This is a genomic window from Enterobacter sp. AG326, assembly GCF_004362415.1.
Classification (GTDB): domain Bacteria; phylum Pseudomonadota; class Gammaproteobacteria; order Enterobacterales; family Enterobacteriaceae; genus Enterobacter; species Enterobacter asburiae.
On the sequence record NZ_SNXG01000004.1, the window covers coordinates 1 to 230,686 of the forward strand.

The window sequence follows — 230,686 nt, forward strand, 5'->3', positions numbered from 1 at the left end:
AGAGACTTGGTATTCATTTTTCGTCTTGCGACGTTAAGAATCCATGTCACTTTGAGTGCCCACACAGATTGTCTGATAAATTGTTAAAGAGCAGTGCAACGCGGCTTTCGCTCACCGTTGCGAGGTGGCGTATATTACGCTTTCCTCTTTCAGAGTCAACCCGTTATTTCAGGATTTTTTCTCTTCAACCGAACCGCTTGTTGTGTGAAGTGATTCACATCCGCCGTGTCGATGGAGGCGCATTATAGGGGGCCGCCGAGGAATGACAAGCGGAAAAATGCATTTTTATTTCAACCGCTCACCTTTTCACCAAAAAGGCTATTTTTGGTGCTTTTTAATCTCTTTTGGCAGATCGGCCAGACTATTAATCACCCAATCCGCTGCATTTTCTGCTTCTGGCGTCACTGGCTTACCGGTGCGAACTAATATTTTGGTCCCTACACCCGCTGCGGCGGCTGCCTGCATATCTTCCAGTTTATCGCCCACCATATAAGAAGCAGACATATCAATGTGCAGGAACTCCTGCGCAGAGATGAACATCCCCGGATGCGGCTTACGGCAGTCACAGGTCTGGCGATACGCTTCTACCGTTCCCTGCGGGTGGTGCGGACAATAGTAGATACCGTCGAGATCCACGCCTCGGTCGGCCAGCGACCAGTCCATCCATTCCGTCAGCGTTTCGAACTGCGCTTCGGTGAATTTACCGCGTGCAATACCGGACTGGTTCGTCACCACCACCAGCGCATAGCCCATCTCTTTCAGCTGGCGCATGGCATCTATTACGCCCTCGATAAACTCGAACTCATCAATCTCATGGACATAACCGTGATCCACATTAATAGTGCCGTCACGATCAAGAAAAATTGCGGGTACTGATTTTGCCACCGGTTTGCTCCTGAAAAAGGCATGTTCGACTAGTATCTCATGAATCGCAGCGCAATAAAGTGCTCATCGTACAGAGTTGGATTGATTTAGACGTCTGGATGCCTTAACATCCGTTTTGTTTACGGTCATCACCCGTATCTGGCAGAAGAAAATGCCACGGCTAACTTACATACGATAAAAATAATCTAATGATTAAACTTTCCAATATCACCAAAGTGTTCCAGCAGGGGAACCGAACCATTCAGGCGCTGAACAACGTCAGCCTGCATGTTCCTGCTGGTCAAATTTATGGCGTCATTGGCGCATCGGGTGCAGGTAAAAGCACGCTGATTCGTTGTGTTAACCTGCTTGAGCGCCCAACCCAGGGCAGCGTAGAAGTTGGCGGCCAGGAACTTACCGCCCTCTCAGAGAAAGAACTCACCAAAGCGCGTCGTCAGATTGGCATGATCTTCCAGCACTTTAACCTGCTGGCCTCCCGCACCGTGTTCGGCAACGTTGCCCTGCCGCTTGAGCTGGATAACACGCCGAAAGAAGAAGTGAAGCGTCGCGTTACCGAGCTGCTCGACCTCGTGGGTCTGGGCGACAAGCATGATAGCTACCCGGCCAATCTGTCCGGTGGGCAAAAGCAGCGTGTGGCCATTGCCCGCGCGCTGGCAAGCAACCCTAAGGTACTGCTGTGCGATGAAGCCACCAGCGCACTGGATCCGGCAACCACGCGTTCAATTCTGGAATTGCTGAAAGACATTAACCGTCGCCTGGGCCTGACGATCCTCCTTATTACACATGAGATGGACGTGGTGAAACGCATCTGCGACTGCGTGGCGGTCATCAGCAACGGTGAACTGATCGAGCAGGACACGGTAAGTGAAGTGTTTTCGCATCCGAAGACGCCTCTGGCACAGCAGTTCATCCAGTCCACGCTGCATCTGGATATTCCGGAAGATTATCTGGAGCGTTTGAAAACCGAACCGACGGCAGACAGCGTCCCGATGCTGCGCATGGAGTTCACCGGTCAGTCCGTTGACGCTCCCCTGCTTTCCGAAACCGCGCGTCGCTTTAACGTGAACAACAACATCATCAGCGCGCAGATGGATTACGCCGGTGGCGTGAAGTTCGGCATCATGCTGACAGAAATGCACGGCACACAAGAAGAAACCCAGGCCGCGATTGCCTGGCTGCAAGAACACCACGTAAAAGTAGAGGTACTGGGTTATGTCTGAGCCGATGATGTGGCTGCTGGTTCGCGGCGTTTGGGAAACGCTGGCAATGACCTTTGTCTCTGGCTTCTTTGGTTTTGTGATTGGCCTGCCGGTCGGCGTATTGCTGTACGTGACGCGTCCGGGTCAAATCATTGAGAACGCGAAGCTGTACCGTACGCTCTCTGCGCTGGTCAACATCTTCCGTTCTATTCCCTTCATTATTCTGCTGGTGTGGATGATTCCGTTTACCCGCGTGATCGTCGGAACGTCTATCGGTCTGCAGGCGGCCATCGTTCCGCTGACCGTAGGCGCAGCGCCGTTTATCGCCCGTATGGTGGAGAACGCCCTGCTGGAAATCCCGACAGGTCTGATTGAGGCTTCCCGCGCGATGGGCGCAACGCCGATGCAGATCGTCCGCAAAGTTCTGCTCCCGGAAGCACTGCCGGGCCTGGTGAACGCGGCAACCATCACGCTCATCACGCTGGTCGGTTATTCCGCAATGGGTGGTGCAGTTGGCGCTGGCGGTTTAGGCCAGATTGGTTACCAGTACGGCTATATTGGATATAACGCTACCGTGATGAATACCGTTCTGGTATTGCTGGTTGTTCTGGTTTATTTAATTCAGTTCTCTGGCGATCGCATCGTCCGGACCGTTACTCACAAATAACGTTACACACAACACAAACTCTACGAGTTAAGGATAAAACATGGCGTTTAAATTAAAGACCTTTGCAGCAGTAGGCGCGCTGATCGGCTCTCTGGCACTGGTGGGTTGCGGTCAGGACGAAAAAGATCCAAACCACATTAAAGTGGGCGTTATCGTGGGTGCAGAACAACAGGTTGCTGAAGTTGCTCAGAAAGTGGCGAAAGAGAAGTATGGCCTGGACGTTGAGCTGGTAACCTTCAACGATTACGTTCTGCCGAACGAAGCGCTGAGCAAAGGCGATATCGATGCTAACGCCTTCCAGCATAAGCCATACCTGGATCAGCAGATCAAAGATCGCGGCTATAAACTGGTGGGCGTCGGTAACACCTTCGTTTATCCAATTGCCGGTTACTCTAAGAAAATTAAATCTCTGGACGAGCTGCAGCCGGGCTCTCAGGTTGCCGTGCCTAATGACCCAACCAACCTTGGTCGTTCCCTGCTGCTGCTGCAGAAAGTGGGCCTGATCAAACTGAAAGACGGTGTTGGCCTGCTGCCAACCGTTCTGGATGTCACCGAGAACCCGAAAAATCTGAAAATTGTTGAACTGGAAGCACCGCAGCTGCCACGTTCTCTGGACGATGCGCAGATTGCCCTGGCCGTTATCAACACCACTTACGCCAGCCAGATTGGCCTGACGCCAGCCAAAGACGGTATCTTCGTAGAAGATAAAGACTCCCCGTACGTTAACCTGATCGTGACTCGCGAAGACAACAAGGACGCGGAAAACGTGAAGAAATTCGTTCAGGCTTATCAGTCTGATGAAGTTTACCAGGAAGCCAACAAAGTGTTTAACGGCGGCGCTGTTAAAGGCTGGTAATCTCACCTCAGTGTAATATCATCAGGACGGGCTTATGCCCGTCTTGTCATTTGTGCAGTCAACTGATTCAATATCTGACGTTTTGATTATCCATTGAGGAACTATTATGCGTGCTTTACCGATCTGTCTTTTAGCACTCATGCTGAGCGGCTGTTCTATGCTAAGCAGATCTCCCGTTGAACCTGTTCAAAGCACGGCAACCCCGCCAAAAACCGAGCCTGCGAAACCGAAAGTGGTTCGCCCTGCACCGGTTCGCATTATCACGAAAGCAGACGAACTCGTCGGTAAACCGTTCCGTGAACTGGGCGAAGTGAGCGGCGAATCCTGTCAGGCGACCAATCAGGACTCACCACCGAATATTCCGACAGCGCGTAAACGCATGCAGATTAATGCCGCAAAAATGAAAGCCAACGCGGTTCTGCTGCACAGCTGCGAAGTCACCAGCGGCACGCCGGGCTGCTATCGTCAGGCGGTTTGCATCGGTTCTGCGCTGAACATCACGGCGAAATGAGTGCATTTCAGTTCGAGCAGATAGGCGTTATCCACTCTCCTTATAAAGAGAAGTTCGCCGTCCCCCGCCAGCCCGGTCTTGTGACCAGCGGAAGCGGTGAGCTTCACCTGATTGCGCCTTACAATCAGGCCGATGCGGTACGCGGGCTCGAGGCTTTCAGCCATTTATGGGTGGTGTTCGTGTTTCACCAGACGATGGAAGGCGGCTGGCGACCTACCGTGCGTCCTCCTCGTCTTGGCGGAAATGCGAGAATGGGCGTGTTTGCGACTCGCTCGACCTTCCGCCCAAACCCGGTTGGCATGTCGCTGGTTGAACTGAAAGGCATACGCTGCCAGAAAGATCGGGTGATACTGGAGTTAGGTAGCCTGGACCTGGTAGACGGCACGCCGGTAATCGACATCAAACCCTATTTGCCCTTCGCCGAAGCCCTCCCGGACGCGCGTGCAAGCTATGCTCAGGACGCGCCGCAGGCGGACATGCCTGTTTATTTTACGCCAGAGATAACCGCGCAGCTCGGTCAGCTGGAGAAACGCTATCCTCGCTTACAGGATTTCATCACTGAAGTTCTGGCACAGGACCCTCGTCCGGCCTACCGTAAAGAAGAGGAAGAAGGAAAAACGTACGCCGTCTGGCTGATGGATTTTAACGTTCGCTGGCGCGTCACCGGGGCAGGTTTTGAAGTGTTTGCCCTTGAACCCAGGTAATTTTGTTCTCCTCTCTTTTGGCATCTTTGCCACACTGGTAAACTAAACCACTTTTTTTGTGTCAGGCTGGTGTTTCAGCCTGTTCCAATCGTCGAAATGGAACCGTAACAACATGCGTACTAGCCAATATCTGCTCTCCACTCTGAAGGAGACGCCTGCCGACGCCGAAGTGATCAGCCATCAGCTGATGCTGCGCGCCGGGATGATCCGCAAGCTGGCCTCCGGGTTATACACCTGGCTGCCGACCGGCGTGCGCGTCCTGAAAAAAGTCGAAAACATCGTGCGTGAAGAGATGAACAACGCCGGTGCTATCGAGGTGTCCATGCCTGTGGTTCAGCCCGCTGACCTGTGGCAGGAGAGCGGCCGTTGGGAACAATATGGTCCTGAACTGCTGCGCTTCGTCGATCGCGGCGAGCGTCCTTTCGTTCTCGGCCCAACGCATGAAGAAGTCATTACCGACCTGATTCGTAATGAGCTGAGCTCTTACAAACAGCTGCCGCTGAACTTCTTCCAGATCCAGACCAAGTTCCGTGACGAAGTTCGTCCGCGTTTCGGCGTTATGCGCTCTCGCGAATTCCTGATGAAAGATGCCTACTCTTTCCATACCTCTCAGGAATCACTGCAAGAGACTTACGACGCAATGTACGCGGCTTACAGCAAAATCTTCTCCCGCATGGGTCTGGATTTCCGTGCTGTGCAGGCTGATACCGGCTCCATCGGCGGTAGCGCATCCCATGAGTTCCAGGTACTGGCACAGAGCGGTGAAGACGATGTGATCTTCTCTGACTCTTCAGACTACGCGGCGAATATCGAATTTGCAGAAGCGCTGGCACCAAAAGAGCCGCGCGGCGCGGCAACGCAAGAGATGACGCTGGTTGATACGCCAAACGCGAAAACCATTGCCGAGCTGGTTGAGCAGTTCAATCTGCCTGTCGAAAAAACCGTAAAAACGCTGCTGGTGAAATCCACCGAAGGTAGCGCTTACCCGCTGGTTGCCCTGCTGGTGCGTGGCGATCACGAGCTGAACGAAGTGAAAGCCGAGAAGCTGCCGCAGGTAGCCAGCCCGCTGACGTTCGCAACGGAAGCGGAAATCCGCGCCGTGGTGAATGCGGGTCCAGGTTCGCTGGGTCCAGTCAACCTGCCGGTGCCGGTTGTTATTGACCGCACGGTTGCCGCAATGAGCGACTTCTCTGCAGGTGCGAACATCGACGGTAAACACTACTTCGGCATCAACTGGGATCGCGACGTGGCGACGCCGGAAGTGGCTGACATCCGTAACGTGGTTGCAGGCGATCCAAGCCCGGACGGTCAGGGTACCCTGATGATTAAGCGCGGCATCGAAGTCGGTCACATCTTCCAGCTGGGCGATAAATACTCTCGCGCGCTGAACGCCGCTGTTCAGGGTGAAGATGGCCGTAACCAGATCCTGACCATGGGTTGCTACGGTATTGGGGTGACGCGCGTGGTAGCTGCGGCAATTGAGCAGAACTACGACGAACGCGGCATCGTCTGGCCGGACAATATTGCGCCGTTCCAGGTGGCCATTCTGCCAATGAACATGCACAAGTCTTACCGCGTGCAGGAGCTGGCCGAGAAGCTGTATGCCGAGCTGCGCGCACAGGGTATCGAAGTGCTGATGGATGACCGTAAAGAGCGTCCAGGCGTAATGTTCGCCGATATGGAACTGATCGGTATCCCGCACACCGTCGTCATCGGCGACCGTAACCTCGACAGCGATGAGATTGAATACAAATACCGTCGCAGCGGCGAAAAACAGATGATCAAGACCGGCGACATTCTTGATTACCTGGTGAAAGCCATCAAAGGCTAAACAAAAAACCCCGCTCAGGCGGGGTTTTTTAATGGCACAGCGTCAGCTTATTTACTGTTACAGTCTTTACCCGCAACAAACTTCGCGTCTTTATCTGCCACCAGCGTTTTCACCATCTCCCCGCTATCCGGGTTTGGCTCCAGCGTAAAGTGACCGTCAACCGTAAGCAATACCGGCTTGCTGTCATTGCCGCGTGCCACAGCGTAATCACGTTCAAGCTGCGCATTATTTGCCACGCTGACCTTCCTGCCGGTTGCGCAGTCGGTAAAGATCGCCGCATCCGCCATATAGAAGTACATTCCCCGCATTGCCATCGGCGTGGCAGGCAGAGCCGCTTTTACCGGCGCAAGCGTGTAGTTGAACTGGGATTCAATCGGGTTGCCTTGGCGGTCAAGCATCTCCATTCCCTCACCTTTGGCGCGGAAAAATGTTTTCTCACCGGTGGTATCCGTCAGGACCAGCTTCTCCGCCGTACGCGCCCAGGTTCCATAAGTTGCAAAAGAAGAAGGCTCTTTAGCGCCCTGATAGCGCTGATTCATCACCCAGGTGCCGTCTTTTTGCAGGAACAGAGACGTTTCAATGCCTTCGCAGTCCGCGCAAGGCAATACGCCGCGCCAGCTTTGCTGCATTGGTTTTAATTCTTCCGTTTGCGTGGGTTGTAAAACCTGCGTTTCGGAGCGGTTGTTACACCCAAAAAGCGCAAACAGCGTACTCGCTGCCAGCGCTGACCATAATACTTTTTTCACAATGAATTCCTTATGAAAAGTGTGTTCCCTTTCGTCACTCTGTCGGGCGACGAACTTTACCGCGTAGTGCTTTCACTGTGGATTTTTGTGCCTTAGAGGACAACCGACGCTCTTTCGATGCGCGGGTTGGCCGCGTTGCCCGGCGGCTTTTTTGTACTGTCGTTAACTCTTTGATGACCGCCACCAGCCTGGCTAGCGCCGCTTCCCGGTTGAGCTCCTGGCTGCGGTACTCCTGGGCTTTGATCACAATCACGCCATCGCTGGTGATCAGGTGATGACTGGCGGCAAGCAGGCTTTCTTTATAATACTCTGGCAGGCTTGAGGCCCGAATGTCAAAACGCAAATGGATAGCCGTCGACGCCTTGTTAACGTGCTGCCCGCCTGCCCCCTGCGCACGGATGGCGGTGATCTCCAGCTCGCCGTCAGGAATGCTGACGTTTCGGGACAAGACGATCATGACGCGGGTTGCCACGCCGTTAAATGAATTTCCAGATTATTCTGAGAATCAGAGAGCCAGATGGCGCCATCCTGAATCGTCGCCTGCAAAACCATGGTCCGGCTGGCAAATTCGCTCAACTGCGCCAGCTGCTCATCATCCAGATACCAGACCGCGAGATTTTTAAACTGTCCGCACTTGCTCTTGTTTTGCTGCCACCAGATCTCCGCAGCGCGCTGATTATACGCGAATAAGGCCACTTCAGCGGACTGGGTGCAGGCCTTCTTAATTCTGCGCTCGTCCGGCAGGCCGAGTTCGATCCACAAATCGATACCCAGATGATCGTTGCGCAGCCAGGCTTCAGGCTCGTCTTCTGCGCTTAACCCACGGGAAAACTGCAGGCGCTCGTCGGCATACTTAATCCACGCCAGCAGGCGCAGCATCATGCGCTCCTGGGTTTCGGAGGGGTGGCGTGCCAGCGTAAGCGACGCGTCGAGGAACTGGTTGCGATCCAGATCGGCCACATTGACCACTGCTTTATAAATTGTCGCTTTCAGCGCCATGAGAGAACTCCATTCGAATCAGGCGCACATTGTAGCGAAAACCGCGGCAAAAGGCTGTTACAGGGTGTTAAATACACCGCTATCAAGGCTCTGATATTGCTTAAATGAGTATGGTATAGTCACCTTGCTAAACCGAGTTTATCTTCGTAGGCTTAATGATATCTCACAGTAAGTCAGTGCGCTGGCGGGAGGGGATGTGAATAATTATTGTGAGTTAATTCGCAAACGGTATGCGGAAATCGCCAGCGGAGATCTGGGGTATGTCCCGGACGCGTTGGGCTGTGTATTGAAAGTGCTTAATGAAGTGGCCTCTGATGAGAGCCTTTCAGAGTCGGTCAGGGAAAAAGCAGCGTATGCTGCGGCGAATTTACTGGTGAGCGATTATGTCGATGAATGATACTTATCAACCCATTAATTGTGATGACTATGACAACCTCGAACTCGCCTGCCAGCATCATTTATTACTGACGCTGGAGCTAAAAGATGGCGAAGTGTTGAAGGCGAAAGCCAGCGATCTGGTTTCACGAAAGAATGTGGAATACCTGATAGTGGAAGACGCCGGTGCGACGCGTGAGCTGCGTCTGGACAAAATAGCCAGCTTCAGCCACCCGCAAATCGGCACCGTCGTGGTGAGCGAATCCTGATGACACTAACGGGCAGCCAGGCTGCCCGTTACGCTTTTTGCCACTCAAAACGGACACCCTCTTCTGACCACCCCTCTTCCGTGATGAAAACCCCTGCCGCAGCGATAAGCGTTTCACCGTAGAACAGTAGCGGCGTGGTGTCGCGCAGCCACGGCGGCACGTTACACTCCTGCCATATTTTCTTCAGCTTCCGTCCCCCGTTGCGCCCGACGATATGCAGCATGCCGCCAGCCTTAAAGCGCACGGTAACCGGTTCACCGGGCTTCGGCAGCCGCACATGACCAGACAGCAGGAGAGAGACGCGTCCTGCCTCACAGGGCAATGGCAGCGGTGCGTCAGGAGAAAGCCAGTCGAGCACCACATCGGTCAGCGAGGGCGTGGATTTTATCCACCAGAGTTCGCCTTTATAGCGTCTCACCTCAAAACCGTTCAGATGGACGCACGGGGAAGCATCATCCCGCGCCAGGGCGACTTCGTCCCAGATACGACTCAGCATTGTCCGCGACGGCATCGCGGCGCGATGAAAGGCCAGCCAGCGTCGTAGCAGCGCGGCGCGACGTACCGGGCTCATCGCTTTCATCGGTGCGATCGCCAACGCCCCGTCGGCAGAAATGAGTGCAGCCAGCTCGTCGCTCAACAGCTCATCCAGCAATGACTCCTGTTCGGCGCACAGCATGGCGCTTCTTGCCGTCGCGTCGGCGAAATGCGGCCAGCGCTCGCCTAAAAGCGGGAGGACGCGCAGGCGCAGGAAGTTACGGTCATAGCCGTCATCCTGGTTACTCTCATCTTCGATCCAGTTCAGCTGATGTTCTCGCGCCCAGTTTTCCAGTGAGTCACGCGTCTCACCAAGCAGCGGACGCAGTAGCGTAGTACCGGCAAATTCAGAACGCGCCGGCATGGCAGAAAGCCCCGCCGGCCCGCTACCCCGCTTAAGCGCCAGCAGAAAGGTTTCACACTGATCGTCCAGATGCTGGGCCGTGACCAGCGCTTCTCCAGGACGTAATGCCCCGGCAAATGCGGCATAGCGGGCTTTACGCGCCTGCGCCTCGATGCCCAGCCCTTCCTCCGCAAGCGTGACGCGCTTCACGATGAGCGAAATCGCCCAGGCCGCACACAAGGCTTCGCAGTGCGCCACCCACTCCTCTGCGTGAGGACTTAATCCGTGGTGAATATGCATCGCCCGAAGCTGGACGTCAGGTTCCCGATCGCGCCAGCGCTTAAGGCGATGCAGCAACACGGTGGAATCCAGGCCACCGCTAAACCCCACCAGCAGCTGGCGGTACGGTGATACGGCTTGTGCGATAGCGGGTAAGGTCATAGGAGATTACACATAAAAAATGCCCGAACTGAGCGGGCATTATCACACAGGACAACCATTACTGCTGATAAAGCTCCAGCGGCAGGCCGTCCGGGTCGTTGAAAAAGGTAAAGCGCTTGTCGGTGAAGGGATCGACGCGAATCGCTTCGCACGTCACTCCGTGCGCTTCCAGATGTTTGACGGCGCTATCCAGGTCATCGACGCTAAAGGCAAGATGACGTAGGCCACAGGCTTCCGGGCGGGACGGACGCGCAGGCGGAAAAGGAAAAGAGAACAGCTCAATCACATATTGCCCGTTTAACGCCAGGTCGCCCTTCCAGGAGTCACGCTCCTCGCGGTAGGCCTCGCTCATGAGCGTAAAGCCCAAGATGTCGCAGTAGAAGGCCTTACTTTTCGCGTAGTCGGTCGCAATGATCGCAATATGATGAACCTGTTTTAAACCCAGCATAGCTTCTCCTTTTTATGATGCCTGAACGTTACAACCGAAAACCCGCACCTGGCAAGCGGTCCCCCTTATTTTAGGACTCGCACCCAGTAAACGCCGTTCTCGTCGCGCTTCGCGCCGTGGATATCCGTCTCAAAACCGGGATAGTGGCGTCCTACCGAACAGAGCATCAGCAGGAAATCGAGCACGGCCCGACTCTCTTCGGTAATCATCTCTCCCGGCATCAGGAGCGGAACGCCCGGCGGGTAAGGCAGGATCATGTTAGCCGATACGCGCCCGACCAGGTTTTCCAGCTCGACGGTTTCGACCTCCCCTTTCACCTGGCGCTGCCATGCCTTGTGCGGGGTAAACTTCATCTCCGGTAAGACATCGAACGCCTGAAGCATCAGACGCGGCAGATCGTGCTGACGGATCAGCCTGTGGATCCCCTGGGCCAGATCCTGAATGCGCATATTTCGATAGAAGTCAGGATCTTCCGCGTAGAGATCCGGCAGCATATTCTTCACCCGCAGGTTGAGATCGTAGGCGCGCTTAAACTCCATCAGGCCGCGCAACAGCCCCATCGCGCGGGTTTTGTCGATCCCGATGCTGAACAGGAACAGCAGGTTATAGGGACCGGTTTTCTCCACCACCACGCCACGTTCATCAAGGAATTTCGCGACCAGCGCGGCCGGAATACCTTCATCGCTCATCTTGCCCTGCTCATCCATGCCCGGCGTCAGGATCGTCACTTTTACCGGGTCGAGGAACATATGGTCGCTATCGGCATCCCGGAAGCCATGCCAGTCTTCTCCGGGCGAGACGGGCCAGCATTCTGCTTCATCAATCTCTTCCGGCTGCCAGATATCAAAGAACCAGCCGTCGGCTTCATCTTTCAGCCGCTGCACCTCTTTGCGGAAATGCAGCGCGCGTTCTACCGAACGGTTGATGAGTCGTTTGCCCGGATTGCCGCGCAGCATCGCTGCGGCCGTTTCTATGGAGGCTACCAGCGGATAGCTCGGTGAGGTGGTTGTATGCATCATAAAGGCTTCGTTGAACGTGTCTTCGTCGTACTCGCCTTTGATGTGAATAAGCGAAGCCTGGGAAAACGCCGCCAGCATTTTATGGGTCGACTGCGTTTCGAAGAACACTTTACCCGGCACGCGTTCACCGCTCATGCCGCTTTTGCCGGCGTAAATCGGATGGAAATTAGTGTACGGCACCCATGCGGAATCGAAGTGGATCGACGGCACGTCGAGAGTCTTTTTGATCCAGTTCGTGTTGTACAGCAGACCGTCGTAGGTGGAGTTGGTGATCACCGCATGGACAGGCCAGCTTGCGCCAGGAATTGCCGCAACCTTACGTTCAATGGCGTCATGGGTGAACTCCCGGCGCGGAATACCCCCAAGAATACCGAGCGCGTTACGCGTGGGCGACAGCCAGAGCGGTACGACGTCGCTCATCATCAGCAGATGTGCCAGCGATTTATGGCAGTTACGGTCAATCAGCAAGGTGCTGCCAGCAGGCGCAGCGTACATCCCGACGATTTTGTTCGAGGTCGAAGTGCCGTTGGTCACCATATAGCTCTGCTCGGCGCCAAAGGTGCGGGCGATATACTCTTCGGCTTCCAGATGCGGGCCGGTGTGATCCAGCAGAGAGCCTAATTCGGTGACTGAAATTGACACGTCCGCTTTCAGGGTGTTGCCACCGAAGAAATCATAGAACAGGCAGCCCACCGGGCTTTTTTGATAGGCCGTTCCCGCCATATGACCTGGCGTACAGAAGGTATATTTGCCCTCCTTCACGTAGGTGAAGAGCGCGCGAGTAAACGGTGGAGTGATGTTATCGAGATATTCACCGGTATATTGCTGAATTCGGGTCGCAATATCTTCAGCCACGCCGAGCGAATATTCAAAGAACCACAGCGCCATACGCATATCATTGGCGCTGACGTCCATGGTTGAGTGAGTATTAATAAACGCGTACAGCGGGAGGTATTCGTTCAGCTTGTTGATATCGCTGCACAGTTCGAGATCGTATTCGTCCCAGTCGAAGATCACGCCGCAGATACGCGGGTTATGCTCGATGAACTTCAGCAGGTCGGCGCTGTTGTGCGGCCAGATTAGCTGATACCCGCGCGACTGCAGGGCTTGCTCCAGCTCCTTAATTGGCTCATCTTTATAAAAGACGCCGTGCGGCCCCATAATGGCAATGATATTCATGGGCTTCCTCCCTAAAAAACATTAGCTAAGCATAGTCCGGCTAAACCGCAGGTATAAAAAAAGCCGCAACATTGTGCGGCTTTTCAGATAATTGTGAAGCTTACGCGTAACCGTAGGTCATCAGACGCTGGTAACGACGGTTGAGCAGATCTTCTTTGCTCAGCACGTCCAGATCTGCCAGGTCAGCCAGAAGCTGCGCTTTCAGAGAAGCCGCCATTACTTCCGGCTTACGATGCGCACCACCCAGCGGTTCCGGGATAATAGAGTCGATCAGCTTAAGCTCTTTCAGGCGTGGCGCAATGATGCCCATGGCTTCTGCAGCCAGCGGCGCTTTGTCGGCGCTTTTCCACAGAATGGATGCGCAGCCTTCCGGAGAGATAACGGAATAGGTGCTGTACTGCAGCATATTCACTTTATCGCCCACGCCAATCGCCAGCGCACCGCCGGAACCACCCTCACCGATAACGGTACAGATGACCGGCACCTTCAGACGAGACATCTCGCGCAGGTTGCGCGCGATGGCTTCAGACTGACCGCGCTCTTCCGCGCCCACGCCAGGGTATGCACCCGGGGTGTCGATGAAGGTGATGATTGGCATGTTGAAACGCTCAGCCATCTCCATCAGGCGCAGGGCTTTACGGTAGCCTTCTGGTGCTGGCATACCGAAGTTACGACGGATTTTCTCTTTGGTTTCACGACCTTTCTGATGACCAATGATCATCACCGGGCGTCCGTCCAGACGCGCGATACCGCCAACGATAGCTTTATCGTCAGCGTATGCGCGATCGCCTGCCAGTTCGTCAAATTCGTCAAACGCCAGGCGGACATAATCCAGGGTGTACGGACGCTGTGGATGGCGAGCCAGCTGGGCCACCTGCCATGCGCCGAGATCGGCAAAGATTTTGCGCGTCAGCTCTACGCTTTTCTCGCGCAGACGATGCACTTCTTCGTCGATGTTAATATCCAGTTTTTCATCCTGACGGCTTACCGCTGTCAGAGAATCGATTTTCGCTTCCAGCTCAGCAATCGGCTGTTCGAAATCAAGGAAATTCAGACTCATAGTATTCCTGTATTAGTCAAACTCCAGTTCCACCTGCTCCGAACCAATGAGGCCACGGAGATCGTTCAGTAAACGATCGCTCGGAGAGACACGCCACGTTGCACCAAAGCGCAACCGCGCGCGTGCATCCGCCCTCTGATAGTAGAGATGTACTGGAATTGTCCCCGAGCGGTGGGGTTCCAGAGACTGACGGAGTCGGTTTAAAAGCTGGTCATCAATTTGCCTGTCCGTCAGCGAGATAGCAAGCCCGCGAGCATATTTTTCCCGGGCTTCGTCAATGTCCATCACTTCGCGGGCGGTCATTTTAAGCCCCCCGCTGAAGTCATCAAAGCTGACCTGTCCGCTGACGATAAGTATGCGGTCTTTTTCCAGCAATTGCTGGTATTTATCCAGCGCATCGGTGAACAACATCACCTCCAGACGCCCGGAACGGTCATCCAGCGTACAGATGCCGATACGATTGCCGCGCTTGGTGACCATAACCCTTGCGGCAATCACGAGCCCCGCAGCCGTGGTGATTTTACCACGTTCTGTCGGATGCATGTCTTTAAGCCTGTGGCCGCCGACATAGCGCTCAATTTCTTTGATGTACTGGTTGATCGGGTGCCCCGTCAGGTACAAGCCTAACGTCTCACGCTCCCCATCCAGTACCACCTGTTCTGGCCACGGCTGGCAGTTGGAATAAGATTGCTCGATCTGCTCTGGCTCTTCCGCCAGCACCCCGAACATATCCGCCTGACCAATGGCTTCCGCTTTTGCATGCTGATCCGCCGCTTTCAGCGCGTCGCCCAGCGAGTTCATCAGCGCGGCGCGGTGCGGCCCCAGCCTGTCAAACGCGCCGGACATGATCAGTTTTTCCAGCACGCGACGGTTCAGTTTTTTGGTGTCAGTACGGGCGCAAAGATCGAACAGCTCGCGGAAATACCCGCCGTTGTTACGCGCTTCGATGATCGCCTCGATCGGACCTTCGCCCACGCCTTTGATCGCGCCGATCCCGTAAACGATCTCTCCGTCGTCGTTGACGTGGAAGTGGTAGAGCCCTGAGTTAATATCCGGCGGCAGGATCTTAAGCCCCATGCGCCAGCACTCGTCCACCAGGCCAACCACCTTCTCGGTGTTGTCCATATCGGCCGTCATTACCGCCGCCATAAATTCAGCAGGATAGTGCGCTTTCAGCCACAGCGTTTGATACGACACCAAAGCATAGGCAGCGGAGTGGGATTTGTTAAATCCGTACCCGGCGAATTTCTCCACCAGGTCGAAGATTTTCATCGCCAGCTCGCCGTCAACGCCGTTTTTCTTCGCCCCGTCTTCAAAGATGGAACGCTGCTTGGCCATCTCTTCCGGCTTTTTCTTACCCATCGCACGACGCAGCATGTCCGCGCCGCCGAGCGTATAGCCGGAAAGCACCTGAGCAATCTGCATAACCTGTTCCTGATACAGGATAATGCCGTAGGTTGGTTCCAGTACCGGCTTCAGGCTTTCATGCTGCCACTGAACGTCCGGGTAAGAAATCTCTTCGCGACCGTGCTTACGGTCGATAAAGTTATCTACCATCCCTGACTGCAGTGGGCCCGGACGGAACAGGGCGACCAGTGCGATCATATCTTCGAAGCAGTCGGGCTGCAGACGTTTAATCAGGTCTTTCATACCGCGGGATTCAAGCTGGAAGACGGCTGTCGTCTCCGAGCGCTGCAGCATGTCGAAACTTTTCTTGTCATCCAGCGGGATGGCGGCAATGTCTATCGGCTCAAGGCCCTGCTTTTCCCGGCGCGGGTTGATCATCTTCAGCGCCCAGTCGATGATCGTCAGCGTACGCAGGCCGAGGAAGTCAAACTTCACCAGCCCGGCGTATTCCACGTCGTTCTTATCAAACTGAGTAACCGGATGCTCACCCGCTTCATCACAGTAGAGCGGCGCGAAGTCGGTAATTTTGGTCGGCGCGATAACCACGCCCCCCGCATGCTTACCGGCGTTACGCGTGACGCCTTCCAGCTTGCGCGCCATGTCGATCAGCGCTTTAACTTCTTCGTCGGCTTCGTAGATTTCCGGCAGCTGAGGTTCGGCTTCAAACGCTTTTGCCAGCGTCATGCCCGGATCGGGCGGCACCAGCTTAGAAATGCGATCGACAAACCCGTACGGGTGGCCCAGCACGCGGCCGACGTCGCGGATAACCGCTTTCGCCGCCATCGTACCGAACGTAATAATCTGCGATACCGCATCACGGCCGTACATATCGGCAACGTGCTCGATCACCTGGTCGCGTTTCTCCATGCAGAAGTCGACGTCAAAGTCGGGCATGGAGACACGTTCCGGGTTAAGGAAACGTTCGAACAGCAGGTCGAATTCAAGCGGATCGAGGTCGGTAATTTTAAGCGCATAGGCCACAAGCGATCCTGCACCGGAGCCACGCCCCGGTCCGACCGGAACGCCGTTATCCTTCGACCACTGGATAAACTCCATTACGATCAGGAAGTAGCCCGGGAAGCCCATCTGGTTGATGACCTGGAGTTCAATATCCAGGCGCTCATCGTACGGCGGCCGCTTCTCTTTGCGAACGGCCTCATCCGGAAACAGGAATTCCAGACGCTCTTCCAGACCTTCTTTTGATTTCACGACCAGGAAATCTTCCGTGGTCATATCACCCGTCGGGAACTGCGGCAGGAAGTATTCGCCGAGGCGAACGGTAACGTTACAGCGCTTGGCGATCTCCACGCTGTTTTCCAGCGCTTCGGGGATATCGGAGAAGAGTTCACACATCTCCTCCTCGCTGCGCATGTACTGCTGAGCGGAGTAATTACGCGGTCGTTTGGGATCGTCGAGCGTGAAGCCATCATGGATCGCCACGCGAATTTCGTGGGCGTCAAAATCCCCCGGCTCGAGGAACCGCACATCGTTTGTCGCGACGACCGGCAGCCCGCGTTCTTCCGCAAGTGCGACTGCCGCATGAAGATAGCTCTCTTCGTCCTGGCGACCGGTGCGGATCAGCTCCAGATAATAACGATCCGGGAAATACTCTTCATAGAACGAGACGCATTGATCCACCAGCGCGCTATTGCCGCGCAGCAGGCATTTGCCGACATCGCCCATACGGCCGCCAGAGATCAGCAGCAGCCCTTCGTTCAGCTCAGCCAGCCAGTCCCTGTCGATCCACGGGCCCAGCGCACCATATCCACGCTGATAGGCTTTTGAGATAAGCAGAGTGAGGTTTTGATAGCCCGTGTTGTTCATCGCCAGCACGGAGATTTGCGTCATTTCATCGCCGATGAGATCGCTCTGCACATGAAAATCCGCCCCGACGATGGGCTTTATCCCCGCGCCGTGCGCCGTTCCGTAGAACTTCACCAGGCCACACAGGTTGGTAAAATCGGTGATCGCCAGCGCGGGCATGCCAAGGGAGGCCGCCTTTTTTACCAGTGGCCCGGTCTTCGCCAGCCCATCGATCATGGAGTAGTCGCTATGCACCCGCAGGTGTACGAAACGTGGTTCAGCCATCTTCAGATTCCGCGTAACTTAATTGCTTGCGTATTGATTCAGGACACCCGTCCCAGCGCGCGCTTCACCGGGCCAAAGCTGCGACGGTGGTGTTCGGTTGCGCCATGTTCAGCCAGCCTTTCCAGATGGAAAGGTGTGGGATACCCCTTATGCTGGGCGAAACCATACTGAGGGTAAGTGAGATCCAGCGCGGCCATTTCGGCGTCGCGCGTCACTTTGGCAATAATAGAAGCTGCGCTAATTTCTGCGACCCGGCTATCGCCTTTGACGACCGCCATTGAAGGCATGGGCAATGCCGGACAGCGGTTGCCGTCAATCAGGACATATTCCGGGGAAATTTTCAGGCCTGCTACCGCACGCTGCATCGCCAGCATCGTGGCATGCAAAATATTCAGCTCGTCTATTTCATGCGGTTCAGCGCGCCCCAGGCTCCAGGCCAGCGCCTTCTCCTGAATCTCACTAAACAGCGCCAGACGGCGCTTTTCAGACAATTTTTTAGAGTCGTTCAGCCCGATAATCGGGCGAGCCGGATCGAGGATCACCGCGGCGGTCACCACGGCCCCGACTAACGGGCCACGGCCCACTTCGTCCACACCCGCCACAAGACGAGTGTGAGGATAAACAAATTCCATCATTTTGCTAGCTCCAGCACCGCATCCGCCGCTTGCTCATCGGCATTACAGCGGATCAGTTGATGCAGTTCGCGGAAGGTATCGTGCATCTGGTGGCTGGTCTTGCCGTTGGCGAGCAGCGGCAGTAGCGCATCGGCGAGCGCCTGCGGCTGGCACTCGTCCTGCAGCAGCTCTTTCACCAGCTCGCGCCCGGCAAGCAGGTTTGGCAGGGAGACATAATCCGTTTTCACCAGACGTTTTGCCAGCCAGAAGGTGAACGGCTTCATGCGATAACCGACCACCATAGGGCATTTCGCCAGCATACATTCCAGCGCCGCCGTACCGGAGGCCAGCAGCGCGGCATCGCTCGCATACATCGCTTCCCGCCCTTTCCCGTCCAGAAGACGGACGTGAAGATCCGGGGCGACTTCCGCTTTGATGCGCTCAAACTGCTCGCGGCGTTTGGCATTTACCAGCGGAACAACCACTTCAAGATCCGGATAGGTCTGGCGAAGAATTTGCGCTGTTTTGAGGAAATCGGCGCTCAGCATCTCAACTTCTGCGCCACGGCTGCCTGGCAGCAGTGCCAGACAGTGCACATCATGCGGGATGCCCAACGCGTCGCGCGCCGCGTTTTTATCCGGTTCCAATGGCATCGCATCCGCCATGGTATGACCGATAAAACGGCACGGAACATTAAATCTGTCGTAAAACGCTTTTTCGAAAGGCAGGAAAGCCAGCACCAGGTTGGTGGACCGTCCGATTTTGAAAACGCGTTTCTGTCGCCACGCCCAGACGGACGGACTGACGTAGTGAATCGTTTTGATACCCTGCTTTTTCAGATTCCCTTCGAGGGTAATGTTGAAATCAGGCGCATCGATACCGACAAACACATCGGGTTTGAGTTCGGTAAAGCGGCGGGTGAGATCGGCACGGATGTGCAGCAAACGGCGTAGCCGTCCCAGCACCTCAACGATGCCCATCACGGCGAGCTCTTCCATTTCATACCAGGCTTCACAGCCTTCGGCCTGCATCAGCGGGCCAGCAACGCCGACAAAGCGAGCATTGGGTACACGCGCCTTAAGCGCGCGGATGAGACCGGCACCAAGAATATCGCCGGAGGTTTCTCCGGCGACCAGGGCTATCGTAAGCGGACGACTGTCGACCATTAACGAATCAGCCCCCTTGTTGAACGGTCAAAGAATTCCATGAACGCGTTCACTTCCGGGTGCTTATTCGCCAGTTCGGCAATTTCCGGCTTCGCCTCTTCCAGCGTTTTACCGCTACGGTACAGCAGTTTGTACGCGTTGCGGATGGCAGTAATCGCTTCGCGACTAAAACCACGACGCTTGAGGCCTTCGATGTTCACGCCAAACGGCGTGGCATGGTTGCCCTGCGCAATCACATACGGGGGAACGTCCTGCGCCACACCGGAGCAACCGCCTACCATCACGTGCGCACCAATGATGCAGAACTGATGGACTGCGGTCATGCCGCCAATAATTGCGAAGTCATCAACCGATACGTGTCCTGCCAGCGTTGCGTTGTTGGCAAGAATACAGCGGTCACCCACGGTACAGTCGTGCGCGATATGCGCATTAACCATAAACAGGTTATCGCTGCCCACCTTCGTCAACCCACCACCCTGTACTGTTCCACGATGAATGGTGACGCTTTCGCGAATACGGTTACGATCGCCAATTTCCAGACGGGTCGACTCACCAGCATATTTCAGATCCTGGTTAACTTCGCCGATGGAGGCGAACTGATAGATCTCGTTATTGCAGCCAATGGTCGTGTGACCATTCACCACAACGTGAGATTTCAGTACTGTACCCTCACCAATTTCGACATGGGGTCCAACAATACAAAACGGGCCAACGTGGACGTTAGCGCCAATGATGGCACCGGTTTCCACAATAGCGGTAGGATGAATAAAGGCGGATTTATCAATCACGTATCAGGACTCCCGGCTACGAGCACACATCATGGTCGCTTCGCAAACAACTTTGCCGTCAACCAGCGCTACGCCTTTGAAGCGAGTCAGGCCACGACGCGTTTTTTCAAAAGTGACTTCCATGATCATCTGATCACCAGGCACGACAGGGCGCTTAAAGCGCGCTTCATCAATACCCGCGAAGTAATACAACTCACCTGGCTCCAGTTTGCCGACGCTTTTAAACGCCAGAATACCGGTAGCCTGAGCCATCGCTTCCAGAATCAACACACCCGGGAAGATAGGCTTACCAGGGAAGTGCCCCTGGAAAAACGGCTCGTTCACGGAAACATTTTTCACTGCGCGCAGAAAACGACCTTCTTCAAAATCCAGCACACGGTCTACCAGCAGAAACGGGTAGCGGTGCGGCAGAAGTTCTAAAATCTCTTCAATATGCAGAGTATGAGTGTCAGTAGTCAAAATACTCTTCCTGTCAAAATGTACTGATAACAATAATAACACGGCCTGCCGGTTTATTAGAAAGCCGACAGGCCGGGAAAAATAGCGTTCAACGGATGACGCTTAATCTTGTTGATCGATCTTACGCTCAAGAGACTTGAGGCGCTTGCTCATATCATCAATATTCATCACCAGAGCTGCTGTTTTACGCCATACCTTGTTGGGTTGTAGCGGAATACCTGAGGAATAGACGCCAGGTTCAGTGATAGGACGCATTACCATGCCCATTCCCGTCACAGTGACCTTGTCGCATATTTCCATATGGCCATTAATCACGCTCGCGCCGCCAATCATGCAATAACGGCCAATTTTCAGGCTGCCTGCCATGATGACGCCACCCGCAACCGCGGTATTGTCGCCAATCACAACATTATGCGCAATCTGGCACTGGTTATCGATGATAACACCATTGCCAATGATCGTGTCGTCAAGCGCGCCACGGTCAATGGTGGTACAGGCGCCGATCTCTACGCGATCGCCAATAATAACGCGACCAAGCTGCGGGATCTTAACCCAGTTACCGCGATCGTTAGCGTAACCAAAGCCGTCAGAACCAATCACGGTGCTGGACTGGACAAGGCAATTTTCGCCAATTTCAACATCATGATAAACGGACACATTGGCCCATAAACGGGTCCCGGCGCCGATTTTCGTATTTTTCCCAACGAAGCAGCCCGGGCCAATGACGACGTTATCGCCCAGCACTACGCCGGATTCGATAACCGCATTTGCGCCAACGGCGACGTTGCTACCAAGCCTGGCCGTCGCGTCAATCGCTGCACTGGCAGCAATGTCCTGGGCCGGCTGCGGCGTAGTATCAAGAATTTGAGCCATGCGTGCATACGTCAGGTAGGGGTTTTTCACTACCAGCGCGCTTACAGTGGCAAATGGAAGATCGTCCTGCGTCAGAACAACAGCTGACGCCTGGCATTGAGCCAGTTGCTCACGGTACTTAGGGCTTACCATGAAGGTAATCGTGCCAGCTTTAGCAGATTGCATGGACGCAACAGCGGTGATGACGATATCGCCATCACCGTGTAATTCTGCATCCAACTGCTGAGCTAAATCAGCCAGTCGAATTGAAGGCATTACTTATTTAACCTGTTTCAGAACATCAGCGGTGATGTCTTTAACATCGCTGCCGTTGAAAGCTACAGCGTTCGCATCAACAACCAGATCGATGTTCTGATCGGCAGCCACTGATTTAACAGCGGTCTGAATGCGAGTAACCAGCTTGCCGCGTTCTTCGTTAGAACGACGCTGACGATCCTGCTCGAAAGCCTGCGCTTTCTGAGAGAACGCCTGGCGCTGAGCCATTACGTCTTTTTCCAGCTTGCTGCGGTCGCTTGCTTTCATGGTAGAACCATCACGCTGCAGACGCTGCATTTTGGACTGAAGATCGTTTTCCATACCCTGCAGTTCGCTTGCACGGCCTTTGAATTCGTTTTCCAGAGTCGCAGAAACACCCGTTTTCTGTGCAACCTGCTGGAACAAATTACCCATGTTGACGATTGCAATTTTGTCTGCTGCCTGAGCAGAAGTTGCCATCGCTAAACCGAGACCTGCAGCTAATAACCACTTTTTCACAATTAACTCCTTACCATCCCATTGGCACCAGAAGGTACCGTTCTTTGCGTGGCAAGGCGACCGTGTTACCGATCGCCAGTTGTCAGCGCTACACTGCCAACGCATTCCTTTGCAGCGGATTATTACCAGGTTTTACCAATGTTAAACTGGAATTGCTCCGACTTATCTCCATCATATTTCTTAAACGGCTGGGCGTAGGAGAAGACCAACGGCCCCAGCGGTGACATCCATTGTAATGCGATACCGGCAGACATGCGAATATTGCTCGGATCGCTGTAGTCAGGAATGCCTTCTGCGCGCATCTGGGCAGTATTCTGCCAGTTGGTATCCCATACGGTACCGGCATCCCAGAAGAAGGACGTACGGACCGAGTTCGCGTATTTATCACTGATAAACGGCGTTGGTGTGATGAACTCCAGGCTGGCAACGGCCATGGCGTTACCGCCCACCGCGTCATTGGAGCTACAGACTTCGGACGAGGAAGTCTTATTACAGTTATCTTTGTCGTTTCCGCCGTAGTAAACCGCTTTAGGACCAATGTTGTTGGACTGGAAACCACGAACGGTGCTGGAGCCACCCGCATAGAAGTTTTCATAGAATGGCAGTTCTTTGCCACCCAGACCATCACCATAGCCCCAACGGGTACGACCCAGAACCACCCACTTGTGATCGTCATCGATCGGGAAGTAGGACGCGGTATCCAGCGTGACCTTATAGAACTCGTTATCGGAACCCGGCACGGTAACTTTACCGTTCAGGTTGACGCGAGAACCTTCCGTTGGGAAGTAACCACGGTCGAGACGGTTATAGGTCCAGCCGTAGTTAAAGGTGAAGTCATCCGCCGCGAAGCCATTGTCATTACCATTTTTACTGGTTGACTGGCCGATAGAGTCCAGATAACGCCACATCGCCACCTGCGGTTGCATGTTGGACAGGTCGTTATGCACGTAACCCAAGCCTGCACGCAGGGTGTTGTATTCGTTAACCGGGAAGCCAAGCGTACCGTCTACACCGTAACTCTTGTTGGTGTATGAAGACAGGTCCGCGTCATCTGCTTTAAAGTCGTTATAGAAGATACGACCGCCCAGGCTCACACCGTCTACGGTGAAGTATGGGTTAGTCACAGAGAACTCAGAGTAGGTCTGGTAATCGTTTTTGGTGCCGTTAATACCGACAGAGTAACCCGTACCCAGCCAGTTATCCTGCTGCACGCCGACCTGGAAGCTGACGCCACTTTCAGTACCGTAGCCCACACCGAAGTTGAAGCTACCGGTGTTGCGCTCTTTCACTTTATATACGACATCAACCTGATCCGGGCTGCCCGGTACGCGCTGGGTATCGGTATCCACCGTTTCAAAATAGCCCAGACGGTTCAGACGCTCTTTACCCTGATCAACAAGGTCGCTTCCCAACCATGCGCCTTCCATCTGACGCATTTCGCGACGCAGAACGGAATCTTTGGAAGTGTCGTTACCGACGAAGCGAATCTTACGCACGTAGAAACGGTTGCCCGCATCAACATTCACGTGCAGCTTAACGGTTTTATCCGCGTCATTGATTTCCGGCTGAGTCTGTACGCGCGGATAAGCATAACCATAGCGGCCGAGCAGCTTCTTAATGCTGTCTTCCATTTTGGTTACTTTGGAACCGCTGTACAGGTCGCCCGGCTGAATTTTGGTCAGCGATTCGATTTCAGCAGAATGCCCCGCAAGGTTACCACTCACTTCAACACCAGAAAGCTTGTACTGCTCGCCTTCAGTGATGTTAACCGTAATGTAGATGCCTTTCTTGTCCGGAGTCAGACTGACCTGAGTCGAGTCGATGTTGAAACGTGCATAGCCACGATCGAGATAGTAGCTGCGCAGGGTTTCAAGGTCGCCCGCCAGTTTCTGTTTCTGGTATTTGCGATCGCCTACCACGTTCCACCATGGCACTTCATCGCGCAGCTGGAAGGTGGAGATCAGTTCGTCGGTGCTGAACGCGTGGTTGCCGACAATGTTGATCTGCTGGATCTTCGCAGAAACACCTTCCTGGAAGACCAGCTTCAGGTCAACACGGTTGCGCGGCAGCGGAGTGACAACCGCTTTCACGCTGGCACTGTATTTACCGACGCTGTAGTAGAAGTCTTCCAGACCTTTTTCAATGTCTGAAAGGGTTGTGCGGTCCAGGGATTCACCTACACGAACACCGGATGCTTCAAGGTTCTGCTTGAGCATGTCATCTTTCACCGACTTGTTACCGGAGAAAGTGATACTGGCGATCGTCGGACGTTCTTTTACCTGTACCAGCAGCGTATCACCATCGCGCAGGACGCGGACGTCCTCAAAGTTGCCGGTGGCAAACAGAGCACGGATGGTGTTACTGATATCATCATCATTAACCGTATCGCCGGGGCGTACAGGCATACTGAGGAGGGCCGCACCAACGGCGACACGCTGGAGGCCTTCGAAATGAATGTCTTTCACTACGAACCCGTCAGCACCGTATACGGTGGCGCTGCTAAACAGCAGCGACGCTATGAGCAACTTTTTCATCGCCATCGTTATTATGCGTTCTTCCTAACACTCTCTTACAACCGAGAGAAATCATTGAAAAGTGCAAGCCCCATTAACAGCACCAGCAAAATCGAGCCAATGCGATAACTAAAGTCTTGAACTCGCTCGGATACCGGTCCGCCTTTTAGCTTTTCAATCGCTAAAAACAGCAGATGACCCCCGTCTAAAACGGGAAGCGGGAACAGGTTGATTATCCCAAGGTTCACGCTAATGAGCGCGAGGAACATGAGATAGTAAATCACCCCGAATTCCGCTGACATCCCAGCCCCCTGAGCAATCGAAATTGGCCCACTGAGGTTGTTCAGTTTCACGTCACCGGTTATCAATTTCCCCAACATGTTGACCGTCAGCTTCATCAGTTGCCATGTTTTATCCGTGGCTTCAAGGATGGCGCTGAACGGCCCATACTGGCGTATTGTCTTGTACTCATCTGGCAGCGGGATCACTTTTGGCACAACGCCTGCAAACCCTTCTGCCTTTTTGCCGACCGACTTCGTATCCGGGATCAGCGTCAGCGAAAGCGGACTGCCTTGCCTTTCAACTTCCAGCGCGAGAGACGTTCCCGGATTATCGCGCACCAGAGTAACAAAGGTCATCCACTCTGTTAATGGTTGACCATCGACTTTAACGATCCTGTCGCCCGCTTGCAAACCCGCTTTGCTCGCCGCCGAATTTGCCTGAACTTCGGCTAATACCGGCTCAATCTGCGCACCGCGTGGACGAATGCCCAGCGCAGCGACGGGATCTTCTTTGTCTGGCTCGAAACGCCAGTGACGTAAATCGAGTACTTTGTCCTGACGCGTATCTGAACCAAACGGCGATACGCTGATGGTGGTCTGCGGATCGCCAATTTTGGCTACCAGCTGCAGTCGCACGGCATCCCAATCAGGGGTTTCGATGCCATCAATCGCTTTAAGTTCCATCCCGGATGTAATTTGCGCACTCGCCGCGATGGAGTTAGGGGCAATTTCACCCACCACCGGACGCACGCCAGGGACGCCGATGATAAACACCAGCCAGTAAGCGAAAATCGCAAAGATGAAGTTGGCTACCGGTCCGGCAGCAATGATGGCGGCGCGTTGTCCAACGGTTTTATTGTTGAATGCGCTGTGTCGCAGCTCAGGAGCGACAGGCTCGACGCGTTCGTCGAGCATTTTGACGTAGCCGCCCAGCGGGATAAGGGCGATGACAAATTCCGTACCGTGGCGATCGGTGCGCGTCCAGAGTGATTTCCCAAAGCCGATGGAAAATCGCTCTACGCGCACGCCACAGCGGCGAGCAACCCAGAAATGGCCAAATTCATGCACGGTAATCAGTACACCCAGTGCAACAATGAACGCCGCCAGATTCCAGAGAATGCTCAGCATAAAACCTTCCGTTAAATCGTCCCGAATACCAGTAAAAGCAAACACGCAAACACTGGAACAGCCGCTGTCAGGCTATCAATGCGATCCAGTATACCGCCATGCCCTGGAATCAGGTGTCCGCTGTCCTTAATCCCTGCTTCACGCTTAAACATACTTTCGGTTAAATCACCGAGCACGGAGGCAAGCGCAGCAAAAATCGAGCACACCAGCAGTATTGACGGTGCCACTTCAAGATTTGCCCAGACGCCGTAGCCCCAGGAGATGATCGCTGCCGTAAACAGGCCGCCGATGAATCCTTGCCAGGTTTTGCCCGGGGAAACCTTCGGTGCCAGCTTATGTTTGCCAAACAGTTTACCAAACATATAGGCCCCGGAGTCAGCCCCCCAGACCAGAATCATCACATAAAGCAGCCAGATCGCACCGCTGTAGTGGTTTTCGTCGTAGTGCCAGGCTCGCAGCGCAACCATACCCCAGAAAAAAGGAATAATTGTGAGCAAGCCAAAAATCAGTCGCAGCACTTTTGAATTACGCCATAATGCCGCTGAACCCGGATAAAAAAGAACCAGCAACAGCGCGGCAACCCACCAGGCCAACGATATCCACAAGGAACCGGCAACCAGGGGCTGATGAATATCATGGTGATATTCAGGCAACGTAAACAGCATTATGGCCAGGATAAAGCCACAAAGTACCGCAAGCCATACTCGCTGAGTGCGCGAGGTAAAGCCGCTAAACTGTCCCCATTCCCACGCGGCGAGCATGCACACCACCAGCGTGACAATAGCGAATCCCACCGGGGGCAGTAAAAACAGCGCCGCAATGACAATGGGTATTAATACAAAAGCGGAAATCAGGCGATACTTCAGCAAAAGCTACCCCCATCAGGCTTTGTCGCCACCAGGCTCGGTGCCGCCGAAACGACGCTCTCGATTGGCAAAGGCATGCAGCGCACCTTCAAAGTCTTGTTCATCAAAATCGGGCCAAAGAACATCCGTAAAGTAAAGTTCGGCATAGGCAATTTGCCATATCAAAAAGTTACTTATGCGATGTTCCCCCCCTGTCCTAATTACCAAATCCACTGGCGCCTGTTCATTCATGCAGATTTGCTTGCTCAGCGCCTCTTCATCAATTTGGTCGGGTCTCAACAGCCCTTCCTGAACCTGTTCGGCCAGATGCCGAACGCCCTGGATAATATCCCAGCGTCCGCCGTAATTCGCCGCAATATTCAGCGTAAGACCGGTATTATTTTCCGTCAGCGCTTCTGCTTTACGAATCCGTTCCTGCAAACGTGAGTTGAAACGACTGGTATCGCCAATGATACGCAGGCGGACGTTGTGGCGGTGCAGGCTTTTTACTTCGCTGTCTAGCGCCCACACAAACAATTCCATCAACGCAGTCACTTCCTGCAGAGGTCGATTCCAGTTTTCACTGCTAAAAGCATAGAGCGTTAACGCATCAATGCCGTTGTTGGCGGCAAAAGAAACGGCGCGGCGAACGGATTTCGCCCCCGCTTTATGCCCAAAGGCTCGTATCTTCCCTTGTCTTTTCGCCCAGCGGCCATTGCCATCCATAATGATTGCTACATGACGGCAGCCATGAGCTGGCAAATTTTCGCTTATTGGTTGATTCGCAGACAACATAACGCGTTTTTTGTCCCTGAAAAGGATTTAACGGTACTCAGGAATACTGAAGCCTATACATAAAAAAGCCGTGTCAAACCACGGCTCACCTGACCACATTAAGTCAAATACCTGCGATCAGGTGGCGCAGACTATATCACTGAAGCCCAACGCTAACAAATAGCACGACGACTAGTGCTTGCTTTATCACCAGCTTGCGAGACGTGTCACCTGTTGGCGCGCAATATTACGCGCAGCTGCATCCACCGCCAGCACCTCTTCCACGCTTTGTGGTTCGCGCAAATCCATCATCTCCAGTACCGATAAATTTAACGACGCGATATCGGTAAAACGAATTTGCTGATTCAGAAATGCCTCAACGGTAATTTCATTGGCTGCATTAAGTGCCGTCGTCGCCGCCTGCCCCTGGTCAAAGGCATTCATCGCAAGCTTCAGACAAGGATAGCGGTCGTAGTCTGGTTCACTGAACGTCAGGGAACTTAGCTTGCAGAAATCAAGCGGCTTCACGCCGGATTTCACTCGATTTGGCCACGCCATTGAATGGGCAATCGGCGTACGCATATCCGGCTCGCCCAGCTGTGCCAGCACGCTGCCATCCTGATAACGCACCATCGAGTGAATCACCGATTGCGGGTGAATCAGTACTTCCATCTGTTTCGCTGACGCATTAAACAGCCAGCGTGCTTCAATGTATTCCAGACCTTTGTTCATCATGGTGGCAGAATCTACGGAGATTTTACGCCCCATCGACCAGTTCGGATGACGGCACGCCTGATCCGGTGTCATCGCACGCAGTTCAGACAGTGGCGTTTCACGGAACGGGCCACCAGACCCGGTAAGCAGAATAGACACCACGCCATTCTGCTCCAGGTCAGCGTACCCCAGGTTCTGTTGAAAAGGTTGCGGTAAACTCTGAAAAATCGCGTTGTGCTCGCTGTCGACCGGCAAAAGACGCGCGCCACGCTGCTTCACCGCATCCATAAACAGGCGTCCGCAGGTGACCAACGACTCTTTATTGGCCAGCAAAACATCCTTACCGGCATCAATCGCAGCAAGCGTCGGCAGCAGCCCTGCCGCGCCGACAATGGCCGCCATCACCTGATCCACCTCATCCAGCGCCGCCATCTCGCAGGCCGCCTGCTGGCCACTCAGCACTTCGGTTCGGCTGCCCTTTTCACGCAGCCGTGCTTTCAGCAGACGCGCACTCTCTTCGTCATCCATCACCGCATAGCGGGGCGCAAACTCCAGGCACTGCTCGACCATTCGCTGCACATTCTTACCGGCCACCAGCGCTGTCACGGTGTAAAGTTCAGGATTATGGCGAACGACGTCGAGAGTGCTGCAACCGATAGAGCCGGTTGAGCCGAGGAGTGTTAAATGCTTCATGAGATGCCCGAAAAAAGTTAGACCAGATAAAAGCAAAACGCCGCCAGCAAGACCCGAAGTCCCTCTGAACGGCGTTTATCAGTGTACGACAGAAATCAGAACTGCATCAGTTCCGCTTCTTTTTCTGCCAGCGCCGCATCAATTTTCTTGATGGCCGCGTCGGTCATTTTCTGAATATCGTCCTGAGAACGACGATCGTCATCTTCGCTGATCTCTTTTTCTTTCAGCAGTGCTTTCACTTTATCGTTCGCGTCGCGACGGACGTTACGCACGGATACACGACCCTGCTCAGCTTCGCCACGAACCACTTTGATAAGATCTTTACGACGCTCTTCCGTCAGCGGAGGCAGTGGAACGCGGATGTCAGCGCCCGCAGAGCTAGGGTTCAGTCCGAGGTCAGACGCCATAATCGCTTTCTCAACGGCCGGGCTCATAGAGCGGTCGAAGACGTTGATTTTCAGCGTACGGGTATCTTCTACCGTGACGCTCGCCAGCTGACGCAGAGGGGTTGGCGTACCGTAGTATTCTACGATGATGCCATCCAGCAGGCTCGGGGAAGCACGGCCAGTACGGATTTTGCTGATTTGGTTTTTGAACGCTTCTACGCATTTGTCCATGCGTACTTCAGCATCTTTTCTGATGTCGTTAATCACGTTACGAATCCTTGAAAACTTGTCTCAGGCAGACTATCCGCCAGCACAGCGCTACAGGTGTGCTAAGTATAGTCGCGTTTAATTCATGACAACGCCAAAGGCGCGCCCGGGTAAGATACCACTACAAAATAAAGCGGAATCTTACCTGTATTTATCGTCAACGGAAATTATTCCGTGATCAAAGTGCCTTCTTTTTCGCCCATGACCACGCGACGCAGTGCGCCAGGCTTGTTCATATTGAAGACACGGATCGGCAGTTTGTGGTCGCGAGCCAGCGTGAAGGCGGCAAGATCCATCACTTTCAGCTCTTTATCCAGCACTTCGCTGTAACTCAGCTGATCGTACATGGTGGCAGAAGGATCTTTTGCCGGGTCGGCAGTAAACACGCCGTCTACTTTGGTCGCTTTCAGTACCACATCGGCTTCGATCTCGATACCGCGCAGGCAGGCAGCGGAATCGGTAGTAAAGAACGGGTTACCCGTACCGGCGGAGAGGATCACCACGCGGTTATTGCGCAGCAGGCTGATGGCCTCTGCCCAGCTGTAATTATCGCAAACGCCATTCAGCGGGATCGCGGACATCAGGCGGGCATTCACATAGGCGCGGTGCAGTGCATCACGCATTGCCAGGCCATTCATGACGGTTGCCAGCATACCCATGTGGTCGCCCACAACGCGGTTCATCCCCGCTTTCGCCAGACCAGCACCACGGAAAAGGTTGCCACCGCCAATGACCACGCCAACCTGGATACCCAGTTCGACCAGTTCTTTGATTTCCTGTGCCATGCGATCAAGGATGCTTGCGTCAATACCGAAGCCTTCCGATCCCTGCAGCGCTTCGCCACTCAGCTTAAGCAGAATGCGTTTGTACACGGGTTTTGCATTGGTAGCCATGTTTCTTTCCTGAGACTGTCAACGATTAAGATGGGGGTTAATTCTGGCGACATGATATGCCGCAAATCAGCACAGCGATACTGGAGCCTGTCTGATTTCCTGTGACGGGTGACAAAAAGAAGCCGCCCTCAGGCGGCTCCTTTTCAATCATTAAGACTGCTTGGACATTGCAGCAACTTCTGCTGCGAAGTCAGTCTCAACTTTCTCGATGCCTTCGCCCACTTCGAAGCGGATGAAGCCAGTTACGTCAGCGTTGTGCTCTTTCAGCAGCTGAGCAACAGACTTGCTTGGGTCCATTACGAATGGCTGGCCAGTCAGAGAAACTTCGCCGGTGAATTTCTTCATGCGGCCTTCAACCATTTTCTCTGCGATTTCTTTTGGCTTACCAGACTGCATCGCGATGTCCAGCTGAACCTGGTACTCTTTCTCTACCACTTCAGCAGACACGTCTTCTGGCTTAACGAATTCTGGTTTGCTTGCAGCGATGTGCATTGCCAGCTGTTTAACCAGCTCTTCGTCAGCGCCTTTAGCCGCGACCAGAACACCGATACGTGCACCGTGCTGGTAAGAGCCCAGAACGTCGCCTTCCAGAGAAGATACGCGACGGATGTTGATGTTCTCACCGATTTTAGCAACCAGCGCAACACGTTCTTCTTCGAACTGTGCTTTCAGAACTTCAACATCAGTGATTTTACCAGCAACAGCTGCGTCCAGAACTTTGTTAGCAAATGCCTGGAAACCACCATCTTTAGCAACGAAGTCAGTCTGGCAGTTAACTTCCAGAATGATGCCGTAGTTGCCGTCGATCTTAGTGATGATCACGCCGTCAGCAGCAACGTTGCCTGCTTTTTTAGCTGCTTTGATCGCACCGGATTTACGCATGTTTTCGATTGCCAGCTCGATGTCGCCGTTCGCTTCAGTCAGCGCTTTTTTGCAATCCATCATGCCTGCGCCAGTACGCTCGCGCAGCTCTTTTACCAGGGATGCGGTAATTTCAGCCATTCTTAAATCCTCGGGAGATGTGAACTGCCCGGCCGGGGGCCAAACAGTGTAAATTGAAAAAAGGGGCCGGTAATGGGCCCCTATTCATACACGGTACTAATAAGGGGTAAAACCTTATTATTCAGCTTCTACGAAGCTTTCTTCCGCCTGAGAAGCCAGATCCTGGGAACGGCCTTCACGAACGGTAGCAGCTACAGCGCTCAGGTACAGGCTAACAGCACGGATTGCGTCGTCGTTACCCGGGATAACGAAGTCAACACCGTCCGGATCGGAGTTGGTATCAACGATAGCGAATACCGGGATACCCAGGTTGTTAGCTTCTTTGATTGCGATGTGCTCGTGGTCTGCATCGATTACGAACAGCGCGTCTGGCAGGCCGCCCATATCTTTGATACCGCCCAGGCTGTTTTCCAGCTTGTCCAGTTCACGAGTGCGCATCAGCGCTTCTTTCTTAGTCAGCTTGTCGAAAGTACCGTCCTGAGACTGGGTTTCCAGATCTTTCAGGCGTTTGATGGACTGACGAACAGTTTTCCAGTTGGTCAGCATGCCGCCCAACCAGCGATGGTTCACGAAGAACTGGTCGCAGCTGTTAGCAGCATCTTTCACAGCTTCGCTTGCAGCGCGCTTGGTACCAACGAACAGAATCTTACCTTTACGGGAAGAGATCTTGTTCAGCTCAGCCAGGGCTTCGTTGAACATTGGTACAGTTTTCTCAAGGTTGATGATGTGAACTTTGTTACGTGCGCCGAAGATGAAAGGCTTCATTTTCGGGTTCCAGTAACGGGTCTGGTGACCAAAGTGAACACCAGCCTTGAGCATGTCGCGCATGGAAACAGTTGCCATGTTTAAAACCTCTATATTGAAAGTTGGGGTTATGCCTCCACGTATCCCATATTACCGACCCCGAAGGGCACCCCGGAATATGTGCCGATACGTGTGTGTTGTTACACAAAGTGAGATTTGTCGCTTCCGTCCAGCCTGTGTATCTGAGATGGATCGGAAGTCCGGCGCGCTTTATACCACAAAACACGACCAGAAACCAACAGTTGTTGGCGGAGTGTGCTGTTAATGATTCTCAATTTGGCACGGAGCGTGCCTGACTGATACCATTGACGACACTTAGACTAGTATTGTCGAAAAAATCGACACCGATGGACAGATTACATGGCTATCTCTATTAAGACACCTGAAGAAATTGAAAAGATGCGCGTCGCCGGTCGTCTGGCCGCGGAAGTGCTGGAAATGATCGAGCCGTTCGTGAAGCCGGGCGTCAGCACCGGTGAACTGGACCGTATCTGTAACGACTATATCGTGAACGAGCAGCACGCGGTTTCCGCCTGCCTCGGCTACCACGGTTTCCCGAAATCCGTCTGCATCTCTATTAATGAAGTGGTTTGCCACGGCATCCCTGATGACGAAAAACTGCTGAAAGATGGCGACATCGTCAACATCGACGTGACCGTTATTAAAGACGAATACCACGGTGACACCTCAAAAATGTTCATCGTTGGCAAGCCGACTATTCTTGGCGAGCGTCTGTGCAAAGTAACGCAAGAGAGCCTCTACCTGGCGCTGAAAATGGTTAAACCGGGTATTCGCCTGCGTACCATCGGCGCGGCAATCCAGAAGTTTGTGGAAGCAGAAGGTTTCTCCGTGGTGCGCGAGTACTGCGGTCACGGTATTGGTCGCGTCTTCCATGAAGAACCGCAGGTCCTGCACTATGATGCCGATGACGGCGGCGTGGTGCTGCAAAAAGGCATGACCTTTACCATTGAGCCGATGGTCAACGCGGGTGATTACCGCATCCGTACCATGAAAGACGGCTGGACGGTGAAAACCAAAGACAGAAGCTTGTCTGCACAGTACGAGCATACTATTGTGGTAACAGACAACGGCTGCGAAATTATGACGTTGCGCAAGGATGACACCATCCCGGCGATACTGACGCACGATGAATGATAAAAAAGCCGGCAAATGCCGGCTTTTTTAATGGCTATAGCTTTTTCTTATGGGTGGCGCACGATGAGTAATCTTTTACCCGAACAGTATGCTAACACAGCACTTCCCACCCTCCCCGACCAGCCCGATAACCCGGGAGTCTGGCCGTCGCACGAGCTGACCTGCGCGCATATTAAAGCCCATATGGATGTTTTCCATCGCTGGCTGGGCAGCGCGTTCGACGCGGGCGTGTCGGCCGAGCAGCTCATTGAAGCGCGCACCGAATTTATCGACCAGCTGCTGCAGCGCCTGTGGATCGATTACGGGTTTGGGCAAATCAGTGATGTTGCGCTGGTTGCCGTCGGGGGCTATGGCCGCGGTGAGCTGCATCCGCTTTCCGATATCGATCTGCTGATCTTAAGTCGCAAAAAGCTGCCGGATGAACAGGCGCAAAAAATTGGCGAACTGCTGACGCTGCTCTGGGACGTAAAGCTGGAAGTCGGCCACAGCGTGCGCACTCTGGAAGAGTGTCTGCTGGAAGGGTTATCGGACCTGACCGTCGCCACCAACCTGATTGAAACCCGCCTGCTGATTGGCGACGTCGCGCTGTTTCTGGAGCTGCAGAAACACATCTTCAGCGACGGCTTCTGGCCGTCAGAAAAGTTCTTCGCCGCGAAGGTCGAGGAGCAAAATCAGCGCCACCAGCGCTACCATGGCACCAGCTATAATCTTGAACCCGATATTAAAAGCAGCCCCGGCGGCCTGCGCGACATCCACACCCTGCAGTGGGTCGCCCGCCGCCATTTTGGCGCCACCTCGATGGACGAGATGGTCGGCTTCGGCTTTTTAACCGAGGCCGAGCGTAACGAGCTGAACGAGTGCCTGCACCTGCTGTGGCGCATCCGGTTTGCCCTGCATCTGGAAGTCACCCGCTACGATAACCGCCTGCTGTTTGACCGCCAGCTCAGCGTGGCTCAGCGCCTGAATTATCAGGGCGAAGGCAACGAGCCGGTTGAGCACATGATGAAGGATTTCTTCCGCGTCACCCGCCGGGTGACCGAGCTGAACCAGATGCTGTTGCAGCTGTTCGACGAGGCCATTCTGGCTCTGACGGCGGACGAAAAACCGCGCCCGATTGATGACGAATTCCAGCTTCGCGGCACGCTTATCGATCTGCGCGACGAAACGCTGTTCATCCGCGAGCCGGAAGCGATTCTGCGGATGTTCTATACCATGGTGCGCAACAGCACCATCACCGGGATCTACTCCACCACTCTGCGCCATCTGCGCCATGCCCGCCGTCATCTGACGCAGCCGCTGTGCTATATCCCGGAAGCGCGTTCGCTGTTCCTGAGCATGCTCCGCCACCCGGGCGCAGTCAGCCGCGGCCTGCTGCCGATGCACCGCCACAGCGTGCTGTGGGCCTATATGCCGCAGTGGTCGCACATTGTCGGGCAAATGCAGTTCGATCTGTTCCACGCCTACACGGTGGATGAACACACGATCCGCGTGATGCTCAAGCTGGAAAGCTTTGCGAAAGAAGAGACGCGCTCCCGCCACCCGCTGTGCGTAGAGCTGTGGCCGCGCCTGACCCATCCGGAGCTGATCCTGATTGCCGCCCTGTTCCACGATATCGCCAAAGGTCGCGGCGGTGACCATTCGGTGCTGGGCGCACAGGACGTGCTGAAATTTGCCGAACTGCACGGCCTGAACTCGCGTGAAACGCAGCTGGTGGCCTGGCTGGTGCGCCATCACCTGCTGATGTCGGTCACCGCGCAGCGTCGTGACATTCAGGATCCGGAAGTGATCAAGCAGTTCGCGGAAGAGGTTCAGACGGAAAACCGTCTGCGCTATCTGGTCTGCCTGACGGTGGCCGATATCTGCGCCACCAACGAGACCCTGTGGAACAGCTGGAAACAGAGCCTGCTGCGCGAGCTGTACTTCGCCACCGAAAAACAGCTGCGTCGCGGGATGCAAAACACCCCGGACATGCGCGAGCGCGTGCGCCATCACCAGCTTCAGGCGCTGGCGCTGCTGCGGATGGATAATATTGATGAAGAGGCACTGCATCAGATTTGGGCCCGCTGCCGCGCCAACTATTTTGTCCGCCATAGCCCAAACCAGCTTGCGTGGCACGCGCGGCATCTGCTCAAGCACGATCTGTCCCAGCCGATGATCCTCCTGAGCCCGCAGGCCACCCGCGGCGGGACGGAGATTTTCATCTGGAGCCCAGACCGACCTTACCTGTTTGCTGCGGTCTGCGCCGAGCTGGACAGGCGTAACCTGAGCGTTCACGACGCGCAGATTTTCACCACCCGTGACGGCATGGCGATGGACACCTTTATCGTACTTGAGCCGGACGGCAGCCCGCTCTCGTCGGACAGGCATGAAGGGATACGTTTTGGTCTGGAGCAGGCAATTACCCAGCGCAGCTGGCAGCCCCCGCAGCCGCGTCGACAGCCGGCGAAATTGCGCCACTTTACCGTCGATACCGAGGTCAATTTCCTGCCGACCCACACCGACCGTAAATCGTTCCTGGAGCTGATCGCGCTCGACCAGCCGGGGCTGCTTGCCCGCGTCGGCCAGGTTTTTGCCGATCTGGGAATTTCGCTCCATGGGGCCCGAATTACAACGATTGGCGAGCGAGTAGAAGATTTATTTATAATCGCGACAGCGGACCGGCGTGCCCTTAATAATGACCTGCAGCTTGAAGTGCAACAACGGTTGACAGCAGCCCTCAATCCAAACGATAAAGGGTGATATGTTTTTTAGTGAAATGGAAAGAGTAAACAATGCAGCAGTTACAGAACGTTATTGAGTCCGCTTTTGAGCGTCGCGCCGAGATTACCCCGGCAAATGTGGATACCGTGACCCGTGAAGCGGTAAACCAGGTGATTTCCCTTCTGGATTCCGGCGCGCTGCGCGTGGCAGAAAAAATCGACGGTCAGTGGGTCACTCATCAATGGCTGAAGAAAGCCGTGCTGCTCTCTTTCCGTATCAACGATAACCAGGTTATCGACGGAGCAGAAAGCCGCTACTTCGATAAAGTGCCAATGAAATTCGCTGACTACGACGAAGCGCGTTTTCAGAAAGAAGGCTTCCGCGTGGTACCGCCTGCGGCAGTACGCCAGGGCGCATTCATCGCACGCAATACCGTGCTGATGCCATCCTACGTGAACATCGGTGCCTACGTTGACGAAGGCACCATGGTTGACACCTGGGCGACTGTTGGTTCATGCGCGCAGATCGGTAAAAACGTTCACCTGTCCGGCGGCGTGGGCATCGGTGGTGTTCTGGAGCCACTGCAGGCTAACCCGACCATCATCGAAGACAACTGCTTCATCGGCGCGCGCTCTGAAGTGGTTGAAGGCGTGATCGTTGAAGAAGGCTCCGTGATCTCCATGGGCGTTTACATCGGTCAGAGCACCCGTATTTACGACCGTGAAACCGGCGAAGTTCACTACGGTCGCGTTCCGGCGGGCTCCGTGGTGGTTTCCGGCAACCTGCCGTCAAAAGATGGCAAATACAGCCTGTACTGTGCGGTTATCGTGAAGAAAGTGGATGCGAAAACGCGCGGTAAAGTGGGCATCAACGAATTGCTGCGCACCATCGATTAATCGGGTATAACAAAAAGCGGGGGCAACCCCGCTTTTTTTATATCTGAGGGTGGCGAAAATAGATTTTTTCGTTAATTATTCAAAGGTTATGTTGAGATCAAGGGTACCGCTATGTACGATAATCTGAAAAGTCTGGGCATTACCAATCCTGATGAAATTGATCGTTACAGCCTCCGTCAGGAAGCCAATAACGATATTCTGAAAATCTATTTTCACAAGGACAAAGGAGAGTTTTTCGCCAAAAGCGTGAAGTTTAAATATCCACGCCAGCGTAAGACCGTTGTGGCTGACGGCGTAGGACAGGGCTACAAAGAAGTACAGGAAATCAGCCCTAACCTGCGCTATGTGATCGATGAACTCGATCAGATCTGCCAGCGCGACCGCACCGAAGTCGATCTTAAGCGTAAGATCCTTGACGACCTGCGTCACCTTGAAAGCGTTGTAACGAATAAGATCAGCGAGATTGAAGCGGATCTTGAGAAATTAACGCGGAAATAAAAGCAAAACGGCAATCCTCGATTGCCGTTTTTAGTGTTTGCGCCCTCTTGCCGTGGGAGAGGGATGGAGTGAGGGCACCAGACCGCACTCAGTCATCTCTGTTCATCCAGCTGCAGCGCCACATACAGCAGCAGCCTGTCGTCAAAGTTTCCCAGATCCAGCCCCGTCAGCTCCGAAATCCGGTTTAACCGATACTCAAGCGTATTGCGGTGAATAAACAGCGCCTTCGAGGTCGCCAGCGGCTGCACGTTATGCCGGAACCACGCCTGCAGCGTCCGGCGCAGCAGGCCGTTGTTGTCCATGGCTTTCAGACGCGCTAATGGCCGCGCCAGCTCATTGGCCTGCCAGCCCCCGCGCAGGCTGTCGAGCAGCACCGGCAGCATCAGATCCTGATAGAAATAGCTGCGGCTCTCCGGCATCCGCTGCTTGCCCACCATCATGGTGGTGCGCGCGGTACGCCAGGAGCGGGCGATACTGCCCGGCCCGGTAAAGTAGTTGCCCAGCGCAACGCGAAAACGCAGCTGACCATTCTCCTCCATCCGGGAGATCAGCTGCTCCACGCGACGACGATGATCGTCTGCATCCCAGCGGCCGAACGCATTGAGCGCCGGTTTGAGGACCACCATTTCCGTCAGAGAAACGATCGCCACCAGGTTATCGCGCTCCGGCGTCGCCAGCGCATTTTGCAGCTGCTGCAGTTCGGCCATCGCGCTGTCCACGCCAAGCTGTCCGCTATCGACCTCAATGACCGCTACCACGCGCGGCTGGTTAAGATCGATCCCCAGACGCTGGGCCCATTCGCTGAGCGCAGGCGTATGCTCTTCCGCCTGAATAAGGTTCATCACCAGCTCTTCACGCAGGCGGCTGTCCTGGGCAAGCAGGTGCATCAGGCGCGACTGCTCCAGCATCATCTCAGCCGTCATACAGACCAGCTCACCGTATTTTCGCAGTGACTCGGGCTCGCCGGTGAGGCCGATTACCCCCACAATTTCGCCTTCAAGGCGCAGCGGTAAATTAATGCCCTGGCGTACGCCGTGCAGGTGTTTCGCTACCGCATCGTCGATATCCACGACCCGCCCCTGAGAAAGCACCAGCAGTGCACCTTCGTGCAATTCCCCAATACGCTCGCGATCGCCGCTGCCAATAATGCGCCCGCGGGCATCCATTACGTTGATATTGGTATCAATGATGCGCATGGTGCGCGCCACGATATCCTGCGCCATTTTGGTATCAAGATGCCAGCCAGCCATGTAACCCTCCTGTGAGCAGAGCTCAAGCATAGGGAAGTTCAGCGACGGCTGCATTGTGCGAATGCACAAAGAGAGAGGGGGAAGTATGGAGTTGTGGCAAGAATCACAGAAAAGAGAAAGCCCCTGCGAACAGGGGCTTTAGAGGATTACTGCATCAGCAGATAAAGAGAGGTGTCACCACGCTGGATATTCAGCGCCAGCACGGAAGGCTTGCTGTCGAGAATTTTGCGCAGTTCAGCGATGTTCTTCACCGGCTGCTGGTTAGCGCCCATGATCACATCGCCTTTTTTCAGGCCGATACGGGCTGCCGGTGAATTCGCTTTCACGTTGTTCACCACCACGCCTTTGTCTGCGCCTTTATTGCTCATCTCGGCACCTTCAATACCGCTGAAGATGGTGCTGGAATCCACCTGATTCTGGCTGCTCTGCTGCAGCTCCAGGCTCACGTTAACCGGCTTACCGTCGCGCAGCAGGCCGAGGGTCACTTTACTGCCAATCGGCATCGAGCCCACTTCGGCACGCAGGGCGGCAAAGCTGCTGATCGGCTTACCGTTCAGGGAGGTGATCACATCACCCGCTTTAATGCCCGCTTTCGCCGCGGAGGAATTCGGCATCACCTGGCTGACGAATGCTCCGCGCTGAGCGTCAACTTTCATCGCCTTAGCCAGTTCGGAGTTCAGCTCCGTACCGAGGATACCCAGCTCGCCGCGTTTCACCTGGCCATACTGCACCATCTGCGAGGTCAGGTTTTTCACCATGTTACTCGGGATAGCAAAACCGATACCGATGTTGCCGCCGTCCGGTGCCAGGATCGCGGTGTTGATACCGATCAGCTCACCGTTCAGGTTCACCAGCGCACCGCCGGAGTTACCGCGGTTGATCGCCGCATCCGTCTGGATGAAGTTTTCGTAGTTTTCCGCGTTCAGGCCGCTACGACCCAGCGCTGAGACGATACCGGATGTCACGGTTTCACCCAGACCGAACGGGTTACCGATCGCCACGGTATAGTCGCCCACGCGCAGCGCGTCAGAGTCGGCAATTTTAATCGCCGTCAGGTTTTTCGGATCCTGGATCTGGATCAGCGCAATATCGGAGCGCGGGTCTTTACCCACCACTTTGGCGTCGAACTTGCGGCCATCGCTCAGCTGAACCTTAATGCTGTTAGCGTTATCGACAACGTGGTTGTTGGTGACGACATAGCCTTTCGCCGCATCAATAATTACCCCTGAGCCAAGCGCCATGAATTTCTGCTGCTGGCCGCCGCCCTGGCTGTCATCCCCGGCACCACCGCCCTGACAGAAAGGTGAACTCTGGAATGGCGAACCGTCCTGGCAGAACGGCGAGTTGTCGCCGAAGAACTGCTGGAAGTTACGCGGCATACGCGGCGTATTGACGGTCGTGCTGCCCTCAACGTTAATACTCACCACCGATGGCATCACTTTTTCGAGCATCGGTGCCAGGCTTGGCATCTGCTGCGCGGTTGCTGCCGACGACGCGGTCTCGGCTGCAGTAGCAGTCAGAGGAGACAGCGCTAAACCTAAACTCAGAGCCAGTGCACTCATTGCTAATGTGGTTTTTTTCATGTTTCTCAATCTCGATTTACAGGTAACGCAAAATTGCTGTGTAACTCAGATTCGTTTTATACCGCTTAGTTCCGGCGATAAGTTTATGGAAAAGGTAAAAATTTATTGGCCGTCTTTACAAAACTCCGGAATTATTCCACCGCCATCAGCTTGCGGTATTCATCCCAGGCATACAAATCCGTCATGCCGCTGATATAGTCCTGAATAAGACGGCAGCGATAATAATATTCCATCACCGGCCATTCGGGGGAGTTGCGTTCCAGCTTGCCAATCGCTTCGACATACGCCAGACGATGCCGGGTAGAGAGTTTTTGATAAAGCCGCGATTCGATGGGTATTCTGCGCACGCGCTCGTGTTCCACCAGTTCGCTGAACTCGTCGACCGACAGCCGGAGCAACGGGGAATAAATTTCCAGTAACCCACTGATTACCCGATAGCCCTGCAGCTCTAGCTGCTCGACATCCGGATGGCTGAATACGTGCCGCATCGCCACATGTTTATAAAGCTCAAGGAGTTGACTGAAACTGCTGTCATCTTCCAGCAGCGCGTGGTTGAATTCCCCGCTGAAGATGAGCGGCAAATTATCAATAAAGCGCGACGCCGCATACGGCACCAGTTTATTTAATGTATTGACCCGCAAATACATAAAGAACTGGTCTTCCGTACTTCGGCTTAATGTATTTGAGCGCGATTTTTCCCAGGCATTTTCGACCACCTGCGCAAACAGCGAGCCTTTTTCATGAGTACCCCAGGCCGCATAAAGATGCTGATAAAGCTCCTCGACGCTGAAGATTCTTTTCTCGACGGCATCTTCCAGATCGGCAACGCAATAGGAAATATCATCGGCGGCTTCCATAATCCAGGTCAATGGAAAGCGGCCGTTTGGCGTCAATGAAAGTTCTTTACGTAACCGTTCAATATAGGCCTCTTCGGAAAGGTAATAGCCCGGTTTTTTCATTAAATAGCTGTGGGACGCGGGCGTATCCCCTATCCACCACGCTGGGCGGGTATATTTCAGAATGCAGCCGACCTGTGCCCAGGTGAGGTTCATGCGCATCAGGGAATGAACCAGCCGGATCCCCTGCGCGTTGCCCTCGAAGTGACACAAATCCTGGCGCACTTTGCGGCGCAGGTCGTTCAGCCGCTCTTCACCTTCACGCAGGCGTAAATCGCGTACGATGCAGCGGTCATCGCTGAGGGGCTGGCTTACCGCATCCTTAGGATAAAGCCGCTGCTTAAACCAGTCGTTGATAGCCGCCTCACCAAAGTGGCCGAAAGGCGGGTTGCCGATGTCATGCATCAGGCAGGCCATCTCAACAATGCTCTCGAAGGGCCCCGTCAGCTCATCCAGACCATAGGCTTCCAGTAAACGCTGCTCTTTGAGACGGCTCAAAATCTCTTTGGCAATATAGCGCCCGACCTGCTGCACTTCCATCGAGTGGGTTAAGCGCGTGCGTACCGCGGCGTTACGCTCCAGCGGGAACACCTGGGTCTTTTGCTGCAGACGCCGGATGGCAGGCGAGTTAACGATCCGCCCGCGATCGCTCTCGAAGATACGCAGGATCTCATGTTCGCTCTTGTCGCCCTGCGGCGAACGGAAACGTCGGTGCCAGTTAATTTTGGTGCGAAAATCGATTGGTGCCATGTGCTCCCCCGCGTGAGAATGCGTTTCCCCTTAACCGCATGATAGACTATGCATCTTAACAAGGCACATCGCGAGTAAATCTATGAAAATCGGCATTATTGGTGCAATGGAAGAAGAAGTTACGCTGCTGCGTGACAAAATTGAGAACCGTCAGACTCTCTCTCTTGGTGGTTGTGAGATCTACACCGGCCAGCTGAACGGCGTTGACGTGGCTCTGCTGAAATCAGGCATCGGTAAAGTGGCTGCTGCGCTGGGTGCAACCCTGCTGCTTGAGCGCTGCAAGCCGGACGTGATCGTGAATACCGGCTCTGCGGGCGGCCTGGCGCCGACGCTGAAAGTGGGCGATATCGTTGTCTCCGACGAAGCGCGTTACCACGATGCCGACGTCACCGCGTTCGGTTACGAGTACGGCCAGCTCCCGGGCTGCCCTGCTGGTTTTAAAGCTGACGACAAACTGATTGCGGCGGCAGAGACCTGCATCGCAGAACTCAACCTCAACGCGGTACGCGGTCTGATTGTCAGCGGTGATGCCTTCATCAACGGCTCCGTTGGGCTGGCGAAAATCCGTCATAACTTCCCTCAGGCGGTTGCCGTTGAAATGGAAGCAACCGCGATCGCTCATGTCTGCCATAACTTCAGCGTACCCTTCGTGGTGGTTCGCGCCATCTCTGACGTGGCAGACCAGCAGTCACACATCAGCTTCGACGAGTTCCTGACCGTTGCGGCAAAACAGTCCACCGTGATGGTGGAGCGCCTGGTGCAGAATCTGGCACGTGGCTAAACATACCGTCAGGGCGCTGGCCGCCCTGCTTCTTCTCGCTCCGCTGTGGCTCTATGCTGTACCGCGCGTGATTACCCTCTCTCCCGCGAATACGGAACTGGCATTTGCCGCCGGGATCACGCCCGTTGGCGTGAGTAGCTATTCGGATTACCCACCGCAGGCCGCGGATATTGAACAAGTGGCAACCTGGCAGGGGATGAACCTTGAGCGCATCGTGTCGCTTAAACCGGATCTCGTGCTGGCCTGGCGCGGCGGCAACGCCGAGCGGCAGGTCAACCAGCTCACCTCGCTTGGCATAAAGGTGATGTGGATTGATGCCGTCAGCATTGAGCAGGTCGCTCAGGCGCTACGCGCTCTGGCACCCTATAGCCCTACGCCCAAAAAAGCCGAGGCTGCGGCGAAACAGATGCTGAGCGACTATGCCGCGCTGAAATCCCAATACGATACCCCTGTTAAAAAGCGCATCTTCCTGCAGTTTGGCAGCCAGCCGCTGTTTACCACCGGAAAAGGGTCGATTCAGAACCAGGTGCTGGAAGTCTGCGGCGGTGAAAATATCTTTGCTGCCAGCCGGGTGCCCTGGCCTCAGGTCAGCCGTGAACAGGTCCTGGCGCGCCAGCCGCAGGCCATCGTCGTGGTCGGAAATGCGAGCGAAATTCCCAAAATTGAGCAATTCTGGCAAAAGCAGCTAAAAATACCGGTAATACCCCTCAACAGCGACTGGTTTGAACGCGCCAGCCCGCGTATTATCCTCGCCGCAAAACAGCTCTGCGCCGCGCTGGCAGAGAGTCACTAACATAAGACCCTTTTCGAGGATTTAACGATGCTCGTTTATTGGCTGGATATTCTTGGCACAGCCGTTTTTGCTATCTCCGGCGTCCTGCTCGCTGGAAAACTACGCATGGATCCGTTTGGCGTGCTGGTGCTTGGCGTCGTGACCGCCGTCGGCGGCGGGACTATCCGCGATATGGCGCTGGCGAATGGGCCGGTGTTTTGGGTGAAAGATCCTACCGATCTGGTGGTCGCGATGGTCACCTGCCTGTTAACCATTGTGCTGGTTCGCCAGCCCCGCCGCTTGCCCAAGTGGATATTGCCGGTACTGGATGCCGTGGGTCTGGCCGTGTTTGTCGGTATCGGCGTTAATAAGGCGTTTAATGCGGGTACCGGTCCGATGGTGGCAATCTGCATGGGCGTATTAACCGGCGTGGGCGGCGGGATCATACGCGACATTCTGGCGCGCGAAGTGCCGATGATCCTGCGTACTGAAATTTACGCGACGGCCTGCATTGTGGGCGGGATTGTTCACGCGACCGCGTACTACACCTTTGCCCTCCCGCTGGAAAATGCCGCGATGCTGGGGATGGTCGTGACGCTGGTGATACGCTTAGCGGCGATACGCTGGCACCTGAAGCTGCCGACGTTTGCGCTGGATGATAATGGCAGGTAAAAGCAAAACGGTAACCGCAAGGTTACCGTTTTTAGCATTTTGCCGGGGTGAAGGTATCAGCCCGCACTCTCTTAGATGCTGAACGAAGATCCACACCCGCAGGTGCTTGTCGCATTCGGGTTAGTGACCACAAAGCGCGAACCTTCCAGACCCTCGGTGTAATCCACCGAACCACCCACCAGATACTGCAGGCTCATCGGGTCAACCACCAGCGCGACGCCCTGTTTCTCGATAGTCATATCGCCATCGTTAACCTGATCGTCAAAGGTAAAACCATACTGGAAGCCGCTGCAGCCGCCACCGGTAATATAGACACGCAGTTTCAGATCCGGATTGTCTTCATCGGCAATCAGGACTTTCACTTTGTTGGCTGCTGCTTCGGTAAATTCGAGCGGTACAGCTACTACGTCATCACTCATCTTATGCTCCCATGAATACTGCTATTGGGTAAAATTCACCCAATTCTTTATCTCATTATCTAATACCCTGGTAATTCATTCAAGTATTCTGCGTGGCGGCCCGCTCAGCCTCTTGTTTCGCCAGGGTACGCGCGAGGATGGTGGAGTATAGCGGTTTTCCACCCAGGAACTGGGCTAATAGTGTCGCGCCGAGACAGGTAATGATCATTGGCAAAATGAGCTGGTAATTGTCCGTCATCTCCAGCACCAGCACGATCCCGGTCAAGGGCGCACGCAGGGACGCGGCCAGCAGCGCCCCCATTCCGGCCACCGCAAAGGTCCCGGCTTCAAGGTGATAGGCGGGAAAGCCCACTTCAGCCGCCATACCAAACGCGGTCCCGAGCAGCGTACCCAGCGCCAGCATCGGGGCAAAAATCCCCCCGGGCGCGCCGGAAGAGAAGCACAGTACCGTCGTGATAACCCGGGAGATGAACATAAAGAGCAGCAGACCCACGCTGAAATTCCCCGCCGCCGCAATGGGAATCAGCCCGAACCCGCCGCCTGCGGCATTCGGCTCGATAAACCCGAGTACGCCACACATTCCGCCTAGCAGACCGCCCATCAGCACCCATTTCGTGGTGTTCCCGCCGTGAATGCGCTGGAACATATCCTGAGCGCGCAGGATAAAGGTGTTAAACAGCGGCCCCACCACGCCAAAAATCATGCCGAGGATCAGGTAAAGCCACAGGGTGTTGACCGGCGCGTTGGTGAGTTTACCCACCTCAATGACCGCTCCCTCGCCATTAAAGATGCGAAACACGATGCTCGACATAATGACGCCGGTGAATACCGCTTTAATTGAGATCAGGTTGTAGCGGAACTGCGCGCGCATCTCTTCGATAATGAACAAAATGCCCGCCAGCGGCGCGTTAAACGCGGCGGAAAGCCCCGCCGCCGCGCCGGTTGCCAGCAGCGTATGGCGCGCTTCGGCGCTTCGCATCCGAAACAGATCGCCCACCATGCGACCGACGTTTCCCCCCAGCTGTACCGTGGGCCCTTCCCGGCCAAGCACCATGCCCGCGCCCAGGGTCCCCATGCCGCCGATGAATTTAACCGGAATCACCCGCCACCAGCGCACCGGACGCAGTTCCTCCAGCGCGCCTTCAATTTCCGGGATGCCCGACCCACCGGCCTCCGGCGCGAATTTTCGCACCAGAAAATACCCCACCATGGCAAACAGCGCGGACAGCCCGAATGCCCACACCCAGACCAGCCATTCGCTGTCGGCGAAACCGGCCACGGTGCCCACTCGCCAGTTGAGTACGGCATTAACCGCTTTTTCAAACGCTACGCCAACCAGGCCCGCGAGAGTGCCCACCACGGCAGCGGCCAGCAGGATCGCCAGCGGCGTTTTATCGCGATTGAGCAGGCGCCGAATGCTGATTCGGTGCTGGGCGCGCGTAAATTGTTGTTCTTCAAAAGACGGAGAATCTGATTTCATGTCCTGTTCTTATTTGTCACACAAAAAGCCGCGAGGATTTTACCAGAGACGGCCCCACCGTCTCCTGAAAATTACTTAACAAATCTTAAAGCATTGCCCGGCTAAAAATTTCATAACCTTCCCCGAATCACATAGAATAGTGGGCTTAACCATTTTATTCGAACCAGGAACGACGCCATGAGCAAGTCTGAAAACCTCTACAGTGCAGCCCGCGAGCTTATTCCGGGTGGCGTGAACTCACCTGTGCGCGCCTTCACCGGCGTGGGCGGTACGCCGCTGTTTATCGAACGTGCTGACGGCGCGTATCTGTATGATGTCGATGGCAAAGCCTATATCGATTATGTAGGTTCCTGGGGACCGATGGTGCTGGGGCACAACCATCCGGCCATTCGTAACGCGGTAATTGAAGCCGCCCAGCGTGGCCTGAGCTTCGGTGCGCCAACCGAAATGGAAGTGAAAATGGCGGAGCTGGTGACTGAACTGGTGCCTACCATGGACATGGTGCGTATGGTGAACTCCGGTACCGAAGCCACTATGAGCGCCATCCGCCTGGCGCGCGGTTTTACCGGTCGCGATAAAATCATCAAGTTTGAAGGCTGTTACCACGGTCATGCGGACTGCCTGCTGGTGAAAGCCGGTTCCGGCGCGCTGACGCTCGGCCAGCCGAACTCCCCGGGCGTACCGGCAGATTTCGCGAAGCACACCCTGACCTGCACCTACAACGATCTTGCTACCGTTCGCGCGGCGTTCGAGCAGTATCCGCAGGAGATCGCCTGCATCATCGTTGAGCCGGTTGCCGGCAACATGAACTGTATCCCACCGCAGCCTGACTTCCTGCCGGGCCTGCGCGCCCTGTGCGACGAGTTCGGCGCGCTGCTGATCATCGATGAAGTCATGACCGGCTTCCGCGTGGCGCTGGCGGGTGCCCAGTCTTACTACGACGTCGTGCCGGACCTGACCTGCCTCGGCAAAATCATCGGCGGCGGCATGCCGGTCGGCGCATTCGGTGGTCGTAAGGACGTGATGGAAGCCCTGGCGCCAACCGGTCCGGTTTACCAGGCGGGCACGCTCTCCGGTAACCCTATCGCCATGGCGGCGGGCTTTGCCTGCCTGACCGAAGTGGCTCAGCTAGGCATTCACGAAACCCTGACCGACCGTACCACGCAGCTGGCAAACGGCCTGCTGGAAGCGGCAGAAGAGGCCGGTATCCCTCTGGTGGTTAACCACGTGGGCGGCATGTTCGGGATTTTCTTCACCGATGCGAAAACCGTGACCTGCTATCAGGACGTGGTGAAGTGCGACGTTGAACGCTTCAAGCGCTTCTTCCACCTGATGCTGGAAGAAGGCGTGTACCTCGCGCCGTCCGCGTTCGAAGCGGGCTTTATGTCCGTGGCGCACAGCGAAGAAGATATCAACAACACCATCGACGCGGCGCGCAAGGTGTTTGCGAAGCTGTAAGATGTGCGGCTTGATGCCCTCACCCCAACCCTCTCCCACGAGGAGAGGGAGCAAACACTAAAACGGCAATCTAAAGATTGCCGTTTACTTTTATTACCGGCTCTGCTTTCTCAACAGATAAATAAAGTACGGCGCGCCGATAAAGGTCGACAGCAGACCCGCCGGGATCTGATACGGGAACAGCACCATTCTTCCGCACCAGTCCGCAAACACCAGCATCACCCCGCCCGTCAGCGCCGACATCACGATATGCGGCATCGTCCGGCGGAACCCCATCATTCTGGCAATGTGCGGCGCCATTAGCCCGACAAAACTCAGCGGTCCAATCGTCAGGGTTGCCGTCGCCGTCAGGCACGCCGCCAGCAGCAGCAGGGCCACGCGCGCTGGCGTCAGCGCCATTCCCACCGCACGCGCGGTTTCGCCGCCGAGCGGCAGAATGGTCATCCAGCGGCGGCACAGCGGCACCATCGCCAGCAGCACGAGCATCACGATCCCGGACCAGACCACCTGGCTGGCGGTGGCGTTGTAGGTCGAGCCGGAAATCCAGGTCAGGATCTTCGCCATACGCGGATCGCCGCTGGCCTGCAGCATCATCAGCAGCATGGTAAATGCGGTGCTGAGCGCCATCCCGGCCAGCAGCATGCGGTGCGGCGAAAATCCGCCGCGACCGGCGGCAATCAGGATAATCATCAGCGTGACTGCCGCGCCGATACTGCCGGCAGGCATCAGCCAGCCAAACGCATTCCCCGGCACAAAGAACAGCATCAGCACCACGCCAAAGGCGGCGCCAGAGCTGATCCCCAGCACTTCCGGGCTTGCCATCGGGTTGCCGGTCAGACGCTGAATAATGCACCCCGCCACCGCCAGCATCACCCCTGCGATCAGCGCAGCGAAGATACGCGGCCAGCGCCACTGCACCAGTTCATTGAGTAAATCACCCGTCGCCCAGTGCCAGCCCACGGCATCGCGTCCAAATGAGAGCGCCGCAAACGAAGCGATAATCAGCACCGCCAGACCGGCAAGGCTAAAACACAGCACCGACTGACGTTCAGCGTAAACTTTATCGCCCGCGTCCATCGCCGGTGCGCTCATGCTGCGCAGGCGCGGGAGCAGCCACAGCAGCAGCGGCGCCCCGATAAGCGCGGTCACCGAGCCGGTGGAGACTTCCCTCCAGACCTGCGCCAGCCAGAGAATAAGCTGATCGGAAAGCCAGAGGATCAGCGCCCCAATCAGCGGCGCCAGCATCAGACGCGCCAGCAGGCGACGCGCCCCGAGCATTTTCGCCAGCAGCGGCGCAAACAGGCCGATAAACCCGATGATGCCGACCGCGTTTACCAGCAGGGCACTCAATACAATCGCCAGCGTCAGCGCCGCCAGACGAGCCAGCGACAGCGCCAGCCCCAGGTTACGCGCCACGCCATCATCCAGCCCCATGAGCGTCAGGGGGCGCAGGAGCAGCAGCGTCAGCACGACGCCGCCAGCCAGCTGCGGCCAGAGGTGCTCTACAACGCTCCAGTCGGTCTGGGTGAGCGTGCCGGTACTCCACAGGAACATGCTTTGCAGCCGATCGTGATGGAACAGCACCAGCAGCTGGTTAATCGCCCCGCAGTACAGGCTCACCACCAGCCCGGCCAGAATAAGCGTCACAGGAGAAAGGCGCTTGCCCCAGGCCACGCCAAAGACCAGCGCCCCCACCACGCACGCCCCCGCGAGTGCCGCAAACTGAGAGGTTAACGCTCCCGGCAGCGCCCACAGCGTGGTGATAGTGATCCCAAGCTGCGCGCCGGTCGCGACGCCGAGCGTGGTTGGCTCTGCCAGCGGGTTACGTAAAACCTGCTGGAACAGCACGCCTACCAGCCCTAAGCCGGCCCCGACCAAAAGGGAGATCGCCAGACGCGGCAGCAGGCTGTAGTGGAACAGCATCTGCTGAATATTGTCGATATCCGGCGAGGCCAGAGCGGCCCCCCACTGCGCGCGGGGTAAGGCCGTGGAGAGGTTGAATCCGGTTAATACCAGCGCAACCAGAAAAAACAGGGATAGCAGCAGCGCCGGGAAGCGGGCGATACGCGTACTCATGCTTTACCTCCCAGGGCTTTATCCAGCACGCGGGCAAAATGCATGGCCGACAGCGTCGCGCCGTAGAACCAGACCGCCGGGACGCGCTGGAAGCGCCTCTCGCGCACAAACGGCATCGCCTGCCAGAGCGGGGTCGCCATCAGGGTTTGCATGTCGCGTTCGTTACCGTGGTCGAAACACAGCACGTCCACATCGCGAAACGCCGCCAGACGATCGATACCCACGGTGGTACTGCCCCAGAAGGTCATCTCCCCTTCCCAGGCGTTGCGAATGCCGAAGCTGTCCAGCACCTCCTGGAACAGACAGTTTTTACCGAAGACCAGCATATGGCGGGCATCCAGCAGCGTCACCATCAGCAGTGGACGATCGCCCCGGTGAGCAAAGCGCGGCTTCAGGGAGTCTATCAGGGCATCAAATTCGTCGAGATGCCTTTTAGCCTCCGCTTCGCGGTTGAGGAAATGCGCCATCTCGTTAATCGAGTTTTTCGCCACAGCCAGCGGTTTTTTACCGTCGCTGAAGGCGAATCCACGTCCCGGCGCAATGCGCGCCAGGGTCTCCTCTGACGGGCCGTAGCCCGCGGACCAGAACAGGAACGAGGGTTTCATCTGGGTGAGCAGCTCAAGGTTTGGCTCCGTTCGCAGACCGACGTCGATCACCGAGTCCGGCAGCTTTGGCTCATTCACCCAGAGGTTATAGTTAGGAATGTCCGCCACGCCATAGGGCGTGACGCCGAGCGCCATCATCAGTTCGACCGGCAGCCATTCCAGGGCCACAATACGGTGCGGATCGACGGCGGCAGCACGCGCCGTATTCATTTTGAACAGCAGCGGCGAGAGCGCCATCGCCGTCAGCAGGCGACGGCGGCTAATGCGTGTGTTATTCAGCATCAGTAGACGAAGCTCACCGGTGCAGCCCCGGCCGGGTGAGGCAGAATACCCATCGGAATACCGTAAATATGTTCCAGCGTTTCGCTGCGCATCAGCTCTGCCGGTGTCCCCTGGGCAATCATCTCGCCCCCGCGCAGCGCGACGAGGTAGTCACAATAGCGCGCGGCCATGTTGATATCGTGCAGGACCGCAATGACCGTCAGGCCACGCTGCTGGCTCAGGCGATGCACCAGCGCCAGGACGTCGACCTGATGGGCAATATCCAGCGCAGAGGTCGGTTCATCCAGCAGCAGACAGCGGCTGTCCTGCGCCACCAGCATCGCAATCCACGCGCGTTGACGTTCGCCGCCGGACAGGCTATCCACCAGACGGTGCGCCAGCGGTTTTAGCCCGACCAGCGCAATCGCCTCTTCCACCTTCTCTCTGTCGGCGACGCCAAAGCGCCCAAGCGCACCGTGCCACGGATAACGCCCAATCGCCACCAGCTCACGCACCGTCATCCCTTCCGCCTGCGGCAGCTGCTGCGGCAGATAGGCCACTTTGCGGGCAAAGGCTTTACTGCTCCAGCTCTCCAGCGGTTGGCCATCCAGCAGAATATCGCCTTCTGAAGGCGGCTGATGGCGCCCCAGCATCTTGAGCAGCGTGGATTTACCGGAGCCGTTGTGACCAATCAGGCCCGTCACTTTACCGGCAGGGAACGTCAGAGAGAGCGGATGCAGCAGCGTGCGCCCGGGTACGCGAAAAGAGAGATGGTTGAGCGTAAAGGTGGTGTCGGGTTGCGTTTGAATATCCTGCATATCAGCCAACTTAAATAAAAAGGGCACGGCGAACCGTGCCCGAAGAGAGATTAGAAGCGGAAGGTCGCGGTGGCAACAACCTGACGTTCAGCACCCCAGAAGCAGCCGTAGGTATTGAAGCAGCTGGCAACGTACTCGCGATCGAACAGGTTGTTCACGTGCAGCGCCACGTTTGAGCCCGCCATACCAACGCGTGCGAGATCGTATCTGACCAGCGCATCGACAACGGTGTAGCTGCCCACCTTGAAGGAGTTCGCCGGATCGCCATAGCTTGAGCCCGTGTAACGCACGCCGGTACCCAGCGTCAGGCCAGACAGCGCACCGTCAAACAGGGTGTAATCGCCCCACAACGATGCCATGTGTTTTGGCACCTGAGCTGGCGTGTTGCCTTTGTAGGTGGTGTCCGTGGTGTATTCCGCATCAGTATAGGTATAAGAACCCACCAGGTTAACGCTCGCAGACAGGGCCGCTTTCGCTTCCACCTCTACGCCACGCGCGCGGATTTCACCGCCCTGAACCGAGAAAAAGGAGCCCGCCGGATCCGCCATCAGGTTGTTAGTTTTGGTCAGCTGGTACAACGCGCCGGTGACGACGATCGGACGATCGTTAGGCACGTATTTCACGCCCGCTTCGTACTGTTTACCTTTAGACGGCGAGAACAGTTTGCCCTGGGCATCGGTCTGCGAAGCCGGTTCAAACGATTCGCTGTAGCTAAAGTACGGAGTTACGCCGTTATCAAACAGATAGTTAACGCCACCGCGCCAGGTGAACTGGGTATCATCACGTTTGGAGGTGGTGTTCGTTACGCGGTTGTAGGATTCCTGATCGGCCCAGTCATAACGGCCGCCCAGGGTTACCAGCACTTTATCCCACTGCGCCTGATCCTGAACGTACAGCCCCGTCTGTTTCTGACGGTTGAGGATCTGATATGGGCCGGAGGTCGCGGGATCTTTTGAGCTGAAATCAAAATCGCTGTTCACCGGATTGTAGAGATCCAGCAGCGGAACAGAGTCGTCGTAACCAAACCAGGAGTTGATGTCATTTCGCATGCGCATAAAGTCAACGCCGGTCAGCAGAACGTGGTCCACCTCGCCGGTTGAGAATTTGCTCTGCAGCTGGGTATCAACGGTAAAGTTCTGCAGCTTTTCGTTATCAACAACGTATTTACGCGCCAGATAATGGCCTTTGTCCGATGGCGCTAACGCGGCACACTGTTTGTTGCCGCTGTTTGCCGGGTCGGTACAAACGCCATAACCGTATACGCTGTTTTGCGAGGTTTTGTTCTCGGCAAAGCGCAGGTTCTGACGCACGGTAAAGGTATCGTTGAACTCGTGGTCGAAGCTGTATCCCACCATTTTCTGGTTACGGGAATAGGTATTGTTCTTCGCGCCTTCGTTGAAGTTCGTCGGCAGACGATCGCCGTTCGGCAGCGGATCAACCGTTCCCTCTTTTGGCAGCCAGCCGTAGTAGCCCGTTTCAGGCTCGTTCTGGAAGTAGGAGAGGAACGTGAAGGTGGTTTTATCATCCGGACGCCAGGAGAACGATGGCGCAATGGCGTAACGCTGCTCTTCAGCACGCTCCTGCTGAGCGTTATTAGAACGCGCAACGCCCGTTAAGCGATAAGAGTAAACGCCGTCGTCGTCGATCGCATCGCTAAAGTCGAACCCGGTCTGGAACAGGCTATCCGTGCCGACTTTGAACTGGATCTCTTTCAGCGGCTCGGTTGTTGGGCGCTTACTGACCATGTTCAGCAAACCGCCCGGGCTGCTTTTGCCGTACAGAACGGAAACCGGACCGCGCATGATTTCGGCGCGCTCCAGCATATAAGGATCAATCACCGCGTCGTTATAGAAGTTCCCCTGCATTTTCATGCCGTCGAGGTAGTTATTCTGCGTCTGGCCATCGGCCGCGAAGCCGCGAATGATCAAATAGTCATAGGTGTTAGACGCGCCGCGCGTGCCTACCGCAACGCCCGGCGTATAGCTCAGGGCTTCTTTCACCGAGCGCGGCTGATGCAGCGCCATCTCTTCGGCCGTGACCACAGAAATAGACTGTGGAACCTTTTGAATCGGGGTATCCGTTTTGGTCCCGGTCGCGGATTGCCGTGCGGCGATGGTCGCAGCAGGACCCCAGGCACTTTCCTGTGCCGCAGGTGCTGCGGTTACCGTAATGGTTTCTTCTTTTTTCGGGGCTTCGGCCGCGTGAGCATAAGCAGACATGCCGGCAACCGCTGTGGCGACGACGACCGCGAGCTTACGCAGCGACGTGTTCATTGACTGAGCAGTATTGGAAAGCGCCATGTTGAATCTCTGATGTGAAAGTGAATGATAACGTAAACGAGAATTATTATTATGAGCGCCAGAATAATATGCGAAACGCTGGTTGCATAGCAAGCTGTAAGCGGCCCTATGAGAATTAAGGGTTTAAGAAATCATCAAGAGAAAACGAAGGGTTAATCAGAGTTAAAGCGAGGGTTAACGAAATGAGGTTTACGGGTAAAAAAAGCCCCCTTCCAGGGAAGAGGGCTTTAAAAGGTTAGTTACCGCCGAACATGTCTTTAATCCAGCCCGCGACACCGTCGCTGTCTTTCTTCTCATTCTGCTGCTGCGGCTGTTGCTGCTGCGGCTGCTGTGGTTGAGAAGACTGGTCGAACGGGTTACCCGTTGGCTGTTCTGGCTGGCTTTGCTGGCACAGCGAGTCCGGGTTTGCGGTCCAGACAGGCAGCGTACGCATTCCGCCGCCGCAGACGAAGTTACCGGAGCTGTCCACGCCCATATCGACGATATCTTCCGGCGCAACCAGATTCAGCGGCACAGGAGACTGATTCGCCAGATAGCGCTGGTAAATCGACATCGCCCCGCTCGCGCCGTACAGCTTGGTCGGCTGGTTGTTGTCGCGGCCTACCCAGGTGATCACCACTTCGCGGCCATCAATACCGGCAAACCAGGTATCGACGTTGTTGTTGGTGGTCCCGGTTTTACCCGCAAGATGCAGACCCGGATACTTCGCGCCCAGCTGACGCCCGGTGCCGCGCTGCACGACCTGCTGCATCGTCCACAGCGTCATATAGGCGGCCTGAGCAGGAACGGCACGCTCCGCCTGCGGGAAGCTCTGATACAGCACGGAACCATCTTCGGCAATCACTGAGCGCAGGGCAGACAGCGGCGCGCGGTTGCCCCCGCTGGCAATGGTCTGGAACGCCTGCGCCACTTCGATCGGCGTCAGGTTAAGCGCACCGAGGATCATCGCCGGCACCGGGTGCAGCTGATCTTTCGACACGCCCAGTTTTTGCCAGGTATCGACAATCGCCGGCAGTCCCAGCGACATGCCCAGGTTCACCGTTGGCACGTTCATGGAACGGGTCAACGCATCCACCAGCATGACCTGGCCGCTGAACTGTTTATCATCGTTCTGCGGTGACCAGACCTGGCCGTTAGGCTGGCGCAGGGAGATCGGCGCATCCGCAATCCAGGTATTCAGGCGATACTGATTTGGCTGGCTCAGGGCTGTGAGGTAGGTTGCCGGTTTTGCCAGAGAGCCGATTGAGCGACGCGCCTGCATGGCGCGGTTGTAGCCTGCAAACTGCGGCTCGGCGCCGCCCACCATGGCGCGAACTTCGCCGGTGTTACGGTCAACCACCACCATCGCGGTTTCCAGATCGCTCAGCTTACGCTGTTTCTTCAGCGCCGGAATGCCTTCCACCGCCGCTTTTTCGGCCGCATCCTGCGCCACGGAGTCAAAGGTGGTGAAGATCTTCACGCCGGAGAGATCTTTGACCTTATCACCGAGCTTGCTTTGCAGCTCCTGACGCACCAGCTGCATAAACGCAGGCTGAGGCGAAATCACGCCGCCGCGCGGCTGAACGCCGAGCGGACGCGCGCTCAGCATGTCGTACAGCTCCTGGTCAATCACCTGCTGCTGTTGCAGCAGACGCAGAACGAGGTTACGACGCTCCAGCGCCAGTTTCGGGTTACGCCACGGGTTATAAATGGACGCCCCTTTCACCATGCCCACCAGCAGCGCCTGCTGGTCCAGGCTCAGCTCTTCTACCGGACGGCCAAAGTAGTACAGGCTCGCCAGCGGGAAGCCGCGGATTTCGTTATCGCCGCTCTGACCGAGGTACACCTCGTTCATGTACAGCTCAAGGATACGATCCTTGCTGTAGCGCGCATCCATCAGCACGGCCATGTAGGCTTCGTTCGCTTTACGCCAGTAAGAGCGTTCGCTGGAGAGGAACAGGTTCTTCACCAGCTGCTGGGTCAGGGTACTCGCTCCCTGCACGGTACGACCGGCAGTCAGGTTAGCCAGCACCGCACGGCCAATCGAGTAGAGGCTGATGCCATCGTGCTCGTAGAAGTGACGGTCTTCGGTTGCCAGCAGGGTATCGACCAGCAGATCCGGGAAGCCGTTACGCGCCACGAACAGGCGCTGCTCGCCGTTTGCCGACGAAAGCATGGTGATCAGACGCGGATCGAGACGGAAGAAACCGAACTGACGGTTGTTATCCATGTTCTCGATGGTGTCCAGACGATCGCCGTCAAAGGTCAGACGCGCGCGCACCTGCCCCTCTTTGCTGTCCGGGAAATCAAACGGACGACGGATCATCTCAATGCTGTTGGACTGCACGGTAAATTCGCCAGGACGGGTCATTTTAGACACCTGACGATACTGGGTGGCTTCCAGCAGTTTGACCATCTCGTTCTTGGTGATGGACATATCTGGCTCAAGGTTCACCATACGGCCATACACTGCCGCAGGTAGCTGCCAGACTTTACCGTCGATACGGCTGCGGATCTTCTGATCCAGATACACGCCGTAAATCGCCATCAGCACGACAAAAACAATAAACAGCTTCAGCAGCAGCCAGAACCAGCCGCGTTTGCCCCGAGGCTTACGCCCTTTGCCTTTTCCATTACGCGGCATCGGTTCTTCATCCTCATAATCGTCTTCATAGTCATCGTCATAGTCCTCATCTCTGAGGCGACGACGGCTTACCTTTTCTTTCGCCGGACGCGTTGGTTTTCCCTTACGTCCTATTGGCTCGCGGTCATTCCCCGCCATGCTTTTTCTCCGCAACTTTCAGGCGCAAAGGCCAGATTTTCTTTTCTTTCACAGGCCTGTGAAAGAAGAAATCTCTCAAAATTTGTTTTCTCCCTCTCCCCGTGGGAGAGGGCCGGGGTGAGGGCATCAGGCCGCACTCCCCTCTTTCACCTAACTTACGAATACTTCTTCGTTCGCCGTGTCGGCGCCGTATTCGCCGGATCGTCCGGCCAGACATGTTTGGGATATCGCCCCTTCATCTCTTTCTGCACTTCACGGTAGCTTCCCGCCCAGAACGCCCCCAGATCTCGGGTGATTTGTAATGGACGATGCGCAGGCGACAGCAGCTCAAGCACTAACGGCACACGCCCTTCCGCAATGGACGGCGTGGTGGCTTCACCAAACATCTCCTGCATCCGAACCGCCAGCGCCGGCGGATTATCCTCATGATAACGGATGGCAATCCGGCTTCCGGTCGGCACAGTGTAATGCCCTGGCAGTTCACTATCCAGACGTTGACGTAATGACCAGTCCAGTAAATTCTGTAACGCTGTCTTAACATCAAGCGCCTTAAGGGCTCGCAGAGAGTGTACGCCGCTCATTTGCGGCAGTAGCCAGCGCTCAAGCGTAGCGAGCAGCGTCTCGTCATCCACCGCGGGCCAACTATAGTCCGGTAGCCACTTCGCGGCGCAGTGCAGACGAATGCGGTACTGCTCCGCTTCCGGCGTCCAGTTCAGGGCGCTCAGCCCTTTTTCCCGAATGCCGTTCAGCATGGCCTGATGAAGCTCTTCTTCCGACGGCTTCGCCAGCGGCTTCGTTCCTAACGTCAACTTACCAACCTGGCTGCGACGAAAGGCCTTAAGCGTGCCCTGGGCGTCATCCCATTCCACGATATCAGATTGCTGAAGCAGCTGCGGACAGGCACGCGTCAGGGCGTCAATCTCTACGGCAATCGCCTGCAGGATGCGCGCATCCGGAGAATGGCTGCCCTGCAGCAACAGCGGGGCGATCAGCCATTCGTGACGCGTCAGCGCATCATCGCTGTCCAGCATCGCCCCCATGCCGTTTGCCAGCTGGTAGCGACCGTCCAGCCCGCGCCGACGCGCGATCCTGTCCGGGAAGGCCTGGGCCAGCAGGAAGGCAATCTTATCGCTGTCAGGCGCACCTCCCCGGCTATTCAGGCGTTTGCACAACTGCTGCGCCCGCTGCTGCCAGTTCCCCTGGCTGCGCGAAAACGCCTGACCCAGATCGCTGCTGCCACCGCGAGGCGGCTCCTCAAGAATAGCCGCCAGTTTTGCCGCCGTGGCAATTTCATCATCCCCTTGCGCGGCCACCAGCATCGCGGCCAGACGCGGATCGTTGCCCAGCGCCGCCATTTTCTGGCCGCGCGCCGTCAGACGCTCGCCTTCCAGCGCGCCAAGCTGCGTCAGCAACGTGCGCGCAGCGGTGAGGTTTACGACAGGAGGAGGATTAAGCCAGGTGAGCTGTTCAGGGTTCGGGCAACCCCACTGGAGCAGATCCATCACCAGACCAGACAAATCGCTTTGTAAAATTTCCGGCGTGCTTTGCTGTGCAGCGCGTTCAGCCTGCTCCGCGCTGGTCAAATGCAGGCATATGCCCGGCTCAAGACGCCCCGCGCGGCCCGCGCGCTGCACCATCGACGCCTGGCTGATGCGCTGCGTCAGGAGTTTAGTCAGCCCGGTACGCGGGTCAAAGCTTGCCACCCTCTCCAGCGCGCTATCCACCACCAGGCGAATCCCTTCAATGGTCAAACTGGTTTCAGCAATGTTGGTTGCCAGCACCACCTTGCGCTGCCCCGCCGGTGCCGGAAGAATCGCTTTACGCTGCTCCTGTAGCGACAACGCGCCGTAGAGTGGGCAAAGCAGCACGTCGCCGCCTACGCGGGTAGAAAGCTGCTCCTGCACGCGCTGGATTTCGCCCACGCCCGGCAAAAACAGCAGCAGGGAACCGGCTTCCTGGCGCAGCAGCTCAGCCGTGGCAATGGCGACGGCCTCGTCAAAACGCTGATGGGAGGGAAGCGGCTGATAGCGGCGTTCAACCGGAAACGCCCGCCCTTCCGAGCTGATGACCGGCGCATCGGGTAACGCCTGTCGTAGCCGCTCGTTGTCCAGCGTAGCCGACATAATAAGCAGCCGGAGATCGTCGCGCAGCCCCTGCTGCACATCCAGCAACAGGGCGAGGGCCAGATCCGCCTGCAGGCTGCGCTCGTGAAATTCATCGAGGATCACCAGCCCGACGCCGTTCAGCTCCGGATCGTTTTGCAGCATGCGGGTGAGAATACCCTCGGTGACCACTTCAAGACGCGTAGTCGGGCCAACGCAGGTCTCGGCACGCATCCTGTAACCTACCGTTTCGCCCGGTTTTTCATTCAGCAGTTCCGCCAGACGCTGCGCCACGTTGCGCGCGGCCAGCCTGCGCGGCTCCAGCAGGATAATTTTCCCGCTGATGTTTCCGTCTTTCAGAATCTGCAGCGGCAGCCAGGTGGACTTCCCCGCGCCCGTAGGGGCATTTAGCAAAACCTGCGGGGCATGGTGTAAGGCAGCGAGAAGCTCAGGAAGAATGACGGCGACCGGCAATGAGGACACTAACAGCTCCAGAGGGTTAACATTAATCGGCGTACATTGTAGCATCGGCGCATATCATTACCGAGTCCTCCGTATGTCTGAGTCGAAACGGCTATTTTTTGCCATTGAATTGCCCACCGCGATACAGCGTCAAATTGTTCGCTGGCGCGCCGATTGCTTTCCGCCGGAAGCGGGCCGTCCTGTCGCGGCGGCCAACCTGCACCTGACGCTGGCCTTTTTGGGCGACGTCAGTGCCGAAAAACAGCGGGCGTTAGCCGCAATGGCCGGGCGTATTGCCCAGCCGGAATTTACGCTGCACCTCGACGACGCGGGACAGTGGCTGCGTTCGCGCGTGGTCTGGCTGGGCACGCGCCAGCCGCCGCGCGGATTGTTACAGCTGGCAAATATGCTGCGCGCGCAGGCGGCGCGCAGCGGCTGTTATCAGAGCCCACAGCCGTTTCATCCACATATCACGCTGCTGCGCGATGCCGGCCAGGCCGTTGCCATCCCGCCGCCGGGTTTTCACTGGGCCTTTCCGGTCAACGCATTCGCGCTCTACGAATCCGTCTTTGCACAGGGACGCACCCGCTATACGCCGCTACAGCGCTGGACGCTGGGCAACACCGAAAGGAATTCCGATGAAGTTTAGTCCTCCCCTGCAGCACGCCACGCTTATCCAACGCTACAAACGCTTCCTCGCCGACGTGATTACCCCCGAAGGGGTTCAGCTCACCCTGCACTGCCCCAATACCGGCGCCATGACGGGGTGTGCGACGCCAGGTGACAGAGTCTGGTATTCCACATCAGAAAATAGTAAACGCAAATATGCCCATACCTGGGAAATGACCGAAACCCAAAACGGGGCATTTATTTGCGTTAACACCCTGCGCGCAAATCAGCTGGTTAAGGAAGCGCTGACCCTTGGCGCCATTCCCGAACTGGTGGGATATGGCACCCATAAAAGTGAAGTGAAATATGGCGATGAAGGCAGCAGAATTGACTTCATGTTACAGGCGGAAGACAGGCCCGAGTGCTATATTGAAGTAAAATCAGTGACGTTAGCGGAACAGGAAAATGGCTACTTCCCGGATGCGGTAACGCTGCGTGGCCAGAAGCATCTGCGAGAGCTAATGAGTGTTGCGGCGGCGGGCAAACGCGCCGTATTGCTGTTTGCGGTGTTGCATTCAGCCATTGAACGTTTCTCCCCTGCCCGCCATATTGATCCTAAATACGCGCAATTGTTGAATGAGGCACAAAAGCAGGGGGTAGAGGTTTTCGCTTATAAAGCGGAACTTTCTGCCGATAATATGACTCTGAGATCGTCTCTTCCCATTGTCTTATAAGGGATTAGACGATTGACGAATAAGTGTTCTGGCCGCGTGCGCAAATACGCTTTTCCTCACAGGCTTGTCAAGTGTTACGTTTAGATAATTGCCATACGGAAAAGCATCTGCTATTTATAGCGACCTGATTTTTCCCCCAACACGGGGATCGATAGTGCGTGTTAAGGAGAAGCAACATGCAAGAAGGGCAAAACCGTAAAACATCGTCCCTGAGTATTCTCGCCATCGCTGGGGTGGAGCCGTATCAAGAGAAGCCGGGCGAAGAGTATATGAACGAAGCCCAGCTGTCGCACTTCAAGCGTATTCTTGAAGCATGGCGTAATCAACTCAGGGATGAAGTCGATCGCACCGTTACTCATATGCAGGATGAAGCTGCTAACTTCCCGGATCCGGTAGACCGTGCCGCTCAGGAAGAAGAGTTCAGCCTCGAACTGCGTAACCGTGACCGCGAACGCAAACTGATCAAAAAGATCGAGAAAACGCTGAAAAAAGTCGAAGACGAAGATTTTGGCTACTGCGAATCCTGCGGTGTTGAAATTGGCATTCGTCGCCTGGAAGCGCGTCCAACCGCCGATCTGTGCATCGACTGTAAAACGCTGGCCGAAATCCGCGAAAAACAGATGGCCGGTTAATACCAGCGCTGTTTACACACTCCAAAGGCGGGAGTCTCTCCCGCCTTGTTACTGTTGATATGTCTGAATCACACTATATTGGGCGCTTCGCGCCATCTCCTTCCGGTGAATTACACTTCGGCTCATTAATTGCCGCGCTCGGCAGCTACCTGCAGGCTCGCGCCCGCCTGGGAAAATGGCTTGTCCGCATTGAAGATATTGACCCACCACGTGAAGTTCCCGGTGCTGCAGAGACGATTCTGCGTCAGCTGGAACATTACGGTCTTCACTGGGATGACGAGGTGCTCTGGCAGTCAAAACGTCACGAGGCTTATCGGGAACGTCTGGCCTGGCTTCGCGATCGGGGGCTTTCCTATAACTGCACCTGCACCCGCGCGCGTATCCAGAGCGTAGGTGGCGTCTATGACGGCCACTGCCGCACGCTTAATCTTCCCCCGGAAAATGCCGCCGTACGTATAAAGCAGCGTGCCCCGGTGACGCGCTTTACCGATCTCCTCTCCGGTGAGATTCATGCCGATGAACGTCTGGCGCGTGAGGATTTTATTATTCACCGCCGTGACGGCCTGTTTGCCTATAACCTGGCGGTGGTCGTCGACGATCGTTTCCAGGGCGTGACGGAAATTGTGCGCGGGGCGGATCTGGTCGAACCGACCGTGCGACAAATATCGCTCTATCATCAGTTTGGCTGGACGGCACCGGACTACATTCATCTGCCGCTGGCGGTCAATGCGCAGGGCTTTAAATTGTCAAAGCAGAACCACGCCCCGGCCCTGCCAGACGGCGATCCGCGTCCTGTTTTGATCGACGCGCTGCGATTTCTCAACCAGAATGTAACCAACGAATGGCAGGATCTGCGAATTGACGAACTGCTGAAAATGGCCGTTGCCAACTGGACGCTCGCGGCAGTGCCAAAAATCCAGCATTCTCAAATGCGTTGCGCTGAGCTATGATTAGCCGCTTTTTTCATAACAAAACACACTACGAGGTGTACCATTTTTACCCGAGTCGCTAATTTTTGCCGTAAAGTGCTAAGCCGCGAAGAGAGCATGGCGAACGATGCTATTGCACAGCCACACATGTCGGTTATTCCGCGTGAGCAGCACACTATTTCCCGCAAAGATATCAGTGAAAATGCCCTCAAGGTGCTCTATCGTCTGAATAAAGCGGGCTACGAGGCCTATCTCGTGGGCGGTGGAGTACGTGATTTACTGCTGGGCAAAAAACCAAAAGATTTCGACGTGACGACCAGCGCCACGCCTGAGCAGGTGCGCAAATTATTCCGCAACTGCCGTCTCGTTGGCCGCCGTTTCCGTCTGGCTCACGTCATGTTTGGGCCGGAAATTATCGAAGTGGCGACCTTCCGCGGCCATCACGAAGCGGGCGTATCGGATCGCACGACGTCCCAGCAGGGCCAGAACGGCATGCTGCTGCGCGATAATATCTTCGGCTCTATCGAAGAAGATGCCCAGCGCCGCGATTTCACCATCAACAGCCTTTACTACAGCGTGGCGGATTTCACCGTGCGCGATTACGTCGGCGGCATGCAGGACCTGAAAGAAGGTCTTATCCGTCTGATCGGCACGCCGGAAACGCGCTATCGTGAAGATCCCGTGCGTATGCTGCGCGCCGTGCGTTTCGCCGCCAAGCTGGATATGCGCATCAGCCCGGAAACGGCAGAGCCGATTCCGCGTCTGGCTACGCTGATTAACGACGTGCCGCCTGCCCGCCTGTTCGAAGAGGCGCTGAAGCTGCTGCAGGCCGGCCACGGCTTTGAAACCTACAATCTGCTGCGCGAATACAACCTGTTCCAGCCGCTGTTCCCGACCATTACCCGCTACTTCACCGAAAGCGGTGACAGCCCAATGGAGCGGATGATTGCGCAGGTGCTGAAAAATACCGATACCCGTATTCGCAACGACATGCGCGTCAATCCGGCGTTCCTGTTTGCGGCGATGTTCTGGTATCCGCTGCTGGAAACGGCCCAGCGAATTACCCAGGAGAGCGGGCTTGCCTACTATGATGCCTTCGCGCTGGCCGCAAACGACGTGCTGGACGAAGGATGCCGTACGCTCGCTATTCCAAAACGTATTACCACGCTGGTACGCGATATCTGGCAGCTTCAGCTGCGCATGTCCCGTCGTCAGGGCAAACGCGCCTGGAAGCTGATGGAGCATCCAAAATTCCGCGCCGCCTTCGATCTGCTGTCGCTGCGTGCTGAAATTGAACGCAATCAGGAGCTGCAGCGCCTGTCCCAGTGGTGGGCCGAATTCCAGGTTTCCGCACCGCCGGAGCAAAAAGATATGCTCACCGGGCTGGATGAAGAGCCGGAACCGCGTCGCCGTCATCGTCGTCCGCGCAAACGCGCGCCGCGTCGTGAAGGGACAGCATGACCCTCGCGTATATCGCCATCGGCAGCAATTTAGCCTCTCCGCTGGAGCAGGTGAACGCTGCCGTACAGGCGCTGGGGGAGATCCCGCAAAGCAAGATCGTGGCGGTCTCCTCTTTTTACCGCACGCCGCCGCTGGGTCCGCAGGATCAGCCTGATTATCTGAACGCCGCCGTGGTGCTTGAAACTGCTCTGAATGCCGAAACGCTGCTGGATAACACCCAGCGCATCGAACTGCAGCAGGGCCGCGTACGCAAAGAAGAACGCTGGGGACCGCGCACGCTGGACCTCGACATTATGCTGTTTGGTCACGAGACCATTAGCACTGAACGTCTCACCGTTCCGCATTACGACATGAAAAATCGCGGGTTTATGCTCTGGCCGCTGTTTGAAGTCGCCCCCGATCTCATCTTCCCGGATGGCATCCCACTCAGGACCATTCTGGACAACCTCAACGCGGAAAGACTCGCCCGCTGGTGATCCGGTTCCCCTGCCGATTAACCTCAAAATAATTGTGGCTAACAGGCTACCTAAAATCATTGTTCCCCCGAATGTTACTGTTAGAATGCGCAAAGATTCGCTTTTGGGCTATCAGGAAACAGTATGAAACCAACCACCATCTCCTTACTGCAGAAATGCAAACAGGAAAAAAAACGCTTCGCCACCATCACCGCGTATGACTACAGCTTCGCCAAACTCTTTGCCGAAGAGGGTATCAACGTCATGCTGGTCGGAGATTCGTTAGGGATGACGGTACAAGGACATGATTCCACCCTGCCGGTCACGGTTGAGGATATCGCTTACCATACGCGTGCGGTGCGCCGTGGGGCTCCAGCCTGCCTGCTGCTTTCCGATCTGCCGTTTATGGCCTATGCAACGCCGGAGCAGGCATTCGAAAACGCGGCAGCGGTCATGCGTGCTGGCGCTAACATGGTCAAAATTGAAGGCGGCGCCTGGCTGGTGGATACGGTGAAGATGCTCACCGAGCGCGCCGTGCCGGTGTGCGGCCATTTGGGCCTGACGCCGCAGTCCGTCAACATCTTTGGTGGATATAAAGTGCAGGGCCGCGGTGACGCCGCCCAGACGCTGTTTGATGATGCCCTGGCGCTGGAAGCCGCAGGCGCCCAGCTGCTGGTGCTGGAGTGCGTGCCGGTTGAGCTGGCGAAGCGTATTACTGAAGCCCTGTCGATTCCGGTGATTGGTATTGGCGCAGGCAACGTGACCGACGGTCAGATCCTGGTGATGCACGACGCCTTTGGCATCACCGGCGGGCATATTCCGAAGTTTGCCAAAAATTTCCTCACCGAAGCGGGCGACATGCGCGCTGCGGTCAGGCAGTATATTGCCGACGTTGAATCCGGTGTTTACCCGGGTGAAGAACACAGTTTCCATTAAGGAGTCTCGTTGTGCTAATCATTGAAACCCTGCCGCTGCTGCGCCAGCATATCCGTCGCGCGCGTCAGGAAGGTAAACGTATCGCACTGGTCCCGACCATGGGCAACCTGCATGACGGCCATATGAAGCTGGTTGACGAAGCAAGAGCCCGTGCAGATATCGTGGTGGTCAGTATCTTCGTTAACCCAATGCAGTTTGACCGCGCCGACGATCTGGCACGCTATCCACGCACCCTGCAGGAAGATTGCGAGAAGCTCAAAAAACGCCATGCGGATATTGTCTTCTCTCCGGCACCGGCGGATGTCTATCCTCAGGGTACCGATGAGGCCACTTACGTTGACGTACCGGGCATTTCCACCATGCTGGAAGGCGCAAGCCGCCCGGGTCATTTCCGCGGCGTATCGACCATCGTCAGCAAGCTGTTCAACCTGGTGCAGCCGGACGTTGCCTGCTTCGGTGAGAAAGATTTCCAGCAGCTGGCGCTGATCCGCAAGATGGTTGCGGACATGGGCTACGATATCGAGATTGTTGGCGTACCGATTGTACGCGCGAAAGACGGTCTGGCGCTCAGCTCGCGAAATGGCTACCTGACCGCCGACCAGCGTAAAATCGCGCCGGGCTTAAGCAAGGTCATGAACACCATGGCAGAACAGCTGCTGGCGAAAGAGTTAACGGCCGAAGAGATTATTGCTCTGGCTGAACAGGCGCTGAACGATAAAGGCTTCCGCGCTGATGATATTCAAATTCGCGATGCCGACACGCTTCTGGAGCTTACACAGACCAGCAAACGTGCGGTCATTCTGGTGGCGGCATGGCTTGGTCAGGCCCGCCTAATCGACAACAAAGTGGTTGAACTGGCGTAGGTTTCTCTACCCGGAAGATGAAAGGTAAACGTAATGATTCGCAAAATGCTGCAAGGTAAGCTTCACCGTGTGAAAGTCACCCAGGCCGACCTGCACTATGAAGGCTCCTGCGCCATCGACCAGGATTTCCTTGATGCTGCGGGCATCCTTGAAAACGAAGCGATTGATATCTGGAACGTTAACAACGGCAAACGTTTCTCAACCTACGCCATCGCCGCCGAGCGCGGGTCTAAAATCATCTCCGTTAACGGCGCGGCAGCGCACTGCGCGGACGTGGGCGATATTGTGATTATCGCCAGCTTCGTGATGATGTCTGATGAAGAAGCACGTCGCTGGCAGCCGAAAGTTGCCTACTTTGAAGGCGACAACGACATGAAACGTACCGCGAAGGCGATTCCGGTTCAGGTTGCTTAAGCACTATCCCTGCGGCTGATTGCTGATCAGCCGCGACATTGTCTCCAGCGAATCCGTTCTTAAGATGTACAGGCGTTTCAGTAAGAACGGATTATCCCCCGGCTTCACCTTCCCTTTCACCGTCGTCACTGCCAGATGAAAACCGGCATCATTCGCCGCCTTTATCGCTTTATTGTCGTAGCCGCCAAACGGATAGGAAAGATAGAGCACGCGTGGATTAAACTGCGCCAGCGCGCGACGCGAGCGTTCAAAATCAAACAAAATTACGTGATAACTGCGGCTCAGTAAAATCGGGTGTTTATACCCATCCACGCGGTGCAGGAAATGGGTGTGAGACTGAATATCGAACACATCCTGGATCCCCTTAATCTCCTGCACGCTCATAAACTGCAGCGATTTTGGATCCCACTTCTGCGGATGGCCTTTTATACGGGAAGAGATAATAAACGCGGTAGCCTTGAAGCCGTACTCTTTCAGCACAGGATAGGCATAGCGGCTGACGGATTTCAGGCCGTCGTCAAAGGTAATCACCACCGATTTTGCAGGCAGGTTCATTTTGTTACGCACGTACCCTTCAAGCTGGTACATCGTCAGGGTGGTATAACCCTGATCGCGTAACCAGGCCATCTGGTTGTTGAACGCACGTACGCTGGTGGTCGTGGACGTATGTCGAAAACGGGTGTTCTCTTCATCACGCAGAATATGATGGTAGGTCAGAATCGGAAGTCCATTATCTTCCTGCGCATCCAGGCTGCTGATCCACGCCAGACGATTGCCGATGCGGATCTGGAACCAGGTCTGATTCAGACGGTCTTTCAGTTTATTCAGTATCGGATAGCGCAGATTGGCGCTTAACGTGCCGAAAGGCGCGCTGCCGCTCGACGGCGCGTTATACACCGGCGTGTCTTTCCAGGTAATGAGGTTCTGATTGCTCAGGGGCTTATTGAGATCCCCGAGGCTGTCCTCGACGCGCTGTTTCCCCTGAACCGGCTCCAGGTGCCCCTTGTCGATAAACCCCGTGCCAAAACCGAAGCGAAATTCGTAGTAGTCCGCCGCCGCGGGCACAACGGCCAGGATCTGCCCGGCGCGCACGTTACCGACGTTGATCACGCTGTTCCCCACCTGCGCCCAGATCGCCGCGTCTTCGGTGGTTTGCATGTACTGGGCAGGCAGCGTTTGCTGACTGAGTAAACTGGCTGAGCTGACGCCGGAAATGAGCATCAATAGCAAGAAAAGAATGCGCGGTAGCATGGTGTCTTAATCGGTGCGGAAAACTGCCGCTATTGTAACAAATGAGACATCAATACCAACGTTTAATTCTTATACAAATCGTGGAGCAGGACGAAAGGAGGATTTTTTTGCTGCTGATGCCACAAGCTGCTGACGCCCGGAACGCCCTGCGCCACGATGGCCTGGCGAAACTCAGCGCTGCTTAAGGATCCACGCTGCGGATACATTAAGGCCAGCAGGGAGAGGTTAATACCCGAGATCACTTCACAGCACGCGTGCTTATGGCTCAGCAACGCGGCTGCGCGGTAAGGCGCCGCGCCCGATTTATCGGTAAGAAAAATCACGCCATCGCCGGTGTCGGTTTCATGCAGGGCATCGCACATCATGCGGCTCAGCATGTTGGTGCTCAACCCGCGCCAGTAGTTTACCGCCCGGCACTGCACCAGCGGGCCAAATCTGGCTTCAAGCTTATCCAGCATTTCCTGCGCCTGTTCATCGTGGCAGGTGATAACCCATCCCAGCATAACTCCCTCCTTAGCAGGCAAGTAGTTTAGCGGAGTGAAGGTTAGCTTACGGTGATAACTGTCAAAGAAAGTGCCCGGCAAACAGAACGTCGCCGGGCAAAAGATTAGCTGCGCAGCCCGCGTCCGCGCTGGATCAGCGACCAGCACAGCAGGTAGAAGGCGATGATAAACACCACCAGCACAGCCACCGTGGTAAACAGCGGCACATCGCTGATGCCGAGGAAGCCAAAGCGGAACCCGCTGATCATGTAGACAATCGGGTTCAGGTGCGACAGCGCCTGCCAGAACGGTGGCAGCAGCGTCAGGGAGTAGAACACCCCGCCGAGATAGGTCAGCGGCGTCAGCACGAAGGTCGGGATCAGGCTGATGTCGTCAAACGTTTTGGCGAACACGGCGTTCAGCAGACCGGCCAGCGAGAAGAGGATCGCCGTCAGGAGCAGCGTCAGCGCGACAAACAGCCACGAGTGGACCTGGAACGGCACAAAGAACAGCGAAATCGCCGTGACCAGGATCCCCACGCACAGCCCGCGGGCCACGCCGCCGCCGACATAGCCCGCGATAATGACGTGCGTCGGCACCGGCGCGACCAGCAGCTCTTCAATATTGCGCTGGAACTTGGCGCTGAAGAATGACGACGCTACGTTGGCGTAGGCATTAGTGATCACCGCCATCATGATCAGGCCCGGCACGATAAACTGCATATAGGTAAAGCCGTGCATCTCACCAATTCGGGAACCAATCAGGTTACCGAAGATAATGAAATAGAGCGTCATCGTGATAACCGGCGGCACCAGGGTTTGAACCCAGATACGCATAAAGCGGTTAATCTCTTTCGCCCAGATACTTTTCAGCGCGACCCAGTAAAGATGCGTCATGCCTTGTCTCCTTGTTTGTCATGTACCAGAGAGACAAACAGCTCTTCCAGTCGGTTCGCTTTGTTACGCATACTTAAGACCTGAATCCCCTGCGCGCTCAGCTGCGAGAACACGCTGTTAATCCCCTGCTCGCGCAGCACTTCCACTTCCAGCGTCGAGGTATCCACCAGACGATAGTTGTAACCTTCAAGTTTTGGCAGCGCGCTTTTCGCCGCCAGATCGAGAATGAAGGTTTCGGATTTCAGCTTGGAGAGCAGATTCTTCATCGAGGTGTTTTCCACCAGCTCGCCGTGCTGAATGATGCCGATGTTGCGGCACAGCATTTCAGCCTCTTCCAGGTAGTGGGTGGTCAGAATAATGGTGGTACCTTTGTCGTTGAGATCTTTCAGGAAGCCCCACATGGAACGACGAAGTTCGATATCGACACCCGCAGTCGGCTCATCGAGGATCAGCAGCTTTGGCTCGTGCATCAGCGCACGGGCGATCATCAGGCGGCGCTTCATCCCGCCGGACAACATGCGCGCGCGTTCGTTACGCTTTTCCCACAGATCGAGCTGCTTAAGGTATTTTTCGCTACGCTCCAGGGCCTCTTTACGCTCAACGCCGTAATAGCCCGCCTGGTTAACCACGATCTGCTGCACCGTCTCGAACGGGTTGAAGTTGAACTCCTGCGGTACCAGCCCTAGCTGGCGTTTGGCGTTCACCACATCTTTTTGCAGGTCGTACCCAAAGACGCTCACCCGGCCGGACGTTTTATTGACCAGCGAGCTGATAATCCCAATGGTGGTCGATTTCCCCGCCCCGTTCGGCCCCAGAAGCGCGTAAAAATCACCGGCCTCTACTTTAAGATCTATTCCGCGTAGCGCCTGAACGCCACCCGGATAGGTTTTTTTAAGCTGCTCAAGCTCCAGTGCAATTGCCATGAAATTAACTTACCTTCAGTTCTTACACACGTTGTGTGGTTTCATTAAAAGTCGGGTTACCCTATAGTAGCGCAACGCAATAACTCGGTTACAGGTCGCTAACCTCCATGAACAACATAGATACACTCATCAGCAACAATGCACTATGGTCAAAAATGCTGGTGGAGGAAGACCCCGGATTTTTTGGAAAACTCGCGCAGGCGCAGAACCCACGCTTTCTCTGGATTGGATGTTCCGACAGCCGCGTACCGGCGGAGCGCCTGACCGGCCTTGAACCCGGCGAACTGTTTGTTCACCGCAATGTCGCCAATCTCGTGATTCACACCGATCTCAACTGTCTTTCTGTTGTTCAGTATGCCGTGGACGTTCTGCAAGTCGAGCACATCATCATTTGCGGCCATTATGGCTGCGGCGGCGTGCAGGCGGCGGTTGAAAACACGGAGCTGGGGCTCATTGATAACTGGCTACTGCACATCCGCGATATCTGGTTCAAACATAGCTCACTGCTGGGCGAAATGCCGCAGGAGCGTCGCATGGATACCCTTTGCGAACTCAACGTGATGGAGCAGGTGTATAACCTGGGCCACTCAACGATCATGCAATCAGCGTGGAAACGCGGGCAGAAGGTTTCTATCCACGGCTGGGCGTACGGTATTCACGATGGCCTGCTGCGCAATCTGGAAGTGACCGCCACCAACCGCGAAACGCTGGAGCAGCGCTACCGTTCGGGGATTGCCAACCTTCAGCTTAAGCATGTGAACCATAAATAAAGCCGGGGATGTTCTCCCTCTCCCTGTGGGAGAGGGCCGGGGCGAGGGCATCAGCCCGCCATTACTCGTCCAGCAATACCACTTTCCCAACATACGGCAGATGACGATAACGCTGCGCGTAGTCAATGCCGTAACCGACGACGAATTCGTCCGGAATCGAGAAGCCCACGAACTCTACCGGCACCTGCACTTCACGACGGTCAGGTTTATCCAGCAGCGTACAAATCGCCAGAGATTTTGGTTCACGCAGGCTCAGGATCTCGCGCACTTTTGACAGCGTGTTGCCGGAGTCGATGATGTCCTCAACGATCAACACATCTTTGCCACGAATATCTTCATCCAGATCTTTCAGGATTTTCACATCACGGGTAGTGGACATGCCGCTGCCGTAGCTGGAGGCGGTCATAAAATCGACCTCATGGGGCACATGCACTTCACGGCACAGGTCTGCCATGAACATGAAAGAGCCGCGCAACAGACCGACCAGCACCATTTCGCTGCCGCTGTCCTTGTAATGTTCGGTGATTTGACGACCCAGTTCGGCGATACGCGCTTTGATCTCGGCTTCCGGGATCATCACTTCAACAGTATGTTTCATATTACTAACCAAATGATTTTAATGAAAATCTCTCAATACGGATGGGTTAATATCCAGCACTGATACGCAAGCCCGCCATTATATCAGCAAATGGATAACCCTGGCGCATGAGTTATAAAAAGCAAATATTGTGATTCCGATCACACTTGTTAATACCTATAATTAGTTGCTAGCAAATTATTAACAAAAACTGACGAGTACACTTTCTATGGCTGAAACAAACTCTAAACAGCCGCGTCTACTGGTGACATTAACAGCCGCATTCGCAGCCTTCTGCGCGCTGTATCTGTTAATCGGTGGCGTCTGGCTGGTCGCTTTAGGCGGCTCCTGGTACTACCCGATAGCGGGTCTGGTTATGGTTGCCGTAACCGTCCTGCTGTTGCGTAGAAAACAATCTGCACTGTGGCTGTATGCCGCCCTCCTTCTTGCCACCATGATCTGGGGCGTCTGGGAAGTCGGGTTTGACTTCTGGGCACTGACGCCGCGCAGCGACATCCTGGTATTCTTTGGCATCTGGCTGATCCTGCCGTTCGTGTGGCGTCGCCTGATTGTGCCTTCTAGCGGTGCGGTGGCGGGCCTGGTTGTTGCCCTGCTGATTACCGGCGGCATCCTGACATGGGCAGGTTTTAACGACCCACAGGAGATCAACGGTACGCTGAACGCGGAATCCACGCCTGCTGCGGCTATCTCTCAGGTGGCGGACGGCGACTGGCCTGCGTATGGTCGTAACCAGGAAGGTCAACGCTACTCTCCGCTGAAGCAGATCAACGCGGACAACGTGAAGAACCTGAAAGAAGCCTGGGTATTCCGTACCGGCGATGTGAAGATGCCGAACGATCCGGGCGAGCTGACCAACGAAGTGACGCCGATTAAAGTCGGCAACATGCTTTATCTGTGTACGGCGCACCAGCGTCTGTTCGCGCTCGACGCGGCCACCGGTAAAGAGAAATGGCACTTCGATCCGCAGCTGAACTCCAACCCGTCCTTCCAGCACGTCACCTGTCGCGGCGTCTCTTACCACGAAGCGCGTGCCGATAATGCCAGCCCGGAGGTCATTGCTGACTGTCCTCGCCGCATTATGCTGCCGGTGAACGATGGCCGTCTGTTCGCCATCAACGCCGAAACGGGCAAGCTGTGCGAAACCTTTGCCAACAAAGGTATCCTGAACCTGCAGACCAACATGCCGGACACCACGCCGGGTCTGTATGAGCCAACCTCGCCGCCAATCATCACCGATAAAACTATCGTGATTGCCGGTTCGGTAACAGATAACTTCTCCACGCGTGAAACCTCCGGCGTTATCCGTGGTTTCGACGTGAACACCGGTAAACTGCTGTGGGCCTTCGACCCGGGCGCGAAAGATCCAAACGCGATCCCGTCGGACGAGCACACCTTTACTTTTAACTCGCCAAACTCCTGGGCACCAGCGGCGTATGACGCGAAGCTGGACCTGGTCTACCTGCCAATGGGTGTGACCACGCCAGATATCTGGGGCGGTAACCGCACGCCGGAGCAGGAGCGTTATGCAAGCGCTATCGTGGCGCTGAACGCGACCACCGGCAAGCTGGCGTGGAGCTATCAGACCGTTCACCACGATCTGTGGGATATGGATATGCCGTCCCAGCCGACGCTGGCGGACATTACCGTTGATGGCAAAACCGTTCCGGTGATTTACGCTCCGGCCAAGACGGGCAACATCTTCGTCCTGGATCGCAGCAACGGTAAGCTGGTTGTGCCTGCACCGGAAAAACCGGTTCCGCAGGGCGCGGCGAAAGGCGATTACGTCAGCAAAACCCAGCCGTTCTCTGACCTGAGCTTCCGTCCGAAGAAAGACCTCAGCGGTGCAGACATGTGGGGCGCCACCATGTTTGACCAGCTGGTGTGCCGCGTGATGTTCCACCAGCTGCGCTATGAGGGCATCTTCACGCCGCCGTCTGAGCAGGGCACGCTGGTCTTCCCGGGTAACCTGGGAATGTTCGAGTGGGGCGGGATCTCCGTCGACCCTAACCGTCAGGTGGCGATTGCCAACCCGATGGCGCTGCCGTTCGTTTCCCGTCTGATCCCACGCGGTCCGGGTAACCCAATGGAGCAGCCGAAAGACGCGAAAGGCAGCGGTACCGAAGCCGGCATTCAGCCGCAGTACGGCGTACCGTTTGGCGTGACGCTGAACCCGTTCCTGTCGCCGTTTGGTCTGCCGTGTAAACAGCCTGCCTGGGGTTATATCTCCGGTCTGGATCTGAAAACCAACCAGATCGTGTGGAAAAAACGTATTGGTACGCCACAGGACAGCATGCCGTTCCCAATGCCGGTTCCAGTGCCGTTCAATATGGGTATGCCGATGCTGGGTGGCCCAATATCCACCGCCGGTAACGTGCTGTTCATCGCGGCAACCGCAGATAACTACCTGCGCGCGTACAACATGACCAACGGTGAAAAACTGTGGCAGGGCCGTCTGCCGGCTGGTGGACAGGCCACGCCGATGACCTATGAAGTGAATGGCAAGCAGTACGTTGTCATCTCTGCGGGCGGTCACGGTTCGTTTGGCACGAAGATGGGCGACTACATCGTCGCGTATGCGTTGCCTGACGATGCTAAGTAACTAAAAGAGCCGGGTGGCGGCTACGCCTTACCCGGCCTACGGAAAGATGCAAAACGGCAACTTCGGTTGCCGTTTTTGTGTTTGTTCCCTCTCCCCGTGGGAGAGGGCCAGGGTGAGGGCATCAGGCCGCACTGTTTTAAACAGTGAACCCGAGCATCATCCCCGTATCCTCATGCTCCAGCAGGTGGCAGTGCGCCATATAGGCAAACTCCTTCGGCGCCTCGTGGTCAAACTTCACCAGCACCTCGCTGACGCCGCCCTCCACTCTCACCGTATCTTTCCAGCCCGCGCGATGCGCATCAGGCGCTTTACCGTTCTCTGTGAGAATGCGGAACTGTGTGCCGTGGATATGGAACGGATGCAGCATCATGTCCCCTTCGCCCGAAATCACCCAGCGCTCAAACTGCCCTTTTGTCGCAGCAAACATCGGCGTATTCATGTCGAACGCTTTGCCGTTGATCATGTTGGCGTTGTGGAAATCAAAGCCGTGATCGCCGTGATTCATGTTCCCCATGCCGCCCATTTTGCCGTGGTCCATATTCATGTGTCCCATCATCTGGCCGTGCTGCATCCCCGCCATCGCCTTATCGCCATATTTCGCCATCAGCGCCTGCATGCCCATCATATCAAGCATCGGGTTCATGGAGAGCTGCAGCTTGCGCTGCGTAAGCCCCTCCAGCGACGGGAGAGCTGGCAAAGTGGTTAACGTATCAGGCAGCGTGCCGGATGCGGCCACCAGCAGCGGCTGAATACGCAGCACCGGATGCGGCTTATCAAACGGTGCGACCGCCATCCCCATCTGGCTCACCGGCAGAGTCACGAGGTCAAACGGCTTGCCGTCGCTGATATCCACCAGCACCTCAAAGCGTTCGCCCATGAGCATCGGCAGCTCGCTCACCTTCACCGGCTCCGGCAGCAGGCCGCCGTCGCTGGCTACCACATACAGCGGGCGTTTATCGCTGGCGGCAAAATTCAGCGAACGTGCGTTACAGCCGTTGAGCAGGCGCAGGCGCAGCCAGCCTTTCGGCGCGGCGTGCTGAGGATAAATAGCGCCGTTGGTCAGCAGCGTGTCGCCAAACCAGCCTACCGCCGCGCTCATCACGTCCAGCTGGTAGTCAATTTGCCCGTCAGCGTTGAATTTCTTGTCCTGCACAATCACCGGTACATCGTCGATGCCCCACTGTTTCGGCAGGCGCAGCAGGCGGCTTTCGTCGTCTTCAATTAGCACCAGCCCCGCCAGCCCCATCGCCACCTGACGGCCCGTTTTGCCATGCTGATGCGGGTGGAACCAGCAGGTCGCCGCGCGCTGATCGGGCGTAAAGGTGACGCTGCGCGTGCCGCCCGCTTTGATGATGCCCTGCGGCCCGCCGTCCACCTCGCCCGGCACTTCCAGCCCGTGCCAGTGCAGCGTCGTCTCTTCCGACAGTGTGTTATGGATATCGACGGTAACGGTTTTGCCTTTGCGCAGCTGGAGCGCCGGGCCAAGGAGATTTCCGTTATAGCCCCAGGTTGTGGCGGTATTTGCACCAAAGGTCGTTTTGCCCGATTGCACCACAAGCTGGATACGGCTTCGCGCATCTGCGGTCACTAAATCAGGGATAGGTAAGGCAGGCCTGTCGGCCGCAAAAGCCGCGCGGCTCCAGAGAGGTAATGCGCTGGCAGCCCCCAGCACAGCGGAATATTTTAAAAAATCACGACGTTGCATGTTCATTTCCTTATTTCCAGCAGGCGATCTTTTGAGCATAAACCCTCCCCTTACCGGAAGGTCAAGTAAAGCGGCAATAATAAAGATCGTCGCACCGGCATCAAGTATGCTAACGTTAATTTTCCGTGAAGAAGTGGTAGAAGCAATGAAGACGTTTTTCAGGACAATTTTGTTCGGAAGCCTGATGGCAATGTGTGCGAACAGCTATGCGCTAAGTGAAAATGAAGCGGAAGATATGGCCGATTTAACGGCGGTTTTTGTATTCCTGAAGAATGATTGTGGCTACCAGAATTTACCCAACGGGCAGATTCGCCGCGCGCTGGTCTTTTTTGCCCAGCAAAACCAGTGGGATCTCAGCAACTACGACAGCTTCGACATGAAGGCGCTCGGCGAAGACAGCTACCGTGACTTGAGCGGTATTGGTATTCCCACTGCCAAAAAATGTAAAGCGCTGGCTCGCGACTCACTCAGCCTGCTCGCCTACGTCAAATAACCTTCCCGACGCCCCCTGTTGAACCTATAGCCGTGCAACCACGGTTATAGTTAGCTATCATGTTTCGCTCATTTTTTGTGAGCGTAATGGATGTTTACACAGGAGGAGTTCGCTATGGCCGACCACACGTTGTGGCATGAAACACTGCATGACCAGTTTGGTCAGTACTTTGCCGTTGATAACGTGCTCTATCATGAGAAAACCGATCACCAGGATCTCATCATCTTCGAAAACGCCGCCTTTGGCCGCGTGATGGCGCTGGACGGCGTCGTGCAAACGACCGAGCGCGACGAGTTTATCTATCACGAAATGATGACCCACGTTCCGCTGCTGGCGCACGGACACGCGAAGCATGTCCTGATTATCGGCGGTGGCGACGGCGCAATGCTGCGTGAAGTTTCCCGCCATCGTTCCATTGAAACCATCACCATGGTGGAAATCGACGCGGGCGTCGTCTCTTTCTGCCGCCAGTACCTGCCCAACCACAATGCCGGCAGCTATGACGATCCCCGCTTTAGCCTGGTGATTGACGACGGCGTTAACTTTGTTAACCAGACCTCGCAGACCTTTGACGTTATTATCTCCGACTGCACCGACCCTATCGGCCCCGGCGCGTCGCTGTTTACCTCCTCCTTCTACGAAGGCTGCAAGCGCTGCCTGAACCCGGGCGGGATCTTCGTCGCACAAAATGGCGTCTGCTTCCTGCAGCAGGATGAAGCGCTCGACAGCCATCGTAAGCTCAGCACCTATTTCGATGACGTCAGCTTCTATCAGGCGGCCATTCCGACGTACTACGGCGGGATCATGACCTTTGCCTGGGCGACGGATAACGACGTATTACGCCATCTCTCCACCGAAATTATTCAGGCCCGTTTTCATCAGGCCGGTCTTCAGTGCCGATACTACAATCCGGCTATTCATACCGCAGCGTTTGCGCTGCCGCAGTACCTGCAAGATGCATTATCCACTAAGGGGGTGAGCTAATTGAAAAAGCTTAAACTGCATGGCTTTAACAACCTGACGAAAAGCCTGAGTTTTTGTATTTACGATATCTGCTATGCCAAAACAGCGGAAGAACGCGATGGTTACATCGCCTATATCGACGAACTCTACAACGCCAACCGTCTGACCGAGATCCTGTCAGAAACCTGTTCCATTATTGGCGCAAACATCCTGAACATCGCCCGACAGGATTATGAACCTCAGGGCGCCAGCGTGACCATTCTGGTCAGCGAAGAGCCGGTCGACCCGAAGCTTATCGACAAAACTGAACATCCGGGCCCGCTGCCGGAAGTGGTCGTGGCCCACCTGGATAAAAGCCATATCTGCGTACATACCTACCCGGAGAGTCACCCGGAAGGCGGGCTGTGTACGTTCCGCGCCGATATTGAAGTGTCGACCTGCGGCGTGATTTCCCCGCTGAACGCGCTGAACTATTTAATCCACCAGCTGGAATCGGACATCGTCACCATTGATTATCGCGTGCGTGGTTTTACCCGTGATATCAACGGTATGAAGCATTTCATCGACCACGAGATCAACTCCATCCAGAACTTTATGTCCGACGACATGAAATCGCTGTACGACATGATGGACGTGAACGTGTACCAGGAAAACATCTTCCATACCAAGATGTTACTGAAGGAATTCGACCTTAAGCACTATATGTTCCACACGAAGCCGGAAGATTTGAGCGAAGAAGAGCGTAAGGCAATTACTGACCTGCTCTGGAAAGAGATGCGCGAGATCTACTACGGCCGCAATATTCCGACCGTGTAAAAGTAAACCGGAGCAGGGATGCTCCGGTCTGTTATTTCTGTTTCATGAAGTCGCGGTAAGCATTTACCACCTGAAGGAAATCCTCTACGCCGCACATCGACAGACTTTCTTCGTCGTAGTAGCTCATACCCTCTTCCATCTCGTCACCTGAAAACTCGAGCTGGTTGGCACGCACCATGACCTCTTCACCATCCATCCACAGCGTATATTCATGCCCGGCGCGCTGCCAGGATCGTTCACTGCCTTTCACCGTATTTGCCGCCTGTTCAACCTCATCAAGAAGTGCGAGATTTTCTTTCACCTCTTCGTTAAACCAGTGTCCAACGGCTTCGTGGCCCATCGACATACGCACTTTCACCACTCCGGTGATGTCGCGCAGAAATTCGTAATCCATAGTGTTTTCCTCTGCAAAGCCATTAAGGTAATTATCGCAGCAGCGAGGAAGAAAAAAAGCGGGAGAGGTGGGAGGAATGAAAATAAAAAGGTGAGAGCAAGACCCTGCGGCCTGATGCCCTCACCCCGTCCCTCTCCCACGGGAGAGGGTGCAAACACTAAAAACCGTCTCTATGAGACGGTTTTGCTGTTTATACTGCCGTCTGGAAGATAACCCCGTCGGCCTTCTCGGTGTACTGAGAAAGCTGGTCGAAGTTCAGATAGCGATAGGTATCCACCGCTGTCTTATCCACCTGAGCCACAAAGGTCTGGTACTCTTCCGGCGTTGGCAGTTTGCCAATCAGCGCCGCAACCGCCGCCAGCTCCGCAGAGGCCAGGAAGACGTTCGCACCGGTACCTAAACGGTTCGGGAAGTTACGGGTAGAGGTGGAAACCACCGTCGCACCGTCGGCTACGCGCGCCTGGTTGCCCATACACAGGGAACAGCCAGGGATTTCGATACGCGCACCGCTCTTACCAAACACGCTGTAGTAGCCCTCTTCGGTCAGCTGAGCCGCGTCCATACGGGTTGGCGGTGCCACCCACAGACGGGTTGGCAGCTGGCCTTTGTGGGTATCCAGCAGTTTACCGGCAGCACGGAAGTGGCCGATGTTGGTCATACAGGATCCGATGAACACTTCATCGATCTTCTCGCCCTGAACTTCAGACAGCGGACGCGCGTCGTCAGGATCGTTCGGTGCACACAGGATTGGCTCTTTGATATCCGCCAGATCGATGTCGATCACCGCCGCGTACTCTGCGTCAGCATCGGCTTCCAGCAGCTGCGGATCGGCCAGCCATTTTTCCATGCCCTGGATACGACGCTCCAGCGTACGACGGTCGCCGTAGCCTTCTGCAATCATCCACTTCAGCAGCACGATGTTGGAGGTCAGATACTCAATAATCGGCTCTTTGTTCAGCTTGATGGTACAGCCCGCCGCAGAACGCTCGGCGGAGGCATCGGTCAGCTCGAACGCCTGCTCAACTTTCAGGTCCGGCAGACCTTCAATTTCCAGAATGCGGCCAGAGAAGATGTTTTTCTTCCCTTTCTTCTCAACGGTCAGCAGGCCCTGTTTAATTGCATACAGCGGGATCGCGTGAACCAGGTCGCGCAGGGTGATACCCGGCTGCATTTTACCTTTGAAGCGCACCAGCACCGATTCCGGCATATCCAGCGGCATCACGCCGGTCGCAGCAGCAAACGCCACCAGACCGGAGCCCGCCGGGAAAGAGATACCGATTGGGAAACGGGTATGGGAGTCACCGCCGGTACCCACGGTATCCGGCAGCAGCATGCGGTTCAGCCAGGAGTGGATGACGCCGTCACCCGGACGCAGGGAAACGCCGCCGCGGTTCATGATGAAGTCTGGCAGCGTATGGTGCGTGGTCACGTCAACCGGCTTCGGATAGGCCGCCGTGTGGCAGAAGGACTGCATCACCAGGTCAGAAGAGAAGCCCAGGCACGCCAGGTCTTTCAGTTCGTCACGGGTCATTGGGCCAGTGGTGTCCTGAGAGCCCACGGAGGTCATCTTCGGCTCGCAGTACGCGCCTGGACGAATACCGGCTACGCCGCACGCGCGACCAACCATTTTCTGCGCCAGCGAGTAGCCGCGGTCGCTTTCCGCCACGTCTTTCGCCTGACGGAACACGTCTGAGTGCGGCAGACCGAGCGCTTCGCGCGCTTTGGTGGTCAGGCCACGGCCGATGATCAGCGGGATACGGCCACCGGCGCGCACTTCGTCGATCAACACGTCGGTTTTCAGCTCGAAGCTTGCCAGCAGCTCGTTGGTTTCGTGGTTACGCACTTCGCCTTTATACGGGTAAACGTCAATCACGTCGCCCATGTTCAGGTTTGACACATCCACTTCGATCGGCAGTGCGCCCGCATCTTCCATGGTGTTGAAGAAGATTGGCGCAATTTTTCCGCCGAGGCACAGGCCGCCGCCGCGCTTGTTTGGCACGTGCGGAATGTCGTCGCCCATGAACCACAGCACGGAGTTGGTTGCGGACTTACGGGAAGAACCGGTACCCACAACGTCACCCACGTAGGCCAGCGGGAACCCTTTTTTCTGCAGAGCTTCGATCTGTTTGATTGGGCCGACGCTGCCCGGCTGATCCGGCTCAATACCTTCACGGGCGTTTTTCAGCATCGCCAGAGCGTGCAGAGGGATATCCGGGCGAGACCACGCGTCCGGCGCCGGTGAGAGGTCATCGGTGTTGGTTTCACCGGTCACTTTAAAGACGGTAACGGTGATTTTTTCAGCCAGAGCAGGACGATTCAGGAACCATTCGGCATCAGCCCAGGACTGCATCACCTGCTTCGCATAGACGTTGCCTGCTTTGGCTTTTTCTTCCACATCGTAGAAGTTATCGAACATCAGCAGCGTGGAAGAGAGCGCTTTAGCGGCAATCGGTGCCAGTTTGTCGTTATCCAGCGCCTCAATCAGCGGATGAATGTTGTAACCACCCTGCATGGTGCCGAGCAGTTCAATGGCTTTTTCAGGAGTAACCAGTGGGGAGGTGGCTTCGCCTTTGGCGATAGCAGCAAGGAATCCGGCTTTTACGTAGGCAGCTTCATCTACGCCAGGCGGTACGCGGTTGATCAGCAGATCTAACAGGAATTCTTCTTCGCCCTTAGGCGGGTTCTTCAGCAGCTCGACGAGCGCGGCCATTTGGGTTGCATCTAAAGGTTTGGGTACAATTCCCTCGGCGGCACGTTCTGCTACGTGCTTACGGTATTCTTCTAGCACGACGGTTCTCCTCGCTCTCATTGTCATATGCGGCGGGCGTTCTCTTCACGCTCCTGTGAGACAGCAGTTTGTAGGGTAAATGCCCGATACCGCGTCGGGCAGCATAGCAGGATTTCTGCACAGTGTTAATCCGTTTACAAAAAAGCAACATTAAAAAATTTGCTGAATCGTTAAGCATGGTGTAGCGGGGATTTAGGGGATCATTTTGCGATATCTTCTGCACCGTGACGCTTCAGTTTTTTCTTCATCAGATATAATTGTGTAATAAATACTCACACTCTTTATCCGGACGCCCCGGACGCTTCCCAATAAAAGTCAAAACAGTAAAAGACGGGTGAATAATACTCACGCCAACCGTAACGCCTCACGGCACAGCGCTTGTCTCGTTGGAGTCATTTTATGAAGTTGCCCTTTAAGCCACATCTGCTCGTCCTTTTGTGCAGTGCCGGGCTGTTTGCCGCCTCGGGCGTCATGTTTGTCAAAGGCCGCGCCACGGAGCCCGCAGCGCCGGCCCCCGTCGCACAACAACCGGCTGCACCGGCAGCGCCTGCCGCAGCCCAGCCCGCCCCTGTTGTCGCGCCAGCCTACACTGCCGCGCAAATCGATCAATGGGTTGCTCCCATCGCGCTCTACCCGGATGCCCTGCTGTCGCAAATTTTAATGGCATCGACCTATCCGGCCAACGTGATCCAGGCGGCGCAGTGGTCCAAAGACAACCCTAAAATGGATGGGGACGCCGCGATTCAGGCCGTTGCCAGCCAGCCCTGGGATCCCAGCGTAAAATCGCTGGTCGCGTTTCCTCAGCTTATGTCCCTGATGGGCGAAAACCCGCCGTGGGTGCAAAATCTGGGTGATGCGTTTCTCGCGCAGCCGAAGGACGTGATGGATTCCGTTCAGCGCCTGCGCGCGCTGGCGCAGAAGACCGGCGCTTTACAATCCACGCCCCAGCAGACGGTCACCACCGTGACAAAACCGGCGCCAGCGAAAACCAGCACCGCTGAGGCAACGACAACCACGACGTCCGCGCCCGCCCCAACGGTAATCAAAATTGAATCTGCCGATCCGCAGGTTGTTTACGTCCCCACCTATAACCCCAATACGGTTTACGGGACCTGGCCAAACGCCGCCTATCCGCCCACCTATCTCCCGCCTACACCCGGGGAGCAGTTTGGCAACAGCTTCGTAAACGGTTTAGGCTTCAGCCTGGGCGTCGCCACAACCTATGCCATCTTCAGCAGCATCGACTGGGATGATGACGATGACTGGGATCATCACCATGGCGACTGGGATAATCACGGCGGCTATAACCGCAACGGTGATAACAATATCAATATCAACGTTGAGAACTTCAATAAAATCAGCGGACAGCGCCTGACGGATGCCAACCGCACCTGGCAGCACAACCCGGCCTATCGGGAAGGCGTGCCCTACCCGACTAACCAGCTCAACACTCGCTTCCACGCCACCAACGCGGCAACAGGGCTCAGCTCAGCGCAGCAAAAACCGGTTAACCGCGATAGCCAGCGTCAGGCCGCGCTGAGCCAGATGGAGAAGTCCACGGGTAAAACCTTCCCCCAAACGGCGCGCACCGGAACGAAAGACGTGCAGCGTCAGGCCTCAGGCGAACAGCTGAAGCAGATTTCGCAGCGCAATAACTACCGTGGCTACGACACTAAACCGCAGACGGCGAAGCGGAGCACCACGCAGCAGCGATAAAACCGCCAGACCACCGCGCAGAGACAAGAGAAGCGGGTTTCACAGCCCGCGCAGCAACGCTCTCTGCAGCAGCGAAGCAGCCAGCCCCGGGCCAATGCGCTGAGCGGTAACGACAGCCGCTCCGCGAACTGGCAGGCGCAGCAGCAGCACGGTGCGCAAAGCAGACAGCTCGCGGCGCGCCAGCAGCAGCCGCGTCAGGCGTCTGGTGGACGTGCTGAACGCCGTGAAATTCGACATCGCTAAGGGAACCGACATGAAACGTAAACTACTCAGCGGAATGGTGTTATTCATGCTTTCGGCCTCGGTGATGGCGCAGCAGTCTTTTAGCACGCCCGATCGGGCAACCGATGCGCTGACCAAAGCCATCAGTGAGCAAAATGAGAGCGCGATGACCAACCTGCTTGGTGACAACTGGCGCGATTTTCTGCCCCCTGAGGGCGTTGATCCGGATGCTGTCGATCGCTTCCTGCGCGACTGGAACGTCCGTCATACCACGGTTGTTGAAGGGGATACGGCGCATCTGGTTGTCGGAGACAGCGGCTGGCAGCTTCCCATCCCGGTGATCAAAACCTCTGCAGGCTGGCAGTTCGACATCAAAGAAGGGGCTGAAGAGATCCTGACCCGTGAAATCGGGCGTAACGAGCTCGCCGCCATTGAAGCCTTGCATGCCTATGTTGATGCGCAGCAAAGCTATTTTGCGATGAACCAGAAATACGCGCAGAAGATTGTCAGCTCGAAAGGCAAAAAAGACGGTTTGTACTGGCCAGCCTCGCCCGGCGAAGCGCCCAGCCCGCTCGGCCCGGCATTTAGCCCGAAAGAGCCTGGTACCGGCTATCACGGCTATCGCTTCCGCATCCTGCCGGATAATGACGGTTTCGCGATGGTTGCCTGGCCGGCCAGCTACGGTCAAACGGGCGTCATGAGCTTTGTGATAAACCAGGACGACAAGGTGTACCAGTCCGATCTCGGCAGCGATTCAGAGCAGAAAGCCCGGGCGCTAGCCGCCTATAGCCCTGATAAAACCTGGCAGCCGGTGTCGCCCTAAACGCAGCGCATAAAAAAAGCGGCCATTGGCCGCTTTTTTTCATCTGAAGAAATTTATTTCTTCTTCGCTTTCGCGTTTGGCAGGTCGGTGATGCTGCCTTCAAACACTTCTGCCGCCAGGCCCACGGACTCGTGCAGAGTCGGGTGAGCGTGGATGGTCAGCGCGATGTCTTCAGCGTCACAGCCCATTTCGATAGCCAGACCGATTTCACCCAGCAGCTCGCCGCCGTTGGTACCGACAATCGCACCACCGATGACGCGGTGAGTCTCTTTGTCGAAGATCAGTTTGGTCATACCGTCAGCGCAGTCGGAAGCGATAGCACGGCCAGAAGCAGCCCACGGGAAGGTGGCGGTTTCGTAGCTGATGCCTTTCTCTTTCGCTTCTTTCTCAGTCAGACCCACCCATGCAACTTCTGGCTCGGTGTATGCGATAGATGGAATAACTTTCGGATCGAAGTAGTGCTTCATGCCGGCGATAACTTCAGCGGCAACGTGACCTTCGTGAACACCTTTGTGCGCCAGCATTGGCTGACCGACGATATCGCCGATAGCAAAGATGTGCGGCACGTTAGTGCGCAGCTGCTTGTCAACGCGGATAAAGCCACGGTCGTCCACTTCCACGCCAGCTTTGCCCGCGTCGAGGTTTTTACCGTTCGGCACACGGCCGATAGCCACCAGCACGGCGTCGTAACGCTGTGGTTCGGATGGGGCTTTTTTGCCTTCCATGGAAACGTAAATACCGTCTTCTTTCGCTTCAACGGCAGTCACTTTGGTTTCCAGCATCAGGTTGAATTTCTTGCTGATGCGTTTGGTGAAGACTTTAACGATGTCTTTGTCGGCAGCCGGGATAACCTGGTCGAACATTTCAACCACGTCGATCTCTGAACCCAGCGCATGGTACACGGTACCCATTTCCAGACCGATGATACCGCCGCCCATGACCAGCAGACGCTTAGGAACGGTTTTCAGCTCCAGCGCATCGGTGGAATCCCACACGCGTGGATCTTCATGCGGAATGAATGGCAGTTCGATTGGGCGAGAGCCTGCCGCGATGATCGCGTTGTCGAAGTTGATCACGGTTTTGCCGTTTTCGCCTTCCACTTCCAGGGTGTTCGCACCGGTGAATTTACCCAGACCGTTTACCACTTTCACTTTACGGCCTTTGGCCATACCCGCCAGACCGCCGGTCAGCTGAGTGATAACTTTCTCTTTCCAGGTACGAATTTTGTCGATATCGGTTTTCGGCTCGCCGAAGACGATACCGTGTTCAGCCAGCGCTTTGGCTTCTTCGATAACTTTCGCTACGTGCAGCAGCGCTTTAGAAGGGATACAGCCGACGTTCAGACAAACACCGCCGAGGGTGCTGTAACGTTCTACGATGACGGTTTCCAGACCTAAATCCGCTGCACGGAATGCTGCGGAGTAACCTGCCGGGCCTGCCCCAAGTACTACGACCTGAGTTTTGATTTCTGTGCTCATCATGACCTCTTAATTTATACCCGTCGTCCACCGGGTCGTTCTATCCGCCCGCAGTTTACAAAATTGTTAACAATTTTGAAACAACAAACGGCTCACGAATTGTCGCTTTCGCCAATAACCTCACAAACACCATGAGATTATCAGAAAAAAGCCGGCCGACTGGCCGGCTTTTCGATTACATCACCAGGCGGCGAATGTCGCTCAGCATGTTGTTGATGATGGTGATGAAGCGCGCACCATCAGCACCGTCGATCACGCGGTGGTCGAAGGACAGAGAGATTGGCATCATCAGACGCGGCACGAACTCTTTGCCATTCCACACCGGCTCCATCGCGGACTTGGACACACCGAGGATAGCCACTTCCGGCGCGTTAACAATCGGTGCGAAGTGGGTGGTACCCAGGCCGCCGATGCTGGAGATAGTGAAGCAGCCGCCCTGCATTTCGCCGGCAGTCAGCTTACCATCACGCGCTTTCTTGGAGATCACAGTCAGTTCACGGGACAGCTCAGTGATGCTCTTCTTGTTCACGTCTTTGAAGACCGGAACAACCAGACCATTTGGCGTATCAACCGCAACACCGATGTTGATGTATTTCTTCAGCGTCAGCTTCTGGCCGTCTTCGGACAGGGAGCTGTTGAAGCGTGGCATCTGCTCAAGGGCAGCGGCAACGGCTTTCATGATGAAGACTACTGGGGTGAATTTCACGTCCAGTTTGCGCTTCTCAGCTTCAGCGTTCTGCTGTTTACGGAACGCTTCCAGATCGGTGATATCGGTTTTGTCGAAGTGCGTAACGTGCGGGATCATCACCCAGTTACGGCTCAGGTTAGCACCAGAGATTTTCTGGATGCGGCCCAGCTCCACTTCTTCGATTTCGCCGAACTTGCTGAAGTCCACTTTCGGCCATGGCAGCATGCCCGGGATACCGCCGCCAGCGGCTGCAGCAGGTGCAGCTTCGGCGCGTTTCACCGCGTCTTTCACGTAGGTCTGAACGTCTTCGCGCAGGATACGACCCTTACGGCCGGTTCCTTTCACTTTCGCCAGGTTCACACCGAACTCGCGCGCCAGGCGACGAATCAGCGGGGTCGCGTGGACGTAAGCGTCGTTTTCAGCGAACTCAGATTTTTCTGCTTTAGCAGCAGGGGCAGCGGCTGGTTTAGCAGCCTGAGCCGGTGCAGCAGCCGGTGCTGGAGCAGCCGCGGCAGCCGGAGCTGCGGCAGGCGCAGCGCCTTCCACTTCGAAGACCATGATCAGAGAGCCGGTAGACACTTTGTCGCCGGTGCTGATCTTGATCTCTTTAACGGTACCCGCGAACGGCGCCGGCACTTCCATAGAAGCTTTGTCGCCTTCAACGGTGATCAGTGACTGTTCAGCGGCAACTTTGTCGCCCACTTTCACCATCACTTCGGTCACTTCAACTTCGTCACCGCCGATGTCCGGTACGTTAACGTCTTTCGCGCCGCCAGCAGCTGCTGGTGCAGCAGCCGGAGCCGGAGCAGCGGCCTGCGCAGGCGCGGCAGCAGGTGCAGCACCCGCCACTTCGAAGATCATGATAAGCGAGCCGGTAGACACTTTGTCGCCGGTGTTGATCTTGATCTCTTTAACGGTACCCGCGAACGGAGCTGGCACTTCCATAGAGGCTTTGTCGCCTTCTACGGTGATCAGTGACTGCTCGGCCGCAACGGTGTCGCCCACTTTCACCAGGATTTCAGTGACTTCAACTTCGTCACCGCCGATGTCAGGCACGTTCACTTCTTTCGCGCTCGCGGCAGCTGCTGGAGCAGCGGCGGCCGGAGCGGCTTTCTTCTCTTCCTGCGCAGGTGCAGCAGCTGCTGCACCGTCGGCGGAATCGAAAATCATGATCAGTTTGCCAGTCTCGGTTTTATCGCCAACAGAGACTTTGATCTCTTTAACGATGCCAGCCTGAGGAGACGGGACTTCCATAGAGGCTTTGTCGCCTTCTACGGTGATCAGCGACTGTTCAGCTTCAACTTTGTCGCCTACTTTGACCAGGATCTCGGTGATTTCAACTTCATCAGCCCCGATGTCCGGTACATTGATTTCGATAGCCATTATTCTTTTACCTCTTACGCCAGACGCGGGTTAACTTTTTCTGCATCGATGTTGAATTTGGTGATTGCATCCGCAACCACTTTCTTATCGATTTCGCCACGTTTAGCCAGTTCGCCCAGTGCTGCTACAACCACGTAAGAAGCATCAACTTCGAAGTGGTGACGCAGGTTTTCGCGGCTGTCAGAACGACCGAAGCCGTCAGTACCCAGAACGCGATAATCATCAGCTGGAACGTAAGTACGAACCTGCTCAGCGAACAGTTTCATATAGTCAGTAGACGCCACCGCTGGCGCGTCGTTCATCACCTGAGCGATGTACGGAACGCGTGGAGTTTCCAGTGGGTGCAGCATGTTCCAGCGCTCACAATCCTGGCCATCACGCGCCAGTTCAGTGAAGGAGGTCACAGAGTACACGTCGGAACCCACGCCGTAGTCTTTCGCCAGGATCTGCGCTGCTTCACGTACGTGACGCAGGATAGAGCCGGAGCCCAGCAGCTGAACTTTACCTTTGCTACCTTCGATGGTTTCGAGTTTATAGATACCTTTACGGATACCTTCCTCGGCACCTGCTGGCATTGCCGGCATGTGGTAGTTTTCGTTCAGGGTAGTGATGTAGTAGTAAATGTTCTCTTGCGCTTCACCGTACATGCGCTGCAGACCGTCATGCATGATGACTGCCACTTCGTACGCGTAAGACGGGTCGTAAGAGATACAGTTAGGGATAGTCAGAGACTGAATGTGGCTGTGGCCATCTTCGTGCTGCAGACCTTCACCGTTCAGAGTCGTACGACCGGAGGTACCGCCTACCAGGAAGCCGCGAGCCTGCTGGTCGCCTGCCTGCCAGCACAGGTCACCGATACGCTGGAACCCGAACATGGAGTAGTAGATGTAGAACGGGATCATCGGCAGGTTGTTGGTGCTGTAAGAGGTCGCAGCAGCCAGCCAGGATGCGCCTGCGCCCAGCTCGTTGATACCTTCCTGCAGGATCTGACCTTTCTCGTCTTCTTTGTAGTATGCAACCTGCTCACGGTCCTGCGGGGTGTACTGCTGGCCGTTCGGGCTGTAGATACCGATCTGACGGAACAGACCTTCCATACCGAAAGTACGCGCTTCGTCGGCGATGATTGGAACCAGACGATCTTTGATCGACTTGTTCTTCAGCATCACGTTCAGAGCACGAACGAAAGCGATGGTGGTGGAGATTTCTTTGTTCTGCTCTTCCAGCAGCTGAGAGAAGTCTTCCAGCGCTGGCAGTTCCAGCTTCTCGGTGAAGTTTGGCTGACGAGCTGGCAGGTAGCCTTTCAGCGCCTGACGACGTTCGTGCAGGTACTTGTGCTCTTCAGAACCTTCCGGGAAGGTGATGTAAGACAGGTTTTCTACCTGCTCATCGGTCACTGGAACGTTGAAACGGTCGCGGATATAACGCACGCCGTCCATGTTCATTTTCTTAACCTGGTGAGCGATGTTTTTACCTTCTGCGGTATCACCCATGCCGTAACCTTTGATGGTATGGGCCAGGATTACAGTCGCTTTACCTTTAGTTTCACGCGCTTTTTTCAGTGCAGCGTAGACTTTCTTCGGATCGTGACCACCGCGGTTCAGAGCCCAGATCTGCTCATCAGTCCAGTCAGCAACGAGTGCTGCGGTTTCAGGATATTTGCCGAAGAAGTGCTCACGAACGTAGGCACCGTCTTTGGATTTGAAGGTCTGGTAGTCACCGTCAACGGTTTCGTTCATCAGCTGGATCAGTTTACCGCTGGTGTCTTTACGCAGCAGCTCATCCCAACGACCGCCCCACATGACTTTGATCACGTTCCAGCCAGCACCTGCGAAGATGCCTTCCAGTTCGTTGATGATCTTGCCGTTACCGGTTACCGGACCATCCAGACGCTGCAGGTTACAGTTGATGATGAAGCACAGGTTGTCCAGCTTCTCACGGGTTGCGATGGTGATCGCACCTTTGGATTCTGGCTCATCCATTTCGCCGTCGCCCAGGAAGGCGTAAACGGTCTGCTCAGAAGTGTCTTTCAGACCACGGTGTTCCAGGTATTTCAGGAATTTAGCCTGATAGATCGCACCGATTGGGCCCAGACCCATAGATACGGTCGGGAACTGCCAGAATTCAGGCATCAGTTTAGGGTGCGGGTAAGAAGACAGACCTTTACCGTGTACTTCCTGACGGAAGTTGTTCATCTGCTCTTCAGTCAGACGACCTTCCAGGAATGCACGTGCATAGATGCCCGGAGAGATGTGGCCCTGGAAGTACACCAGATCGCCGCCGTCTTTCTCGTTCGCTGCACGGAAGAAGTGGTTGAAGCACACTTCGTAAACGGTCGCAGAAGACTGGAAGGACGCCATGTGGCCACCCAGTTCCAGGTCTTTCTTGGATGCGCGCAGAACGGTCATGATGGCGTTCCAGCGGATTGCAGAACGGATACGACGTTCCAGATCCAGATTGCCCGGGTATTCCGGTTCGTCTTCGACGGCAATCGTGTTTACGTAGTTGCTAGCCCCTGCACCTGAAGCAACCTTCACACCGCCTTTGCGGGCTTCAGAAAGCAGCTGATCAATCAGATACTGAGCGCGCTCAACACCTTCTTCACGGATGACCGATTCGATCGCCTGTAGCCAGTCGCGAGTTTCGATCGGATCCACGTCATTTTGGAGACGTTCTGACATGGGGGTATTCCTTATCTATCTAATACGTTGATTTGTCTGGAACCTGTCCCATTGTGCTCTTGGGCAAGAACACAATAAGACAGGTTCTGCGTTTAGTTGCCGCGCTCTAAAAGTACCTGGCGCTTAATCCTTTCGTTGCTGTATGCGGCGTAATGAACGTTCGCGACGCGATTGTTCACGGCTGCGGTCCAGCAAGATTTCCTCAATGAAAGCCAGATGGCGGTGCGACGCTTCGCGCGCCTGCTCCGGTTCCCCGGCCATTATCGCCTCGAATACTCGGGTGCGATGGTTGCTTACCAGTGGGAGCATGTCCCGACGGGCATACAACAATTCAAAATTCTGACGAACGTTCTGGGCCAGCATGGGCTCCATGCAGCGTAGCAGATGGAGGAGCACCACGTTGTGGGCCGCTTCGGTGACGGCAATTTGATACTGGACGACGGCGCTGGACTCGGCGTCTAAGTCGCCGGACTGCTGTGCCCGTTCAATGGCCTGATGCAGTTCGCGGATACGCACGCGATCTTCATCAGTGCTGCGAAGGGCGGCGTAATAGGCCGCAATACCTTCAAGCGCGTGACGGGTCTCAAGCAGGTCAAACTGGGATTCTGGGTGGTCAGAGAGAAGTTCTACCAGCGGATCGCTGAAGCTCTGCCACAGGCTGTTTTGCACAAAGGTTCCGCCGCCCTGGCGACGAAGCAGCAAGCCCTTTGCTTCGAGACGTTGAATCGCCTCACGCAGAGAGGGACGTGAAACGTCGAACTGTTTTGCCAGCTCGCGTTCTGGCGGAAGTTTCTCACCCGGGCGCAGAGTCCCTTCGAGGATTAAAAACTCCAGCTGCTGCTCAATCACATCAGATAGTTTTGGTTGGCGAATTTTGCTGTAGGCCATATTCCCTGTCTTACGCCTTTTTGCCCGGAGTCAATTGGTCTTACCAATTTCTATTTCGTATCGCTAAAGTAACAAAGTATTCACCTTCTGTCCATATTGGTTTTGATTGAAATCAGTAAACCCTGCACATTTTAACAACCTTACAGAAATAACGTTTCAGAAATGTAACTTTGCACAAATGAGTTGATTACTCCTTAAGAGGGAGTTTTAACCATAATGAAACGAGGGTTTTTGCAATCTGAAGCGATTCAACAAGGCAAATAATGAAAATTCGCCCACTTATGGCGCATTTCTATTCTATAGGTTGGGTTAGTACGAATAAGCGGGCCGATTTACAAATGCTTTCTTTTTATTCAAGTCGTCATCACCCCTTCATAAAGCAGGTGCATTCGCAGGCACTTACCACTATTCTTGCGCTTACGGAAGTCATCTCCGCTTTTTTCGGTCTCGTTAACCGTAAAGAAATAAATACAGATATGGATTTTCATAATTACACACGCACAGCGTGAACATAACAACCACACACGAGGTTTCAAATGGAAGCTCAACAGCACGGCGATCAGCTAAAGCGCGGGCTTAAAAACCGCCATATACAGCTCATCGCACTGGGCGGTGCGATTGGTACCGGCCTGTTTCTGGGCAGCGCGTCCGTTATCCAGTCAGCCGGTCCCGGCATTATTTTGGGTTACGCGATAGCCGGTTTTATTGCCTTTCTGATTATGCGCCAGCTGGGTGAAATGGTCGTTGAAGAGCCGGTCGCAGGCTCCTTCAGCCACTTTGCCTATAAATACTGGGGCAGCTTTGCCGGTTTTGCATCGGGCTGGAACTACTGGGTGCTGTACGTTCTGGTTGCCATGGCTGAGCTTACCGCCGTCGGGAAATACATTCAGTTCTGGTACCCCGAGATCCCAACCTGGGCCTCCGCAGCGGCTTTCTTCGTCATTATTAACGCCATTAACCTGACCAACGTAAAAGTGTTCGGTGAAATGGAGTTCTGGTTTGCCATTATTAAGGTGATTGCCGTAGTGGCGATGATCATCTTCGGCGGCTGGCTGCTGTTCAGCGGCAACGGCGGCCCGCAGGCAACCGTGCGCAACCTCTGGGAACAGGGCGGATTCCTGCCTCACGGCATGACCGGCCTGGTGATGATGATGGCCATCATCATGTTCTCCTTCGGCGGCCTGGAGCTGGTGGGCATCACCGCCGCGGAAGCCGACAACCCGGAGCAGAGCATTCCAAAAGCCACTAACCAGGTTATCTACCGCATCCTGATCTTCTATGTGGGCTCGCTGGCCGTGCTGCTCTCCCTGCTGCCGTGGACGCGCGTGACCGCTGACACCAGCCCGTTTGTGCTGATCTTCCACGAGCTGGGCGACACCTTTGTCGCAAACGCCCTCAACGTGGTTGTTCTGACCGCAGCGCTCTCCGTTTACAACAGCTGCGTATACTGCAACAGCCGCATGCTGTTCGGCCTGGCCCAGCAGGGCAACGCGCCAAAAGCGCTGCTCAACGTTGATAAGCGCGGCGTGCCGGTAAACACCATTCTGGTTTCGGCGGTTGTGACCGCGCTGTGCGTGCTCATTAACTATATGGCACCGGAATCGGCGTTTGGCCTGCTGATGGCGCTGGTGGTCTCTGCCCTGGTCATCAACTGGGCGATGATCAGCCTGGCGCACATGAAGTTCCGCCGCGCAAAACAGCAGCAGGGCGTCACCACCCGCTTCCCTGCCCTGCTCTATCCGCTGGGCAACTGGGTGTGCCTGGTGTTCATGGCGGCCGTGCTGGTGATCATGCTGATCACCCCGGGTATGGCGATTTCCGTCTACCTGATCCCGGTCTGGATTGCGATCCTTGGCGTAGGCTATCTGTTCAGCCAGAAAAGCCGTAATGCTATGAAAGCACACTAAGCCTCTCTCCGCGGCGCCTGCTTTTGCGGGTGCCGCGCGTTGTTACCTCCCTCACACTTTCACGCCCACAGCGCATTTATCCATATCACCGCCCTGATACTGCAACGCATATATTCCTTTGCCAGCAAATAATTCTCTCCATACCGTAAACCGGAGAGCTGTCGATGGATAACAACACACTGTCAGTAAAAGAAAAGATCGGCTATGGGATGGGCGACGCGGGATGCAACATCATCTTCGGCGCCATCATGCTGTTTGTTAACTATTTTTATACGGATATTTTTGGCCTCGCCCCTGCGCTGGTCGGCGTGCTGCTGCTTTCCGTCCGCGTAATTGACGCCGTAACGGACCCGATCATGGGCGCGATTGCCGACCGTACCCGCAGTAAATATGGCCGGTTTCGTCCATGGCTGCTGTGGATCGCCTTCCCCTACGCGCTGTTCAGCATTCTGATGTTCACCACGCCGGAGTGGAGCTATAACAGCAAAGTTATCTATGCGTTTGTCACCTATTTCCTGCTCTCTTTAACCTATACGGCCATCAACATTCCCTACTGCTCGCTGGGCGGGGTGATCACCAACGATCCAAAAGAGCGCGTGGCCTGCCAGTCGTATCGCTTCGTGCTGGTCGGCATCGCCACGCTGTTGCTCTCATTAACGCTGCTGCCGATGGCCGACTGGTTTGGCGGGGATAACAAGGCCAAAGGCTATCAGATGGCGATGACCGTGCTGGCGCTGATTGGAACCTGCATGTTCCTGTTCTGCTTCGCCACCGTGCGCGAGCGCGTGCGTCCGGCGGTACAGACCAACGACGAACTGAAAAACGATCTGAAAGACGTGTGGAAGAACGACCAGTGGGTACGCATTCTGCTCCTGACCCTGTGCAACGTCTGCCCGGGCTTTATCCGCATGGCGGCCACCATGTATTACGTCACCTGGGTGATGGGCCAGAGCACCCACTTCGCCACGCTGTTTATCAGCCTGGGCGTGGTCGGCATGATGCTCGGCAGCGTGCTGGCAAAAGTGCTGACAGACCGCTGGTGTAAGCTCAAGGTCTTCTTCTGGACCAATATCGTTCTGGCGATTTTCTCAACCGCCTTTTATTTCTTCGACCCGAAAGCCACCGTCACCATCGTGGTGCTCTACTTCCTGCTGAACATCCTGCACCAGATCCCGTCTCCGCTGCACTGGTCGCTGATGGCCGACGTGGACGACTACGGCGAGTGGAAGACCGGTAAGCGCATCACCGGGATCAGCTTCTCCGGCAACATCTTCTTCCTGAAGCTGGGGCTGGCGATTGCCGGGGCGATGGTCGGCTTCCTGCTCTCCTGGTACGGCTATGACGCGGGCGCAAAAGCGCAAAGCTCGGACGCCATTAATGGGATCGTGCTGCTCTTTACCGTCATTCCCGGCGTTGGATACTTAATTACCGCTGGCGTGGTGCGCCTGCTGAAAGTGGACCGCGAAACCATGAAGCAGATCCAGCTCGATCTGGAAAAACGCCGCAGCAACTACCGCGAGCTGAATGATTATCAGGAACTCAAAGCCGCTGAGACTAAATAAGGAAAGCAGAATGCAAACCTGGCCAAACCCGTTTATCGAACAACGTGCCGACCCGTACATTTTACGCCATGAGGGGCGGTACTATTTCATCGCCTCCGTGCCGCAGTACGACAGGCTGGCGATCCGCCGCGCGGACTCGCTGGAAGGCTTACGTAATGCCGAAGAAGTGGTGGTCTGGCGCAAACCCGACACCGGTCCGATGAGCCAGCTGATCTGGGCGCCGGAACTGCATCACATTGACGGGAAGTGGTACATCTATTTTGCTGCGACGCACACCCAGGCGCTCGACGCGCTCGGTATGTTCCAGCACCGTATGTTTGCCATTGAATGTGCCGACAGCGATCCGCTCACCGGCACGTGGGTTGAGAAAGGGCAAATCAAAACGCCTTTCGATACCTTCGCTCTGGACGCTACCACCTTTGTTCATCAGGGGAAACGCTGGTATCTGTGGGCGCAAAAAGCGCCGGACATCAACGGCAACTCCAATCTTTATCTCTGTGAAATGGAGAACCCGTGGACGCTGAAAGGCGAGCCGGTGATGCTCAGCAAGCCGGAGTATGACTGGGAGCGTCGCGGGTTTTGGGTCAACGAAGGCCCGGCGGTGCTGGTTCATGGCGATAAGCTGTTTATCAGCTATTCCGCCAGCGCTACCGACGAGAATTACTGCATGGGTCTACTGTGGATAGACCTGAATGCCGATCCGCAAAACCCGGCAAACTGGCACAAATCCCCGCGTCCGGTGTTCGTTACCAGCTACGAAAATCGCCAGTTCGGCCCGGGACACAACAGCTTTACGCAAACGCAGGAAGGGGAAGATGTGCTGGTGTATCACGCGCGCAATTACACCGAAATTGAGGGCGACCCGCTGTACGATCCGAACCGCCATACACGCCTGAAGCGCGTCCGCTGGAATGAAAACGGGATGCCTGATTTCGGCATCCCGCCCGCGGATACGTTTTAGCCTTTGCGGCGCGCTGGCCTACACCAGCGTGCCGTAAATCGTCAGCAGCGCCACGATCACCACCACCACAAACGACGTTTTCTTCGCCATGGAGACAGCGGCCTTCGGCGTTTCAATCTTGTCGGTATGCGGCTCACGCGCCAGCGAGAACTGCGCCAGACGCGTTAGCACCTGATACTGCGACGTATGGCGATCGGCAAGAGAAGCGAACCAGGCGGGCAGCGCTTTTTCACCGTGACCAATCAACGCATAGACCACGCCCACCAGACGCACCGGGAGCCAGTCGAGCACGTGCAGGATGGCGTCAATACCGGACTGCAGGCGTTCATGCGGCGTCAGATAACGGGCAAGCCAGGTCTGCCAGGCGCGCAGGAACGCATATCCCATCAGCAGCACCGGCCCCAGCGGGCCACCCACTACAAACCAGAACAGCGGCGCAAGATAGTAACGGAAGTTAATCCACAGCAGCGCGTTTTGCAGCTCGCGCAGGAATTCGCGCTCGTCGCAGTCCGGCGGCACGCCGTGGATCATGGTTAGTTCGCTCGCCATGGCACCGCGCGCATGGGCATCGTCACGGGAGGCGGCTTTCAGGTATGCGTGATAATGTAAACGCACCTTGCCCGCACCAATGCACAGCACCCCAAGCAGGATCCACACCACCAGCAGCGGCACGTTGAAAAAGAGTCCGTACAGCGAGCGCAGGAGCAGGAACGTAATGACCATCACCCCTGCCATCATCAGCAGCGTGCGCAGCATGGAAAAATGTTTGATACGGCGGAACAACACCTCCAGCCGGTGATCCAGATGCCAGTGCTCGCCGAGCTTGAACAGGCGTTCAGCGATGATAACCAGCAGCATGGTAAACAACGTCATGGTATCTCCTTATTCTGACGACGCGGTGAGCATGGCGCGAAATCGGGGCCAGTCAAAGGCCGGGCCGGGATCGGTTTTTCTCTCCGGGGCAATATCACTGTGTCCCGTGATATTGTCGGCGATAGCCGGGTAGAGGCCGATAAGCGTGCGGGTCACTGCCGCTAGCTGTTGATACTGTGAATCGGTGTAGGGCGTGGTATCCGTGCCTTCCAGTTCAATCCCGATAGAAAAATCGTTGCACCGTTCGCGCCCGTGATACATCGACACCCCGGCATGCCAGGCGCGCTTATCAAAGGGAACATACTGAACCACTTCACCATCGCGACGAATCAGGCAGTGAGCCGATACGCGCAGATGTGCAATTTCAGCAAAGAAGGGATGAGCATCGGGATCAATCGTTCCCGTGAATAACGCATCGATCCACGGGCCGCCAAATTCACCCGGCGGGAGACTAATATTATGAACCACCAGCAGTGTGGGCTTTTCATCCTCCGGGCGGCAATCGTGGTGCGGCGAGGGCACACGCCGCGCATCCACCAGCCATCCGTTTTCTAACAACATGCTGGAACTCCTTCTGTATGGTGCAATGACTCGGTTCAGAGTAGCATGTTTCAATATTATGATTCGTTACCAATTTGGAGTTTTATCATGCCGCCTCGCCGCTACAACCCCGACCACCGACGTGAAGCGCTTCTGGAACGTATTAATATGGATATTCCGGCAAGCGTCTCCCATGCTTTGAAAGAAGATCTGGGCGGTGACGTTAACGCTGATAAGGATATTACCGCACAATTGTTGCCAAAAGAGACGCGCTCCCACGCGGTCATTATCACCCGTGAAGAGGGCGTTTTTTGCGGCAAGCGTTGGGTTGAAGAGGTCTTTACCCAGCTGGCGGGTGATGATGTGCAGATTATCTGGCACGTTGAAGACGGCGATGCAATTACGGCAAACCAGCCGCTGTTCGAACTGGACGGTCCTTCCCGCGTCTTGCTGACCGGCGAACGTACCGCGCTCAATTTTGTACAAACGCTCTCTGGCGTGGCCAGTGAAGTGCGTCGCTACGTTGACCTGCTGGCCGGTACCCGCACCCAGCTGCTGGATACCCGCAAAACGCTGCCAGGCCTGCGCACCGCGCTGAAGTATGCGGTGCTCTGCGGCGGCGGCGCAAACCATCGCCTGGGCTTATCCGACGCCTTCCTGATTAAAGAGAACCACATTATTGCCTCCGGCTCCGTGCGTCAGGCGGTGGAGAAAGCCTTCTGGCTGCACCCGGATGTACCTGTCGAGGTAGAAGTCGAAAGCCTGGAAGAGCTGGAGCAGGCGATTAAGGCCGGGGCCGATATCATCATGCTCGATAACTTCGAAACAGAGCAGATGCGCGAGGCGGTAAAACTGACTAACGGCCGGGCCCAGCTTGAAGTGTCCGGGAACGTCACTTTCGAAACGATCCGTGAATTCGCCGAAACCGGCGTGGATTACATCTCCGTCGGCGCGCTGACCAAACACGTTCGCGCCCTCGACCTCTCAATGCGCTTCAAGTAACGCATTCACCCCTCTCCACCCGGAGAGGGGAATTTCAGCCCCGCTCGCAGATCCGCTGTTCTGCCCTGCAACACTGAAAAAATTCTCGGAAGCCTCCTTCCCGTTCCCTTTTTTGCCTCTCGTTTCTGCTCTTTCCCGCTGACAAAGTAGCGCCACTTTGCATAAGGAGCAGATATGAACAGACAACAAGGATTCACACTCATTGAGCTGATGGTGGTCATTGGCATCATTGCGATTCTGAGCGCCATCGGCGTTCCCGCCTATCAGAACTACCTGCGCAAGGCGGCGCTGACCGATATGCTGCAAACCTTTGTTCCCTACCGTACGGCCATTGAGCTTTGCGCACTGGATCACGGTGGCGTGGAGAGCTGCGACGCCGGCAGTAACGGTATTTCTTCCCCCACCACGACGCGCTACGTTTCGGGAATGAACGTGGCAAAAGGGACCGTGACCTTAACAGGACAGGAGAGTCTTAACGGGCTGACGGTAACCATGACGCCACGGTGGAGCGACGGCAACGGTATGACGGGCTGGACGCGTGACTGCAATATCAGCGCGGACAGCGCCCTGAAACAGGCCTGCGAAGACGTTTTCCGCTTCGACAATAACTGAGGAGCGGATAATGAATACCGATCAACTCGTGGCGCTTTGTCAGCGCCATCACGCTCTGCTGCTCACCAGCGACAGTGACATGGTCAGCATCGCCGTCGCGGGCAGCCCCGCGGCTGAACTCATGGAGGCGCTGCGCTTCGCGACCCAGAAACGGATTGATATTGAGTGCTGGAGCGCTGAGCGCATTGAAAAACACCGGCAGCTAACGTCACAATCGCATCTGCCCGTCGTTTCGCAAACACACTCGACGGTGGATATCCTCAATTACACGCTGCAGCAGGCAATCAGCCAGCGCGCCTCCGACATTCATATCGAACCGATGGAGCACGCATGCCAGATCCGTTTGCGCATCGACGGGGTTCTTTGCCCCCAGCCTCCGCTTTCCGCCTCGCTGGCCAGCCTGTTCAGCGCTCGTTTAAAGGTGCTGGGTAATCTGGATATTGCAGAACGTCGTTTACCTCAGGACGGTCAGTTTACGATTGAGCTGGCAAACGCGCCGGTCTCGTTTCGGATCGCAACGCTTCCCTGCAGCGGTGGTGAGAAAATTGTGCTGCGTCTCCTGCATCAGGTTCAGCAGGCCCTTGAGCCAAGCGCGCTTGGCATGAGTGCTGAACAGCTGGCCTGTTTTACTGAGGTCCTCCACCAGCCGCAGGGGCTAATTCTGGTCACCGGCCCTACCGGCAGCGGCAAAACCGTGACGCTGTATAGCGCGCTGCAGGCGCGTAACACCCCCGACGTCAACATCTGTAGCGTAGAGGATCCCATTGAGATCCCCCTTGCGGGATTAAACCAGACGCAGATTAATCCCCGGGCGGGTTTAACATTCCAGAGCGTGCTGAGGGCGCTGCTGCGTCAGGATCCAGACATCATTATGGTCGGCGAAATCCGTGACGGCGAAACGGCAGAAATTGCCATTAATGCCGCTCAGACCGGTCATCTGGTGCTGTCAACGCTGCACACCAACTCGACGACGGAAACCCTGATTCGCCTCGAGCAGATGGGCGTCGCGCGCTGGATGATATCTTCCGCGCTGTCGATGGTGATTGCCCAGAGACTGGTCCGGCGTTTGTGTCCGCACTGTCGCCGGGAAGCAAGCGAGCATGCTGAATTTCCGCGCGCCGTATGGTCCAGACCACTTCCTCGCTGGCAGCCCACCGGCTGCGATCGCTGTTATCATGGTTTTTATGGCCGCGTGGCCATTTTTGAAGTACTCGCGATCGACAATGACCTGCGTCAGGCCATTGCCAGCGGGGCGGGAATCGAAGTGATAGAGGCGAGCGCCCGGCAGGCGGGAATGATTTCTCTTTTTGAGCACGGCTGTATGGCCGTCGAGCAAGGGCTGACCACGATCGAAGAGCTGGTGCGCGTGCTGGGAATGCCGGATGGCTGCTAATCAGCTCTGGCGCTGGCGAGCGCTCACCAAAGAAGGAGAACTCCGAAGCGGAACGCTCTGGGCCACAGACCGCACTGCCGCCTTCACCAGGCTGATGCGTAGCGATCTCCATCCTCTGGCGCTGACCCGATGCGCTCAGCGACACCGCTGGCGGCCGCATCACTGCTGCGAGATGTTTCGCCAGCTCGCAACGCTTCTGCAGGCGGGGCTGACGTTGTCCCACAGCCTGCAGATGCTGGCAGAGCAACATCCGTTAAAACCATGGCAGGCGCTGCTGCAAAGCATTGCCGATGAGCTCAGTGAGGGTTCCCCCTTTTCTGATTCGCTAAAAAAGTGGCCAGCGGTGTTTAGCCCACTGCATATCTCGATGGTGAAAACCGGTGAGCTCACAGGAAAGCTGGAGGAGTGCTGCCGCCAGCTCGCGCAGCAGCAAAAAGCGCAGCAGCAGCTCAGAGAGAAGGTGAAAAAGGCCCTGCGCTACCCGGCGATCGTCCTGACGCTGGCCGTACTCGTGGTGCTGGCGATGGTCATTCTGGTCTTGCCCGAGTTTGCCGCGATCTACAAAACATTTAACACGCCGCTCCCGATGCTGACACAAATGGTCATGGGGATGGCCGCATTTATGCGGTCATATGCCCTCGCATTGTTCGCCGCGTTATTAGCGCCCTTTGCCACCGCCTGGGCTCTGCGGCAGAACCCTCGCTGGCAGCGCATGCTGATGCACATGCCCGTGATGGGCGCGCTGGCAAAAGGACAAAAACTGGGACACATCTTTACCGTACTGTCACTCACGCAGCAGGCCGGTATCCCCTTTTTACAGGGCCTGGGGAGCGCAGAGGAGACCGTTGAAAGTTGTTACTGGCAGGGGATACTCCGCTGCGTTCGGGAGGACATTGAAAAAGGTCTCCCCGTCTGGTCATCCTTTCAGAAAGCGGCCATCTTTACCCCGCTGTGTATTCAGCTTTTACGAACCGGTGAAATGTCAGGTGCGCTGGACATCATGCTGGCAAACCTCGCCCGACATCACACGGAACAGACCTTTCAACGGGCAGATAATCTGGCGGCACTTCTCGAGCCAGTGCTTCTGATTGTGACAGGGGTCATCATCGGCACGCTAGTGGTGGCAATGTACCTGCCGATTTTCCATCTGGGGGATGCGATGAGCGCGGGGTAGTTGAACAGTGCTGGCGCACGGGCATGCGCCAGCCGAAGCCATTACAGGCTATTGAATACGCGGTTTTCCTGTTCCTGAACGCGAATAAACGTCGTACGTTTAGTCAGTTCTTTCAGGCGGGATGCCCCAACGTAGGTGCAGGCCGAGCGCAGGCCGCCGAGGATATCGCGCGCGGTGTATTCAACCGGGCCGCGCAGAGGCAGCTTCACGGTTTTGCCTTCTGCCGCACGGTATTTTGCCACGCCACCGACGTGACGGGTCATCGCGGATTCAGAGCTCATGCCGTAGAACAGCATAAATTTCTCGCCATTCTCTTCAACAACGGTACCACCGCTCTCTTCGTGGCCAGCCAGCATACCGCCGAGCATCACGAAGTCCGCGCCGCCGCCGAAGGCTTTCGCAACGTCGCCCGGCATGGTACAGCCGCCATCGCTGATGATCTGGCCGCCCAGACCGTGCGCCGCATCGGCACATTCAATGACTGCGGAAAGCTGCGGATAACCGACGCCGGTTTTGACGCGTGTCGTGCACACGGAGCCAGGGCCAATACCCACTTTCACGATATCTGCGCCGGAAAGGATCAGCTCTTCACACATTTCACCGGTCACCACGTTGCCCGCGATGATGGTTTTCGTCGGCCAGGCCTCGCGCGCCTTGCTGACAAACTGCACAAAGTGCTCGGAGTAACCGTTCGCCACGTCAATACAGACGAAGTTGAGCGCCGGGTTAGCATTCAGGATCTGCTTGGTCTTCTCGAAATCCGCATCGGAGGTACCGGTGGAGACCATCACATGCTTCACCACGTCAGCAGACGCGGACGCAACAAACGCATTCCACTCTTCAGGGCTGTAATGCTTGTGCACGGCGGTAAGAATGTCGAACTGTGCCAGAGCGGTTGCCATCTCAAAGGTTCCCACAGTATCCATGTTGGCAGCGATGATCGGCACGCCAGACCAGGTCTGACCGGAATGCTTAAAGGTGAATTGACGTTCGAGTTCAACGTCTGAGCGACTTTTCAGTGTAGAGCGTTTAGGGCGGATAAGAACGTCTTTGAAACCTAACTTCAGATCTTCTTCGATACGCATGTGCGGATTCCTGGGGTTAGAGGCAAATATGTTAAAAGCACAACTCCAGTGACGTTATCATACGCACTAATACCTGCTCCGCAAGACTGCGAAATTCTCTTTTTTTACGCTACAATCCTATAAATTTACCTGGTAAAAAGCCGGTAAACGGGGCTAAACAGTTGCTGGCGCACCTAAGAGTTTTAATCAACTGATTTTAATAATGAATAATTCCCAGGATTTGAATTAATGGGGTATATCGTCGCATTAACCGGCGGCATCGGTAGTGGCAAAAGTACCGTTGCGGACGCGTTCTCTCGTTTGGGTATCACGATTATTGATGCCGATATCATTGCCCGCCAGGTGGTAGAGCCCAATACACCCGCGCTAAAGGTCATCGCAGAACATTTTGGTCAGGCAGTCATCAATGCCGATGGCACACTGAATCGCCGTCAGCTTCGCGAATGCATTTTTTCTGATTCTGCGGAAAAAGCCTGGCTTAATGCCCTGCTCCACCCCATCATCCACCAGGAAACTCAACGTCAGATAGCCGCAGCCCGCTCGCCCTATGTCCTGTGGGTGGTTCCGCTACTGGTTGAAAATCAGCTGCAGAAGAAAGCCGATCGTGTGCTGGTGATTGATGTCGCACCCGAAACGCAAATCCAGAGAACCATGGCGCGCGATCGCGTCTCGCGGGAGCATGCTGAACAAATTCTTGCCGCTCAGGCTACGCGCGCTCAGCGCCTTGCCGTGGCGGATGATGTTATTGATAATAACGGCGCACCAGATGCCATTGCATCGGATGTTGCCCGTCTGCACGCGCAGTATCTGACGTTCGCCGCGCAGGCCGTTGCACAGGAAAAACCATAATGTCGACACACATCCTTTTTGAGCATCCGCTCAACGAAAAAATGCGCACCTGGCTGCGCATCGAATTTCTTATTCAACAACTTTCACAACATCTGCCTGTTAACGATCATGCCACGGCGCTGCACTTCTTCCGCAACGTGGGCGATCTGCTGGATGTAATTGAACGCGGCGATGTCCGCACAGAATTACTCAAAGAGCTGGAGCGCCAGCAGCGTAAATTGCAGGCATGGACAGAGGTCCCCGGCGTAGACCAGAGCCGTATCGACGCGCTCCGCCAGCAGTTGAAAAGCAGTAGCACCGTCCTGATGGCCGCGCCGCGCGTCGGGCAGTTTTTGCGTGAAGACCGCCTGATTGGCCTGGTGCGCCAGCGTCTGAGCATTCCTGGCGGCTGCTGCAGCTTCGACCTGCCGACGCTGCATATGTGGCTACATATGCCACAGGCGCAGCGTGACGCACAGGTGAACAGCTGGCTGGCAAGCCTGGAGCCAATGCACCAGACGCTGTCGCTGATCCTCGATCTGATCCGTAATTCTGCGCCGTTCCGCAAGCAAACCAGCCTGAATGGTTTCTTCCAGGATAACGGTGATGATGCCGATCTTCTGCGTCTCAACCTGTCGCTTGGCGAACAGCTTTACCCACAGATTTCCGGGCATAAGAGCCGCTTTGCGATTCGCTTTATGCCGCTGGACAGTGAAAATGGCACCGTGCCGGAACGTCTCGATTTTGAACTGGCCTGTTGTTAAGGAGTGCCGATGTCTGATGTCACCACCGTAAGCTGCCCAACCTGTGGCAAAACCGTTGTCTGGGGCGAAGTGAGTCCGTTCCGCCCATTCTGCTGCAAGCGCTGTCAGCTTATTGACCTGGGCGAATGGGCGGCGGAAGAGAAACGCATTCCAAGCGAAGGCGATCTCTCGGACAGCGATGACTGGAGTGAAACCCAGCAGTAATCTGTAAAGCCTGCTGGCGCTTCGCTCAGCAGGCCTACGGTTGTGCGACTAACCGCAGGATCACGGGTTCATTAGCCGGCGGGAATTTTTCGGCATCACTTGCCTTAAGCTCCACCCAGCTACCCGGCTGTCCCTCTTTTCCCCAGGGTTCACCCTCCCAGTTTTCCACCAGCCAGAACCACAGCGTGATGTGCCTGTCCGGAAACTGGTACTCAAGCTTATCAAACAGCGTTGCGCCAAGCGGGGTGATCCCCACCTCTTCCTGAAGCTCCCGAACCAGCGCCTCTTCCGGCGTTTCACCTGACTCGATTTTACCGCCCGGAAACTCCCACTTGTTCGCCATATGGGCGTCGGCGGCGCGCTGGGTGATAAAGATTTGGTTTTGCGGGTTGCGAATAATCCCGACGGCAATTTGCAGTATTTTCATATTGTCACTTCCATAAAAAAGGCGCAGAAATCTGCGCCTTTTTGTTTTTTTATGAACTCAGCTCAGACGGCCGTGGCACGCCTTGTACTTTTTACCGGAACCACACGGGCACGGATCGTTACGACCCACTTTACGATCGCCGGTCTGCGCGGCGATCGCCGCTGCGGCTTCGCTGTCGTCGGTCTGATGACTCAGCTGCTGCATTTGTGCCAGACGCTCGGCTTCTTCACGACGCTGCTGCTCCATCGCTTCCACTTCTTCCGGCATACGCACCTGAACCTTGCTCAGGGTGCTGATCACTTCGTACTTCAGTGACTCCAGCATAGAGGCAAACATGGAGAAGGATTCACGCTTGTATTCCTGCTTCGGATCTTTCTGCGCATAGCCACGCAGGTGGATACCCTGACGCAGGTAGTCCATCGCCGCCAGGTGCTCTTTCCACAGGGAGTCCAGCGTCTGCAGCATCACGCCTTTTTCGAAGTGACGCATCATCTCTTCGCCTACGACTTCTTCCTTACGCTTGTAAACGTCCAGCGCGGTTTCAAAGATACGTTCACGCAGGGTCTCTTCGTGCAGCTCAGGCTCTTTATCCAGCCACTCTTTGATTGGCAGATCGAGGTCAAAGTCATTTTTCAGACGTTCCTGCAGGCCTTCGATATCCCACATTTCTTCCAGAGACTGCGGTGGAATATGCGCGTCGATGGTGGCTTTAAACACATCTTCACGAATGCTGTTGATGGTTTCGCTCACGTCGGACACGTCCAGCAGTTCGTTACGCTGGGTGTAGATCGCACGACGCTGATCGTTAGCCACATCATCATATTCCAGCAGCTGCTTACGAATATCAAAGTTGCGGCTTTCCACTTTACGCTGTGCGTTAGCGATCGCTTTAGTCACCCACGGGTGCTCAATGGCTTCGCCTGGTTTCATCCCCAGCTTACGCATCATGCCGGACACGCGGTCGGAGGCGAAAATACGCATCAGCGCATCTTCCATAGACAGGTAGAAGCGGGATGAACCGGCATCACCCTGACGACCCGCACGGCCACGGAGCTGGTTATCGATACGACGGGATTCATGACGCTCAGTACCGATGATGTGCAGACCGCCGGAAGCCAGAACGGCGTCATGACGAACCTGCCAGTCGGCTTTGATCTGCGCAATCTGTTCTGGCGTTGGGTTTTCCAGCTCCGCCACTTCAGCCTGCCAGCTACCGCCCAGCATAATATCGGTACCACGACCCGCCATGTTGGTGGCGATGGTCACGGCAGCGGGATAACCCGCCTGCGCAACAATGTCCGCTTCTTTTGCGTGGAATTTGGCGTTCAGAACGTTGTGTTTGATACCCGCTTTAGTCAGCTCGTGAGAAACCACTTCGGATTTCTCGATGGAGATGGTCCCCACCAGAACCGGCTGACCATTCGCAGTACGGTCGCGAATATCTTCGATGATCGCCTGAATTTTTTCCGCTTCGGTCATGTACACCAGGTCCGGCATATCCTTACGGATCATTGGACGGTTGGTTGGAACAACCACGGTATCCAGCTTGTAGATGGAGCTGAATTCAAACGCTTCGGTATCAGCAGTACCGGTCATCCCCGCCAGCTTCTCATACAGACGGAAGTAGTTCTGGAAGGTGATAGATGCCAGCGTCTGGTTTTCATTCTGAATATCCACACCTTCTTTGGCTTCCACAGCCTGGTGCAGACCGTCAGACCAGCGACGTCCCTGCATGGTACGGCCGGTGTGTTCATCGACGATGATCACTTCGCCGTCTTTAACGATGTAATCGACGTCGCGGGTGAACAGCGCGTGGGCGCGCAGTGCAGCGGTCACGTGGTGCATCAGCATGATGTTGGTCGGGGAGTACAGAGACTCGCCTTCTTCCATGATGCCTTCAGCCACAAGCAGTTCTTCAATTTTCACCAGACCACGTTCGGTCAGGTTCACCTGGCGCGCTTTTTCATCTACGGAGAAGTGGCCTTCACCCTGGAAGGTATCCGAGTCCTCTTTCTCCTGACGCAGCAGGTGTGGAATGATTTTGTCGACTTTACGGTACATCTCGGAGCTGTCTTCAGCCGGGCCGGAGATGATCAGCGGAGTACGCGCTTCATCAATCAGGATGGAGTCAACCTCATCCACCAGCGCATAGTGCAGCTTACGCTGTACGCGCTCTTCCGGGCTGAACGCCATGTTGTCACGCAGGTAGTCGAAGCCGTATTCGTTGTTGGTGCCGTAGGTGATGTCCGCGTTATACGCTTCGCGCTTGGCTGGCGCAGGCAGGCCGGACATGTTGATACCGACGGTCATACCGAGGAATTCGAACAGTGGGCGGTTGTTTTCGGCGTCACGCTGCGCCAGATAGTCGTTGACGGTAACGACGTGAACGCCTTTACCGGTCAGCGCGTTCAGGTAAGCCGGCAGAGTTGCGGTCAGGGTTTTACCTTCACCGGTACGCATTTCCGCGATGCAGCGCTCGTTAAGCACCATACCACCCAGCAGCTGAACGTCGAAGTGACGCATGCCGAATACGCGCTTACTTGCTTCACGCACGACAGCAAACGCTTCCGGGATCAGGCTTTCTAAGGTTTCGCCTTTTTCCAGACGCGCGCGGAATTCCGCCGTTTTCGCTTTCAGCTCGTCATCAGAGAGCTTCTCCATCGCCGGTTCCATACCGTTGATGACGGCAACAGCTTTACGCATACGGCGCAGGGTACGATCGTTACGACTACCAAAAACTTTAGTTAACAATTTGATTAGCATAATAAATTCTCAAACGCCCCAGTGTGGGCAGATAAATTAAGGTATTGAAAAAGTTAATTTAGCTGAGGCGTTGCGGCCCGGCGCGAATGCCGTGGGCTTGGCTAATCCAGGTTGAAACAGAGAATGAAGCTGGTGAAACCAACGCACGCTGTATCGTCTGGCGAACCATGACCGGCGGCTGGCTGTCCTGCGTAAGCAGCGCGTTGAGCGTGTCCAGCAGGGCAAGATGCTGAGCCTGCACCGGCAGCGCCTCTTCCGCAACAGGCATGGCCTGCGGTGCCATCGCAAAGGACAGATGGCGGATAACCGTGCGGATAGCGTGCTGGTGCCAGTAATCGACGGAGAAGTTTGGGCGGCGACTGGCTTCAAGCCACGCAAGGTTAGTGAAGTTAACCCGCGTGTTGAGATCGTGTTTGGTGGTGGAGGTTTTTGCGGGCGTCGCCGCTTCGGCACTGTTGCTGAGCGCAGGCAAGCCGAAACTCGCCGCGACCATCCCTAATAAGAGATGCGGCCAGAAGTAACGTCTGCCAAATTGTCGCCAGCGCGTCAGTATTCCGCTCACCTGCTCCACCCAATAAGCCAGCCTTGCAGAGGCTGAGTTCAGTTATTCTTTTTAGCGCCCAGATAGTACCACTAAAGCCAATATACATCAGCAGGAATGAGGTGCCGCCGCGGGTAAAAACGGTCAAGAATGCAGCTAACGCACACATTTTCTGCGTAAGACAGACGAGAGATAATGCTGGGGCAAACGAAGAGGGGTAAAAATAAAAACGACTGGTCTTCCTGGTCGGAGAGAGTACCAGGTTAACCAGTCGAGTTTTTTACGAAACGGGATGAACCGTTACGCCAGAACCATGCTTGGAGCTTTGAAAGCCAGCGGCAGTTCAGCTTCGTCTTCGAAGGTCACATATTCCCAGGCTTCCTGTTTTGCCAGGACGGCCTGCAACAGTTTGTTGTTCAGCGCATGACCGGATTTGAACGCGGTAAATGCACCAATGATGTTGTGACCACACATGAACAGGTCGCCGATAGCATCCAGCATTTTGTGACGAACGAATTCATCTTCGAAACGCAAGCCGTCTTCGTTCAGTACGCGATAATCGTCAACAACGATGGCACAATCGAAGCTGCCGCCCAGGCACAGGCCACGGGACTGCAGATATTCGATATCACGCATGAAGCCAAATGTACGGGCTCGGCTGATCTGGCGCATAAACGCATCAGCAGAGAAGTTCATCGCATAGCGTTGGGTGCTGGAATCAATCGCCGGATGGTTAAAGTCGATGGTAAAGTCCAACGAGAAACCATTGTACGGTTTGAATTCAGCCCACTTGTCGCCATCTTCGACGCGTACGGTCTCTTTGATGCGTACAAATTTCTTCGCGCAGTTCAGTTCTTCGATGCCGGCATCCAGCAACAGATAGACGAACGGTGCAGCACTGCCATCCATAATCGGGATTTCTGGCGCATCGACTTCAACAATAATGTTGTCGATACCCAGACCCGCCAGGGCGGCGTTCAGGTGCTCTACGGTAGAAATCCGCACGTCATGCTCGTTCACCAGACAAGTACAGAGCATAGTATCACGCACAGATTTGGCATCGGCCGGAAAATCTACCGGTGGATTCAAGTCGGTGCGACGATAGATGACCCCGGTATTGGCCGGCGCAGGGCGTAACGTCAGCGTGACTTTCTTGCCGGTATGTAAACCGACACCAGTCGCCTGAACGATACGTTTAAGTGTCCTTTGTTTGATCATCGTATAATCTCGCCAAATTAACTATCCAACCGAGAGTGTATATCACTAACGGTGGGCCAGTTTAGCACAAAGAGCGCAAATCCCCTAATTCCAGCCAATTCTTAGTCAGCTTGCTTACGCAGGAACGCCGGGATATCCAGATAATCTGGCTCTTTCGCCGTTTGCGGCGTTGGGTCGTTCACCACTTTCGCGGCCGGTTTCTGCTCCTGAGTCAGAGGAGACATACCGTGCTGCTGGTAACGATCCATTACCGGTTGCTGAGTCTGCTTGTTGGTCACCAGGGTGATCTCAGGACGCTTGTCCATACCGATACCGGTCGCAACTACCGTCACACGCAGCTCGTCGTTCATTTCAGGGTCAAGGGAAGTACCGATTACCACGGTAGCGTTGTCAGAGGCGAACGCACGGATAGTGTTACCCACGGTTTCGAACTCATCCAGACGCAGGTCAAAGCCAGCGGTAATGTTGACCAGCACGCCGCGCGCGCCAGACAGATCGATATCTTCCAGCAGTGGAGAAGAGATAGCCATTTCAGCCGCTTCTTCTGCACGGTCTTCACCGCTGGCAACGCCAGAGCCCATCATCGCGTAGCCCATTTCGGACATCACGGTGCGAACGTCTGCAAAGTCAACGTTCATTAGGCCAGGACGGGTAATCAGTTCAGCGATACCCTGAACCGCGCCTTTCAGCACGTCGTTTGCTGCACCGAATGCGTCCAGCAGGGAGATACCGCGCCCCAGAACTTTCAATAGCTTGTCGTTCGGGATGGTGATCAGCGAGTCCACATGTTTGGACAGCTCGGTGATACCCTGCTCCGCGAAGGCCATACGCTTCTTGCCTTCAAAGTTGAAAGGCTTGGTCACGACAGCAACGGTCAGGATACCTAAATCTTTTGCCACTTCAGCCACAACAGGTGCTGCGCCGGTACCGGTACCGCCACCCATGCCTGCTGCGATGAAGACCATGTCCGCACCTTCCAGTGCAGCGCGCAGCGCTTCACGATCTTCTTCAGCCGCATTGCGACCGACTTCCGGGTTAGCCCCTGCTCCCAGCCCTTTGGTGATACCACCGCCGATCTGGATAGTCTGGCCTACAGCCGTCTTACGCAGTGCCTGCGCATCGGTGTTAACTGCGAAGAATTCAACACCTTCAATGCGTTCACGCACCATATGCTCTACGGCGTTACCGCCGCCGCCACCGACGCCGATGACTTTAATCACCGCGTCGTTGGTCAGTTCCATAGGTTCAAACATAATTTCTCTCTCCGTTGTGCCTGTCGCCCGAGACCGCTAATTCTCTCCGGTCTCTTAAAAAAATTAAAACTCTTTTCGCAACCAGTTGTTCAGTCGTTTGACCCACGACCCCACTGAGACGCGTTTTTCCACTTCTGCTTCACCACTGAGATGAGATTCCTTCCCGTAGTGGAGCAGGCCCACAGCCGTTGAATAATACGGCTCCTGAGCATAATCCGTTAAACCGGTGATATTCAGCGGCGCACCAATACGCACCTGCGTATGGAATACGCGCTGAGCACAGGCCGCAAGACCTTCAATTTGCGCTGCACCGCCGGTTAATACAATCCCCGCCGCAAGATGATGTTTAACGCCCTGCTGACGAAGCTGTTCCTGTAGCTGTAAAATCTCTTCGTTGACCAGGTTGAGCAGCTCGGTATAGCGCGGCTCAATGACCTCTGCCAACGTCTGGCGCTGCAGGCTACGCGGTGGACGACCACCGACGCTCGGCACTTCAACGCTCTCATCTTTGCCAACGATAGATCCCAGCGCACAGCCGTGTCGCACTTTAATCGCTTCTGCATCGCTCGGCGGCGTACCAAAAGCGTAAGCAATATCGCTGGTCACAACGTTCCCGGCATAAGGGATCACTTTCGTGTGGCGCAACGCACCGCCGGTATACACGGCGATGTCCATTGTACCACCACCAATATCGACCACACAGACACCCAGTTCACGTTCATCTTCGGTCAGTACGGAATAACTTGCCGCCAGACCGGCGAAAATAAGTTGGTCAACTTTCAGGCCACAACGTTCAACGGCTTTTACAATGTTCTTCGCCATATCGTTGTGACATGTGATCAGGTGCACTTTTGCCTGCATACGCACGCCAGAAAGACCGACCGGGTTCTTGATCCCTTCCTGATAGTCAATCGCATATTCCTGCGGAATGACATGCAGCACGCGATGCTCATCGCGGACACGCACGGATTTCGCCGTGTGCACGACGTTTTCAACGTCTTCCTGCGTCACTTCTTCTTCGGAAATCGGCACCATACCAATTTCGTTCTGGCAGCTAATGTGCTTACCAGAAAGGGCCAGATAGACAGAAGAAATCTGGCAATCTGCCATCAATTCAGCCTGATCGATGGCGCGTTGAACGCATTTGACCACCGATTCAAGATCGTTTACCCCACCTTTATCCATACCACGGGACGGGCAACTGCCTACGCCAATGATATTGACCATACCGTCGGGCAGAACTTCCCCTACTAAAGCGGCAACCTTCGCGGTGCCAATCTCCAGTCCAACTACCAGTTTTCTGTCCGTCGCCTTGATCATTGTTGTTCTGCCTGTACCTGTGCCTGATTCTGTTGCTGATTAGGTTCCTCGACCGGAGCCGGTACCCAACCGACTGCTGCGCCTGAGTCATAGCGCAAATCAACGTAGCTTATCCGTTTGCCGTCAGTCTGTGCCTGCTGCTGTAAAACCGGGTAAAGTTCGACAAAACGCGCCAGACGCTTCATTGTGTCGCCGCGTCCCAGGTTGAGCTTAATGCCGTTCGTTAACGTCAGCTGCCAGGAACGGCGCGCCGTCATGGCTGCATCTTTTAACGTAAACCTGTCCTTCGCCAGCACCTGACCCATTTCACGAAAACCCTGTAATACTTCGTTTTCGCTACCTTCCGGGCCATACAACATCGGTAAATTTTGCTTGTTGACACGATCGGCCGGGACGCTGAAGGAATTTCCGTCTGCGTCAACCATGTGCTGATCATTCCAACGCGCAATGGGCACATATTCAACCAGATGAATCTTCAATTCATCAGGCCATTGCTTTCTTACGCTCGCCTGTTTTATCCATGGCAGACGTTCTATCTGGCTCTGGATAATATTGACGTCCTGCGTCATAAAGGTTCCAGGCGGGCCCAGCGCCAGTATTGACTGGCGAATATCGTCGTTACGCGTGTAGTGACGCTCACCGGTGACCACCAGCTTAGAAAGCGGCAACCTCTGCGCATCTTCCATCCAGCCCAGGACCATCCAGCCGCTGATAAACACGGTGCACAGCACCCCCAGCAGGAAAATGATGCCTGCAAGACGCGTTCCATTACTGCGGCGTGAAGAGGCGTATTCGTCCTCGTCATCGCGGTTGCGCGTGTTCAATGCAGCCTGAGACATATCAGCCCGCCTGGTCCAGAATGCGTACGACTAACTGCGAGAAACTCATCCCCGCCTGACGCGCGGCCATCGGCACAAGGCTGTGGCTGGTCATTCCCGGAGAGGTATTCGCTTCCAGCAGATAAAACTGTCCGTCACTGTCCTGCATCACGTCGATGCGTCCCCAGCCCTGACAACCGAGAACATGCCAGGCTTTAAGCACCAGGGACTGTAAATCTGCTTCACGCTCAGCTTCAAGACCACAAGGGCAGAAATATTGCGTCTCATCAGAGAGATACTTCGCCTCATAATCATAGAAGGTTCCGGCCGGTTGGATACGGATTGACGGTAAAATTTCTTCGCCAAGCATCGCGACGGTAAATTCCGGCCCGCTGAGCCATTTTTCAATCAGAACTTCTTCATCATGTTGAAATGCCAGTGCTAAAGCGGACGAAAGATCTTCAGCTTTGTCGACTTTGGACATTCCCACGCTGGAACCTTCCCGGCTGGGCTTTACAATAACCGGTAAGCCCAGTTCAGCAATGCGTGTATTAACGCTATCCGGCAGGCCCAATTCAAATTCGCGACGCGTCAGTGCTACCCATGGCGCAACGGGCAACCCCGCGCCCTGCCACAGAAGCTTGCTGCGCAGTTTATCCATAGAGATAGCGGAGGCCATCACGCCGCTGCCGGTGTACGGCATGCCGATCAAATCCAGAAGCCCCTGCAGGGTGCCGTCTTCACCGCCGCGACCATGCAATGCGATAAAGACTTTATCGAAGCCCATGGCTTTTAATTGCGTCACGTCGACCTCTTTTGGGTCAACCAGGTGCGCATTGACGCCACCTTCGCGCAGGCCCGCCAGCACGGCCGCGCCGGAATTCAGGGAAACCTCGCGCTCGGCGGAGGTGCCGCCAGACAGGACAGCAATCTTATCAGCCATGATGCTCATCCTCCTGGGTTTGCGGCTTCAGTTTGATTTCAGCTAAGGTACGGGCGATTTTGCCGATATTTCCCGCGCCCTGAATCAGAATCAAATCATTACCTGTCAGGACCGGTGCCAGAATTTCTGCCACCTGTGCAGGGTCAGAAACCAGAATAGGGTCAACTTTACCGCGTCCACGGATGGTACGACACAGGGAACGGCTGTCAGCACCCGGAATCGGCGTCTCGCCTGCGGCGTACACGTCCAGCATTAACAGGGTGTCTACCTGTGACAGGACGCTGGCGAAATCGTCGTACAGATCGCGCGTACGCGTGAAGCGGTGCGGCTGGAAGATCATCACCAGATTTTTGTCAGGCCAGCCTGCACGCGCGGCTTTAATGGTGGCGTCCACTTCGGTCGGATGGTGGCCGTAGTCGTCCACCAGCATCGCTGAGCCGGCTTTACCGTTCACGGCGTCCAGCGGGAATTCACCGAGGAAGTCGAAGCGACGACCGGTGCCCTGGAAGCTTTCCAGCGCGCGCAGAATCGCATCATCATCAATGCCTTCTTCCGTCGCGACGGCCACTGCCGCTGCGGCATTGAGGGCGTTATGGCGACCTGGCGCATTCAGCGTGACGTGCAGCAGCTCTTTGTCCTGACGCGCCAGGGTGAAATGCCCCTGCGCACCAATCTGTTTGTACTCTTCCACGCGGACGTCAGCGTCTTCGCTGAAGCCGTAAGTGGTGATTTGACGACCCACGCGCGGCAGCAGCTCGCGGATCACCGGATCGTCTACGCACATCACCGCGCGTCCATAGAACGGCAGGTTGTGCAGGAAGTTGATGAAGGTCTGCTTTAAGTTCTCGAAGTCGCCCTGGTAGGTATCCATATGGTCAGCTTCGATGTTAGTGACAATCGCCACCATCGGCTGCAGGTGCAGGAACGACGCGTCGCTCTCATCCGCTTCGGCAATCAGATAACGACTGTGGCCCAGACGCGCATGTACGCCCGCTGCTTTGACCAGACCGCCGTTGACGAACGTCGGGTCGAGACCCGCTTCCGCATAAATACTGGAGACCATCGCCGTGGTCGTGGTTTTACCGTGGGTCCCGGCAATGGCGATGCCGTGACGGAAACGCATCAGTTCCGCCAGCATTTCTGCACGGCGGATCACCGGAATGCGCGCTTCATGCGCGGCAACGATTTCCGGGTTGTCAGAGGAGATAGCGCTCGAGACCACCACCACGCTCGCATCGCGCACGTTTTCCGGGCGATGGTTGAAATAGATAGTCGCCCCAAGCGACGCCAGCTGCTGCGTTACAGGGTTTGGCGCCAGGTCAGACCCGCTGATCTGATAGCCTTCGTTAGCTAACACTTCGGCAATACCGCCCATGCCAGCACCACCGATGCCAACAAAGTGAATGTGCCGGACGCGACGCATCTCGGGCACGATTGAACGCAGTTTTGCCAGTTGTTGTGTATTCATTCTCTAAACGCCATCGACTACTTAAAATTCGTGCAGCGCAACACGCGCTGCGAGGGTTAAGCCTGGGCTGCCAGGCTCACTTCTTTTGCCACCCGTTCCGTCGCATCAGGGATAGCGGCCGCGCGCGCGCGTTGCGCCATCTCCAGCAGTGCGTCTCTGTTCCAGCCCGCCAGGGTGGTGGCGACCGCGTCGGCGGTAAATTGTGGCTGTTCAAATATCTTCGCGGCTCCGGCTTTCTCAAGCGGCAGCGCATTCCAGTACTGCTGTCTGTCTTTGTGCTGGAACGGCACAAACAGGGCCGGCAGACCCGCGGCGGCAATCTCGCTCACCGTCAGCGCGCCTGAACGACAAACAACGACATCGGCCCAGGCATACGCTGCCGCCATGTCGTCGATAAACTCTGTAACTTTATGCTGCGGCTGCCCCGCCTCGGCGTAAGCTTGCTCAACGGTATGCTGAGCGCCTTTTCCGCTCTGGTGCCAGATCGTCACGGTATCACCCAGCTTTGCGGCAACCTGCGGCATCGTCTGGTTTAGGACACGCGCGCCCTGAGAGCCGCCGACAACCAGTACTCGAACCGGCCCTTCACGGCCCGTCAGGCGAGCATCCGGCAGCGGCAGCGCCAGCACGTCCACACGCACCGGGTTACCCACCACGTCCGCTTTCGGGAACGCGCCGGGAAACGCCTGCATAACTTTGGTAGCGATTTTCGCCAGCCACTTGTTGGTCAGTCCGGCAATACCGTTCTGTTCATGCAGCACAACGGGAATGCCTAACGACCACGCCGCCAGCCCGCCAGGACCCGAGACATAGCCGCCCATGCCCAGCACCACATCGGGCTTAAAGCGCTTCATGATGGTGCGCGCCTGACGCCAGGCGTTAAAAATACGCACCGGTGCCAGCAGCATTGCCTTAAGGCCCTTGCCCCGAAGGCCGGAAATACGAATAAAGTCGATCTCGATACCGTGCTTCGGCACCAGTTCGGCCTCCATGCGGTCTGCGGTTCCCAGCCAGCGTACCTGCCAGCCCTGATCCATTAAATGGTGCGCAACCGCCAGTCCCGGGAACACGTGTCCACCGGTACCGCCTGCCATCACCATTAACCGCTTCGGTTGATTCATCGTGAACCTCGTGTAAACGCCTGGGCTTTTTCCAGACGCGTTTCATAATCTATGCGCAACAAAAACATGATGGCCGTCGACATAATCAACAGACTGGAACCACCATAACTGATCAACGGCAACGTCAGACCTTTGGTCGGCAGCATACCCGCTGCGGCCCCGACGTTAACCAATGCCTGGAAGCTAAACCAGATACCAATTGAGCAGGCTAAGAATCCTGAGAAGCGGTGATCGATCTCCAGCGCTTTCCGGCCGATGGACATGGCGCGGAAAGCGACGAAGAATACCATTAATAGCGCTAATACCACACCGATATAACCCAGTTCTTCCGCAATAATGGAGAAGATGAAGTCAGTGTGCGCTTCCGGTAAATATTCCAGTTTCTGTACCGAGTTACCCAGCCCCTGCCCCCAGACTTCACCGCGACCAAAGGCCATCAGCGACTGCGTCAGCTGATAACCGCTGCCGAACGGATCTTCCCAAGGGTTCCAGAATGAGGTCACACGGCGAATACGGTAAGGCTCGGCGAGGATCAGCAGTACAACCGCCGAAATACCCATCCCGATGATAGCGATGAACTGCCACAGCTTCGCGCCCGCCAGGAACAGCATCGCCAGAGTGGTAACGAACAGCACGACAACGGTACCGAGGTCAGGCTGCGCCAGCAGTAATACCGCCAGCACCAGAATCACGCCCATCGGTTTTAAGAAGCCGCGCAGGTTGTTACGCACTTCATCAACCTTACGCACCAGGTAGTTAGCCAGGTAGCAGAACAGGGAGAGCTTGGTAAATTCCGCAGGCTGAATGCGCAGAGGGCCAAAGGCGATCCAGCGCGATGCCCCGTTAACAGAGCTCCCCACCACCAGTACGATCAGCAGCATAATAATCGAGGCGATCAGCATCGCCGTACTGTGCCGCTGCCAGAACTCCATCGGCAACCGCAAGGTCACCAGCGCCAGGCAGAACGCCAGGATGATGTAAAGACCATCACGCTTGGCAAACAGGAAAGGATCGTTCGCCAGACGCTGCCCGACGGGCATTGAGGCTGACGTCACCATAATGAAGCCGACCGCCGCCAGCCCCATCGTGAGCCAGAACAGCGTGCGATCGTACATGACCAGGCTGTCGTTATCTTTTTGACGAGAGCCCATCACCCAGCCTTTGAGCGCCGCAAACACCCATGCCAGGATCCCAAATCCTGGCAGGCGCGGCATTTTCAGGCGAGGGAGAGATAAACGCATTAGCCTAACTCCTTCGCCAGGCGGGTAAAGACATCACCACGCTGTTCGAAATTCTTGAATTGATCGAGGCTGGCACAGGCCGGAGAGAGCAGCACCATATCGCCTGGCTTCACGCGAGGAGCAATCAGCCGCATAGCCTGTTCCATGGTTTCGGTTTGCTCGGCAACCTCAGGGCGCAGTTCAGCCAGCTCGCTGCCGTCACGGCCGAAGCAGTACAGGCGGATGTTATCTCCGGCGAGATACGGCTTCAGGGAGGAGAAATCAGCTGATTTACCGTCGCCGCCCAGCAGCAAATGCAGGGTGCCGTCAACGTGCAGACCGTTGAGCGCGGCCTCGGTGCTGCCCACGTTGGTAGCTTTGGAGTCGTTGATCCAGCGCACGCCGTTGTGCTCCAGCGCCAGCTGGAAACGGTGCGCCAGACCAGAAAACGTGGTTAACGCTTTCAGGCTGGAGGAGCGCGGCAGCCCTACTGCATCCGCCAGCGCCAGCGCCGCCAGGGCATTGGTATAGTTGTGCTGACCTGAGAGCTTCATCTCTTTCACGTTGAGCACTTTCTCACCTTTCACGCGCAGCCAGGTTTCGCCCAGCTGACGGTTCAGGTGGTAATCCCCCATCGTGATACCGAAGCTAATACAGCGATCGTCTGCACCGCGTACGGGCATGGTCAGCGCGTCATCGGCGTTTACAACGCAGACTTTGGCATTTTCATAAACGCGGAGCTTGGCGGCACGGTACTGCTGCAGACCAAATGGATACCTGTCCATATGATCTTCAGTCACGTTGAGGATCGTCGCAGCCGCAGCGTGCAGGCTGGAGGTGGTTTCCAGCTGGAAGCTGGAAAGCTCAAGAACATACAGCTCGCAGCCTTTGTCCAGCAGCATCAGAGCAGGTAAACCAATGTTACCGCCAACGCCGACGTTCATTCCCGCCGCTTTCGCCATTTCACCCACCAGGGTGGTGACGGTGCTTTTACCGTTAGAACCGGTAATGGCGATAACGGGCGCCTGGGCTTCGCGGCAGAACAGCTCGATATCGCCGACAATCTCAACGCCCGCATCCGCGGCAGCGCTCAGCGAAGGATGCGCCAGCGCCATACCCGGGCTGGCGACAATCAGATCGGCTGCCAGCAGCCAGTCATCATTCAGACCACCAAGGTGGCGTTCAACCTGTTCCGGCAGTTTGTCCAGACCCGGCGGAGAGACACGCGTATCCATCACGCGTGGCGTCACGCCGCGTGCGAGGAAAAAGTCCACGCAGGAGAGCCCCGTGAGGCCCAACCCGATGATAACGACTTTTTTGCCCTGGTAATCTGCCATGATTAACGTACCTTCAGCGTTGCCAGGCCAATCAGCACCAGCATCAGCGAAATAATCCAGAAGCGCACAATCACGCGCGGCTCCGGCCAGCCTTTCAGTTCATAGTGGTGGTGAATCGGCGCCATACGGAAGATGCGCTGACCGCGCAGCTTGAAGGAACCGACCTGCAAAATCACCGACAGGGTTTCAACCACAAACACGCCGCCCATGATCACCAGCAGGAACTCCTGGCGCAGCAGTACGGCGATAATGCCGAGCGCACCGCCTAAAGCCAGAGAACCGACGTCACCCATAAAGACCTGCGCCGGATAGGTATTGAACCACAGGAAGCCCAGCCCCGCGCCGACAATCGCCGTACAGACGATCACCAACTCACCCGCGTGGCGCAGATAAGGGATGTGCAGGTAATTTGCAAAGTTCATGTTACCGGTCGCCCACGCCACCAGCGCAAAACCGGCAGCCACAAAGACGGTTGGCATAATTGCCAGACCATCCAGACCGTCGGTCAGGTTAACGGCGTTACCGGTACCGACAATCACAAAGTAGGCCAGCAGGATGTAGAACAGCCCCAGCTGCGGCATCACGTCCTTAAAGAACGGCACGACCAGCTCGGTGGCTGGCGTGTCTTTCCCGGCCAGATACAGCGCGAAGGCCACGCCCAGCGCGATCACCGACATCCAGAAATATTTCCAGCGCGCGATCAGGCCCTTAGTATCTTTGCGGACGACTTTGCGGTAATCATCAACAAAACCGATGATCCCGTAACCCACCAGTACCGTCAGAACGCACCAGACGTACGGGTTGGAGGGATACGCCCAGAGCAGCACGGAAACGACGATGGCGGTCAGGATCATGATCCCGCCCATCGTCGGCGTGCCGCGCTTGCTGAAGTGCGATTCCGGACCGTCGTTACGCACAACCTGGCCGAAAGAGAGTTTTTGCAGACGGGCAATCATGCGCGGGCCCATCCACAACGAGATGAACAGCGCAGTCAGCAGGCTGACGATGGCGCGAAACGTCAGATACGAAAAGACGTTAAAGCCTGAATAATATTTGACCAAATGTTCGGCCAGCCAAACTAACATGTCCCGTTCTCCTGTAATGCGTGCACAACCTCTTCCATGGCGGCACTACGTGAACCTTTCACTAACACAGTCACAATTTGTTTTTCTGTAATCAACGCCTTAAGGCGCGCTATCAACGCGGTTTTATCAGCAAAATGCTCGCCTACGCCGCTGGCATGGCTAATCGCCTGGCTCAGTTTTCCTGCGCTCAGCACGCAGTCCAGCCCCGCCGCTTTCGCCGCTTCACCGACCTGCGTATGGCAGGCTTCGCTTTCGTCGCCCAGCTCAGCCATATCGCCAACCACCATGATGCGGTAGCCCGGCATTTCAGATAAAACCTGCACCGCCGCCGTCATTGAGCCAACGTTCGCGTTGTAGGAATCATCCAGCAGCAGCTTGTTTTCCGAAAGCTGAATCGGGAAAAGACGTCCCGGCACGGCTTTCAGGTTCGCCAGCCCGGTTTTAATCGCTTCATGCGACGCGCCCACCGCCGTCGACAGCGCCGCCGCCGCAAGCGCATTGGCGATGTTATGACGACCCGGCAGCGGCAGCAGCACATCAACGCCACCCGTTGGGGTGGTGAGGGTGAACTCCGTACCGTGCGACGTCACGTGGATATTGGTCGCGGTAAAATCACTGTTGGCCGCATTCGGCGAGAAGCGCCAGGTTTTACGCGAACCGATGATGCTTTGCCAGTTCAGCCAGTCGTTGTTATCGGCATTCAGAATGGCGATGCCGTCATCCGGCAGGCCGGTGTAAATCTCACCTTTGGCTTTCGCCACGCCTTCCAGCGAACCAAAACCTTCCAGATGCGCCGCCGCGAGGTTATTCACCAGCGCGGCTTCCGGGCGAGTCAGGCTCACGGTCCAGGCGATTTCGCCCTGGTGGTTTGCCCCTAACTCGATCACCGCAAATTCATGTTCTTTGGTCAGGCGGAGTAATGTCATCGGCACGCCGATGTCATTATTGAGGTTGCCCGCGGTATAAAGCGTATTCCCGCACTGGCTGAGGATCGCCGCCGTCATCTCTTTCACCGACGTCTTGCCTGATGATCCGGTCAAGGCGACAACGCGAGTAGGGACCTGCTGACGAACCCAGGCGGCCAGCTCACCGAACGCGAGACGCGTATCTTTCACCACAATTTGTGGCAGATTGATATCGAGCCTGCGACTGACGAGCAGCGCACCGGCACCGTTCTCTTTGGCCTGTTCTGCGAAATCATGCGCGTCAAAACGCTCGCCTTTCAGCGCCACAAACAGACAGCCTGCGGTGATTTTGCGGGTGTCCGTCGTTACGGCATCAATGGTCAGGTCTTGCCCGTGCAGGTCGCCCTGCAGAATAGCAGCGGCCTGGCTTAACATGATGCTAATCATGCCACGACTCCCAGCAGGCGTGCTGCCGTTACGCGGTCCGAGTAGTCCAGACGGCGATTGCCAACGATCTGATAATCTTCATGGCCTTTACCCGCCAGCAGGACAACATCATTCTCCCGCGCCTGCATGATGGTGTTGGTCACGGCTTCCGCACGGCCTTCCACCACGCGAGCGCGGCCCGCGTCCAGCATGCCCGCCAGAATGTCATTGATGATGGCGCGCGGCTCTTCGGTACGCGGGTTGTCATCGGTCACAACTGGAATATCTGCGAACTGCTCGGCAATAGCCCCCATCAGCGGGCGTTTGCCTTTATCGCGATCGCCGCCGCAGCCAAACACACACCAGAGCTTCCCTGTGCAGTGCAGGCGCGCCGCTTCCAGCGCTTTTTCCAGCGCATCCGGCGTGTGGGCATAATCAACCACAACGGTCGGCTTGCCCGGCGCGCTGAACACTTCCATACGTCCGCAAACAGGCTGCAGACGCGCTGAGGTTTTCAGCAGTTCAGCCATCGGATAACCCAGCGCCAGCAGCGTTGCCAGGGCCAGCAGCAGGTTGCTGACGTTAAACGCGCCCATCAGGCGGCTTTCAATTTCACCTTCACCTTCACCCCAGGAAGAGGCAAAGCGGATTGTCGCCCCGCTGTCGTGATAATTCACCTCAACCGCCTTCAGCCAGCGGCCGTGGCAGTTCGGATTGATATGGTCTTCCATCGACACCGCAACCGCATCCGGCAGCTTCGCCAGCCAGCGGCGGCCCACTTCGTCGTCGGCGTTGATGATGGCTTGTCCGTAATGGTGAGTAGAGAACAGCAGCCATTTCGCGGCTTCGTAATGCTCCATATCACCATGATAATCAAGATGATCGCGGCTCAGGTTGGTAAACACGGAAGCAGCAAATTTCAGCGCCGCGACACGGTGCTGAACCAGACCGTGCGAAGAGACTTCCATCGCAGCAAAGGTTGCCCCCTGCCCTGCCAGACCGGCAAGCACATGCTGTACGTCTACCGCCGAGCCGGTAGTGTTTTCCGTCGGGCTCACTTTGCCCAGCAGGCCGTTACCCACGGTACCCATCACCGCACCGGTTTCACCCAGCAGCTGGGCCCACTGCGCCATCAGCTGCGTGGTAGTGGTTTTACCGTTGGTACCCGTCACGCCAACCAGACGCAGCTGGTCGGAAGGTTCGTGATAAAAACGTCCCGCCAGCGCGGAAAGACGCTCGTTCAACTGGCTGAGACAGATAACCGGCACACCGTGCATTTCACGGATCTCACCGTCGGTTGCCTCATCTTTCGCCTCAGCAATAATGGCAGCCACACCTTGCGCAATCGCCTGCGGGATATAACGACGCCCGTCCGCCTGATGACCGACCACCGCCACAAAAAGATCGCCAGAAGCAGCCACGCGGCTGTCCAGTACCATCTCTCGCAGTGCTCGCTCCGGTGCATTTGGCACCCACGGAGCGAGAAGGTCGCGCAAATTACGATCTGCCACCTGTACCCTCGCCTTGATTAATTACAAATTCACTTTTTTCGCCCGTCGCCAGCGCATCCGGTTCAATGTTCATGGTGCGTAGCACGCCGCCCATGATAGCCCCGAACACAGGCGCGGAGACGGCGCCGCCGTAGTATTTACCCGCCTGTGGATCGTTTATCACGACCACCAGCGCAAAACGCGGATTGCTTGCAGGCGCAACGCCTGCGGTATAGGCAATGTATTTGTTGATATAGCGGCCGTCCGGCCCTACTTTTTTCGCCGTACCGGTCTTGATGGCGATGCGATAACCTTTGATTGCCGCCTTCACGCCGCCACCGCCTGGCAGCGCTACGCTTTCCATCATATGAACAACAGTACGAACGGTTGATTCCGGGAAGATACGCTCGCCGGGAACCGGTGGATCAACTTTGGTAATCGACAGCGGACGATATACGCCATAGCTGCCGATCGTTGCGTAGACTCGCGCTAACTGTAACGGTGTCACCATTAGCCCGTAGCCGAAAGAGAAGGTGGCCCTCTCTATGTCAGACCACCGTTGTTTTTGAGGATATAAGCCACTGCGTTCTCCGACCAACCCCAAATTGGTCGCCTTTCCAAGCCCAAAACGTGAGTAAGTCTCTACTAACGCTGAGGACGGCATCGCTAACGCCAGCTTTGAAACACCGACGTTACTCGACTTCTGTAACACCCCGGTCAGGGTCAATTCGCTGTAGCGCGCCACGTCTTTAATTTCGTGGCCGTTAATTCGGTATGGAATGGTATTCAGTACCGTGTTTTCATTGACGATACCGCGCTGAAGTGCAGTCATGACCACCATCGGCTTAACGGTCGAACCCGGTTCGAACACGTCGGTGATGGTACGGTTACGCATAACATCCTTCTGCGTACCGGTGAGATTGTTAGGGTTGTAGGAAGGGCTATTGGCCATCGCCAACACTTCACCCGTGTTGACGTCGACTAACACGGCACTGCCCGATTCCGCTTTGTTGAAGGCCACGGCATTGTTCAGCTCGCGGTAAACCAGCGCCTGTAACCGCTCATCGATACTCAGTGCAAGGTTGTGTGCGGCCTGGCTGTCCGTTGAGGAAATATCCTCGATCACGCGACCATAGCGGTCTTTACGCACAATGCGTTCGCCCGGCTGGCCGGTGAGCCATTTATCAAAGCTTTTTTCAACGCCTTCAATCCCCTGGCTATCAACGTTAGTAAAGCCAATGAGGTGAGCGGTCACTTCGCCGGAAGGATAGTAACGACGGGATTCTTCACGCAGATGGATCCCCGGCAGCTTCAATTTTCTGATGTAGTCCGCCATGTCAGGGTTCACCTGACGCGCCAGATAGATAAAACGCCCTCTCGGGTTCGTATTCACGCGTGAAGCTAACTGGTCCAGCGGCATCTTCAGCGCGTCCGCAAGCGCCTTCCAGCGGTTATCAAGCGTGATGCCGCCTGCGTCGTGCAGCTCTTTCGGATCGGCCCAGATCGCCTTCACCGGCACGCTCACGGCCAGCGGACGACCCGAACGGTCGGTGATCATCCCGCGGGATGTCGACACTTCCTGGACGCGCAGGGAGCGCATGTCGCCCTGGCGCACCAGCATGTCAGGGGCGACGATTTGCAGCCAGGCCACGCGTCCCAGCAGAAAACCCAGAGCGAGTAAGATGCAGCCGCAAAGCAACGCAAAACGCCAACTGATAAAGTTGGCCTGTTCTTCCTGACGTTTTGGTTTTAGCGTTTTTGCCGCTGCTTTCATGCGTCGCGTTTTCCCTTATTTTTGTACTACGATATTTTCCTGCGAAGGATCAACATGCTGCAGCTGCAGCTTTTCCGTTGCGATCCGTTCAACCCGGCTGTGATCGCCGAGCGCGTTTTCTTCAAGGATCAGATTTCGCCATTCAATATCCAGCGCATCGCGTTCCAGAACCATCTGCTCGCGTTGCGCAGTCAATAAACGTGTATGGTGGGCGGTGGTCACCACCGTAACTGCCGTGACAATGATGCAAATGAACAGACAGAGTGGCAGTTTCCCAAACCGCAAAAGATCGTCGCCGATCACGCCAGGCAAAGCATGGCGCTCGTTGCTTCCTAACGAATCCTTAACTTTGCTTAGGGTCTCTGTCACTCTGCCGATCATGCGTTCGTCCTCTCTGCAACACGCAGCACTGAACTACGGGCGCGTGGATTCTCTGCCACTTCTTCTTCGCCCGGCATCAACTTGCCTAATGCTCGCAACTGACGGCCACCCAGCTTCCTGAGTTGTTCTTCCGTCATCGGCAGCCCCGCTGGCACCTGTGGACCGCGGCTTTGTTCACGCATAAAGCGTTTCACAATACGGTCTTCCAGCGAATGGAAGCTGATGATGGATAACCGCCCACCCGGGGCCAGCACGTCGAGCGAGCTTTTTAGCGCCAGCTCTATTTCCTCCAGTTCACTGTTTACCCAAATGCGAACCGCCTGGAAGGTACGGGTCGCGGGATGTTTGTGCTTATCCTTCACCGGTGTCGCCGCCGCGATCACCTCAGCCAACTCTTTGGTGCGGGTCATTGGCTCAATGCGATTGCGCTCAACGATGGCGCGCGCAATACGTTTGCCAAAGCGCTCTTCGCCGAACGTTTTGATGACCCATGCAATATCGGCTTCGTCAGCGGTCTGTAACCACTCAGCGGCAGACTGACCGCGCGTCGGGTCCATACGCATGTCCAGCGGACCATCACGCATAAAGGAGAAACCACGTTCAGCATCATCAAGTTGGGGTGAAGAGACGCCAAGATCGAGAAGAATCCCGTCGATCTTGCCCGTCAGGCCGCGCTCAGCTACATATTCCGCGAGCGCAGAAAAAGGTCCATGCACGATGGAAAAGCGTGGATCATTGATGGTCTGTGCAACGGCAATTGCCTGCGGATCGCGATCGATTGCCAGCAGACGTCCTTCCTCTCCAAGCTGGGAGAGAATCAAACGCGAGTGACCACCGCGACCAAACGTGCCATCAATGTAGATGCCATCCGGACGAATATTCAGACCGTTAACGGCCTCGTCCAGTAACACCGTTTTATGTTTATAATTTTCCATCATATTTATAGAGACAAGTCCTGCAGCCGTTCCGATAATGTCGCGGAATCAGACTGCTCAGCGTCGATATCTTCCTTGACCTGTTGATACCAGGTCGTTTCATCCCACAGTTCAAACTTGTTGAACTGCCCGACCAGCATCACTTCTTTGGTCAGACCGGCATGTTGCCGCAACACAGGCGCAATCAGTAATCGCCCTGCGTTATCCATCTGACATTCACTGGCATGTCCCAATAACAGCCGCTGCACGCGGCGTTCCTGCGGGTTCATGCTCGACAGTCGCGACAGCTTTTGCTCAATAATTTCCCATTCAGGCAAGGGGTAAAGCAGCAGGCAGGGGGAGTTAATGTCAATGGTGCAAACCATTTGACCCGCAGCGTTCTCAATCAGCTGGTCGCGGTATCGGGTTGGTACCGATAAACGCCCTTTGCTGTCGAGATTGACTAACGTAGCTCCACGGAACATGCCAGTCTCACCCCTCCTCACCACTTTAACCCACAAATTCCCACCTAAAGGAGTTTACGGAGCGAGGGAAAAGCTTGTCAAGCCAGGACTCTCCCTATAAGGACTCGAAAGCCCTCTATTTACAGAGATAAACAGTCCTGGTTAATAACTGCACAACTGGCGAGGCAAAATTAACGTTATGAATATTTGTAAGAAAAAAACCGAATATGCACACTAGCGTTAAAGCTCACTCAATATCATCGCAGATAAATATAAAGTGTCAGTTTGCGACGCGGGCAGCATTTTATGACAGATTCTCAGGGGATAACAGCGCCAGATTCACTCGGGCACCCGGTAAGCGCGGCGGTTGCCACGGAAGCTGGCAAAGGAGGAGAAAAAACGTCTGAATATTCATCGGCCGAAGAGGGTTTGTAACAAATTAATACAAAGATAGCTGTTTAAAATCGCCCGGACGTTCTTTAAAGGGCCAATTTAAAAGCCAGAATGAATTAAGAAAATAGGCGATTAGGATCTCTCAAGAATTATCCTAATTTCTCTCCGGGAATTATGCGCACGAATTATCGCAACAAAATGGGGCAGATTTCGCCGCCCCAGTCATTTCATTTTTGGCGGCTTAAAATTCCGCGATGGTAGAGATTACGTTTGATCCGCGTGAGGCCCGGCTTCGGTTTGCGCGGCTCATCCAGGCTTGCCAGCACAATCTCCAGCACGCGTTCAGCCACATCGCGGTGACGCTGTGCTACCGCTAGCACCGGGCACTGGAGGAAGTCGAGCAGCTCGTTATCCCCGAACGTGGCAATCGCCAGATCGGAGGGCAGTTTACCTTCACGCCGTAATGTTACATCCATGACACCCTGCAACAGCGCAAACGAGGTGGTGAACAGCGCCTGAGGCATCGGGTGCGTTTCCAGCCATTTTTCGAAAAGCTGTGCCGCGGCTTCACGCTCGTAGCTATTGGCATAGAGGTAGTGAACCTCGCGCGGATCGTCTTTCCAGGCGGTTCTGAATCCCTGCTCGCGCAGGAAGCTCACGGAAAGCTCGGGCAACGCGCCAAGATACAGCACTGTCTCAGCGGGGAATGTTCTCAGCTCTGCGGCCAGCATTTCTGCATCATCCTGATCCGCACCCACGACGCTGGTGAAATGCTCGCGATCGAGCGCGCGATCCAGCGCAACGATTGGGAACGGGTCGTTCGCCCAGCGCTGGTAGAACGGATGCTCTGGCGGCAAGGAGGTCGACACGATGATGGCATCCACCTGGCGCTGGAGCAGATGCTCAATGCAGCGCATCTCGTTGTCGGGCTGGTCTTCCGAGCAGGCAATCAGCAGTTGATAGCCGCGCTGGCGCGCCTGACGTTCAAGATAGTTGGCGATACGGGTATAGCTGGTGTTTTCCAGGTCAGGGATCACCAGACCAATAGAGCGGGTACGCCCGGCACGCAGACCGGCTGCGACAGCATTCGGATGGTAGTTATGCTCACGAACCACCGCCATAACTTTTTCAACGGTCTTGTCGCTGACACGGTACTGCTTTGCTTTACCGTTAATCACATAGCTGGCCGTTGTTCGTGACACGCCGGCTAGCCGGGCGATTTCATCCAGTTTCACAATTGCCCCTTAAAAAAAGAAAAGAGTCCATGGCCCTGTCAAGGTTATGGTTAAATCTTTTAACATCTAAACGCAGAAAAGCCTTCGCGGCAACCGCTTTTATCTGCGTTGTCGGCTGATTACGCAAAAAAAAGCCCGGCTTTGGTGACCGGGCAGAAAGAGGCGAACCTTTTTGACAACTAACGCATGATTTTCTCGCCGCGTGACAGACCCACAACACCCGATCTCGCGACCTCGACAATTTTTGCGACGTCCCGCACGGACGCCAGGAAAGCATCCAGCTTGTCGCTTGTCCCGACCAGCTGAACCGTATAAAGAGAAGGCGTGACGTCGATAATCTGTCCGCGGAAAATATCCGCATTGCGTTTGACTTCATCACGCCCGTAGCCACTGGCCTGGATTTTCACCAGCATGACCTCACGTTCAACGTAGGCCCCCTGCCCCAGCTCGCTCACACGCAGTACATCGACCAGCTTATGCAGCTGTTTTTCAATTTGCTCAAGTACTTTGGCATCGCCGACGGTTTGGATCGTCATGCGCGACAGCGTCGGGTCTTCCGTCGGGGCAACGGTCAGGCTTTCAATGTTATAGCCGCGCTGCGCAAAAAGGCCAATGACGCGCGACAGTGCGCCAGACTCGTTTTCCAGTAAAACAGATAATATCCGGCGCATATCAGGTTCTCTCCGTTTTGCTTAACCACATTTCATCCATACCACCACCACGAATATGCATCGGATAAACGTGCTCGGTTCCATCAACAATCACATCCATAAAGACGAGGCGGTTGTTTTTAACGTGCTCAAGCGCCTGTGCGAGCTTCGTTTCCAGCTCGGCCGGATCGGTCACCCGCATGCCTACGTGGCCATAAGCTTCAGCAAGACGAACAAAATCTGGCAGCGATTTCATGTAGGACTGGGAGTGGCGGCCAGAGTAGATCATATCCTGCCACTGCTTGACCATACCGAGATACCCGTTATTCAGGTTCAGCACCAGTACCGGCAGTTCATATTGCAGCGCGGTAGAAAGCTCCTGAATATTCATCTGAATACTGCCGTCCCCCGTCACGCAGACGACGGTTTCATTCGGCAGCGCCAGCTTCACGCCCAGCGCGGCAGGCAGACCAAAGCCCATCGTTCCTAAACCACCGGAGTTGATCCAGTGTCGCGGTTTATCAAACGGGTAATACAGCGCGGCAAACATCTGATGCTGTCCCACGTCTGAGGTCACGTACGCCTCACCTTTCGTCAGACGCCACACCGCTTCAATGACCGCCTGCGGCTTAATGTTTTCACTTTGCGTGTCATATTTCAGGCACTGACGCGCGCGCCACTGTTCAATCTGCTGCCACCAGTCGCGGATCTCATCCAGCGGCTGGGTTGCACTCTCCTGGGTCAGCAGATCCAGCATTTGCTCCAGAACCTGACGGGCATCGCCGACGATCGGCACATCAGCCGACACCGTTTTTGAAATTGACGTTGGATCGATATCAATGTGCAGCACGGTGGCGTTCGGACAATACTTCGCCAGGTTGTTGGTGGTGCGATCGTCAAAGCGCACGCCGACGGCAAAGATCACATCGGAATGATGCATTGTCATGTTGGCTTCATAGGTGCCGTGCATACCCAGCATCCCCAGCGCCTGACGATGTGTGGCAGGGAACGCCCCCAGCCCCATCAGCGACGACGCAACGGGAAGGTTAAGCTTTTCAATCAGTTCACGAAGCTGGGCTTCACAGGCAGAGTTGATCGCCCCGCCACCGACATAGACCACCGGTTTTTTGGCCGCCAGAAGCGTTTGCAACGCTCGCTTGATCTGACCTTTATGCCCCTGCGTTGTGGGGTTATAAGAGCGCATGCTTACCGATTCCGGCCAGACATAAGGCAGCTTGTTTGCCGGGTTGAGAATATCTTTAGGTAGATCGACCACCACCGGTCCCGGGCGTCCGCTCGCCGCCAGCCAGAAGGCTTTTTTCAGTATGCCGGGAATGTCTTCTGTTTGCTTGACCAGGAAGCTGTGCTTCACAACGGGACGCGAAATCCCGACCATGTCGCACTCCTGAAACGCATCGTAGCCAATCAGTGAGGTTGCCACCTGCCCGGAGAGGATCACCAGCGGAATGGAGTCCATATAGGCCGTCGCAATGCCGGTAATGGCGTTTGTCGCACCGGGGCCGGACGTGACTAATACCACGCCCACTTCACCCGTCGCACGTGCCAGGCCGTCAGCCATGTGTACCGCCGCCTGCTCGTGACGTACCAGAACATGGTCAATGCCCCCAACCGTATGCAGCGCATCATAAATATCGAGGACCGCACCGCCAGGGTAGCCGAACACTTGCTTTACGCCCTGATCGATCAGCGACCGAACGACCATTTCCGCGCCAGACAACATCTCCATGCTTTGCCTCCAGGCATTTTGTTATAGACGGACTGCCGAATTCATTTCCGCACCGTCTTACGATTGGGATAAACCAATCTTATATTTTGCAGAGTGTTCTTTACCTTAACCGCTCGTTATGAGGCAGGCAATTAGCAAACCCGGTGAGATAAACGGTGTGTAAAGCAGAAAAAGCAGCTGTTATCAGAAGATATGGTTAATTCCTCTGAGAATAGAGGATGGGGTGATAAATCATCGCTGAAAACCGCGACAATGCAGGAAATCATCTATTTTTGCGCGCCGGAGAGCAGCACGAAAAAAAGCCTCACAGAACAAAATAGCAATTATCTAAAAAAACTCAGGATAAACCACATAAACCGATGCGATTTATCCTGATGCGTTTACCGGCGGCAGATGCCAACCAGCAACTCTTCCATCCACTGATGTCCTTTATCCCGGCCCGCGGCTTCATGCCAGGAAAGATAACAGGTACGGCTATTTAGCTTGAGCGGCAGAGGCAAAATTTGCAGATTTAAAGGGTCAGAAAACTCTTCTGCCAGCCAGCGCGGCGCAATTGCCACCAGCTGTGTCTGGGAAACCACGTTTAATACGCTGACCATGGCCATGCCCTGATAAGCCACGCTCGCCTGTTTATCCGCAGTGTCATACCACGGCAGGCTAAAGGATGCATATCTGTCGAGCGCAACAACGGCGTGCTGCTCGTTATAAACATCGTTTTCTCGCAGCGGGGAATTCAGGCGCGGGTGTTTTTTACTGGCGACCAGAACCATTTCATCTTTAAACAGCGGCACGCAGGAAAATTCCGGACGACGGAACTCTTCATATCCCAGAACGAATTCGATCTCCTGATAGCGTAACTGATGTTCCGTGTTTTGATTCAGAGATGATTTAAAAACAAGATGGATATTTGGTGCGATCTCTTCAACTTTATTATAGATAATTGACGTTAAATAATTATCTAATGGGCTGCAGACACAAAGATGAAATACGCGCTCGCTGCTTAAAGGTTCAAAGCCCGATCCCGGCAGCTCATTTTGGACCAGTTGCAACGCCTGGCGGATGGAGCCGAACAGCTGGAATGCGCGTGCCGTAGGCTGGATCCCCCTCCCGTAACGAACAAATAATTCGTCGTTAAACATGAGCTTAAGTCTGGCAACGGCATTGCTCACCGCAGGTTGTGACATCCCCAACGCTTGAGCCGCGCGGGTGATATTCTGTTCCTGCATGACCGCATCAAACACCGTCAGAAGATTCAGATCCACCGTGCGTAACTGCGGTTTAATCCCATCAGTAGCTTGAGACTGTTTAATATTATTTTCTGGCACTTCTGACTCCACTGTCACGCTACACTCCTTTGCCAACGTACTGTAATAATCTCGAAAAATATGATTTATCATGCAAATACGATCAGCGAAAGAGAATTATTTAAAATTCGGAATATATAAAGACTCTATATTAACGAAAATTAATGAGCAAAAATGATATGTTTGACTTTAGGATCTGAATGAAACCATAAACCAAACAAATATACAATTACCATCAGGTTAATGATGACTTAAGCATTATTAAACTGTTATTGCTATCGCCCTACATTTAGTTAACAACCTGTTATCTCCGTTCGTTTTTTAGCACTCAGAAATAGATTCACTGCATTTATAACTTAATGATATCCAAACTCTTTAAGCACAAAGCATCCTTTTCAAGACATTTCACTCACTTTTAAACAATTATTTTTATTTGTTTCTGCAACTCTTTTTTTAAGTCCAAAATTAGACAATTAGTTTGGTCAGTAAAGCTAAAACCAGCACAATTAGCTAAAGTGAATATCCTGTTGATTCCTTCTGTCGGGCCCGTTTTCATCCTCAGGGGTTGACATGAACAGCCGTATCCAGTACCACTAAAAGCATATTGAATTTAACGGAGCACGATTCATGACACGCACCATTCGTTTCACCGGTCTACTACTACTAAACGCATCCACTGTGCGCGGTAGACTGGCGGGCGAAATTCAGCGTTGAATCGTCACCAGTAAGACTAAAAACCCGCGCCACTGCGCGGGTTTTTTTATGCTCGTAGCAAGGCGCCCTAAGACTGACAAGGACCTAACCCATGAGCCAGCAAGTCATTATTTTCGATACTACTTTACGTGACGGTGAACAGGCATTACAGGCAAGCCTGAGTGTAAAAGAGAAACTGCAGATCGCGCTGGCTCTCGAACGTATGGGTGTCGACGTGATGGAGGTCGGTTTCCCTGTCTCTTCCCCGGGTGATTTCGAATCCGTACAGACCATTGCGCGCACCATTAAAAACAGCCGCGTCTGTGCCCTGGCGCGCTGCGTAGAGAAAGACATCGACGTCGCCGCCGAGTCACTGAAGGTCGCCGAAGCGTTCCGTATCCACACCTTTATTGCCACCTCGCCCATGCACATCGCAACCAAATTGCGCAGCACGCTGGATGAGGTGATTGAGCGCGCGGTTTACATGGTTAAGCGCGCACGTAACTATACCGATGACGTTGAATTCTCCTGTGAAGATGCGGGCCGTACGCCAATCGAAGACCTGGCGCGCGTTGTGGAAGCCGCCATCAACGCGGGCGCGAAAACCATCAACATTCCGGACACCGTCGGCTACACCATGCCGTTTGAGTTCTCCAACATCATCACCGGCCTGTATGACCGCGTGCCGAATATTGATAAAGCAATTATCTCCGTCCACACCCACGATGACTTGGGTCTGGCCGTCGGCAATGCCATCGCCGCCGTCCACGCTGGCGCACGTCAGGTAGAAGGCGCGATGAACGGTATCGGCGAACGCGCGGGGAACTGTTCGCTGGAAGAAGTGATCATGGCGATCAAAGTGCGCAAAGACATCATGGACGTGCACACCCGCATCAATCACAACGAAATCTGGCGCACCAGCCAGACCGTCAGCCAGATTTGCAACATGCCGATTCCGGCCAACAAAGCGATTGTCGGCACCGGCGCCTTCGCGCACTCCTCCGGTATTCACCAGGATGGTGTCCTGAAGAATCGTGAAAACTACGAAATCATGACCCCGGAATCCATCGGCCTGAATCAGGTGCAATTGAACCTGACCTCCCGTTCCGGCCGCGCCGCGGTTAAACATCGTATGGAAGAGATGGGTTATAAGGACAGTGATTACAACATGGATCAGCTGTACGACGCCTTCCTGAAGCTGGCCGACAAAAAAGGTCAAGTGTTCGACTATGACCTGGAAGCGCTGGCCTTTATTAACAAGCAGCAGGAAGAGCCTGAGCACTTCCGTCTGGATTACTTCAACGTGCAGTCCGGCTCCAGCGACATCGCCACCGCCTCGGTCAAACTGGCTTGCGGGGAGGAAATTAAAGCAGAGGCCGCTAACGGTAACGGCCCTGTCGATGCCATCTACCAGGCGATTAATCGCGTCACCGAGTACGACGTTGAGCTGGTGAAGTATGACCTGACGGCCAAGGGCCACGGCAAAGATGCACTGGGTCAGGTCGACATTGTTGTTACCCACAATGGCCGCCGCTTCCACGGCGTGGGCCTGGCGACCGATATCGTTGAATCCTCCGCGAAAGCGATGGTGCATGTTCTGAACAACATCTGGCGCGCCGCCGAAGTCGAAAAAGAGTTGCAACGCAAAGCTCAGAATAAAGAGAACAACAAGGAAACCGTGTAATGTCGAAGAATTACCATATTGCTGTGTTGCCGGGCGACGGTATTGGTCCGGAAGTGATGGCACAGGCGCTGAAAGTACTGGAAGCCGTTCGCGCGCGTTTTGCGATGAAAATCACCACCAGCCACTACGACGTGGGCGGTATTGCGATTGATAACCACGGTACGCCGCTGCCAAAAGCGACCGTGGAAGGCTGCGAAAATGCCGATGCCGTGCTGTTTGGTTCCGTCGGTGGCCCGAAATGGGAACACCTGCCGCCGGCAGAGCAGCCAGAGCGCGGCGCGCTGCTGCCGCTGCGTAAACATTTCAAGCTGTTCAGTAACCTGCGTCCGGCGAAGCTGTATCAGGGTCTGGAAGAGTTCTGCCCGCTGCGCGCGGATATCGCCGCCAACGGTTTCGACATTCTGTGCGTGCGTGAACTGACCGGCGGGATCTACTTCGGTCAGCCAAAAGGCCGCGAAGGCAGCGGACAACACGAGAAAGCGTTCGACACCGAGGTGTATCACCGTTTCGAAATCGAACGTATCGCCCACATCGCGTTCGAGTCGGCGCGCAAACGCCGCCATAAAGTGACCTCCATTGATAAAGCGAACGTGCTGCAGTCTTCCATTTTGTGGCGCGAGATCGTCAGTGAAGTTGCTAAGCAGTACCCGGACGTCGCGCTGTCGCACATGTACATCGACAACGCGACCATGCAGCTGATTAAAGATCCGTCCCAGTTTGACGTGCTGCTGTGCTCCAACCTGTTCGGCGATATTCTCTCTGACGAGTGCGCGATGATCACCGGCTCAATGGGCATGCTGCCCTCCGCAAGCCTGAATGAAGAAGGCTTTGGGCTGTACGAGCCTGCGGGCGGCTCCGCGCCGGATATCGCAGGCAAAAACATTGCCAACCCGATTGCGCAGATCCTCTCCCTGGCCCTGCTGCTGCGCTACAGCCTGGATGCAGGCGAGGCAGCAACCGCAATTGAAAACGCCATTAACCGGGCGTTAGAAGAAGGCGTCCGTACCGGCGATTTGGCACGCGGCACGGCAGCAGTCAGTACCGATGAAATGGGCGACATTATTGCCCGCTATGTCGCTGAAGGGGTGTAATCATGGCTAAGACGTTATATGAAAAGTTGTTTAATGCGCACGTTGTGTACGAAGCGCCAAACGAAACCCCGCTGCTGTACATTGACCGCCACCTGGTGCACGAAGTGACCTCTCCTCAGGCATTTGACGGCCTGCGCGCGCACAAGCGCCCGGTACGTCAGCCGGGTAAAACCTTCGCGACGATGGATCACAACGTATCCACCCAGACCAAAGACATCAATGCCTCGGGTGAGATGGCGCGTATCCAGATGCAGGAGCTGATTAAGAACTGCAATGAATTTGGCGTTGAGCTGTACGACCTCAACCATCCGTACCAGGGCATCGTCCACGTGATGGGGCCTGAGCAAGGGATCACCCTGCCGGGCATGACCATCGTCTGCGGTGACTCCCATACCGCGACCCACGGCGCGTTTGGCGCCCTGGCGTTCGGGATTGGCACTTCCGAAGTGGAACATGTGCTGGCAACGCAGACCCTGAAACAGGGCCGCGCCAAAACCATGAAGATCGAAGTGAAGGGTAAAGCCGCACCGGGTATTACCGCAAAAGACATCGTGCTGGCCATCATCGGTAAAACCGGCAGCGCGGGCGGCACCGGTCATGTTGTTGAGTTCTGCGGGGAAGCCATCCAGGCGCTGAGCATGGAGGGGCGCATGACCCTGTGCAATATGGCCATTGAGATGGGCGCAAAAGCCGGTCTGGTCGCGCCGGACGAAACCACCTTCAACTACGTGAAGGGTCGTCTGCACGCGCCGAAAGGTCAGGATTTTGACGACGCGGTAGCGTACTGGAAAACCCTGAAAACCGACGATGGGGCAACCTTTGACACCGTCGTCACGCTGCAGGCTGAAGAGATTGCGCCTCAGGTGACCTGGGGCACCAACCCGGGCCAGGTCATTTCCGTTAACGACAATATACCGGACCCGGCATCCTTTACCGATCCGGTCGAACGCGCCAGTGCCGAAAAAGCGCTGGCCTATATGGGGCTGAAGCCCGGCGTGCCGTTGACCGATGTCACCATTGATAAAGTCTTTATCGGTTCCTGCACCAACTCCCGTATCGAGGATTTGCGTGCCGCCGCCGAGATTGCCAAAGGCCGCAAAGTGGCACCAGGCGTGCAGGCGCTGGTGGTACCTGGCTCCGGTCCGGTGAAAGCCCAGGCAGAAGCCGAAGGTCTGGATAAGATCTTTATCGAAGCGGGCTTCGAGTGGCGCCTGCCCGGCTGCTCCATGTGTCTGGCCATGAACAACGATCGCCTGAATCCGGGCGAGCGCTGCGCCTCCACCAGCAACCGTAACTTTGAAGGCCGTCAGGGCCGCGGTGGGCGCACCCATCTGGTCAGTCCGGCAATGGCCGCCGCTGCGGCAGTCACCGGCCATTTCGCCGATATTCGCAGCCTGAAATAAGGAGACAATCATGGCAGAGAAATTTACCCAACATACGGGCCGTGTTGTCCCGCTGGACGCCGCTAACGTCGACACTGACGCTATTATTCCTAAACAGTTTCTGCAGAAAGTAACGCGTACCGGTTTCGGCGCACATCTGTTTAACGACTGGCGTTTCCTGGACGATAAGGGAGAAGTCCCTAATCCGGAATTCGTTCTGAACTTCCCGGAATATAAAGGCGCCTCCATTTTGCTGGCACGCGAAAACTTTGGCTGCGGCTCATCCCGTGAGCACGCGCCGTGGGCGCTCACCGACTACGGCTTCAAAGTGGTCATTGCCCCAAGCTTCGCGGATATTTTTTACGGTAACAGCTTCAATAACCAGCTGCTGCCCGTCACGCTGAGCGATGAACAGGTCGATGAGCTGTTCGCGCTGGTTAAGGCGAATCCGGGCATTTCGTTTGAAGTGGATCTGGAAGCGGAAGTGGTGAAAGCCGGTGATAAGACCTACAGCTTCAGCATTGATGCCTTCCGCCGTCACTGCATGCTGAATGGTCTGGACAGCATTGGTTTAACTCTTCAGCACGAAGCGGCGATTGCCACTTACGAAAACAAACAACCCGCATTTATGAAATAATCCTCCGGCCTGCAGTCCATTCTGCAGGCCGCGTTTTATCCCGATATCCGCCTCCTTCTGTAAATACTCCCCAAACCCAGCCAATAATGACGTTATATTTAATGTCAATTTAATGTTTCCTGCGCAGAATAACCGCTCAATCAGCTGGCAGCGGAAATAATCATGGAAAAGAAAAATGGCAATGAGTCTCATATCCGTTCTCGGGAAATACATAAATGCACATTAGTAAGCGTGATAATAAATAGTTTACTCACCGCCTTTCAGATAGTTGCAGGAATATTCTCCGGCTCACAGGGTTTAATTGCTGATGGGATTCATTCTCTTTCCGATTTATCCTCCGACTTTGTCGTTCTGGTTGCGAATAAAAAGAGTCAGAAAGCTTCTGATATCGATCATCATTACGGTCATCTGCGTTTCGAAAACGGTGCAAAGCTCATTATTGGCGCTATTCTGCTGCTTGTGGGGGTCGGGATGCTCTGGTCCGCAGGCAATAAACTGCTTCACCCCGAGACGCATCAGCTGGTGAAAGGGGCCGCGTTGTGGGTGGCGATTCTGGCGCTGGTGGTAAAGGAAAGCTTGTTCAGATACATGTTTGCCACGGGAAAACGTATTCAGTCCTCGCTGCTGATAGCCAATGCCTGGCATGCCCGTTCTGACGCAGCGTCGTCAGTGGTTGTCGCCATCGGCATTGCCGGGAATTTAGTGGGTTTTCACGCGATGGACCTTATTGCGGCCCTGATTGTCGGAGTATTCATCGCCCACATGGGTTACAAATTTTCTGCCGATGCCCTGCACGATCTGATGGACCGTTCGCTTGAGCCCGAGCTGGAGCACGACATCAAAACGTGTCTTCTCGCAACCGAGGGCGTCACCGGACTCCATGATTTAAAAACCCGCAAGATGGGCGATTTAGCCCTTGTCGATGTTCATCTGGAAGTAAACGGCGAATTAAGCGTAAAAGAAGGACATCAGATTGCCGTTAATGCCAGAAATAATGTGATGCAAAAATTCAATGTGCTGAATGTGATGACGCATATTGATCCATCCCACTAATCGAAACGCATAAATACAGTGTGACGCAACCGATCGTTAAGGTTTCGTTAATTAATCTGCGTCACACTGCATCGTATCAGCACTCTCATTATTGAGGTAAAAAGCGATGAACCCAACATTACGCGATACGCTTCCCCATAAAGAAACGCCTTTTCTTCGAATACTGCACATTCTCGTGGCCGTACTGGTCCTGGCCCAGATTATCAATTCTAATTTCACCGAAAGTGAAGCCCTCCACGAATCAGGGCTGAACGGAATCGTCACCTGGATCCATGTTATCTCCGGATTTGGTTTAATTTTTTGTGGGATTGCCATGATGGCATGGATGTTAACCCAGCGCGGATTTAAGTATTACTTCGCCTGGCTGGCGCTGGATTTTCGCGGAATTGTTGACGATATTCGCACCCTCGCGCAGCGTCAGCTTCCTGACGCGCATGCCGGCGGTATGGCGGCAACGGTGCAAGGTCTGGGCGTGCTGGCGCTGCTGGGCGTTGCACTCTGCGGCGCGGCCTGGTTCGTGCTGAACGCCACGCTCGGGCCGGTTTCGTCCGTCACGGAATCCGTCTTAGATTTGCATAAATTCCTGACGGTCTTTATTGAGACATATTTCTGGGCACACGGCTTCATGGGCCTCGTTCATATGTACCTGACGCTACGCGCGCAGCGTAAATATCAGTATTCAGAATAAAACGGTTCGCAGGGCCCGGCGTTCCCGGGCTCCGTTTCGTTCATCCGATCACACGTCTTTTACGCGGCAGGTCAGCAGAAGCGTCACGACGGATAGCGCCGCAATCATCCAGTAGACAGACGCATGCCCATAGCTTTGCGCCAGCCCCCCCTGAATAACGCCCGCCAGAATCACCCCGGTTGAAATGCTGTTGGTAAAAAGCGTGGTCGCCGAGCCGGCACGACCGGGCATGAGATCCTGAAACCAGAGCATGCCGATCCCGGCAACAATCCCAATAAACACGGCGTTAAACAGCTGCAGCGCCAGCAACGCTTCCCGCGAATGGAAAAGGATCAGCCCCGCGTAGAACAGCACCCCGGCCGCCACGGCGACGATCATCATCCTGCGCTTTCCAAACCGCTTAACGTAGTAACCCGCCAGAATCATTGCCGGGATTTCCAGCCCGGCGGCAGTTCCCATCAAGATCCCCGCAAGCTTGTCCGGAAGGCCCAGATCGCTGCTGATCCACAGCGGCATATCGATGATGTACATGGTGTTGCAGGTCCACATCAGCGTGGAGGCAATAAACAGCATGCGGACGTTTTTGTCCTGCCAGCCGCTCACCTCGGTGACAGGTTTATCCGTCGTTTGTTCGACGCGCGCCACGGACGGCAGCGCGAAGGCAACCAGCACCAGGCTGATGACAAAAATCCCGGCGGCGATGGAAAACATGGTGGTAAAGCCGTAGTTCAACGCCAGCATGAAGGCCAGCGGCGGGCCAATGACCCACGCCAGCGAAAGCTGGGCGCGCATCACCGAGCTGAACATCACCACTTCACGCGCCGAGTTATCCGCATATTCACGGGCCAGCGCGAACAGCTGCGGCATGGCGGTGTTCGCCAGCGACGCCAGCAGCACGCCGCAGGTAATGAGCGTCAGATAATGACGGTTGAAGGCAAAGAGCAGCGCGTTACCCACGGCCATGGCGCAGCAAAAGAGGATCAGCCTGCGGCGATCGCCCTGGCTGTCCGATCGTTTCGCCAGCGCGAGGCTGACCAGGATCCCGGCAATGGCGTTAACGGTGTAAAACAGGCCGACCCAAAACGGCTGCGCCCCCACCTCGCGGCTGAGAAACAGGCTCAGCGTCGGCGCCTGCAGCGCCCCCGCCACGCCCATCATAAAGGCCACCAGCATAAAAGCGGCATACACGCCGTTCAGGCGTCGCCCCATCGTCATCAACCACAGCATGCGCAAGTCCTTGTGAAAGCGAATCGAAATTGGGTGAATAGTAAACGAAAAAAGCCAGCAAAAACATTTTGCTGGCGGGTGATAAGCACCAATACTCAGTCACACATGATCGAGGCGAGTTAGCGGGAAGAGGTCGGGGCTGTAACGTCCCACTGCATCAATTCTTCTAACGTTTTCAGCCGTTGCTCTGCACACCGGCGGGCCAGCCAGGACGATCCCTTTGTCGCTGAAAAGTACTGCTGATAAAACTGACGTGCGGTAGACCTCTTCATAATTTACCTCCTCGCTTCATCGAGGAGAATTATTGGCCTAATATAGGGATAAATAAATTGCTGGTTTTTTGTCAGGAGTTCCCCTTTTATGCCTTCCGGTCGTCTGCAACAACAGTTTATCCGCCTCTGGCAGTGCTGCGAGGGGCAATCGCAGGAGACCACGCTCAACGAGCTGGCTGACCTGCTTAGCTGTTCCCGCCGCCATATGCGCACGCTGCTCAACACCATGCAGCAGCAGGGTTGGTTAAGCTGGGAAGCGGAGGCGGGACGCGGCAAACGCTCGCGGCTGACTTTCCTCTATACCGGGCTGGCGCTGCAGCAGCAGCGCGCGGAAGACCTGCTGGAGCAGGACCGCATCGATCAGCTGGTACAGCTGGTGGGCGACAAAGCCGCCGTGCGCCAGATGCTGGTTTCCCATCTCGGGCGCAGCTTTCGTCAGGGCCGACACATTCTGCGGGTGCTCTACTACCGTCCGATGAAAAATCTGTTGCCCGGCACGGCCTTACGCCGCTCAGAAACTCATATGGCCCGGCAAATCTTCAGCGGCCTGACGCGCATAAATGAGGAAAACGGGGAACTGGAAGCGGATATCGCGCACCACTGGCAGCAGCTTTCCCCGCGCCACTGGCGCTTCTTTTTACGCCCCGGCATCCACTTTCACCACGGCCGCGAGCTGGAAATGCACGACGTCATCGCCTCTCTGGAACGTGCCCGCAAGCTCCCGCTCTACTCGCATATCTCCCGCGTCCACTCGCCCACGGCCTGGACCCTGGATATTGAGCTGTCGCAGCAGGATAAATGGCTTCCCTGGCTGCTGGGCTACGTGCCGTCGATGATTTTGCCCGGCGAGTGGGAATCAATGAACAACTTTGCCAGCCTGCCGATTGGCACCGGGCCCTATTCCGTGTCCCGCAATAACAGCAACCAGCTGAAAATCCGCGCGTTCGATGACTACTTTGGCTATCGGGCGCTGATCGACGAAGTGAACGTCTGGGTATTACCGGATCTCAATGAAGACCTGAGCTGCGGGCTAACGCTTGAAGGCCCCACCACGGGAGAAAAGGCCGTGGAGAGTCGCCTCGAGGAGGGATGTTACTATCTCCTGTTTGACCGCCGCACCCACCGCGGGGCAAACCAGGCCGTCCGCAAGTGGATCAGCCACGTTTTGTCCCCTTCCAATCTGATTTACCATGCGGAAGAGCAGTACCAGACATACTGGTTCCCGGCGTACGGCCTGCTGCCGCGCTGGCACCACGCCCGCCCGGTTCACTGCGACAAACCCGCAGGGCTGGAGTCCATCACCCTGACCTACTACCGCGAGCACGTGGAGCATCGTTTTATCGCCAGAATCATGACCCGGCTGCTGGCAGCCGAGGGGGTCAGGTTAGAGGTCAGGGAAGTGGACTATGACGAATGGCATCAGGGGGAGATCGCCAGTGATATCTGGCTCAACAGCGCCAACTTTACCCTGCCGCTCGATTTTTCCCTTTTCTCGCATCTGTATGAAGTCCCGCTGATCCAGCACTGCATCGACCGTGACTGGCAGCAGGACGCCGCCCAGTGGCGCGCGGGCGAAATGAATCTTGCAGCGTGGTGCCAGCAGCTGCTGGCAGAGCAGGCGATCGTACCGTTGATCCACCACTGGCTGATGATCCAGGGCCAGCGCAGCATGCGCGGCCTGCGGATGAATACCCTGGGCTGGTTTGATTTTAAATCCGCCTGGTTTGCGCCGCCGGAGCCATAACGCTTTCGTAATATTCACCAAATCATTACAATAGCGCCGTTCTCAACGGGGTGCTGCATCACAGATGTGCGCTGAGATAATACCCGTCGAACCTGATCCGGATAACGCCGGCGAAGGGATTTGAGGCTGTCGCTCAAAATCCTTTGCCACTCAACTTTGAGGTGCAAAGTGTTAAAAAAAGTTCTCCCCCTGCTGGCGCTGTTTGCGCTGCCTGCTTTTGCCAAGCCCGTCCTGACGGTCTACACCTATGACTCCTTCTCTGCCGACTGGGGCCCTGGCCCTGTGGTTAAAAAAGCCTTTGAAGCGGACTGTAACTGCGAGCTGAAGTTCGTGGCGCTGGAAGATGGCGTTTCGCTGCTCAACCGTCTGCGCATGGAAGGAAAAAACAGCAAGGCCGACGTGGTGCTCGGGCTGGATAACAACCTGCTGGAAGCCGCCTCGCAAACCAAACTGTTTGCCAAAAGCGGCGTCGCGGCAGATGCCGTTAACGTGCCGGGCGGCTGGAAAAACGACACCTTTGTGCCGTTCGACTACGGCTACTTTGCTTTTGTTTACGACAAAAATAAGCTGAAAAACCCGCCGAAGAGCCTGAAAGAGCTGGTCGAAAGTGACCAGAAATGGCGCGTGATTTATGAAGATCCGCGCACCAGCACGCCGGGCCTGGGCCTGCTGCTGTGGATGCAAAAGGTCTACGGGGATAAAGCGCCGGAAGCGTGGCAGAAACTGGCCGCCAAAACCGTCACCGTGACCAAGGGCTGGAGCGAAGCCTATGGCCTGTTCCTGAAAGGCGAAAGCGACCTGGTGCTGAGTTATACCACCTCTCCGGCCTACCACATTATCGCCGAGAAGAAAGATAACTATGCTGCGGCTAATTTTGCTGAAGGGCACTATCTGCAGGTGGAAGTCGCCGCGCGTACCGCCGCCAGCAAACAGCCGGAGCTGGCAGAGAAGTTCCTGAAGTTTATGATTTCACCGGGGTTCCAGAATGCCATCCCGGCTGGTAACTGGATGTATCCGGTCACTAACGTTACCCTGCCCGCAGGTTTCGAGCAGTTGACCAAACCAAACACCTCGCTGGAGTTTTCGCCGCAGCAGGTCGCCGCGCAGCGTGCAGCATGGGTAAGTGAATGGCAACGCGCCGTCAGCCGTTGATTCCCGGCTGGTTACTTCCCGGGCTGCTCGCCGCCACAGTGATGGTGGTGGTCAGCCTGGGGGCTTTTCTTGCACTGTGGTTCAACGCGCCAGAGAGCGACCTGCTTGCCCTCTGGCACGACAGCTACCTCTGGCACGTTATCCGGTTCTCCTTCTGGCAGGCGTCTTTCTCAGCCCTGCTGTCGGTGCTCCCGGCTATTTTTCTTGCGCGCGCCCTGTATCGGCGGCGTTTTCCCGGCAGGCTGGCACTGCTGCGCCTGTGCGCCATGACGCTGATCCTGCCCGTGCTGGTGGCGGTATTTGGTATTCTGAGCGTTTACGGTCGTCAGGGCTGGCTGGCTTCGCTGTGCGGCCAGCTTGGTCTGGAATGGTCATTCTCTCCTTACGGCCTGCAGGGCATTCTGCTGGCGCACGTGTTTTTCAATATGCCGATGGCAACGCGCCTCTTTTTGCAGGCGCTGGAGAATATTCCCGGCGAACAGCGCCAGATTGCTGCCCAGCTCGGCATGCGCGGCGTGTCGTTCTTCCGCTTTGTCGAATGGCCGTGGCTGCGCCGCCAGATCCCGCCCGTCGCGGCGTTAATCTTTATGCTCTGCTTTGCCAGCTTTGCCACCGTGCTGTCGCTCGGCGGCGGGCCGCAGGCCACCACCATTGAGCTGGCGATTTACCAGGCGCTGAGTTACGACTACGATCCCGGTCGCGCCGCGCTGCTGGCGATGGTGCAGATGGCGTGCTGCCTTGTGCTGGTGCTGTTGAGCCAGCGGCTGAGTAAAGCCATTCCCCCAGGCAGCAATCAAATAACCGGCTGGCGCGATCCGCAGGACAGCCTGCACAGTCGCGTCACCGATTTTATCCTGATCGCGCTGGCGCTTCTGCTACTGCTGCCGCCGCTGATGGCCGTTATCGTTGACGGACTGAACCTCAATCTTATATCCGTCCTGCAACAGCCCGTCCTCTGGCAGGCGACCTGGACCTCGCTGCGTATCGCGCTGGCGGCAGGGTTACTGTGCGTCATGCTGACCATGATGCTGCTGTGGAGCAGCCGCGAACTCTACGCGCGGCAGGCCCAAAAGGCCGGACAGGCGCTGGAGCTGACGGGCATGCTGATTCTGGCGATGCCGGGCATCGTGCTGGCGACGGGCTTCTTTTTACTGTTCAACAGCACCATCGGCCTGCCGGAAAGGGCCGATGGCATCGTGATTTTCACCAACGCCCTGATGGCCATTCCCTACGCGCTCAAAGTGCTGGAAAACCCGATGCGCGACGTCAACAGCCGCTACGGTTTGCTGTGCCAGTCGCTGGGCATGCAGGGCTGGCAGCGGCTGAAGGTGGTCGAACTGCGCGCGCTAAAACGCCCGCTGGCGCAGGCGCTGGCGTTTGCCTGCGTGCTGTCGATTGGGGATTTTGGCGTGGTGGCTCTCTTTGGCAATGACGATTTCCGCACGCTGCCATACTGGCTCTATCAGCAGATCGGCTCTTATCGCAGTCAGGACGGCGCGGTCACCGCGCTGTTACTGCTGCTGCTGTGCTTTGCCTTATTTACCGTTATCGAAAAACTTCCGGGGCGTGATGTTAAAACTGACTGATGTAACCTGGCTTTACCAGCATCTGCCGATGCGCTTCACGCTCTCCGTGCGTCAGGGGGAGACGATCGCCGTGCTTGGCCCAAGCGGCGCGGGAAAAAGCACGCTGCTTAATCTGATTGCGGGTTTTCTGCAGCCGGCAAGCGGCGCGATCGTCATTAACAATCAAGACCATACCCACACGCCGCCCGCAAAACGTCCTGTCTCCATGCTGTTTCAGGAAAACAACCTGTTTACCCACCTGACGGTGCGGCAAAACATCGCGCTTGGAATGCATCCGGGACTCAGGCTGAACGATGCCCAGCGCCAGAAGCTGAAGATCATTGCCGCCCAGATGGGGATCAACGAGTTCATCGACAGGCTGCCGGGCGAGCTTTCCGGCGGTCAGCGTCAGCGCGTGGCGCTGGCGCGATGTCTGGTCCGCGAGCAGCCGATCCTGCTGCTGGATGAGCCATTCTCGGCGCTCGATCCCGCACTGCGCCAGGAGATGCTGGCGCTGGTGCAGGACGTCTGCCAGCGCCAGCAGCTGACGATGCTGATGGTGTCGCACAGTATTGAGGATGCCGCTCGCATCGCGCCGCGATCGGTGGTGATTGCCGAAGGGCGTATTTTGTGGGATGGAAAAACAGAAGAACTGCTGAGTGGTAAAGCGGGGGCGTCTTCGCTGTTGGGCATTCGTGCCGTCTGATGCCCTCACCCTGGCCCTCTCCCACGGGGAGAGGGAATATACCTTAACGGCTCACCACCTTCAGCAGAATTTCGCCATATACCGGCATCAGCGGGTGGCGAATCAGCGCCACAAGCGCCACCACGGCCACACCCAGCGTCAGCGGGGCCAGCCAAAGCAGGCGAGTGCGCGGGAGGTAGCGCGTCAGGCGATCGATATTCGCTTTCCCGCTGCGCCACAGCCGCCAGCAGAGCCATGCCGCCAGCCACAGCAGCACAGCCGTGCCCAGCAGCAGCCACTTAAACTCACCGCTTTGCATACCGTCAGGAATATCGATGGTAGCGCCCGCGAGGATCCCCGGCAGGAAGTAGAACGGCGGCCAGAAGACGCAGCCGATAATGTTCGGCACCACGAATTTCGCGACGGGCAGATCCAGCATCCCCGCCACCATCGGCACCAGCGGACGCGTTGGCCCGACAAAGCGGCCGACAAGAATGGTAAACATGCTGTGCTGATGCAGCGCATGCTCGGTTTTATCCAGCAGGGCTTTGTTCTTTTTCATGAAAGACCAGCGGTGCAGCGGCTTCTTAAAGCGCCAGCCCAGCCAGAAGGAGATCCAGTCGCCGAGCAGGCAGCCGATAATCCCGGCCAGCCACGCCTGCCAGAAATTAACCTCGCCGCTGCCAATCAGCGCCCCAAGCCCTGCCATCATCACGGTGCCGGGCAGGATCAGCCCAACCAGCGCCAGCGATTCCAGAAACGCCACCAGCGCCACGGCGATGAGCGAGTACATAACGGACTGGGTAATAAAGTGTTCCAGCAATGCCTGCATAACTATTCCGGTCAGAAAACGAATCAGCGATTCTGCTTAGCGCCCCGCACCGCGTCAAGGCAACAATTGTCTGAATAGTTTACAGGTTGCTTTCTGCATTCACCTGTTTGTTTATCTTTTTTTACCGTTTATTCACATCCCGCACGGAATTCGCTCGGGCTGGCGCCGGTGCATTTTTTAAAGACCCGGGAGAAATAGAGCTGATCCTCAAAGCCCACGTTACGCCCCACGGTGGCGATCGGCATCCGGGTGGTGCTGAGCAGCAGCTTCGCCTGGCTGATGCGCTGATCCTCGCGCCAGCTCAATACGCTGACGCCCAGCTGCTGCCGGAACAGATGCGACAGCCGCGACGGCGACAGGCAGACGTGCTGTGCAACGCTGGCGATATCAAACTGGCTATCGGCCAGGTGGTCGCTGATGTACTGGCAGGCGTCGCGAACGCGGTTATCCAGCGGGGGGTTAAGCGACTCGTTAATCGCCTCCATCCGTCGCAGCAGCAGCTGTTCAAGCAGGTTAATCGCCAGCAGTTCAGCGTAGCGACCACCGGCCTGTCCCGCCTCGATAATTTGCGCAAAAAGCTCGCGAAACTGCGCCAGATGAACCTCATCCGGGCGATAAAAACCGGTGTGCGCAAAAATAGCTGGCCACGAAAGCCACTCCTGCCAGTAGGCGCGCGGACGGAAATAGACCCACTGGTGATACCACTCTTTGGCATCGGGATGACGGCCATAGTGGTGGATCTCCCCCGGCGGGAACAGCAGGATATCGCCGGGGCGGCAGACAAACTGCTGGTCACCGTTCTTGATGATCCCTTCCCCCCGCACGGTCAGATTGAGGATATACCCTTTCATGCCGAGCGGTCGGTCGACGTAAAAGTCGAGATATCCCTCAGCCTCGATAGGGGTCAGTCCCGCCACAAGGTGCGCGTTAAACGAGTATCCCGGCAGCAGGGGATCGTTTTGCGTTTCGGCCATAGATTCAGTTCTCCCAAGGGTCCTGAAGGAAACCAATTGTCCATATCATTAAAAGCAGGTTAAAAATGGCCCGCGAAAAGATCCAAAAAGCATCACGCCGCTTTTACGTCCGCCATGTTTCAGCCTTTCCCCCTGATTTCTCCGCCAGAGCAGGCAGATAACCAGTAACAAAAGTGTCTATAAGTGCGGCAGAAATGTCCACATTGAATATTTGCACGGCGTCACACTTTCCGTTGTAACAGCAATTTAGTCCATAAGATTAGCGGATCCTGCCTGACGACTTTTTTCCCCAGTCTCTAATGTTCTTCCATACCTGTTTTTTCGATGGAGCAACACCATGGCAATTGCGATTGGCCTCGATTTTGGCAGCGATTCGGTTCGCGCGCTGGCAGTGGACTGTACGTCCGGCCAGGAGATAGCAACCAGCGTTGAGTGGTACCCGCGCTGGCAAGAGGGGCGCTACTGCGATGCGCCTAACAACCAGTTCCGTCACCACCCGCGTGACTATATCGAGTCGATGGAAGCGGCGATCAAAACCGTCCTGGCCGAACTGACTGACGCCCAGCGGGCTGAGATTGTCGGCATCGGCGTCGACAGCACAGGCTCCACGCCTGCCCCTGTGGATGCCGAAGGCCGCGTGCTGGCGCTGCGCCCGGAGTTCGCCGACAACCCGAACGCCATGTTCGTGCTGTGGAAAGACCACACCGCTGTGGAAGAGGCCGAAGCCATTACGCGCCTGTGCCACCAGCCGGGCAAAACAGACTACTCGCGCTACATCGGCGGAATTTATTCCAGCGAATGGTTCTGGGCCAAGATCCTCCACGTCACCCGGGCCGACGCCTCCGTCGCACAGGCTGCGGCGTCATGGGTTGAGCTGTGCGACTGGGTGCCTGCCCTGCTCTCCGGCACCACCCGCCCGCAGGATATCCGCCGCGGCCGCTGCAGCGCCGGGCATAAATCCCTGTGGCACGAAAGCTGGGGCGGCCTGCCTCCGGCCGCGTTCTTCGATGAGCTAGACCCGATCCTCAACAAGAGCCTGACGTACCCGCTGTTTACCGACACCTTCACTGCCGATATTCCGGTCGGCACCCTCTGCGAAGAGTGGGCGACGCGCCTCGGCCTGCCGCAGAACGTGGCCATCTCCGGCGGCGCCTTTGACTGCCATATGGGCGCCGTGGGTGCGGGCGCACAGCCAAACACGCTGGTCAAAGTCATCGGGACCTCCACCTGCGACATCCTGACGGCGGATAAAGCCACCGTCGGCGACCGCGCGGTGAAAGGCATCTGCGGCCAGGTTGACGGCAGCGTTGTGCCGGACTTTATCGGCCTCGAAGCCGGTCAGTCCGCGTTTGGCGATATCTACGCCTGGTTTGGCCGCGTGCTCGGCTGGCCGCTGGACCAGCTGGCGGCGGCGCATCCTGAACTGAAAACCCAGATAGCCGACAGCAAAAAACAGCTTCTGCCGCAGCTCACCGAAGCCTGGGCAAAAAATCCGTCTCTCGATCACCTCCCGGTGGTGCTGGACTGGTTTAACGGCCGCCGCACGCCGTTTGCCAACCAGCGTCTGAAAGGGGTGATTACCGATCTCAACCTGGCGACCGACGCCCCTGCGCTGTTCGGCGGTCTGATTGCCGCAACGGCCTTCGGTGCCCGCGCCATTATGGAGTGCTTCACCGGACAGGGCATCGACGTGAACAACGTGATGGCGCTGGGCGGCATCGCCCGTAAAAACCCGGTGATCATGCAGGCCTGCTGCGACGTGCTGAACCGTCCCCTGCAGATTGTGGCCTCCGATCAGTGCTGCGCGCTGGGCGCGGCGATTTTCGCTGCCGTGGCCGCAGGCGTCCATGCCGACATCCCGACCGCACAGCAGCATATGGCGAGCGCCGTCGAAAACACGCTCCAGCCGCGCGCCCAGCAGGCACAACGCTTTGAACAGCTTTATCAGCGCTACCAGCAATGGGCAAAAAGCGCCGAACTTCACTATCTCCCTGTCGCCGCCCCGGCCAAAAGCACCGCGGACACTACGGCAACCCTGACCCATTAAGGACACGATGATGACCATTTTTAATAACTATGAAGTGTGGTTTGTGATTGGCAGCCAGCATCTCTACGGACCGGAAGCGCTGCAGCAGGTGACGAAACACGCAGAGCACGTGGTTAACGCGCTGAACGCGGAAGCTAAACTGCCGTGCAAACTGGTGCTGAAACCGCTGGGCACAACGCCGGACGAAATCACCCACATCTGCCGCGACGCCAACTACGACGATAAATGCGCCGGTCTGGTGGTGTGGCTGCACACCTTCTCGCCGGCTAAAATGTGGATCAACGGTCTGTCTATCCTCAACAAACCGCTGCTGCAGTTCCATACCCAGTTCAACGCCTCCCTGCCGTGGGACAGCATCGATATGGACTTTATGAACCTGAACCAGACCGCGCACGGCGGCCGCGAGTTCGGCTTCATCGGCGCGCGTATGCGTCAGCAGCACGCGGTGGTCACCGGCCACTGGCAGGATGGCAAGGCTCAACAACGTATCGGCTCATGGATGCGTCAGGCGGTCTCTAAGCAGGACACCCGCCATCTGAAAGTGGTGCGTTTCGGTGACAACATGCGTGAAGTGGCGGTCACGGACGGCGATAAAGTGGCCGCGCAGATCAAGTTCGGCTTCTCCGTGAACACCTGGGCCGTGGGCGACCTGGTGCAGGTGGTGAATGAAATCAGCGACGGCGACGTGAGCGCGCTGGTGGACGAGTACGAAAGCAGCTACCGCCTGACGCCTGCGGCACAAATCAACGGCGACAAGCGCCAGAACGTGCTGGACGCGGCGCGCATCGAGCTGGGCATGAAGCGCTTCCTGGAACAGGGCGGCTTCCACGCCTTTACGACGACCTTTGAAGACCTCCACGGCCTGAAACAGCTGCCGGGTCTGGCGGTTCAACGTCTAATGCAGCAGGGCTACGGCTTTGCGGGCGAAGGCGACTGGAAAACTGCCGCTCTGCTTCGCATCATGAAGGTGATGTCGACCGGTCTGCAGGGCGGCACCTCCTTTATGGAGGACTACACCTACCACTTCGAAAACGGCAACGATCTGGTGCTCGGCTCACACATGCTGGAAGTGTGCCCGACGATCGCCGTGGAAGAGAAACCGATCCTCGACGTGCAGTACCTCGGCATCGGCGGCAAAGCCGATCCGGCGCGTCTGATCTTCAACACCCGCACGGGCCCGGCGATCAACGCCAGCCTGATCGACCTCGGCGATCGTTTCCGTCTGCTGGTGAACTGCGTCGATGCCGTTGAAACGCCGCACTCCCTGCCGAAACTGCCGGTCGCCAACGCCCTGTGGAAAGCACAGCCTGACCTGCCAACCGCCTCTGAGGCCTGGATTCTGGCCGGCGGCGCGCACCACACGGTGTTCAGCCACGCGCTGGATCTGAGCGACATGCGTCAGTTCGCCGAGCTGCACGATATCGAGCTGACCGTGATTGATAACGATACCCGCCTGCCCGCCTTCAAAGACGCGCTGCGCTGGAACGAAGTTTATTACGGTTCAAAACGCTAAGTAGGGAATGCCCGGTGACGCTACGCTCACCGGGCAGGGAGATAACGATGTTAGAAGATCTCAAACGTCAGGTGCTCGAAGCCAACCTGGCGCTGCCGAAACATAATCTGGTGACCCTGACCTGGGGCAACGTCAGCGCCGTTGACCGGGAAAAAGGCGTGTTCGTGATTAAGCCTTCCGGCGTGGATTACACGGTGATGACCGCAGACGATATGGTCGTTGTCAGCCTCGAGACCGGCGAAGTGGTCGAAGGTAAGAAAAAACCGTCCTCCGATACGCCGACTCACCGCCTGCTGTACCGGTCATTCCCGACCATCGGCGGCATTGTGCATACCCATTCGCGCCATGCGACCATCTGGGCGCAGGCGGGCCAGTCCATCCCGGCGACCGGCACCACCCACGCGGACTACTTTTACGGCACCATTCCCTGCACGCGTCTGATGACCGATGCGGAGATTAACGGTGAGTACGAGTGGGAAACGGGCAACGTGATTGTCGAAACCTTCGAAAAACAGGGGATCGACGCGGCGCAAATGCCCGGCGTGCTGGTGCACTCCCACGGCCCGTTTGCGTGGGGTAAAAACGCAGAAGACGCGGTGCATAACGCCATAGTGCTCGAAGAGGTCGCCTATATGGGGATCTTCTGTCGCCAGCTGGCGCCGCAGCTGCCGGATATGCAGCAAACCCTGCTGGATAAGCATTACCTGCGCAAGCACGGCGCGAAGGCCTATTACGGGCAGTAAACTGTATATATACCCAGCATAAAATATTCAACCAGGCTATAATCAAGCCTGGTTTTATTTTATGGGATAACGGCGTGGCGCAGGCGCAAGAAGGCTTTTTACTGACCCGACACTGGCGGGATACCCCTCAGGGCACCGAGGTCGCGTTCTGGCTGGCAACCGACAGCGGTCCGCTGCACGTTACGCTGCCCCCGCAGGAATCCGTGGCCTTTATTCCTGAAGCCCACGTCGAGAAGGTGAAGCAGCTGCTGCGCGGCGAAAACGGCTGGCGCATTACCCCGCTTGAACTGAAGGATTTCCACCGCCAGCCGGTTTACGGCCTCTACTGTCGCGCCCATCGCCAGCTGATGCGCTATGAAAAGCTGCTCCGCGAGGCGGGCGTGACGCTCTACGAAGCCGATATTCGCCCACCGGAACGCTTTCTGATGGAGCGGTTCATTACCGCCCCCGTCTGGGTTGATGGCATCGAACAAAACGGCGGCGTCGTTAACGCGCGCCTGAAGCCGAATCCGCACTACCGCCCACCGCTGAAGTGGGTCTCACTGGATATTGAAACCACCCGCCACGGCGAACTGTACTGCATCGGTCTGGAAGGCTGCGGCGATCGGGTTGTCTATATGCTCGGGCCGCCGAATGGCGATGCGTCCGCGCTGGATTTCCGGCTTGAGTACGTCAACAGCCGCCCGCAGCTGCTGGAGAAGCTTAACCAGTGGTTTGCCGACAACGACCCCGACGTTCTGATCGGCTGGAACGTGGTGCAGTTCGACCTGCGCGTGCTGCAAAAGCACGCCGAGCGCTACCGCATCCCGCTGATGCTGGGGCGCGGAAACAGCGAGCTGGAATGGCGCGAACACGGTTTTAAGAACGGCGTTTTCTTCGCGCAGGCTAACGGTCGCCTGATTATCGACGGCATCGAGGCGCTTAAGTCCGCCTTCTGGAACTTCTCTTCATTCTCCCTGGAAGCCGTCGCGCAGGAGCTGCTTGGCGAGGGTAAATCCATCGACAACCCCTGGGACAGAATGGACGAGATCGACCGGCGCTTTAATGAAGATAAACCGGCGCTTGCCACCTATAACCTGAAAGACTGCGAGCTGGTCACGCAGATTTTCCACAAAACCGAGATCATGCCGTTCCTGCTGGAGCGCGCGACGGTGAACGGCCTTGCCGCCGACAGGCACGGTGGCTCGGTTGCCGCCTTTAGCCACCTCTATTTTCCACGGATGCACCGGGCGGGATACGTCGCCCCTAACCTCGGAGACGTGCCGCCGCAGGCAAGCCCCGGCGGATACGTCATGGACTCCCGACCAGGATTGTATGACTCCGTTCTGGTCCTGGATTACAAAAGCCTGTACCCGTCGATTATCCGCACCTTCCTCATCGATCCCGTCGGGCTGGTTGAAGGCATGGCCCAGCCGGATGATGAGCACAGCACCGAAGGTTTCCTCGGCGCACGCTTCTCGCGGGAAAAACACTGTCTGCCTGAAATCGTGGGAAACATCTGGCACGGCCGCGATGAGGCCAAGCGCCACGGCAACAAGCCCCTTTCTCAGGCTCTAAAAATCATCATGAACGCCTTTTACGGCGTGCTGGGCACCAGCGCCTGCCGCTTCTTTGACCCGCGTCTGGCCTCCTCGATCACCATGCGCGGGCACGAGATTATGCGCCAGACCAAAGCGCTGATTGAGTCCAGGGGCTATGACGTCATCTACGGCGACACCGACTCCACCTTTGTGTGGCTTAAGGGCGCGCACTCTGAAGACGACGCCGCGCAAATCGGCAAAGCGCTGGTCGCCTTCGTGAACGACTGGTGGCAGGAACATTTGCAGAAAGAGCGATTAACCAGCGCGCTGGAGCTGGAATTTGAAACCCATTTCGCCCGCTTTTTAATGCCCACCATTCGCGGTACCGATCAGGGCAGCAAGAAGCGTTACGCCGGGCTGATTCAGGAAGGCGACGCGCAGCGGATGGTTTTTAAAGGGCTGGAAACGGTGCGTACCGACTGGACGCCGCTGGCGCAGCAGTTCCAGCAGATGCTCTATCTGCGGGTGTTTCGCAATGAGCCGTATCAGGACTACGTGCGCGAGACGATAGCCAGCCTGATGGCGGGCGAACTTGACGCGCAGCTGGTGTACCGCAAGCGCCTGCGCCGCCCGCTGGCGGAGTACCAGCGCAACGTTCCTCCGCACGTACGCGCCGCGCGTCTGGCGGATGAAGAAAATGTACGCCGTGGCCGCGCGCCGCAGTATCAAAACCGGGGAACCATTAAATACGTCTGGACCATTAGCGGCCCCGAACCCGTGGATTATCAGCATTCTCCTCTGGATTACGAACACTATCTGACGCGTCAGCTTCAGCCGGTTGCCGACGGAATTTTGCCCTTCATCGACGATGATTTTGCTACACTAGTGACAGGGCAACTTGGCCTATTTTGACGCGTGACGAAATGGCTGCCATCCAGTACCATAGCGCCCTTTCCATTCCCGGACCCATTTTTCGATGACCGTCTTTTTTGACGGTAGTCGAACTATTGCCTGCAATTAAAGATTAGAGCCGAACAACTATGCCTTTTACACTTGGTCAACGCTGGATCAGCGATACAGAAAGCGAACTTGGATTAGGAACCGTCGTAGCAATCGATACGCGTATGGTTACCCTCCTCTTCCCTGCCACCGGTGAAAACCGTCTGTACGCTCGCAATGACTCCCCTGTAACCCGCGTGATGTTTAATCCGGGTGACACCGTGACCAGCCATGACGGCTGGCAGCTCAAGATTGAAGACGTAAAAGAAGAGAATGGACTGCTCGCCTACATCGGGACTCGTCTGGACACCGACGAGACCAATGTCGTCCTGCGCGAAGTGCTGCTCGACAGCAAACTGGTGTTCAGTAAGCCGCAGGACCGCCTGTTTGCCGGGCAAATCGACCGTATGGATCGCTTCTCCCTGCGCTATCGCGCGCGTAAGTTCCAGAGTGAACAGTACCGCATGCCGTGGAGCGGCCTGCGCGGCCAGCGCACCAGCCTGATCCCCCACCAGCTGAACATCGCCCACGACGTGGGCCGTCGCCACGCGCCGCGCGTGCTGCTGGCAGATGAAGTGGGTCTGGGTAAAACCATCGAAGCGGGCATGATCCTGCATCAACAGCTGCTTTCCGGCGCTGCAGAGCGCGTGCTGATCGTGGTGCCAGAAACCCTGCAGCACCAGTGGCTGGTTGAAATGCTGCGCCGCTTTAACCTGCGTTTCTCTCTGTTCGATGACGAACGATATGCCGAAGCGCAGCACGACGCCGACAACCCGTTTGAAACCGAACAGCTGGTCATTTGCTCCCTGGACTTCGTGCGCCGCAGCAAGCAGCGTCTTGAGCACCTGTGCGATGCCGAGTGGGACATTATGGTCGTTGACGAAGCGCACCATCTGGTCTGGAGCGAAGACGCGCCGAGCCGCGAATACATGGCTATTGAGCAGCTTGCCGAGCGCGTGCCTGGCGTCCTGCTGCTGACCGCAACGCCGGAGCAGCTGGGTCTGGAAAGCCACTTCGCCCGCTTGCGCCTGCTCGATCCAAACCGTTTCCACGACTTTGCGCAGTTCGTGGAAGAACAGAATAACTACCGTCCGGTCGCGGATGCCGTCGCTATGCTGCTGGCGGGCAAGCGTCTTTCTGATGACGAACTCAACACCCTGAGCGATCTGATTGGCGAGCAGGACATCGAGCCGCTTTTGCAGGCTGCGAACAGCGAGAGCGACAACGCGGAATCCGCGCGTAAAGAGCTGATCGACATGCTGATGGACCGCCACGGCACCAGCCGCGTGCTGTTCCGAAATACCCGTAACGGCGTCAAAGGCTTCCCGAAACGCGAGCTGCATACGATTAAGCTGCCGCTGCCGACGCAGTATCAAACGGCGATTAAAGTCTCCGGCATTATGGGTGCGCGCAAAACCCAGGAAGAGCGCGCCCGCGACATGCTTTATCCGGAACAAATCTACCAGGAATTTGAAGGCGATACCGGCACCTGGTGGAACTTCGATCCGCGCGTGGAGTGGCTGATGGGCTACCTGACCGCGCACCGCTCCCAGAAAGTGCTGGTGATCTGCGCCAAAGCGGCCACCGCGCTGCAGCTGGAGCAGGTCCTGCGCGAGCGTGAAGGCATTCGCGCCGCCGTGTTCCACGAAGGCATGTCCATCGTCGAGCGCGACCGCGCCGCGGCGTGGTTCGGGGAAGAGGACAGCGGCGCACAGGTTCTGCTATGCTCGGAAATCGGCTCTGAAGGCCGTAACTTCCAGTTCGCCAGCAACCTGGTGATGTTCGATCTGCCGTTTAACCCGGATCTGCTGGAGCAGCGTATCGGCCGTCTGGATCGTATCGGCCAGGCGCATGATATTCAGATCCACGTGCCGTATCTCGAAAAAACCGCGCAGTCCGTGCTGGTACGCTGGTTCCACGAAGGTCTGGACGCGTTTGAACATACCTGCCCGACGGGCCGCACCATTTACGATCAGGTGCATAGCGATCTGATCGGCTACCTGGCCGCGCCGGAAAACGCGGAAGGGTTTGATGAGCTGATCAAGTCATGCCGTGAGAAGCACGATGCGCTGAAAGCACAGCTGGAGCAGGGCCGCGACCGCCTGCTGGAGATCCACTCCAACGGCGGTGAAAAAGCGCAGGCGCTTGCCGAAAGCATTGAAGAGCAAGATGATGACACCAGCCTGATCAGCTTCTCCATGAACCTGTTCGACATCGTCGGCATCAACCAGGACGACCGCGGCGAGAACCTGATTGTCCTGACCCCGTCCGATCACATGCTGGTTCCGGATTTCCCCGGCCTGCCGGAAGATGGCTGTACCATCACCTTTGAGCGTGACGTGGCGCTGTCCCGCGAAGACGCCCAGTTTATCACCTGGGAACACCCGCTGATCCGCAACGGGCTGGACCTGATCCTCTCCGGCGATACCGGCAGCAGCACCATCTCCCTGTTGAAAAACAAGGCGCTGCCGGTGGGCACCCTGCTGGTGGAGCTGATCTACGTTGTGGAAGCGCAGGCGCCGAAACAGCTGCAGCTCACCCGCTTCCTGCCGCCAACACCCGTCCGCCTGCTGCTGGACAAAAACGGCACTAACCTGGCGGGACAGGTTGAATTCGAGAGTTTCAACCGACAGCTGAGCGCGGTAAACCGCCATACGGGCAGCAAGCTGGTGAACGCGGTACAGCAGGATGTGCACGCCATTCTGCAACTGGGCGAAACCCAGATTGAAAAAGCGGCCAGAGCGCTGATTGACGCCGCGCGCAGCGAAGCAGACGAGAAACTGTCTGCGGAGCTGTCCCGTCTGGAAGCGTTAAAAGCCGTCAACCCGAACATCCGTGACGACGAGCTGGCGGCGGTTGAAAGCAACCGTCAGCAGGTGCTGGAAAGCCTGAATCAGGCTGGCTGGCGTCTGGATGCCCTGCGTCTTATCGTTGTGACGCATCAGTAAACGGAGCGCAAGATGGTGATGGAGCCTTACAATCCGCCGCAGGATCCCTGGCTGGTCATTCTGTATCAGGATGAACACATTATGGTGGTCAACAAGCCCAGCGGCCTGTTGTCCGTGCCGGGGCGTCTGGACGAGCACAAAGACAGCGTGATGACGCGCATTCAGCGCGATTATCCGCAGGCGGAGTCCGTCCATCGCCTGGATATGGCCACCAGCGGCGTGATTGTGGTGGCGCTGAATAAAGCGGCGGAACGCGAGTTAAAGCGCCAGTTCCGCGAGCGCGAGCCGAAAAAGCAGTATGTCGCCCGCGTCTGGGGCCACCCCGCGCAGGCGGAAGGGCTGGTGGATTTACCGCTGATCTGCGACTGGCCGAACCGGCCAAAGCAGAAGGTGTGTTATGAAACCGGTAAGGCCGCGCAGACCGAGTATGAAGTGCTGGAGTACGCGCCGGATAATACCGCGCGCGTCCTGCTTAAGCCGATTACCGGACGTTCACACCAGCTGCGCGTGCATATGCTCGCCCTGGGTCATCCGATTCTGGGCGACCGCTTCTACGCGCCGCCTGAAGCGCTGGCCTTAGCGCCACGTCTGCAGCTGCACGCCCAGACGCTCACCATCACCCATCCGGCCTTCGGTAACGCGATGACGTTTAAAGCCCCGGTGGACTTCTAAAAAAAAGCCCGACACCGTCGGGCTTTTTCTTATTTGAAACCTTTCTTCTCTTTAATGAGCTCGTACGCCTTCTGGATTTCCTGCGCTTTTTGCTTCGCCATCTCCATCATTTCTGGCGGCAGGCCTTTCGCGACCAGCTTGTCCGGATGATGCTCGCTCATGAGCTTACGATAGGCACGTTTAATCGTGGTCTGATCGTCAGAGGGTTTTACGCCAAGCACGTTGCAGGCATCTTCCAGCGTCGGACCACGCTGCGCCTGCTGCCAGGCACCGCCGGACGACTGCTGGTGATAGCCGCCGCCAAACTGCGCCCCGCCCTGCATCATGCGCAGGAACTGGTCGAACTGCATGCGGGAGATGCCCAGCTCTTCCGCAATGACGTACAGCACATCACGTTCATTAGGATGAAGTGAACCGTCGGCGAAGGCCGCCTGGATTTGAATTTCCAGAAACATCCGAATTAAATCAAAACGTCCGAAGCAGATGCTGCGGAACTGACGCATTTTTTCGCGAAGCGGATAATTATCCGATTTACCGATGCGAAACGCATTTTGCGCAGCCACACGAGATTCACCGTGCAGATTCATGCGATCCATAAAAACGCTGGCAATCTGAATATCGGCTTCTGTGACACGCCCTTTGGATTTGGTTAAGTGCCCCATCACCTCAAAGGTGGTGGAGAAAAAGAGTGACTGACGCTCGCGCTGATTGGCAAACCAGGCCATTTTGCGGCTGCGCGCCTTATCAAACATATGGCCGATAATAAGCCCAAGCACAATCCCCCAGAACCCGGCACCCATGATGATGGCGAACGCAACGCCGATTATTTTACCCCAATACTGCATATACTCCCCGGATAGTCATATTCCTGGCCGACGCAACGTCATCATCACTGTGTTCAAGTCACGGTCAATTGAAGGACATCGCCTATAATTTGCTTTATCATACTCGTCATTCGATAGCGAGCCTAACACTCTGGCACGCAAACGGGCAGGATTAACGCTGGTACTGCGCAGATGAGTAAGATAGTCTCTGAGCGTTTGTAAGCCGTAGCCACTGATGACGGAACAATAAAATACAACGTATGAAAAAACGTATCCCCACCCTCCTGGCCACAATGATTGGCTCCGCCCTGTACAGTCAACAGGGGCTGGCGGCCGATCTCGCCTCGCAGTGTATGCTTGGCGTCCCAAGTTATAATCGCCCACTGGTGAGTGGCGATACAAATAGCTTGCCGGTAACCATTACTGCCGACAGTTCGAAAGGGACTTACCCTGACAATGCCACGTTTACGGGCAATGTAGATATTAACCAGGGCAATAGCCGCCTGCAGGCAGACGAAGTGCAGCTGCACCAGAAGCAGCCGGAAGGTGCGGCCGAGCCGGTACGAACGGTGGATGCGCTGGGTAATGTGCACTATGACGACAATCAGGTCATCCTGAAAGGTCCGAAAGCCTGGTCAAACCTGAATACTAAAGATACTAACGTCTGGAAAGGTGATTACCAGATGGTGGGTCGCCAGGGGCGCGGTGACGCTGACCTGATGAAACAGCGCGGTGAAAACCGCTATACGATCCTGGAAAACGGTACGTTCACGTCATGTCTGCCGGGTTCAAATACCTGGAGCGTGGTCGGGAGCGAGGTTATCCATGACCGCGAAGAACAGGTCGCAGAGATCTGGAACGCCCGCTTTAAGCTGGGCCCTGTTCCCATATTCTACAGCCCTTATCTGCAGCTTCCCGTCGGTGACAAACGTCGCTCCGGTTTCCTGATCCCAAATGCCAAATACAGCACGTCGAACTACTTTGAGTTCTATCTGCCGTATTACTGGAACATCGCGCCAAACATGGATGCGACGATCACGCCGCACTATATCCACAAGCGCGGCAACATCATGTGGGAGAACGAGTTCCGCTATCTGACCCACGCCGGTGCGGGTCTGATGGAGCTGGATTATCTGCCGTCGGATAAAGTCTTCCAGGACGAGCATCCGACCGAAGGCGACAAGCACCGTTGGATGTATTTCTGGCAGCATTCCGGGGTGATGGATCAGGTCTGGCGCTTTAATGTTGACTACACTAAAGTTAGCGATTCGTCTTATTTTAATGACTTCTCGTCCAAATACGGCTCAAGTACCGATGGCTATGCCACGCAGAAATTCAGCGTAGGCTATGCGGTACAGAACTTTGACGCAACCGTCTCAACTAAGCAATTCCAGGTATTTTCTGACCAGTCCACGTCTACCTATGGGGCAGAACCACAGCTGGACGTTAACTGGTATCAGAATGACGTGGGTCCATTCGACACCCGAGTTTACGCTCAGGCGGTACATTTCGTTAACACGGATTCGGACATGCCTGAAGCGACGCGTGTTCACCTTGAGCCGACAATCAATCTGCCGTGGTCTAACGATTGGGCGAGCCTGAATACCGAAGCCAAGCTGATGGCGACTCACTATCAGCAAAAAAATATCGATAATTACAATGCCAGTAGAAATGCCAACCTTGAAGAGTCGGTCAACCGAACGCTTCCGCAGTTCAAAATGGACGGGAAGCTGATCTTCGAGCGTGATATGGCTATGCTGGCGGATGGTTATACCCAGACGCTTGAACCGCGTATGCAGTATTTGTACGTGCCATACCGCGACCAGAGCAAAATCCAGAACTACGACTCCTCTTTACTGCAGTCTGACTACAGCGGCCTGTTCCGTGACCGTACTTACGGCGGTCTTGATCGCATTGCGTCCGCTAACCAGTTAACGACCGGCGTCACAACACGTGTTTATGATGATGCTGCCGTTGAACGTTTTAACGTTTCTGTTGGTCAAATCTACTATTTCACCGAGTCACGCACCGGTGATGACAACATTAACTGGGAGAAAGATAACAAAACGGGATCGCTGGTCTGGGCGGGAGATACTTACTGGCGTATGACCGATCGTTGGGGTCTGCGCGGTGGTGTGCAATATGACACTCGCCTCGATAATATTGCCACAAGTAGTGCTGCTATTGAGTACCGTCGCGATGAAGACCGTATGGTACAGTTGACCTATCGTTATGCCAGCCCGGAATATATTCAGGCGACGTTACCAAACTATGGTACTGCAGAGCAGTATAAAGACGGTATTTCGCAGGTGGGTGGCGCAGCGAGTTGGCCAATCGCCGACCGCTGGTCAATCGTAGGCGCTTACTACTTTGACACTAACGCCAATAAACCTGCTGACCAGATGGTGGGTCTGCAATATAACTCCTGCTGTTACGCGCTGCGTGTCGGCTACGAACGCAAGCTTAACGGCTGGAACAGTGAAAACAATCAGAGCAAATACGATAACGTGATTGGCTTTAACTTCGAGTTACGCGGCCTGAGTTCCAACTACGGTCTGGGTACGCAGAAAATGCTGCGCTCGAATATTCTGCCGTACAGTAGCGCCTTGTAATGTGCTTGATTTGCAACGTAATCCGCTTTGCGGTTAATTGAAATGGAAAAAGTATGAAGAACTGGAAAACGCTGCTGCTCGGTGTCGCTATGGTTGCGAATACCAGCTTCGCGGCCCCCCAGGTTGTTGATAAAGTCGCTGCTGTGGTTAACAACGGCGTCGTGCTTGAAAGTGACGTTGACGGTCTGATGAAATCGGTTAAGCTCAATTCGGGCCAAGCCGGTCAACAGCTTCCGGATGACGCCACGCTGCGCCACCAGATCCTGGAGCGTCTGATCATGGATCAGATCGTTCTGCAGATGGGGCAGAAAATGGGTGTGAAGGTCACTGACGAGCAGCTCGATCAGGCGATCGCTAACATCGCGAAGCAGAACAATATGTCTTTAGACCAGATGCGCAGCCGCCTGGCCTATGACGGCATCAGCTACGCCACCTACCGTAACCAGATCCGTAAAGAGATGCTGATTTCGGAAGTGCGTAACAACGAAGTCCGTCGCCGCGTTACCATCCTGCCTCAGGAAGTGGACGCGCTGGCAAAACAGGTGGGTAACCAGAACGATGCGAGCACAGAGCTGAACCTGAGCCACATTCTGATCCCACTGCCAGAGAACCCAACGTCCGATCAGGCTGCGGAAGCCGAAAGCCAGGCGCGTTCTATTGTTGAACAGGCGCGTAACGGCGGCGACTTTGGCAAGCTGGCAATTACCTACTCCGCTGACCAACAGGCGCTGAAAGGCGGCCAGATGGGCTGGGGACGTATTCAGGAGCTGCCATCGATCTTTGCCCAGGCGCTGAGCACGGCGAAGAAAGGGGATATCGTCGGTCCTATCCGTTCAGGCGTGGGCTTCCACATTCTGAAGGTGAACGATCTGCGCGGCCAGAGCCAAAATATCTCCGTCACCGAAGTTCACGCTCGCCACATTCTTCTGAAACCGTCACCGATCATGACTGACGATCAGGCGCGTGTGAAGCTGGAACAGATCGCAGCAGACATTAAGAGCGGTAAAACCTCATTTGCGAAGGCAGCAAAAGAGTTCTCTCAGGATCCAGGCTCTGCTAACCAGGGCGGCGATCTGGGCTGGGCGGCTGCGGATATTTACGATCCTGCATTCCGCGATGCGTTGATGAAGCTGAACAAAGGCCAGATCAGCGCGCCGGTCCACTCTTCATTCGGCTGGCATCTGATCGAGCTGATGGACACCCGTAACGTTGATAAAACGGATGCGGCACAGAAAGACAGAGCCTACCGTATGCTGTTTAACCGTAAGTTCTCTGAAGAAGCAGCAACCTGGATGCAGGAACAACGCGCCAGCGCTTACGTGAAAGTTCTGAGCAACTAATGAAACAGCATCGTGTTGTTATCACGCCCGGCGAACCCGCCGGGATTGGGCCTGACCTCGTTGTCCAGCTCGCCCAGCGCAGCTGGCCGGTAGAACTGGTTGCCTGCGCCGATGCAACACTGTTACAAGACCGGGCAACGCTGCTCGGTCTGCCTTTAACGCTCATTCCTTACGTTGAAGGCCAACAGCCTGCACCCCAGCAAGCCGGTACGCTCACTCTCCTTTCAGTTCCCCTTCGTACGCCGGTCATCCCGGGCCAGCTCAGCACGGAAAACGGTCACTATGTCGTTGAAACCCTGGCGCGCGCCTGCGACGGTTGTCTGAAGGGCGAATTTGCCGCCCTGATCACCGGCCCCGTCCACAAAGGCGTTATCAACGAAGCGGGTATACCGTTTACCGGGCATACGGAGTTCTTCGAAGAGCGCTCGCACAGCCCGAAAGTGGTGATGATGCTGGCGACGGAGGAAATGCGCGTTGCGCTGGTGACCACCCATCTGCCGATCAAGGCCATTCCTGATGCGATCACCCCTGAACTCCTGCGCGAGATCATCGGGATTTTGCACCACGATCTGCAGACAAAGTTTGGGATCCCGCAGCCGCATGTGCTGGTCTGCGGCCTGAATCCGCACGCCGGAGAAGGCGGGCATATGGGCACCGAAGAGATCGACACCATTATTCCGGTGCTCAACGAAATGCGGGCGAAGGGGATGAACCTCAGCGGGCCGCTGCCTGCGGATACCCTTTTCCAGCCGAAATACCTGGATAATGCCGACGCCGTGCTCGCGATGTACCACGATCAGGGTCTGCCCGTGCTAAAATACCAGGGCTTTGGCCGCGGGGTGAATATCACCCTCGGTTTACCCTTTATTCGAACGTCCGTTGACCACGGTACTGCGCTGGATCTGGCAGGCCAGGGGAAAGCGGATGTCGGCAGTTTTATTACGGCGCTTAATCTCGCCATCAAAATGATTGTTAATACTCAATGACTAATCGAGTCCATCAGGGCCACTTAGCCCGCAAACGTTTCGGGCAAAACTTCCTTAACGATCAGTTCGTGATCGAAAGCATTGTCTCGGCTATTAATCCGCAAAAAGGTCAGGCGATGGTCGAAATCGGCCCGGGCCTTGCCGCACTGACCGAGCCGGTAGGCGAACGCCTCGACGAGCTGACCGTCATCGAACTGGACCGCGATCTGGCCGCACGCCTGCAAACGCACCCGTTCCTCGGGCCGAAGCTGACCATCTATCAGCAGGACGCCATGACCATGAACTTTGGCGAGCTGTCGGAAAAAATGGGCCAGCCATTGCGCGTCTTCGGCAACCTGCCGTACAACATCTCCACGCCGCTCATGTTCCACCTCTTTAGCTATACTGATGCCATTGCCGACATGCACTTCATGTTGCAAAAAGAGGTTGTTAACCGTCTGGTTGCAGGCCCGAACAGTAAAGCGTATGGTCGTTTGAGCGTGATGGCACAGTATTACTGCAACGTGATCCCGGTACTCGAAGTACCGCCGTCAGCGTTCACACCACCACCGAAAGTGGATTCAGCGGTTGTACGCCTCGTGCCGCACAAGACGAAACCGTATCCGGTTAAAGATCTGCGCGTACTGAGCCGCATTACCACAGAAGCCTTTAACCAGCGCCGTAAAACGATCCGTAACAGCCTGAGCAATTCGTTTACCGTTGAGGTGTTAGCCGAGCTGGGGATCGACCCGGCAATGCGTGCGGAGAACATTTCCGTAGAGCAGTACTGCAAGCTGGCTAATTACATCAGCGATAATGCGCCGCCGAAGGAGAGTTAAGCCATGATTGATTCGCCCCGCGTATGTGTCCATGTACAAAGCGTCTATGTTGAATCACAGTCCTCACCGGACGAAGAACGTTTTGTTTTCGCTTACACCGTGACCATTCGCAATCTGGGGCGGATGCCCGTGCAGCTGCGCGGGCGCTACTGGCTTATCACTAACGGCAATGGCCGCGAAATCGAAGTTCAGGGCGAAGGTGTGGTTGGTGAACAGCCCCACATCGCCCCTGGCGAAGAGTACCAGTACACCAGCGGCGCGGTGATTGAAACGCCGATGGGTACCATGCAAGGCCATTATGAAATGGTCGACGTCGATGGCAATGATTTCCGCGTTGCCATTCCTGTGTTCCGTCTCGCCGTAACCACACTCATTCATTAATCTAATGTCTACATATCTGATTGGCGACGTTCACGGTTGCTACGATGAACTGATCGCATTGTTAAAACAGGTCGACTTTACGCCAGGACAGGACACGCTCTGGCTGACAGGCGATTTAGTCGCGCGTGGCCCCGGCTCCCTTGAAGTATTACGTTTCGTCAAATCGCTGGGCGATAGCGTCCGCATGGTGCTGGGCAATCACGATCTGCATCTGCTGGCGGTTTTCGCCGGGATCAGCCGCAACAAGCCTAAAGATCGCCTCACCCCACTGCTGGATGCTCCGGACGCGGACGATCTGATTAACTGGCTGCGCCGTCAGCCCCTGCTGCAGATCGACGAAGAGAAAAAGCTGGTCATGGCGCATGCCGGGATCACGCCACAATGGGATCTTGAGACGGCGAAAACCTGCGCGCGTGACGTTGAGGCGGTGCTGGCGAGCGACTCGTATCCTTTCTTCCTCGATGCCATGTACGGCGATATGCCGAACCACTGGAGCGAGGAACTTAGCGGTCTGGCACGACTGCGCTTTATCACCAACGCGTTCACCCGCATGCGTTTCTGCTTCCCGAACGGACAGCTAGACATGTATTCCAAAGAGACGCCGGAAAGCGCGCCCGCCCCGCTGAAACCGTGGTTTGCCATTCCGGGACCGGTGACAAGCGAGTACAGCGTGGTCTTTGGTCACTGGGCTGCGCTGGAAGGAAAAGGCACACCGGAAGGGATTTACGGTCTGGATACCGGATGCTGCTGGGGCGGAGAGTTAACCTGCTTACGCTGGGAAGATAAAGCTTACTTTGTGCAGCCGTCCAACCGACAGCTGGACTTAGGGGAAAGCGAGGCCGTTGCCTCCTGATACGCTATTCCCTCTCCCGGCCGGGAGAGGGAAAATCACTTAACGACGTTCCAGAATCTCGAAGCAGTAGCTGTGGGAGTTCTGTGCATCCGCGTCGTGGAATTCGCTGAATACCGATTCCCACTCGTCCGGATCGTAGTCCGGGAAATGGGTATCCCCTTCCACTTCTGCATCAATGTGGGTCAGATAAAGCTTCTGCGCTTTTGGCAGGAACTGCTCGTACACGCGCCCACCGCCAATCACCATGATCTCTTCGGCATTGCCGCATGCAGCAATCGCCTCGTCTACGGATTTTACCCATTCGACGCGATCGTCAGTGCCCGGTTGGCTGCTGATAACGATATTCTTACGGCCCGGCAATGGACGACCAATCGACTCCCAGGTCAGGCGGCCCATCACTACCGGCTTGTTTAACGTAGTACGTTTAAACCATGCGAGATCGGCAGGCAGGTTCCACGGCATGGCATTTTCCATACCGATAACGCGGTCCACCGCCAGCGCTGCAATCAGACTGATCATTGAAAATTTCCCGGATGCAAAAAATTGCCGCCACTATACGGAAAGCTTAATCTTTCGTCGACTGGCGGCAGGGTAAAGATAAAGAAATTTTTTAATATTGCTGGCAACTCCACTTCACGCGGAAGGTTTACTCTCGGGCTCGTCAGCCGGATCGCCGGTATGCTTGCCCTCTTCCGTGCCCTGCCAGCCATGGCGCTGGATCAGCGACAGGTGGTTACGGTCCTCGTTAATGATTTCCGTCAGCATCGCGCTGGTGCGTTTGAACACCGCCGCACGCTCGGTGGCCGTACTGCCGGCCATCGCCGCCATCTCTTCAACCATCTCGGTATTAAAGCGGCGGAACAGGTCCGCGCGCTCGCGCGCTTCATAAGCGCCGAGCCCCAGGTTTTCCAGCGCCATGCGGCCAGACTTCAGCGCACCTTCGAACGTTTCACGCTCCGGCGCGTCTACGCCCGCCTGCCGCAGCCGGATGTAGTGATCCACATCGCGCGCCCGGGAAATAATGGTCAGCGCCGGGAAATGTTCTTTTACCAGCTCCACCATCTGCATGCTGGTTTCCGGATCGTCAATGGCGTTAATCAATACCTCTGCTTTTGCCGCCCCGGCGGATTCCAGCAGATCAACGCGGGTCGCATCCCCGTAAAACACCTTCATATCGAATTTACGCAGGGTATCGACATGGTCGGGATCGTGATCGAGGATAACCATCTTCACCCCGCTCGACAGCAGTAAGCGGCCGACGATCTGCCCGTAGCGGCCAAATCCGGCGATGATGACGCGCGGCTGCTCCTCGTCGATCTCGTCGGCCTCGCGCTCCTGCTCGCTGCCAGATTTTTCCAGGCGCGTCAGCACCACCAGCAGCACAGGCGTCGCCGCCATCGACAGTGCGACCGCCAGCGTCAGCGCTTTCGCCCACTCGGGATCGAGCACGTTTGCCATCTGCGCGGCGCCAAAGACCACGAATGCAAATTCACTCCCCTGCCCCAGCAGCACGGCGAACCAGCGGCGCTGCCTGCCCGGCACGTTCAATGGGCGAGCAATCAGCCACAGCATCACCATTTTAATGACCAGGAAGCCGACGAGCAGGATGACGATCCGCAGCGGGTGCGTCACCAGCGTGCCGAAGTCGACGGACATCCCGACGCCAATGAAAAACAGCCCCAGCAGCAACCCTTTAAACGGCTCGATATCGCTTTCCAGCGCGTGACGGTATTCAGAGCTCGCCAGCAGAACGCCTGCGAGGAACGCCCCCATCGCCATCGACAGCCCGGCCTCTTCCAGAAGCAGACCAAAGCCGAACACCAGGAACAGCGCCACGGCGCTGAACACTTCGCGCAGGCCTGAGCGGGCGACAAACCGCAGCAGCGGGCGGGTCACGTAGCGACCAAGCAGCACCACCAGCGCCAGCGCGCCCGCCACCTTCAGCGCCGACAGCGCAAAAGCGCCCAGCGTGGTAGAGGAACCGCTGGCCGCCAGCAGCGGGATCATCGCCACCAGCGGGATAGCAGCAATGTCCTGGAACAGCAGCACGGAGAACGCGCTGCGTCCCATCTGGGAGACCGTCAGATTTCGCTCATTCATCGCCTGCATGGCAATCGCCGTCGAGGAGAGCGCCAGCGTCATGCCGATGAGCTCTGCCACTTTCCAGTCCATGCCCAACAGGATGCAGAACCCACCCAGCAGCAGGCCGCAGGCCACCATCTGAAGCGCCCCGCCGCCAAATACCGAGGCGCGAAGCTTCCACAGCCGCTGCGGGTCGAGCTCCAGGCCAATCACAAACAGCATCAGCACCACGCCAATTTCAGCGAAATGCAGTATCGCTTCGGCATCGGTGACTAAACGAAAGCCCCACGGCCCAATGACGCAGCCCGCAATCAGGTAGCCGAGAACAGATCCCAGCCCCAGGCGTACCGCCACGGGCACAATCAGCGCCGCCGCGCCGAGGTAAATCAGCGCCTGTATCAGCGTATGGCTATCCATGGTGCGTCTCCTGCCACTCAAGTAAGCGTTGTTTATAATGGCGAGCCTGCGCCTGCAGCGTTTCATCGTCGCAAACGAACGTGCAGTGCATCGCAAACGGCGGGAGCCAGTTCAAACCGCAATAGAGCGCAGTCGCCTGCAGCGGCTGTGCCAGGACGTCAAAACCCGGGAAGGAACCAATATCAAAATGGCTTTCCCCACCGCCGGTGGTGACTGCCCACATCAGGCTTTTCCCTTTTAGCGCATTGCCGTTGTGGCCATACGCCCAGCCGTGGGAGAAGACTTTATCAATCCACAGCTTCAGAAGCGGGGGCGTGCTGTACCACTGCATGGGATGCTGCCAGATAATCAGATCGGCACGGGAAAGCGCCTCCTGTTCGGCGGCGATATCGATATTAAAATCGGGATAGAGTTGATAGAGGGAACGTATCTCTACGTTATCAAGCGTCCTTACCTGCTCAAGCATCCGCTTATTCGCATGTGAGTGCTGCGGATAAGGATGGGCATATATTATCAGAATCATTGATTAGCCTGTTGTTACTGCTTTCTTTTAACAAAAGAGTGTAGTCAGTAATTCAACAGGCTAATAGTGAATATTATTGACGGGCTTACGTCAGAATTCTGAATTAGTTATCCAGCTCGCCCATGGATTTCACCTGGTCACGGTTGATCTGCTCAGTTTGACCGGTTTCGGCGTTTTTGTACGACACCAGACCGGTATCGTCATCTACCTGCGGTTTGCCGTCGGTGACAATGGTTTTGCCATCGGTGGTTTTTACGGCCTGATTAGACGAACAGCCCGCAACGGTAAACATTGTCGTGGCAGCCAGAACGGAAGCGATCAGTAATTTATTTTGCATGGTGTTTTCCCCTGCTCTCAGTTGAATTTCGTTATCGACCTAACCATTTTAGGCTAACTGACTGAAAGCGGATGAAAAACCAGAAGGTTCTGAAGATGGGAGAATGCCCGGCAACCGAACGGAACCGGGCATTTTTACTTACTTGCTAATCTGCGCGTGCATTTCCTGCACTGAAATCACCTTCTCGGTGGCATCCGCGTTCAGCGCCATGGCCGTTGCGAAACCGCCGTTCAGGGTGGTGTCGTAGTGTACTTTGTACTGCAGCGCGCTGCGGCGAATCAGCTTGGAGTCTTCAATCGCCTGGCGGCCTGCGGTGGTGTTGATGATGTAGGTGTATTCGCCATTCTTGATACGATCCTGAATGTGCGGACGACCTTCATGCACCTTGTTCACCAGACGCGGGTTGATGCCGGCTTCGCCCAGCACAATCGCCGTACCGTGGGTTGCGTCCAGCTCGAAGCCCTGTTTCAGCAGCTTGGCGGCCAGGTCAACCACGCGCTCTTTGTCGCCTTCGCGAACGGAGAGCAGCGCACGGCCTGATTTTCTCATGGTGGAGCTACTGCCCAGCTGCGCCTTCGCAAACGCTTCTGCGAAGGTGCGGCCCACGCCCATCACTTCCCCGGTAGAGCGCATTTCTGGCCCTAACAGCGGGTCAACGCCCGGGAATTTGTTGAACGGCAGCACCACTTCTTTCACCGAGTAGTACGGTGGAATGATCTCTTTGGTCACGCCCTGCTGCGCCAGCGTCTGGCCCGCCATCACGCGCGCCGCCACTTTCGCCAGCGGTACGCCGGTGGCTTTGGAGACGAACGGTACGGTACGTGCCGCACGCGGGTTCACTTCAATCAGGTAGACTTCGTTGTCTTTCACCGCGAACTGAACGTTCATCAGGCCGCGAACCTGCAGCTCGAAGGCCAGCTTCTGCACCTGCTGGCGCATCACGTCCTGAATCTCCTGGCTCAGGGTGTACGCTGGCAGAGAACAGGCGGAGTCGCCGGAGTGCACGCCTGCCTGCTCAATGTGCTCCATGATGCCGCCAATCAGCACCATTTCGCCGTCGCAGATGGCGTCCACGTCCACTTCCACCGCGTCGTCGAGGAAGCGGTCGAGCAGCACTGGCGCATCGTTCGACACGCTTACCGCGGTCTGGAAGTAGCGGCGCAGGTCGGCTTCGTCATACACGATTTCCATCGCGCGGCCGCCCAGCACGTAGGAAGGACGCACCACCAGCGGGTAGCCAATCTCTTTCGCCTTCTCAACGGCCATTTCAATGGCGGTGACGGTGGCGTTCGCCGGCTGTTTCAGCTTCAGACGGTCAACCGCCTGCTGGAAACGCTCGCGGTCTTCCGCACGGTCAATCGCATCCGGGCTGGTGCCGATAACCGGCACGCCTGCTGCTTCCAGCGCGCGCGCCAGCTTCAGCGGGGTCTGGCCGCCGTACTGCACGATAACGCCTTTTGGCTTCTCGATGCGCACGATTTCCAGCACGTCTTCCAGCGTCACCGGCTCGAAGTAGAGGCGGTCAGAGGTGTCGTAGTCGGTAGAGACGGTTTCCGGGTTACAGTTGACCATGATGGTCTCGTAACCGTCTTCGCGCAGCGCCAGCGAGGCGTGTACGCAGCAGTAGTCGAACTCGATGCCCTGGCCGATACGGTTTGGACCGCCGCCCAGCACCATAATCTTGTCGCGGTCGACGGACGGGTTCGCTTCACACTCGTCTTCATAGGTGGAGTACATGTAGGCGGTGTCGGTCGAGAATTCAGCCGCACAGGTGTCCACGCGCTTGTAGACCGGGTGCAGGTCGTACTGGTCGCGCAGCTTGCGGATTTCCGCTTCGCGCACGCCCGCCAGCTTAGCCAGACGCGCGTCGGCGAAGCCTTTACGCTTCAGCACGCGCAGGAAGTCAGCGTCCAGGCCGGTGATGCCCAGCTCAGCGACCTGTTCTTCCAGACGCACCAGCTCTTCAATCTGCACCAGGAACCAGCGGTCGATGTTGGTCAGGTTGAACACGCCGTCGACGGACAGGCCCGCACGGAAGGCATCGGCGATATACCAGATACGCTCTGCGCCAGCGTCTTTCAGCTCGCGGCGAATTTTGGTCAGCGCTTCCGGGTCGTCCAGGCTCACTTTCGGGTCGAAGCCGGTCGCGCCCACTTCGAGGCCGCGCAGCGCTTTCTGCAGGGATTCCTGCTGCGTGCGGCCAATCGCCATCACTTCACCGACAGATTTCATCTGGGTGGTCAAACGGTCGTTCGCGCCTGCGAACTTCTCGAAGTTGAAGCGTGGAATTTTGGTGACAACGTAGTCGATGGACGGCTCGAAGGACGCAGGCGTGCGGCCACCGGTGATGTCGTTCATCAGCTCGTCGAGGGTGTAACCCACCGCCAGCTTCGCCGCCACTTTCGCAATCGGGAAGCCGGTCGCTTTAGAGGCCAGCGCGGAGGAACGGGACACGCGCGGGTTCATTTCGATAACAATCAGACGGCCAGTTTTCGGGTTCACCGAGAACTGCACGTTAGAACCGCCGGTTTCCACGCCGATTTCACGCAGTACCGCCATCGAGGCGTTACGCATGATTTGATACTCTTTGTCGGTCAGGGTCTGGGCTGGCGCAACGGTGATGGAGTCGCCGGTGTGGATACCCATCGCATCGAAGTTTTCGATGGAGCAGACGATGATGCAGTTGTCGTTTTTATCACGCACCACTTCCATCTCGTACTCTTTCCAGCCAATCAGCGATTCATCAATCAGCAGCTCTTTGGTTGGAGAGAGATCCAGACCGCGCTCGCAAATCTCTTCGAACTCTTCGCGGTTGTAGGCGATGCCGCCGCCGGTGCCGCCCATAGTGAACGATGGACGGATGATGCACGGATAGCCCACGTCAGCCGCGACGGCCAGCGCTTCTTCCATATTGTGTGCGATACCGGAACGCGCGGTGTCGAGGCCGATTTTCTTCATCGCCACGTCGAAGCGGCGACGGTCTTCTGCTTTATCAATCGCGTCGGCGGTCGCACCAATCATGGTCACGCCGAACTCTTCCAGCACGCCCTGACGCTCCAGCTCCAGCGCACAGTTCAGCGCCGTCTGGCCGCCCATGGTTGGCAGCACCGCGTCCGGACGCTCTTTCTCGATGATTTTACGCACCACTTCCCAGTGAATCGGCTCGATGTAGGTTGCATCGGCCATTTCCGGGTCGGTCATGATGGTTGCCGGATTAGAGTTTACCAGGATTACGCGGTAACCCTCTTCACGCAGGGCTTTACACGCCTGCGCGCCGGAGTAGTCGAATTCGCAGGCCTGGCCGATGACGATCGGGCCAGCGCCAAGGATCAGGATGCTTTTTATGTCTGTACGTTTTGGCATTGTCTTCTCGGCTCCTGATTATTTAGCGGTCTTACGGTATTGCTCGATAAGTTCGATGAAGTGATCGAACAGCGGCGCGGCGTCGTGTGGGCCCGGGCTGGCTTCCGGGTGACCCTGGAAGCTGAATGCTGGCTTATCGGTACGGTGGATACCCTGCAGGGTGCCATCGAACAACGACTTATGGGTCACGCGCAGGTTAGCCGGCATCGAGGCTTCATCGACGGCAAAGCCGTGGTTCTGCGCGGTGATCATCACCGTGTTGTTATCGATGTCTTTCACCGGGTGGTTACCACCGTGGTGGCCGAACTTCATCTTAACGGTGTTCGCACCGCTCGCCAGCGCCAGCAGCTGATGGCCGAGGCAGATGCCGAATACCGGGATATCAGTTTCCAGGAAGGACTTGATGGCGGCGATGGCGTAATCACACGGCGCCGGGTCACCAGGGCCGTTGGACAGGAAAATACCGTCCGGATTCATCTTCAGCACGTCTTCGGCAGACGTTTGTGCCGGAACCACCGTCAGGCGGCAGCCGCGGTCAACCAGCATGCGCAGGATGTTGCGCTTGGCGCCGAAATCGTAGGCCACCACGTGGAACGGCAGCTCGCTCTCTTTTTTCGCTTCCGGCAGGTCGCCTTCCAGCGTCCAGCTACCCTGAGTCCAGCTGTAGGCTTCAGCGGTCGTCACTTCTTTCGCCAGGTCCATGCCGTTCAGGCCCGGGAAGGCTTTCGCTTTTTCCAGCGCCAGCGTCGCATCGAGGTTATCACCCGCGATGATGCAGCCGTTCTGTGCACCCTTCTCGCGCAGCAGACGCGTTAACTTACGGGTATCGATATCGGCAATCGCCACGATGTTATGGCGCTTCAGATAAGAAGAGAGGTCTTCGGTATTGCGGAAGTTGCTGGCAATCAGCGGCAGGTCGCGGATGACCAGGCCTTGCGCATGTACCTGAGAAGATTCTTCGTCAGCCGCATTGGTGCCGACATTGCCGATATGAGGATAAGTAAGAGTAACGATTTGGCGAGAATAGGAAGGATCAGTGAGGATTTCTTGATAACCGGTCATTGAAGTATTGAAAACGACTTCCCCAACCGCCGAACCCGTTGCCCCTATGGCCCGACCGATAAACTGGGTTCCGTCTTCCAGAACCAATAGCGCTGACTTAATCAAAACACCCTCCAGAGAATATTCACTCACTTTATTTGCATATTAATTCATAGCATGTCATGGATCAATGCAAATGTGTTGCCAGCGGATTTTTGGCAAACGGCGGCATTCTGGGGATTTGGTGGGTAAAAGTCAACTTAAAACGGATATTTTGTTTACTCTTTTGCAAGTCTGACGAGTGGAATGCGGCTTAAGCGACAAAAACATCAGGTAAATCACTGCAGAAAACGCTTGCGCGCCTGGTTTAATGAAAAGTGAGCTAGCGCAGCACCATAAAGTAGACCAAATGGTCAAAATTTACATTTCAGTAACGTTAAAACGCTATAAGAGATAGATATTTAGAGCATTAATAAGAAATACACCATGAAACAGATAAAATAAAAGGGCAATAAAATATTGCCCTATGCAATCAAACAATTACGACTGCAACAACCACATCACGATGGGTAATAATGCTTACAAATTGTTGAGATCGAGCACGTCTCGCATATCAAAAAGGCCATCTTTCTTGTTTTTAAGCCACAAAGCGGAACGTACCGCACCGTTGGCGAACGTCATTCGGCTGGAGGCTTTATGCGTAATTTCGACGCGCTCACCAATATCGGCGAACATCGCCGTATGTTCGCCGACGATGTCACCCGCTCGCACGGTTGCAAAACCAATGGTGCCCGGCACGCGTTCGCCGGTGTAGCCTTCGCGGGTGTAAACCGCGCAGTCTTTTAAATCTTTATCAAGTGCATGAGCAATCGCTTCGCCCATCGCCAGCGCCGTACCTGATGGCGCATCAACTTTGTAACGGTGGTGAGCTTCTACGATCTCAATATCGGTATAGTTGCCCATCACCTTCGCGGCCTTCTCCAGCAGCTTCAGCATGACGTTAACGCCCACGCTGAAGTTTGCGGCGAAGACAATCGCAATCTCTTTTGATGCATCCTGGATAGCCTGCTTACCCGCATCGTCAAAACCGGTGGTGCCGATCACCATCCCCTTGCCGTGCTGGCGACAAAACGCCAGATGCGCGAGCGTCCCTTCCGGGCGGGTAAAATCGATGAATACATCGAAGTCCTCTTTTACCGCCTCCAGGCTACTTTGCACGGTAACGCCCGTGTGGCCTGCGCCCGCCAGCTCACCGGCATCGGTCCCCAGAAGTGAAGAACCTTCACGCTCCAGAGCCGCGCCAAGCGCGACGCCATCCATCTGAAGTGCCGCCTGAATAAGCTGACGGCCCATACGTCCACCCGCGCCCGCAATGGCGACACGGATCTGTGCATCATGCATAGTTATTCTCTTACGTTAAAATGATGTAAACCGTTTTCAGATTAACCAGCCTTGTGAAGCACTGCCAACTGAAAACACCGATAATTAGAATTTAACGTGAAACCGACTTAAATATCAGTAAAAGACATGATTTTATCGTCACGATAAAGTAACGGGTAAAAAAAAGGCCAGCACAGGAGGTGCTGGCCGTTCATCAGAAAAAGGTCTATTCGACTTCGCGGGCGTCGATGCGCAGTTCTTTCGGGACTTCGAAAACGATGTTCTCTTCACGTCCTTCCAGCGGCACCGCTTCACCGCCGCCCAGCTCCTGCAGACGGGAAATGACGTTCTGTACCAGAATATCTGGCGCAGACGCCCCGGCCGTCACGCCGACACAGGCCGCGTGTTTAACCCACACTTCCTGAATATCCGACGCGTCATCAATCAGGAAAGCCATTTTCCCCATACGCTGCGCCAGTTCGGCCAGACGGTTGGAGTTAGACGAGTTTTTGGAGCCGACCACCAGCACCACGTCCGCCTGTTCAGCCAGTGCGCGCACCGCTTCCTGACGGTTAGTGGTCGCGTAGCAGATATCATCCTTACGCGGACCGACGATTTTCGGGAAGCGCTGACGCAGCGCGTCAATCACGTCTGAGGTATCGTCTACGGAGAGCGTCGTCTGGGTCATAAACGACAGACGGGCTTCATTTTTCACGTTCAGCGTAAAGACATCTTCCGGCGACTCAACCAGATACATCCCCCCTTCCGGGTTGCTGTACTGGCCCATGGTGCCTTCGACTTCCGGATGACCGGCATGGCCAATCAGAATCGACTCTTCACCGCGGCGGCTGGCGCGCGCCACTTCCATATGCACTTTTGTCACCAGTGGACAGGTGGCATCGAAGACGGTCAGGTCGCGGCTTTTCGCTTCGTTACGTACCGCCTGTGAGACGCCGTGCGCGGAGAAGATCAGGATCGCACCGTCCGGCACTTCGCTGATCTGCTCGATAAAGATGGCGCCGCGCTCGCGCAGGCTGTCGACCACGTAGCGGTTATGCACCACTTCATGACGCACATAAATCGGCGCGCCGTAAATCTCCAGCGCGTTTTCAACAATGCTGATAGCGCGGTCTACACCGGCGCAGAAGCCGCGCGGGTTAGCCAACAGGATCTGCATTTCAGGCCTCCAGTGCAGGATCGATTTCCAGCACTTCAACATCAAAATGAACGGTACGCCCGGCAAGCGGATGGTTGAAGTCAACGGTAATAGAGTCGCCGTTGATTTCGCGGATCACGCCAGGCATTTCGCTGCCGTCCATAGCGGTAAAGAGCATAATCGCTCCGATCTCCGGTTCACCCGCGTCCATAAACTCGCGGCGCGAGAAATACTGGATCAGGTCCGGACTCGGCACGCCAAACGCGGCATCCGGCTCCAACGAAAAGGCTTTTTTCTCACCCTCTTTCAGGCCCAGAAGCTGCTGCTCAAGACCTTCAGACAGGGAGGTATCGCCAAGACGAAACAGGGCCGGTTTGCCGTTATTGCGGGTGGATTCGGCCGTGGAGCCGTCATCCAGCTTCAGCGTGAAGTGAACGAGAACCGCGCTGTTGCTCTGTACGGATTTAGACATGCAAATTGCTCGCTTGTTTTGCCCGGTAGCATTACGCCACCGGGCGAGTATGTTACGCCTGCTCTTTCGCGGCCGGTTTAGGCAAGAAGCCTTCCAGCACGATTAACGCCGCACCGATACAAATTGCCGTATCGGCCAGGTTAAAGGTCGCGAAGTGCCAGTCGCCGACGTAGAAGTCGATCATATCGACCACAAAGCCGTGCCACAGGCGGTCAAACAGGTTGCCCAGGGCGCCGCCAATGATCAGCGCGTAGGCAATGTTATTCAGCTTTTGCGTGGCCTTCGAGCGGTACATCAGCACCGCGAGGATCACGCAGATACCGAGAGCGATACCCGCAAAGAACCAGCGCTGCCAGCCACCGCTGTCGGCAAGGAAACTAAACGCTGCGCCGTAGTTACGCGCGTAGTGCAGATTAAGCGACGGGAACAGCGGAACCGTCTCCCCCAGAGTAAAGTTCTGGAGGATCAGGAACTTGCTGCCCAGATCGATAATCAGCACCACAACAACCAGCCACAGCCAGCGCAGTCCTGTTGAACAGAGAGTTTTACTCATCAGGCAAACTTACGTTTTTCGCCGTCACCGGCGACGTTGCTTACACAGCGTCCGCAGATGTCTGCGTGTTCCGCCACCTGGCCAACATCGGTGGTGTAATGCCAGCAGCGCGGGCATTTCTCACCGTCGGCTTTGCTCAACGCGACTTTCAGTCCTTTGAGCAGTTCGCTCTGCTGAGCATCAGCAGAAGCATCGGCATAATCCGCAACTTTCGCACCGGAGGTCAACAGGACAAATCGTAATTCATCGCCCAGCGCCGTCAGCTTCGCCGCCAGCTCCGGTTCGGCGTACAGCGTGACTGCCGCTTCCAGAGAGCCGCCGACTTTCTTGTCTGCGCGCGCCTGCTCGATAACCTTATTCACTTCGCCACGCACTTTCAGCAGTTCGTCCCAGAAGGCATCGTTCATTGCTTCGGTGCTGGAGAGATCGAACAGACCTTCGTACCACTCGCCCGTGAACACATACTTCTCACGGTCGCCCGGCAGGTAGCCCCAGATTTCGTCCGCGGTGAAGGACATGATCGGCGCCATCCAGCGCACCAGCGCTTCTGCGATGTGGAACAGCGCGGTCTGGCAGCTACGACGCGCCACGCTGTCCGCTTTCGCGGTGTACTGGCGGTCTTTGATGATGTCGAGGTAGAACGAGCCCATCTCGATGGAACAGAAGCGCATCAGGCGCTGCACCACTTCGTGGAAGTCGTAAGACTCATAGGCTTTCAGGATATCTTCCTGCGCCGCTTTCGCGCAGCCTACCGCCCAGCGATCCAGCACCACCATCTCTTCCGGTTTCACCATGTCTTTTGCCGGATCGAACCCGTTCAGGTTCGCCAGCAGGAAGCGCGCGGTGTTACGGATACGACGATAGCTGTCGGCAGCACGCTTCAGGATCTCGTCGGACACCGCCATTTCGCCGGTGTAATCGGTAGAGGCCACCCACAGACGCAGAATGTCTGCGCCCAGCTTGTTCATCACATCCTGCGGAGAAACGGTGTTACCGATAGATTTGGACATCTTACGGCCCTGACCATCCACGGTGAAGCCGTGAGTCAGTACCTGACGGTAAGGCGCTTTACCCTTCATAGCGGTGGAGATCATCAGAGATGACATGAACCAGCCGCGGTGTTGGTCAGACCCTTCCAGATACATATCGGCAGCGTGACCGGCAAATTCCGGACGCACGTCAACCACGGAGGAGTGGGTAGACCCGGAGTCGAACCACACGTCCAGGGTATCCGGCACTTTCTCGTAGTTGTCTGCGTCAGCGCCCAGGATGTCGCGGGAGTCGAGATCCCACCAAGCCTGAATGCCGTCAACTTCGACGCGCTTCGCCACTTCTTCCATCAGTTCCAGGGTGTTCGGGTGCAGCTCCTGCGTCTCTTTATGTACGAACAGAGACATCGGCACGCCCCAGGTGCGCTGACGGGAGATACACCAGTCAGGACGGTTAGCCACCATGGATTCGATACGCGCCTGGCCCCAGTCAGGGATCCACTGCACGCCTTTGATCTCTTTCAGAGACTGCTCGCGCAGGCCTTTCTGATCCATGCTGACGAACCACTGCGGGGTCGCACGGAAGATGATCGGGGTCTTGTGACGCCAGCAGCACGGATAGCTGTGCTGCATTTTTTCAACGTGCAGCAGCGCGCCGCTGGTGCGCAGCATGTCAACGATGATGTCGTTCGCTTTGAATACGTTGATACCGTCCAGCGCCGGGTAGGTGCCAGGCAGGTAAGATCCGTCCGGGCCAACCGGGTTAGCGATTTCCAGACCGTACTTCAGGCTGATGTTGTAGTCGTCAGGACCGTGGCCACCGGCGGTATGTACCGCACCGGTACCCGCTTCCAGCGTCACGTGGTCGCCCAGGATCGCCGGAACGTCGAAGTCCAGGAACGGGTGCTTGAAGCGCATCAGCTCCAGCGCATCGCCTTTCACGGTGCCCAGCACGGTGTAGTCGTTGATATGCGCGCGCTTCAGCACGCTCTCAACCAGATCTTTCGCCAGGATAACCGCCTGACCGTCAATCTGCACCAGCGCGTATTCGAACTCACCGGACAGGGAGATCGCACGGTTGGCTGGCAGGGTCCACGGGGTGGTGGTCCAGATCACCAGAGAGATCGGGCCGTTTACCGAGGAGACGCCAAATTTAGCTTTCACCGCATCCTGATCGACGGCATGGAACGCCACGTCGATAGATGGAGAGGTTTTGTCGTAATACTCAACTTCCGCTTCTGCCAGCGCAGAGCGGCAGTCCACGCACCAGTGCACCGGCTTAGCGCCTTTGTGCAGGTGGCCGTTACCGATGATTTTACCCAGCGCACGGATGATGTTGGCTTCAGTTTTGAAGTCCATGGTCAGGTACGGGTGCGACCAGTCGCCCAGCACGCCCAGACGGATGAAGTCAGCGCGCTGACCGTCAACCTGCGTGGCTGCGTATTCGCGGCACTTCGCACGGAACTCGGCGGCGGTGAACTTCTCACCCGGTTTGCCAAACTCTTGCTCCACTTTCAGCTCGATTGGCAGACCGTGGCAGTCCCAGCCTGGAACGTAAGGCGAGTCATATCCCGTGAGGCCTTTGGACTTCACGATAATGTCTTTCAGAATCTTGTTAACCGAGTGACCAATATGAATGCTGCCATTCGCATATGGAGGGCCATCATGCAGAATGAAGGCTTTTTTGCCTTTTTTGGCTGCACGAATGATGCCGTACAGGTCATCATCGGTCCAACGCGCCAGCATTCCCGGTTCGCGCTTGGCGAGATCGCCGCGCATCGGGAACCCTGTTTCCGGCAAATTCAGGGTTGATTTATAGTCACTCATCAGATTCTCGGTTCCGTATTTATCACGTAGGCAGTTAAGCCGGGTTCAAAGCCCAAAAAACTCGCGGGCCGTCAATTCATCTCGCGCAATTTGCGCTTTTAGTTCATCCAGCGAACCAAATCGCTGCTCGTTGCGTATTTTTTTACGCAGTATCACATCTATATGGCGACCATAAAGGTCCATTACAACGTCCAGCAGGTGCACTTCTAACTGTTGACGCACACCGGCGACGGTCGGACGCGTGCCAATGTTGGCGACGCCGAAGAACGGCTTATCGCCCAGTCCTGCTACTTCCACCGCATACACCCCTTTAACCGGGGAAACCTGACGACGCAGCGGTATATTCGCCGTCGGGAAGCCTATCGTGCGGCCCAGCGCATCGCCATGGACCACGCGGCCAGAGATAGTGAACGGATGCCCCAGCAGGGTTTCTGCCGTGTCCAGGTCATCATTAGCCAGCGCCTGACGCACCGCCGTGCTGCTGACGCGCACGCCGCCTTCGCAGAAGGTCATCGCGCTGGTGACGTCAAATCCATACTCCAGACCAGCCTTCTGTAATAGCAAGAAATCGCCCTGACGACCAGCGCCAAAGCGGAAATCATCACCCACGGCGAGAAACTGTACGCCAAGACGCTTAACCAGCAGGTCGCTGACGAAATTTTGTGCTGTCAGCGCGGCAAAGCGACGATCGAAACGTAAACACAATACATAGTCCACGCCGGACTCCGCCAGATAGCGCAATTTCTCGCGCAGGCGAGTGAGTCGGGCGGGAGATTTATCGCCCGCGAACAGCTCCAGCGGCTGCGGCTCGAAAATCATCACTACAACGGGCAGGCCACGGGCCTCCCCTTCTTTACGCAATCCCTGCAACAGCGCCTGATGACCACGATGCACGCCGTCGAAATTACCAATAGTCAGCACGCACCCGTGTGGCGCGCTGCTGAGATTATGTATGCCGCGTATCAGCTTCATGTCTGGCTCAAAACAGTGAAAATCGCCAAAGTATACCTTGTACAGCGGTTAAGGTTAACCGGCGATTGTTCGCGCAAAACAGAAAGCCGTAATGATTTCATCAGGCTGACCTTTCGCAGCGAAAAAATCTGCTCTTGAACTGCGATTTTTATGCCGAAAGGCTGTATTCAGGGAAGACAAGCTGGTAGAATCCTGCGCCATCACTACGTAACGTAGCGTCGCTAATTAACGGCGCTTATTTGCACAAATCCATTGACAAAAGAAGGCAAAGAGGGCATATTCCTCGGCCTTTGAATTGTCCACATAGAACATATTTGGGAGTTGGACTTGGCTAATATCAAATCAGCTAAGAAACGTGCCGTTCAGTCTGAAAAGGCTCGTAAGCACAACGCAAGCCGTCGCTCTATGATGCGTACTTTCATCAAGAAAGTATACGCAGCAATCGAAGCAGGCGACAAAGCTGCAGCGCAGAACGCATTTAACGAAATGCAACCAATCGTGGATCGTCAGGCTGCTAAAGGTCTGATCCACAAAAACAAAGCAGCGCGTCATAAAGCAAACCTGACCGCGCAGATCAACAAACTGGCTTAATCGCTACTTGTTGTTGCTTGTTTAAAGAACCCGCTTAACGCGGGTTTTTTTATGCCTTCAGTTTGCCGGTGGCGTAAACAGCGCCGCGTAGTCACGATTGCAGATTCGCTGCACCGCCGGGTGCTGAATCATTCTTTCGGCAAATATGGCGTGGTACTCCTCCATCACGTTGTCCACTCTGCCTATCTCCGTAATCTTGTAGTCTGAATAGAGATCGTGCGCGTACAGCGTCGGCGCAACGAAGATCGCATTATGCGCTTCGCCAAAGGCTTTCATCAGCGCCGCATCGTCGAACTCTCCGAGGATTTCTACCTTCAGCCCCTGCGAGTTAAACCAGTTCAGCAGCTTGCGTCCGAGCATTGAACGTCGCCCAGGTACCAGCAGGCGGCGCTCTTCAAGGCACGCGGGAAACGGTTTCTCCGGCGGCGGATTAATGCACCAGAAGCTCACGCCGCATTCGCCAATCTTCACCGAGAACAGTCCTTCCTGCTGGGTGGAGTCAATCGGGCAGTCCGAGATAATCATGTCCAGCTTGTGCTGGCTCAGCTGTTCCAGCAGCATCTCGTGGGTGGATTCAAAGCAGCGCAGGTGGATTTGCTCATCTTCGACTACCGCCGCATCCAGCACGCCGCTCACCAGCCGCTTGGACAGCGCATCCGCCACGCCCACGTCAAAGAGCAGGTTCGACTCTTTGCGATAGTTGACGATATCCAGCATCTCCTGGCTCAGGGTGAACATTTTGTCCGCATAGCGGAAAACCAGCTCGCCCAGTTCGCTGGGTTCAATCCCACGTCCTTTACGCTTGAACAGCTTGCCCTGCAGGCGCTCTTCCAGGGCCTTGATCTGCCCGGTGATGGTTTGCGGCGTCAGGTAGAGCGCCTCTGCCGCCCCCACCACCGAGCCCTGTTTGTAAACGTGCCAGAAGTAGTACAGATGGTTGTAATTTAAATGAGACATCGCGTCTTCTCTCCCTGAGTGTGTATCGGGAGGAGGATCGCCTCCTCCCGGTGTTCCGCTATGCCTGGACGGCCTGTCCGGACAACTTCACCTTCAACAAGGTATAACCGATTACCGCGGCCAGTAATGACCCGATGAGAATGCCGAGTTTAGCCCAGACGATAAGCTCAGGCGCATGCGCACCAAACGCCAGCGTCGAGATAAAGATCGACATCGTAAACCCGATTCCACACAGCACGCCGACGGCCATAATTTGACCAAAGGTTGTGCCGTGCGGCAATGACGCCAGCTTCAGCTTCGTCGCCAGCCAGCAGAAGAGGCTAATGCCCAACGGCTTACCAATAAACAGCCCGGCAATGATGCCCAGCGGCAGCACGGACGTCAGCCCGTCAAGCGTCACGCCGCCGAGGGAAACGCCCGCGTTGGCAAACGCAAACAGCGGCAGGATCATAAAGGCGACCCACGGGTGCAGCACGTGCTCCAGCTGTTTGGCAGGCGACTTGCCGTCCTGCGGCTTAAGCGGCACGAAGAAGCCGACGATCACACCTGCCAGCGTGGCGTGCACGCCCGATTTCAGCACCGCCGTCCACAGCACCATTCCGACCAGGATATAGATACCGATGCGGCGAACATTGAAGATGTTCAGCAGCGCCAGCACCGCAATCGCCCCGGCGGCGACGCTCAGGGAGAGGATCGACAGATCGCTGGTGTAGAACAGCGCGATAATCACAATGGCGCCCAGGTCATCGATGATCGCCAGTGCCATCAGGAAGATTTTCAAGGCCACCGGCACGCGGCTACCGAGCAAGGCTAAGACACCGAGCGCAAAGGCGATATCCGTCGCGGCCGGGATCGCCCAGCCGTCACGTGCAACAGGATCCTGCCAGGTGAACGCCAGGAAGAGCAACGCCGGAACGACCATTCCGCCGATGGCTGCGATCACAGGAAACGCCGCGCGCTGGCGGCTGGCGAGCGAGCCAAGAACCAGCTCACGCTTAACCTCAAGCCCCACCAGCAGGAAGAACACCGCCATCAGCGCATCGTTGATCCACAGCAGCATGTTCTTGTTAATTTCCAGCGCCCCGACCTTCAGCTCAACGGGCGTTTCCAGAAATGCATGGTAGAGATCCTGCGTGATGCCAAGGTTAGCCAGCACCATCGCGGCCGCAGCGGCAATAATCAGGATCACGCCACCGGACGCCTCACTGCTAAAGAAACGGTGTAGTAATTTCATTTAATTTCTCTCTTTTACAACAATACCTCGATAAAACCATAATACCAAGCCAAATAGCTCGGCAAAAACAGATTAATGTTGAGTATAGACTCAGTTTAACCGAGCTATACACGCCAATAAAAAAGCCCGGAATCGCTTCCGGGCTTTTCGAAGATGAAAACCAGCTAACGAATTAGCGAGTCAAATCATCAAAGAATTTTTTGACGCCATCGAAGAAGCTTTTGGAACGCGGGCTGTTTTTCTCACCCGTCGGGCCGCCAAAGCTCTCCTGCAGTTCTTTCAGCAGCTGTTTCTGCTTGTCGTTCAGGCCAACCGGCGTTTCGACGACAACGCGGCACAGCAGGTCGCCCTGCGCACCACCGCGAACGGATTTAACGCCTTTCCCGCGCATGCGGAACAGCTTGCCAGTCTGGGTTTCCCCAGGCACTTTCAGGTTCACGCGACCGTCCAGCGTAGGCACTTCGATTTCACCACCGAGTGCCGCCATCGCGAAGTTGATCGGCACTTCGCAGTACAGGTTATTACCTTCACGCTCAAAGATGGCGTGCTGTTTCACCTGCACCTGAACGTACAGATCGCCTGCCGGTGCGCCGTGCTCGCCTGCTTCGCCCTCGCCTGCCAGACGGATGCGGTCGCCCGTATCGACGCCAGCCGGGATCTTAACGGACAGAGTTTTGGTTTTCTCAACGCGACCGTGCCCGTGGCATTTGGTGCATGGATCTTTAATCAGCGTGCCGCGACCGTGACAGTGAGGACAGGCCTGCTGTACCGCGAAGAAGCCCTGACGCATCTGTACCTGACCAGAGCCGTGACAGGTTGGACAGGTCTGAGGCTGCGTACCCGCTTTCGCGCCGCTGCCGTGGCAAACGTCACACTCTTCCAGCGTAGGGATACGGATCTCTTTGGTTACGCCGCGAACGGCCTCTTCCAGCGTCAGCTCCATGTTGTAGCGCAGGTCAGCGCCGCGCGCCGCGCGCTGACGACCACGACCGCCGCCGAAGATGTCGCCAAATACATCGCCAAAGATATCGCTGAAGTCAGCGCCGCCGCCAAAGCCGCCACCACCGAATCCACCGCCGCCCATGCCGCCCTGTTCAAAGGCTGCGTGACCGTACTGGTCATAGGCCGCACGTTTTTGTGCATCGGTCAGGACTTCGTAGGCTTCTTTGATCTCTTTAAATTTGGCTTCAGCCTCTTTGTCACCCTGGTTACGGTCCGGGTGGAATTTCATGGCCAGGCGCTTATACGCCTTTTTGATTTCACGCTCTTCCGCAGTTTTCGGAACGCCTAAAATCTCGTAATAGTCTTGCTTTGCCATTGGTTTTTTTAAGCCCCTTAACATGCGAGCACGGGCGTGGAGAATTCTCCTACGCCCGTGCCGATTAATTACCCTGCATCAGGGCGATTATTTTTTATCTTTAACTTCTTCGAACTCAGCGTCGACAACGTCGTCGTCTTTCGCGTTGTTCGCTGAAGCGTCAGCGCCCGCCTGCTGTTGAGCGTGCTGCTGCTGAGCGATTTCCATCAGCTTCTGAGAAGCCTGCGCCAGTTCCTGCATCTTCGCTTCGATGTCCGCTTTGTCTTCACCTTTCAGTGAGGATTCCAGCGCACTCAGTGCAGCTTCGATAGCAGTCTTGTCTTCCGCTGGCAGTTTATCGCCTGCTTCTTCAACCTGCTTACGGGTGCTGTGCAGCAGATGGTCACCCTGGTTGCGGGTCTGAACCAGCTCTTCGAACTTACGGTCGGATTCCGCGTTAGCTTCGGCATCGCGAACCATTTTTTCGATTTCCGCTTCGTTCAGGCCAGAAGATGCCTTGATGGTGATCTTCTGCTCTTTACCGCTGTTTTTGTCTTTCGCAGACACGTGCAGGATACCGTCAGCATCGATGTCGAAGGTCACTTCGATCTGCGGCATGCCGCGCGGTGCCGGGTTAATACCGTCCAGGTTGAACTGACCCAGAGATTTGTTATCCGCCGCACGCTTACGCTCACCCTGAATCACATGGATGGTTACCGCAGACTGGTTGTCTTCAGCGGTAGAGAACACCTGGCTATGTTTCGTTGGGATGGTGGTGTTTTTGTTGATGAGCGCAGTCATCACACCGCCCATGGTTTCGATACCCAGAGACAGCGGGGTAACGTCCAGCAGCAGTACGTCTTTAACTTCACCGGTCAGTACGCCACCCTGAACCGCAGCGCCGATTGCGACCGCTTCGTCCGGGTTAACGTCTTTACGTGGCTCTTTACCAAAGAACTCAGCCACTTTCTTCTGAACCATTGGCATACGGGTCTGACCACCGACCAGAATAACGTCCTGGATATCGGATACGGACAGGCCAGCGTCCTGCAGAGCAACTTTCAGCGGCTCGATTGAACGGTTCACCAGGTCTTCTACCAGGCTTTCCAGTTTCGCACGGGTCACTTTGATGTTCATGTGTTTAGGACCGGTCGCGTCTGCAGTAATATACGGCAGGTTCACGTCGGTCTGCTGAGCGGAAGACAGCTCGATCTTCGCTTTCTCAGCGGCTTCTTTCAGGCGCTGCATGGCCAGCGGATCGTTACGCAGGTCAATGCCCTGATCTTTCTTGAACTCGTCAACGAGGTAGTTGATCAGACGGGTATCGAAGTCTTCACCACCCAGGTGGGTATCACCGTTGGTTGCCAGAACTTCGAAGGTTTTTTCGCCATCAACTTCGTCGATTTCGATAATAGAGATATCGAAGGTACCACCACCCAGGTCGTAAACCGCGATAGTACGGTTGCCAACTTCTTTATCCAGACCGTAAGCCAGTGCAGCAGCGGTTGGTTCGTTGATGATACGTTTTACTTCCAGACCTGCGATACGGCCAGCATCTTTGGTTGCCTGACGCTGAGCATCGTTGAAGTAGGCAGGTACGGTGATAACAGCTTCAGTTACCGGCTCACCCAGGTAATCTTCAGCGGTTTTCTTCATTTTCTTCAGCACTTCAGCAGAAATCTGCGGTGGTGCAGTTTTAGCGCCTTTCACATCAAGCCATGCATCGCCGTTATCTGCCGCGATGATTTTGTAAGGCATGATGGAAACGTCACGCTGAACTTCTTCGTCCTGGAAGCGGCGACCGATCAGGCGTTTAATCGCAAACAGGGTGTTTTGCGGGTTTGTCACTGCCTGACGTTTAGCCGGCTGACCAACCAGAGTTTCACCATCCTGGGTATAAGCAATGATAGAAGGCGTGGTGCGATCGCCCTCGGCGTTCTCCAGCACGCGTGCAGTAGTGCCATCCATAATCGCTACACAAGAGTTGGTAGTACCCAGGTCGATACCAATAATTTTACCCATCTAAACGTCTCCACTAAAAATTCAGTCAACATGTGGTTGTGTACCTGTAATAAGGGCAGAACGTGCTTTTTCAACTGCCCAGATTTGATTTTTTTCAGGTCCACACACTGCGGTTGACTACAAGATGGGGTCGCGACGGCATCCATCAAGGGGCAAGCATAAAAAAAATTTTAATTTCACCCTGATGAGATCATAGACGCCATCGATTGCGCCCATTATGATGCCGCGCCCAGTCAGGGAGTACTGACGCGGGTTTAACCATTTCACCATATTAATGATGATTTTTTTGAGGACTTATGGGCAACACTAAGTTGGCTAATCCGGCTCCGCTGGGCCTGATGGGTTTTGGCATGACCACTATCCTGCTGAACCTGCACAATATCGGGATGTTCCCGATGGATGGCATCATCCTGGCGATGGGCATTTTTTACGGCGGTATCGCGCAAATCTTCGCGGGCCTGCTGGAATATAAGAAAGGCAACACCTTCGGCTTAACCGCCTTCACCTCTTACGGTTCTTTCTGGCTGACCCTGGTTGCCATTCTGCTGCTGCCTAAAATGGGCATGGCGGACGCGGCAAACGCCCACTTCCTGGGCGTCTATCTGGGCCTGTGGGGCGTCTTCACCCTGTTCATGTTCTTCGGTACCCTGAAAGGTAACCGCATGCTGCAGTTCGTTTTCCTGAGCCTGACCGTGCTGTTCGCCCTGCTGGCGATTGGGCACCTGGTGGATAACGAAGGCATCGTTCATGTTGCAGGCTGGATTGGTCTGGTTTGCGGCGCAAGCGCTATCTACCTCGCAATGGGTGAAGTGCTGAACGAGCAGTTTGACCGCACCATTCTACCGATTGGTGAAAAACACTGATCCCTCTGTCGTGCCCGCCTCGCGGGCACGACATCCCCCCGCCTGACGAAGCCAAAATCCTAATACCAGCCCCATCAGCGAGAGCGCGAGTACATACCAGGCTGGCGCCATCGGCGACACGCCCATCAGCACGGTAACCGCAATCGGCGTCAGCCCGCCAAAAATGGCATACGAGACGTTATAGGAAAATGAGATCCCGGTGAAGCGTACCTCCGGCGGGAACGCGCGGACCATCACGTACGGTACCGCCCCGACAACACCCACGCACAGCCCTACCGTGCCGTACAGCAGAAACAGCTGTTCAGGATGGCTGCCCGCAAGATGGTAAAAAGCCCAGCTTGATGCGGCCAGTAACAGGCTGCCGACGATAAAGGTAACGCTGGCGCCGAAACGATCTGCCGCCAGCCCGGCGGCCAGACAGCCAAAGCAGAGCATGATTGTCGCGATACTGTTCGCCTGTAGCGTCACGGCAGGGGCGAAGCCGTACTGCTTTTGCAGCCACACCGGGGACATCAATATCACCACCACAATGCCCGCCGAGAGCAGCCAGGTGAGCAACATCGACACCACCACCGCTTTTTTATGGCGTACCACGACCGCCTTCACCGGCAGCTCCTGCGCCAGCGCTTTGCGCTGCTGCATCTCGAGGAAAATCGGCGTCTCCTGCAGCCAGCGGCGCAGGTACATCGCGACCAGACCAAACGCCCCGCCCAGCAGGAACGGAATACGCCAGCCCCAGTCGTGCACGGCCTGCTGCGTCATGCTGGTGTTTACAATTGTCGCGACGACGGAACCGAGCAAAATCCCTACCGTTAACCCCGCGGTTAATGTTCCGCAGGCGATACCAATGCGGCGCGCCGGAACATGCTCCGCGACAAACACCCATGCGCCCGGCACTTCGCCGCCAATCGCCGCGCCCTGAAGGACGCGCATCAGCAACAGCAGCAACGGAGCAAGAATGCCCATCGAGGCATAGGTGGGCAGCAGACCAATAGCCAGCGTCGGCACGGCCATCAGCAGGATGCTGAGGGTAAACATCTTCTTACGCCCGACCAGATCGCCAAAGTGGGCCATGATAATGCCGCCCAGCGGACGCGCCAGATACCCGGCGGCAAAAATGCCGAAGGTTTGCACCTGACGCAGCCATTCCGGGATATCCGCCGGGAAGAAGAGTTCTCCCACCACGGCGGCGAAGAAGACGAAGATGATAAAGTCGTAAAACTCCAGCGCGCCGCCTAGGGCCGCGAGCGTGAGGGTTTTGTAGTCCTGTCGATTCAGAGGTCGGGTGTTATGTGACATAGCGAACCATTATGCGTTTATTGTGGATTTATTTTTACAGCAATCGTAAAGAAAAAATTACTATACCGTAAAAGCTTTACCACGCTATCGCCGCTTCAGCTAATGTCACATATTGATTAATTTCAGGAGATTATTTCGCGGCGTGCGTTTTTCGGACGAAAAGCTGCTACCACTTTCTCATCAGTTTCCACATACGGACCGTCAAGCAGCTGTATACAATACGGTACACTTGCAAAGATGCCGTGCACGAGGACGCTGCCATCTTCCGCCTTCAGCCCTTCCAGCGTCTCTTTGATCGACTTCGGCTGGCCCGGCAGGTTCAGGATCAACGCCTGCTTGCGGATCACCCCCACCTGGCGGGAAAGAATGGCCGTCGGAACAAAGTGTAGACTTATCTGGCGCATCTGTTCGCCGAAGCCCGGCATTTCACGATCGGCAATCGCCAGCGTTGCGTCCGGCGTCACGTCGCGGCGCGCGGGGCCGGTTCCGCCCGTCGTCAGAACAAGGTGGCAGCTCATCTCATCCACCAGCTCGCAGAGCGTCTGCTCGATGATCGGCTGTTCGTCAGGGATCAGGCGGGTCTGAATGTCAAAGGGGGTGGTCAGCGCGCTGCCAAGCCACTCTTCCAGAGCGGGGATGCCTTTATCCTGGTAAACACCGCTGGAGGCGCGGTCAGAAATCGACACTAAGCCGATGCGTAAGGTATTCATATCCATTCCATTCAAAGAGTACTGATTAAAGGGAATGATACACGCAGAGAGGAAATTCAGACAGAGGCGGGGGTAAGACGCGTGACCGGAAGCCCGGTCACGCAGAATGATTACAGCAGGTCGCCGATCATTTTTTCCAGTTTGCCCTGGTCAACAGCAAACTTACGGATACCGTCCGCCAGTTTGTCTACAGCCATTGGATCCTGGTTGTGCTGCCACAGGAACTCGGATTCAGTGATGCGCTCTGGGCGTGCTTTCACTTCACCGGTGTAGGACAGTTTACGCTCCAGGGTACCTTCGCTTTCAGCCAGCTCTTTCAGCAGTGCAGGCGCGATGGTCAGGCGGTCACAGCCAGCCAGCTCGATGATTTCACCGACGTTACGGAAGCTTGCGCCCATAACCACAGTCTCATAGCCGTGCTGTTTGTAGTATTCGTAGATTTCAGTAACAGAAACCACGCCTGGATCTTCAGCCGGCGCGTACTCTTTCTTATCGGTGTTGGCTTTGTACCAGTCCAGAATACGGCCCACGAACGGAGAAATCAGGTATACGCCTGCTTCTGCACATGCGCGTGCCTGCGCGAAGGAGAACAGCAGGGTCAGGTTACAGTTGATACCGTCTTTTTCCAGCTGCTCTGCCGCGCGGATACCCTGCCAGGTAGAAGCCAGTTTGATCAGGATACGGTCGTTGCTGATGCCAGCGTCGTTGTACATTTTGATCAGACGTTTCGCTTTCGCGATAGACGCTTCGGTGTCGTAGGAGAGACGTGCATCCACTTCGGTAGAGATACGGCCAGGAACCAGTTTCAGGATTTCCAGACCGATGTTCACTGCCAGTTTGTCGGTGGCATCTACAACCTGCTGCGCGCGGTCGTTGCTCTGTGCTTTCGCCCAGGTCACTGCGTCGTCAATCAGTTTGCGATACTCAGGGATCTGTGCGGCGTTAAGGATCAGAGAAGGGTTAGTTGTGGCATCCTGCGGCTGGTACAGCTTCATTGCCGCGATATCTCCGGTGTCAGCTACGACAGTGGTGAACTGACGAAGGGAGGTCAATTTATCCGTCATGATAGTGTTTCTCTTTTAACGTGCCCTGGATAATTCACGCTACCGACAGCATGCCTGCAGCGGAAAAATGACAGGTTTACTTGTTAGGGGGATGTAACCGGTCTGCCCTGATGATAACACGACGGAGGGGTAGCGCAACCGCAGACAGTGCGCTTAGGCAGAGTATGGTAAACTCGGAAGATTAACAGGCTGCTAAGCAACAGCATGCCCAACCAGTGGTAGCGCTTACATATTCACATTGGCATCAACAAGAGGGACGTTAATGCCTGATTTCTTTTTCTTTATTAACGAAGTCCTGTGGGGTTCGATAATGATTTACCTGCTTCTGGGAGCAGGTATTTGGTTCACGCTACGCAGTGGGTTTATCCAGTTTCGTTATATTCGCAAGTTTGGCAGAAGTCTGAAAAACAGCGTTACGCCCCAGCCGGGCGGATTAACGTCGTTCCAGGCACTCTGTACCAGCCTGGCTGCACGCCTCGGCAGCGGAAATCTGGCTGGCGTTGCGCTGGCCATCAGCGCCGGTGGGCCAGGCGCGGTCTTCTGGATGTGGGTGACGGCGCTACTCGGGATGGCCACCTCCTTCGCCGAAAGTTCGCTCGCCCAGCTTTATAAAGAGAAAGATAAAAACGGCCAGTTTCGCGGCGGTCCTGCCTGGTACATGGCGCGTGGCTTAGGGATGCGCTGGATGGGCGTTCTGTTCTCGCTTTTTTTACTGCTCGCGTACGGCCTTATTTTTAATACCGTCCAGGCAAATTCTGTCGCCAATGCCCTGCGCTACGCCTTCTCCTGCCCGGAGTGGATCGCCGGTATCGTGTTAGCCCTCGTCGTTTTGCTCACCATTTCAGCCGGTCTCAGGGGCATCGCCCGCCTGATGCAGTGGCTGGTTCCCGTTATGGCGCTGCTTTGGGTTGCCGCGAGCCTGTTCGTCGCCGCACTGCATATCGACCAGGTGCCGGGCGTGATTACGACCATCGTCAAAAGCGCGTTTGGCTGGCGCGAAGTGGCCTCCGGGGCGCTGGGCTACACCTTTAGCCAGGCGCTGATGGCGGGTTTTCAGCGGGGCATGTTCTCCAATGAAGCCGGAATGGGGTCAACCCCCAACGCGGCCGCTGCCGCCTCTTCCTGGCCGCCGCATCCGGCCGCACAGGGCATTGTGCAGATGATTGGCGTCTTTACCGATACCATTATCATCTGCTCCGCCAGCGCCATGATTTTGCTGCTGGCAGGCCCCGTCCCGCATTCTTCTGGTACCGCCGGGATACAGCTTCTCCAGCAGGCGCTGGTGAACCTGACAGGCGGCTGGGGAGCAGGGTTTGTCTCGCTCATTCTGGTGTTGTTTGCCTTCAGTTCGATTGTGGTGAATTACCTCTACGCCGAAAATAACCTTATTTTCCTGAAGCTCGACTCCCGCGCCGCAATCGGAACCCTGCGTCTCGCGGTTATACTGATGATCATCGCTGGATCCTTCCTCAGTATGCCGCTGGTCTGGCAGCTGGCCGATATCATTATGGCGCTAATGGCGATCACGAACCTCACTGCTATCCTGCTGCTCTCGCCCGTTGTGACCCTGATTGCCAGAGACTATCTGCGTCAGCGCAAACTCGGCGTTCCGCCGGTATTTGATCCCGCACGCTATCCCGACGTTAAGGCGCAGCTTGCCCCCGGCACGTGGGATGATTTGCCGCGGCAATAACAGCTATCGATCAATTCAGGGCGATTTTTTGCTAAAGTCGCTCTAAATTTCCTGCAAGGACTGGATATGCTGATTCTGATTTCACCTGCAAAAACGCTCGACTACCAGAGCCCGCTCGCCACCGAGCGCTATACCCAGCCTGAACTGCTGGACTACTCGCAACAGCTGATCCGCGAAGCGCGTAGGCTCTCTGCGCCGCAAATCGCCTCGCTGATGAGCATCAGCGACAAGCTGGCCGATCTTAACGCGACCCGCTTTCACGAGTGGCACCCGGATTTCACCCCGGCGAACGCTCGCCAGGCGATTCTGGCGTTTAAAGGTGATGTCTACACCGGCCTGCAGGCGGAAGATTTTAGCGAAGCCGATTTCGATTTTGCCCAGCAGCATCTGCGCATGCTGTCGGGTCTGTACGGCGTACTGCGCCCGCTGGATCTGATGCAGCCGTATCGTCTGGAGATGGGGATTCGCCTGGAAAATGCCAAAGGCAAAGATCTGTACCATTTCTGGGGCGATATCATTACCGACAAACTGAACGCGGCGCTGCATGCCCAGGGCGATAACGTGGTGATAAACCTGGCATCCGATGAATACTACAAGTCGGTGAAGCCGAAAAAGCTGGATGCGGAGATTATCAAGCCGGTATTCCTCGACGAGAAAAACGGCAAGTTCAAGGTGATCAGCTTTTACGCCAAGAAAGCGCGCGGCCTGATGAGCCGCTACATCATCCAGAACCGCCTGACGAAGCCGGAGCAGCTGACCGCCTTTAACAGCGAAGGCTATTTCTTTGACGAGTCGTCGTCGGGGAAAGGCGAGCTGGTGTTTAAGCGCCACGAGCAGTAAAAACAAACCCCGCCAGCTGGCGGGGTTTTGCATTAATGGTGTTTCCAGTCCGGGCCGCGATCGTCGCGGTGGTCATCGTGGTGATGGTCATCGTGACGATCGTCGTGTTTACGATGCTCATCATGTGGACGCCAGTGGTTATCACGCCAGTCATAATGCGCCTTCCACCAGTCGTGGTCGCGCCAGCGGCCGCCGTCCCAGTAATGCCCGTTATTATCCTGGTCGCCAATCTGCAGTTTTACCGCAGGTACGAGAGTAATTTCAGATGCCTGAACCGCCATGGGGGCGGCCAGCATCAGTGAAAGCGCGATGAGCGCAGGTTTCAGTGTAGACACAGGTGACTCCTTATTCTTCTTGCCCAACGTGGGCCGATGTAAGGAGAGTACGCGAGGGGAACGGGGGATGTTATTCTCTGCAATCCTAAACGCTAAGTGACCGCATTTATTGGGAATTTCTGCTTTTTTCCTGCTTTTTTCCTCCTTAATTTCTCCATAAAAAAAGCCGGGTGGCGGCTTCGCCTTACCCGGCCTACGATTAGGTCATCGTGGTCGTTGTAGGCCCGGTAAGGCGTAGCCGCCACCGGGCAACACATTCACGCACGCGTCATCATCAGCTTACGCAGCGCGGCAAAATCTGCGGGCAGCTCATGTGACAGCAGCGGCAGGTCGGCGCGCTCGGCCAGCTCTTTCGGCAGCGGCAGCGTTTCGCCCAGGATCGCTTCTACGCTCTCTTTGAACTTTGCCGGATGCGCGGTGCCCAGGAACAGGCCATATTCACCCGGGTTAAGCTGGTCGCGCAGCGCGCGATAGGCAATCGCCGCGTGCGGTTCAGAGATATACCCCACCGCTTTCATCTCGCGCATCGTCTCTTTGGTGGTTTCATCCGTCACCGCAGCGTAGCCCAGATCGCCCAGACGCCAGATCTTACGGCGGAACAGCTCTTCCACACGCGGCCAGTTGTTCGGCTGTGACACATCCATCGCGTTGGAGAGCGTCGCCTGCGTGGCGTTCGGCGCCCACTTCCCGTCTTTCAGGAAGCGCGGCACGGTGTCGTTGGCATTGGTCGCGGCGATAAAGCGTTTCACCGGCAGACCCAGGGATTTCGCCAGCAGACCTGCCGTCAGGTCACCGAAGTTACCGCTCGGCACGGAGATCACCAGCTGGTTGCGCGCTTCCTGCGGCAGCTGCGCCACCGCTTCGAAGTAGTAGCAGATCTGCGCCAGCAGACGGCTGATGTTGATGGAGTTGGCGGAGTTCAGACCCAGGGCCACCTTCAGCTCTTCGTCGTCGAAGGCCTGCTTGACCAGCGCCTGGCAGGCATCGAAATCGCCGTCAATTGCCACGGTTTCAATGTTGCCGCCGAGCGTACAGAACAGTTTTTCCTGCAGCGGGCTGATTTTGCCTTTCGGGTAGAGGATCACCACGCGGACGTTTTTCAGGCCGTAGAACGCATGCGCCACTGCCGCACCGGTATCCCCGGAGGTCGCGGTCAGGATGGTCACCGGTTTGTCGCCGCTGATGTGGGTCAGCATCTGCGCCATAAAGCGGCCGCCGAAGTCTTTAAACGCCAGGGTCGGGCCGTGGAACAGCTCCAGGCAGCCAACGTCAGGCTCAACCTGCTTCACCGGCGCCGGGAAAGCGAACGCCGCACGCACGCGCTCTTCCAGCAGCTCCTGCGGAATTTCGTCGCCAATAAACGCAGACAGAATTTTGGTGCTGCGGGTGACGAAGTCCTGTTTCAGCAGCTCGTCGATGTCGGTCAGCTGGAATTCCGGCAGGTCATGCGGGAAGAACAGCCCCTGGTTTTTGCCCAGCCCCTGAGTTACCGCCTGCGCGAAGCTGACCTGCTCGTTATGATCTTTAAGGTTATAGAGTTTCATTAATTATCCCAGTACTCGTGCGCCAGCCGTGTCCAGACGGCAAATATGAACAAAGCCTTCCTGATTTTGCAGGTAGTGTTTAGAGAGCCAGTCCGCCACGCGCTGCGCGGTGTCAGGCTTGTCGCACAGGGCGAACAGCGTCGGGCCGGAGCCGGAGATGCCGCACGCCTGCGCGCCGATATCCATCGATGCCTGTCGCGCCTCGTTAAAGCCAGGCAGCAGCTTCGTGCGGTACGGCTCGGCAATGACGTCCTTCATCAGCTTCGCCGCCAGCTGCGGCTGACGGGTGTAGCAGGCATGAATAAAGCCCGCCAGATGACGCCCGTGGGCGATACAGTCCTGACGACGATACTGCGCAGGCAGGATCGCACGCGCTTCGGCGGTAGAGACCTTAATGCCCGGATAGGCCAGCACCCACAGCCACTCATCAAACCCTGGCACCTGCTGGCTGATGATGCCATTTTCTTCGATCATCAGCTGCATGCCGCCGAGGAAGCACGGCGCCACGTTGTCATAGTGAATGCTGCCGGAGATGCGCCCTTCCAGCTCGCCCATCAATCCCAGCAGGCGGTTGTTGTTCAGCGGCTTGCCGCAGTGCTCGTTCATCGCCACCAGCGCGGCGACCACCGAACAGGCGCTGGAACCCAGTCCCGAGCCAATCGGCATGCTTTTTTCCAGCGTCATGGCGACCGGCACGTTTTTGCCGATCTCCTGACAGAAGCGTTCCCAGCACTGATAGACGATATTCTCGCGCGGGTCGGACGGAAGTTTGCTGGCGAAGCGGCCCACGTTATTCAGGCTGAAGCTGTCTGCCGCTTCCACCGTAACCGTATCGCCCAGCAGCGAACCATCCACCGGCGTCACCGCCGCACCCAGCACGTCAAATCCGACGCTCATATTCGCGCTGGAAGCCGGGGCATAAACTTTGACCATGTTAAACTCCTAACTTCCATGACAGGGTACGCAGCAGATCGGCAAACACACCCGCCGCCGTAACATCGTTCCCTGCGCCATAGCCGCGAAGCACCAGCGGCAGTGGCTGATAATAGTGGCTGTAAAACGCGAGGGCGTTTTCGCCGTTTTTGACTTTGTACAGCGGGTCGTTGCCATCCACTTCGGCAATCTTCACCCGGCACACGCCATCTTCTTCAATGTTGCCAACATAGCGCAATACCTTACCTTCATCACGGGCTTTCGCAACGCGAGCGGCAAAAGCATCGTCAAGCTGCGGCAAATTTGCCATGAATGCAGCGACATCACCGCTGCTGTCAAATTCTGCCGGCAGCACGGGTTCAATCACGATATCGGAAAGCTCAAGCTCACGGCCCGTTTCACGGGCGAGGATCAATAACTTACGCGCCACGTCCATACCGGAAAGGTCGTCACGCGGGTCCGGCTCGGTATAGCCCAGCTCGCGCGCGGCGCGGGTGGCTTCCGACAGGCTCATCCCTTCATCCAGCTTGCCGAAGATAAACGACAGCGAGCCGGAGAGAATGCCGGAGAAACGCTGCAGTTCGTCGCCCGCGTTCAGCAGGTTCTGCAGGTTCTCGATAACCGGCAGCCCCGCGCCCACGTTGGTGTCGTACAGGAACTTGCGGCGCGACTTGCTCGCCGCCAGACGCAGCTGGTGATAGTAATCCATCGACGAGGTGTTGGCCTTTTTGTTCGGCGTCACCACGTGGAAACCTTCGCGCAGGAAGTCGGCGTACTGGTCGGCCACCGCCTGGTTAGAGGTACAGTCGACGATCACCGGGTTAAGCAGATGATACTCTTTCACCAGGCGGATCAGGCGGCCCAGGTTGAACGGCTCTTTCGCCTCGTTCATCTCGGCCTGCCAGTTTTCCAGGTTCAGACCGTGAACGTTGGTGAGTAGCGCTCTGGAGTTGGCAATCCCGCAGACGCGCAGATCGATATGTTTCTTCTTCAGCCACTCCTGCTGACGCTTCACCTGCTCCAGCAGCGCGCCGCCCACGCCGCCCACGCCAATCAGGAACAGCTCGATAACCTGATCGGTGTTGAACAGCATCTGGTGAACCACGCGTACGCCGGTGGTGGCGTCATCGTTGTCCACGACAACAGAAATTGAACGCTCAGACGAGCCCTGGGCAATCGCCACGATATTGATATTGGCGCGCGCCAGCGCGGCAAAGAACTTGGCGGAGATACCGCGCAGCGTGCGCATGCCGTCACCGACCACGGAGATGATCGCCAGGCGTTCCTGAATGGCGAGCGGCTCCAGCAGCTCTTCTTTCAGCTCCAGATAGAACTCTTCCTCCAGCGCGCGGCGGGCGCGGAGGCAGTCGGCCTGCGGCACGCAGAAGCTGATGCTGTATTCGGAAGAAGACTGGGTAATCAGCACCACCGAGATACCGTTGCGGGACATGGCCGCAAACACGCGCGCCGCCATGCCGACCATCCCCTTCATCCCCGGACCGGAGACGCTGAACATCGCCATGTTGTTGAGGTTGGAGATGCCTTTGACCGGCAAACCGTCCTCATCGGTACTCGCGCCAATCAGCGTACCCGGCGCCTGCGGGTTACCGGTGTTTTTAATCAGGCAAGGGATCTGGAACTGGGCAATCGGGGAGATGGTACGCGGGTGAAGCACTTTGGCGCCGAAGTAGGAAAGCTCCATCGCCTCCTGGTACGACATCGACTTCAGCAGTCTGGCATCGGGTACCTGGCGCGGGTCGCAGGTATAAACGCCGTCGACGTCAGTCCATATTTCACAACAGTCTGCGCGTAAACAGGCGGCCAGCACGGCGGCGGAGTAGTCGGAGCCGTTACGGCCCAGCACCACCAGCTCGCCCTTCTCGTTACCGGCGGTGAAGCCTGCCATCAGGATCATGTGGTCAGAAGGAATTTTGCTGGCGGCGATACGGCGGGTTGATTCGGCAATATCAACGGTGGATTCGAGGTAGTGGCCCACCGCCAGCAGTTTTTCAACCGGATCGATTACGGTCACGCTATGGCCGCGCGCTTCCAGCACGCCGGCCATGATGGCGATAGAGAGTTTTTCGCCCCGGCAGATCAGCGCCGCGTTGACACTGTCCGGGCACTGTCCGAGAAGGCTGATGCCGTGCAGGACATGTTTGATTTGCGCGAATTCCTGCTCAACGAAGGACTTCAGCTGAGCGTGCGGGAAGCCAGGCAGCACCTCTGCCAGCCCTTGCAGCAAGTCAGCGAAGATACGTTCTGCGTCGCTGATGTTCGGGAGTACATCCTGGCCACCGATGGTTTTTTCAATCATCGCCACCAGATGGTTCGTGATTTTTGCCGGGGCAGAGAGCACGGTAGCAACCTGCCCCTGTCTGGCGTTGCTTTCCAGGATATCGGCAACACGCAGAAAACGTTCTGCATTTGCCACTGATGTACCGCCGAACTTCAACACTCGCATGGTTCTACCTCGTTTCCTTTAGCCGAAAAAAAAGCCCGCACTGTTCAGGTGCGGGCTTTTTTTGTTTTTCCTGTACGCGTCAGCCCGCATCGTTACCTGTGGTAATGATGATGGTTGTAGTAATGGTGGTGATGCTGATGCGTTTCATGGATGTTGTGTACTCTGTCATTATTATCTGTCTGTCCTGTATTCTTTTAGGGTTAAAGGATCGGGCACCTTAAGTCAACGAATTTTTAATTTGATCACAATTCGGGAGACTCTCACCTCCCGCTGCTTGCAGATTTATTTTCATCCGATTCGCCCAGATGCAACCCATCAGGACAGACTTATTCGCTATAGTAAAAACTTATGACAGGATTTTACTCCGCCAATTTTTTTTCAATATCGTGCAGCAAACGGTGCAGCATTGCGGTGTCCCGCTGCTCAAGACGGCCCAAACGCTGCTGCAGCCAGTCAGCCATTTTTTGATCGTCGGCCACCCCCAGCTGAGATAAAAGCTGCTCGACGCGCGCCCGCAGCGCAGCCAGCTGATTTTCATTTGCCCCTTCTGCCGGAGGTTGGGGGATTTGTATTAGGGAGGCTAATTGATAGCAGTAGACCATGACCGCCTGGCCTAAATTCAGGGAGGGGTAATCGGCTACCATCGGCGCACCGGTAAGAACGTCCGCCAGCTCCAGCTCTTCGTTGGTTAATCCGGAATCCTCGCGACCAAACACCAGCGCGGCCTTCTCCAGCCACTGGCTTTTCTCGCTCAGCATCGGCACCAGCTCCGCTGGCGTGGCATAGTAATGGAACTTCGCACGGCTGCGCGCGGTGGTCGCAACGGTAAACGAAATGTCGTGCAGCGCATCAGCAAGCGTAGCGTAAGTGGTTATATTATCTAGGATATCGCCCGATCCGTGCGCAACCCAACGCGCCGCAGGCTCCAGGTGGGCCGTGCTGTCCACGATACGTAAATCGGTGAACCCCATAGTCTTCATGGCACGCGCGGCAGCGCCTATATTTTCGGCTCTGGCTGGGGCAACCAGTACAATCGACAGATGCATTTATGCTCTCTTTTTAATCAGTTAGCGGGTAAAAATGTGATGCACTTCAACATATTACGCAGCGCGAATTTACAAAATTGCAACACAAATCACCGAAATAGCGTTTCATAATAAATTAAAAACGCTAAACTATTCCTTGTCTGAACAATCAGTTAGAATGTTAACAGAACACTATTATCCCTATGTTTTATAATGATAATAGCAACATGAATACCCTATTCTGATTGGATTCGCTTCGTTTATAAATCAATGTCCGCAACTAGTTGGTTTATTGAAAAATTGTGACAAAGGCTAGCATTCCGCTACGATGATTTCATCAAACTGTTAACGTGCTACAATTGAACTTGATATATGTCAACGAAGCGTAGTTTTATTGGGTGTCTGGTGTCACTTAGCCTGTTATGTTGCTGTTAAAATGGTTAGGATGACAGCCGTTTTTGACACTGTCGGGTCCAAAGGGAAAGTACCCAAGACCAAGCTAATGATGTTGTTGACGTTGATGGAAAGTGCATCAAGAACGCAATTACGTACTTTAGTCACGTTAAGCCGATCATGTTAATTTGCGACATGCATCAGGCAGGTCAGGGACTTTTGTACTTCCTGTTTCGATTTAGTTGGCAATTTAGGTAGCAAACATGCAGACCCCGCACATTCTTATCGTTGAAGACGAGTTGGTAACACGCAACACGTTAAAGAGCATTTTCGAAGCAGAAGGCTACGATGTCTTTGAAGCGACCGATGGCGCAGAGATGCATCAGATCCTTTCTGAAAATGATATCAACCTGGTGATCATGGATATTAACCTGCCGGGCAAAAACGGTCTTCTTCTGGCGCGCGAACTGCGCGAGCAGGCGAACGTCGCGTTAATGTTCCTGACGGGCCGTGATAACGAAGTTGATAAAATTCTTGGCCTGGAAATCGGTGCGGATGACTACATCACCAAGCCGTTCAATCCTCGCGAGTTAACCATTCGTGCACGCAACCTGCTGTCCCGCACCATGAACCTGGGTACGGTCAGCGAAGAGCGTCGTAGCGTAGACAGCTACAAATTCAACGGCTGGGAACTTGATATCAATAGCCGTTCGCTGATTAGCCCGAACGGTGAGCAGTATAAACTGCCGCGCAGTGAATTCCGCGCGATGCTGCACTTCTGCGAAAACCCGGGCAAAATTCAGTCCCGTGCAGAGCTGCTGAAGAAAATGACCGGCCGTGAGCTGAAACCGCACGACCGTACCGTAGACGTGACCATTCGTCGTATTCGTAAGCATTTCGAATCTACGCCAGATACGCCGGAAATCATCGCCACGATCCACGGCGAAGGGTATCGTTTCTGTGGCGATCTGCAGGAGTAATCCCGCAGTTAACGCATTAAAAAACGGCGCATTTGCGCCGTTTTTTTTTATTTCCAGATCCGCATCGTATCGTCATCCGGTGCTGCGGGTGGCTCAGGTCGCTTCGGCTGAGAGAGCGAGTACCAGTCGAAATGCCGGGTCAGGTACATCACGGCGAAAAGCGCCAGCGCGAGAACCGCTGACCCCAGCAGCAGCGCGCTGTCCTCCGATCGCAGCAGGAACCACATCACCACATCCAGCCCGAGCAGCGCCAGCACAAACAGCCCGCTGCGCTTCCAGCTTTTCAGCACGGCCTGCAGGTACATTCCGTTCATCGCTGCGCCAACCAGGCTTGCAACAACCCAGGCTGGCGTAAACCCGACGTGTTCAGACAGCGCCAGCAGCACCAGATAGAACAGGACCAGCGACAGCCCCACCAGCAGATACTGCATCGGGTGAAGGCGTAATCCGGTTAAGGTTTCGAAGACGAAGAAGGCCATAAACGTCAGCGCAATCAGCAAAATTGCGTACTTGATCGCACGGTCAGTCAGCTGATACTGATCGGCGGGCGTGGCTACCGTGACGCTAAAGGCCGGGAGTGCCTCCCACTCCGGCGACTCCTTGTCGTAGAACCAGCTCTCAAGGTTATTCGCAAACCAGCTGCTCTGCCAGTTCGCCTGGAAACCAGACTCACCTATCTGATGCTTAACAGGGAGATAATCGCCCATAAAACCCGGATGCGGCCAGTTGCTGTTGAGCGTCATTTCGCTATTACGCCCTACCGGCACCACCGCAAAACTGCCGGTTCCTGCCAGGCTGAGGGACATCTCAAGCGCAAACGTTTTGGCTTCCAGCGCTTTGTCGGTCAGCGGGATGTGGATCCCAGCAAGCGCCCCGTAAACGCCTGAACCGGGTTCCACGCTTAGCGTCTCACCGTTGATTTTAGAGATACTGACCGTGCCAATACCCCGCGCATCGCCAACGCCCGTCACGATAAACGGCTGCCCTGTCGCGATCGTTTCCCCTTTCAGCTGCTTCAGCTCTTCGGTATTAAACTGCGCTTTTATCTTCAGGTCAGTGTTCCAGATTTGCCCGTCGTAGATGCCAATATTGCGGGACTCCACGCGCTGGTTTCCTTCCACAACCAGAGATTCCGGCAGAATGAAATGCATATAGCTTTTCTTGTATTCGACCTTCTTCTCGTCCTCTATCTTGTAAAAGATCTCCGTCATCGGAATCGCAATCATCGGGCCGACCAGCTTTTGCGGCCCGCTGGTGCTCTGACGAAGCGTATTTTCGACATCGTTGCGATAGCTCTCACGCTCTGAAATCAGATTACTGACCATAAACAGCGGAACTAACAGCAGCAGGATGCACCCCAGCAGGGTGCTAATTTTCCAGAACAGGGGGGATTTCATCATTACGTCTCCTTTGTGATGAGGAGAGCGTAACCAGGCCGTGTGGGGTCAGTTTGAAGTTATGTGAAGGGACGGTGAAGCGTCAGCGTGGCCATCACGCCGCCTTCATCACGATTACGCAATGTAATCTCTCCCTGATGCAGACGCGCCACCTCCTGGACAAACGCCAGCCCGAGTCCGCTGCTCTTCAACCCGTTCTCGCGCGGCAGGGAATAGAAGCGCTCAAAAATACGCTCCAGCGCGTAATCCGGGATCCCGCTTCCGCTGTCGGCGACGAGAATCTGTATCTGCCCATGCTCTTCCCTGGCCGCCAGTTCAATAGCGCCACCCTGCGGCGAAAAATCGATAGCGTTATCCAGCAAATTACCGAGCGCCTGTTCGAGCAGGTCGGGATCGCCTTCAACATGAAGCGAAGCGGGCTGGAGGGTCAGCCCAATCTCTTTTGCCGCCAGCAGCGCCGAGCGCGCGTCGACAAGACGCGTAAACAGCAGATCGACGCGGACGTTCTGAGGCGTAATCTCGACGCGATTTTCAAGCCGCGCCTGGGTGAGCAGTTTTTCAACCAGCGACTGCATGCGCGCGTTTTGCACCAGAATATTATCGATAAACCGCGCGGCCACCTGCGGCGGCGGCTGCTCGGAGAGAATTTCCGCCGCGCCGCGTATGGCGGCGATGGGGCTTTTCAGCTCGTGGGTCAGCGCATGGACATAGTGTTCAATGTAGTTTTTCCCTTCCAGGCGAATGCGCATATTCTCCAGCGCCTGGGCCAGCTTGTGCAGTTCGCTGCTGCCAGGATTAGGCAGCGGGAGAGGCGTATCCGTGGTCACCGAGTCGGCATAGCGCGATAACGTACTGATAGAACGATTGATCCACCATGCCACAACGAGGCCAATTAGCAGGGCAATGCCGAGCAGCGCCCCACCTGCCCACAGGATCCGCCGCTCGCTGCGATGGATCACCGGTGCCATCGCGCTGTTAGGTTTCCCGACCGACAGCACGCCGATAATCTTGCCCTGCTCCACAACCGGCGCAGCAACATACATCACCGTGCTCTCCGGATCGTCAGGATGGATCTGGGTACTGCGCGCGCCGTATTCGCCGCGAAGCGTCAGCCAGACGTCGTTCCAGCGCGAGTAATCTTGCCCCACGGCCAGACCGGCGGAATCAAACACGACGCGACCCTGCGCATCGGTCATGTAGACGTGGTACTCGTTACGCACTTTATGAATGCCGCCGATATTGGCGCGGAAAGGGCGCTGATGAAGCTGAGAAAAGGCCTGCGCCAGTTTGCCCTGCTGCGCATGACCCGAAAGCAAATCATCACGTCCAATTTCAGCCAACAGGGTCGCGGTGTCGATCAACGTGCCCTCGGTTGCCCTGCGCACGCCGGGCTTTACTTCCTGAACAAAGATCGACAGCACAAACCACGCGGCAATGGCCACGATCAGGAAATACCCCAGCAATAGCCGCATCCCAATGCGCATCAGTAAAGGCCCAGACTGTAGCCCATACCGCGATGGGTGCTGATGGGTGACAGTTCCTCGTTCACCGCCCGCAGCTTGGCGCGCAGGGTTTTGATGTGGGTGTCCACGGTACGATCGAAGCTGTCGCCGTCTTCACCCCACACCTTGTCCATCAGCTGCTGACGAGAAAAGACCCGCCCGGGGGCCTGCAACAAGGTTTTGAGCAGCAAGAATTCGTAGCGGGTCAGGGGCAGTGCTTCCCCGAACCAGCTAATTCGCGCGGCAGGCTCGTTCAGTTCAAACTGCCCGATACGCAACGTTTCTGCTGGTGCGGCGGATTTCTGCATGCGCCGTAAAATCGTCCGCACCCGGGCGCAGACTTCACGAGGGGAGAAAGGTTTCGCAACGTAGTCATCAGCCCCCATTTCCAGGCCAAGCAGCTTGTCTACCTCATCACTGCGCGCCGTCAGAAACAGCACGGGCAGTGAGGGATGCTGCGCCAGCAGCTGGCGGCAAAGCTCAAATCCACTGATGTCCGGCAGCCCGACGTCCAGAATGGCGAGCGCCGGAGCCTGCCGCCGCGCCGCCTCCAGCACGGGTAAACCGCGTTCAAACGCCTTTACCGCGAATCCTTCCTGCTGAAGCATGTAGATCAGCGTATCGGCGATACTGGTTTCGTCTTCAACCAGCCAGACCACAGGTTGTTGCATGGTTCATCCCTGAATTAATGCCACGGCATAATCGGCACCGCGCTGATCGCGTTTTTCGGCGAGCCTTCTACCACTTTGTCAGAGTAGGCAAGGTACGCCAGGGTGTTGCGTTTGGCATCATAGAAACGCACCACCTGCAGCTTTTTAAACACCAGCGAGGTCCGTTTCTGGAATACCACGTCGCCCTGCGCTTTGCCGTTTTTAATTTTATCGCTCAACTCAACCGGCCCCACCTGCTGACAGGAAATCGCCGCATCGGAGGTATCTTCCGCCAGCCCCAGCCCGCCTTTGATACCGCCCGTTTTCGCGCGGCTGACGTAGCAGGTGACGTTTTTCACGTCCGGATCGTCAAACGCCTCCACCACGATTTTGTGGTCAGGGCCGAACATTTTGAATACGGTATCGACGGAGCCAATCTGTTCTGCCTGCGCCGCGCGCCCGACCACCAGCATCAGCGCGGTGAAGATCAAAGTCTTGTATTTCATATTGTTACCATTCTTTAAAATTACACTGAGCGATTATTCAACACTTTAGACAAAAATGTAGCAAGATCACAGGATTAGAATATATCTGCCTGTAATGTGCTCTAAAAAGCATGAATGCGCAAAAAAAACACTGAATGCTAAAACATCAAAAAATGCTATTATCCGCTAACCTGTTATCAGGCACCTGCTGTTTTAAGGATGAGGATAGTATATGGATCAGGCTGGAATTATTCGCGACCTGCTCACCTGGCTGGAAGGTCATCTCGACCAGCCTTTGTCACTGGATAATGTGGCGGCTAAAGCAGGCTATTCCAAGTGGCATCTGCAAAGGATGTTCAAGGATGTCACCGGTCATGCTATCGGGGCCTATATTCGCGCACGTCGTTTATCAAAATCTGCGGTGGCTTTGCGCCTGACCGCGCGGCCGATTCTGGATATTGCCCTGCAGTATCGTTTCGATTCACAGCAGACCTTCACCCGCGCCTTTAAAAAACAGTTCTCGTTGACGCCAGCGCTTTATCGTCGCTCGCCTGACTGGAGCTCGTTTGGCATGCGTCCGCCGCTGCGTCTGGGCGAATTCGCAATGCCGAAATATGAAATTGTCGCGCTGCCGGAAACCCATCTGATCGGCACAACCCAGAGCTACTCCTGTTCACTGGAGCAGATTTCTGAGTTCCGTCATCAGATGCGCGTCCAGTTCTGGCGCGACTTCCTGAGCCACGCACCGGCCATCCCGCCGATCCTGTATGGCCTCAACGAAACGCACCCAAGCCAGGAAAAAGACGACGAGCAGGAGGTGTTCTACACCACCGCGCTGACGCCAGAGATGGCGAATGGGTATATTCAGGGTTCGAAGCCTGTCGTGCTGGAAGGCGGCGAATACGTGATGTTCGCCTATGAAGGGCTGGGAACGGGGGTTCAGGAGTTTATCCTGACCGTTTACGGAACCTGCATGCCGATGCTGAATCTGAATCGTCGTAAAGGTCAGGACATTGAGCGCTACTACCCGGCGCAGGATGCCAAACCGGAAGAAGGCCCAATCAATCTGCGTATGGAATTCTTGATTCCGATACGTCGTTAACGCTGCAGTTCGTCAAGCGCAGGGGCATCGAGATGCGAAATGTCCCCTGCCATCTCCACTACCCAGCCCGACGCCAGCCACGCGCTTTCCTGATAATCAATTCGGGAAATGGAGCAGTTGCGCAGACGCAAACGGCGCTCAGCGTAAGCCGGTAACCCCAGAATGGTGCTCACCAGGCAGCCCAACGCAATCCCGTGACTCACCAGCAGCGGACGGCTTCCCGCCGGAAGCTTCAGGCATTCCGCCAGTGCGGCATGCATGCGTACGCTCAGCTCCTGCATGGATTCGCCTTCAGGAATACGGCCATCTTCGGTACCGTTCACCAACGTGCGGCGCCAGCCCTCCTCCGCTTCCGTCAGCGTATCGATATGACGTTTTTCCAGCACGCCCATATCCAGCTCGCGCAGGCGCGGCTCCAGCATGACGTCACAGCCGCAGGCATCTGCGATGATGCGCGCCGTCTGCTGTGTGCGACCAAGATCGCTGGTGATAACGTGCGTAATGCCCAGCGTTCTGGCGCGTTCCGCCACCTGCCACGCTTGCTGCACACCCTTCTCAGTGAGAGGACTGTCTGACTGGCCTTGAATACGTCGCTCGGCGTTCCACTGCGTTTCACCGTGGCGAACAAGGTATACCTGTAACATGCTTTTTTTCCGTTATACTGCGATGAGTTTTTTTTGAATCGAGCTTAATTATGCACCATGTTGTCTCTGCTACCACTAATCCTGCCAAAATTCAGGCAATTCTAAGGGCATTTGACGAGATCTTCGGCGCCGGATCCTGCCATATTGAGGCCATCGGCGTCGAGAGCGGCGTTCCTGAACAGCCGTTTGGCAGCGAGGAAACGCGCGCTGGCGCACGAAATCGCGTGGCAAACGCTAAGGCCGCGGCCCCGAATGCCGACTTTTGGGTAGCGATTGAAGCAGGTATCGACGAAGGCGCAACCTTTAGCTGGGTGGTCATCGAAAGCCGTGAGCAGCGCGGTGAAGCGCGTTCGGCCACCCTGCCGCTGCCGGAGATCATTCTGGAAAAAGTCCGTGCGGGTGAAGCGCTCGGGCCGGTGATGTCGCAGTACACCGGCATCGATGAGATTGGTCGTAAAGAAGGGGCGATTGGCGTCTTTACCGCAGGTGCGCTGACGCGTTCTGGCGTTTACCACCAGGCGGTGATTCTGGCGTTAAGCCCGTTCCATAACGCGATTTATCGGTAAGTTTGTAGGCCGGATAAGGCGTAGCCGTCATCCGGCGTTTTTCAGTAATACCGCTTCCAGCCACTGGCGCAGCTCAACCGGTGCCGACTTCAGGCTGTTCGAGCCGCGGGTGATCGTTGCGATACCCGCGCCGAGCTCGTTTTTCAGCTCGCGCTGGCTCATCTCGCCGCGCAGCAGCTCTTCAATGATCCGCACGCGCGTGCCCAGCGCCTCACGCTCGTCCGGCGTGAGCATCAGCTGCATGAGGGGCAAGTGCAAATCCTGCTCGTATGACTGACGCAGCAGCTCCACAAAACGAAGCCACTCCTGATGACGTTGTTCGGCCATTGCCGAGGAATACGGGGAATGCTGGGTCATGTTATGCTGCCTCTTGTACTCATTAGCGAGTACAGCATAACACAACCCACGCCGATCAGTAACGTCTCTGCCACTCGGCATCGCTCATCAGGGTATCTTTCTGCCCCATGAAGTAGCGATAGTAGGCGTCATAGGCCAGCACGTTCTTCACGTAGCCGCGCGTTTCCGAGAACGGGATGCTCTCGACAAACGCTACGGCGTCGATGCGTCCGGCGCTGTTGCCGAGCCAGGTGCGCACGCGTCCAGGCCCCGCGTTATACGCCGCCGAAGAGAAGATGCGGTTATTACCGAACTGCTGATACACGTACTGGAGATAGCTGGTACCGATGTTGATGTTGGTATCCGGATCGAGAAGCTGTGACGGGCTGCTGTAGCCAGGAATATTAAACATCTTCACCGTGTGCGTCGCCGTGCCCGGCATAATCTGCATCAGGCCGCTGGCGCCCACCGGGGATCGCACTTTCGGGTTCCACGCGCTCTCCTGGCGGGCAATCGCCATCGCGTAGCTTTGCGGGATATCTTTGCCGCTGGTATAGCGATCGAAAAGATCTTTGTACGCCAGCGGGAAACGCTCTTCCAAATGATCCCAAAGCTTGCCGGCGATCGTCGCCTGCACGCTGAGATCCCACCAGTGATTATCAAACGCATAGCGGGCGAGCTGGGCTTTCTCATCGGTGGTGCGGCTGGTCACCAGATTCGCCCACTCGCTGCGCGCGGTGTTATCCATATTCCAGTACATCAGCTCGCGAACGCGCGCCATTTCTGGCCCCTGCGTCAGCGCCGGGTTCGCGTTAGCGGGCGCTTTATCTATACGGAAGGTGTACTCCTCGCCCAGACGCTGCGCGGCAGCCATTGGGTAAAACCCGCGCTGCTGCATCAGCGTATGGAGGATCTCTTTGGCTTCATCATCACGGCCGCGCTCCATCAGCAGATCGGCCTGCCAGTAGCGCCATTCGTCTTTCTCTTTGGCCTCCATTGGCAAACGCGCGAGCCAGGTATTGAGCCCGCGACGATCGCCCGTGCCCAGCGCCATGCGCACGCGGCGTTCCACCAGCGACGTAGAATTCGAACGCATAATGGCATCGTCACGCCAGCGCGCCTGTTCATCGGTCACATCGGTGCCCATCAGTCGCCACGCTACGATGTCGCGCAGCTCCTGGGTTTGCTCCTCATTGAGCTGCTGCGTCTGCACCAGCTGCGGGATCATCAGCCGCGCGTTTTCGACATCGTCACGCGCCACGCTGGCAAAGGCCACCGCCGCCATCTGGCGGGTAAAATCGGTCGCGCCCGTACTGCGGGCAAAGGTCAGCACGCTGTTCGGATCGTTTGCCAGCGAGATAACCGCCGTGGAGATCGTCTGGTAATCGGACGGCATCTGCCCCGCCAGCGTGGTCACCAGACGCGTGTTACCGGCTTTCATCGCCAGACGGATGCGCTCAAGGTAAGACAGCGGATCCTGCTTGCCGGAAGCACGCCACGCGCTAAACAGGGAATCACAGGCGTTCGGCTGGTTTTTTCCGGTCAGCCAGAGCTCTTTCGCTCCGGCCCAGGCCTCTTCCTGCTGGCCGGTCGCCCATTTTGCGTAGTAATAGTTACACTGGGCTTCGGTGGCGTTCGGCTTCTCAGGGCTAAACGCCAGCAGGCCGCGCCAGTCCTCGCGACGCGCCAGCTCATTCACAAAACGAGACTGGAGATTTCGTGCTGGCGGCAGGGTCGGGTTCGCCTGAATGAAGTTATTCACGGTGACGGTAGGCTGGTTCATCAGGTCGTCCGTAATCTGGCGATACTCCAGATACGGATACAGCGGATAATCCTTTAGCGTCGGCATCAGCGCCTGCACGGTATCCATCTGCTTGTTGTCCCACGCCTGTTTAATCTGGGCGTAGCGGTTACGTTGTTCATCCAGTGAATCGGCATGCACCGCCTGGCTTACCGCCATTACGCATACGCTGGCAGCCAGCAGACGCCAGACCACCCGTTTGGCTTTTTCCACAAGCTCTTCCTCATTGTTTTTTCGTCAATTGCAGCGTCTTGCCACGTCAAAGTCTAATTAACTTATGCTAACCAGGCATCCTTCAACGCGCCACGTCATGGACACTTTTTTACCTTTCTTGCGCGTTTTAACACTCCCGACGTTCCTGGCTGGGATTAGGACGTGAAAAAGGCTACACTTCGAGGCTGAAATTCCTTCTCATTACGATAAAAGAGGCGAAGTCCAACGTGGCTCAATTCGTTTATACCATGCATCGTGTCGGCAAAGTTGTCCCGCCGAAACGTCATATTCTTAAAAATATCTCGCTGAGCTTCTTCCCGGGCGCAAAAATCGGTGTTCTGGGTCTCAACGGTGCCGGTAAGTCCACCCTGCTGCGCATCATGGCCGGGATTGATACAGACATCGAAGGTGAAGCCCGTCCGCAGCCTGGCATCAAGATTGGTTACCTGCCGCAGGAACCTCAGCTGAACCCGGAACACACCGTTCGCGAATCCGTTGAAGAAGCGGTTTCCGAAGTGGTTAACGCGCTGAAAGGTCTGGATGAAGTGTATGCCAAATACGCCGAGCCGGATGCGGACTTCGACAAGCTGGCCGCGCAGCAGGGCAAGTATGAAGAGATCATCCAGGCGCACGACGGTCACAACCTGAACGTGCAGCTGGAGCGCGCGGCTGACGCCCTGCGTCTGCCGGACTGGGATGCGAAAATCGCTAACCTCTCCGGGGGTGAACGCCGCCGCGTGGCGCTGTGCCGCCTGCTGCTGGAAAAACCAGACATGCTGCTGCTCGACGAACCGACTAACCACCTGGATGCGGAATCCGTGGCGTGGCTGGAGCGCTTCCTGCACGACTTCGAAGGCACCGTTGTGGCGATTACCCACGACCGTTACTTCCTCGACAACGTCGCTGGCTGGATCCTGGAGCTGGACCGCGGCGAAGGTATTCCGTGGGAAGGCAACTACTCCTCCTGGCTGGAGCAGAAAGATCAGCGTCTGGCGCAGGAAGCTTCTCAGGAAGCGGCGCGTCGTAAGTCTATCGAGAAAGAGCTGGAGTGGGTTCGTCAGGGCGCGAAAGGCCGTCAGTCTAAGGGCAAAGCCCGTCTGGCACGCTTCGAAGAGCTGAACAACACCGAATACCAGAAACGTAACGAAACCAACGAACTGTTTATTCCACCTGGAGCACGCCTGGGGGATAAAGTGGTTGAAGTTACCAACCTGCGTAAGTCCTACGGCGACCGTCTGCTGATCGACGACCTGACCTTCTCCGTACCGAAAGGCGCTATCGTTGGCATCATCGGTCCGAACGGCGCGGGTAAATCGACACTGTTCCGCATGATGTCCGGTCAGGAACAGCCTGACAGTGGCTCTATCACCCTGGGTGAAACCGTGAAGCTGGCCTCCGTTGACCAGTTCCGTGACGCGATGGATAACAGCAAAACCGTGTGGGAAGAAGTCTCCGGCGGTCTGGATATCATGCGTATCGGCAACACCGAGATGCCAAGCCGCGCCTATGTTGGCCGCTTTAACTTCAAAGGCACCGACCAGGGCAAACGCGTGGGCGAGCTGTCCGGCGGCGAGCGCGGTCGTCTGCACCTGGCGAAGCTGCTGCAGGTGGGTGGTAACGTTCTGCTGCTTGATGAACCAACCAACGACCTGGATATCGAAACCCTGCGCGCGCTGGAAAACGCCCTGCTGGAGTTCCCGGGCTGCGCGATGGTTATCTCGCACGACCGCTGGTTCCTGGACCGTATCGCGACCCACATCCTGGACTACCAGGACGAAGGTAAGGTGGAGTTCTTCGAAGGTAACTTCACCGAATACGAAGAGTACAAGAAACGCACGCTGGGCGCCGACGCGCTGGAGCCGAAGCGTATTAAGTACAAGCGTATTGCGAAATAAAAGCAAAACGGCAACTTCGGTTGCCGTTTTTTATGTTTGTACCCTCTCCCCGTGGGAGAGGGCCAGGGTGAGGGCATCAGGCCGCACAGTTTGTAGGCCGGGTAAGCGTGAGCGCCACCCGGCTTTTTTATTTGCCCACGTAATACCGCTTCACCTCGTCAAACTGCATCGCAAAGTCGATATAGCTCATCAGCGCAGGCGAATTCAGCTTGCGGCTCGGGTAGGCCAGCCACAGATCGTTACCTTCAACATTCCACTCCGGCAGCACCTGAACCAGCGCACCTTTTTCAATTTTATCTTCCAGCAGAAACGCGGGTAAGAGCGTGATCCCCGCACCGGCAATCGCACACTCGCGGGCGTATACCAGATTATCGGTCATGTGCGCGTTATCCGGCAGGTAGCGGTAATCCTCGCTCTCGCTTCGCAGAAGCCACTCCGACCACGCCCGGTGCGTAATGCAGCGGTGATCCACGAGCTGACGGGGATGCGTCAGCGGCTCCCGACGCGCCAGATACCCCGGCGAGGCCAGCATGTAGCGCGGGCAGTGCCCGATCATCCGGCCAATCAGGGAGGAGTCCTGCGGCTTACCGGTGCGCAGCGCTACGTCAAACCCGGCCTCGACCAGATCCACCACGTCATCAGAAATCGACACATCCAGCGAAACGTCAGGATAGCGAAGCTGGAACTCGGCGTTCATATGCGCCAGCAGCGTCGCCCCAATCCCTGCCGGACAGGTGATGCGCAGCCGCCCGCTCGGGTTTTCGCGCAGGCGCTGAATGGCGTACTCTGCCCGCTCGCTGGCTGCCAGCATCTCGCGACAGTGCACCAGATAGTGCTCACCCGCAAACGTCAGACTGATCCTGCGCGTGGTGCGGTTGAGCAAGCGGATCCCCACCTGCTGCTCCAGCTGGCTAATCCGCTGGCTAACGCTGGATTTTGGCAGTTCGGCTTTCTGCGCCGCCGCGGTAAAGCTGCCCATCTCCGCCACCAGCGCGAACAGCGCCATATCCTGCAGCTGTTTAAACATGATTGTTCATCCTGTACGAACGCTGAGTTCTTGATTGTCCATCTTATCATGCAACTGGCCACTTAATAGACTAGCCTCAACAAAACGCATGCCATTGAGGAGCACACCATGTCTGTTAAAGCCATTGCCGTTAACCCAGAAAATCCGTCCACCTTCATTGAAATCACCCCGCCGATGCCGCAGCCCGGCGAGCACGATCTGCTGGTAGAGGTGAAGGCCGTCTCCATTAACCCGGTCGATACCAAAGTCCACGCGGGCATTGCTAAAAACGGGCTGAACGCGCCGCGCGTGCTCGGCTGGGATGCCAGCGGGATCGTCAAAGCCGTTGGGGCTGGCGTGACCGGATTCAAACCGGGGGATGAAGTGTGGTACGCGGGCGACATCACCCGCCCGGGCAGCAATACCACGCACCAGCTGATTGATGCGCGCATTGTCGGGCACAAGCCTGCCAGCCTCGGCTGGGCGGCTGCCGCCGCGCTGCCGTTGACCGCTCTCACCGCGTGGGAAGGTCTGTTTGAACGGCTGAACATTCAGGATGCCGGGGCCGATAAATCGCTGCTGATCATCGGCGGCGCGGGCGGAGTAGGATCGCTGGCGATCCCATTTGCGAAGCACAACAGCAAGGTGAAAATCATCGCAACCGCTTCGCGAGAAGATTCTGCCCAGTGGTGTCGCGATCGCGGGGCTGACGTGGTCGTCAACTACCGCGATCTGAAAGGCGAGCTGGCGAAACACGGGCTCACCTTTGTGGATTACATCTTCATCCTCAACGACACCGACGGGCACTGGGATGCGGTCAGCGACCTGATTGCGCCGCAGGGGCATATCTGCTCCATCGTTGAGAATGAACGTCCGCTGAACCAGGACAAGCTGAAGTCCAAATCCGCCGCCCTGCACTGGGAGTTTATGTATACCCGCAGCATGTACCAGACCGCGGATATGGCGCGTCAGGGTGAGATCCTCAATGAGGTAGCCAAGCTGGTGGATAACGGCGTGGTGGAAAGTTCGCTGAGTGAAACGCTGCACGGGCTGAGCGTGGAAAGCATTACCGAGGCGCACCGTAAAGTGCTGGAGGGGCATATGCGGGGGAAAGTGGTGGTTGAGTATTGAGTGATTTGTTTCCCTCACCCCGGCCCTCTCCCAAAGGGAGAGGGAGGTTAAAGTCCCCTCTCCCTTTGGGAGAGGGTTAGGGTGAGGGGTAAGTTTTTTACCCCTGCTCCCCCATCATCTCCTTCACCAGCTCGACGCAGCGCAGGAAACGGGAGTCGTAGTCCGACTCTTCCACATGCACAAACTCAACGTTGTTTTCGTTGAGCATCTCCACCAGCATGGTCTGAAACTCTCGCCTGTCTACGGAGCTGCCGAGGCTGCGCATGCCGTCAGCGACCCACGGGGTGTTGTTCTCCAGCAGGATCACCAGGTCAAAGCGGTATTCGTCAATCAGCGCCTGCACGAACGGGTGCTCGCGCCCTTCGTATTTTTTACAGAACGCCTGCGTGGTGACGAAATCGGTATCGATAAACGCCACTTTATTGGCGTATTTCACCGCAAAATCAATGTACTGGGCGTGTCCGAGCGCAATTTTGTCATAGTCGGAATACTGCAGTGCCATCTCGTCGCCGCCGAGGTGCGAGAAGACATAATCGCGGCCGTATTCCCACGCGCTGGTGGTGTTGAAGATGTTCGCCAGCTTGTTGACCAGCGTCGATTTACCACTCGACTCGCCGCCCAGAATAGCTACCGTGCGCACGAAGAACGGCTTCACTTCGGTAGGAATGTAATCCCAGTAGCGGAACGGGTTTTCGCGGATCTGCGCCCCGCTGATGTTCATAAAGGTGCGTTTCGGATCGATCAGCACCGTCTCGATGCCCAGATGCTCGCGGAACTGCGGCGCGTCGGACTCTTCAGAGGTGTAGATCCAGTTAGGCGCAATGCCCTTCTCTTCCATAAACGCTTTGATGCCGTTGCTCCACACGTCCCAGCCGTGCGGATACGGCTCCATACCCTCTTCGTTAAAGGCATGAATACGAATATTTTTCTGATACTTAAAGGTCTGGAGCAGCCAGCGCAGGCGGTCCGGCACGGTCGGCTGCTGCGACATGGCGCTGTCTTCAAACAGCTGACGGTCGCGGGTTTCGTCGTAGCCCATGATGATGTGCAGCTCGTCAACCTGGCTACAGGCGCGCTGGATCAGATAGATATGCCCGGTATGCAGCGGGTAAAACTTGCCGAACACCACGCCGATGTTCTTTTGCATACGCGGGAATTCCAGCCCCAGAAAGCGGTGCAGCGCTTCGAGCTTCTGCGCGCTGGGGCTTTTGATTTTGGCGTTCAGCAGCTGGCTCAGGTAGCCTTTGGTCATGCCGCTGGCATCCGCCACCTGCTGCAGCGTGCAGCCCTTCTGGCGGATTGCGGTCTTGATGTAGTCAAATGATGACATAAATTACGGTGCCTCCTGCAAAATCAAATTTACGTAATTATAAGTCGTCAAAGACATTTAACGCATCTGCGAGTTTCTTCACGCCAAATACCTGCATCCCTTCCGGGATTTTTTTCGGCACGTTGGCGGCGGGAACGATCGCCCGGCGGAAGCCGTGTTTTGCCGCCTCGGAGATACGCTCCTGACCGCTGGGCACCGGACGGATCTCCCCGGCGAGGCCTACTTCGCCAAACACTACCAGATCCTGCGGCAACGGTCTGTCGCGCAGGCTGGAGACCATCGCCAGCAGCAGCGCCAGGTCCGCGCTGGTCTCAGTGACTTTGACGCCGCCGACCACGTTAACGAAGACGTCCTGATCCGCCATCTGCAGCCCGCCGTGACGGTGCAGCACCGCCAGCAGGATCGCCAGACGGTTCTGCTCCAGACCGACCGCCACGCGCCGCGGGTTGCCCATCATCGACACGTCCACCAGCGCCTGAATTTCGACAAGCAGCGGGCGCGTCCCTTCCCACAGCACCATCACCGAGCTGCCGGAGGTGATCTCATCGCCGCGGCTCAGGAAGATGGCCGACGGGTTGCTGACTTCGCGCAGCCCCTGTTCGGTCATGGCAAACACGCCCAGTTCGTTCACCGCCCCAAAGCGGTTCTTGTGGCTGCGCAGGGTACGGAAACGAGAATCCGCATCGCCGTCGAGCATTACGGAGCAGTCGATACAGTGTTCAAGCACCTTCGGTCCGGCCAGCGAGCCGTCTTTGGTCACGTGGCCGACCATTACAATCGCCACGCCGCGCGTTTTGGCAAAGCGCGTCAGGTAAGCCGCGGTTTCACGCACCTGCGCGACGCTGCCCGGCGAGGACTGAATGTCCGCCATGTGCATCACCTGGATGGAGTCGATCACCATCAGCTTCGGCTGCTCTTCTTCGGCAATCATGCAGATCTGCTCGATGCTGGTTTCGGAGAGCATGTTCAGGTTGCCGGTCGGCAGGCCCAGGCGGTGCGCGCGCATCGCCACCTGCTGAAGAGACTCTTCGCCCGTGACGTACAGGGTTTTCATCTGTTCGGCGAGCTTGCAGAGCGTTTGCAGCAGCAGGGTCGATTTACCCGCCCCCGGGTTACCGCCGATCAGGATCGCACTGCCCGGCACCACGCCGCCGCCGAGCACGCGGTCAAACTCTTTGAACCCGGTGGAGAAGCGCGGCAGCTCTTCGAGGCTGATGTCCGAAAGTTTTTGCACCTTCGCCACGCCCGCGTTACCGGCGTAGCCGCTCAGGCGCTCGTTGCGCGCCACGCTCGGCGAAGCCGCCACACCACGCACTTCGGTGATGGTGTTCCAGGCATGACACGCGCTGCATTGCCCCTGCCAGCGCGGATAATCCGCACCACATTCATTACAGACAAATGCGCGTTTTGGAGCTTTCGCCACGGTTTACCTCGTTATTTCTGTGCAGCCTGCGTGCCGGGTGGCGCTTACGCTTACCCGGCCTACAAAGCAGACCGTTATTTCTGATTAATGCTGCCGGAGAGAATGCAGAACACCCCCATCAGGTCAGCGTGACGGATAGTGACTTCCGTCTTTTCATTCACTTTTGGCTTGGCATGGTAGGCAATGCCCAGCCCGGCGGCTTTGATCATCGGCAGGTCGTTCGCGCCATCGCCGATGGCGACGGTCTGGACAACCGGAATTTCATATTTTTCCGCCAGACGCGTCAGCGTATTGGCTTTGTACTGGGCATCCACGATATCGCCGATCACCTGGCCGGTCAGCTTGCCGTCCATGATCTCCAGCTCATTGGCCACCACGGTGGTCAGATGCAGTTTTTCCCGCAGGTAATCCGCGAAGAAGGTGAAGCCACCGGAAGCAATCGCCACTTTCCAGCCGAGGGACTGCAGCTTCAGCACCAGCTGCGTCAGCCCTGGCATCAGCGGCAGCACGTCGCGCACCTGACGCAGAATGTTGGCATCGGCCCCTTTCAGGGTCGCCACGCGCTGGCGCAGGCTGGCGGTGAAGTCCAGCTCGCCGCGCATCGCACGTTCAGTGACTTCCGCCACCAGCTCGCCGCTGCCCGCCAGCTTCGCAATCTCGTCAATACACTCGATCTGGATCGCCGTAGAGTCCATGTCCATGACCAGCAGGCCAGGGGTTTTAAGGTGCGGAATTTTACCCAGCGGCGCGACGTCCAGCCCGGCGTCATGCGCCAGACGCGTTGCGCGCTGCGTCAGGGAACCCGCCAGGCGAATAACCTGGTAGTCTTCCACGCACCACGCGGCGACGATGACCATTGCCGCACCGAGCTTGCTTTGATACTGGGTCAGGCGTTGCTTATCCAGACCGCGTCCGTAGAGGAGCCAGCCGCTACGACCGGCGTGGTAATCCAGAGGCATCACCTCATCGCCACTTAAAGAGAGCGGCAATCCTGGCCATAAAGAGACATCCGTTGGCAGGTCACACCAGGTAATGTTCGGCATTAAAGCTCCTGTAATTTCGTTCGCGCCGGAAGGTTGCAGAGGGAAAATAACGCATGAGGCTACCCTGTAACCATCACTTCTGGCAACATTAAGCCGTAAATTTTCAGCAGGTGGAATATGGCTCGCGCAAAACTGAAATTCCGGCTTCATCGCGCCGTGATTGTCCTTTCCTGTCTCGCACTATTAGTGGTGCTGATGCAAGGGGCATCGTGGTTTAGCCAGAACCATCAACGGCAACGCAACCCGCAGTTTGAAGAGCTGGCCCGCACGCTGGCGCGCCAGGTGACGCTCAACGTCGCGCCGTCCATGCGTACCGAAACGCCGGACGAGAAGCGGATAGGCCAGGTTTTACGCCTGCTCACGGAGAACAGCCGCATTCTTGATGCCGGCGTCTATGATGAGCAAGGCAACCTGATTGCCCGCGCGGGCGAGCACGTCGACGTGCGCGACAGGCTGGCGCTGGACGGGAAAAAAGCCGGGGGCTATTTTAACCAGCAGATCGTCGAACCTATTCAGGGGAAGAATGGCCCACTGGGCTATCTGCGCCTGACCCTCGATACCCACACCCTGCCCACTGAAGCCAAACAGGTCGATAATACCACCAATATTCTGCGCCTGATGCTGCTGCTTTCACTCGCCATCGGCGTTGTGCTGGCGCGCACCCTGCTTCGGGGCAAGCGCTCGCGCTGGCAGCAATCCCCGTTCCTGCTGACCGCCAGCAAATCCGTCCCCGAAGACGAAGAGAGCGAGAAGAAAGAATAGTGATAAAGTAGGCGAACGATTCGGAAAAGGAACTTTGCCATGACGACGTTACGCCTGCTTATCTCTGACTCTTACGATCCCTGGTTTAATCTCGCGGTAGAAGAGTGCATCTTCCGCCAGATGCCCGCCACCCAGCGCGTACTGTTTCTCTGGCGTAACGCCGATACGGTGGTCATTGGCCGCGCGCAAAACCCGTGGAAAGAGTGCAACACCCGACGTATGGAAGAGGACAACGTCCGCCTCGCACGTAGAAGCAGCGGTGGCGGCGCGGTGTTTCACGATCTGGGCAATACCTGCTTCACCTTTATGGTGGGTAAACCGGAGTACGACAAAACCATCTCAACCTCCATCGTCCTCAACGCGCTCAATTCACTCGGCGTGACGGCAGAAGCGTCCGGGCGTAACGATCTGGTGGTGAAAACCCCTGAGGGCGACCGGAAGGTCTCCGGCTCCGCCTACCGCGAAACGATGGATCGCGGGTTCCACCACGGCACCCTGTTGCTGAACGCCGATCTGAGCCGTCTGGCGAACTACCTGAATCCTGATAAGAAAAAGCTCCAGGCGAAAGGGATTACCTCCGTGCGCGGACGCGTGGCGAATCTGGTAGAACTGCTGCCGGGGATTACGCACGAGCAGATTTGCGATGCCATCCGTGACGCGTTCTTTGAACATTACGGCGAACGCGTGGAAGCAGAAGTCATCTCCCCTGAAAAAATCCCGGACCTGCCCAACTTCGCCGAAACCTTCGCCCGCCAGAGCAGCTGGGAGTGGAACTTCGGTCAGGCGCCTGCGTTTTCACATCTGCTGGACGAGCGTTTTACCTGGGGCGGCGTGGAGCTGCATTTTGACGTGGAGAAAGGCCATATCACCCGCACGCAGGTGTTTACCGATAGCCTGAACCCGGCACCGCTGGAAGCACTCGCGGCACGTTTACAGGGCTGTTTGTACCGGGCGGATATGCTGCAGCAGGAATGCGACGCGTTGATTGGGGATTTCCCGGGGCAGGAAAAAGAGCTGCGGGAGCTGTCGGCGTGGATTGCACAGGCCGTGCGCTAGGTGCGGTCTGGTGCCCTCACCCCGGCCCTCTCCCACAGGGAGAGGGAGGGAAGAGACAGAATTACTCTTTATCGCCCAGCAGAACGGATTCCAGCGCGATTTTGATCATGTCGTTGAAGGTAGTCTGACGCTCGGCAGCGGTGGTCTGCTCGTGGGTACGGATGTGGTCAGACACGGTGCAGATGGTCAGCGCTTTCGCACCAAACTCAGCCGCAACGCCGTAGATACCCGCCGCTTCCATTTCCACGCCCAGAATGCCGTATTTCTCCATCACGTCGAACATCTCGCCGCCGTCCGGGGCATAGAACAGGTCAGCAGAGAAGATGTTACCCACGCGCGCTTCAACGCCCAGCGCTTTTGCCGCGTCAACCGCGTCACGCACCATGCCGAAGTCAGCAATCGCCGCGAAGTCATGGTCTTTAAAACGCATGCGGTTAACTTTGGAATCGGTGCAGGCGCCCATACCGATAACGATGTCGCGCAGCTTAACGTCCATGCGCACCGCGCCGCAGGAGCCAACGCGGATGATTTTCTTCACGCCGAAGTCGGTGATCAGCTCTTTGGTGTAGATAGAGCAGGATGGGATACCCATACCGTGGCCCATCACGGAGATTTTGCGGCCTTTATAGGTACCGGTGAAGCCCAGCATGCCGCGAACGTTGTTCACTTCACGCACGTCTTCCAGGAAAGTTTCTGCAATGTGCTTCGCGCGCAGCGGGTCGCCCGGCATCAATACGACGTCAGCGAAATCACCCATTTCTGCATTAATGTGAGGAGTTGCCATCTTCAGTTCCTTTTACATTGTTTATTCTTTTCACCCTCTCCCTGTGGGAGAGGGCCGGGGTGAGGGCATCAGACCGCACCCAACTTGATTCAGAACATGGCCTTGCCATATTCCATGTCAGACGTACCAAAGTATTTCGCGATAGTCTGGCCGATGTCCGCGAAGGTTTCACGGTGACCGAGCGAGCCCGGCTTCACTTTCGGGCCGTACACCAGCACCGGAATGTGCTCACGGGTGTGGTCGGTACCGGTCCAGGTTGGGTCACAGCCGTGGTCCGCGGTCAGGATCAGAATGTCATCTTCACCCACCAGCTCCATCAGCTCCGGCAGACGGCGGTCGAACAGCTCAAGACCTGCCGCATAGCCCGCTACGTCGCGACGGTGGCCCCAGGAGGAGTCGAAGTCCACGAAGTTGGTGAAGACGATGGTCTTGTCGCCCGCTTCTTTCATCTCTTTGATGGTGGCATCAAACAGCGCATCCAGACCGGTGGCTTTCACTTTTTTGGTGATGCCGCAGTTGGCGTAGATATCCGCGATTTTACCCACGGAAACCACATGGCCATCTTTCTCTTCAACCAGCTTCTGCAGTACGGTCGGTGCCGGTGGCTCAACGGCCAGGTCATGACGGTTACCGGTACGCTGGAAGTTACCCGCTTTGTCGCCGATAAACGGACGCGCGATCACGCGGCCAATGTTGTAGCCGCCTTCGGTCAGCTCTTCACGGGCGATTTCGCACAGCTCGTAGAGTTTATCCAGACCAAACGTCTCTTCGTGGCAGGCAATCTGGAACACGGAGTCAGCAGAGGTGTAGAAAATCGGCTTGCCGGTTTTCATGTGCTCTTCGCCGAGTTCATCGAGAATCACGGTACCGGAAGAGTGGCAGTTACCGAGGTAACCCGGCAGGTTGGCACGCTTCACCAGCTTATCGAGCAGCTCCTGCGGGAAGCTGTTCTCGTGATCGGAGAAATAGCCCCAGTCGAACAGCACCGGCACACCGGCGATTTCCCAGTGGCCAGACGGGGTGTCTTTACCGGAGGAGAGCTCGTGAGCCCAGCCGTAGGCGCCCACGACTTCCGCGTTGCCGTCCATACCGGCTGCGATTTTACCGGTAGAGCCTTCATGCGCTTTCACCAGACCGAGGCGGGTCAGGTTGGGTAGAGTCAGAGGGCCTTTACGACCGTTGTCCGCTTCGCCTTTCGCACAGGCTTCCGCGATGTGACCCATGGTATCGGAACCCACGTCACCAAAACGTTCTGCATCTTCGGTTGCGCCGATGCCGAATGAGTCCAGCACCATAATAAATGCACGTTTCATAATTGTTCTCCGTACGTAGTGCTTAAAAATGATTGATCAGATCAGTATACCGCTATTCGGTGATACGGCGATAGACAGTCGGTGTGGTTTCCGGCGCTTTATCGTCAAGCGTAATAGCCGCTTTCACCGCTTTAGCCGCTTCCTGCCAGCTGGCTTCGTCTTTCGCGTGGATCACCGCCAGCGGACGTTGACCGTCAACGCTGTCGCCCAGACGGGCCATATCGGTAAAGCCTACGCTGTAATCAATGGTGTCCGATGCCTGACGGCGACCGCCGCCCATCGAGACCACCGCCATACCCAGCGCACGGGTGTCCATCGCAGAGACAAACCCTTCGCTATCGGCATACACCGCTTTGCTGAGCGTCGCAGTTGGCAGGTATTTCGCGTAATTTTCGACGAAATCGGTCGGGCCTTTCTGGGCTGCAACCATGCGACCGAAGATCTCCGCCGCTTTGCCGTTGTCCAGCACCGCCTGCAGTTTCGCGCGGGCGTCGGCGTCGTCTTTGGCCAGCTTGCCGGAGATTAACATCTCCACGCACAGCGCCATGGTGACGTCGAACAGACGCGGGTTACGGTATTCACCGGTGAGGAACTGTACCGCCTCACGCACTTCAACCGCGTTACCGGCGCTGGAGGCCAGCACCTGGTTCATGTCGGTGAGCAGTGCGGTGGTGCGCACGCCCGCGCCGTTGGAGACGCCAACGATCGCTTCGGCAAGCGCAGCAGAAAGTTCATACGTGGGCATAAACGCGCCGCTGCCGACCTTCACGTCCATCACCAGCGCGTCCAGCCCTTCTGCCAGTTTCTTCGCCAGGATAGAGGCGGTGATCAGCGGGATGGAGTCAACGGTCGCGGTGATGTCGCGGGTCGCGTAGAAACGCTTGTCTGCCGGAGCAAGAGAGCTGGTCTGGCCGATAATCGCCACACCAACGTCTTTAATAATGTCGCGGAAGCGGTTGTCGTCCGGGAAGATATCGAAGCCCGGAATGGCTTCCAGTTTGTCGAGGGTACCGCCGGTGTGGCCCAGGCCGCGCCCGGAGATCATCGGGATGTAGCCGCCACAGGCTGCAACCATTGGGCCGAGCATCAGAGACGTCACGTCGCCCACGCCGCCGGTGGAGTGTTTATCCACGATCGGGCCGTTAAGATTAAGGCTTTTCCAGTCCAGAACGGTTCCTGAATCTCGCATCGCCATGGTCAGCGACACGCGCTCAGGCATCGACATATCGTGGAAGAAAATGGTCATCGCCAGAGCCGCAATCTGCCCTTCTGAGACGGTGTTATCACGAATGCCGTTGATGAAGAAGCGGATCTCTTCATCGCTTAATGCATGACCATCACGTTTTTTACGAATAATTTCTTGTGCGAGAAACACGGTAACCTCCATGCGGAATCGGGGGAGTTGTGGCGGGTGGCGTTACGCTTACCCGCCCTACGATCCTGTCGGCCGGATAAGCAAAGCGTCATCCGGCATTGTCTGGCAATCAGTAGCTGCTTGCGCTCTTACCGTCGCCGTGACCCAGCGCTTTCAGCAGGCTGGCCAGCAGGCTGGACGCGCCGAAGCGGTAGTGACGGGAATCGGCCCAGTCGGCGCCAAACAGCTCGTCGGCAATCGCCAGGAACTGCTGCGCGTCTTCAGCAGTACGCACGCCGCCCGCAGGTTTGAAACCAACGGTTTTGGACACACCCATGTCGCGGATCACTTCCATCATGATGCGCGCGCTTTCCGGGGTTGCATTCACCGGCACTTTACCGGTAGAGGTTTTAATAAAATCTGCACCGGCCTTGATGGAGATTTCAGACGCTTTACGAATCAGCGCCTCTTCTTTCAGCTCGCCGGTTTCGATGATCACTTTCAGCAGCACGTTTGCCGCCGCGCACGCGTCTTTACAGGCTTTCACCAGGTCAAAACCGACCTGCTCGTTGCCGGCGATCAGCGCGCGGTACGGGAACACCACGTCCACTTCGTCTGCGCCGTAGGCAATCGCCGCGCGGGTTTCTGCCAGCGCGATCTCGATATCATCGTTGCCATGCGGGAAGTTAGTTACGGTTGCAATGCGCACCTCCGGCGTACCCTGCTCTTTCAGCGTCTTACGGGCAATCGGGATAAAACGCGGGTAGATACAGATGGCTGCGGTGTTACCCACCGGCGTTTTCGCCTGATGGCACAGGGCGATGACTTTTTCATTGGTATCGTCATCGTTCAGGGTGGTCAGGTCCATCAGCTTCAACGCGCGCAGGCTGCTTGCAGTTAAATCGGTCATAACATTCTCCAACGGCAGTGCCGTATAAATTTTACCTTGCGGGTCTGTGAGTATTCTAACATTCACCCGCATCCACACTTCGACATTCATCACAGTTAATGAAAACTGCATACAAATTTGCATTACTGTAATGAGATCTTCTTCAAACTTTAGCGCCTAAATTGCCGACTAAAGCAGCGATACCCCCTGTCGGATCAAAAGCCCCGACAGGCTGGCTTCCTACAATCCGTTCATCATCCGCAGAACACTCAAGGAAGCGAATATGCCCCACTCCAGCCCCGACGCCCTGCAACAACGTTGCCAGCACATTGTGACAAGCCCGGTGTTAACCCCGGAACAAAAACGTCATTTTCTGGCGCTGGAAGCGGAAAACAACCTGCCTTACCCGGCACTTCCTGAGGCCGCACGAGCCGCGCTGGACGATGGGTTTATCTGCGACATGTTCGAAGGCCATGCGCCTTACAAACCCCGTTACGTTCTGCCGGATTACGCAAAATTTCTGGCTAACGGTTCAGAATGGCTGGAACTGGAAGGGGCAAAAGATCTCGACGACGCCCTCTCGCTGTTAACCATCCTCTACCATCATGTTCCGTCCGTCACATCGATGCCGGTCTATCTCGGTCAGCTTGATGCGATATTAACTCCATATGTTAGAATTCTAACACAAGAAGAGATCGATAGCCGAATAAAACGTTTCTGGCGCTATCTCGACCGTACGCTGCCGGATGCGTTTATGCACGCCAATATCGGCCCGGCGGATACGCCCGTCACGCGCGCCATTCTGCGTGCCGATGCAGAGCTGAAGCAGGTCGCGCCGAACCTGACCTTTATCTACGATCCCGATATCACCCCGGACGATTTGCTGCTTGAGGTGGCAAAAAACATATGTGAATGCAGCAAACCGCATATTTCTAATGGCCCGATGAATGATAAAATTTTCACAAAAGGCCGTTACGGCGTGGTGAGTTGTTACAACTCCCTGCCGCTTGCAGGCGGCGGCAGCACCCTGGTGCGCCTTAACCTCAAAGCCATTGCTGAACGTAGCACATCCATTGAAGACTTCTTCACCCGCGCGCTCCCGCACTACTGCCAGCAGCAAATTGCCATCATCGACGCACGCTGCGGTTTCCTGTACGAGCAATCTGGCTTCTTTGAGAATAGCTTCCTGGTCAAAGAGGGGCTGATTGATGCGGATCGGTTTGTACCCATGTTTGGCATGTACGGCCTGGCGGAAGCGGTGAATACGCTCTGTGAAAAGGAGGGCATTGAAGGCCGTTACGGAAAAGACGAGCAGGCCAACGCGCTGGGCTATCGCATCAGCGAACAGCTTGCGGCGTTTGTGGAAAACACGCCGGTGAAGCACGGCTGGAAGCATCGCGCGATGCTGCACGCGCAGTCGGGGATCAGCTCCGACTCCGGCACCACGCCGGGCGCGCGCCTGCCCTACGGCGATGAGCCGGATCCTATCAGCCATCTGCTGGCCGTTGCGCCGCATCACAAACACTATCACTCCGGAATCAGCGATATTCTCACCCTGGAGGAGACGGTAAAACGCAATCCTCAGGCGGTGGTTCAGCTTTGCCTGGGCGCGTTCAGGGCGGGTATGCGTGAATTTACCGCCAACGTAGCGGGTAACGATCTGGTCCGCGTGACCGGCTATATGGTTCGCTTGTCGGATCTGGAGAAATACCGGGAAGCCGGATCGCGCACCAATACCACGTGGCTGGGGGAAGAAGCCGCACGCAATACCCGTATTCTGGAACGACAGCCGCGCGTGGTTAGCCATGAACAGCAGATGCGCTTTAGTTAGTCAGGTCATTCCTTTTTCCTGCGTGGACGGACCGGGCAGCCGTCTGGCCCTGTTCCTGCAGGGCTGCAACCTGCGCTGCAAAACCTGCCACAACCCGTGGACGATCGGCCGCTGCAATGACTGCGGGGACTGTGTGCCCCACTGCCCGCACGACGCGCTGACCATTCAGGCCGGACGCGTCTGGTGGCAGGAGAGTGACTGCCAGCAGTGCGACACGTGCCTGCACCTGTGCCAGCAGCAGGCAACGCCTATGGCGCACCGCTTCAGCGTGGACGAGATCCTCACCCAGGTCCGCAAATCCGCACAGTTTATCGAAGGGATCACCGTGAGCGGTGGTGAAGCCACAACGCAACTGCCGTTTTTAGTGACGCTATTCTCAGCGATCAAAGCCGATCCCGCCCTGCGCCACCTCACCTGCCTGGTAGACAGCAACGGTCTGTTAAGCGAAACCGGCTGGCAAAAGCTGCTGCCGGTACTGGATGGCGCGATGCTGGATCTGAAGGCGTGGGGGAACGAGCATCACCGTTTCCTGACCGGGCGCGAAAACCCGCAGATTAAACAGAGCATCCGCTGGCTGGCAGATCGTCACCGTTTGACGGAACTCCGCCTGCTGATTATTCCGGAGCAGTGTGATTATCTGGAACATCTCAAACCGCTAACGACCTTTATCCACGGGCTTGGGAATGTGCCGGTGCGCATCAACGCATTTCATGCGCATGGCGTTTACGGTGAGGCGGCGTCGTGGCGCAGCGCCACGCCCGAGGACGTTGAACCGCTGGCGCGGGCGCTGGAAAAACAGAAGATAACGGTGCTCCGTCCGGCGCTTTACCTATAGCGTGATGCCAAATACCGAACGGGTATTTTCCAGCAGCGCATCGGCAATCACCTCTTCAGGCTCTTTTCGCAGTTCACACAGGGTGGTGAACACGCGCGCCGCCTGTTCCGGGCGATTCGGCTGACCCTGAAAACCATTCAGCGGCATATCCGGCGCGTCGGTTTCCAGCAGCAGCGACGACAGCGGCAGCTGTGCCATTACGTCACGGGTTTTACTGGCGCGCGGATAGGTGATGGTGCCGCCAACGCCGATTTTATAGCCCAGCTCGATAAAACGCTGCGCCTGCTGCAGGCTGCCGGAGAAACCGTGAACGACGCCCCTGCGCGGCAGATCGACGCGTTTCAGGTGCATCGCCAGCTTATCGTGCGTGCGTCTTGAATGGAGGATCACCGGCAGATCGTGGCGCTTCGCCAGCCTGAGCTGCGCGTCGAGGATCGCCTGCTGGCGCTCAAACTGCGGATCCTCACGATAAAGATCGAGGCCGATCTCACCGATGGCGACAAGTTTGTCTCCTGCGGTCTGCAGGAGTTCATCAAGCCTCTCAATATGCTCATCAAGGTGTCGCTCAATCACGATCGGATGCAGGCCGAGCGCGGCATAGAGCGCGGGGTACCGCATGGAAAGATCCATCACCCGGGAAAAATAGGCCGCTTCCACTGACGGCACAATGATGGCCTGAACGCCTGCCTCAGCCGCTTTGGCAATGCTGTGCGCTTCATCCCCCGTAAACGGCGGGAAATCAAAGTGGCAGTGGGTATCGACAAAGCGGTGCGTCACGCCAGATCCTCGTTATCCAGTAAAGCGTCATTCGCCTGCGGAATATCCACCAGCGGCATCGTCAGGGCGTCGTTGGCGACAATGGCAGGCGGCATAATAATGCGTTTATGGCGATGAAGCGGCGGTTGCTCCGCCAGCATTTTTCCTACCGTCGCCAGGAAATAGCGCCCGCACAGCCGCCCCGTTTTGTAATCCATGCGCAGCGCAGGGACGCGACTGCCCAGGGCCATGCTCAGCAGCGGCTTAGGCGGATAGATTTCAAAAATACGCAGCTTGCCCGGCGGTTTTTCAATGAAGCGCTGCATCGCGCCGTAGGTGGTTTCATGCTGCTTCGCGATGTTCACCAGCGGCTGCAGGCTGCTGTCGCCCAACCAGCGCTCCATCCGTTTAAACCACTGCGGCGTGTAATACATTTGCGACGGCACGGTACGGATCACCACGATGGTTTTCGCCCCACGCCGGGCGGCTTCCTGCACCGGCACCGCGTCACTGATCCCACCGTCCAGATAGCTAATGCCGTCCAGCAGGGCTCCCGTACGATAAAAGCCGGGGATCGCGCTGGAGGCGCGGATAATATCCAGCCAGTTCTCCTTCTGAGGAGAAAAATAGCCCGGCGAATAGTCATCGCCCCGGCTGGCGCACATCCAGAACTCTTTGCCGCTATCAAACAGACGGGCAGCGGTATCCATGGCCAGCGGCATCTGGCTGGAGGTCGCTTCCAGTAGCCAGTCGAGATCGATCAGGTTGCCGCCGCGCACAAAGCGCACCGGATTAAAAAATTCTTTTGCCGTGGTGTAGCGCATGATGACCTTTCGCGCGTAGCCAGGTTGATTACAAACATAGGCAGAGAGGTTCTGCGCCCCGGCAGACGTGCCGAAGTAAAGGTCAAACGGGTTGAACTGCGCGCGCATAAATTCATCCAGCACGCCGGCTGAGAAAATGCCGCGCTGCCCTCCCCCCTCGCAAACCAGCGCGAGTTGACCTGCGCGAAACGGTTTTAACGTCAGCGGCGCAATATTGCCGAGCGTAACGGGAATTCGTTGCCCCACCTCTGCTTTCCTGTTTTTTGATTATTTTATAACACCACAGTAACGCACCCGACCTGTTCCGCAAATAAGAAAAAGCCAGTCACAGTGACTGGCTTTATTTTGTTGAAGAAATATTGCGTTTGCTACGGACGTCTACGACCCGTAAACAGGCTGACCAGGAACAGAATAATACCCACAACGAAGACAATTTTAGCTGCCCATGCCGCTGTACCTGCCAGTCCACCAAAGCCCAATGCGGCGGCAATTAACGCGATAACCAGAAATATAATGCCCCAACGAAACATAAGCTTCTCCTTTACCATAGTTAATGTCGGCCGCTAAACGTGAGCGCTCAGGTCACTCACCGGCGTTTTTCCAGAGTCGTTCTTATTTCGCCCGCAGGTGTTAGCCAGACGGGCGAATGGTCCAGATTTACTTCGTTTTCAGATCGTTTTTAACGCTTTTCACACCATCAATCGCTTTCGCGATGGACTCGGCGCGTTCACTTTGCGCCTGCGAATCTACCGTACCGGAAAGCTGAACCACACCATCGGTGGTTTCTACTTTCACCTTACGGGATGGCACGATGTCATCCGCTAAAAGTTTAGCTTTGATTTCGCTGGTAGTAGCGGCATCACCGGCATAACCTTTCACCGACGCGTTTTTACCGTCACGTACGTGCAGCTTATCGCTGACGGAGGCAACACCTTCGACGCCCTTCGCGACTTTCACCGCCTGCTCGGCCTGAGCCTGGCTTTCCACGAAGCCGCTCAGCGTGACCACTTTCTTGTCGGTCTTAACGGAAATATCGGTACTTTTGATGGATTCATCATCCACCAGTGCGGCTTTCACTTTTGCTGTGATTGAGCTGTCATCCATGAAGTTGCCGACTTTATTCATAGAGCTATCGATTTTTTGCCCTGCGGTATCGGCCGTGGACTGGGCTTTATCCATGGTGGTGCTTTCCGCCAGGGCGGAACCGCTCACCAGAACGCTACCCAGGGTTACAGCCAGCAGAGTTTTCGAAATCTTCAGTCTTGTCATATTCATCGATCTATTCCTGTGTTGACCCGTTATTCGGGCTACATACTTCCTTAGTAGTTTTATATATTGCGAATAAACACGCGGGCAAAATGGACAACCTAAAGTCATGCATTGAACAGTTAATTTATCCACGCCCGGTGTTAAACACTGAGTTAAATATAGATCACTCTCACAGAGCCGCTTTCAGAATTGAGTAAAAAACGCGCGAATAGCGTGAAATTGCGTTGAATTAAGAACATTCCGCAAGGGATTAATAAGACAGGAATTAAAGAAGAGCACGGCGGCAGCCGTGCTCTGAGAGGGGATTAGTGCTCGCGGGTTTTACGGAACTGAACGTCAGGATAACGTTCCTGCGTCAGGTTCAGGTTCACCATGGTTGGTGCGATATAGGTCAGGTTATCACCGCCATCCAGCGCCAGCTGAATTTCGTTCTTACGCTTAAATTCTTCGAATTTCTTCACGTCAGAACACTCAACCCAGCGCGCGGTCGCGACGTTCACGGACTCGTAAATCGCTTCCACGTTGTACTCGCTCTTCAGACGCGCAACAACCACGTCGAACTGCAGCACGCCGACCGCGCCCACGATCAGATCGTTGTTCGCGATTGGGCGGAACACCTGCACGGCGCCCTCCTCGGAGAGCTGAACCAGGCCTTTCAGCAGCTGTTTCTGCTTCAGCGGATCGCGCAGACGGATACGACGGAACAGCTCCGGTGCGAAGTTCGGAATGCCGGTGAACTTCATCATTTCACCCTGGGTGAAGGTATCGCCGATCTGAATAGTGCCGTGGTTGTGCAGACCGATGATGTCGCCCGGATACGCCTCTTCAACGTGCGAACGGTCGCCCGCCATAAAGGTCAGCGCGTCGGAGATCACCACGTCTTTACCGGTACGCACCTGGCGCAGCTTCATGCCCTTTTCATACTTACCGGACACCACGCGCATAAAGGCCACGCGGTCGCGGTGTTTCGGGTCCATGTTGGCCTGAATTTTGAAGACGAATCCGGTGAATTTCTCTTCTTTTGCTTCCACTTCACGGGTGTCAGTTTTACGCGGCATCGGGCGCGGCGCCCATTCCACCAGACCGTCCAGCATGTGGTCAACGCCGAAGTTACCCAGCGCGGTACCGAAGAAGACCGGGGTGATTTCACCGCTCAGGAACAGCTCTTTGTCGAACTCGTGAGACGCGCCCTTCACCAGCTCCAGCTCGTCGCGCAGCTGCGCGGCCAGCTCTTCGCCGACTGCCACGTCCAGCTCAGGGTTATCCAGACCTTTCACCACGCGAACGTCCTGAATGGTGTGGCCTTTACCGGTCTGATACAGATAGGTTTCGTCTTTATAGAGGTGATACACCCCTTTGAACAGCTTACCGCAGCCAATTGGCCAGGTGATTGGCGCACAGGCGATTTTCAGCTCGCTTTCCACTTCGTCCATCACTTCCATCGGGTCACGGATGTCACGGTCGAGTTTGTTCATAAAGGTGAGGATCGGCGTATCGCGCAGACGGGTAACTTCCATCAGCTTACGGGTCCGGTCTTCTACACCTTTCGCGGCGTCGATCACCATCAGACAGCAGTCCACCGCCGTCAGGGTACGGTAGGTATCTTCGGAGAAGTCTTCGTGGCCCGGGGTATCCAGCAGGTTCACCAGGCAGTCGTGATACGGGAACTGCATCACCGAGGTGGTAATCGAAATACCACGCTGCTTTTCCATCTCCATCCAGTCAGATTTTGCATGCTGGCTGGAGCCACGGCCTTTAACGGTACCCGCAGTCTGGATCGCCTGTCCGAACAGCAACACCTTCTCAGTGATGGTCGTTTTACCGGCATCCGGGTGGGAGATAATGGCAAAAGTGCGGCGCTTGGCCACCTCTTGCAGATAAGGAGACAACGTCATAATTAAATCTTCTTTTATAAGCGCGGCAGCACGCCACGCATCATGGAATACAAAATTGCGGCTATTTTACCCATCAATAGGGGGCAGGCAATCATTGTTTACACAGGAGTTGCTCCAGTTCGTTCAACGACGTTACGGTCCAGGTCGGCTCGATGCCTTCAGGCTTCACGCGGCCATGCGCATTGAGCCAGACGGTCGACAGACCTGACTTCATGCCGCCCAGGATATCTGACTCTGCCGTATCACCCACCATCAGGACGCGATCGCGGTCAGGATTACCTGCCTGCGACAGCGCATAATCGAAAATCCGCGGATCCGGTTTAGGTACGCCCACCTCTTCGGAGATGACCAGCGCGTCGAAATGATTGCGCAGGCCGGTGCGCTCGAGGCGGATCTGCTGCAGGG

The 230,686-nt window shown here is 56.0% G+C and carries 202 protein-coding genes, 2 pseudogenes, 1 riboswitch and 1 other annotated feature (1 of these 206 cut by a window edge); of the genes and pseudogenes, 78 read left to right on the forward strand and 126 right to left on the reverse strand.

Annotated elements, in window-relative coordinates; translation table 11 throughout:
* Positions 1-318 precede the first annotated feature (318 nt).
* Positions 319-885, reverse strand: coding sequence for a D-glycero-beta-D-manno-heptose 1,7-bisphosphate 7-phosphatase (gene gmhB, locus DFO52_RS14425; protein ID WP_029741186.1), 567 nt, complete (start codon positions 883-885; stop codon positions 319-321).
* Between the two features lie 188 nt (positions 886-1,073).
* On the opposite strand from gmhB, the gene metN reads away from it, so the two are divergent.
* The 6 genes from metN (at position 1,074) to proS (ending at position 6,653) form a co-directional block, all read left to right on the forward strand.
* Positions 1,074-2,105: a methionine ABC transporter ATP-binding protein MetN gene (gene metN / locus DFO52_RS14430; protein WP_023334590.1), complete on the forward strand. Its 1,032-nt coding sequence runs from the start codon at positions 1,074-1,076 to the stop codon at positions 2,103-2,105.
* The gene (locus DFO52_RS14435) at positions 2,098-2,751 is read left to right on the forward strand and encodes a methionine ABC transporter permease MetI (RefSeq protein WP_014168730.1); all 654 of its coding nucleotides are present in this window, start codon (positions 2,098-2,100) and stop codon (positions 2,749-2,751) included. The genes metN and DFO52_RS14435 overlap by 8 nt, the downstream gene beginning before the upstream one ends.
* Positions 2,752-2,791: 40 nt before the next feature.
* Complete coding sequence (gene metQ, locus DFO52_RS14440; RefSeq protein WP_014168729.1) at positions 2,792-3,607, forward strand: methionine ABC transporter substrate-binding lipoprotein MetQ; 816 nt, start codon at positions 2,792-2,794, stop codon at positions 3,605-3,607.
* Positions 3,608-3,713: 106 nt separating this feature from the next.
* On the forward strand, positions 3,714-4,118 hold the full coding sequence (gene rcsF / locus DFO52_RS14445) for an Rcs stress response system protein RcsF (RefSeq protein WP_008501883.1): 405 nt from the start codon (positions 3,714-3,716) through the stop codon (positions 4,116-4,118).
* Positions 4,115-4,822 carry a tRNA (N6-threonylcarbamoyladenosine(37)-N6)-methyltransferase TrmO gene (gene tsaA, locus DFO52_RS14450; RefSeq protein ID WP_133550646.1) on the forward strand — a complete coding sequence of 236 codons (708 nt, stop codon included), beginning with the start codon at positions 4,115-4,117 and terminating at the stop codon, positions 4,820-4,822. Before rcsF ends, tsaA begins: the two co-directional genes overlap by 4 nt.
* 112 nt (positions 4,823-4,934) lie before the next feature.
* Positions 4,935-6,653 carry a proline--tRNA ligase gene (proS, locus tag DFO52_RS14455; RefSeq protein ID WP_033144681.1) on the forward strand — a complete coding sequence of 573 codons (1,719 nt, stop codon included), beginning with the start codon at positions 4,935-4,937 and terminating at the stop codon, positions 6,651-6,653.
* Positions 6,654-6,700: 47 nt separating this feature from the next.
* Here proS and nlpE read toward each other — a convergent pair whose 3' ends face one another.
* From nlpE to DFO52_RS14470, 3 genes are read right to left on the reverse strand one after another with little or no spacing between them, the layout of a single operon-like run.
* Positions 6,701-7,399, reverse strand: a complete 699-nt coding sequence (nlpE, locus tag DFO52_RS14460; RefSeq protein ID WP_133550647.1) for an envelope stress response activation lipoprotein NlpE — start codon at positions 7,397-7,399, stop codon at positions 6,701-6,703.
* Positions 7,400-7,433: 34 nt separating this feature from the next.
* Positions 7,434-7,856, reverse strand: coding sequence for an alternative ribosome rescue aminoacyl-tRNA hydrolase ArfB (gene arfB, locus DFO52_RS14465; protein ID WP_029741189.1), 423 nt, complete (start codon positions 7,854-7,856; stop codon positions 7,434-7,436).
* A complete protein-coding gene (locus tag DFO52_RS14470; protein WP_029741190.1) occupies positions 7,853-8,398 on the reverse strand; it encodes a YaeQ family protein in 546 nt (181 codons plus the stop codon). The genes arfB and DFO52_RS14470 overlap by 4 nt, the downstream gene beginning before the upstream one ends.
* A 196-nt stretch (positions 8,399-8,594) precedes the next feature.
* Here DFO52_RS14470 and DFO52_RS14475 point away from each other — a divergent pair, with 196 nt between their 5' ends.
* Positions 8,595-8,795: a YaeP family protein gene (locus DFO52_RS14475; RefSeq protein WP_008501889.1), complete on the forward strand. Its 201-nt coding sequence runs from the start codon at positions 8,595-8,597 to the stop codon at positions 8,793-8,795.
* Entirely contained in the window at positions 8,782-9,042 is a 261-nt protein-coding gene (rof, locus tag DFO52_RS14480) for a Rho-binding antiterminator (RefSeq protein WP_008501890.1), read from the forward strand. The genes DFO52_RS14475 and rof overlap by 14 nt, the downstream gene beginning before the upstream one ends.
* A 28-nt stretch (positions 9,043-9,070) precedes the next feature.
* On the opposite strand, the gene tilS is transcribed toward rof, so the two are convergent.
* The 20 genes from tilS to rpsB form a co-directional block, all read right to left on the reverse strand.
* On the reverse strand, positions 9,071-10,360 hold the full coding sequence (gene tilS, locus DFO52_RS14485) for a tRNA lysidine(34) synthetase TilS (RefSeq protein WP_133550648.1): 1,290 nt from the start codon (positions 10,358-10,360) through the stop codon (positions 9,071-9,073).
* A gap of 58 nt (positions 10,361-10,418) precedes the next feature.
* Positions 10,419-10,808 (reverse strand): VOC family protein, encoded by a 390-nt coding sequence (locus tag DFO52_RS14490; protein ID WP_029741193.1) that lies wholly within the window; start codon positions 10,806-10,808, stop codon positions 10,419-10,421.
* 65 nt (positions 10,809-10,873) lie between these two features.
* On the reverse strand, positions 10,874-13,006 hold the full coding sequence (locus DFO52_RS14495; protein ID WP_121932525.1) for a lysine decarboxylase LdcC: 2,133 nt from the start codon (positions 13,004-13,006) through the stop codon (positions 10,874-10,876).
* 100 nt (positions 13,007-13,106) lie between these two features.
* Complete coding sequence (gene accA / locus DFO52_RS14500) at positions 13,107-14,066, reverse strand: acetyl-CoA carboxylase carboxyl transferase subunit alpha (RefSeq protein WP_008501895.1); 960 nt, start codon at positions 14,064-14,066, stop codon at positions 13,107-13,109.
* 12 nt (positions 14,067-14,078) lie between these two features.
* Positions 14,079-17,561, reverse strand: coding sequence for a DNA polymerase III subunit alpha (gene dnaE, locus DFO52_RS14505; RefSeq protein ID WP_029741195.1), 3,483 nt, complete (start codon positions 17,559-17,561; stop codon positions 14,079-14,081).
* A 38-nt stretch (positions 17,562-17,599) separates the two neighbouring features.
* Complete coding sequence (gene rnhB / locus DFO52_RS14510; protein ID WP_024907528.1) at positions 17,600-18,196, reverse strand: ribonuclease HII; 597 nt, start codon at positions 18,194-18,196, stop codon at positions 17,600-17,602.
* Complete coding sequence (lpxB, locus tag DFO52_RS14515) at positions 18,193-19,341, reverse strand: lipid-A-disaccharide synthase (RefSeq protein WP_029741197.1); 1,149 nt, start codon at positions 19,339-19,341, stop codon at positions 18,193-18,195. The genes rnhB and lpxB overlap by 4 nt, the downstream gene beginning before the upstream one ends.
* On the reverse strand, positions 19,341-20,129 hold the full coding sequence (gene lpxA, locus DFO52_RS14520) for an acyl-ACP--UDP-N-acetylglucosamine O-acyltransferase (protein ID WP_029741198.1): 789 nt from the start codon (positions 20,127-20,129) through the stop codon (positions 19,341-19,343). The genes lpxB and lpxA overlap by 1 nt, the downstream gene beginning before the upstream one ends.
* Positions 20,130-20,132: 3 nt before the next feature.
* Complete coding sequence (gene fabZ, locus DFO52_RS14525; protein ID WP_010426706.1) at positions 20,133-20,588, reverse strand: 3-hydroxyacyl-ACP dehydratase FabZ; 456 nt, start codon at positions 20,586-20,588, stop codon at positions 20,133-20,135.
* A 102-nt stretch (positions 20,589-20,690) separates the two neighbouring features.
* The gene (gene lpxD, locus DFO52_RS14530; RefSeq protein ID WP_029741199.1) at positions 20,691-21,716 is read right to left on the reverse strand and encodes a UDP-3-O-(3-hydroxymyristoyl)glucosamine N-acyltransferase; all 1,026 of its coding nucleotides are present in this window, start codon (positions 21,714-21,716) and stop codon (positions 20,691-20,693) included.
* A 3-nt stretch (positions 21,717-21,719) separates the two neighbouring features.
* Entirely contained in the window at positions 21,720-22,214 is a 495-nt protein-coding gene (gene skp, locus DFO52_RS14535) for a molecular chaperone Skp (RefSeq protein WP_029741200.1), read from the reverse strand.
* A 122-nt stretch (positions 22,215-22,336) separates the two neighbouring features.
* Positions 22,337-24,754, reverse strand: coding sequence for an outer membrane protein assembly factor BamA (gene bamA, locus DFO52_RS14540; protein ID WP_047646660.1), 2,418 nt, complete (start codon positions 24,752-24,754; stop codon positions 22,337-22,339).
* A 29-nt stretch (positions 24,755-24,783) separates the two neighbouring features.
* Positions 24,784-26,136 carry a sigma E protease regulator RseP gene (gene rseP, locus DFO52_RS14545; protein WP_023310458.1) on the reverse strand — a complete coding sequence of 451 codons (1,353 nt, stop codon included), beginning with the start codon at positions 26,134-26,136 and terminating at the stop codon, positions 24,784-24,786.
* Positions 26,137-26,147: 11 nt separating this feature from the next.
* Positions 26,148-27,005 (reverse strand): phosphatidate cytidylyltransferase, encoded by an 858-nt coding sequence (gene cdsA, locus DFO52_RS14550; protein WP_023310457.1) that lies wholly within the window; start codon positions 27,003-27,005, stop codon positions 26,148-26,150.
* Between the two features lie 12 nt (positions 27,006-27,017).
* The gene (ispU, locus tag DFO52_RS14555; RefSeq protein ID WP_024907522.1) at positions 27,018-27,776 is read right to left on the reverse strand and encodes a (2E,6E)-farnesyl-diphosphate-specific ditrans,polycis-undecaprenyl-diphosphate synthase; all 759 of its coding nucleotides are present in this window, start codon (positions 27,774-27,776) and stop codon (positions 27,018-27,020) included.
* Between the two features lie 186 nt (positions 27,777-27,962).
* Positions 27,963-29,162, reverse strand: a complete 1,200-nt coding sequence (ispC, locus tag DFO52_RS14560; protein WP_029741202.1) for a 1-deoxy-D-xylulose-5-phosphate reductoisomerase — start codon at positions 29,160-29,162, stop codon at positions 27,963-27,965.
* 95 nt (positions 29,163-29,257) lie between these two features.
* Positions 29,258-29,815: a ribosome recycling factor gene (gene frr, locus DFO52_RS14565; RefSeq protein WP_003856180.1), complete on the reverse strand. Its 558-nt coding sequence runs from the start codon at positions 29,813-29,815 to the stop codon at positions 29,258-29,260.
* A 167-nt stretch (positions 29,816-29,982) separates the two neighbouring features.
* Positions 29,983-30,708 carry a UMP kinase gene (gene pyrH, locus DFO52_RS14570; RefSeq protein ID WP_008501910.1) on the reverse strand — a complete coding sequence of 242 codons (726 nt, stop codon included), beginning with the start codon at positions 30,706-30,708 and terminating at the stop codon, positions 29,983-29,985.
* A gap of 150 nt (positions 30,709-30,858) precedes the next feature.
* The gene (gene tsf / locus DFO52_RS14575; RefSeq protein ID WP_014882627.1) at positions 30,859-31,710 is read right to left on the reverse strand and encodes a translation elongation factor Ts; all 852 of its coding nucleotides are present in this window, start codon (positions 31,708-31,710) and stop codon (positions 30,859-30,861) included.
* 117 nt (positions 31,711-31,827) lie between these two features.
* Positions 31,828-32,553 (reverse strand): 30S ribosomal protein S2, encoded by a 726-nt coding sequence (rpsB, locus tag DFO52_RS14580; RefSeq protein WP_003856207.1) that lies wholly within the window; start codon positions 32,551-32,553, stop codon positions 31,828-31,830.
* A 321-nt stretch (positions 32,554-32,874) separates the two neighbouring features.
* Between rpsB and map the strand changes: the two genes are divergently transcribed.
* The 4 genes from map to DFO52_RS14600 all read left to right on the forward strand — a co-directional run bounded on the left by map (position 32,875) and on the right by DFO52_RS14600 (position 37,763).
* Positions 32,875-33,669: a type I methionyl aminopeptidase gene (gene map / locus DFO52_RS14585; protein WP_023310454.1), complete on the forward strand. Its 795-nt coding sequence runs from the start codon at positions 32,875-32,877 to the stop codon at positions 33,667-33,669.
* A 63-nt stretch (positions 33,670-33,732) separates the two neighbouring features.
* Positions 33,733-36,408, forward strand: coding sequence for a bifunctional uridylyltransferase/uridylyl-removing protein GlnD (gene glnD, locus DFO52_RS14590; RefSeq protein WP_029741204.1), 2,676 nt, complete (start codon positions 33,733-33,735; stop codon positions 36,406-36,408).
* Positions 36,409-36,440: 32 nt separating this feature from the next.
* The gene (gene dapD, locus DFO52_RS14595; protein WP_008501915.1) at positions 36,441-37,265 is read left to right on the forward strand and encodes a 2,3,4,5-tetrahydropyridine-2,6-dicarboxylate N-succinyltransferase; all 825 of its coding nucleotides are present in this window, start codon (positions 36,441-36,443) and stop codon (positions 37,263-37,265) included.
* A gap of 111 nt (positions 37,266-37,376) precedes the next feature.
* A complete protein-coding gene (locus DFO52_RS14600; RefSeq protein WP_014168696.1) occupies positions 37,377-37,763 on the forward strand; it encodes a DUF3461 family protein in 387 nt (128 codons plus the stop codon).
* Between the two features lie 92 nt (positions 37,764-37,855).
* Here DFO52_RS14600 and cdaR read toward each other — a convergent pair whose 3' ends face one another.
* From cdaR to dgt, 3 genes are all read right to left on the reverse strand, one after another.
* Complete coding sequence (gene cdaR / locus DFO52_RS14605) at positions 37,856-39,013, reverse strand: DNA-binding transcriptional regulator CdaR (RefSeq protein WP_023310452.1); 1,158 nt, start codon at positions 39,011-39,013, stop codon at positions 37,856-37,858.
* A gap of 146 nt (positions 39,014-39,159) precedes the next feature.
* Positions 39,160-40,596: a serine endoprotease DegP gene (gene degP / locus DFO52_RS14610; RefSeq protein ID WP_023334569.1), complete on the reverse strand. Its 1,437-nt coding sequence runs from the start codon at positions 40,594-40,596 to the stop codon at positions 39,160-39,162.
* A 131-nt stretch (positions 40,597-40,727) separates the two neighbouring features.
* Complete coding sequence (gene dgt, locus DFO52_RS14615) at positions 40,728-42,242, reverse strand: dGTPase (RefSeq protein ID WP_133550649.1); 1,515 nt, start codon at positions 42,240-42,242, stop codon at positions 40,728-40,730.
* Positions 42,243-42,324: 82 nt separating this feature from the next.
* Between dgt and mtnN the strand changes: the two genes are divergently transcribed.
* Genes mtnN through DFO52_RS14630 form a run of 3 tightly spaced genes read left to right on the forward strand, consistent with a single transcriptional unit; the run spans position 42,325 to position 44,467 of the window.
* Complete coding sequence (gene mtnN, locus DFO52_RS14620) at positions 42,325-43,023, forward strand: 5'-methylthioadenosine/S-adenosylhomocysteine nucleosidase (protein ID WP_014882620.1); 699 nt, start codon at positions 42,325-42,327, stop codon at positions 43,021-43,023.
* Positions 43,016-43,816: a vitamin B12 ABC transporter substrate-binding protein BtuF gene (gene btuF / locus DFO52_RS14625; protein ID WP_133550650.1), complete on the forward strand. Its 801-nt coding sequence runs from the start codon at positions 43,016-43,018 to the stop codon at positions 43,814-43,816. Before mtnN ends, btuF begins: the two co-directional genes overlap by 8 nt.
* A gap of 27 nt (positions 43,817-43,843) precedes the next feature.
* Positions 43,844-44,467 (forward strand): TRIC cation channel family protein, encoded by a 624-nt coding sequence (locus tag DFO52_RS14630; protein ID WP_023310447.1) that lies wholly within the window; start codon positions 43,844-43,846, stop codon positions 44,465-44,467.
* A gap of 71 nt (positions 44,468-44,538) precedes the next feature.
* On the opposite strand, the gene erpA is transcribed toward DFO52_RS14630, so the two are convergent.
* Both erpA and clcA read right to left on the reverse strand, forming a co-directional pair.
* The gene (erpA, locus tag DFO52_RS14635) at positions 44,539-44,886 is read right to left on the reverse strand and encodes an iron-sulfur cluster insertion protein ErpA (RefSeq protein ID WP_023310446.1); all 348 of its coding nucleotides are present in this window, start codon (positions 44,884-44,886) and stop codon (positions 44,539-44,541) included.
* Positions 44,887-44,965: 79 nt separating this feature from the next.
* The gene (gene clcA, locus DFO52_RS14640) at positions 44,966-46,366 is read right to left on the reverse strand and encodes a H(+)/Cl(-) exchange transporter ClcA (RefSeq protein WP_039260615.1); all 1,401 of its coding nucleotides are present in this window, start codon (positions 46,364-46,366) and stop codon (positions 44,966-44,968) included.
* Between the two features lie 177 nt (positions 46,367-46,543).
* Between clcA and hemL the strand changes: the two genes are divergently transcribed.
* The gene (hemL, locus tag DFO52_RS14645) at positions 46,544-47,824 is read left to right on the forward strand and encodes a glutamate-1-semialdehyde 2,1-aminomutase (protein WP_133550651.1); all 1,281 of its coding nucleotides are present in this window, start codon (positions 46,544-46,546) and stop codon (positions 47,822-47,824) included.
* A 93-nt stretch (positions 47,825-47,917) separates the two neighbouring features.
* On the opposite strand, the gene fhuB is transcribed toward hemL, so the two are convergent.
* The 6 genes from fhuB to hrpB all read right to left on the reverse strand — a co-directional run bounded on the left by fhuB (position 47,918) and on the right by hrpB (position 59,230).
* A complete protein-coding gene (gene fhuB, locus DFO52_RS14650) occupies positions 47,918-49,900 on the reverse strand; it encodes a Fe(3+)-hydroxamate ABC transporter permease FhuB (RefSeq protein ID WP_133550652.1) in 1,983 nt (660 codons plus the stop codon).
* Complete coding sequence (gene fhuD / locus DFO52_RS14655; RefSeq protein ID WP_133550653.1) at positions 49,897-50,787, reverse strand: Fe(3+)-hydroxamate ABC transporter substrate-binding protein FhuD; 891 nt, start codon at positions 50,785-50,787, stop codon at positions 49,897-49,899. Before fhuD ends, fhuB begins: the two co-directional genes overlap by 4 nt.
* Positions 50,787-51,584 (reverse strand): Fe3+-hydroxamate ABC transporter ATP-binding protein FhuC, encoded by a 798-nt coding sequence (fhuC, locus tag DFO52_RS14660; protein WP_029741212.1) that lies wholly within the window; start codon positions 51,582-51,584, stop codon positions 50,787-50,789. The genes fhuD and fhuC overlap by 1 nt, the downstream gene beginning before the upstream one ends.
* 50 nt (positions 51,585-51,634) lie before the next feature.
* Positions 51,635-53,884 carry a ferrichrome porin FhuA gene (gene fhuA / locus DFO52_RS14665; RefSeq protein WP_133550654.1) on the reverse strand — a complete coding sequence of 750 codons (2,250 nt, stop codon included), beginning with the start codon at positions 53,882-53,884 and terminating at the stop codon, positions 51,635-51,637.
* A 235-nt stretch (positions 53,885-54,119) separates the two neighbouring features.
* Entirely contained in the window at positions 54,120-56,645 is a 2,526-nt protein-coding gene (mrcB, locus tag DFO52_RS14670) for a bifunctional glycosyl transferase/transpeptidase (RefSeq protein WP_029741214.1), read from the reverse strand.
* Positions 56,646-56,800: 155 nt separating this feature from the next.
* On the reverse strand, positions 56,801-59,230 hold the full coding sequence (gene hrpB / locus DFO52_RS14675; protein ID WP_133550655.1) for an ATP-dependent helicase HrpB: 2,430 nt from the start codon (positions 59,228-59,230) through the stop codon (positions 56,801-56,803).
* Positions 59,231-59,303: 73 nt separating this feature from the next.
* On the opposite strand from hrpB, the gene thpR reads away from it, so the two are divergent.
* From thpR to panD, 9 genes are all read left to right on the forward strand, one after another.
* Entirely contained in the window at positions 59,304-59,858 is a 555-nt protein-coding gene (gene thpR, locus DFO52_RS14680) for an RNA 2',3'-cyclic phosphodiesterase (protein WP_133550656.1), read from the forward strand.
* A complete protein-coding gene (gene sfsA / locus DFO52_RS14685) occupies positions 59,848-60,552 on the forward strand; it encodes a DNA/RNA nuclease SfsA (protein WP_047646650.1) in 705 nt (234 codons plus the stop codon). Before thpR ends, sfsA begins: the two co-directional genes overlap by 11 nt.
* 176 nt (positions 60,553-60,728) lie before the next feature.
* A complete protein-coding gene (dksA, locus tag DFO52_RS14690; RefSeq protein ID WP_001155232.1) occupies positions 60,729-61,184 on the forward strand; it encodes an RNA polymerase-binding protein DksA in 456 nt (151 codons plus the stop codon).
* Between the two features lie 59 nt (positions 61,185-61,243).
* Positions 61,244-62,134: a tRNA glutamyl-Q(34) synthetase GluQRS gene (gluQRS, locus tag DFO52_RS14695; protein WP_029741654.1), complete on the forward strand. Its 891-nt coding sequence runs from the start codon at positions 61,244-61,246 to the stop codon at positions 62,132-62,134.
* Positions 62,135-62,176: 42 nt separating this feature from the next.
* Positions 62,177-63,574: a polynucleotide adenylyltransferase PcnB gene (pcnB, locus tag DFO52_RS14700; protein WP_071789389.1), complete on the forward strand. Its 1,398-nt coding sequence runs from the start codon at positions 62,177-62,179 to the stop codon at positions 63,572-63,574.
* Positions 63,571-64,050: a 2-amino-4-hydroxy-6-hydroxymethyldihydropteridine diphosphokinase gene (folK, locus tag DFO52_RS14705; RefSeq protein WP_133550657.1), complete on the forward strand. Its 480-nt coding sequence runs from the start codon at positions 63,571-63,573 to the stop codon at positions 64,048-64,050. The genes pcnB and folK overlap by 4 nt, the downstream gene beginning before the upstream one ends.
* 123 nt (positions 64,051-64,173) lie before the next feature.
* The gene (panB, locus tag DFO52_RS14710; RefSeq protein WP_014882600.1) at positions 64,174-64,965 is read left to right on the forward strand and encodes a 3-methyl-2-oxobutanoate hydroxymethyltransferase; all 792 of its coding nucleotides are present in this window, start codon (positions 64,174-64,176) and stop codon (positions 64,963-64,965) included.
* An 11-nt stretch (positions 64,966-64,976) separates the two neighbouring features.
* The gene (gene panC / locus DFO52_RS14715; RefSeq protein WP_023310431.1) at positions 64,977-65,828 is read left to right on the forward strand and encodes a pantoate--beta-alanine ligase; all 852 of its coding nucleotides are present in this window, start codon (positions 64,977-64,979) and stop codon (positions 65,826-65,828) included.
* Positions 65,829-65,861: 33 nt separating this feature from the next.
* Positions 65,862-66,242 carry an aspartate 1-decarboxylase gene (panD, locus tag DFO52_RS14720; protein ID WP_006810068.1) on the forward strand — a complete coding sequence of 127 codons (381 nt, stop codon included), beginning with the start codon at positions 65,862-65,864 and terminating at the stop codon, positions 66,240-66,242.
* A 3-nt stretch (positions 66,243-66,245) separates the two neighbouring features.
* Here the strand turns inward: panD and DFO52_RS14725 are convergent, their stop codons facing one another.
* The 4 genes from DFO52_RS14725 to DFO52_RS14740 all read right to left on the reverse strand — a co-directional run bounded on the left by DFO52_RS14725 (position 66,246) and on the right by DFO52_RS14740 (position 69,794).
* Positions 66,246-67,493 carry a polysaccharide deacetylase family protein gene (locus tag DFO52_RS14725; RefSeq protein ID WP_038417646.1) on the reverse strand — a complete coding sequence of 416 codons (1,248 nt, stop codon included), beginning with the start codon at positions 67,491-67,493 and terminating at the stop codon, positions 66,246-66,248.
* 62 nt (positions 67,494-67,555) lie between these two features.
* Positions 67,556-67,996, reverse strand: coding sequence for a PTS sugar transporter subunit IIA (locus tag DFO52_RS14730; RefSeq protein ID WP_023310429.1), 441 nt, complete (start codon positions 67,994-67,996; stop codon positions 67,556-67,558).
* 104 nt (positions 67,997-68,100) lie between these two features.
* Positions 68,101-68,871 (reverse strand): ABC transporter permease, encoded by a 771-nt coding sequence (locus DFO52_RS14735; protein WP_029741906.1) that lies wholly within the window; start codon positions 68,869-68,871, stop codon positions 68,101-68,103.
* Complete coding sequence (locus DFO52_RS14740; protein WP_003856300.1) at positions 68,868-69,794, reverse strand: ABC transporter ATP-binding protein; 927 nt, start codon at positions 69,792-69,794, stop codon at positions 68,868-68,870. Before DFO52_RS14740 ends, DFO52_RS14735 begins: the two co-directional genes overlap by 4 nt.
* A 107-nt stretch (positions 69,795-69,901) precedes the next feature.
* Between DFO52_RS14740 and can the strand changes: the two genes are divergently transcribed.
* Positions 69,902-70,564 (forward strand): carbonate dehydratase, encoded by a 663-nt coding sequence (gene can / locus DFO52_RS14745; protein ID WP_008501947.1) that lies wholly within the window; start codon positions 69,902-69,904, stop codon positions 70,562-70,564.
* 61 nt (positions 70,565-70,625) lie between these two features.
* Here can and hpt read toward each other — a convergent pair whose 3' ends face one another.
* Complete coding sequence (hpt, locus tag DFO52_RS14750; RefSeq protein ID WP_008501948.1) at positions 70,626-71,162, reverse strand: hypoxanthine phosphoribosyltransferase; 537 nt, start codon at positions 71,160-71,162, stop codon at positions 70,626-70,628.
* A gap of 208 nt (positions 71,163-71,370) precedes the next feature.
* Here hpt and DFO52_RS14755 point away from each other — a divergent pair, with 208 nt between their 5' ends.
* Positions 71,371-73,761 carry a glucose/quinate/shikimate family membrane-bound PQQ-dependent dehydrogenase gene (locus tag DFO52_RS14755; protein ID WP_133550658.1) on the forward strand — a complete coding sequence of 797 codons (2,391 nt, stop codon included), beginning with the start codon at positions 71,371-71,373 and terminating at the stop codon, positions 73,759-73,761.
* 136 nt (positions 73,762-73,897) lie between these two features.
* Here the strand turns inward: DFO52_RS14755 and cueO are convergent, their stop codons facing one another.
* On the reverse strand, positions 73,898-75,466 hold the full coding sequence (gene cueO / locus DFO52_RS14760; RefSeq protein WP_133550659.1) for a multicopper oxidase CueO: 1,569 nt from the start codon (positions 75,464-75,466) through the stop codon (positions 73,898-73,900).
* Positions 75,467-75,611: 145 nt separating this feature from the next.
* Between cueO and DFO52_RS14765 the strand changes: the two genes are divergently transcribed.
* The 3 genes from DFO52_RS14765 (at position 75,612) to speD (ending at position 77,738) form a co-directional block, all read left to right on the forward strand.
* On the forward strand, positions 75,612-75,959 hold the full coding sequence (locus DFO52_RS14765; RefSeq protein WP_014882582.1) for a YacC family pilotin-like protein: 348 nt from the start codon (positions 75,612-75,614) through the stop codon (positions 75,957-75,959).
* Positions 75,960-76,073: 114 nt separating this feature from the next.
* Entirely contained in the window at positions 76,074-76,943 is an 870-nt protein-coding gene (speE, locus tag DFO52_RS14770; RefSeq protein ID WP_023310424.1) for a polyamine aminopropyltransferase, read from the forward strand.
* Entirely contained in the window at positions 76,944-77,738 is a 795-nt protein-coding gene (gene speD / locus DFO52_RS14775; protein ID WP_029741910.1) for an adenosylmethionine decarboxylase, read from the forward strand.
* A gap of 31 nt (positions 77,739-77,769) precedes the next feature.
* On the opposite strand, the gene yacL is transcribed toward speD, so the two are convergent.
* Complete coding sequence (gene yacL / locus DFO52_RS14780; protein ID WP_023310423.1) at positions 77,770-78,132, reverse strand: protein YacL; 363 nt, start codon at positions 78,130-78,132, stop codon at positions 77,770-77,772.
* A 190-nt stretch (positions 78,133-78,322) separates the two neighbouring features.
* A complete protein-coding gene (gene acnB, locus DFO52_RS14785; protein WP_133550660.1) occupies positions 78,323-80,920 on the reverse strand; it encodes a bifunctional aconitate hydratase 2/2-methylisocitrate dehydratase in 2,598 nt (865 codons plus the stop codon).
* 399 nt (positions 80,921-81,319) lie between these two features.
* Here acnB and DFO52_RS14790 point away from each other — a divergent pair.
* A pseudogene (locus DFO52_RS14790) lies at positions 81,320-82,879 on the forward strand (DUF3300 domain-containing protein).
* 10 nt (positions 82,880-82,889) lie between these two features.
* Entirely contained in the window at positions 82,890-83,681 is a 792-nt protein-coding gene (locus tag DFO52_RS14795; protein ID WP_133550661.1) for a DUF2950 family protein, read from the forward strand.
* Positions 83,682-83,734: 53 nt separating this feature from the next.
* Here DFO52_RS14795 and lpdA read toward each other — a convergent pair whose 3' ends face one another.
* The 4 genes from lpdA to pdhR all read right to left on the reverse strand — a co-directional run bounded on the left by lpdA (position 83,735) and on the right by pdhR (position 90,796).
* Positions 83,735-85,159, reverse strand: coding sequence for a dihydrolipoyl dehydrogenase (gene lpdA / locus DFO52_RS14800; RefSeq protein WP_003856313.1), 1,425 nt, complete (start codon positions 85,157-85,159; stop codon positions 83,735-83,737).
* Positions 85,160-85,334: 175 nt separating this feature from the next.
* On the reverse strand, positions 85,335-87,230 hold the full coding sequence (gene aceF / locus DFO52_RS14805; protein ID WP_133293791.1) for a pyruvate dehydrogenase complex dihydrolipoyllysine-residue acetyltransferase: 1,896 nt from the start codon (positions 87,228-87,230) through the stop codon (positions 85,335-85,337).
* Between the two features lie 14 nt (positions 87,231-87,244).
* Positions 87,245-89,908 carry a pyruvate dehydrogenase (acetyl-transferring), homodimeric type gene (gene aceE, locus DFO52_RS14810; protein WP_023310418.1) on the reverse strand — a complete coding sequence of 888 codons (2,664 nt, stop codon included), beginning with the start codon at positions 89,906-89,908 and terminating at the stop codon, positions 87,245-87,247.
* Between the two features lie 123 nt (positions 89,909-90,031).
* Entirely contained in the window at positions 90,032-90,796 is a 765-nt protein-coding gene (gene pdhR, locus DFO52_RS14815; protein WP_008501960.1) for a pyruvate dehydrogenase complex transcriptional repressor PdhR, read from the reverse strand.
* A gap of 263 nt (positions 90,797-91,059) precedes the next feature.
* On the opposite strand from pdhR, the gene DFO52_RS14820 reads away from it, so the two are divergent.
* From DFO52_RS14820 to DFO52_RS14835, 4 genes are all read left to right on the forward strand, one after another.
* Positions 91,060-91,305, forward strand: coding sequence for a hypothetical protein (locus tag DFO52_RS14820; RefSeq protein WP_133550662.1), 246 nt, complete (start codon positions 91,060-91,062; stop codon positions 91,303-91,305).
* Between the two features lie 27 nt (positions 91,306-91,332).
* Entirely contained in the window at positions 91,333-92,703 is a 1,371-nt protein-coding gene (gene aroP, locus DFO52_RS14825; RefSeq protein WP_029739677.1) for an aromatic amino acid transporter AroP, read from the forward strand.
* Between the two features lie 164 nt (positions 92,704-92,867).
* Positions 92,868-94,265 (forward strand): MFS transporter, encoded by a 1,398-nt coding sequence (locus DFO52_RS14830; protein WP_133550663.1) that lies wholly within the window; start codon positions 92,868-92,870, stop codon positions 94,263-94,265.
* A 10-nt stretch (positions 94,266-94,275) separates the two neighbouring features.
* On the forward strand, positions 94,276-95,226 hold the full coding sequence (locus DFO52_RS14835; RefSeq protein WP_133550664.1) for a family 43 glycosylhydrolase: 951 nt from the start codon (positions 94,276-94,278) through the stop codon (positions 95,224-95,226).
* 18 nt (positions 95,227-95,244) lie between these two features.
* Here the strand turns inward: DFO52_RS14835 and ampE are convergent, their stop codons facing one another.
* Positions 95,245-96,099 carry a beta-lactamase regulator AmpE gene (gene ampE, locus DFO52_RS14840; protein ID WP_023310413.1) on the reverse strand — a complete coding sequence of 285 codons (855 nt, stop codon included), beginning with the start codon at positions 96,097-96,099 and terminating at the stop codon, positions 95,245-95,247.
* A 9-nt stretch (positions 96,100-96,108) separates the two neighbouring features.
* On the reverse strand, positions 96,109-96,660 hold the full coding sequence (ampD, locus tag DFO52_RS14845; RefSeq protein WP_047646641.1) for a 1,6-anhydro-N-acetylmuramyl-L-alanine amidase AmpD: 552 nt from the start codon (positions 96,658-96,660) through the stop codon (positions 96,109-96,111).
* 87 nt (positions 96,661-96,747) lie between these two features.
* Between ampD and nadC the strand changes: the two genes are divergently transcribed.
* The 4 genes from nadC (at position 96,748) to hofC (ending at position 100,820) form a co-directional block, all read left to right on the forward strand.
* Positions 96,748-97,641 carry a carboxylating nicotinate-nucleotide diphosphorylase gene (gene nadC, locus DFO52_RS14850; RefSeq protein WP_038417651.1) on the forward strand — a complete coding sequence of 298 codons (894 nt, stop codon included), beginning with the start codon at positions 96,748-96,750 and terminating at the stop codon, positions 97,639-97,641.
* Between the two features lie 174 nt (positions 97,642-97,815).
* Positions 97,816-98,253 (forward strand): prepilin peptidase-dependent pilin, encoded by a 438-nt coding sequence (gene ppdD, locus DFO52_RS14855; protein WP_133550665.1) that lies wholly within the window; start codon positions 97,816-97,818, stop codon positions 98,251-98,253.
* A 10-nt stretch (positions 98,254-98,263) separates the two neighbouring features.
* A complete protein-coding gene (gene gspE / locus DFO52_RS14860) occupies positions 98,264-99,646 on the forward strand; it encodes a type II secretion system protein GspE (protein ID WP_133550666.1) in 1,383 nt (460 codons plus the stop codon).
* Positions 99,636-100,820: a protein transport protein HofC gene (hofC, locus tag DFO52_RS14865; RefSeq protein WP_133550667.1), complete on the forward strand. Its 1,185-nt coding sequence runs from the start codon at positions 99,636-99,638 to the stop codon at positions 100,818-100,820. Before gspE ends, hofC begins: the two co-directional genes overlap by 11 nt.
* A gap of 41 nt (positions 100,821-100,861) precedes the next feature.
* Here the strand turns inward: hofC and DFO52_RS14870 are convergent, their stop codons facing one another.
* Positions 100,862-101,905 (reverse strand): GMP reductase, encoded by a 1,044-nt coding sequence (locus tag DFO52_RS14870; RefSeq protein WP_023310407.1) that lies wholly within the window; start codon positions 101,903-101,905, stop codon positions 100,862-100,864.
* A 228-nt stretch (positions 101,906-102,133) separates the two neighbouring features.
* On the opposite strand from DFO52_RS14870, the gene coaE reads away from it, so the two are divergent.
* From coaE to yacG, 3 genes are read left to right on the forward strand one after another with little or no spacing between them, the layout of a single operon-like run.
* Positions 102,134-102,754: a dephospho-CoA kinase gene (gene coaE, locus DFO52_RS14875; RefSeq protein WP_029741234.1), complete on the forward strand. Its 621-nt coding sequence runs from the start codon at positions 102,134-102,136 to the stop codon at positions 102,752-102,754.
* Complete coding sequence (gene zapD, locus DFO52_RS14880; RefSeq protein WP_029741233.1) at positions 102,754-103,497, forward strand: cell division protein ZapD; 744 nt, start codon at positions 102,754-102,756, stop codon at positions 103,495-103,497. The genes coaE and zapD overlap by 1 nt, the downstream gene beginning before the upstream one ends.
* Before the next feature lie 9 nt (positions 103,498-103,506).
* Entirely contained in the window at positions 103,507-103,701 is a 195-nt protein-coding gene (yacG, locus tag DFO52_RS14885; RefSeq protein WP_023310404.1) for a DNA gyrase inhibitor YacG, read from the forward strand.
* 34 nt (positions 103,702-103,735) lie between these two features.
* Here the strand turns inward: yacG and mutT are convergent, their stop codons facing one another.
* From mutT to leuO, 23 genes are all read right to left on the reverse strand, one after another.
* Positions 103,736-104,128, reverse strand: a complete 393-nt coding sequence (gene mutT, locus DFO52_RS14890; RefSeq protein ID WP_029741232.1) for an 8-oxo-dGTP diphosphatase MutT — start codon at positions 104,126-104,128, stop codon at positions 103,736-103,738.
* A gap of 57 nt (positions 104,129-104,185) precedes the next feature.
* Entirely contained in the window at positions 104,186-106,891 is a 2,706-nt protein-coding gene (secA, locus tag DFO52_RS14895; protein ID WP_029741231.1) for a preprotein translocase subunit SecA, read from the reverse strand.
* Positions 106,892-106,949: 58 nt separating this feature from the next.
* Positions 106,950-107,453 (reverse strand): secA translation cis-regulator SecM, encoded by a 504-nt coding sequence (secM, locus tag DFO52_RS14900; RefSeq protein WP_166642366.1) that lies wholly within the window; start codon positions 107,451-107,453, stop codon positions 106,950-106,952.
* A gap of 279 nt (positions 107,454-107,732) precedes the next feature.
* Positions 107,733-108,650: a UDP-3-O-acyl-N-acetylglucosamine deacetylase gene (lpxC, locus tag DFO52_RS14905; protein WP_008501977.1), complete on the reverse strand. Its 918-nt coding sequence runs from the start codon at positions 108,648-108,650 to the stop codon at positions 107,733-107,735.
* A 101-nt stretch (positions 108,651-108,751) separates the two neighbouring features.
* Positions 108,752-109,903 (reverse strand): cell division protein FtsZ, encoded by a 1,152-nt coding sequence (ftsZ, locus tag DFO52_RS14910; RefSeq protein ID WP_008501978.1) that lies wholly within the window; start codon positions 109,901-109,903, stop codon positions 108,752-108,754.
* A gap of 63 nt (positions 109,904-109,966) precedes the next feature.
* Positions 109,967-111,223 carry a cell division protein FtsA gene (gene ftsA, locus DFO52_RS14915; RefSeq protein WP_023334508.1) on the reverse strand — a complete coding sequence of 419 codons (1,257 nt, stop codon included), beginning with the start codon at positions 111,221-111,223 and terminating at the stop codon, positions 109,967-109,969.
* Positions 111,220-112,062, reverse strand: a complete 843-nt coding sequence (gene ftsQ / locus DFO52_RS14920; protein ID WP_133550668.1) for a cell division protein FtsQ — start codon at positions 112,060-112,062, stop codon at positions 111,220-111,222. The genes ftsA and ftsQ overlap by 4 nt, the downstream gene beginning before the upstream one ends.
* Position 112,063: 1 nt before the next feature.
* A complete protein-coding gene (locus DFO52_RS14925) occupies positions 112,064-112,984 on the reverse strand; it encodes a D-alanine--D-alanine ligase (protein WP_029741229.1) in 921 nt (306 codons plus the stop codon).
* A complete protein-coding gene (gene murC / locus DFO52_RS14930; RefSeq protein WP_115876437.1) occupies positions 112,977-114,452 on the reverse strand; it encodes a UDP-N-acetylmuramate--L-alanine ligase in 1,476 nt (491 codons plus the stop codon). The genes DFO52_RS14925 and murC overlap by 8 nt, the downstream gene beginning before the upstream one ends.
* A 56-nt stretch (positions 114,453-114,508) precedes the next feature.
* Complete coding sequence (murG, locus tag DFO52_RS14935) at positions 114,509-115,573, reverse strand: undecaprenyldiphospho-muramoylpentapeptide beta-N-acetylglucosaminyltransferase (protein WP_133550669.1); 1,065 nt, start codon at positions 115,571-115,573, stop codon at positions 114,509-114,511.
* Positions 115,570-116,814, reverse strand: a complete 1,245-nt coding sequence (ftsW, locus tag DFO52_RS14940) for a cell division protein FtsW (RefSeq protein WP_023310395.1) — start codon at positions 116,812-116,814, stop codon at positions 115,570-115,572. Before ftsW ends, murG begins: the two co-directional genes overlap by 4 nt.
* Positions 116,814-118,130 (reverse strand): UDP-N-acetylmuramoyl-L-alanine--D-glutamate ligase, encoded by a 1,317-nt coding sequence (gene murD / locus DFO52_RS14945; protein ID WP_045355138.1) that lies wholly within the window; start codon positions 118,128-118,130, stop codon positions 116,814-116,816. Before murD ends, ftsW begins: the two co-directional genes overlap by 1 nt.
* A gap of 2 nt (positions 118,131-118,132) precedes the next feature.
* On the reverse strand, positions 118,133-119,215 hold the full coding sequence (mraY, locus tag DFO52_RS14950; protein ID WP_008501985.1) for a phospho-N-acetylmuramoyl-pentapeptide-transferase: 1,083 nt from the start codon (positions 119,213-119,215) through the stop codon (positions 118,133-118,135).
* Positions 119,209-120,567 (reverse strand): UDP-N-acetylmuramoyl-tripeptide--D-alanyl-D-alanine ligase, encoded by a 1,359-nt coding sequence (murF, locus tag DFO52_RS14955; protein WP_133550670.1) that lies wholly within the window; start codon positions 120,565-120,567, stop codon positions 119,209-119,211. Before murF ends, mraY begins: the two co-directional genes overlap by 7 nt.
* Entirely contained in the window at positions 120,564-122,057 is a 1,494-nt protein-coding gene (murE, locus tag DFO52_RS14960; RefSeq protein ID WP_133550671.1) for a UDP-N-acetylmuramoyl-L-alanyl-D-glutamate--2,6-diaminopimelate ligase, read from the reverse strand. The genes murF and murE overlap by 4 nt, the downstream gene beginning before the upstream one ends.
* Complete coding sequence (locus tag DFO52_RS14965; RefSeq protein ID WP_133550672.1) at positions 122,044-123,810, reverse strand: peptidoglycan glycosyltransferase FtsI; 1,767 nt, start codon at positions 123,808-123,810, stop codon at positions 122,044-122,046. The genes murE and DFO52_RS14965 overlap by 14 nt, the downstream gene beginning before the upstream one ends.
* 15 nt (positions 123,811-123,825) lie before the next feature.
* Positions 123,826-124,191 carry a cell division protein FtsL gene (gene ftsL, locus DFO52_RS14970; protein ID WP_008501989.1) on the reverse strand — a complete coding sequence of 122 codons (366 nt, stop codon included), beginning with the start codon at positions 124,189-124,191 and terminating at the stop codon, positions 123,826-123,828.
* Positions 124,188-125,129 (reverse strand): 16S rRNA (cytosine(1402)-N(4))-methyltransferase RsmH, encoded by a 942-nt coding sequence (gene rsmH / locus DFO52_RS14975; protein ID WP_023310390.1) that lies wholly within the window; start codon positions 125,127-125,129, stop codon positions 124,188-124,190. The genes ftsL and rsmH overlap by 4 nt, the downstream gene beginning before the upstream one ends.
* 2 nt (positions 125,130-125,131) lie before the next feature.
* Positions 125,132-125,590, reverse strand: a complete 459-nt coding sequence (gene mraZ, locus DFO52_RS14980; RefSeq protein ID WP_021240528.1) for a division/cell wall cluster transcriptional repressor MraZ — start codon at positions 125,588-125,590, stop codon at positions 125,132-125,134.
* A 599-nt stretch (positions 125,591-126,189) separates the two neighbouring features.
* Complete coding sequence (cra, locus tag DFO52_RS14985) at positions 126,190-127,197, reverse strand: catabolite repressor/activator (protein ID WP_008501993.1); 1,008 nt, start codon at positions 127,195-127,197, stop codon at positions 126,190-126,192.
* A 179-nt stretch (positions 127,198-127,376) separates the two neighbouring features.
* On the reverse strand, positions 127,377-127,868 hold the full coding sequence (gene ilvN, locus DFO52_RS14990) for an acetolactate synthase small subunit (RefSeq protein WP_023310389.1): 492 nt from the start codon (positions 127,866-127,868) through the stop codon (positions 127,377-127,379).
* Position 127,869: 1 nt separating this feature from the next.
* Positions 127,870-129,594, reverse strand: coding sequence for an acetolactate synthase 3 large subunit (gene ilvI, locus DFO52_RS14995; protein WP_029741224.1), 1,725 nt, complete (start codon positions 129,592-129,594; stop codon positions 127,870-127,872).
* A gap of 380 nt (positions 129,595-129,974) precedes the next feature.
* Positions 129,975-130,919, reverse strand: a complete 945-nt coding sequence (gene leuO / locus DFO52_RS15000; RefSeq protein ID WP_029741223.1) for a transcriptional regulator LeuO — start codon at positions 130,917-130,919, stop codon at positions 129,975-129,977.
* A gap of 784 nt (positions 130,920-131,703) precedes the next feature.
* On the opposite strand from leuO, the gene leuA reads away from it, so the two are divergent.
* From leuA to DFO52_RS15035, 6 genes are all read left to right on the forward strand, one after another.
* Positions 131,704-133,275, forward strand: coding sequence for a 2-isopropylmalate synthase (gene leuA, locus DFO52_RS15010; protein WP_133550673.1), 1,572 nt, complete (start codon positions 131,704-131,706; stop codon positions 133,273-133,275).
* A complete protein-coding gene (gene leuB, locus DFO52_RS15015) occupies positions 133,275-134,366 on the forward strand; it encodes a 3-isopropylmalate dehydrogenase (RefSeq protein WP_047060144.1) in 1,092 nt (363 codons plus the stop codon). Before leuA ends, leuB begins: the two co-directional genes overlap by 1 nt.
* A gap of 2 nt (positions 134,367-134,368) precedes the next feature.
* Complete coding sequence (gene leuC / locus DFO52_RS15020) at positions 134,369-135,769, forward strand: 3-isopropylmalate dehydratase large subunit (RefSeq protein ID WP_133550674.1); 1,401 nt, start codon at positions 134,369-134,371, stop codon at positions 135,767-135,769.
* 10 nt (positions 135,770-135,779) lie between these two features.
* Positions 135,780-136,385: a 3-isopropylmalate dehydratase small subunit gene (gene leuD, locus DFO52_RS15025; protein ID WP_029741219.1), complete on the forward strand. Its 606-nt coding sequence runs from the start codon at positions 135,780-135,782 to the stop codon at positions 136,383-136,385.
* 162 nt (positions 136,386-136,547) lie between these two features.
* Complete coding sequence (locus tag DFO52_RS15030) at positions 136,548-137,438, forward strand: cation diffusion facilitator family transporter (RefSeq protein WP_054829514.1); 891 nt, start codon at positions 136,548-136,550, stop codon at positions 137,436-137,438.
* Positions 137,439-137,544: 106 nt separating this feature from the next.
* Positions 137,545-138,126 (forward strand): cytochrome b/b6 domain-containing protein, encoded by a 582-nt coding sequence (locus tag DFO52_RS15035; protein WP_029741217.1) that lies wholly within the window; start codon positions 137,545-137,547, stop codon positions 138,124-138,126.
* A gap of 48 nt (positions 138,127-138,174) precedes the next feature.
* On the opposite strand, the gene DFO52_RS15040 is transcribed toward DFO52_RS15035, so the two are convergent.
* Both DFO52_RS15040 and sgrT read right to left on the reverse strand, forming a co-directional pair.
* Entirely contained in the window at positions 138,175-139,353 is a 1,179-nt protein-coding gene (locus DFO52_RS15040) for a sugar efflux transporter (protein WP_133550675.1), read from the reverse strand.
* A 119-nt stretch (positions 139,354-139,472) separates the two neighbouring features.
* Positions 139,473-139,625, reverse strand: coding sequence for a glucose uptake inhibitor SgrT (gene sgrT / locus DFO52_RS15045; RefSeq protein ID WP_032665133.1), 153 nt, complete (start codon positions 139,623-139,625; stop codon positions 139,473-139,475).
* A gap of 88 nt (positions 139,626-139,713) precedes the next feature.
* Here sgrT and sgrR point away from each other — a divergent pair, with 88 nt between their 5' ends.
* The 4 genes from sgrR to thiQ all read left to right on the forward strand — a co-directional run bounded on the left by sgrR (position 139,714) and on the right by thiQ (position 144,792).
* Positions 139,714-141,369 carry an HTH-type transcriptional regulator SgrR gene (gene sgrR / locus DFO52_RS15050; RefSeq protein ID WP_133550676.1) on the forward strand — a complete coding sequence of 552 codons (1,656 nt, stop codon included), beginning with the start codon at positions 139,714-139,716 and terminating at the stop codon, positions 141,367-141,369.
* Between the two features lie 36 nt (positions 141,370-141,405).
* Positions 141,406-141,506, forward strand: a riboswitch (TPP riboswitch).
* A 31-nt stretch (positions 141,507-141,537) separates the two neighbouring features.
* A complete protein-coding gene (thiB, locus tag DFO52_RS15055) occupies positions 141,538-142,521 on the forward strand; it encodes a thiamine ABC transporter substrate binding subunit (protein ID WP_133550677.1) in 984 nt (327 codons plus the stop codon).
* A complete protein-coding gene (gene thiP / locus DFO52_RS15060; protein ID WP_133550678.1) occupies positions 142,497-144,107 on the forward strand; it encodes a thiamine/thiamine pyrophosphate ABC transporter permease ThiP in 1,611 nt (536 codons plus the stop codon). The genes thiB and thiP overlap by 25 nt, the downstream gene beginning before the upstream one ends.
* Positions 144,091-144,792 carry a thiamine ABC transporter ATP-binding protein ThiQ gene (gene thiQ / locus DFO52_RS15065; protein WP_133550679.1) on the forward strand — a complete coding sequence of 234 codons (702 nt, stop codon included), beginning with the start codon at positions 144,091-144,093 and terminating at the stop codon, positions 144,790-144,792. The genes thiP and thiQ overlap by 17 nt, the downstream gene beginning before the upstream one ends.
* A gap of 43 nt (positions 144,793-144,835) precedes the next feature.
* On the opposite strand, the gene DFO52_RS15070 is transcribed toward thiQ, so the two are convergent.
* Both DFO52_RS15070 and araC read right to left on the reverse strand, forming a co-directional pair.
* Positions 144,836-145,603, reverse strand: a complete 768-nt coding sequence (locus tag DFO52_RS15070) for a DedA family protein (protein ID WP_133550680.1) — start codon at positions 145,601-145,603, stop codon at positions 144,836-144,838.
* 128 nt (positions 145,604-145,731) lie between these two features.
* Positions 145,732-146,577, reverse strand: coding sequence for an arabinose operon transcriptional regulator AraC (gene araC / locus DFO52_RS15075; RefSeq protein WP_023310373.1), 846 nt, complete (start codon positions 146,575-146,577; stop codon positions 145,732-145,734).
* 337 nt (positions 146,578-146,914) lie between these two features.
* Between araC and araB the strand changes: the two genes are divergently transcribed.
* From araB to rluA, 6 genes are all read left to right on the forward strand, one after another.
* Entirely contained in the window at positions 146,915-148,624 is a 1,710-nt protein-coding gene (gene araB / locus DFO52_RS15080; protein WP_133550681.1) for a ribulokinase, read from the forward strand.
* 10 nt (positions 148,625-148,634) lie between these two features.
* Positions 148,635-150,137: an L-arabinose isomerase gene (gene araA / locus DFO52_RS15085; protein ID WP_029740879.1), complete on the forward strand. Its 1,503-nt coding sequence runs from the start codon at positions 148,635-148,637 to the stop codon at positions 150,135-150,137.
* A 47-nt stretch (positions 150,138-150,184) separates the two neighbouring features.
* Entirely contained in the window at positions 150,185-150,880 is a 696-nt protein-coding gene (gene araD, locus DFO52_RS15090) for an L-ribulose-5-phosphate 4-epimerase (RefSeq protein WP_047646621.1), read from the forward strand.
* Between the two features lie 74 nt (positions 150,881-150,954).
* Positions 150,955-153,312, forward strand: coding sequence for a DNA polymerase II (gene polB / locus DFO52_RS15095; RefSeq protein ID WP_133550682.1), 2,358 nt, complete (start codon positions 150,955-150,957; stop codon positions 153,310-153,312).
* A 128-nt stretch (positions 153,313-153,440) separates the two neighbouring features.
* Entirely contained in the window at positions 153,441-156,347 is a 2,907-nt protein-coding gene (gene rapA, locus DFO52_RS15100; protein ID WP_133550683.1) for an RNA polymerase-associated protein RapA, read from the forward strand.
* Between the two features lie 12 nt (positions 156,348-156,359).
* Positions 156,360-157,019 carry a bifunctional tRNA pseudouridine(32) synthase/23S rRNA pseudouridine(746) synthase RluA gene (gene rluA, locus DFO52_RS15105; protein WP_008502014.1) on the forward strand — a complete coding sequence of 220 codons (660 nt, stop codon included), beginning with the start codon at positions 156,360-156,362 and terminating at the stop codon, positions 157,017-157,019.
* Between the two features lie 29 nt (positions 157,020-157,048).
* Here rluA and djlA read toward each other — a convergent pair whose 3' ends face one another.
* Positions 157,049-157,864 carry a co-chaperone DjlA gene (gene djlA, locus DFO52_RS15110; RefSeq protein WP_047646618.1) on the reverse strand — a complete coding sequence of 272 codons (816 nt, stop codon included), beginning with the start codon at positions 157,862-157,864 and terminating at the stop codon, positions 157,049-157,051.
* A gap of 239 nt (positions 157,865-158,103) precedes the next feature.
* Here djlA and lptD point away from each other — a divergent pair, with 239 nt between their 5' ends.
* The 6 genes from lptD to apaH are packed head-to-tail and all read left to right on the forward strand — an operon-like array spanning position 158,104 to position 164,833.
* The gene (gene lptD, locus DFO52_RS15115) at positions 158,104-160,455 is read left to right on the forward strand and encodes an LPS assembly protein LptD (RefSeq protein ID WP_133550684.1); all 2,352 of its coding nucleotides are present in this window, start codon (positions 158,104-158,106) and stop codon (positions 160,453-160,455) included.
* Positions 160,456-160,508: 53 nt separating this feature from the next.
* Positions 160,509-161,795, forward strand: a complete 1,287-nt coding sequence (gene surA / locus DFO52_RS15120; RefSeq protein WP_133550685.1) for a peptidylprolyl isomerase SurA — start codon at positions 160,509-160,511, stop codon at positions 161,793-161,795.
* A complete protein-coding gene (pdxA, locus tag DFO52_RS15125; protein ID WP_133550686.1) occupies positions 161,795-162,781 on the forward strand; it encodes a 4-hydroxythreonine-4-phosphate dehydrogenase PdxA in 987 nt (328 codons plus the stop codon). Before surA ends, pdxA begins: the two co-directional genes overlap by 1 nt.
* Positions 162,778-163,599, forward strand: a complete 822-nt coding sequence (rsmA, locus tag DFO52_RS15130) for a 16S rRNA (adenine(1518)-N(6)/adenine(1519)-N(6))-dimethyltransferase RsmA (RefSeq protein WP_023310362.1) — start codon at positions 162,778-162,780, stop codon at positions 163,597-163,599. The genes pdxA and rsmA overlap by 4 nt, the downstream gene beginning before the upstream one ends.
* Positions 163,600-163,602: 3 nt before the next feature.
* Positions 163,603-163,980, forward strand: coding sequence for a Co2+/Mg2+ efflux protein ApaG (gene apaG / locus DFO52_RS15135; RefSeq protein ID WP_023310361.1), 378 nt, complete (start codon positions 163,603-163,605; stop codon positions 163,978-163,980).
* 4 nt (positions 163,981-163,984) lie between these two features.
* Positions 163,985-164,833, forward strand: coding sequence for a bis(5'-nucleosyl)-tetraphosphatase (symmetrical) ApaH (apaH, locus tag DFO52_RS15140; RefSeq protein ID WP_047646615.1), 849 nt, complete (start codon positions 163,985-163,987; stop codon positions 164,831-164,833).
* Between the two features lie 39 nt (positions 164,834-164,872).
* On the opposite strand, the gene folA is transcribed toward apaH, so the two are convergent.
* The 13 genes and pseudogenes from folA to DFO52_RS23310 all read right to left on the reverse strand — a co-directional run bounded on the left by folA (position 164,873) and on the right by DFO52_RS23310 (position 180,171).
* Positions 164,873-165,352 (reverse strand): type 3 dihydrofolate reductase, encoded by a 480-nt coding sequence (gene folA / locus DFO52_RS15145; protein ID WP_008502023.1) that lies wholly within the window; start codon positions 165,350-165,352, stop codon positions 164,873-164,875.
* Positions 165,353-165,466: 114 nt separating this feature from the next.
* Complete coding sequence (gene kefC, locus DFO52_RS15150; protein ID WP_133550687.1) at positions 165,467-167,332, reverse strand: glutathione-regulated potassium-efflux system protein KefC; 1,866 nt, start codon at positions 167,330-167,332, stop codon at positions 165,467-165,469.
* A complete protein-coding gene (kefF, locus tag DFO52_RS15155; protein ID WP_023310358.1) occupies positions 167,325-167,855 on the reverse strand; it encodes a glutathione-regulated potassium-efflux system oxidoreductase KefF in 531 nt (176 codons plus the stop codon). The genes kefC and kefF overlap by 8 nt, the downstream gene beginning before the upstream one ends.
* A gap of 103 nt (positions 167,856-167,958) precedes the next feature.
* Positions 167,959-168,192 (reverse strand): YgdI/YgdR family lipoprotein, encoded by a 234-nt coding sequence (locus DFO52_RS15160; RefSeq protein ID WP_023310357.1) that lies wholly within the window; start codon positions 168,190-168,192, stop codon positions 167,959-167,961.
* A 138-nt stretch (positions 168,193-168,330) separates the two neighbouring features.
* Positions 168,331-171,555: a carbamoyl-phosphate synthase large subunit gene (carB, locus tag DFO52_RS15165; RefSeq protein WP_023310356.1), complete on the reverse strand. Its 3,225-nt coding sequence runs from the start codon at positions 171,553-171,555 to the stop codon at positions 168,331-168,333.
* A gap of 18 nt (positions 171,556-171,573) precedes the next feature.
* Entirely contained in the window at positions 171,574-172,722 is a 1,149-nt protein-coding gene (carA, locus tag DFO52_RS15170) for a glutamine-hydrolyzing carbamoyl-phosphate synthase small subunit (protein WP_010427050.1), read from the reverse strand.
* 453 nt (positions 172,723-173,175) lie between these two features.
* Positions 173,176-173,997, reverse strand: coding sequence for a 4-hydroxy-tetrahydrodipicolinate reductase (dapB, locus tag DFO52_RS15175; protein WP_029740868.1), 822 nt, complete (start codon positions 173,995-173,997; stop codon positions 173,176-173,178).
* Between the two features lie 205 nt (positions 173,998-174,202).
* The gene (gene ispH / locus DFO52_RS15180) at positions 174,203-175,153 is read right to left on the reverse strand and encodes a 4-hydroxy-3-methylbut-2-enyl diphosphate reductase (protein WP_047646611.1); all 951 of its coding nucleotides are present in this window, start codon (positions 175,151-175,153) and stop codon (positions 174,203-174,205) included.
* Position 175,154: 1 nt separating this feature from the next.
* Positions 175,155-175,604, reverse strand: coding sequence for an FKBP-type peptidyl-prolyl cis-trans isomerase (fkpB, locus tag DFO52_RS15185; RefSeq protein WP_003856450.1), 450 nt, complete (start codon positions 175,602-175,604; stop codon positions 175,155-175,157).
* A 52-nt stretch (positions 175,605-175,656) separates the two neighbouring features.
* Complete coding sequence (gene lspA, locus DFO52_RS15190) at positions 175,657-176,157, reverse strand: signal peptidase II (RefSeq protein WP_029740867.1); 501 nt, start codon at positions 176,155-176,157, stop codon at positions 175,657-175,659.
* The gene (gene ileS / locus DFO52_RS15195) at positions 176,157-178,973 is read right to left on the reverse strand and encodes an isoleucine--tRNA ligase (RefSeq protein WP_133550688.1); all 2,817 of its coding nucleotides are present in this window, start codon (positions 178,971-178,973) and stop codon (positions 176,157-176,159) included. Before ileS ends, lspA begins: the two co-directional genes overlap by 1 nt.
* A gap of 45 nt (positions 178,974-179,018) precedes the next feature.
* Complete coding sequence (gene ribF / locus DFO52_RS15200; RefSeq protein ID WP_121932475.1) at positions 179,019-179,945, reverse strand: bifunctional riboflavin kinase/FAD synthetase; 927 nt, start codon at positions 179,943-179,945, stop codon at positions 179,019-179,021.
* A gap of 7 nt (positions 179,946-179,952) precedes the next feature.
* A pseudogene (locus DFO52_RS23310) lies at positions 179,953-180,171 on the reverse strand (DUF2575 domain-containing protein).
* Positions 180,172-180,272: 101 nt separating this feature from the next.
* Between DFO52_RS23310 and rpsT the strand changes: the two are divergent.
* The gene (gene rpsT, locus DFO52_RS15210) at positions 180,273-180,536 is read left to right on the forward strand and encodes a 30S ribosomal protein S20 (RefSeq protein ID WP_003856458.1); all 264 of its coding nucleotides are present in this window, start codon (positions 180,273-180,275) and stop codon (positions 180,534-180,536) included.
* A gap of 57 nt (positions 180,537-180,593) precedes the next feature.
* Here rpsT and nhaR read toward each other — a convergent pair whose 3' ends face one another.
* From nhaR to dnaK, 4 genes are all read right to left on the reverse strand, one after another.
* Complete coding sequence (gene nhaR / locus DFO52_RS15215) at positions 180,594-181,493, reverse strand: transcriptional activator NhaR (protein WP_133550689.1); 900 nt, start codon at positions 181,491-181,493, stop codon at positions 180,594-180,596.
* Between the two features lie 58 nt (positions 181,494-181,551).
* The gene (gene nhaA / locus DFO52_RS15220) at positions 181,552-182,727 is read right to left on the reverse strand and encodes a Na+/H+ antiporter NhaA (protein WP_023310348.1); all 1,176 of its coding nucleotides are present in this window, start codon (positions 182,725-182,727) and stop codon (positions 181,552-181,554) included.
* A 172-nt stretch (positions 182,728-182,899) separates the two neighbouring features.
* On the reverse strand, positions 182,900-184,045 hold the full coding sequence (dnaJ, locus tag DFO52_RS15225; protein WP_023310347.1) for a molecular chaperone DnaJ: 1,146 nt from the start codon (positions 184,043-184,045) through the stop codon (positions 182,900-182,902).
* A gap of 87 nt (positions 184,046-184,132) precedes the next feature.
* On the reverse strand, positions 184,133-186,046 hold the full coding sequence (dnaK, locus tag DFO52_RS15230; protein WP_024907421.1) for a molecular chaperone DnaK: 1,914 nt from the start codon (positions 186,044-186,046) through the stop codon (positions 184,133-184,135).
* Between the two features lie 296 nt (positions 186,047-186,342).
* Here dnaK and satP point away from each other — a divergent pair, with 296 nt between their 5' ends.
* Positions 186,343-186,909 carry an acetate uptake transporter gene (satP, locus tag DFO52_RS15235; protein WP_023334461.1) on the forward strand — a complete coding sequence of 189 codons (567 nt, stop codon included), beginning with the start codon at positions 186,343-186,345 and terminating at the stop codon, positions 186,907-186,909.
* Here satP and DFO52_RS15240 read toward each other — a convergent pair.
* From DFO52_RS15240 to tal, 3 genes are all read right to left on the reverse strand, one after another.
* Positions 186,886-188,208, reverse strand: a complete 1,323-nt coding sequence (locus DFO52_RS15240) for an MFS transporter (RefSeq protein ID WP_023310344.1) — start codon at positions 188,206-188,208, stop codon at positions 186,886-186,888. The genes satP and DFO52_RS15240 overlap by 24 nt on opposite strands.
* A 122-nt stretch (positions 188,209-188,330) precedes the next feature.
* A complete protein-coding gene (gene mog, locus DFO52_RS15245) occupies positions 188,331-188,918 on the reverse strand; it encodes a molybdopterin adenylyltransferase (RefSeq protein WP_029740861.1) in 588 nt (195 codons plus the stop codon).
* A 110-nt stretch (positions 188,919-189,028) separates the two neighbouring features.
* Positions 189,029-189,982: a transaldolase gene (tal, locus tag DFO52_RS15250; protein ID WP_023334458.1), complete on the reverse strand. Its 954-nt coding sequence runs from the start codon at positions 189,980-189,982 to the stop codon at positions 189,029-189,031.
* A gap of 262 nt (positions 189,983-190,244) precedes the next feature.
* On the opposite strand from tal, the gene DFO52_RS15255 reads away from it, so the two are divergent.
* On the forward strand, positions 190,245-191,675 hold the full coding sequence (locus tag DFO52_RS15255; RefSeq protein ID WP_133550690.1) for a sodium:alanine symporter family protein: 1,431 nt from the start codon (positions 190,245-190,247) through the stop codon (positions 191,673-191,675).
* A 66-nt stretch (positions 191,676-191,741) separates the two neighbouring features.
* The gene (gene yaaA / locus DFO52_RS15260; RefSeq protein WP_133550691.1) at positions 191,742-192,515 is read left to right on the forward strand and encodes a peroxide stress protein YaaA; all 774 of its coding nucleotides are present in this window, start codon (positions 191,742-191,744) and stop codon (positions 192,513-192,515) included.
* 32 nt (positions 192,516-192,547) lie between these two features.
* Here yaaA and DFO52_RS15265 read toward each other — a convergent pair whose 3' ends face one another.
* The 7 genes from DFO52_RS15265 to yjjY form a co-directional block, all read right to left on the reverse strand.
* Positions 192,548-192,850 carry a DUF2502 domain-containing protein gene (locus DFO52_RS15265; protein WP_063439481.1) on the reverse strand — a complete coding sequence of 101 codons (303 nt, stop codon included), beginning with the start codon at positions 192,848-192,850 and terminating at the stop codon, positions 192,548-192,550.
* A gap of 257 nt (positions 192,851-193,107) precedes the next feature.
* Positions 193,108-194,394 (reverse strand): threonine synthase, encoded by a 1,287-nt coding sequence (gene thrC, locus DFO52_RS15270; protein ID WP_133550692.1) that lies wholly within the window; start codon positions 194,392-194,394, stop codon positions 193,108-193,110.
* Between the two features lie 3 nt (positions 194,395-194,397).
* A complete protein-coding gene (gene thrB / locus DFO52_RS15275; RefSeq protein ID WP_023310337.1) occupies positions 194,398-195,327 on the reverse strand; it encodes a homoserine kinase in 930 nt (309 codons plus the stop codon).
* Between the two features lies 1 nt (position 195,328).
* Positions 195,329-197,791 (reverse strand): bifunctional aspartate kinase/homoserine dehydrogenase I, encoded by a 2,463-nt coding sequence (gene thrA, locus DFO52_RS15280; protein ID WP_133550693.1) that lies wholly within the window; start codon positions 197,789-197,791, stop codon positions 195,329-195,331.
* A gap of 24 nt (positions 197,792-197,815) precedes the next feature.
* Positions 197,816-197,932, reverse strand: a sequence feature (Thr leader region).
* Entirely contained in the window at positions 197,871-197,939 is a 69-nt protein-coding gene (gene thrL, locus DFO52_RS15285; RefSeq protein ID WP_015572623.1) for a thr operon leader peptide, read from the reverse strand. Its footprint overlaps the feature before it by 62 nt.
* A gap of 211 nt (positions 197,940-198,150) precedes the next feature.
* On the reverse strand, positions 198,151-198,837 hold the full coding sequence (locus DFO52_RS15290; RefSeq protein WP_032660775.1) for a tRNA/rRNA methyltransferase: 687 nt from the start codon (positions 198,835-198,837) through the stop codon (positions 198,151-198,153).
* 399 nt (positions 198,838-199,236) lie between these two features.
* The gene (gene yjjY, locus DFO52_RS15295) at positions 199,237-199,377 is read right to left on the reverse strand and encodes a protein YjjY (protein ID WP_085928893.1); all 141 of its coding nucleotides are present in this window, start codon (positions 199,375-199,377) and stop codon (positions 199,237-199,239) included.
* Between the two features lie 95 nt (positions 199,378-199,472).
* Between yjjY and arcA the strand changes: the two genes are divergently transcribed.
* Entirely contained in the window at positions 199,473-200,189 is a 717-nt protein-coding gene (arcA, locus tag DFO52_RS15300; protein ID WP_003856501.1) for a two-component system response regulator ArcA, read from the forward strand.
* Positions 200,190-200,236: 47 nt separating this feature from the next.
* Here the strand turns inward: arcA and creD are convergent, their stop codons facing one another.
* The 4 genes from creD to creA are packed head-to-tail and all read right to left on the reverse strand — an operon-like array spanning position 200,237 to position 204,244.
* The gene (creD, locus tag DFO52_RS15305; RefSeq protein WP_133550694.1) at positions 200,237-201,589 is read right to left on the reverse strand and encodes a cell envelope integrity protein CreD; all 1,353 of its coding nucleotides are present in this window, start codon (positions 201,587-201,589) and stop codon (positions 200,237-200,239) included.
* A 56-nt stretch (positions 201,590-201,645) separates the two neighbouring features.
* Positions 201,646-203,070: a two-component system sensor histidine kinase CreC gene (creC, locus tag DFO52_RS15310; RefSeq protein ID WP_133550695.1), complete on the reverse strand. Its 1,425-nt coding sequence runs from the start codon at positions 203,068-203,070 to the stop codon at positions 201,646-201,648.
* Positions 203,070-203,759 (reverse strand): two-component system response regulator CreB, encoded by a 690-nt coding sequence (gene creB / locus DFO52_RS15315; RefSeq protein WP_133550696.1) that lies wholly within the window; start codon positions 203,757-203,759, stop codon positions 203,070-203,072. The genes creC and creB overlap by 1 nt, the downstream gene beginning before the upstream one ends.
* Before the next feature lie 14 nt (positions 203,760-203,773).
* Positions 203,774-204,244, reverse strand: a complete 471-nt coding sequence (gene creA, locus DFO52_RS15320) for a protein CreA (RefSeq protein ID WP_029740851.1) — start codon at positions 204,242-204,244, stop codon at positions 203,774-203,776.
* A gap of 211 nt (positions 204,245-204,455) precedes the next feature.
* Here creA and robA point away from each other — a divergent pair, with 211 nt between their 5' ends.
* Complete coding sequence (gene robA, locus DFO52_RS15325) at positions 204,456-205,325, forward strand: MDR efflux pump AcrAB transcriptional activator RobA (RefSeq protein WP_029740850.1); 870 nt, start codon at positions 204,456-204,458, stop codon at positions 205,323-205,325.
* Here robA and gpmB read toward each other — a convergent pair.
* The gene (gpmB, locus tag DFO52_RS15330) at positions 205,322-205,969 is read right to left on the reverse strand and encodes a 2,3-diphosphoglycerate-dependent phosphoglycerate mutase GpmB (protein WP_023310332.1); all 648 of its coding nucleotides are present in this window, start codon (positions 205,967-205,969) and stop codon (positions 205,322-205,324) included. The two genes, robA and gpmB, sit on opposite strands and share 4 nt — an antisense overlap.
* Before the next feature lie 50 nt (positions 205,970-206,019).
* On the opposite strand from gpmB, the gene yjjX reads away from it, so the two are divergent.
* The gene (gene yjjX, locus DFO52_RS15335) at positions 206,020-206,535 is read left to right on the forward strand and encodes an inosine/xanthosine triphosphatase (protein WP_023334447.1); all 516 of its coding nucleotides are present in this window, start codon (positions 206,020-206,022) and stop codon (positions 206,533-206,535) included.
* 27 nt (positions 206,536-206,562) lie between these two features.
* Here the strand turns inward: yjjX and trpR are convergent, their stop codons facing one another.
* Positions 206,563-206,892 carry a trp operon repressor gene (gene trpR, locus DFO52_RS15340; RefSeq protein WP_010427104.1) on the reverse strand — a complete coding sequence of 110 codons (330 nt, stop codon included), beginning with the start codon at positions 206,890-206,892 and terminating at the stop codon, positions 206,563-206,565.
* 55 nt (positions 206,893-206,947) lie between these two features.
* Entirely contained in the window at positions 206,948-208,885 is a 1,938-nt protein-coding gene (gene sltY, locus DFO52_RS15345; protein ID WP_133550697.1) for a murein transglycosylase, read from the reverse strand.
* A 227-nt stretch (positions 208,886-209,112) separates the two neighbouring features.
* Between sltY and ettA the strand changes: the two genes are divergently transcribed.
* Positions 209,113-210,780: an energy-dependent translational throttle protein EttA gene (gene ettA, locus DFO52_RS15350; RefSeq protein WP_006810191.1), complete on the forward strand. Its 1,668-nt coding sequence runs from the start codon at positions 209,113-209,115 to the stop codon at positions 210,778-210,780.
* 127 nt (positions 210,781-210,907) lie between these two features.
* Here ettA and DFO52_RS15355 read toward each other — a convergent pair whose 3' ends face one another.
* Positions 210,908-211,807 (reverse strand): LysR family transcriptional regulator, encoded by a 900-nt coding sequence (locus tag DFO52_RS15355; protein WP_121932462.1) that lies wholly within the window; start codon positions 211,805-211,807, stop codon positions 210,908-210,910.
* 108 nt (positions 211,808-211,915) lie between these two features.
* Between DFO52_RS15355 and DFO52_RS15360 the strand changes: the two genes are divergently transcribed.
* A complete protein-coding gene (locus DFO52_RS15360) occupies positions 211,916-212,917 on the forward strand; it encodes a zinc-binding alcohol dehydrogenase family protein (RefSeq protein WP_133550698.1) in 1,002 nt (333 codons plus the stop codon).
* 97 nt (positions 212,918-213,014) lie between these two features.
* Here the strand turns inward: DFO52_RS15360 and nadR are convergent, their stop codons facing one another.
* The 3 genes from nadR to serB all read right to left on the reverse strand — a co-directional run bounded on the left by nadR (position 213,015) and on the right by serB (position 216,713).
* On the reverse strand, positions 213,015-214,247 hold the full coding sequence (gene nadR, locus DFO52_RS15365; RefSeq protein ID WP_015572616.1) for a multifunctional transcriptional regulator/nicotinamide-nucleotide adenylyltransferase/ribosylnicotinamide kinase NadR: 1,233 nt from the start codon (positions 214,245-214,247) through the stop codon (positions 213,015-213,017).
* Between the two features lie 37 nt (positions 214,248-214,284).
* Positions 214,285-215,670, reverse strand: coding sequence for a DNA repair protein RadA (gene radA, locus DFO52_RS15370; protein WP_014068810.1), 1,386 nt, complete (start codon positions 215,668-215,670; stop codon positions 214,285-214,287).
* 74 nt (positions 215,671-215,744) lie between these two features.
* Positions 215,745-216,713, reverse strand: coding sequence for a phosphoserine phosphatase (serB, locus tag DFO52_RS15375; protein WP_023310325.1), 969 nt, complete (start codon positions 216,711-216,713; stop codon positions 215,745-215,747).
* Positions 216,714-216,830: 117 nt separating this feature from the next.
* Here serB and DFO52_RS15380 point away from each other — a divergent pair, with 117 nt between their 5' ends.
* Entirely contained in the window at positions 216,831-217,475 is a 645-nt protein-coding gene (locus DFO52_RS15380; RefSeq protein ID WP_029740846.1) for a YtjB family periplasmic protein, read from the forward strand.
* A 39-nt stretch (positions 217,476-217,514) separates the two neighbouring features.
* Positions 217,515-218,531 carry a lipoate--protein ligase LplA gene (gene lplA, locus DFO52_RS15385; RefSeq protein ID WP_133550699.1) on the forward strand — a complete coding sequence of 339 codons (1,017 nt, stop codon included), beginning with the start codon at positions 217,515-217,517 and terminating at the stop codon, positions 218,529-218,531.
* Between the two features lie 61 nt (positions 218,532-218,592).
* Here the strand turns inward: lplA and deoD are convergent, their stop codons facing one another.
* The 4 genes from deoD to deoC form a co-directional block, all read right to left on the reverse strand.
* Entirely contained in the window at positions 218,593-219,315 is a 723-nt protein-coding gene (deoD, locus tag DFO52_RS15390) for a purine-nucleoside phosphorylase (RefSeq protein WP_010427122.1), read from the reverse strand.
* A gap of 89 nt (positions 219,316-219,404) precedes the next feature.
* Positions 219,405-220,628, reverse strand: a complete 1,224-nt coding sequence (gene deoB, locus DFO52_RS15395) for a phosphopentomutase (protein WP_047646597.1) — start codon at positions 220,626-220,628, stop codon at positions 219,405-219,407.
* A gap of 52 nt (positions 220,629-220,680) precedes the next feature.
* A complete protein-coding gene (gene deoA / locus DFO52_RS15400; RefSeq protein ID WP_133550700.1) occupies positions 220,681-222,003 on the reverse strand; it encodes a thymidine phosphorylase in 1,323 nt (440 codons plus the stop codon).
* Positions 222,004-222,112: 109 nt separating this feature from the next.
* Positions 222,113-222,892, reverse strand: a complete 780-nt coding sequence (gene deoC / locus DFO52_RS15405) for a deoxyribose-phosphate aldolase (RefSeq protein ID WP_208110473.1) — start codon at positions 222,890-222,892, stop codon at positions 222,113-222,115.
* Between the two features lie 262 nt (positions 222,893-223,154).
* On the opposite strand from deoC, the gene DFO52_RS15410 reads away from it, so the two are divergent.
* Both DFO52_RS15410 and DFO52_RS15415 read left to right on the forward strand, forming a co-directional pair.
* A complete protein-coding gene (locus tag DFO52_RS15410; protein WP_133550701.1) occupies positions 223,155-224,702 on the forward strand; it encodes a YjjI family glycine radical enzyme in 1,548 nt (515 codons plus the stop codon).
* The gene (locus DFO52_RS15415; RefSeq protein WP_133550702.1) at positions 224,677-225,537 is read left to right on the forward strand and encodes a YjjW family glycine radical enzyme activase; all 861 of its coding nucleotides are present in this window, start codon (positions 224,677-224,679) and stop codon (positions 225,535-225,537) included. Before DFO52_RS15410 ends, DFO52_RS15415 begins: the two co-directional genes overlap by 26 nt.
* On the opposite strand, the gene DFO52_RS15420 is transcribed toward DFO52_RS15415, so the two are convergent.
* The 6 genes from DFO52_RS15420 to yjjG form a co-directional block, all read right to left on the reverse strand.
* A complete protein-coding gene (locus tag DFO52_RS15420; RefSeq protein ID WP_133550703.1) occupies positions 225,532-226,314 on the reverse strand; it encodes a TatD family hydrolase in 783 nt (260 codons plus the stop codon). The two genes, DFO52_RS15415 and DFO52_RS15420, sit on opposite strands and share 6 nt — an antisense overlap.
* The gene (locus tag DFO52_RS15425; RefSeq protein ID WP_133550704.1) at positions 226,311-227,363 is read right to left on the reverse strand and encodes a patatin family protein; all 1,053 of its coding nucleotides are present in this window, start codon (positions 227,361-227,363) and stop codon (positions 226,311-226,313) included. The genes DFO52_RS15420 and DFO52_RS15425 overlap by 4 nt, the downstream gene beginning before the upstream one ends.
* A 122-nt stretch (positions 227,364-227,485) precedes the next feature.
* Positions 227,486-227,647, reverse strand: a complete 162-nt coding sequence (locus DFO52_RS15430) for a DUF1328 domain-containing protein (RefSeq protein WP_003856556.1) — start codon at positions 227,645-227,647, stop codon at positions 227,486-227,488.
* Between the two features lie 127 nt (positions 227,648-227,774).
* On the reverse strand, positions 227,775-228,392 hold the full coding sequence (gene osmY / locus DFO52_RS15435; RefSeq protein WP_032660819.1) for a molecular chaperone OsmY: 618 nt from the start codon (positions 228,390-228,392) through the stop codon (positions 227,775-227,777).
* Between the two features lie 299 nt (positions 228,393-228,691).
* Complete coding sequence (gene prfC, locus DFO52_RS15440) at positions 228,692-230,281, reverse strand: peptide chain release factor 3 (protein WP_023334426.1); 1,590 nt, start codon at positions 230,279-230,281, stop codon at positions 228,692-228,694.
* Positions 230,282-230,372: 91 nt separating this feature from the next.
* A protein-coding gene (gene yjjG, locus DFO52_RS15445) for a pyrimidine 5'-nucleotidase (protein WP_133550705.1) crosses the window boundary here: on the reverse strand, positions 230,373-230,686 show its final stretch. The gene runs 364 nt beyond the window's last position; 314 of the gene's 678 nt are visible here — the last part of the coding sequence; its start codon lies off the right edge, out of view — the gene reads right to left on this strand; it ends in the stop codon at positions 230,373-230,375.

Coding starts and splice junctions, on each gene's coding strand:
- DFO52_RS14435 (WP_014168730.1), top strand. CDS start 2,098: ATGTCTGAGCCGATGATGTGGCTGCTGGTTCGCGGCGTTTGGGAAACG.
- creB (WP_133550696.1), bottom strand. CDS start 203,759: ATGCAACAACCTGTGGTCTGGCTGGTTGAAGACGAAACCAGTATCGCC.
- clcA (WP_039260615.1), bottom strand. CDS start 46,366: ATGAAATCAGATTCTCCGTCTTTTGAAGAACAACAATTTACGCGCGCC.
- DFO52_RS15035 (WP_029741217.1), top strand. CDS start 137,545: ATGAACCCAACATTACGCGATACGCTTCCCCATAAAGAAACGCCTTTT.
- ampE (WP_023310413.1), bottom strand. CDS start 96,099: ATGACGTTGTTTACCATGCTGCTGGTTATCATCGCTGAACGCCTGTTC.
- DFO52_RS15380 (WP_029740846.1), top strand. CDS start 216,831: ATGGCTCGCGCAAAACTGAAATTCCGGCTTCATCGCGCCGTGATTGTC.
- pyrH (WP_008501910.1), bottom strand. CDS start 30,708: ATGGCTACCAATGCAAAACCCGTGTACAAACGCATTCTGCTTAAGCTG.
- rpsB (WP_003856207.1), bottom strand. CDS start 32,553: ATGGCAACTGTTTCCATGCGCGACATGCTCAAGGCTGGTGTTCACTTT.
- prfC (WP_023334426.1), bottom strand. CDS start 230,281: ATGACGTTGTCTCCTTATCTGCAAGAGGTGGCCAAGCGCCGCACTTTT.
- deoB (WP_047646597.1), bottom strand. CDS start 220,628: ATGAAACGTGCATTTATTATGGTGCTGGACTCATTCGGCATCGGCGCA.
- rluA (WP_008502014.1), top strand. CDS start 156,360: ATGGTGATGGAGCCTTACAATCCGCCGCAGGATCCCTGGCTGGTCATT.
- tal (WP_023334458.1), bottom strand. CDS start 189,982: ATGACGGATAAATTGACCTCCCTTCGTCAGTTCACCACTGTCGTAGCT.
- rcsF (WP_008501883.1), top strand. CDS start 3,714: ATGCGTGCTTTACCGATCTGTCTTTTAGCACTCATGCTGAGCGGCTGT.
- cueO (WP_133550659.1), bottom strand. CDS start 75,466: ATGCAACGTCGTGATTTTTTAAAATATTCCGCTGTGCTGGGGGCTGCC.
- ispH (WP_047646611.1), bottom strand. CDS start 175,153: ATGCAGATCCTGTTGGCTAACCCGCGCGGCTTCTGCGCCGGTGTAGAC.
- DFO52_RS15070 (WP_133550680.1), bottom strand. CDS start 145,603: ATGCAGGCATTGCTGGAACACTTTATTACCCAGTCCGTTATGTACTCG.
- dnaJ (WP_023310347.1), bottom strand. CDS start 184,045: ATGGCAAAGCAAGACTATTACGAGATTTTAGGCGTTCCGAAAACTGCG.
- lpxD (WP_029741199.1), bottom strand. CDS start 21,716: ATGCCTTCAATTCGACTGGCTGATTTAGCTCAGCAGTTGGATGCAGAA.
- sfsA (WP_047646650.1), top strand. CDS start 59,848: ATGAAGTTTAGTCCTCCCCTGCAGCACGCCACGCTTATCCAACGCTAC.
- aceE (WP_023310418.1), bottom strand. CDS start 89,908: ATGTCAGAACGTCTCCAAAATGACGTGGATCCGATCGAAACTCGCGAC.
- DFO52_RS15430 (WP_003856556.1), bottom strand. CDS start 227,647: ATGTTTCGTTGGGGCATTATATTTCTGGTTATCGCGTTAATTGCCGCC.
- can (WP_008501947.1), top strand. CDS start 69,902: ATGAACAACATAGATACACTCATCAGCAACAATGCACTATGGTCAAAA.
- DFO52_RS14870 (WP_023310407.1), bottom strand. CDS start 101,905: ATGCGTATCGAAGAAGATCTGAAGTTAGGTTTCAAAGACGTTCTTATC.
- fhuB (WP_133550652.1), bottom strand. CDS start 49,900: ATGAGTACGCGTATCGCCCGCTTCCCGGCGCTGCTGCTATCCCTGTTT.
- DFO52_RS15040 (WP_133550675.1), bottom strand. CDS start 139,353: ATGCTGTGGTTGATGACGATGGGGCGACGCCTGAACGGCGTGTATGCC.
- ilvN (WP_023310389.1), bottom strand. CDS start 127,868: ATGCGCCGGATATTATCTGTTTTACTGGAAAACGAGTCTGGCGCACTG.
- rof (WP_008501890.1), top strand. CDS start 8,782: ATGTCGATGAATGATACTTATCAACCCATTAATTGTGATGACTATGAC.
- DFO52_RS15030 (WP_054829514.1), top strand. CDS start 136,548: ATGGAAAAGAAAAATGGCAATGAGTCTCATATCCGTTCTCGGGAAATA.
- thiQ (WP_133550679.1), top strand. CDS start 144,091: ATGTTAAAACTGACTGATGTAACCTGGCTTTACCAGCATCTGCCGATG.
- murD (WP_045355138.1), bottom strand. CDS start 118,130: ATGGCAGATTACCAGGGCAAAAAAGTCGTTATCATCGGGTTGGGCCTC.
- DFO52_RS15290 (WP_032660775.1), bottom strand. CDS start 198,837: ATGCATCTGTCGATTGTACTGGTTGCCCCAGCCAGAGCCGAAAATATA.
- gluQRS (WP_029741654.1), top strand. CDS start 61,244: ATGTCTGAATCACACTATATTGGGCGCTTCGCGCCATCTCCTTCCGGT.
- DFO52_RS14490 (WP_029741193.1), bottom strand. CDS start 10,808: ATGCTGGGTTTAAAACAGGTTCATCATATTGCGATCATTGCGACCGAC.
- aroP (WP_029739677.1), top strand. CDS start 91,333: ATGGAAGCTCAACAGCACGGCGATCAGCTAAAGCGCGGGCTTAAAAAC.
- tilS (WP_133550648.1), bottom strand. CDS start 10,360: ATGACCTTACCCGCTATCGCACAAGCCGTATCACCGTACCGCCAGCTG.
- creA (WP_029740851.1), bottom strand. CDS start 204,244: ATGAAATACAAGACTTTGATCTTCACCGCGCTGATGCTGGTGGTCGGG.
- metQ (WP_014168729.1), top strand. CDS start 2,792: ATGGCGTTTAAATTAAAGACCTTTGCAGCAGTAGGCGCGCTGATCGGC.
- lpxC (WP_008501977.1), bottom strand. CDS start 108,650: ATGATCAAACAAAGGACACTTAAACGTATCGTTCAGGCGACTGGTGTC.
- sgrT (WP_032665133.1), bottom strand. CDS start 139,625: ATGAAGAGGTCTACCGCACGTCAGTTTTATCAGCAGTACTTTTCAGCG.
- DFO52_RS14740 (WP_003856300.1), bottom strand. CDS start 69,794: ATGGCAATTGCACTGGAGCTTGAGCAGCTTAAAAAAACCTATCCGGGT.
- zapD (WP_029741233.1), top strand. CDS start 102,754: ATGTCGACACACATCCTTTTTGAGCATCCGCTCAACGAAAAAATGCGC.
- leuB (WP_047060144.1), top strand. CDS start 133,275: ATGTCGAAGAATTACCATATTGCTGTGTTGCCGGGCGACGGTATTGGT.
- folK (WP_133550657.1), top strand. CDS start 63,571: ATGACCCTCGCGTATATCGCCATCGGCAGCAATTTAGCCTCTCCGCTG.
- mtnN (WP_014882620.1), top strand. CDS start 42,325: ATGAAAATCGGCATTATTGGTGCAATGGAAGAAGAAGTTACGCTGCTG.
- speE (WP_023310424.1), top strand. CDS start 76,074: ATGGCCGACCACACGTTGTGGCATGAAACACTGCATGACCAGTTTGGT.
- thrC (WP_133550692.1), bottom strand. CDS start 194,394: ATGAAACTCTATAACCTTAAAGATCATAACGAGCAGGTCAGCTTCGCG.
- pdhR (WP_008501960.1), bottom strand. CDS start 90,796: ATGGCCTACAGCAAAATTCGCCAACCAAAACTATCTGATGTGATTGAG.
- map (WP_023310454.1), top strand. CDS start 32,875: ATGGCTATCTCTATTAAGACACCTGAAGAAATTGAAAAGATGCGCGTC.
- kefF (WP_023310358.1), bottom strand. CDS start 167,855: ATGATTCTGATAATATATGCCCATCCTTATCCGCAGCACTCACATGCG.
- lplA (WP_133550699.1), top strand. CDS start 217,515: ATGACGACGTTACGCCTGCTTATCTCTGACTCTTACGATCCCTGGTTT.
- serB (WP_023310325.1), bottom strand. CDS start 216,713: ATGCCGAACATTACCTGGTGTGACCTGCCAACGGATGTCTCTTTATGG.
- nadR (WP_015572616.1), bottom strand. CDS start 214,247: ATGTCATCATTTGACTACATCAAGACCGCAATCCGCCAGAAGGGCTGC.
- arfB (WP_029741189.1), bottom strand. CDS start 7,856: ATGATCGTCTTGTCCCGAAACGTCAGCATTCCTGACGGCGAGCTGGAG.
- fhuC (WP_029741212.1), bottom strand. CDS start 51,584: ATGCAGGATATTCAAACGCAACCCGACACCACCTTTACGCTCAACCAT.
- dnaE (WP_029741195.1), bottom strand. CDS start 17,561: ATGGCTGAACCACGTTTCGTACACCTGCGGGTGCATAGCGACTACTCC.
- deoC (WP_208110473.1), bottom strand. CDS start 222,892: ATGACCGATTTAACTGCAAGCAGCCTGCGCGCGTTGAAGCTGATGGAC.
- DFO52_RS15240 (WP_023310344.1), bottom strand. CDS start 188,208: ATGTCACATAACACCCGACCTCTGAATCGACAGGACTACAAAACCCTC.
- panB (WP_014882600.1), top strand. CDS start 64,174: ATGAAACCAACCACCATCTCCTTACTGCAGAAATGCAAACAGGAAAAA.
- yacL (WP_023310423.1), bottom strand. CDS start 78,132: ATGGATTACGAATTTCTGCGCGACATCACCGGAGTGGTGAAAGTGCGT.
- mutT (WP_029741232.1), bottom strand. CDS start 104,128: ATGAAAATACTGCAAATTGCCGTCGGGATTATTCGCAACCCGCAAAAC.
- lpxB (WP_029741197.1), bottom strand. CDS start 19,341: ATGGTCGACAGTCGTCCGCTTACGATAGCCCTGGTCGCCGGAGAAACC.
- nhaA (WP_023310348.1), bottom strand. CDS start 182,727: ATGAAATTACTACACCGTTTCTTTAGCAGTGAGGCGTCCGGTGGCGTG.
- ileS (WP_133550688.1), bottom strand. CDS start 178,973: ATGAGTGACTATAAATCAACCCTGAATTTGCCGGAAACAGGGTTCCCG.
- fhuA (WP_133550654.1), bottom strand. CDS start 53,884: ATGGCGCTTTCCAATACTGCTCAGTCAATGAACACGTCGCTGCGTAAG.
- hemL (WP_133550651.1), top strand. CDS start 46,544: ATGAGCAAGTCTGAAAACCTCTACAGTGCAGCCCGCGAGCTTATTCCG.
- hofC (WP_133550667.1), top strand. CDS start 99,636: ATGGCTGCTAATCAGCTCTGGCGCTGGCGAGCGCTCACCAAAGAAGGA.
- DFO52_RS15415 (WP_133550702.1), top strand. CDS start 224,677: ATGAACAGCAGATGCGCTTTAGTTAGTCAGGTCATTCCTTTTTCCTGC.
- tsf (WP_014882627.1), bottom strand. CDS start 31,710: ATGGCTGAAATTACCGCATCCCTGGTAAAAGAGCTGCGCGAGCGTACT.
- erpA (WP_023310446.1), bottom strand. CDS start 44,886: ATGAGTGATGACGTAGTAGCTGTACCGCTCGAATTTACCGAAGCAGCA.
- hpt (WP_008501948.1), bottom strand. CDS start 71,162: ATGAAACATACTGTTGAAGTGATGATCCCGGAAGCCGAGATCAAAGCG.
- dapD (WP_008501915.1), top strand. CDS start 36,441: ATGCAGCAGTTACAGAACGTTATTGAGTCCGCTTTTGAGCGTCGCGCC.
- gpmB (WP_023310332.1), bottom strand. CDS start 205,969: ATGTTACAGGTATACCTTGTTCGCCACGGTGAAACGCAGTGGAACGCC.
- folA (WP_008502023.1), bottom strand. CDS start 165,352: ATGATCAGTCTGATTGCAGCGCTGGCGGTGGACCGCGTTATCGGTATG.
- araD (WP_047646621.1), top strand. CDS start 150,185: ATGTTAGAAGATCTCAAACGTCAGGTGCTCGAAGCCAACCTGGCGCTG.
- thpR (WP_133550656.1), top strand. CDS start 59,304: ATGTCTGAGTCGAAACGGCTATTTTTTGCCATTGAATTGCCCACCGCG.
- araB (WP_133550681.1), top strand. CDS start 146,915: ATGGCAATTGCGATTGGCCTCGATTTTGGCAGCGATTCGGTTCGCGCG.
- DFO52_RS14965 (WP_133550672.1), bottom strand. CDS start 123,810: ATGAAAGCAGCGGCAAAAACGCTAAAACCAAAACGTCAGGAAGAACAG.
- DFO52_RS14795 (WP_133550661.1), top strand. CDS start 82,890: ATGAAACGTAAACTACTCAGCGGAATGGTGTTATTCATGCTTTCGGCC.
- degP (WP_023334569.1), bottom strand. CDS start 40,596: ATGAAAAAAACCACATTAGCAATGAGTGCACTGGCTCTGAGTTTAGGT.
- metN (WP_023334590.1), top strand. CDS start 1,074: ATGATTAAACTTTCCAATATCACCAAAGTGTTCCAGCAGGGGAACCGA.
- DFO52_RS14925 (WP_029741229.1), bottom strand. CDS start 112,984: ATGGCTGATAAGATTGCTGTCCTGTCTGGCGGCACCTCCGCCGAGCGC.
- ftsQ (WP_133550668.1), bottom strand. CDS start 112,062: ATGTCTCAGGCTGCATTGAACACGCGCAACCGCGATGACGAGGACGAA.
- pdxA (WP_133550686.1), top strand. CDS start 161,795: ATGAAACAGCATCGTGTTGTTATCACGCCCGGCGAACCCGCCGGGATT.
- DFO52_RS14470 (WP_029741190.1), bottom strand. CDS start 8,398: ATGGCGCTGAAAGCGACAATTTATAAAGCAGTGGTCAATGTGGCCGAT.
- ispC (WP_029741202.1), bottom strand. CDS start 29,162: ATGAAGCATTTAACACTCCTCGGCTCAACCGGCTCTATCGGTTGCAGC.
- dnaK (WP_024907421.1), bottom strand. CDS start 186,046: ATGGGTAAAATTATTGGTATCGACCTGGGTACTACCAACTCTTGTGTA.
- fkpB (WP_003856450.1), bottom strand. CDS start 175,604: ATGTCTAAATCCGTACAGAGCAACAGCGCGGTTCTCGTTCACTTCACG.
- lpdA (WP_003856313.1), bottom strand. CDS start 85,159: ATGAGCACAGAAATCAAAACTCAGGTCGTAGTACTTGGGGCAGGCCCG.
- leuD (WP_029741219.1), top strand. CDS start 135,780: ATGGCAGAGAAATTTACCCAACATACGGGCCGTGTTGTCCCGCTGGAC.
- osmY (WP_032660819.1), bottom strand. CDS start 228,392: ATGAATATGACAAGACTGAAGATTTCGAAAACTCTGCTGGCTGTAACC.
- rnhB (WP_024907528.1), bottom strand. CDS start 18,196: ATGATGGAATTTGTTTATCCTCACACTCGTCTTGTGGCGGGTGTGGAC.
- thrA (WP_133550693.1), bottom strand. CDS start 197,791: ATGCGAGTGTTGAAGTTCGGCGGTACATCAGTGGCAAATGCAGAACGT.
- murG (WP_133550669.1), bottom strand. CDS start 115,573: ATGAATCAACCGAAGCGGTTAATGGTGATGGCAGGCGGTACCGGTGGA.
- glnD (WP_029741204.1), top strand. CDS start 33,733: ATGAGTAATCTTTTACCCGAACAGTATGCTAACACAGCACTTCCCACC.
- mraY (WP_008501985.1), bottom strand. CDS start 119,215: ATGTTAGTTTGGCTGGCCGAACATTTGGTCAAATATTATTCAGGCTTT.
- trpR (WP_010427104.1), bottom strand. CDS start 206,892: ATGACCCAGCATTCCCCGTATTCCTCGGCAATGGCCGAACAACGTCAT.
- secA (WP_029741231.1), bottom strand. CDS start 106,891: ATGCTAATCAAATTGTTAACTAAAGTTTTTGGTAGTCGTAACGATCGT.
- DFO52_RS14820 (WP_133550662.1), top strand. CDS start 91,060: ATGAAAATTCGCCCACTTATGGCGCATTTCTATTCTATAGGTTGGGTT.
- araA (WP_029740879.1), top strand. CDS start 148,635: ATGACCATTTTTAATAACTATGAAGTGTGGTTTGTGATTGGCAGCCAG.
- dgt (WP_133550649.1), bottom strand. CDS start 42,242: ATGGCACCAATCGATTTTCGCACCAAAATTAACTGGCACCGACGTTTC.
- mraZ (WP_021240528.1), bottom strand. CDS start 125,590: ATGTTCCGTGGAGCTACGTTAGTCAATCTCGACAGCAAAGGGCGTTTA.
- aceF (WP_133293791.1), bottom strand. CDS start 87,230: ATGGCTATCGAAATCAATGTACCGGACATCGGGGCTGATGAAGTTGAA.
- nadC (WP_038417651.1), top strand. CDS start 96,748: ATGCCGCCTCGCCGCTACAACCCCGACCACCGACGTGAAGCGCTTCTG.
- apaH (WP_047646615.1), top strand. CDS start 163,985: ATGTCTACATATCTGATTGGCGACGTTCACGGTTGCTACGATGAACTG.
- DFO52_RS15360 (WP_133550698.1), top strand. CDS start 211,916: ATGTCTGTTAAAGCCATTGCCGTTAACCCAGAAAATCCGTCCACCTTC.
- sgrR (WP_133550676.1), top strand. CDS start 139,714: ATGCCTTCCGGTCGTCTGCAACAACAGTTTATCCGCCTCTGGCAGTGC.
- DFO52_RS14630 (WP_023310447.1), top strand. CDS start 43,844: ATGCTCGTTTATTGGCTGGATATTCTTGGCACAGCCGTTTTTGCTATC.
- thrB (WP_023310337.1), bottom strand. CDS start 195,327: ATGGTCAAAGTTTATGCCCCGGCTTCCAGCGCGAATATGAGCGTCGGA.
- arcA (WP_003856501.1), top strand. CDS start 199,473: ATGCAGACCCCGCACATTCTTATCGTTGAAGACGAGTTGGTAACACGC.
- yacG (WP_023310404.1), top strand. CDS start 103,507: ATGTCTGATGTCACCACCGTAAGCTGCCCAACCTGTGGCAAAACCGTT.
- proS (WP_033144681.1), top strand. CDS start 4,935: ATGCGTACTAGCCAATATCTGCTCTCCACTCTGAAGGAGACGCCTGCC.
- DFO52_RS14830 (WP_133550663.1), top strand. CDS start 92,868: ATGGATAACAACACACTGTCAGTAAAAGAAAAGATCGGCTATGGGATG.
- ftsA (WP_023334508.1), bottom strand. CDS start 111,223: ATGATCAAGGCGACGGACAGAAAACTGGTAGTTGGACTGGAGATTGGC.
- thiP (WP_133550678.1), top strand. CDS start 142,497: ATGGCAACGCGCCGTCAGCCGTTGATTCCCGGCTGGTTACTTCCCGGG.
- satP (WP_023334461.1), top strand. CDS start 186,343: ATGGGCAACACTAAGTTGGCTAATCCGGCTCCGCTGGGCCTGATGGGT.
- leuC (WP_133550674.1), top strand. CDS start 134,369: ATGGCTAAGACGTTATATGAAAAGTTGTTTAATGCGCACGTTGTGTAC.
- bamA (WP_047646660.1), bottom strand. CDS start 24,754: ATGGCGATGAAAAAGTTGCTCATAGCGTCGCTGCTGTTTAGCAGCGCC.
- araC (WP_023310373.1), bottom strand. CDS start 146,577: ATGGCCGAAACGCAAAACGATCCCCTGCTGCCGGGATACTCGTTTAAC.
- yjjX (WP_023334447.1), top strand. CDS start 206,020: ATGCACCATGTTGTCTCTGCTACCACTAATCCTGCCAAAATTCAGGCA.
- ilvI (WP_029741224.1), bottom strand. CDS start 129,594: ATGGAGATGTTGTCTGGCGCGGAAATGGTCGTTCGGTCGCTGATCGAT.
- panD (WP_006810068.1), top strand. CDS start 65,862: ATGATTCGCAAAATGCTGCAAGGTAAGCTTCACCGTGTGAAAGTCACC.
- deoD (WP_010427122.1), bottom strand. CDS start 219,315: ATGGCAACTCCTCACATTAATGCAGAAATGGGTGATTTCGCTGACGTC.
- apaG (WP_023310361.1), top strand. CDS start 163,603: ATGATTGATTCGCCCCGCGTATGTGTCCATGTACAAAGCGTCTATGTT.
- DFO52_RS15355 (WP_121932462.1), bottom strand. CDS start 211,807: ATGTTTAAACAGCTGCAGGATATGGCGCTGTTCGCGCTGGTGGCGGAG.
- ppdD (WP_133550665.1), top strand. CDS start 97,816: ATGAACAGACAACAAGGATTCACACTCATTGAGCTGATGGTGGTCATT.
- rsmA (WP_023310362.1), top strand. CDS start 162,778: ATGACTAATCGAGTCCATCAGGGCCACTTAGCCCGCAAACGTTTCGGG.
- yaaA (WP_133550691.1), top strand. CDS start 191,742: ATGCTGATTCTGATTTCACCTGCAAAAACGCTCGACTACCAGAGCCCG.
- rsmH (WP_023310390.1), bottom strand. CDS start 125,129: ATGATGGAAAATTATAAACATAAAACGGTGTTACTGGACGAGGCCGTT.
- murC (WP_115876437.1), bottom strand. CDS start 114,452: ATGAATACACAACAACTGGCAAAACTGCGTTCAATCGTGCCCGAGATG.
- creD (WP_133550694.1), bottom strand. CDS start 201,589: ATGATGAAATCCCCCCTGTTCTGGAAAATTAGCACCCTGCTGGGGTGC.
- gspE (WP_133550666.1), top strand. CDS start 98,264: ATGAATACCGATCAACTCGTGGCGCTTTGTCAGCGCCATCACGCTCTG.
- DFO52_RS14755 (WP_133550658.1), top strand. CDS start 71,371: ATGGCTGAAACAAACTCTAAACAGCCGCGTCTACTGGTGACATTAACA.
- DFO52_RS14495 (WP_121932525.1), bottom strand. CDS start 13,006: ATGAATATCATTGCCATTATGGGGCCGCACGGCGTCTTTTATAAAGAT.
- mrcB (WP_029741214.1), bottom strand. CDS start 56,645: ATGGCGGGGAATGACCGCGAGCCAATAGGACGTAAGGGAAAACCAACG.
- lspA (WP_029740867.1), bottom strand. CDS start 176,157: ATGAGTAAAACTCTCTGTTCAACAGGACTGCGCTGGCTGTGGCTGGTT.
- fhuD (WP_133550653.1), bottom strand. CDS start 50,787: ATGCTGAATAACACACGCATTAGCCGCCGTCGCCTGCTGACGGCGATG.
- DFO52_RS14730 (WP_023310429.1), bottom strand. CDS start 67,996: ATGCTGGGATGGGTTATCACCTGCCACGATGAACAGGCGCAGGAAATG.
- nhaR (WP_133550689.1), bottom strand. CDS start 181,493: ATGTCTCATTTAAATTACAACCATCTGTACTACTTCTGGCACGTTTAC.
- surA (WP_133550685.1), top strand. CDS start 160,509: ATGAAGAACTGGAAAACGCTGCTGCTCGGTGTCGCTATGGTTGCGAAT.
- dapB (WP_029740868.1), bottom strand. CDS start 173,997: ATGCATGATGCACAGATCCGTGTCGCCATTGCGGGCGCGGGTGGACGT.
- djlA (WP_047646618.1), bottom strand. CDS start 157,864: ATGCAGTATTGGGGTAAAATAATCGGCGTTGCGTTCGCCATCATCATG.
- kefC (WP_133550687.1), bottom strand. CDS start 167,332: ATGGATAGCCATACGCTGATACAGGCGCTGATTTACCTCGGCGCGGCG.
- DFO52_RS15160 (WP_023310357.1), bottom strand. CDS start 168,192: ATGCAAAATAAATTACTGATCGCTTCCGTTCTGGCTGCCACGACAATG.
- leuA (WP_133550673.1), top strand. CDS start 131,704: ATGAGCCAGCAAGTCATTATTTTCGATACTACTTTACGTGACGGTGAA.
- DFO52_RS14835 (WP_133550664.1), top strand. CDS start 94,276: ATGCAAACCTGGCCAAACCCGTTTATCGAACAACGTGCCGACCCGTAC.
- dksA (WP_001155232.1), top strand. CDS start 60,729: ATGCAAGAAGGGCAAAACCGTAAAACATCGTCCCTGAGTATTCTCGCC.
- mog (WP_029740861.1), bottom strand. CDS start 188,918: ATGAATACCTTACGCATCGGCTTAGTGTCGATTTCTGACCGCGCCTCC.
- cdaR (WP_023310452.1), bottom strand. CDS start 39,013: ATGGCTGGCTGGCATCTTGATACCAAAATGGCGCAGGATATCGTGGCG.
- DFO52_RS15410 (WP_133550701.1), top strand. CDS start 223,155: ATGCCCCACTCCAGCCCCGACGCCCTGCAACAACGTTGCCAGCACATT.
- creC (WP_133550695.1), bottom strand. CDS start 203,070: ATGCGCATTGGGATGCGGCTATTGCTGGGGTATTTCCTGATCGTGGCC.
- ftsL (WP_008501989.1), bottom strand. CDS start 124,191: ATGATCGGCAGAGTGACAGAGACCCTAAGCAAAGTTAAGGATTCGTTA.
- ribF (WP_121932475.1), bottom strand. CDS start 179,945: ATGAAGCTGATACGCGGCATACATAATCTCAGCAGCGCGCCACACGGG.
- DFO52_RS14735 (WP_029741906.1), bottom strand. CDS start 68,871: ATGACGCATCTTTACTGGGTCGCGCTGAAAAGTATCTGGGCGAAAGAG.
- ampD (WP_047646641.1), bottom strand. CDS start 96,660: ATGTTGTTAGAAAACGGATGGCTGGTGGATGCGCGGCGTGTGCCCTCG.
- ftsZ (WP_008501978.1), bottom strand. CDS start 109,903: ATGTTTGAACCTATGGAACTGACCAACGACGCGGTGATTAAAGTCATC.
- DFO52_RS14765 (WP_014882582.1), top strand. CDS start 75,612: ATGAAGACGTTTTTCAGGACAATTTTGTTCGGAAGCCTGATGGCAATG.
- rapA (WP_133550683.1), top strand. CDS start 153,441: ATGCCTTTTACACTTGGTCAACGCTGGATCAGCGATACAGAAAGCGAA.
- DFO52_RS14600 (WP_014168696.1), top strand. CDS start 37,377: ATGTACGATAATCTGAAAAGTCTGGGCATTACCAATCCTGATGAAATT.
- murF (WP_133550670.1), bottom strand. CDS start 120,567: ATGATTAGCATCATGTTAAGCCAGGCCGCTGCTATTCTGCAGGGCGAC.
- carB (WP_023310356.1), bottom strand. CDS start 171,555: ATGCCAAAACGTACAGACATAAAAAGCATCCTGATCCTTGGCGCTGGC.
- DFO52_RS14725 (WP_038417646.1), bottom strand. CDS start 67,493: ATGCTACCGCGCATTCTTTTCTTGCTATTGATGCTCATTTCCGGCGTC.
- accA (WP_008501895.1), bottom strand. CDS start 14,066: ATGAGTCTGAATTTCCTTGATTTCGAACAGCCGATTGCTGAGCTGGAA.
- coaE (WP_029741234.1), top strand. CDS start 102,134: ATGGGGTATATCGTCGCATTAACCGGCGGCATCGGTAGTGGCAAAAGT.
- DFO52_RS15255 (WP_133550690.1), top strand. CDS start 190,245: ATGCCTGATTTCTTTTTCTTTATTAACGAAGTCCTGTGGGGTTCGATA.
- ispU (WP_024907522.1), bottom strand. CDS start 27,776: ATGTTGTCTGCGAATCAACCAATAAGCGAAAATTTGCCAGCTCATGGC.
- lptD (WP_133550684.1), top strand. CDS start 158,104: ATGAAAAAACGTATCCCCACCCTCCTGGCCACAATGATTGGCTCCGCC.
- robA (WP_029740850.1), top strand. CDS start 204,456: ATGGATCAGGCTGGAATTATTCGCGACCTGCTCACCTGGCTGGAAGGT.
- rseP (WP_023310458.1), bottom strand. CDS start 26,136: ATGCTGAGCATTCTCTGGAATCTGGCGGCGTTCATTGTTGCACTGGGT.
- tsaA (WP_133550646.1), top strand. CDS start 4,115: ATGAGTGCATTTCAGTTCGAGCAGATAGGCGTTATCCACTCTCCTTAT.
- ftsW (WP_023310395.1), bottom strand. CDS start 116,814: ATGCGTTTATCTCTCCCTCGCCTGAAAATGCCGCGCCTGCCAGGATTT.